Below are 230,686 nucleotides of genomic sequence, written 5' to 3' on the forward strand. Positions count from 1 at the left end.
GCGCGCGGCCGGACGGCGCGCGTCGAAGCCGCGCAGTTCGCGGGCCAGGATGCCGACGTGCTCGCACGCCTCGATGCCGATCGCGACGTGCTCGTGCGTATCCGCGTGCCGGGACACCGGTGCCCGGCCGTCGGCGAGCGCATCGCGCTGGCGGTGGACGGCGCGGTGATGGCGTACGCGCGCTGACCGACGCGACGCGCGTCCTCACGCGCTGCTACGCATCGGCGCAGCCTGCGCCGGACAGCGGCCGGAAGGTCCGGCCATCCGTCTCGACGGCCGCCCCCAGCAATCGCGCGAGCCCCTTCGCGCCTTCGCGCATCACGACGTCGTGATTCCAGCGGAACAGCGGGCGCGCGAGCGGCTCGAGCCAGTTCATCCAGCGCACCTGCGTGCGAATGTGCCAGTCGTAGCGCACGACGGTGTGCGCGCCGTCGCCGGCGAACGACCAACACCCGTCGCCTTCGATCGCGCCGCTTGCGCGGCCTTCGAGCGCATGCGGCCGCTCGACGCGCCGCACGCGCATGTCGAACGTCAGCCGGTACGGCAACGCGCCCTTCCACGTATACCGGTGCAGCGCCCCGACGCCGCGCGCGTCGCCATGCTCGATCTCGACGGTGCGCACGGCGCCCTTCCACCAGTCGGGCCAGCGGTCGACCTGGTAGATCGCGTCCCAGACCGCCGCGAGCGGCGCGTCCACGCGCCAAGTCGTCGAGAACCGGTATTCCGCCATGCAGCCTCCGGGCTGTCCGTCACGGACACGCGCCCACTCGTCGGTCAAGGTGCGAAGAAACGCTCGGGGAACGCGACGTCGATTTCGACGTCGTCGAGCGTCACGGTTTCGAGCGGCACGTCGTCGCCGTCGGCGAAGCTGACGACCTTCAGCGGAAAGCCGTCCCCGGCGTCCAGCCACAGCCGGTAGCGATGCACGCCGTCGACCGCGTGCGCGGGTGCGCCGGTGACCGACACGCGCAGCGCGGTCCGGCCGCCGACGGCCTCCTCGCCTTCGGTCACCGTCGCGCCGCCCTGCTGCAGCGCATGCACGTTGCGCAGCAGTTCGCCGACGTCCGACCGGTCGACCCGGTGGCCGCTGCGGTCGCGCACGAGCGGATTGGACGGCGACAGCGTCAGCGCGGGCGGCGCGTGCGCGCCGAACGGGCGCAGCCGCACCTTGCCGTCGCCGGGATCGTACGCGAGCACCGCGCCGCGATGCGGCGACACGAAATCCATCCGGACGAAGCCCGGTTTCAGGTAGGCGTAGCGGATTTCGGTGTGTTCGCCACCGCGCGCCGACGAGCGGATCGTCGCGCGATACGAGCGGACGTGGTCGAAATGCGCCTGGGCGACGGTCACAGGGTCGGCTGTCATGCTCGCTCCTATCAGGCTCGCGGCCAGCAACGCGGCGATCACGGCGCCGCCTCGACATCGAGCACGCCTTCCATTCCGCGCTCGCGATGGCTCCTGAAAAACAGCAGCCGATGCGTGCAATAGTAGGCGAACCGGCCCGGCTGCGCCGGCGTGAAGCGGAACGTCTTCGGCGTCGTGCCGAGCTCGGTGCGCACCGCCATGCCTGCTTGCGGCGGCGCAGCAATCTCGAAGCTGTGCGGCACGACGCCCGGCTCCGCCGACACGGTCAGCTCGACCGGCACGTGCGCGCGCACGATCACATGGTTCGGCCGGAAGAAATAGCTGCCGCCGACGATGGCGACCCGCTGCACGCCGTCGGCGTCGACCGGCACGCGCACGGGCGCGTCGCCGTCCGCCCGCGCGAGGGTCGCACCCGCGGCGAGCGCCGCCGCCACGAGCACCTTCGTCATCGTCGTCTTCATCGCCTGCTCCCTGCCGGTGGCACGCGTCAGCTCTTCCACGCGTCGGTCGGGCCGCCGAGCGCGCCGCACGCCTCGATCGCGAGCGCGCGCAGGCGCCGTTCGTCGCCGCGGCCGGACAACGCATAACCCATGCCGCGATCCGACCAGAAATACGTGTAGCGGCCGTCGGCCGACATCGACTGCGGCGCGAGATGCCGCGCATCGTAGGCGGTCACGTAAAGCGTCACGCGTGCGCCGTCCGCGCGCTGGTACATGAACTGCGCGGCCGGCCCGCCATCGCCGGGGAGCAACCGGCCGCCCAGCAGCACGTAGCCGTATTCGTCGAGCGACGGGGCGCGCACGGGCCGTCCGACGCGCGCCGACAACCACGCGGCGAGATGCGCGGGATCGCCCGCGCCGACCTCGACCGGATGGTCGCGATCGGCTGCGTACACGGCATACGCGACATCGGCGCGCGCGGCGAACGCCGGGTCGCGGCCGATTGCCAGCCAGCCCGCAGGCAGCGCAACGCCGATCAGCAGCCCGGCGGCCAGCCCCGCGAACGCATACGCGAAGGCACGACGGCGCGGCGCGCGACGCTGCACGAACAGCGCGGGGGCCGGGCCCGGCAGCGGGAACAGCGCCTTCAGCGCGTCGCGCTGCGCGCGGTAATGCGCGAATCGTTCGGCCTCCTCCGGATCGGACTGCAGGCGCTCGAGCATCTCGCGCCGCTCGCTCCCGGACAGCTCGCCGTCCAGCAACGCGGACAGCAGTTGCGCCGACGCGTCCTCGTCCCGCCCGTTCGAAGGCTTGTGCGGATCGTCCATCATGTTTTCCCGATCACCCGTAACGCGGCCGTGCCGTGCGCCGACGGCTCGTCCGACAGCAATGCGCGCATCTGTGCGCGCGCCCGCGCGAGCCGCGACATCACCGTGCCCACCGGTACGCCGAGTACCTGCGCGGCGTCGCGATAGCTCAATTCTTCAAGCGCGACCAGCAGCAGCACCTCGCGCTGCTCGACCGGCAACCGGTACAACGCGCGCTGCACGTCGCGCAGCACCAGCCCACCGATCTCGCCGGCCGGCGCGGCCATCGTCTGCCACGGCGCGTTCGCGTCGTCGACCGCGATCTCGCGCCGCGCGCGCAACTGGTCGATGAAACGGTGCCGCAACAGCGTCAGCAGCCACGCGCGCAGGTTGCCGCCGTCGCGCGGCGGCCGGTTCAGCGCACGCTCGAGCGTGTCCTGCACGAGATCGTCCGCCCACGCGCGGTCGCCCGTCAGCGCACGCGCATAGCGCGTGAGACGCGGCAGCCACACCAGCAGATCCGATTCGTAGCTCATCAGGAAGCCTTGCGCATCCGCATCGCCGCGCGGTCACGGGTGCGCGACGTGCCACATGCCGCCGATCCCGTCGCCGCCCGCGTCGCCCGCCTTGCGGTCCATCTTCCAGCGATACAGCGGGCGGCCGCGGTACGCCCATTGCTTCTTGCCATCGTCCCGCGCGACGAGACTCAGTGCGCCCGATGCCTTGTCGTACGCGTCCGCGATCGCGGGCGGCCAGTTGGCCGCACACGCGCTGTCGCACGCGCTCTTGCCGGGCGCATCGCGATCGAACACGTACAGCGTCATGTGTGCCTCGTCGACCAGTTTCCCGTCGCTCACCTGAGGCGGTTCCGCGGCCGCCGGCCGCACGATCGCCGCCGTCAGCGCGGCGGCAAAGAGCATCCGTTTCATTCCCGTTCTCCTTGGCAGGGCCTGGCGGCACGGCGCCGCCGGACGGGACGATCGGTTTCGTTGCGACCATTATCCCGCCGGCGGGCCGGGCCGGAACTCGGTAGGTAAACGGACGGCGGGAACCGGTTATTCCATGCCGCGTTGAAATAGTCGGCGGCGGTTGCTCATGCGACGCAAGACAGCGGGAAGCCCGAAAAGACAACGCGGCATGACATCGCTGTCATGCCGCGTTGCGCGAGCGCGGCGCACGGCGGCCATGCGGCGCCGCCGTGCGGATCCGGCCCTTACTTCGGCAGTGCGCCGGTCAGCGACTGGAGCAGCGACGTCACCGGCGCGAGCGGGTTGTTCGGCGCGCTATTGCCCGAATGCGGCGTCACCGACAGGCTCGGCGCGGAACCGAGCGCCGTACCCACCGACGTGCCGGCCGCATTGACGACCGTCGCCGTCGCGTTGGCGCCCGTCGTCAGCAGCGAGCCGACTGCACCCGCCGTGCCGCCGGCCGCGTTCGCGCCCGAGCCGAGCAGGCTGCCGCCCGCCGCTGCCGTCGAACCGGCCGCGCCCGACAGCGCACCGGCCGCCTGGCCGAGGGCTGCCGGGCCGTTCGCGAGTGCGCCCGTCGCCGAGCCGAGCGCACCGGTCAGTGCGCCGGCCGGGTTGCCGCCGCCCGTCAGGCCGTTCACGAGGTTCGTGATCGGGGCGATCGGGCTGCTGCCCGCCGCGCCCGACAACGCGCCGACGACCTGGTTCACGACGCCTTGCACCGGCGCCAGCGGGTTCGTGCCGCCGAGGTTGCCGAGCGTCCCGACGACCTGGTTGACGACACCCTGTACCGGCGCCAGCGGGTTCGTGCCGCCCAGCGCGCCGAGCGCACCCGCAACCGAGCCGACCGCGTTGCCGAGGGCGCCCGTGGCCGTCCCGACCGCGTTGCTCAACGTGCCGGCCGGATTGCTCCCGCCGAGCGTGCCGACGACCTGGTTGACGACACCTTGCACCGGCGCCAGCGGGTTCGCGCCGCCGAGGTTGCCGAGGGCGCCCGTGACCGAACCCAGTGCGCCGGTCAGCGCACCGGCCGGATTGCCACCCGGCAGCGCGTTCTGCAGGCCGTTGACGAGGTTCGTGATCGGCGCGATCGGGCTGCCGCCGCCCGCACCCGACAGCGTGCCGACGACCTGGTTCACGACGCCCTGCACCGGCGCCAGCGGATTCGCGCCGCCGAGCGCACCCGTCACGGCGTTCAGCGCGTTCGTCAGCTCGCCGGCCGGATTGCCGTTGCCGAGCGTGCCCGCGAGTTGCGTCACGACGCCTTGCACCGGTGCCAGCGGGCTCCCGGCGCCGCCGAGGTTGCCGAGCGAGCCCGTGATCGTGTTGACCGCGTTGCTCAGCGTGCCGGCCGGATTGCCGCCGCCAAGCGTACCCGTGACCTGGTTGACGATGTTCTGGATCGGGGTAATCGGATTCGTGCCGCCGCCGATGCCGCCCAGTGCGCCCGTGACCGTACCGAGGGCGCCGGTCAGCGCGCCAGCCGGGTTGCCGCCGCCGAGCGCGCCCGTCACCTGATTCACCGCACCTTGAACGGGCGCCAGCGGATTCGTGCCGCCGCCGATTCCGCCCAGTGCCCCAGTGACCGTACCGAGTGCGCCGGTCAAGGCACCTGCCGGGTTCCCGCTACCGAGTACGCCCGTGACACCGTTCACGACGCCTTGCACCGGCGCCAGCGGGTTCGAGCCGCTGCCGAGATTACCTAGCGCCCCCGTCACCGTGTTGACGACACCCGTGAGTGCGCCAGCCGGATCGCCGCCACCAATCGACCCCGTAAGCCCGTTCACCACACCCTGCACCGGCGCCAGCGGGTTCGAACCGCCGCCGACATTCCCCAATGCGCCCGTTACGGTGCCAACCGCATTGCTCAGCGTCCCCGTCGCCGTATTCAACGCACCGGTCAGCGCGCTTGCCGGGTTGCCGCCATTCAGCGCCCCGGTCACCTGGTTCAACACACCCTGGACCGGTGCGAGCGGCTGCACCGTGCCGCCGCCGAGTGCGCCCGTCACCGCCCCCACGGCTCCCGACAGCACTTGTCCCGGATCGCCGAGCGACGTCTGGATCGCGCCCGACCCGCCCGCGGTCACGGTGACCGAGCCCAGCGGCGACGTGCCCGTGGCGACCAGCCCGACCGACACGCTGTTCGTCGGCGGGTTGACGATCACTTGCGGGATCGGCAGCGAATCGAGGGCACCCGCCACTGCGGAACCCGAAGCCAGTACCCCGAACACCGTCGCGACCGACAGCGCCACACCCGTCAATTTAAGATTGTGTCCCATCGTTATTTTCCCTATCTCGGTTGGCACTACGTTGATAAAGCATGGGGACGGATTGCACGAAGCGTGCCAATTCAAAAAAAGGACGGATTCGTCAGCCTATTGACCGGCAATAACAATTTTTTAATCGATTTCAGACGAAATTCAGGGGTTGCCCAAGGATTGACGGGCATCAATCGTCTGATGAAAAAGGCGGACAGGGCGTGGATGTAACGTAACGTTTGCGAGCCCCGCAGTAACGTGTTCCGGTACATTCCACGCGGCGCCGGAACAGCCGGTCGCGATGGTGCCCGATACCGTCATGGACGGCTGCCCATTACGCATTTCACCGATATGAAAATGCATTGATAAATCGCTGATTTACTAATTTTTTGATTCGCGATTTTCTTTCTTGACGATTACGCAGATCATTTTCGATCACGCGGCTCTCGATTATCCGGACAGCAGAATGAAATACTGTGAATGCCCTCTCGCGATCGGCGCGCGTGACGCGACGCACGGCGGCGGCAGGCGCCGCTTCGCCGCGTAGCGTCGCCGGTCAACCGAAGCGCGCGGGCCGGTATGGACGGGGATCGATGTAGGTCGGCGCGCCGGTCATCATTTCGGCGAGCAGGCGCCCGGTCGCGGGGCCGAGCGTGAGCCCGTGGTGGCAATGACCGAACGCGAACCACAGATGGCGATGGCGCGGCGCGGGCCCGATCACCGGCCGCATGTCGGGCGTGCACGGCCGCATCCCGAGCCACGGCTCGGGATCGAGCCGCTCGCCGATGCCGAACGCGTCGCGCGCCAGCGGTTCGGCGCGCGCGAGCTGCACGCCGGTCGGCGGCGCACCGCGCAGCGCAATCTCGACGCCGGTCGTGAGCCGCAGACGGCCGCCCTCCATCGGCGCGACGACGAATCCTTCCTCGGTATCGCACACGGGCACGTTCAGCGGCGTGCGCGTCGGCCGGTAATGCATGTGATAGCCGCGCTTCGCGCGCAGCGGAATGCGGTAGCCGAGCGGCGCGAACACATGATCGGACCACGGTCCGAGCGCGACCACGGCCGAACGTGCCGAAATCGGCCCGTGTTCGGACCCGACCCGCCAGCCGCCGTCCACCTGCGCGAGCGTCCTCGCGTCGCCGAGCGCGAACGTGCCGCCGTCGCGCTCGAACAGCCGCGCGTAGGCCTTGGTCAGTCCGCCCGGGCTCGACACGGTCTTCGGGTCCTGCCAGTGGAAGGCGCCGCAGAATGCGTCGCCGATGCCGGGCTCGCGCTCGCGCAGCGCACGCGCGTCGAGCACGGCCATCCGCAGGCCGTGCGCGGCAGCCACGCGTTGCTGCGCGCGCGCTTCGGCATCGAACAGCGCGGGCGAGCGGAACGCCTCGATCCACCCGCCGTCGTGCACGAGCGGCTGGGCATCGGTACGCGCGAGCAGCGCGTCGTGCTCGACGACGCTCGCCGCGACGAGCGGCAGCAGGTCGCGTGCGGCGGCCGCGAGCCGCTGCGGCGACGATTCGCGCCAGAACCGCGCGAGCCAGCCCGCATAAGCGGGCAGCGCGCGGTAGTCCCAGTACAGATCGACCGAACGGTTGCGCGCGTAGCGCAGCAGCGTGCCGAGCCGGCGCGGAAACGCGTACGGCACGACCGACGAGCGTTCGATCAGCCCGGCATTGCCGTGGCTGGTTTCCTCGCCGGGCGCGCGCCGATCGACGAGCGCGACGCGCAGCCCGCGATCCTGCAGGTGCAGCGCCGACGACACGCCGACGATGCCGGCCCCCAGAACGATGACGTCGAAATCCATGGTTCCCCGTCCTGCGTCGAGATTCGATGCGCCTCGCGCCGGCACCGCGGCCGGCGCGCGGCGGCGCTTATTTCGCGATGATGTCGCGCTTGAAGTACTTCTGCGACAGCGCGCTCAGCGTACCGTCCTTCTTCAGCGCATCGAGCGCGCCGACGATCTTCGCCTGCAGCGCCTTGTCGCCCTTGCGCATCCCGAAGCCCGTGCCTTCGCCGAGCGTCGCCGGATCCTTCAGCGCGTCGCCGACGATCTGGTAGTCGCGGCCGGCCGGCTTGTCGAGGAACCCGTCCTGCGCGGTCTGCGCTTCCTGGACGGCCGCGTCGAGCCGCCCCGCGACGAGATCGGCGTAGATCTGGTCCTGATCCTGGTACGACACCACGGCCACGCCCGCATTGGCCCAGTGCGCCTTCAGGAAATCCTCCTGCGACGAACCCTGCAGCACGCCGACGTGCTTGCCGCGCAGGCTCGCGACGTCGGGCCGCAGCGGCGAGCCGCGCTTCGCGACCATCACGATCGGCACCACGTAGATCGGCGGCGTGAAATCGATGCTCTGCTTGCGCTTCGCGGTGATGTTCATCGCCGAATTGATCGCATCGAACTTGCGCGCCTGCAGCGCCGGGATCAGCCCGTCGAACGCGTTCTCGACCCACACGCATTTCACGTTCAGCTTCGCGCACACCGCGTTGCCGAGGTCGACGTCGAACCCCTGCAGCTGGCCGGCCGGCGTCTTGCTCTCGAACGGCGGATAGGCGGCTTCGATGCCGAAACGCAGCGTGGTCTGTTCCGCATGGGCCGTGACGGCCGCGCACGCGAGCGCCGCAGCGGCGCAAAGGGAAAGCTTCCAGTTCATGACGGTCCTTCTGTTCCGGATTGAGGCGAGGAAGATCGGTCGCACGACGCCGTCGGACAGGCGCCGGATCGGCATTCGATGCAGGCGGCCGCCGCAACACGACGTGCCGTGTCCCGCAGCCGAAATATAGACTCAAAGTCTACTATAGACTATAGGGGATACGATGATCGTGCGTCGTCGCGTGACCTCCCCGCATGTGCCTGCCACGACGAACACCGTTGATTTACCTATGTTTTCCCGGAAAACCACGGCGAAACACGGTCTCGAAAAGAAAAATTCTCCAGATCTTGTTTGTCTATATTAGACTTTTCGTCCATCACGAACACCGCCGGACACCGTCTTTCGAGACCGTCCTGTCCGGCCCCGACCGGAGATGTCCCCATGACGCAAACCGCCCCGACCCCGCCACTGACCGTCGACGAAGCCGCGGTGCGCGCGGCCCTGCCGTCGCTCGACGTGCTCGGCACGTTGCGCCGCATGTTCGCGTCGCTCGCCGCGGCGCGCGCGGTGCAGCCGCCGCAGACGCTCACGCTGTTTCCCGACCAGGCCGGCGACTTCATCACGTATCTCGGCGCGCTCGCCGATGCGCAGGTGTTCGGCGCGAAGTTGTCGCCGTACGTCGTGACGGGCGGCAAACCGATCGTCACGGCCTGGACCGCGCTGATGTCGATGCAGACCGGCCAGCCGCTGATGTGGTGCGACGCGGGGTTGCTGACGGTCGAACGCACGGCCGGCACGACGGCGCTGGCGGTCGACTGCCTCGCGACGCGCGACGCACGCCGTCTCGCGATCGTCGGCGCGGGCGCGGTCGGTCTCGCGCATCTGCGGCACACGGCGGCGCTGCGCGACTGGGAAGCGATTCGCGTGTACTCGCCGGCGCTGGCCGGCAACGCGGCGCTGCAGGCCACGCTCGCCGAACTCGACCCGCGCGCCCGTGCGGCGGCGAGCGTCGCAGCCTGCGTGCGCGACGCGGACGTGGTGATGCTGTGCACGTCGTCGGGCACGCCCGTGCTCGGCGACGGGATGCTCACGCGCCCGGCGCTCGTCACGTCGATCAGCACGAACGTCGCGCGCGCGCACGAAATCCCGCCCGCCTGGCTGCCCGACATGGACGTCTACTGCGACTACCGGCACACGACGCCCGCCAGCGCCGGCGAAATGCAGATCGCGACGGCCGATCACGGCTGGGATGCCGGGCGGATCGTCGGCGACCTGCCCGCGCTCGTCGCCGGCACCTGCGCGGCGCCGTCGCGCACGCGTCACGCGTTCTTCCGCTCGATCGGCCTCGGGCTCGAGGACATCGCGATCGCGCATGCGCTGTACACGCACCTGACGCACGCATGAGCGGCGCGCGCGCGCGGGGCCGATACAATGGCGCAACCGCCGCGGCGGCCGCGCGCGGGCGCACGGGCATGCCGGCCACCGGTATGCCCGTGCGCCGGCCCGATGCGCTGCCCGGCCCCCGCCCACCCGAGATGGCGACACCGATGCGCAAGAAGAAATCCCCCGTCAAAGACCTGCTGCTCACCCGCTATGCGCCGATCGCCGACGGTATCGCCGCGCTGTTCTTCCCGTACGCGGAAGTCGTGATCCACGACCTGCACGACCAGACCGTGCTGTATCTCGCGAACAACCTGTCCAAGCGCGAGGTCGGCGACGATTCCGCGCTCGAGGAAATCGATCATTCCGCGCGCGAACGCGTGATCGGCCCGTACGAGAAGCTGAACTGGGACGGCCGGCGGATGCGCTGCGTCAGCAACGTGCTGTTCGACGACGAAGGCCGCCCGGCCGGGATGATGTGCATCAACTTCAACATCGCGGTGTTCGACGAGGTGCGCGCGACGCTCGACCTGTTCATCAAGGGCGCGGGCGTCGTCGCTCAGCCCGACGAGCTGTTCCGCGACGACTGGCAGGAGCGCATCAACACGTTCCTGCACGGCTGGCTGCGCGAGCGGCAGGTCGGGCTGAACGGGCTCACGCGCGAGCACCGGCGCGAGCTCGTCGAGGCGCTGCACGCGGAAGGCGCGTTCCGCGGCAAGAGCGCGGCCAACTACGTCGCGAACGTCCTCGGGATGGGGCGCGCGACGGTCTACAAACACCTCAAGCACCTGAAGGAAACGCAGGGCGACGCGTAAGCGCCCTGCGGCGGGCGCACGACGGCCGCCTCGGTCATCGCTATCGGGATGCCGTTTCCCTGTCTATGCTTCGTGGTACGCCGGGCGCGCCCCCGCTCCACACGAAGCTTCGCGCGACCGGCGGTGTCGAAGCGCGAAATGATACAATCACGGTTACATTTCATTGCCGCCCGGAACCGCCCATGACGACTGCTCCCGCCCCGACTGCCCGCCCGACCCTGACTGTCGAAATCTGGTCCGACCTGATCTGCCCGTGGTGCTGGATCGGCAAGCGCCGCTTCGACGAGGCGCTCGCCGCGTTCGCGCACGCCGATCGCGTCGACGTCGTGCTGCGCGCGTACCGGCTGATGCCCGGCCAGCCGGTCGAGCCGGTCGAGGTCATGCTCGCGGGCAAATACCGGATGTCGCCCGCGCAGGTCGACCAGATGCTGCGCCAGGTGACCGATGCGGCCGCGAGCGTCGGACTGCGCTACGACCTGCCCGGCACGCTCGTCGGCGATACGCTCGACGGCCACCGGCTCGTGAAGCTCGCGGAAGCGACGGGCCGCGCGCACGCACTGACCGAACGGCTGTACCGCGCGTATTTCTGCGAACACGGCTCGCTGTTCGATCACGCGGCGCTGACCGAATTCGCGGTCGAGGCGGGGCTCGAACGCGCGGCCGTCGAAGCCGTGCTGCGCAGCGATGCGTACCGCGACGAAGTCGAAGCCGACATCGCGCGCGCCGCGCAGATCGGCGGGCGCGGCGTGCCGCTGTTCGTGTTCGGCGGCCGCTACGCGGTGTCGGGCGCGCAGCCGGCCGACGCCTTCGCGCAGGCGCTCGACCAGGCGTGGCGCGACGGCATCGTCGAACTCGACGGCGCCGGCGCGGCCGCCTGCGGCCCCGACGGCTGCGCACTGCCGGCGCGCGCGTAACGCGCGTCGATGCGTCCGGCCCGCCCGTCCGCGGATGCGTGCCACTACGCGACGCTCCTGCCACAAACCGGCAGGAAGCGCGCACCGATGACGTCTACAATGCATCCCTTCAAATAACTGTCAGAAGGCTGCGAGCCCATGACTCACGGGATCCACGGCGAGAAACGCTGGTACGCGCTGATCGTTCTCTGTCTCGGCGTGCTGATGATCGTGCTCGACAGCACGATCGTGAACGTTGCGCTGCCGTCGATCAGCACCGACCTCCATTTCACCGAAACGGCCCTCGTGTGGGTCGTCAACGCGTACCTGCTGACGTTCGGCGGCTGCCTGCTGCTCGGCGGCCGGCTCGGCGACCTGTACGGCCAGCGGCGCATGTTTCTCACGGGCCTCGTCGCGTTCACGCTCGCGTCGCTCGCATGCGGCCTCGCGCAATCGCAGACGATGCTGATCGCCGCGCGCGCGGTGCAGGGGCTCGGCGGCGCGGTGGTGTCGGCCGTCTCGCTGTCGCTGATCATGAATCTCTTCACCGAGCCCGGCGAGCGCGCACGCGCGATGGGCGTCTACGGCTTCGTCTGCGCGGGCGGCGGCAGCATCGGCGTGCTGCTCGGCGGGCTGCTGACGAGTTCGCTGTCGTGGCACTGGATCTTCCTCGTCAACCTGCCGATCGGCATCGCGGTTTATGCGATGAGCGCGGCGCTGCTGCCGCGCAGGCGTGCGCCGGCCGGCGCCGCGCGGCTCGACGTCGCGGGCGCGATCACCGTGACCGCTTCCCTGATGCTGGCCGTCTACGGGATCGTCGGCGGCAACGAGGCCGGCTGGCTGTCGACGCAGACCGTCGCGCTGATCGGCGCGGCCGCCATGCTGCTCGCGCTGTTCATCGCGATCGAGGCGCGCAGCGCGCATCCGCTGATGCCGCTCTCGCTGTTCGCCGCGCGCAACGTCGCGCTCGCGAACGTGATCGCCGTGCTATGGGCGGCCGCGATGTTCGCGTGGTTCTTCCTGTCGGCGCTGTACATGCAGCGCGTGCTGCAATACGGGCCGCTGCAGGTCGGGCTCGCGTTCCTGCCGGCGAACCTGATCATGGCCGCGTTCTCGCTCGGGCTGTCGGCGCGGATCGTGATGCGCTTCGGGATCCGTGGCCCGATCGCGGCCGGCCTGCTGATCGCGGCCTGCGGCCTCGCGCTGTTCTCGCGCGCGCCGGTCGACGGCGGCTTCGTGTTGCACGTGCTGCCCGGCATGACGCTGCTCGGCATCGGCGCGGGCGTCGCGTTCAACCCGATGCTGCTCGCCGCGATGAGCGACGTCGATCCGGCCGATTCGGGGCTGGCGTCGGGGATCGTCAATACCGCGTTCATGATGGGCGGCGCGCTCGGCCTCGCGGTGCTCGCGAGCCTCGCGGCCGCCCGCACCGATGTGCTCGCGGCCGCGCAGGCCGCGCCGCTCGCCGCGCTGAACGGCGGCTACCACGCGGCATTCGCATTCGGCGCGGTGTTCGCCGCCGTGGCCGCGCTGATCGGCTTCGCGCTGCGCATCCGGCGGCAGGAAGCCGTCGAAAGCACCGGCCCCGCGATGCACTGAGCGGCGGCCGCCGCCATCGAACCGGGGCGCGCACTGTCGCGCCCTTTTTTACGCATGCCGGGCGCGGCACGCGCCGGATTCGTCATGCGTTTGGCCCGATCGCACACGATCGGCCGCACCGCCCGTCCGAACGACCGCGCCCCCGCCGTCCGCCGTCCGCCGTCCGCCGTCCGCCGTCCGCCGTCCGCCGCCCGCCGCCCGCCGCCCGCCGTCCCGTCGCGCGGGCTTTCCCGGCCCATTTTTAACGCAGTCGTACGCTGACGCGCCACATTTGCGACAATGGCGGACTTTGATGCGCGCGCCGCAGCCACGCGCCGCCGCAGAACGCCGCATAACCGCCTGCTTCCGATGTCGCTTCCCCATATCGATCTGCTGTACTCCCTGTCCGGCCTGTTCGTCGGCATTCTCGTCGGCTTGACGGGCGTCGGCGGCGGTTCGTTGATGACGCCGATCCTCGTGCTGCTGTTCGGCGTGCACCCCGCGACGGCGGTCGGCACCGATCTGCTGTACGCGGCCGCGACCAAGGCCACCGGCACGCTCGTCCACGGCCTGAAAGGGTCGATCGACTGGCGCATCACCGGCCGGCTCGCGGTGGGCAGCGTGCCGGCCGCGGCCATCACGTTGTGGTGGCTGCATACGCACGGGATGAATGCGCCCGGCACCGCGCGGATGATCCAGCTCGTGCTCGGCATCGCGCTGCTGCTCACGTCGATCGCGCTGATCTTCCGGCCGCAACTCACCGCGTTCGCCGCGCGCAACCCGCTCGCGCCGAGCCCCGCGCGCACGCTGTGGTCGACCGTGCTGACGGGCGCCGTGCTCGGCGTGCTCGTGTCGATGACGTCGGTCGGCGCCGGCGCGATCGGCGTCACCGTGCTCCTGCTGCTGTATCCGCTGCTCGCGACGACCCGCATCGTCGGTTCCGACATCGCGCACGCGGTACCGCTCACGCTGGTCGCCGGCATGGGCCACTGGCTGCTCGGCTCGGTCGACTGGTCGATGCTGCTGTCGCTGCTGCTCGGCTCGCTGCCGGGCATCGTGATCGGCAGCCTGCTGTCGGCGCGCGCGCCCGAGCGGCTGCTGCGCAACCTGCTCGCCGCGACGCTCGTCGCGGTCGGCGTCAGGCTCGTGCTCGCGTAAGCGGTTCCGGCGTCGCCCTTCCCTCGCGGTTGCGCCTTTTCCCGGCGGGCGCCTCCGATACGCCGCCCATCCTCCGCGACCCAGGAAAAAACAGCCCGGCCGGCCTGCGCCGATCGGGCTGTCGTCCATCCGGGGCGGCGACGTGCCGCCCGCGCCGCTTACTGCCCCTGCTGCTGCAGTTTCTGCTGCTTGAGCTGCTGCGTGCGCGCCTGCAGTTTCAGCACGCGCTGCAGTGCGGTACGGTTCGCGAGGATGCCGTCGTAGAAGTTGGCGAGATCGCCCTTCAGCGCGGTCCGCGACGCGTCGTTCAGGTAGATCATGTGGCCCGACGGGTAGTTCTTGATCGTCAGGTTCTGCGCCTTGAGCGTCGGATCGAGCGGCATCTGCGCGAGCGTCAGCTCCGTCTGGTGGAACGGCGTGACGGCGTCGAAATAGCCGTTCGCCGACAGCACCTTCAGGTCCGGGTTTACGCTCATCGTCGACGCGAGGTCGCCGGCCGTGTACAGCGTATTGCCGCCGCCCTTGCTCGCGCCGGTCGGGTCGATGTGACTGAAATCCCAGTTGTTGAAGACCTGGTCGTTCAGGTCCACGAACGACGACGTCGACGTGTACTTGAGGTCGGTGTTGATGTAGCTGTTCCACAGCACCGTGTACGCGCCGCCGACGTTCGTAATCGACGGATCGTTGCTGCCCGAGTTCGGCAGGATGTACGGCGCGATGCCCTTGCCCGTGAAGTTCGCGCGGCCGTCGTACTGGCCGATCTGCGTGCCCGGCACGAGCGTCAGGAAGAACGTGTACGGCGGGTTGTCGTCCGACGACGGCACGTTGCCGAGCGCGGCCGGGTTGCCGAACGTCTGGATCAGCGACGTCGGATCCGTGCCGATGTACGCGCCCATCTGCTGCGCGGTCTGCAGGTTCAGGTTCAGCCGCACGTTGACGAAGCCGCCGTCCTGCGGGTTCGGCTTCTGCGCGAGCGGCGCGAGCGTGTTGTCCGCGTAGTTGCGGGCCTGGATCATGTACGCGTCGAGATCGGTCGGCGTCGGGTTGAGCGTCGTCTTCTTCCAGTAGAACGCATCGGCCGCGAGCGTCGGGAACGTGCCCGGCGCGGACAGCGCGTTCGCATAGTCGAGGATCGACGACTGCAGCGTGATCCCGTTCAGGTCGATGCCGTCCTCGTGCAGCACCCATGACACGACCGCGCTGCGCGCGGTGCCGTACGACTCGCCGTACAGGAACTTCGGCGAATTCCAGCGCGAGTACTTGGTCAGGTAGCGCTGGATGAAGCGGTCGATCGAGTGGGCGTCCTGGTCGGTGCCCCAGAAATCCTTGTTCTTCGCCGGGGCGATCGCCGTCGAATATCCGGTGCCGACCGGGTTGATGAACACAAGGTCGGTGCGGTCGAGCAGGCTGTCCGGGTTGTCGAGCAGCTTGTACGGCGCGGGCGGCGTGAAGTTCGGGAACGACGACTGCAGGCGCTTCGGCCCGTACGAGCCGAGCAGCAGGTAGACCGACGACGAGCCGGGGCCGCCGTTGTAGAAGAACGTGACCGGGCGCGGCTTCGACGGATCCGGGTTGTCCTGCGTGTACGCGACGTAGAACATCTTCGCGTTCGGCGCCGACGTGACCGGATCGATCGTCGTCAGGTGGCCCGTGGTGGCCGTGTACTTGATCGTCTTGCCGCCGATCGTGACCTGGCGGTGCACGACCGCCGCGCCTTCGGTCGAATCCGTGACCGCGTCGTTCGGCCCGGTGCCGTACACGTCGGTGTCGACGTACGGCTGGTCGGCCGCGGCGGCGGCCGTCGCATTGGTGTTGGCCTGCGTGCTGCCGCTGGACGTCGCGGCCGCCGCGGCGGCCGAAGCAGTCGGGCTCGGCCCGTCGTCGCCGCCGCACCCCGTGACGAGCAGCGCCGCGGCCGCTGCGGCGGCGAGCGGCACGCTCAAGGTCGTTCCGAATAGCGCGAAACCGTCTTTCAAGGACTTCCGTGTCGTCATTATTGCCTCTCGAACAGAACGATAAATACCGCCGGCCGCAAAGGATCATTTGCGCCGGCGCTCCGCACCGGGAATGCATTCGTTATGCGACGCACTCCGAGTTTTTTACCGGGTCGACGAATATCGACCGGCATGATTTACCCCACCCATTTTTTGCGACTGCACAATGGAAGCAATTCCATTGCAAACGACAATTCAATAATCCGCAGCAATTCGGATTCATTCCGCCAATCCGCATTTGCACAAAATCGACGGCAATAAGACACCCCGCAAAGCATGCCCGGCAAGGCACCTTCGCTTCAGATAGACGAACAAACCCCCTCGGCGAGATGCAGATTAATCGCCAAACGGCGACCAAGCGCAGCCCGAGCCGATTTAACAAAATCGAAAGGATCGATTAACTAAACGGAAAGGAATATTCTCGTATCTGGAATTTATTAAATTAAGTGAAAATACCGGCGCATAATAGGTTCCGGATTTTCCGCCGTAAAGTAACAATTTGTTACGGCGCTCGCCAATCCGATAAAAGGCTATACGGGACCGATTCCAGACGACGAAAAGAAAAAAGCCGGACGACTGTCCGGCCTGGCGGGGGCGGCGCGGCGGCGGCCGTCAGAGCGGCACGTCGATCGCGCCGGCGCCGGTCGTGATCGCGTTCGCGCCCGGCGCGGCCGAGATCGGCGGCAGGTTCGCGCTCGTCAGCGCCGGCGCGGCGCCCGGGCTGCCGCCGCGCGGCACCGTGCGGATCACCTGCGACGGCGGCAGCGGCGCGCCGTTCTTCAGGTGCTGCCACATCAGGTTCAGCGCCTGCAGGTTGTAGTAGTGGACCGGCACGAAGCGCGTGTCGAAGCCCGCAACCGGCAGGAACGCGTCGAAGTGCTGGCCGTTCGTCACCTCGTAGAACACGAGCTGGCCGCGCCCGGCTTCGCTGATGCCGTTCTGCGCGACGTATGCGCGCGACGCGTGGTTCACCGGCACGAGCGCGTCGCTGCGGCCCTGCACGATGATCGCCGGCTTGCCGTGCAGGTTCGCGTTCACGCGTACCGCATCGACGTTCGCGGGCATCCCGAGCATCCCGTTCGTCCACAGCTGGCGCAGGCACAGCGCGCCCGCGAAGCTCGCATCGGGCGTCGCGAGCCGGTGGTCGACACCCGCGCCGTTGTTGAACACGAGGTTGATGCCGGCCGTCGGCGGCACGCCGTTGCCGACGCCGAACACGGCCGGCATCGGCGAGGCAGCCGGCGCCGCGACCGCGCCCGTCGCCGGATCGGTCGTCGCGAAGCTGAAGTTGCACAGGTTGTCGGTGACGCGCGAGCGCGTGTACGCATTCGCGTAGGTGACCGCGATCGCCGGAATCGCCTGCGAATCCCACATCGGCGCCTGCAGCAGGTCGGAATCGGCCAGATAACCGGCCGCGTGGAGCTGCGCGAGCGCGTCGGCCGCCTGGCTCTGCGTGTCGGCCCCCGACACGAGCCCGGCCGCGGCGAGCGTCGCGCAGCGCTGGGTGCGGATCGACTGCGTGGTCGCGACCGGCAGCGCGCTCAGGTACGGCGCGCCGGCGAGCGACGCCGACGCGGCCGCGCACGGCTGCAGCAGGTTCGCGAGCGTCGCGTAGTCGGCCAGCGGCCGGCCGAACGACGGCACCGGCTGGCCGCCCGTGCGCACGACCGCATTCGGCGACATCCGCACGTTGATCTGAGGCTCGCCGACCACGACCGCGGTGATCCAGCCGCGGCTGTCCTGCTCGGCCGCCGCGAGCGACGCGCCGCCGCCGTTGCTGACCGACGCGGCGATCGTCGTGATGTCGCCCGCGCGATAGCGCACGCCGTGATGCGAACCGTCGATCAGCGGCCCGAACTGCTCGTTGAGCGCCCAATACGCGAACTCGACCGACTGCAGCGTCACGCGTCCCCAGTCCTGCTCGGGATTCTGCTGCGAATGCGCATGCTTGAACGCGTAGCGGTTCGGAAAGCGGTTGTTGAACGCGGCGAGATCGCCGCTCGTCACGTTCGCGGTGAACAGGCTCGCGGTGCCGGCCAGCACCGCGTTGGCGAGCGTGCCGTCGATCAGCGTGACGGTGTCGGTACCGAGCTCGTGCGCGCCGTTGCCGCCGCCCTTGTCGTTGTAGGCCACCGCGCAGCCGCGCTTGAGCGCCCACTCGCCGGCCGCGGAGATCGCGCCGTACACGCCGCGCGAGCCCGACGACGTCGCGGTGACGATACATGGCTGCGCGGGATTGAAGCGGGCGGGAACCTGCACGAGCAGCGTCACGTTCCTGGTGCCGCTGCCGTCGTCGGAGTACGCGAGGTATTCGGTGCCGGGGATCTTGCCTTCGCCGAGCGTGTCATTGCCGTCGAGATCGACGTTCGGCCCCCAGAAGCGGCCGTAACCGCCGTTCGCGCTCATGTCGACGAGCGCACGGTAGTTCGACCAGATCGCGAGGCGGCGCAACTCGGCGCTCGTCGGCCGCGCCGGATTCGCGAAGCCGGGCGCACTCGCCGCCGCCAGCCCCGTCTTGCCGAGGCCGGCCGTCAGCAGGTCGTCGCTCGCGCCGTCGTAGGCCGTCGTGCGCACGCTGCCGGACACGAAGCCGGGCAGCCGGTTGCGCTCGGCCGTATCGTCGCCGTTGCACGCACCGAGCATCGCGAGCGCTGCCAGCACCGCGCCCCACCCCATCCGCCTGCCCCACCCGAGTCTCGTCATCGCCGCCCCCTCGATTTCGTTATCGGTCCGCCGCCGCGTCGCGCGCGGCCCGCGGCCTCTGAAGCGCAAACGGGCCCCGGCATGCCGGGGCCCGCCTGGAAACGGGCGCGCGCGGCGCTCGCGCGCCGCCGCCCGGCATCACTGCTGCTGAACCGTCAGCTTGTTCGTGACCGACGTCACGCCCTTCACGTCCTTCGCCGCGGCTTCGGCCTTGTCGATCTGGTCCTGGGCCGGCATCGTGCCTTCCAGCGTGATCGCGCCGCCCTTCGAACGAACGACGAGGTTCGACACGTTCACGCCCTGTTCCTTCGAAATGGCCTTGCGCACCGCGTAGCCGAGCTTGCGGTTGGCCTTCTTCGCGGTTTTCGCGGCGGCCTTCGGCGCGCTGGTCGCGGCCGCCGGCGCTTCCGTTGCCGCTGCGTCGCTCGACTGCGCATACACGCTGCCCGACAGGCAGGCCGCCACGGCGGCAACGCCCAACGCTCTCAACACGATCGACTTCATGCTATCTCCTTATCACTCCGGAACGGCCGTGCACAGTACGGCCGGATACCCCCAAAAACAGCCGGCCCGCGCGCGAACGGGCGGGACAGCCGGTGTTTTCCACGGCGATACGAGAGAGGCGACACGGGCCGGCGGCCGGCGCACGCTGATAGCGGGCCGGCCGGGCCGGACAGCCGCCGGCCGGACGCGCCCGGTCTCATTGCGTGCCGGGTCGCGCGCGAATCGGGCGCGGCTGCGTCGCACAATGTAATCCAGCGCCCGCGGAAGCGCAAAGCTTTTGACGCGGGGCCGCCCGCCGCTGTCGCCGCCGCGCCGCGCCGGGCTGCCCGATTCGCGCACGCACGGTGAAACCGGGTACCATCGCCGCGAGCATCCGCATCGCCCGCGACAATCGCCCGACCGTCATCGATGCGTCACGCCAGCGTCATCCGCCGACCCCATGAAGCCTGCCCGCCCTCGTCCGCCTCGTCGCATCCTCGCCCGCTTCGTCGCGGTGTCGTGGCGCGACCTCGCGCTGTCGATCGGCCCGACCGTCCTGCTCGCGGCCGCGGCCGTCTGGCTCGCCGTCAGGCTGATCCAGCCGGCGCCGCCGTCCACGCTCGTGATCTCGTCCGGCCCGCCCGGCAGCACGTACTGGAACGCCGCGCAGAAGTACAAGACGATCCTCGCGAAGAACGGCGTCACGCTCGACGTCCAGTCGTCTGAAGGATCCGCGCAGAACCTCGCGCGGCTGTCCAACCCGAACGCGCCGGTCGACGTCGGTTTCGTGCAGAGCGGCATCGGCCCGAAGGAGCGCGACGAGCACCTCGTGTCGCTCGGCAGCATCGGTTACGTGCCGCTCGCGATCATGTACCGCGGCCCGGTGGTCGCGCGCCTGTCCGACTTCAAGGGCAAGCGGCTCGCGCTCGGCGCGGAAGGCAGCGGCGCGCGCGAGCTGAGCCTCGCGCTGCTGAAGATGAACGGCATCGTGCCGGGCGGCTCGACCGAGCTGCTGCCGACCGCCGGCGAGGACGCGGCAACCGCGCTGCTCGACGGCAAGATCGACGCGGCGTTCCTGTCCGGCGACTCGACGCAGATCCCGGTGATGGCGAAACTGTTCCGTGCGCCGGGCGTGCACGTGTACTCGTTCACGCAGGCCGAGGCGTACGCACGGCGCTTTCCTTACCTGACCGCGATCACGCTGCCGATGGGCGTCTACGATCTCGGCCGCAACCTGCCGCCGGCCGACATCCACACGGTTGCACCGACGATCGAACTCGTCGCGCGCGATTCGCTGCACCCCGCGCTGTCGGACCTGCTGATCGAGGCCGCGCGCGAGGTGCACGGCCACGCGACGATCCTGCAGCACGCGGGCGAGTTCCCGTCGTCCGTCACGCGCGGGTTCCCGCTGTCCGACGACGCCGCGCGCTACTACAAGTCGGGCAAGACCTTCCTGTACCGGCGGCTGCCGTTCTGGGTCGCGAGTCTGGTCGACCGGCTGCTGGTGGTGGTCGTGCCGCTGATCGTCGTCCTGATTCCCGGGCTGCGGCTCGTGCCGTCGCTGTATGGCTGGCGCGTGCGCTCGCGCATCTACCGCTGGTACGGCGCGCTGATCGCGCTCGAGCGCAGCGCGCTCGGCGAGCACACCGCCGAGGAACGCGTCCAGCTGCTCGACCAACTGGACGACATCGAGGAAGCCGTGAACCGGATGAAGATGCCGCTCGCGTACGCCGGGCAGTTCTACGTGCTGCGCGAGCACATCGGCTTCGTGCGCGAGCGGCTCACGTCGCACGACCCGGATACGCCGACGGCCCCGCCCGGCGCGGGCGGGCCGCCGCCGGCACGCGCCGAAGCCGCGCCGCCGCCGGCCGACGGCGCCCCCCGGGCGACTCCCGGTTCCGCGTGAGCGGACGATCCGCGATCATTGCTGCATGCGCGTGCCGCCGCGTAACATGGAGGCCGCCGCCAGGCGCCGCACGCCCCACCCTCTGGAGAACGACATGACAACCGGCCTCGATACCGCCCAACCTGCCTGGTTCTTCGACTTCGTGTCGCCGTTCTCGTATCTGCTGCTCGAGCAGCACGACAAATGGCCGGACGTGCCGTTCGAACCCGTCGCCGTCTCGCTGCTCGACCTGCAGCGCCACTGGGGGCAGCGCCCGAGCGCCGACGTGCCGGCCAAGCGCGTGTTCACGTACCGTCACGCGCTGTTTCGCGCGGAACAGCTCGGCATTCGCTTCAAGATGCCGCCCGCGCACCCGTTCGATTCCGACAAGCTGCTGCGCCTCGCGATCGCGCTGCGCGCCGACATCGCGACCGTGCTGGAAATGTTCCGCTTCATCTGGCGCGAGGGCAACGATCCGTCGACGCCGGAAGGCTTCGCGGCGCTGTGCGAGCGCGTCGGCGTCGGCCATGGCGATGCGCTGATCGAATTCGAGGAAACGAGCGCGCAACTGGCCCGCAACAACGCCGATGCGATCGCGCTCGGCGTGTTCGGCGTGCCGACGTTCTGGATGAACAAGCAGTTGTTCTGGGGCGAGGATGCGCTGCCGATGGTGCTGTACTGCGCACGCACGCCGAACTGGCTCGAATCGCGCGAGGTCAAGCGGATCAGTGCGCTGCCGAAGGGTCGCGCGTGATGGCCGGTATCACGCACGCCAACGCGCGGCTGCGGTAAGGTTACGCGTCACCCGAATCACCCCCATCCGATGGAAGACGACGACCGTACCGCCTCGCTCGATATCTGGCTCGTGCGCGTGTTGCGCACGCTGCTGCTCGAGCGCAGCGTCACGCAGGCCGCGCTGCGGCTGAACCAGACCCAGCCCGCGATCAGCACCGCGCTGCGCAAGCTGCGCGAGACGCTGAACGACCCGATCCTCGTGCGCGGCAAATCCGGCATGGTGCCGACCGAATACGGCGCATCGCTGCTCGAGGCCGCGTCGCGCGCGCTGCGCGAGGTCGACTTCATCGCGACGCCGCACGGCGACTTCGATCCGTCGTCCGCGCGGCGCACGTTCCGCGTCGCGGCGCCCGACTACCTGAACGATTTCTTCATGCCGACGCTGATCGAGCGCTTTCGCGACGCGGCGCCGCATGCGCATCTGGAAATCGACTCGCTGAATCCCGCGCTCGACCACGCGGGCGCGCTCGAATCGGGCGCGCTCGACCTCGTGATCGGCAACTGGCCGAAGCCCGACCCGCGGTTCGTGCGCCAGGATCTCTTCTCCGACACGATCGTGTGCCTGATGCGCGATACGCATCCGCTCGCGCACGTGCCGCTCACGCGCGAAGCGTATGCGTCGGCCGCGCACGTCGCGCCGACGCCGTACACCGGCGACAAGCGCAACGCGATCGAGATCGGCCTCGCTCGTGCGCGCCTCACGCGGCGCATCGTGACGACGCTGCCGTACTTCGGGATCGTGCCGCAGGTGCTGCTGCAGTCGGACCTGATCTTCACGACGACGCGCCGCTTCGCGACGCACTATGCGCAGTTGCTGCCGCTCGTCGTCGTCACGCCGCCCGTGCCGTTCCCGCGCATCAAGAGCTACCTGCTCACGCATCCGCAGCCCGACCGGCCGACCGACATCGCGTGGCTGGGCGCGTTGATGCAGAGCGTGTCCGACGAATTGACGGTCGCCCGCACGCGCAAGCGCTGATACGCGGCCGCTCAGGCCGTGCAGAAGGTTTCCTGCAGATGGGTCCAGCGCACGACGCCCGCCGCGTCGCGCTCGAACACGGCCGTCGCGCGGCGCGCAGGCAGCGCGCCCGCCGCCGCGTGCTGCGCTTCGAGATAGGTGATCACCGCATGCGATGCGTCGGCCGCGAGCACGCGGATCTCCGACAGCGTGATGCGCAGCCCCGGCTTCGCGCCGACGAGCTTCGCGAACAGCGCGCGCGTGCCGTCACGGTCGACCACGCGCCCATCGGTCAGGATCATCGTGAAGCCGGGGGAAAACGCGGCGAGCAGCGCGTCAAGCGCCGCGGGCGCGGTGTCGATGCCGGACAGCCAGCGCTCGATGGCGGCGACGCTCGCATCGAGCGCGTCGAGATAGATCGGGTGATCGGACATGGCATGTGCACGGTGACGGGATGCGCAGCCCGATGCCGCGCGTTGCCGTGCAGTGTATGCAAAAACGCGCGGCCCTGCGCCGGCCGCGCGGTGCTACCGCGAGCAGGACACCTCGTCGCATGCGCGGCCGGCCGCCAGCGCCTTCGCGTCGGCCACCGGCATGCCCGAGCGCGCCTGCAGCAGCTCCGCGCACACGGCCACCGCGATCGCGCCCGGCGCCTTGTCGACGATACCCGCGACGCCGATCGGGCACACCATCTCCACGAGCCGCGCCGGATCGACGCCGCGCGCGGCGAGCCGGCGCTCGAACTTCACGCGCTTGGTGCGCGAGCCGATCATCCCGAAGTACGCGTAGTCGCGCCGCCGCATGATCCGCGCGGCGAGCGAGAAGTCGAGCGCGTGGTTGTGCGTCATCACGAGGAAGTACGCGCCCGGCGGCGCCGCGTCGACGACGGCCTCCGGCGTGTCGGTCGGCTCCGGCTGCACGTTCGGCGGACATTCGTCCGGGAACAGCTCGTCGCGCGTGTCGACCCACTGCACGACGCACGGCAGCGCGCCGAGCAGCGTGACGAGCGCGTGACCGACGTGCCCGGCGCCGAACAGCACGATGTGCATCGGCGCCGGCGCGCCGCTCGCGCGGTTGCGCTGGCCGGTGCCCTGCGCGAACGCCGGGGCCGGCGCGGTGCGAAGCGAACGTGCGGGGCCGTTCATGTCAGCCTGCCTGCGTGGCGCGGGCCGCACGCACTGCCGTGATCGCGCGCAGGATCGACTCGCCGGTGGCCGGCGCGTCGAGCGGCGGGTTCACCTGGTAGTCGCCCACGGCCGCCACCGCGTCGCGCACCGCGAAGAACACCGAGAACGGCAGCAGCAGCGGCGGCTCGCCGACGGCCTTCGAACGGTGGATGCTGTCCTCGATGTTGCGGTTCCGGAACAGCCGCACGTTGAACTCGGGCGGCGTGTCGTTCACCGTCGGGATCTTGTACGTCGACGGCGCGTGCGTCATCAGCTTGCCGCCCTTGTTCCACCACAGCTCCTCGGTCGTGAGCCAGCCCATCCCCTGGATGAACGCGCCTTCGACCTGGCCGACGTCGAGCGCCGGGTTCAGCGACGCGCCCACGTCGTGCAGCGCGTCGACGCGCAGCGTGCGCATCTCGCCCGTCAGCGTGTCGATCACGACTTCCGACACGGCCGCGCCATACGAGTAGTAGTAGAACGGCCGGCCCTGCAGCTTCGACTGGTCCCAGTACAGCTTCGGCGTCGCGTAGAAGCCGTCGGACCACAGCTGCACGCGCGCGAGGTACGCCTTCGCGATCACTTCGCCGAACGGCACGTTGTGGCCGCCGACCGACACGACGTCGTTGCCGAACGTCACGTCGGCCGCCTCGACCTTGCCGTCGCCGAACTGCTTCGCCGCGAACACCGCGAGCCGCTCGCGCAGTTGGCGCGCCGCATCCTGCGCGGCCTTGCCGTTCAGGTCGGAGCCCGTCGACGCGGCCGTCGCGGACGTGTTCGCGACCTTGCTCGTGTCGGTCGCCGTCACGCGGATCCGGCCGAAACGGATGCCGAGCTCGTGAGCGACGACCTGCGCGACCTTCGTGTTGAGCCCCTGCCCCATCTCCGTGCCGCCGTGGTTCACGAGCACCGAGCCGTCGGTGTAGATGTGCACCAGCGCGCCGGCCTGGTTGAAGTGCGTGACGTTGAAGGCGATGCCGAACTTCACCGGCGTGATCGCGATGCCCTTCTTCAGCACCGCGTTGCGCGCGTTGAATTCGCGCACGCCCGCGCGCCGCGCGCGGTAGTCGCTCGTCGCCTCGAGTTCGCCGAGCAGTTCCTGCAGCACGTTGTCCTCGACCGTCTGCCCGTACGGCGTCACGTTGCGTTCGGTCTTGCCGTACAGGTTCGCGTAGCGCACGTCGAGCGGATCGCGGCCGAGCGAACGCGCGACGTCGTCGAGGATGTACTCGATCGCGAACGCGCCCTGCGGGCCGCCGAAGCCGCGGAACGCGGTGTTCGACTGCGTGTTGGTCCTGCCGCAGTAGCCGGCGATGGCGACGTCGCCGAGCCAGTACGCGTTGTCGAAGTGGCATACCGCGCGCGTCATCACCGGGCCCGACAGGTCGGCCGAGAAACCGCAGCGCGACGTCATGTCGAGCGCCACGCCGTCGATGCGGCCGTCGTCGTCGTAGCCGACGTCGAAGCGGTAATGGAAGTCGTGCCGCTTGCCGGTGATCATCATGTCGTCGTCGCGGTCCGGACGCAGCTTCACCGGGCACAGCAGCTTCCACGCGGCGAGCGCCGCGCAGCACGCGAACAGGCCCGACTGCGATTCCTTGCCGCCGAACCCGCCGCCCATCCGGCGGCATTCGACGAGCACGTTGTGCGACGCGACGCCGAGCACATGCGCGACGAGGTGCTGCATCTCGCTCGGGTGCTGCGTCGAGCAGTACACGTGCATCCCGTCGTCGTCCTTCGGCACCGCGTAGGCGATCTGGCCTTCGAGATAGAACTGCTCCTGGCCGCCGAGCAGCATCTCGCCCGACTCGCGGTGCGGCGCGACGGCGAGCCGCGCGGCCGCGTCGCCGCGCGCGAGCTTCAGCGGCGGGATCACGTAGGTTTCGGCCGCGCGCGCCTCCTGCGCGGTCAGGATCGCCGGCAGCTCCTCGTAGTCGACCTGCGCGCGGCGCGCGGCGAGCCGCGCGATTTCGTGCGACGTCGCGACGACGATGAACATCGGCTGGCCGACGAACTGCACGATGCCCTTCGCGAGCACCGGGTCGTCGTGGATGATCGGGCCGCAATCGTTGACGCCGGGAATATCGTCGGCCGTGAACACGGCGACCACGCCCGGCGTCGCGCGCACCGCGTCGAAGTTCATCGACACGATCCTCGCGTGCGGCTTCGCCGACAGGCCGAGCGCCGCGTGCAGCGTGCCCGCGACGACCGGAATGTCGTCGGTGTAGGTGGCGCGTCCGCTGACGTGCAGGTGCGCGGATTCGTGCGCGCGCGACACGTGGACCTGCGCGGCGTCGGCTTGCGGGTCGAGGGTGCTCAGGAACGGTTCTGCTTGCTGGTTCATTGTCGGGGTTCTCCGTCTTCAGACGCGCGCCGCGCCGGCGCCAGCTTCGGCGGCCACTTCACGCACATTCAGGGCTTGCGGCGGCAGCGGGTCGTGCGGGCGCGTCTCCAGCCAGAATCGGTACATCAGGTTCTTCGCGGTATCGAGGCGGTACGTGCTCGTCGCGCGCATGTCGGACAGCGGCTGGTAGTCGCGCTCGAGCGCCTGCATCGCGGCCTGCGCGGTGGCTTCGTGCCATTGCGCGCCGTCGAGCACGGCTTCGGTGTGGGTCGCCCGCTTCGGCGTCGCGGCCATCCCGCCGAACGCGATGCGCGGCTCGCGGATCGTGTCGCCGTCCGCGATGAACGCGAAGGCCGCGCACACGGCCGAGATGTCGGAGTCGAACCGCTTCGACAGCTTGTACGTGCGGAACTGCAGCTTCTCGCGGGCGCCGGTGCGGGTCGGCACCTTCAGGCCGACGACGAATTCGTGCGGCGCCATGTCCTTCTGCTGGTACCCCGTGTACAGCGCTTCGAGCGGCAGCTCGCGCACCGTGTCGCCGCCGCGCAGCACGACGCGCGCGCCGAGCGCGATCAGGCCCGGCATCGAATCGCCGATCGGCGAGCCGTTCGCGACGTTGCCGCCGATCGTGCCCGCGTTGCGGATCGGCAGCGACGCGAAGCGCTTCCACATCTCGGTCAGTTCCGGGTACGTGCCGGCCAGTGCCGCATAGGCCTTCTCGACCGTCACGCCCGCGCCGATCTCGATCCAGTCGCCGCGTTCGGCGAGGCGCTGCAACTCGGCGATCCGGCCGACGTAGATCAGGTCGTCGAGCCGGCGCATCTGCTTGGTGACCCACAGGCCGATGTCGGTACTGCCCGCGAGGATGCGCGCGTCGGGACGCTCGGCCTTCAACGCGGCCAGCGCGTCGAGCGTGCGCGGCGCCGCGAAGCGCGCGCCGTCGCTCGTCGTGTAGTCGAACGTGTCGTCGCGCTTGAGCGACGCGAGCGTGCGGGCCAACGCGGCCGTGTCGACCGGTGCCGACGGCGCCGGCGCATCGAACATCTGCACGGCCGCATCGACGATCGGGCGATAACCGGTGCAGCGGCACAGGTTGCCGGTCAGCGCATCGGCGATCTCGGTGCGCGTCGGCACGTCCTTCGCCTTCGTGCACGCGCCGGCACAGCCTTCGTGGCCATGCTTCTCGTACAGCGCCCACATTGACATCACGAAGCCGGGCGTGCAGAACCCGCATTGCGAACCGTGGCAGTCGACCATCGCCTGCTGCACCGGGTGCAGCGCACCGTCCGGCTGGCGCAGGTCCTCGACCGTGAGCAGCGCCTTGCCGTCGAGCGTCGGCAGGAACTGGATGCAGGCATTGACGGCCTTGAACTCGACCGCGCCGGCGTCGTTCAGTTCGCCGACGACGACCGTGCACGCGCCGCAGTCGCCTTCCGCGCAGCCTTCCTTGGTGCCGGTGCAATGCGCGTCCTCGCGCAGGTACTGCAGCACGGTGCGGGTGACGTCCGCGCCGCTGACTTCGCGGATCGCGTGACGATGGTAGAAGCGGATCGGCTCACTCATGTCTCGATGGTTCTTCAATTGGGGGGCAAGGCGGCCTGCGCGGAGCGCCCGACCGACGTTTTTCTGACAGTTTGCACGCTATCACCATCAAATTTCGCAACCCATAGCCCATCACGCATGGGGCCCATATAACTGCCGCGATATGAGCGCCGGGGCCGCCCGCGGCCCTTTCCGCACGGTACTCCGCGCCCGTGCCCGACGCGCCCGCAGCCATCCGCCATCGCCGAAAACAGGTCGCGATGAACTAAATGGTACCTGCGGGAAAACCGGTTCCATGGGAAAATCCCGATTCCCTTTTTCGCCGTCTTCCGTCTGCTTCGTTCATTCGTTCCGACCCCATGTCCTCCGATTCCGCCACACCGCCGCGCAGCGGGTTCGCGGTCACGCTGCAAATCGTGTCCGTCGTTTGCTTCACGTTCATCTGCTATCTGACCATCGGCCTGCCGCTCGCGGTGCTGCCGGGCTTCGTCCATGGCGACCTCGGCTTTTCCGCGATCGTCGCGGGCGGCGCGATCAGCGTCCAGTACTTCGCGACGCTCGCGTCGCGGCCGCTCGCCGGGCGCCTGGCCGATACGCTCGGCCCGAAGCAGACGGTGCTGCGCGGGCTGATCGGCTGCGGCGCGTCGGGCGTGCTGCTGCTCGTCGCGCTGCTGCTCGCGCGCTGGCCGGTCGCGAGCCTCGTGCTGCTGGTCGCGAGCCGGCTCGTGCTCGGCGTCGGCGAAAGCCTGTGCGGCACCGGCGCGATCCTGTGGGGCATCGGCCGCGTCGGCGTCGCGCACAACGCGAAGGTGATCTCGTGGAACGGCATCGCGACCTACGGCGCGCTCGCGCTCGGCGCGCCGGTCGGCGTCGCGATCGCGAATACGCTGAATCCGGCGCTGATCGGCGTGATCGTGATCGCGCTGGCCGCGAGCGGCTTCTACCTCGCGCGCCTGATCGCCCCGGTGCCGCTCGTGCACGGCGAGCGGATGTCGTATGCGAGCGTGTTCACGCGCGTGCTGCCGCACGGCCTCGGCCTGGCGCTCGGTTCGGCCGGCTTCGGCTCGATCGCGACCTTCGTCACGCTGTACTACGCGGCGCGCCACTGGCCGAACGCCGCGCTGTCGCTGACCGTGTTCGGCACGCTGTTCATCGGCGCGCGGCTGCTGTTCGCGAACACGATCAAGACCTACGGCGGCTTCCGCGTCGCGATCGTGTCGTTCGCCTTCGAATGTTCGGGCCTGCTGCTGCTGTGGCTCGCGCCGGTGCCGCACATCGCGCTCGTCGGCGCCGCGCTGACGGGTTTCGGCTTCGCGCTGATCTTCCCGGCGCTCGGCGTCGAGGCCGTCGCGCTCGTGCCGCCCGCGAGCCGCGGCGCGGCGCTGTCCGCGTATTCGGTGTTCCTCGACCTGTCGCTCGGCATCACGGGCCCGCTCGCGGGCTATGTCGCGGGCGCGTTCGGCTATCCGCAGGTGTTCCTGTTCGCGGCGGTGGCCGCCGCCGCGGGCGTCGCCCTGTCGATGATGCTGTACCAGCGGCAGGGGCGCGTGGCGGGCAGCGGCGCCGCGGCCTGACCATGTCGTGCGTCGGACGGCAGCCGGTCGCGCCCGTCGCGCCGCCGGCGCCTCACGAAAAACGCCTGCATCACGCAGGCGTTTTTTATTCGTCGGCGACCGCGACGCTCAGGCCGTCCGCAAGAACAGCCGGCGCGTCAGGTCGAACGCGACGAGATTGCCGGCCACCACGAGCAGCAGCCCGATCACCGCGAGCGGCGACCACTGGTACCCCTCGAACACCGTCGACACGGCCAGCGCGACGATCGGGAACAGCACCGTGCAGTACGCGGCGCGTTCCGGCCCGATCCGGCCGACGAGCGTCAGGTACGCGGTGAAACCGATCACCGAGCCCGGCACGGCGAGGTAGACGAGCGCCCCCAGATAGCGCGGGCTCGTATCGAGCGTGAACGGCATCCCGGCCGCCACGCTGCCGACGGTCAGGATCGCCGCGCCGATCAGCATCGCCCAGCCGTTGGTCACGAGCGGGTGCAGCCCCATCGACTGCATCCGGCTCGACAGCAGGTTGCCGATCGAGAAGCACATCGTGCCCGCGAACGCGATCGCGAGCCCCGTCCAGGTCGCATGATCGTCGAGATGGCCGGCCATCTGCTGCCAGAACAGGCACGCGATGCCGGTCAGCCCGAGCAACGCGCCGGCGATCGCCGACGGCCGCAGCGGGCGGCCCATGAACAGCCGGCCGTTGATCGAATTCAAGAGCGGCGCGGTCGAGAAGATCACCGCGACGAGGCCGCTCGGCACGACCTGCTCCGCATAGTAGAAGCACAGGAAGTTCACGCAGAACAGCGCGAAACCCTGCGCGACGAGGAAACGCCACGCGTCGCGCGGCGGGCGCACCGGCCGGCGCATCACGCGCAGCAGCGCGAACAGCACGACGGCCGCGAGCCAGAAGCGCCATGCGATCGACACGGGCGGCGGCACCGAGCCGAGCTGCCACTTGATCGCGATCCAGGTGGTGCCCCAGATCAGCACGGTGACGAAATAAAGCGACAGGTTCATGGCGGCAATCCGGAAAATCGGGTGAATCGGGATCCCGACTATGCCGCCGCGCGGGGTGGGACGATTGTCCGGAATTGCGGTCTTTTTCGGGACGCCGCACGCGCTGCCGCGCGCCCGCTTATACTCGGCCCATCATGAGCCTCTCCCTCTCCGCCCCACCCGTCGACCACGCCGCCGCCCTGGCCGGCGGCGATCTGCCGTTCGGCCTGCAGTCGGTCTGCCGCACCCTCGCCGAGGCGAACGCGACGCTCGAGCGCTTCGCGTGGCTCGGCGACCACCTCGCGATCGCCGAATGGACGCGGATCACCGACGAAAGCGAGACGGTCTACGAGCAGCCCGGCCACCACACGCTGTCGTGCTACCTCGACGGCGGCTACCGGACCGAGCGCCAGCGCGTGCCGCGCTACGGCGCGCCGAGCCTGCTGTGCGCGCTGCCGGGCGACCATGAATCGCGCTGGTGGGTGCGCGGCGAGATGCACTTCGTCCACCTGTATTTCCTGCCCGAGCACTTCACGCAGCGCGCGATCCGCGAACTCGACCGCGAGCCGCGCGAGCTGAAGCTCGCCGATCGCACCTATTTCGAGGATGCGCGCGTCGCCGCGCTGCTGCGCTCGCTCGCGCTCGACGGCTGGGACGACGCCGACGAGCGGCTGCGCGTGAACGAGACCGCGCACGAGGTGCTGAGCCTGCTGCTGCGCGGGCAGAGCACGACGCGCACCGACACGACGTTCCGCGGCGGGCTCGCGCCGGCCGTGCGCCGCCGCGTGCGCGACTACATCGACACGTATCTCACGCAACCGCTGACGCTCGGCGAACTGGCCGAGGTCGCCGCGCTGTCCGAATACCACTTCTCGCGGATGTTCCGGCTGTCGTTCGGCCGCGCGCCGCACGCGTGGGTGGCCGAGCAGCGCCTCGCACGGGCGCGCGAGCTGCTGCGCACGACGGCATTGCCGCTCGCGCAGGTCGCGGCCGACTGCGGCTACGCGAACGCCGGCCACTTCAGCCACCGCTTTCGCGACGCGCACGGCACGACGCCGAATACGTACCGGCGCGCGATGCAGGGCCGCTGAGCGCGGCCCGTTTTCACGCTTTCCCGCTTACGCGCCGCGCCGGGACAGTTCCTGCTCGAGCGCCGCCACACCGGCCGGCAGGTCGACCGGCACCTTCAGGTCGACCATCGTGCGGCCGAACGCATGCAGCGTGCGGAACAGGTTGTGTTCGCGGCACTGCTCGCCCATCTGCCCGATCCGTACGATCGGCAACCCGAACGAGCCCGAGATCTCGACCTGATACTGCTTCGAGATATGGCCGCAGACCATGCCGGGCGTCAGCCCTTCCGGCGTCTCGATCCCGACCACCGAATTGAGCCGGCAGTCCTTCGGCGCGTAGAGCCTGAGCCCCATCGACTCGACGCCCGCCTGCAGCGCGAGCGAGCAGCGCAGATGGCGCGCAAAGCGGCTTTCGAGCGTCTCCGCGCAGACGAGCCGCAGCGCCTCGTGCAGCGCCAGCACGCCGGACACGGGCGCCGTGTAGTGATAGCCGGCGTTGTGCCAGAAGTTCTCCGCGAGCGCCATGTCGAGGCACCAGTGCGCGTTCGGCTCGGGGCGATGCTTCATGCGCTCCCACGCGGCGTCGGAGAAGGCGATCAGCGACACGCCCGGGATCGACGACAGCCCCTTCTGGCCGCCTGTGATCACCGCGTCGATGCCCCACGCGTCCATCTCGAGCGGCATCGTCGACAACGTGCACACCGCGTCGACGACGACCAGCGCGCCGGCCGCCTTCGCGAGCGCCGCGATTTCGCGCAGGTCGCGGTTCCATACCGTGTTCGACGTCTCGCCCTGCACGATCGTGACGATCTCGGGCCGCTCGCGCGCGATCGCATCCGCGATCTCGTCGAGGCTCGCGACCGCACGGTCGGCCACCTCGAGCGTCGCGACGTCGGCGCCGACGCGCGTGGCCATCTCGGCCATCCGCGCGCTGAAGAAGCCGTTGCGGATCGACAGCACGCGCGTGCCGCGCCACGCGAGGTTCGAGATCGCCATCTCCATCGCCGCCGAACCGGGGCCCGCGACGCCGAGCACCCACTTCGTGCGGGTCTGGAACACGTAGCGCGCCATCTCCTTCACCTGCTCGATGATCTTCGCCATCGTCGCGCCGAGGTGGTTGATCACGATCGTGTTCGCCTTCGCGACGGCGGCCGGAATCGGAACCGGGCCGGCCCCCATCATCAGCAGCGGTTCTTCGGGCAGGATCGCGTCGAGCGGCACGACGACGGGACAGGGAATCGGCGAGTAATCGATGGACATGGCTGGCAAGAGGTGAGGAAAGGACATGCTCGGACGCTCGCCGCACGGCATGGCGAACTGATCGATCATTCCGCGTTCCGCGGCCTCGCGCAAGAGGCACGCGCGGCCGGACAGCGCGACGGTGGCCCGGTCGCCGGACCGGGCCAGCCGCCCGCGTGCGTGTCGCGCGATGGCCATCCCGATTGAAAAGGGATGGCGGGCCGGTCGTGAAACGGTTCCATTCGGCTTCCGCCTCGCGTGATTTTCTTCGCCAATAACGTCGCGATTCGCCGATACCGGTGCCATGCGACGACTTTCGCGTCAGTCGAAATAGACCGGCTGCCCGATAAAAACCGCCGCTCGGAATGCGGCATGCAATATCGCCCCCACCCGAAAAACATCCATTACCGCAGCATGTATTGGGGAACGACTCCGCAAATTAACGAAACCAGGCCACCTTATCACCCGACAAGCCATTGATTAACATAGATAATATTCGCCACCTTGGCGCATATTCCAATACCGCGTCAGTTTTGCGCGGTACGCAAATGCTGCATTGCAACGTTTAACCGTTACCCGTGATTTCGATTTTCCGCAACCCGCCCATTTTCTCAGGTTGACGAATATAGGTTCAGTATTGAACAATCGTCTGCGGAATCGAAAAAAACGATTTTTCGATACGAGGGAGAACTGGGGTCGTGCGATGGGCTTTCGAGGTCGCATGGCGAAAAATCACAACCATAATCAATCAACCGGGCCAGAAATACGCAAGCCATGAACCAGATTCAGACCATGCGTGTATTCGTCTGCGTCGCCGAGCAGCAAAGCTTCCGGCGCGCGGCGCACCATCTCGGCGTGTCCAATGCACTCGTCACGCGTTCGATCGCGATGCTCGAGGGCCACCTGAACACACGGCTGATCCACCGCACCACGCGCAACCTGTCGCTCACCGAGGCCGGCGTGCGCTACCTCGACGGCTGCCGCGCGCTGCTCGAGGAATTCGACCACCTCGAGTCGTCCGTCACGCATGCCGTGCGCGAGCCGGCCGGCACGCTGCGCGTCGTGGCATCGGGGCTGCTGTCGCCGCTGGCGCTGACGCCGCTCGTCAGCAGCTTCCGGCTCCGCTACCCCGAGCTGCGCGTACAGCTGACCGTCGCCGAGGGGCCGCTCGACGTGCTCGATTCGGGGTACGACGTCGGCATCGTCACGGGCAACCGGTTCGACGGCAATCCGTCGCTGATCGGCCATGCGCTCGCGCCGAACCCGTTCGTCGCATGCGCGGCGCCGGCCTATCTCGACCGGCGCGGCGAGCCGCGCGCGCCCGACGACCTGCCAGGCCACGACTGGGTCACGCTCGCGCCGCACCAGCATGCGCCATCGTGGCAACTGGTCGGCCACGACGGCGTCGCGCATTCGGTCACGGTGCGCCCGGCATGCACGGTCAACCAGCTCGCGCTGGTGCAGGCCGCCGCCGTGGCCGGCGCGGGCATCGCGGTGCTGCCCGAGCCGTGCGTCGCCGACGCGCTCAACAGCGGCACCCTCGTGCGCCTGCTGGCCGGCTACCGGATCGACGATCCCGACACGCAACTGTCGCTCGTCTACCCGAACCGCCAGTACGTGCCGGCCCGCACGCGCAGCTTCGTCGAGCACGCGCTCGACCACTTCAGCGCACCGACGCCCCGCGACCGGACGGACTACGGCTTCCTGCGGCCGCCGCGCGGGCCCGAGCGGCCCGACATCGTCACGGGGCTGCAGTAAACTGCGCGCGTCAGCCATCGGAGGTGCAGCGTGCGCGTGATCCTGTTCAGCAGCCGGCAGTACGACGACGATTCGTTTACCGCCGCCAACCGGCGGTTCGGCTATCGGCTGCATTTCCAGCCGTCGCACCTCGACGCGGAAACCGCGATCCTCGCGCACGGCTATGAAGTCGTGTGCCCGTTCGTCAACGACACCGTCGACGCGGCCGTGCTCGAACGGCTCGCCGACGGCGGCACGCGGCTGATCGCGCTGCGCTCGGCCGGTTTCAATCATGTCGACCTCGCGGCCGCCGCGCGGCTCGGCATCACGGTCGTGCGCGTGCCCGCGTATTCGCCGCATGCGGTTGCCGAGCACGCGGTCGCGCTGATCCTCGCGCTCAATCGCCGGCTGCCGCGCGCGGTCGCGCGCACCCGCGAGGGCGACTTCTCGCTGAACGGCCTGCTCGGCTTCGACCTGCACGGCAAGACCGTCGGCGTGATCGGCACCGGCATCATCGGCAGCGTGTTCGCGAAGATCATGATGGGCTTCGGAATGCACGTGCTCGCGCACTCCGTGCCGCCGTACAACGACGAGCTGATCGCGTTCGGCGCGCGCTACGTCGAGCTCGACGAGCTGCTGCGCCACGCCGATATCGTCAGCCTGCACTGCCCGCTGCTGCCGTCGACGCACCATCTGATCAACGGGCAGACGCTCGCGCGCATGAAGCACGGCGCGATGCTGATCAACACCGGCCGCGGCGGCCTCGTCGATGCACAGGCGCTCGTCGACGCGCTCAAGAGCGGCCAGCTCGGCCACCTCGGGCTCGACGTGTACGAAGAGGAAAGCGGGCTGTTCTTCGAGGATCACTCCGACCTGCCGCTGCAGGACGACGTGCTCGCGCGCCTGCTGACGTTCCCGAACGTGATCGTCACGTCGCACCAGGCGTTTTTCACGCGCGAGGCGCTGGCCGAGATCGCGCATACGACGCTGCTGAACATCGAGGCGTGGCACGCGGGCACGCCCGCGAACGTCGTGAGCGCGAATCGCTGACGCATCGCACGCATTCCCTCAACAATCCCGCCTTTTGTTTCGACTGACGTAACGCGGCACGTGCGCGGTCTGCTATCGTTGCGCCGACGTCCTTCCCTGCTCCTGCCGCTCATGCGTTTCGACGACTCCGACATCGCCGCGGTCTACCGCGCCATTTTCGAACGGCGCGACATGCGCCACTTCACGCCGGCGCCCGTCGATCCAGCCGTGCTCGCGCGCTTGCTGCGCGCGGCCCACCATGCGCCGAGCGTCGGCTTCATGCAGCCCTGGCGCTTCATCCGCATCACCGATCCCGCGCTGCGCACCGCGATCCACGCACTGGTCGAGGCCGAGCGGCGCGCGACCGCCGATGCGCTCGGCGAACGCCAGGACGCATTCATGCGGCTGAAGGTCGAGGGCGTGCGCGAATGCGGCGAGCTGCTGATCGTGGCGCTCGCCGACGGCCGCGAGCGCCACGTGTTCGGCCGCCGCACGCTGCCGGAGATGGATCTGGCATCCGCCGCATGCGCGATCCAGAACATGTGGCTCGCGGCACGCGCGGAAGGGCTCGGGATGGGCTGGGTATCGCTGTTCGACGTCGATGCGCTGCGCATGCTGCTGCGCATGCCCGACGGCGCGAAGCCGATCGCCGTGCTGTGCATCGGGCACGTCGACGCGTTCTACGCGAAACCGATGCTCGAACAGGAGCGCTGGGCCGCGCGGATGCCGATCGAGGCGTGCCTGTTCGAGAACGGCTGGGACGACCCGGCTGCCATCGACGGCGCCCGCGCAGCCTCGTCTCCCGTGAATGCGGAATCGGATGCCGACGTGACGAACACGTCCGATGCCCTCCCCGGCGGCGCGCCCGAACGCATCGCGTGACGGCGGCGCCTCGCAATTGCCTACGCTCTGGCCCCGATACGGCCCGACGCGGAAAATCGCCGCCCGATCCCACACTGTGAGCTTTCGGCATCGCGCCCCGTCGCACGCCGGCAACAACCATTTTGGCCCCGAGCGTAGGGGTTTTCACTGAAGTAGAATCGCGGCTGTCGACCGTCTTACCGTCCGCCCGTCCCGCGCATCCCGCGCCCGGCATGAGCGGCGGCTTTTCCCGAGCCTACCGCGATGCCCTTGCCTCTTTTCGCCCTTGCCGTCGCCGCCTTTGGAATCGGTACCACTGAATTCGTGATCATGGGGCTGCTGCCCAATGTCGCGCGCGATCTCGGTGTGTCGATTCCGGCCGCCGGGATGCTCGTGTCGGGCTACGCGCTCGGCGTGACGATCGGCGCGCCGATCCTCGCGGTCGTCACCGCGAAGATGCCGCGCAAGCGCGCGCTGATGGGCCTGATCGGGCTGTTCATCGCCGGCAACCTGTTCTGCGCGATCGCGCCGGGCTATGCGGTGCTGATGGCCGCGCGGGTCGTCACCGCGTTCTGCCACGGCGCGTTCTTCGGGATCGGCTCGGTCGTCGCGAGCAGCCTCGTCGCGCCGAACCGCCGCGCGCAGGCGATCGCGCTGATGTTCACCGGCCTCACGCTCGCGAACGTGCTCGGCGTGCCGCTCGGCACCGCGCTCGGCCAGGCATTCGGCTGGCGCGCGACGTTCTGGGCCGTCACCGGCATCGGCATCGTCGCGGCCGCCGCGCTCGCGGTGTGCCTGCCGAAGCACCTCGCGATGCCCGACACCAGCATCACGCGCGAATTCAGCGTGCTGAAGCACCCGCAGGTGCTGATGGTGCTCGGCATCAGCGTGCTCGCATCCGCGAGCCTGTTCAGCGTGTTCACGTACATCACGCCGATCCTCGAGGACGTGACGGGCTTCTCGCCGCATCAGGTCACCTACGTGCTGCTGCTGTTCGGTCTCGGCCTGACGGTCGGCGGCACGCTCGGCGGCAAGCTCGCCGACTGGCGCCGGATGCCGTCGCTGATCGCGACGCTCGCGCTGATCGGCATCGTCCTCGCGCTGTTCGCGGGCACGATGCACGTGCCGTTCGCCGCGCTCGCGACGATCTTCGTGTGGGGCATCCTCGCGTTCGCGATCGTGCCGCCGCTGCAGATCATGATCGTCGATCGCGCGAGCGACGCGCCGAATCTCGCGTCGACGTTGAACCAGGGGGCGTTCAACCTCGGCAACGCGACCGGCGCATGGCTCGGCGGGATGGCGATCGGCTCCGGCGTCTCGCTCGTGAACCTGCCGTGGGTCGGGGTCGCGATGGCCGTCGCGGCGCTCGCGCTCACGCTGTGGTCGGCATCGCTCGAACGCCGCCCCGTGGCGGTGCCGACCCACTACGTATAACGCAACCCTGCCGCAATCGTTGCGGACACAACCCCATTCGATCCTGATGGCCTTCATGGACCTTTCAAGGGCCGCGGTGTAGCATCCCGGCCGATGAAAGCCATTCTCAATCGCGATTTCCTCGCGCTGATCCTGAGCGTCGCGGTCGTCGGCCTCGGCACCGGCGCCACGCTGCCGCTCACCGCACTCGCACTGACCGAAGCCGGGCACGGCACCAACGTCGTCGGCATGCTGACGGCCGCGCAGGCGCTCGGCGGCCTCGCGATCGTCCCGTTCGTCACCGCGCTCGCGCGGCATATCGGCTCGCGGCGCGCGATCGTCGTGTCGGTCGTGCTGCTCGCGGCCGCCACCGCGCTGATGCAGTTCACGTCGAACCTGATCGTGTGGGGCGCGCTGCGCGTGCTGTGCGGCGCCGCGCTGATGCTGCTGTTCACGATCGGCGAAGCGTGGGTCAACCAGCTCGCCGACGATGCGACGCGGGGCCGCGTCGTCGCGATCTACGCCACCAATTTCACGCTGTTCCAGATGGCGGGCCCCGTGCTCGTGAGCCAGATCGCCGGCGCGACGCGCATCCGCTTCGCGCTGTGCGGCGCGCTGTTCCTGCTCGCGCTGCCCACGCTCGCGACGATCCGGCGCGCACCGCTCGCCGGCGACGACGCGCATCACGCAGCGCACGGCCGCTGGCTCGACGTGCTGCCGCGCATGCCCGCACTGATCATCGGCACCGGCTTCTTCGCGCTGTTCGACACGCTCGCGCTGTCGCTGCTGCCGCTCTATGCGATGGATCACGGCGTCGCGAGCGCGACCGCCGTGCTGCTCGCGTCGATCATGCTGTTCGGCGATACCGCGATGCAGTTCCCGATCGGCTGGCTCGCGGACAGGCTCGGCCGCGAACGCGTGCACCTCGGCGCCGGCTGGATCGTGCTGGCCGGCCTGCCGCTGCTGCCGTTCGTCATCGCGAATCCGTGGCTGTGCTGGCCGCTGCTGTTCGTGCTCGGCGCGGCGGCCGGCAGCATCTATACGCTGTCGCTCGTCGCGTGCGGCGAACGCTTCCGCGGCGCGGCGCTCGTCACCGCGAGCTCGCTCGTGTCGGCATCGTGGAGCGCCGCGAGCTTCGGTGGCCCGCTGGTGGCCGGCGCGCTGATGGAGCAACTGGGCAGCCATGCGCTGGTCGGCGTGCTGCTCGCCTGCGTCGCGGCGTTCGTCGCGGCCGCGCTGTGGGAACGCCGCGCCGCGTTGCAACGCGCGGTCTGATCCGTATCGACGAAACGACAACGGCCCGCACGATGCGGGCCGTTCGGTCTTGCCGTGCGATGCGTTACGCGTGGCGCGCCGGCAGGATCTTCCCGGCGCACGTGCCGAAGCCGACGCGATAACCGTCGCCCTGGCACCAGCCGGCGAGCGTGAGCTCGTCGCCGTCCTCGAGGTACGTCCGGCTGCCGCCGCCGTTCAGCGCGACCGGCTCCTTGCCGTTCCACGTCAGTTCGAGCAGACTGCCGAACGAATCCTTGGTCGGCCCGCTGATCGTGCCCGAGCCCATCAGGTCGCCCACGCGCGTGTTGCAGCCCGCGACCGTGTGATGCGCGAGCTGCTGCGCCATCGTCCAGTACATGTGCTTGAAGTTGGTGCGGCAGATCGACGTCGCGGCGGCCGCGCCTTCGGCACGCAGCGTCACTTCGAGCGCGATGTCGAACGCATGCCGGCCCGCGTGCCGCAGATACGCGAGCGGCTGCGGCGACTGTTCGGGCTGCGCGGTGCGGAACGGTTCGAGCGCGTCGAGCGTGACGATCCACGGCGAGATCGTCGTCGCGAACCCCTTCGAGTTGAACGGACCGAGCGGCACGTATTCCCACTGCTGGATGTCGCGCGCGCTCCAGTCGTTCAGCAGCACCATCCCGAAGATATGCGCTTCCGCATCCTCGCACGCGATCGGCTCGCCGAGCGCGTTGCCCTGGCCGACGATGAAGCCCGTCTCCAGCTCGATGTCGAGCTTGCGGCAGGCACCGAACACCGGGCGTTCCTGGTCGGGCAGCTTCAGTTGCCCGTTCGGCCGCCGCACCGGCGTGCCGCTCACGACCACCGACGACGCACGGCCGTTGTAGCCGATCGGCATCTCCGACCAGTTCGGCAGCAATGCATTCTTCGGATCGCGGAACATCGAGCCGACGTTGGTCGCATGCTCCTTCGACGAATAGAAATCGGTGTAGCCGGGAATCTCGACCGGCAGATGCAGCGTCGCGTCGCGCTGCGCGACGAGCACCTGCGCGCGCAGCGCCGCATCGTCTCGCAGCGTCGCGTTGTCGCGCGAGAACAGGCCCGACAGCTGCACGCGCACGCCGCGCCAGGCGTCGCGGCCGAGCGCGATGAACGCATTGAGCGTCGGCGCGGCGAACGCGTCGGCGCCGGCCGGCAGCGTCACGAGGCCCGCGCGCGCGAGCGCCGCGAGATCGACGATCTGGTCGCCGAGCGCCACGCCCGCGCGACGCGCCGGCTGCTGCGCATCGCTGAAGATCCCGAACGGCAGGTTCTGGATCGGGAAATCGCAGGCGGGATCGTTCGCGGTGTCGAGCCAGCTCTTGCGAGCCGGGTCGAGCGTCGCGCGCCAGTCTTGGGTGTCGCTCATCGTTGCTCCGGATTGAAGTGTTTCTTGATGCCTTGCCAGCATTCGAAGTAGTCGGCCTGCAGTTGCGCGGTGTCGAGCGCGTAACGCGTCGGCCGGATCAGCGTGCGGGTTTCGAACATGAACGCCATCGTCGCGTCGACCTTGTGCGGTTTCGTCGTGTCGCTCGCGGACGCCTTCTCGAACGTGTCCGCGTCGGGCCCGTGGCCCGACATGCAGTTGTGCAGGCTCGCGCCGCCCGGCACGAAGCCTTCGGCCTTCGCGTCGTACGCGCCGTGCACGAGTCCCATGAACTCGCTCGCGACGTTGCGGTGGAACCAGGGCGGGCGGAACGTATCCTCGGCCGCGAGCCAGCGCGGCGGGAAGATCACGAAGTCGATCGTGTCGACGCCCGGCGTGTCGCTTTGCGCCTGCAGCACGAGGAAGATCGACGGATCGGGATGGTCGAAGCTGATCGAGCCGATCGTGTTGAACAGGCGCAGATCGTACTTGTACGGCGCGTAGTTGCCGTGCCACGCGACGACGTCGAGCGGCGAATGGCCGATGTCCGCGCGCCACAGGCGGCCGTTCAGCTTCGCGATCAGTTCGAACGCCCCTTCGCGGTCTTCGTACGCGGCTTGCGGCGTCAGGAAGTCGCGCGGGTTCGCGAGCCCGTTCGAGCCGATCGGGCCGAGATCCGGCAGGCGCAGTTGCGCGCCGAAGTTCTCGCAGATATAGCCGCGCGCGTCGCCGTCCGGCAGCGCGACGGAAAAACGCACGCCGCGCGGGATCACCGCGATCTCGAACGGCTCGACGTCGACCCGGCCGAATTCGGTCGCGATATGCAGCCGCCCCTGCTGCGGCACGATCAGCAGCTCGCCGTCCGCGCTGTAGAAGAAGCGGTCCCGCATCGAGCGGTTCGCCGCGTACAGGTGGATCGCGCAACCGTTCATCGCGGCGGCCGAGCCGTTGCCGGCCATCGTCACGAGCCCGTCGACGAAATCGGTCGGCTCGACCGGCATCGGCAGCGGATCCCAGCGCAACTGGTTCGGCGGCGTCGGCGGCACGTCGGCCGAATCGCCGAATTCCGCCACGAGCCGCTGCGGGCCCGCGTACGGCTCGAACGGCCGGTGCACGGCCGCCGGGCGGATGCGGTACAGCCACGAACGGCGGTTGTGGCCGCGCGGCGCGGTAAACGCGGTGCCCGACAGTTGCTCCGCATACAGCCCGTACGGCGCGCGCTGCGGCGAGTTGCGGCCGTGCGGCAACGCGCCAGGCAGTGCCTCGGTGGCGAATTCGTTCCCGAAACCGCTCAGGTAGCCGGCGTTCGCCGGTTTCGACAGGTCAAGCGTCATCGTTTCCTTTCTCCCTCAATTCGTGGCGGCGGTCGGCGCCTGCACGCCGTTGCGCCGCGTTACGCCCGCGAGCCCGAGGACGAACAGCGCCGAGCACAGCACGGGCACCGCGGCCGCGTGGAACAGCGCGCCATTCGACCAGTTGAGCGCAATCAGTTGTCCGCCGACGAGCGGCCCGAGCACCGAGCCGATCCGGCCGATGCCGAGGCTCCAGCCGATGCCCGTCGAGCGCAGCGACGTCGGGTAATACTGGCCCGCGAGCGCGTTCACGGCCGGCTGCCCGCCGACCACGCAGAACCCGCCCGCGAACACGACGACCAGCAGCCATGGCAGCGCGTGCGCGACCGAGCCGATCAGCCCCACCGACACGGCCGCGCAGGCGAAGCACACGAACAGCACGCGCACGAAGCCGTGACGTTCGATGAACCAGCCGAGCGACAGCGTGCCGATCACGCCGCCTGTCTGCAGCACCGTGCCGACGATCACCGCGGTGCCCGGCGAATAACCGGCGTCGCGCATCACGGTCGGCAGCCAGTTCGACAGGAAATACAGATCGATCAGGTTCATGAAGCTGATCGCCCACAGCAGCAGCGTGACCGGCAGGCGGCCGTGGCTGAACAGTTCGGCGACCGGTGCGCCGCTCGCCGCGCGCTCGCGCACGATGAGCCGCGTGTTCGCGTCGATGCCGGCCTGCGGCGCGAATCGGGCGAGCCAGCCGCGCGCCTGCGCGACGCGCCCTTTCAGCACCAGGAACTGCAGCGACTCGGGCAGCCGCGCGAGCATCGCGATCGTCAGCACGAGCGGCACCGCGCCGCCGACGAAGAACACCGAACGCCAGCCGAACGCCGGAATCAGCGCGGCGCTGATGAAGCCGCCGAGCGCCGCACCGAGCGTGAAGCCGCACGACACGATCATCATCCGCTTCACGCGATGCGCGGCCGGGCTGAACTCGCCGACCAGCGCCATTGCGTTCGGCATGATGCAGCCGAGGCCGAGCCCGGTCACGAAGCGCAGCGCCATCAGCACCGGGATCGAACCCGCAAACGGCGTCGCGAGCATCGTCACCGCGAAGAACAGCGTCGAGCCGATCAGCACCGGGCGGCGCCCGATCCGGTCGGCCAGCACCGACAGCCCGAGCGCGCCGAGCAGCATCCCGAACAGGCTCGCGCTGAACACCGGGCCGAGCGCCTGCTTCGGCACGCCCCATTCGGCGATCACGCTCGGCGCCACGTAGCCCATCGCCTGCGCATCGAAACCGTCGATCACGAGGCACAGCCCGCACAACGCGAGCAGCATCCAGTGAAAGCCCGGGCGATGGGTCTCGTCGATCACGCGCTCGACTTCGAGCACGCGCGCGTCGGCCGGCGCCGCGCTCATTGCGCCACCTCGGCGGCCGGGTGCACGGGCGGCGTCACGCCTTGGCGCGCGAGCGCCATCGCTTCGCGCAGCACGTCGGCATCGCCGATCTGGTTCGCGAGCAGCAGGATCAGCTTTGCGTTGACGAGCTGGCTGTCGCTGTCGGACAGGTCGCGATGCATGTCGATCAGCGCTTCATAGAACGCGTCGGGGTCGGTCAGGCGCGGGCGGGTGTCGAGTGAAGGCATGACGGGTCTCCGGTGTCTTTATCGTATTCAGCGTGCGCAGGTCGCGCGCGCCAGCGCGTCGGCAATCGCCTGACGGTCGAGCGTGCGCGTGCGCGCGCAGACGTGCTGATCGGGACGCAGCAGGTAGAAGGTGCCCGGCTGCGCGTCGTAGCGTTGCGCGGCGAGCCCGTCGACGTCCTCCACGACGTCGACGCCGGCCGCCGGCCGCGCATGCCCGGCCGGCACGACGAGCACGGGCCGCACCGGCAGCGCGAGGCCGTCGACGGCCTTCGCGAGCGCGGGCGCATCACCCGGCAACCCGAACAGCACGCCGGTGAAGCCATCGCGCAGTCGCTGCAGCAGCCAGCCCGGCGCGCCCTGCACGCGCACCGGCGCATCGGCTGCCGCCGCGCCCGGCCGCATCGCGCACGCGAACGCGTCGCCGCCGCGATCGGGCGTATTCAGCGGGGAATCGGCGAGCACCGCCGGCACCGACAGGCGGCCGCTGTTCACGAGCTTGCGCGCGAACTCGCAGTCGCGCGCCAGCTTCAGCGTCGCGTCGCGGAACACGCGCGACACCGCGCTCTTCGGCGTGATGAAGTCGGTCGAACGCGTCGAGTTGCGGATGTTCTCGTCGGCCGCGAATTCGCGTTCGCTCGCATACGTATCGAGCAGGCTGTCGGCCGAGCGGCCGTCGAGCACGAGCTTCAGCTTCCACGCGAGGTTGTCCGCGTCCTGCACGCCGCTGTTCGCGCCGCGCGCGCCGAACGGCGACACGCCGTGCGCGGAATCGCCCGCGAACAGCACGCGCCCGTGGCGAAACGTGTCCATCCGCTGGCAGCGGAACGTATAGACGCTCACCCATTCGAGTTCGAACTCGGCATCCGGCCCGAGCAGCGCGCGCACGCGCGGGATCACCCGCTCCGGCTGCTTCTCGGCGACGGGGTCGGCGTCCCAGCCGAGCTGGAAGTCGATGCGCCACACGTTGTCCGGCTGGCGATGCAGCAGCACCGACTGGTTCGGGTGGAACGGCGGATCGAACCAGAACCAGCGCTCGGTCGGAAACTCCGCCTTCATCTTCACGTCGGCGATCAGGAAGCGGTCCTTGAACGTGCGGCCGCGGCTTTCGAGCCCCATCATCGTGCGCATCGGGCTGCGCGAGCCGTCGGCCGCGATCACGTACCGCGCGCGCAGCGTCGCGACGCCGTCCGGCGTCTCGATCGTCAGCACCGCGTGTTCGGCCGACTGCTCGATGCCCGTCACCTTGTGCTTCCAGCGGATGTCGATGTTCGGCAGCTCGAACGCGCGGTCGGCCAGATAGCCTTCGACGTAGTACTGCTGCAGGTTGATGAACGCGGGGCGCGCATGCCCTTCCTCGGGCAGCAGGTCGAACGCATACAGCTGCTCGTCCTGCAGGAACACCTTGCCGACGTGCCAGCTCACGCCCTTGTCGACGAAGCGCTCGCCGCAGCCGAGCCGGTCGAAGATCTCGAGCGTGCGCTTCGCGAAGCAGATCGCGCGCGAGCCGGTCGACAGCGTGTCGTCGTCGTCGAGCAGCACGACGGGCACGCCTTGCTGCGCGAGGTCGATCGCGGCCGCGAGGCCCACCGGGCCGGCGCCGACGACGATCACCGGATGGACGGCCGCGTCATGGGCGCGTGCGCGGTACTCGAACTTCAGCGTCTGGTAATCGATGCTCATGGTCGCCATCCGCTCGTCAACCCTGCCGTGCGCGCACCGGCGCGCCCGTCGTTCCTTTCGTCTCCTGCCGGCGTGCCCGCCCGCCTGTGCTGTCATCCGCCACGTCTCGCTCCTTGCTTCCTGTTGATTCGCGAACGGCGCCGTCCCGCGGCGCCCGCATGCCGCATTTCTTGATCGGCGACAAATTCTGAATTTACGAATAGTAAAACCAATTACGAATAGTGAAATCAACGTAAACCCTAGGCGCTGCCTCCGGGATGGGATAACCATATGAATGAAACGGCGAGCCGAGCGCGGCGCGCGCTGCTAATATCAAGAGACGAGGCGGCCCTTTCGGCCGCCATTTTTCCTTTTCACGCCGATGATTCCGCCCACCATCCCCGAGCTGGTCGCCCGTGCCGGGCAACTGCCGTATCTGCGGGAACACCTCGCACTGGCCGAAGGCGGCACCGCGTGCGCGAATCTGCCCGAGCGCACGCTCGCCAGCGCGTACGAACCGATCTACGACGTGACGATGCCCGGCGCGCCGCAATCGACGTCGTTCGCCGACGCGATCGAGCGCTACGGCGACGAACTCGGCTTCCAGGCGGTCACCGTCGTCACGGGGGCGGCGCACGATCCGGTCGACTCGGCCGTCGACGACCAGACGCTGGTCGCGATCGACCGCCTGTCGCGCGCGCTGCATGCAATCAACTTTTTCGGCGCGCAGCGCCACGGGCTGCTGTTCCTGCGCGTGCACGAACGGCTGCTGAAGAGCGTGAAGTACGACCACGGCAAGCACTTCTCGTCGGTGCTGCAGCGCTTCGGGCTGCCGCCGGAGCGGATCGTGATCGAGCTGCCGGCGGTCGCGGTCGCGCACAAGACCTTCCTCGGCTACCTGACGCGCAGCTACCAGCATCACGGCTTCAAGGTCGCGGACAAGCTGCCCGATCCGGGTCGTATCCTCGCGGTCGAATCGGACATGGCGCGGCCCGACTTCATCAAGATGGATGCGGGCATCGCGTTGCGCGACGGGATGGTCAAGGCGCTCGTCGCCTATGCGCAGCGCGTGCGGATTCCGCTGATCTTCGACGGCGTCGTCGACGAGACGCAGTGCGAGCTGCTGCGCCAGTACGACGTGCGGTTCATGCAGGGGCCGGTGTTCGCCAAGGTCGTGACGGCCTGATCGGCAGGCGGGGACCGCGCGTGCGGGCAGCGGCGCGCGGGATGCCGGGCCCGGATGTCGCGTGGCGCACGGGCCGGGGGAGAAACAGGCCGTCAGGCACGCGCCGTCGACTCGCGCCTGTCCGCCCGTGTCGACGGTTACCGCTCACGGCACGCCATCATCGTCGTACTTGGGCAACGCGTCGTCGATCTCGATGCCCGGGAAACGGTCCCGATACCAGACGTGCCAGGCCGGACGCAGCCGCGCCGGCTCGTCGAGCGTCGCGTAATTGATCTCGACCGTCTGCGGCGCCGCGGCGAGCCGGTATTCGAGTTGCGCGCCGCACCGGCCGCAGAAGCGTCGCTCGCCCCACGCGCTCGACGCGTAGACGGTCGGTTCGCCTTGCAGGTATTCGAACGCGCCGATCGGCACCGATGCCGATGCGACGACCGCCGCACCGGTCGTGCGCTGGCAGATCCGGCAATGGCAGAAACCGGCATCGGTCGGCACGTCGGCGATACGGTAGCGGATCGCCCCGCACGCGCATCCGCCTTCCATCGGTTCCGGGTCGGGCATCGCACACCTCGTCGTCGGGAAGCAGGCGAACGATGATGAGCGCGCTCCGGCCACAGTACAAGTGGCAGCGCCGTCGCCCGCCCTCACGCACGACGCGGAAGGTGCGCTTGCGGGGCGGCGGCGATCGCCGCGCGCCGCGTTGCTCAGGCCGTCGGCCCGAGCCGCTGCGCGAGCGCCTTCAGCTTCGGCCCGACCTGCGTGCGGAACACGTCCTCGCCCATCGACGACGCGGGGCCGCTGCAGCTCAGGATCAGCCAGCGCCCCTCGCGCGGCTCGCGAAACGGAACGGCCGCCGCGTTCACGTCCATGTGCCACGCGCGGAACGAATAACAGCACCCGCCCGCCGAGAACTCGGCCACCGCGTGCTGCGCGGCCGCGACGAGCGCATCGGCATCGGCCGCGCCGCCGGCCGCGCGGTGCAGTTCCGCGTACAGCGCGCGGCGCACGTCCTCCGGCTGCACGGCCAGGTACGCACGCCCCATCGAACTCGTCAGCATCGACAGCCGCGAACCGGGCGCAAGCCCGAGCGTCAGCGCCGTCTCGCTGCGGATCGTCTCCAGATAGATCATGTCGAGCCCGTCGCGGCAGCCGAGCGACACGGCCGCGCCGATCTCGCGCGCGAGCGCCTGCATGTGCGGGCGTGCGAGGTCGATCGTCCCCGAACCCGCCAGCAGCGCGTAGCCGAGCGACAGCACGCCGGCGTCGAGCGCATACTTTCCGAGCGTCTCGTCGTAGCGCAGGTAACCGAGCACGGTCAGCGTGTAGGCGAGCCGGTTCACGGTCGCTTTCGGCAATCCCGTGCGCTCCGCGAAGTCGCGGTTGCCGAGCATCGTCTCGCCGGGCCGGAATGCGCGCAGCAGGTCGAGCCCGCGTGCGAGCGCGACGACGAACTTGCGCTCGTCGATCGTGGTTTCGTCGATGGTTGAAAGTGTCATCTGGTGCTACACTGAGTTCGATTTGCAAAACATTGTTCCGCACAGCGGAACTACAGTCAAGCGAACTTTTGGCATGGGGCCCGGCTGGAAGACCGGACCAACAGGAGATGAAACGATGACCGCTGCAACTTTTCACTGGGACGATCCGCTGCTGCTCGACCAGCAGTTGACCGAAGAAGAGCGGATGATCCGCGACGCGGCGCAGGCGTACGCACAGGACAAGCTCGCGCCGCGCGTCACCGAAGCGTTCCGCCACGAGCGCACCGACGCCGCCATCTTCCGCGAGATGGGCGAAATCGGCCTGCTCGGCCCGACGATTCCCGAGGAATACGGCGGCCCCGGCCTCAATTACGTGAGCTACGGACTGATCGCGCGCGAAGTCGAGCGCGTCGATTCGGGCTACCGGTCGATGATGTCCGTGCAGTCGTCGCTCGTGATGGTGCCGATCCACGAATTCGGCTCCGACGCGCAGAAGCAGAAATACCTGCCGAAGCTCGCGACCGGCGAATGGATCGGCTGCTTCGGCCTGACCGAGCCGAACCACGGCTCCGATCCGGGTAGCATGGTCACCCGCGCGAAGAAGGTGCCCGGCGGCTACGCGCTGTCCGGCGCGAAGATGTGGATCACGAACTCGCCGATCGCGGACGTGTTCGTCGTGTGGGCCAAGCTCGAGGAGAACGGCAAGGACGCGATCCGCGGCTTCATCCTCGAGAAGGGCTGGAAGGGCCTGTCGGCGCCCGCGATCCACGGCAAGGTCGGGCTGCGCGCGTCGATCACGGGCGAGATCGTCCTCGACGAGGTGTTCGTGCCCGAGGAGAACCTGATGCCGAACGTGAGCGGCCTGCGCGGCCCGTTCACGTGCCTGAACTCGGCACGCTACGGGATCGCGTGGGGTGCGCTCGGCGCCGCCGAGTCCTGCTGGCACACCGCGCGCCAGTACGTGCTCGACCGCCAGCAGTTCGGCCGGCCGCTCGCCGCGAACCAGCTGATCCAGAAAAAGCTCGCCGACATGCAGACCGAAATCACGCTCGGCCTGCAAGGCGTGCTGCGCCTCGGCCGGATGAAGGACGAAGGCACGGCGGCCGTCGAGATCACGTCGATCATGAAGCGCAACTCGTGCGGCAAGGCGCTCGACATCGCCCGCCTCGCGCGCGACATGCTCGGCGGCAACGGCATCTCCGACGAATTCGGCGTCGCGCGCCACCTCGTGAACCTCGAAGTGGTCAACACGTACGAGGGCACGCACGACATCCACGCGCTGATCCTCGGCCGCGCGCAGACGGGCATCCAGGCATTCTTCTGATCATCCGGGCGTGACGCACGCGGCAGCGGTGCCGCGTGTGCGCTCCCCAAGCAAACGGCCCGCCCGGCATCACTGCCGGGCGGGCCGTCGTTCATCGGAACCGCGGTTGCGGGCCGCCGATGCTTACTTGTTCGGCTGCGGCGTCAGGCGCAGATACGGACGCACCGCGTTGAAGCCCTTCGGGAAACGCTTCTTCAGCTCTTCCGGATCCTGCAGCGACGGCACGATCACGACGTCGTCGCCGTCCTTCCAGTTACCGGGCGTCGCGACCTTGTAGTTGTCGGTCAGCTGCAGCGAGTCGATCACGCGCAGCACTTCGTCGAAGTTGCGCCCCGTGCTGGCCGGATAGGTGATCGTGAGCCGCACCTTCTTGTTCGGGTCGATCACGAACAGCGAGCGCACCGTCAGCGTTTCGTTCGCGTTCGGATGGATCATGTCGTACAGCTGCGACACCTTGCGGTCCGCGTCGGCGATGATCGGGAAGCCGACGACCGTCGACTGCGTTTCGTTGATGTCGTTGATCCAGCCCTTGTGCGATTCGACGCCGTCGACCGACAGCGCGATCACCTTCACGTTGCGTTTCTCGAATTCGCCCTTCAGCTTCGAGGTCAGCCCGAGTTCCGTCGTGCACACCGGCGTATAGTCGGCCGGATGGGAGAACAGGACGCCCCAGCTGTTGCCGAGCCAGTCGTGAAACTTGATGGTGCCCAGGCTCGATTCCTGCTCGAAATCCGGTGCGATGTCGCCAAGACGCAGACTCATGATGTTCCCTCCTCGAACGATGCTGGTTGAAACCACGCGCCTGACAGCGCGGGACAGTCCATCAGCTTACGGGAAGCAATGGGCCGTGCGAACGATTATTCCGTTTGATATACATACTTTTTTGTCATTTTTACCCGGTGTCGAGCGGGACAGTCGGCCGCGAGGGAAACTTTTCACCCCGTTTGCCGCTCTGTTCATGATTACAAGTCGTTTACCATGCAGTCTTGCACTGCCGCCGTGTGTCTTCCCGGCTCGCCAGCAGGCAGGGGTTTCGCTACGATGTGAACCTGCAGCATGACAGCATGAAGGGAGTTGCAATGTCGGAAATCAACAAGGAGAAACTGATGTCGGATATCAAAACCGTTCTCTCGGACGCCGAAGACCTGCTCAAGCAAGCGGCGAGCAGCACGGGCGACCGTGCGGCCGAGCTGCGCGAGAAGGCGATGTCGCGCCTGAAGCAGGCCAAGGAAAAGGCAGCCGACGTCCAGGTCGTGGTGGTCGAGAAAGGCAAGAAGGCCGCACGCGCCACCGACGATTACGTGCACGAGCACCCGTGGACGTCGATCGGCGTGGCCGCCGGCGTCGGCGTGCTGATCGGCCTGCTGATCAACCGCAAGTAACGGGCTCTGCGCCGTTTCGTCCCGCGGGCCGCGTCATGCGGCTCGCGGGCGTCGAAGCCAGCCTGCGGAATCCGCCGGCCGGTTTTGTTCTAGCTGCTCACTGCACGCGCACGCACCTCATCCATGACGACAGACACCACCTCGCAGCCGTCCGGCCAAGGACCGCTGCGCCGCCTCGTCGGCTCCGCGATCGGACTTCTGCAGACGCGCCTCGAACTGGTGGGCATCGAGCTTGCCGAGGAGAAGGAGCGCCTGATGGGCGTGCTGTTCCTCGGGCTCGCCGCGATGATGCTCGCGACGATGGCGCTCATCAGCCTGACCGTGCTGGTCGCGATCGCGTTCTGGGATACCTATCGCTGGCAAGCGCTCGCGGCGATCACCGCGCTGTATGCCGTTGGCGGCATCGCGTGCGCGCTGAAGGCACGCTCGGGCCTGCGCGATGCGCCGACCGTGTTCGAGGCGACGCTCGCCGAACTCGAGAAAGACCGCGAACTGTTCCGCGGCAAGCCGTGAGCGCCATCGCGCTCGCCCCATCCACCTACTTCGCCGACGCGCCATGAGCCAGAACGTCACGGGCAATTCACCCCGCTCCCATTCGTCGCGATCGAACTGGAGTGCGTCACAGCATCGCGCGCTCCGCAAGGAATTGCTGATCCTGCGATCCGACGTCGAGCGACTCGAACTCGCGGAAGCCGCCGGCGAGATGCGCCACGCCGTCACGCGCTTCAGTTGGCTCAAGGTGTTCATCCCCGGCCTTTCCACCAACAAGTTCAGTCAGTCCGCGAAGAACCTGAACGCGAGCCTCGGCAATCTCGTCAACCAGTATCCGATGCTGAGTTCGCTCGCGTCGCTCGTGCTGGCGAAGCCCGTTCGCTCGCTGCTGCGCGCGAGCGCGGGTCCCGCGCTGAAGTGGGGCACGCTCGGCTTCGCCGCATGGGAGGTCTACCGGATCTGGAAGCAGTCCCGCGACGAGCGCGGGCTCGACACGCACGACGACTGACCGCCGGCATCCCGCGCGCGCGGCCATGCGCCGTCGCGCGCCGTTCCTGCAGAGTCAACGCGCACCCCAGCACGCCGTGCCCGGTTCGTCCACGTCATCGCGCCGCGCATTGCCTTTCGTTCCGGCCGAATCCAGCGTGAAGGTACCGCAGGTATCGTCGTGCATCGGACCCGTGTCCAACGGGCTGGCCTCCAGTTCGTAGCTCACCGGCGAATCGTCGCCATCCGGCCGCCGCAGCGTCAAGCGATACACGGCTCGCCCGTCCGGCGGTGCCAACGCGAGCGCGTCCGGTAACGCCGAAGGCGGAGAACCCTGCAGCGTTTCGAGATACTGGGCCGCGCGGTACAGCGCGGCGACCGCCGACGCGCGATGAACGCGCGCGACATGCTCGCGATACGACGGGACGGCCCATCCCGCCAGCACCGCGACGATCGCGAGCACGATCATCAGCTCGACCAGCGTGAATCCCGTCGATCGGAAGACGATAGAGCGACCGTTCATTGCAGCACAGTCGCGACCCGACGCCAGCGCAGCGCGACGACACGCGCGTCGCGTATCGCGACCTGGTGCTGCAACCAGACCGCGCTCGATGGGTGCGCACCGATGCCGCGCGCGGTGACGAGATAAGCACGGCTACCGGGCGGCCCAGCTCCGCGCCATGCCTCGATCAAACACCGCGGCGGCCCTGCGGCCATCGGCCATCCAGCGAACGGCGTGAATGCTTCGGCGGACGCGAGCGGCGGCATGCGCCGCCAGCTGTCCGGCTCCACGTGCGATTCGCGCTCCCTCACATAGGGTGCCGAGCCACCGAGCAATCGCGCGGTGCACGCCGCCAGCGCGGCATCGGCTGCGTGGAATGCGATCAGCCGATCGGACAGCGATCGCGTACGGCGCGCTTCCGTCAGCGCGGCTTCGAACCACGTGCCTGTCAGCGCTGCAATGGCCGCACCGACCGCAATGACTGCCGGCAATGCGAGCCCTGCGTCGCGACGCCAGGACCGGTGTGCTGATCGGACGCGGATGCGCGGTAGCTCGTGCGCGTTCGCGGCCACGGCGCTGGTGCACGCAGCCTGTCCTCGTTCGTCGCCGCTTGCGGCGACACACCCATTCGCGTTGCCTGTTGCAACGCATCGCGCTATTGCCCGCGTGCATCGATCGGCTCCGCTCATCGCAACACCTCACGCGTGTGCGCTGCATCTGGCAACGCCGCGTCGAAGCCGAGCGCGACGTTCCGCAACGCGATGATGCGATCGAGCGTCAAACCTGCGCGGCCGTCCCGGGCAACGACAATACGACCGTTGCAGTCGACATGGCTGGCCGGCTCGCGCATCGGTTCGCCGCGTGCCCGCACGCAGACATGCACGGCTACGACATCGCGCCAGTCGTCGACACGCATCGCGTCTGCGTCGACAAACTGCGCGCCGCCGCGACGCAAATAGCGCACGCGCAATTGATCGATGCCCGACACGACGGGCTGCGGCGTCCCCGGACGGCCGCTACCTTCGCAATACAGCTCGGGCTCGCCCGTCGACGGACTGACATGCGCGTCGAAACGGTTCTCCACCTGCGGCCGTTCGCCGGGTGCGCCTACGCCCTGCCCGAGACAATCCGACACTTGGCCGCTCACCGTCGACCACGTCGACACCGCATCGCCGACATACCGGACCAGGAGGGCGTCCGATGCAGCGCGCGCGGACTCGCACTGCGCCAGTGCGCCCTCACCCCGCACACGCGCCATCGAACAGCCGAACACCGGCGGCAACGATGACGCACCATCCGTATCGAGCGGCCGGAACCCCGCCATCTGGATCTGCTGGCCTATCAACAACAGCGCGGTGCCTGCCGCATCGCGCATCCGAAATCCGTCTTCCGCACGCCGTTGCGCAATGCGCTGTGCATGATGGAGCGCGCCGGCCGCTGCCAGCACGAGGAAACCGACGGTCATCGCAATCAGCACCTCGAGCAAGGTGTGTGCGCGCATACGACGATCAGCGTGCATCGGCATCAGTCTCCCGAAATGGAATCCGGACGCACGAGGGCGGCTGCGCCGACGCGCCCGCGGCTTCGCAACGCGGCGACGCAGCCGTGTTGCCGCTGCGCCAGCCGACGACCGCGTAGCGGGCACCGCCCGGCCCGGCGTCGAGTGTCATCGTGCCGCCGGGCAACGACGCAGCCGCCAGCGCCGCAAGGCCGTCGTTTGCCCCTGCGCCTGCGTACGAGCGCTCGATACGCGCATCGGCCAGCCACAACGCACGCTCGCGCCAGATCGTCGCTCGCTGAGCGCGCGCCATCGCGAGCTGACTGCCTGCCACCGCCAGCATCACGGTCGCGAGCAGCGCGATGGCCAGCGTCGCCTCGATCAGCGACGTGCCGCGCATGGCGTTGCGCCGCGCGCTCATGCCGAGCCGCAGCGACCGGCGACGACCCGCGCCCGGCCGCCTGCCGCAATCCGTACACAACGCGATACGCGTGCGTCTTCCGCGTCGGACACGCCGCGCCGCAGTCGCAATTCGAAACGCCGGATTCCGCCGATGGCCTGACCGGCCGGCGGTGCGAAAGCCAGATCGTGCGCGGCGCCCGCGACGACCACTTCGGCATCGCGCGGGTAGCGTCGCAGCACGCGCGACTGCCCGTCGACCTGCCCGCTGACGATCCAGTCGCACGACCATTCGGCCGCGTCGCCCTGCTCACCGGCACGCAGGCAGGTGCCGTCGTTCCCGGCCCGGCACAGCGTGACACGCGTGCCAAGACGCGTCGCTTCGGTACGCGCAAACGACAGCGCGCCGAGCAGCGCACGCGAGCGTGCATCCACGCGCTCGCGCATGCGCCACTGGTCGAATGCAGGCGCCGCGTAGAGCGCGAGCCCGGCCGCCAGCGAGAGCGCGACCATCAGCTCGACGAGCGTGAACCCGCCCGCGAGTCGCGCCGAACTTTTAAAGGGATGAGCGCGCAGTTCCATCGCAATCGTCCTCCACCAGGATGAGACGACGACTGTAGCGACGCGTGCGGACGCGCGCCATTTGCCGAACGGCCGACTGGCGACAAACGATCGCGGCCGACACAATCGGCGCGAACTGGACCAACGGAGGAAACGATGAACGGACGCAGCGCGTCAGCGCTTACGCGGGGTCTTGGCGGGAGAGGCGCGACGGAACTCTTCGATCACGTCGGCAAATTCGGAAACGTCCTCGAAGCGGCGATACACCGATGCGAAGCGGACATAAGCGATCGTATCGAGGCCGCGCAGCTCGTTCATCACGAGTTCGCCGAGCTTCTCGCTACGCACTTCACGCTCGCCTGTCGCGAGCAGTTGATATTCGATACGAGCGACCGCCGCGTCGATCGCGTCGGCAGCAACCGGCCGCTTGCGCAGCGCGAGTTGCATGCTGGCGACGATCTTGCGACGGTCGAATTCGGTGCGACTGCCGTCCTTCTTCACGACGAACGGCAGCGACAGCTCGACCCGCTCGTACGTCGTGAAGCGCTTGTCGCAAGCCGAGCAGCGACGGCGCCGGCGAATCGCGGCGCCATCCTCGGACACGCGCGAGTCTACGACCTGCGTGTCGTCATGCCGGCAGAACGGGCAGCGCATCGTCGATCAGCGATAGACCGGGAAACGCTTGGTCAGCTCGGCGACCTGCGCACGCACGCGCTCGATCGTCGCCGCATCTTCCGGGTTCTCCAGCACGTCGGCGATCAGGTTGCCCACTTGCTCCGCTTCCGCCGGGCCGAAGCCACGCGTCGTCATCGCCGGCGAGCCCAGACGGATCCCGCTCGTCACGAACGGCTTTTCCGGGTCGTTCGGGATCGCATTCTTGTTCACCGTGATGTGTGCCGCGCCGAGTGCCGCTTCCGCTGCCTTGCCCGTGATGTTCTTCGCACGCAGGTCCACCAGCATCACGTGGCTTTCCGTCCGGCCCGACACGATCCGCAGCCCGCGCTTCACCAGCGTCTCGGCCAGCACGCGTGCGTTCTCGACCACCTTCTCCTGGTATGCCTTGAACTCCGGCGACAGCGCTTCCTTGAACGCCACCGCCTTCGCCGCGATCACGTGCATCAGCGGGCCGCCCTGGATGCCCGGGAAGATCGCCGAGTTGATCGGCTTCTCGTACTCGGCCTTCATCAGGATCACGCCGCCGCGCGGGCCGCGCAGGCTCTTGTGCGTCGTCGTCGTCACGAAATCCGCGTGCGGCACCGGGTTCGGGTACACGCCGGCCGCGATCAGGCCTGCGTAGTGCGCCATGTCGACCATCAGGTACGCGCCCACCGACTTCGCGATCTTCGCGAGGCGTTCGAAATCGATCTTCAGCGAGAATGCCGATGCGCCCGCGACGATCAGCTTCGGCTTGTGTTCCTGCGCGAGCTTCTCGGCCGCTTCGTAGTCGATGTCTTCGTTTTCGTTCAGGCCGTAGCTCACGACGTTGAACCACTTGCCCGACATGTTCACCGGCGAGCCGTGGGTCAGGTGACCACCGTGCGCGAGGCTCATGCCCATGATCGTGTCGCCCGGCTTGAGCATCGCGAAGAACACGCCCTGGTTCGCCTGCGAACCCGAGTTCGGCTGCACGTTCGCGGCTTCCGCGCCGAACAGCTGCTTCACGCGGTCGATCGCGAGCTGCTCGACGATGTCGACGTACTCGCAGCCGCCGTAGTAGCGCTTGCCCGGATAACCTTCCGCGTACTTGTTCGTGAGCTGCGAGCCTTGCGCGGCCATCACGGCCGGGCTCGTGTAGTTTTCCGACGCGATCAGCTCGATGTGATCTTCCTGGCGGCGGTTTTCCTGCTCGATCGCTGCAAAGACTTCGGGATCGACGTTCGCGATGGTGCTTTGGGCTCTGTCAAACATACGGTTTCCGTTAAGTGTGTACAGGTTGACCGGGGCGGCCTAGTACGGTGCGCTGCTGGCGGGACCAGCTCGACGTGGCGGAAGAATCCGTATGACGCGAGGCAGGACAGCCACCGGCGATGCACGCGACGGCGCACAACGGCTGCCCAGGCGAACGGCAAAAACGGCGCCCCGCGCTTCACGGTGGGATGCTCCACCTTGACCCCGAAAGGGTTCTATCGCCAGTCACGCAGGGGTGATGAGCGCATTAGTGTATTGGATGCGTCATGATTAGGCAACCGCACGGCAGTGGCCTCCAAACAATAAGGGCCAGACTCTACGCGCCCGTGCCGAAACACTTCGCCGTCTTGCCGCGGTGCGGCATTCTCAGTAGGCTTGCGGGATTCCACCCGCTATTCCGTTACCGACCAGGAGCAGCAATGATCGTGTTCGTCACAGGTGCGTCCGCCGGCTTCGGCGCCGCCATCTCCCGCGCCTTCGTCAAGGGCGGCCATCGCGTCGTCGCCACCGCGCGCCGCAAGGATCGCCTCGACGCGCTCGCGGCCGAACTCGGCGACGCGCTGCTGCCGTTCGAGCTTGACGTGCGCGACCGCGCGGCCGTCGAAGCCGTGCCGGCCGCCCTCCCCGCCGAATTCGCGGCGCTCGACGTGCTCGTCAACAACGCCGGCCTCGCGCTCGGCGTCGAGCCGGCCCAGAAGGCCAGCCTCGACGAGTGGCAGACCATGATCGACACGAACTGCTCGGGCCTCGTGACCGTCACGCACGCATTGCTGCCCGGCATGATCGCGCGCGGTCGTGGCCATATCTTCAATCTGGGCTCGGTGGCCGGCACCTATCCGTATCCCGGCGGGAACGTATACGGCGCAACCAAGGCTTTCGTCAGACAATTCAGTCTGAACCTGCGTACCGATCTGATCGGCACGCCGTTGCGCGTAACCGACATCGAGCCGGGCCTGTGCGGCGGCACGGAATTCTCGAACGTCCGCTTCCGCGGCGACGACGCAAAGGCGGCGAACGTCTACGAGAACGTCCAGCCGCTCATGGCCGAGGACATCGCCGATACGATCTACTGGATCGCCACGCGTCCCGCGCACGTCAACATCAATACGATCGAAATGATGCCGGTCGCGCAAGCTCCGGCGGGCCTCACGATCCATCGCGGCTGACACGTCGCCCGCGGCCGCAGGCCCGCCCGCGGCCGGCCCCGGTGTGCCACGACGCACTACATTCCGTTACGAAACGGTTACGAATCCGGCCTTTGCCTTCCGGTAGAATGCGCGCCATGACTCAGCCTACCCGCTCCCCGGAAGCGCCGTCCGGCTTCACCTGGCCGGTGCGCGTGTACTACGAGGATACCGATGCAGGCGGCATCGTCTTCTATGCCAACTACCTGAAGTTCTTCGAGCGCGCCCGCACCGAGTGGCTGCGCGCGTGCGGCATCGACCAGCGCCAGCTCGCCGACGATACTGGCGCGATCTTCATCGTCCGCAGCACGTCGCTCGACTACCGCGCGCCCGCGCGACTCGACGACACGCTGACGATCACGAGCCGGCCCGGACGCATCGGCCGCGCGTCGGTGGATTTCACGCAGGAAGCCTGGTGCGGCGACACGCTGCTCGTGGCCGGACACATTCGCCTCGGCTGCGTCGACCGCGACGGTATCCGGCCCGCGGCCATCCCGCCGGCTGTGCTCGACGCGCTGCAACGCGGGCCCGTCATCGACGCCGGGCACACTCCATTGTCAACGAAGCTCGCATGAGCGCCGTTTAGACAAAGCCTATGAACTTGCGGTTCTGATTCGATACTAAGCAAGGTTCGGCGTCAGGCATGGCCGGCGCGCCGCGCCGCACGCATACCGGGCGCCCCCGAAGGGCCGTTACTCAAACCTCTATGAACACTTCTCAAGACCTGTCGATCATTTCCCTCGTCCTCAATGCGAGCGTGCTCGCCCAGGCCGTGATGGGACTGCTGCTGTTGCTGTCGCTGATGTCGTGGACCTTCATCTTCCGCAAGTGGTTCGCGATCCGCCGCGCGCGCGCGCAGACCGAACGCTTCGAGAAGGATTTCTGGTCGGGCGGCGACCTGCAGGCGCTGTACCAGAGCGCGGCCAACAACCGCCACACGATCGGCGCGCTCGAGCGGATCTTCGAATCGGGGATGCGCGAATTCCTGAAGGCGAAGGAAAAGCGCATCAGCGATCCGGGCCTCGTGCTCGACGGTGCGCGCCGCGCGATGCGCGCGTCGTTCCAGCGTGAGATGGACGTGCTCGAAGCCAACCTCGCGTTCCTCGCGTCGGTCGGCTCGGTCAGCCCGTACATCGGCCTGTTCGGCACCGTCTGGGGGATCATGAACTCGTTCCGCGGCCTCGCGAACGTGCAGCAGGCGACCCTCGCGAACGTCGCACCGGGCATCGCCGAGGCACTCGTCGCCACCGCGATCGGCCTGTTCGCCGCGATTCCGGCGGTGGTCGCGTACAACCGCTACGCGCACGACATCGACCGCCTCGCGATCCGCTTCGAGACCTTCATCGAAGAGTTCTCGAACATCCTGCAGCGTCAGGCCCAGTAAGGAGCGCGCCATGGCAGGAAGTCCCATCCGATCCAGCATGCGCGGCGGCCGCTCGCGCCGTGCGATGGCCGACATCAACGTCGTGCCGTACATCGACGTGATGCTGGTGCTGCTCGTGATCTTCATGGTCACCGCACCGCTCGTCGCCCCGTCGATCATCAACCTGCCGACCGTCGGCAATGCCGCGCCGCAGGAGCAGACGCCGCCCGTCGTCGTCAACATCAAGGCCGACCGCACGATGAGCGTCAAGTACAAGGGCGACTCGGGCGCGACCCAGGAAGACACGATGACGAAGGCCGAGCTCGACAGCTTCATCTCGGCCCGGCAGGCCGATCACCCTGACCAGCCGGTCGTGATCGCGGCCGACAAGACCGTGCAGTACGATGCCGTCATGACCGTGATGTCGGATCTGAAGGCGCGCGGCGTCAAGCGCGTCGGTCTCCTCGTCAAATCGCAATGAACCGGCAGCAATCCACGCGCAGCGCCGCCTACCCGCCTCAGCCTCCCCGCGAGCGCGGCACCTGGCGCGCGTTCGCGCTCGCCGCGCTGATGCACGTGCTGCTCGCGCTGTTCCTCTATCACGGCGTGCAGTGGCAGAACAGCACGCCGGCCGGCGCCGAAGCCGAACTGTGGACCGAGGTGCCCGACGTGCCCGCGCCGCGGCCCGTCGTCACGCCCGCGCCGCCCGCGAAGGTCGCCCCCCCCGCTCCGCCGGTGCGCGACGAGCAGGCCGACATCGCGCTGCAACAGAAGAAACGTCAGCAGGAAGCGGCCGCGCGCGAAGCGCTGCTCGAGCAGCAGCGCCGCGCGCAGCAGTTGAAGCAACAGGAAGAGGAAGCGCGCCGCGCGCAACTCGCCGCGCAGCAGGCCGCCGCGCTCGCCGCGGAAAGGGCCGCCGAACGCGACAAGCAGAAGCAGGCGGCGAAACTGAAGCAACAGCAGCTCGCCGAGCAGCAAAAGCTCGAACAGCAGAAGCTCGAGCAGCAAAAACTGCAACAGCAGAAGCAGGCGCAGCTCGAAGCACAGCAGGCAGCGAAGGCCAAGGCGGACGCCGCCGCGAAAGCGAAGGCGGAAGCGCAGGCGAAGGCAAAGGCCGAAGCGGCTGCGCACGCGAAGGCCGACGCGGCCGCCAAGGCGAAGCTCGACCGGGAACGAAATGCGCGCCTCGCGCAGATGCAGGGCCTCGCGGGTGCCGGTGAAGGCGGCGGCCAGGGCCTCGCGAAAAGCGGCACCGGCACGGGTTCCGGCGGCAACGCCGCATCGCCCGGCTACGCCGACAAGGTGCGCCGCCGCGTGAAGCCGAACATCGTCTGGGGCGGCGAGCGCGCGGGGCTCACGACCATCGTCAAGATCCGCTGTACGCCCTCGGGCGACCTGCTGAGCGTGTCGGTCTCGCGATCGAGCGGCAATTCCGGGTGGGATCAGGCGGTCGTCAATGCGATCCAGGCGTCGGTTCCGTTACCGCCCGATACTGACGGTCATACCCCGTCGAGCATTACGATTACCTTCAAGGCGGCGGAGTGAGCGCAAATGCGCTTAAACTCCGTGCGTCGCTGCCGGACGGGAACGAATCGGGTATTTTTACTGTCTCTGCGGTTGCGCAGCGATCCAAGTCACATGGGAAGCAGAAGCATGAGTTTGATGACAAAGCTAGGTTTCAGGGCACTCGTGGCCTCGTGTCTGATTACGGCGGGCAGCGCCGCTAACGCCCAGGTCAACGTGCTGATCACCGGTGTCGGGTCGACCCAGTTCCCCATCGCCACCGCGAATTTCACGAACGAGGCGAGCCTGCCGCAACAGGTCACGTCGATCGTTCGTGCCGACCTCGCCCGCAGCGGCAAGTTCACCAACATCGACGCCGGCAGCACGCCCGTGCCCGAGACCGCGTCGGTCGATCTCGGCGCATGGAAGGCCAAGGGCGCGAACGCGTTCGTCGCCGGCAGCGTGAACCGCGACGCGAACGGCCAGTACAAGGTCAACTTCATCCTGTACGACACCGTGAAGCAGCAAAGCCTCGGCGGCCTGTCGCTGACGGCGACCGACACCACGCTGCGCACGGCCGGCCACAAGATCGCCGACTACATCTACCAGAAGCTGCTCGGCGTGCGCGGCGTATTCGCCACGCGCCTGTCGTACGTGATCAAGACCGGTAATCGCTACCAGTTGCAGATCTCCGATTCGGATGGCCAGAACGCGCGCATCGCGCTGTCGAGCACCGAGCCGATCATCTCGCCGGCGTGGTCGCCGAGCGGGACGAAGGTCGCGTACGTGTCGTTCGAGCGCAAGAAGCCGATCGTCTACATCCATGACCTGCCGACCGGCCGCCGCTACATGGTCTCCGACCAGAAGGGCAACAACAGTGCGCCGGCGTGGTCGCCGGACGGCAACACGCTCGCCGTCGCGCTGTCGCTGACGGGCAATACGCAAATCTACACGGTCAACGCGAATGGCGGCGGCCTGCGCCGTCTCACGCAGAGCAGCTCGATCGATACCGAGCCGTTCTACTCGCCGGACGGCCGCTGGATCTACTTCACGAGCGATCGCGGCGGCGCGCCGCAAATCTACCGGATGCCCGCACAGGGCGAAAGCGCCGGTGCCGCGCAGCGCGTGACCTTCACCGGCAGCTACAACACGAGTCCGCGGATCAGCCCGGACGGCAAGCTGCTCGCTTACATCTCCCGCACGGGCGGGGGCTTCAAGCTGTACGTTCAGGATCTGCAATCCGGCGCGGCGAACGCCATCACGAATACCAATCGCGACGAATCGCCGAGCTTCGCGGCAAACGGCCAGTACGTTCTGTACGCTACCCAGTCGGGTGGTCGCAATGTTCTGGCCGCAGTGCCTTCCGACGGCAGCGCGCCGCCGCAAATCCTGTCCGTCCAGGGCGGCTCCGTTCGCGAGCCGTCGTGGGGGCCCTTCATGCAATGACCACAAGGAGAGTAACCATGATGTCGAATAAAGCTCGTCTGGCCCTGGCCGTGATGATGATCAGCGCGCTCGCCGCATGTAAGTCGGGCGTGAAGCTCGACGACAAGGCGAACAACGCGGGTGCCGTCAGCACGCAACCGAGCGCCGACAACGTCGCGCAAGTGAACGTCGACCCGCTGAACGACCCGAACAGCCCGCTCGCGAAGCGCAGCATCTACTTCGACTTCGACAGCTATTCGGTGAAGGACGAGTACCAGCCGCTGCTGCAGCAGCACGCTCAGTACCTGAAGAGCCACCCGCAGCGTCACGTGCTGATCCAGGGCAACACCGACGAACGCGGCACGAGCGAGTACAACCTCGCGCTGGGCCAGAAGCGTGCGGAAGCCGTCCGCCGCGCGATGGCACTGCTCGGCGTGAACGACTCGCAAATGGAAGCCGTGAGCCTCGGCAAGGAAAAGCCGCAGGCAACGGGCCACGACGAAGCATCGTGGGCGCAGAACCGTCGCGCCGACCTCGTCTACCAACAGTAAGTAACGGAAGAATCGCCGTATGACGCACCGTGTAACCTGGCTGCGTGCAGCCGCAGCTCTCTGCGTCGCCGGCGCGGCGTGGTCGGCCGCGCCAGCGCACGCCGGCGTGTTCGACGACAACGAAGCGCGCCGTGCCGTGCTCGACCTGCGTAGCAAAACCGACAACCTGGCGAACCAGTTGTCGGCCGCCCAGCGTACGATCCTCGATCAATCCGGCCGTCTCGACCAGCTGAACCAGCAGGTCGCGACGCTGCGCGGCGAGAACGAGGATCTGACGAACCGGCTGACGACGCTCGAGCGGCAGCAGAAGGAGTACTACCAGGATCTCGACACGCGGCTCAAGAAGTTCGAGCCGCAGCAGGCGACGATCGATGGTGTCGAAGGCACCGTGCAGCCGGGTGAAACGGATGCGCTCAATGCGGCGCAACAGCAGTTCCGCAACGGCAACTTCAAGGCGGCCGCGGCTTCGTTCCGCGCGTTCATCGCGAAGTATCCGCAGAGCCCCTACCAGCCGACCGCGCAGTACTGGTACGGCAATGCGCAATACGCGCTGCGCGACTACCGCGGTTCGACCGCGACGTGGCAAGGGATCGTCAGCAAGTTCCCGCAGCACCCGCGCGCGGCCGATGCCCTCGTGGCGATCGGGACGAACCAGCTCGAACAAGGCCAGAAGGCGGCCGCGAAGAAGACGTTCGAGCAAGTCGTGTCGCAGTACGCCGGGTCGAACGCGGCGCAGACGGCGCAGGGCAAGCTCGAAACGATCAAATAATTATCGCGGCGGGTTGTTGACACCCCATCAATCCGCCGCTATAATCTTTTGCTCTTTGGGTCGCTTGCCAAGTTGTTAAAGCAACGAACCAACAGGTTTCAAGAACGTGGGGTGGTAACTCAGTTGGTTAGAGTATCTGACTTTTAATCAGAGAGTCGAGGGTTCGAGTCCCTCCCACCCTACCAACTATCTTTGATAGTGCATTCAAGCCTCCCGCGTGGAGGCTTTTTTGCGTCTGTCGCTCCTGTGCCGAATCCGACATTTCTGCTTACCTGCGCGGAGTGCGCGTTCGAGCCACGCGCGCCCCACTCAGGGGTTAGCTCCGCCGCCCGCCAGTTCATTTCAAGTCGGTGCTCGCATGCACGCGATTTTCGCTTGAAGACTGCCGTATCAAAGGCTATCGAGATCAGCAAGCCCGCGCTCGCCGCGCCAGCAAATTCCCTGAGGTAAAAAATCCAGCACCTAGTTACGCTCAACGGCGAATCAGCTGGCGAGCGACCTCTCGGGCCGCCAGATCCGATCGGCACTGACATATCCCGAACCACCTAACCCGCGTTGGCCAAACACGACCCCGAGCAGGTCGCCGATCATTCTCGATAGCAAGAGCGCGAGACGCCCTAAAACGCGTCTCGGCACTCAGATCCGGCACTCAAGGCCGTCGTCTATTCATGGGTCGATTGCCGCTCAAGGTCCGCCGTTCTACGTAACAGCGCCTCGATCTCGCTCCGTGACGCTTCGAATTGACTTCGCATCCTTGAAAGTTCGCTTTCAAGGATGCTGGCCCGCTGTTCAAACTCATCCACCAAGATCGACTGCTTCTTATTGGCGGCGTCGATCATTACGGCACGCGCCTCATCCATACCCAAATGCAACCGCGCAATCTGCTCTGCGTGGGCTTGCGAGCGCTCCAGTTGCTGACGAAGCAGCAGCTCAATCTCCTGACGCGCTTTATGCAACTGGTCCTGCGCATCCAGCAGACGCTTCTCCAGGGCACTCGTGCGCCTCACATGCTCTTCAATCAGCGGCGTGTACGTTTTCTCGGCGGCCTCGATCGAAGCAAGGCGCTCTCGATCGATTCTCGAATGTGCATGAGCAAGTTCCTCTGCGTACTTTCGCTCTCTTTCCGCCTGCTGCCGCAGCAATGCTTCGACCTCGCCGCGGATGCTCACCGTTACCTTCGCGCACTCTGCGTCCGATTTGATACGTTCGCGAGCCAACTCTTCCTTGAGTTCATTCAACTCCTGCGACTTCTCTGCAAATCCCTCTTTGGCTTTCGACCAGCCACCATTCGCCCCTGCCATCCAGATCCGTCCTGTCTCGTACCGGCCATGGGCAATGAAATGGGCATAGGGGGGCGTACCCGCCGCAAGAATGTCGGTGTTATTAAGCAAGTAAGCAATTGGATCAAAATCCTGCGGGATCAACGGATCATTTGCCAGATGCCAATCGATGTTCAACAAGGCACTCGCTACGTGCGAGGCGCCGGACTGCTGAGTCAGCGCAATTTTTTCCAACGCCCAGTTCAGCACCAGATCGCGCACGCGTGCCTCGTGGCCGACCATCTCGCCTTCTATACTCAGCGAGGTCTCAACGGCTAAGGCTTGGCGATCGGTCTTGTTACGCTCGCCGGAAAGCGAAACAACATCAGCGCCACCAAAGAAATGACTATTGACCCAGTCGATATCGGCCCTATACCGCTTCTCGAGCCCTCCCTCGACCTCGTCAGTCATCTCGACAGACTCTGATTTGGCAAACGGCTCCGCATAAATCATTCGATCCGAAACTTCCTCGGAGAACGAAGCACCAAACTCCCGATTAATTCTACGAAGAAGGCTACGCTCCACGCCAGTCAGGGATCGATTGACAATTCGATCCTGATTCTCAAGGGTAGAAACTCCAATCAGGTCAACAAAGGAATCAACCACCCGCTTTTTGATTGCCTCGTAGCTGACGACAGTTACTTCATCGCTGGATAACACTTCGGAGAGGGATCTGAGTGTGGATATATGCAACCATTCAGCCGTATCGACCCATACCTCGAAATCCTCACACAATCCGTGACGCTTGATGAGCTGATCATAGACTGACTTCATGAACGGGATCACGTTTCGCACGTAGAAAACCACACGCAGACGAATGCCCTCTCCTCGACAAACATCGGCTAACAAACGCCAATTTTCGGAAGAAAATTCACTGAACAATTCAGATGAACAAATCGCGTTTGAATACTCACCAAAATAAGACCTAATTACAGCAGCAATTATCGAAACATCATTTCTTTCATCGCAAATGGCCTCACGCAACATCTCACCATTTCCGCTCGAAATCTGATGTTCGAACGCCATCCCGGTTTTATTCAGATACCCTATGTCGCGCGCAGCGAGCTTTTCGGAGTTGAATTCAAGAAAACTCTGCAGCGCAGACGATCCTGTTTTAGGGCCACCCGCATGCAAGAACAATGTAGATTTCATGTTTTTATAACCGACTCAGATCGACTTGAGTTGCGCGAATTGCGACCCACTTCCCGCCGAAATAAAATATCCGTACATCAATGAAAATTTCTTCAATTTCATGCCTTTTATCAACCCACCTCCCCGGGTAAGCTGAGGCCGCCTCACTCGCGATGGTTTGCAACAACCAAATTCGAATTCTCAATGTAAATATTCGCGCACTGAAACCAACACGCTTGCTTACCGCAATCTTACTGCCTTTCCTTGCACTTCTCCACGAAATTCATCCATTCGGCAGGTCGAATATCCGCTGACGAAATTGGACGGGCAACAAGCCATCAAGGAAAAAGGGGCAAATGCACGCTTCACACTGAGGCAGCGACGGTTACGAAAAATCGGCCTATGTTCAAAGCAGAATCACTGGAACAGCCAACACGGGCAGTCCACAAGCTACTGCATGCGCCCGCGGTCATTGCGGACTCCAGTTCTATCACCGCAACCGGCACCTGTGCTGCCGGCGCTCCAGGCTCGCGCGCGATAGCAAGACTTGCTTCTTTCCGGTTCCGACAAGCAGTTCGCCTGCTGCGCGACGACAATCCATTCGGACGATCCAGCGCTTCGGTAACACAAAATGCCGCCCCCCCTGCTGCTCTATGGTCATCACGCATTGCTCCGCGTATCGATCTGCAAATGTCAATGATTGCTGCCGTCGCTTGTGCATGCGCCGCCGCTCGCATTAGGCCGGATGCGGACAGGCACGCCCCGCTACTCTCATCCCAGGCGTCAACGAAAGTAGCGCCGGCTTCAGTACCCGTCACTCGAAATCGACTCGCGCGCTTTTTTGAGTAGAAACGAGTTTGCCGAACAAAACGTCAGCGCTCACTCACGTCCCGCAGCCCACCCCATATCCCGTGCACAGATGCCCTCAGGCAGCAGCAGCCGCTGCGAGAGTTGCCGATGCACGATCGTGCAGGCAATGAAACTGCATCCGCGCGAACAGTGACGTTCGATATGAAAATGAATCGTACATGCGGGCCGAACAGGAACGTCTGCCACGAACGCTCGACGATCGTGCGCGCGTTGCAGCTCCGGCCTTCGCCAGCCGGCAACCTCGCGCGCTCGAAGATCGCGCGCACCCGCCCGGCAAGCGACACCAGCGTGACGAACGGCACGATCCACAATGCGATATACAGCAGCGGGCGTCCGGCGAACGCGAGCGCGCCGAACAGCAAGCCATCGCAGGCCAGCATCAACGCCACCTCTCACGCCGCATACGCGCGCGAATTTCCGGCCTTCGGCAACACATGCGCGAACTTGCTGCGCGCAAGCTTCACGACGCTCGTCACACAGCCGATCCCGCACGCAAAAGCGAGCAAGCGGCCGTTCTTCGCATCGTAGTTAGCGGTATTTGCGCCGATCTCGACGAAGTCGATCGGGCGGCCGGCCAGCGCGGTGATTTCGGCGCATGCATCCGCCGGCAAGCCGTGGTGCGTGATGACCCATTGCACCAGTGCCGCTGACGGCACGGTCTGTTGCAACAGCGCAGACACGAGGCGCTTCAGGCTGTCGACGGTCTGCGCCATGCCCGCGCCGCCACGCAGGCTGTTCGTCTCCAGCACGAGCGCGGTCTTCGCCGCCACGGAACGAGCGGCCGCGGTGCGGCTTCATTGAAGTTAGGCATCCGGAATATCTCCGCCGTCATGCGCAGCGGTATGGATGAACCGACAGTAAGGAGGCTTGTGGCACGCCGACGAAAGCGGGCCGCCGCGACCCTCGTCGCGAAGCGGGCGGCCCGATCAGGCGCCCGCCGTGCGCAGCATCACTCCTGGATCGACGGCGCGGACTCTGCGTCGGCAAAACGCGGCTTCGCGTTCTGCAGGTCGCGCGTGTTCTTTTGCACGGCCACCGAGCCGAACAGCGCGAGCACGAACGACATCGCGTAGAAACCCTTTTCGCTCAGTTGCAGCGTGGCATTGAACAGGCCGACGATCAGCAACGCGATCGACAGCAGCAGCGCGATCCAGCTGAGGCCGTAGTAGATGCCGGTGACGGGAATACCTTCCGCGCGGTCGCGCACGCTCTTCTGCAGCGAGATCGCCGCGTAAAGGCCGAATACCAGCACGGTGAAGTAGTAACCCTTCTCGTTGAGCTGCATGCCGGCGTTCCAGAGGCCGATCAGGAACGCCGCGAAGCCGGCGAGCAGCGCGGCCCACGATGCTGCCACGAACGCGAACGACGGCTGATGGATGGTGGTCTGGTTCATTGCTTTGCCCTCTCTCTCTTCTTGTTCGAAATCGTTTTCGTTGAACTGCGTTTTGCGCATGGTAGCAGCTTTGGTCCGCGAGACGACAGCCGCCGGTGCAGTCTTACATGCCGCGCTGCGCGCGGCGCCAGCGCCCGGGCGTCATGCCGAGCACCGCGCGAAACGCCTTGCCGAAGGCAGCCTCGGACTGGTAACCGACCGCCTGCCCGATCTCCGCCTGACCGCGCTGCGTGTCCTGCAGCAACGCGCATGCATGCATCATCCGGATCTGCGCGACGAACGCGCCGACACTCATCCCGGCTTTCTCGCGGAAATGCCGCGCATACGTCGCGCGCGACATGGCCGCCGCGTCGCCAAGCGACTCGACCGTCCACGGCTGCTCCGGCGCCCGCAGCACGGCCTGGACCGACGGGCCGAGCCGCGCGTCGGCCGCGAGCGCGAGCCAGCCGGACGGCACGCTCGCGCCGCGGCCATAGGCACGCAGCGCATACGCGAGCAGCGCCTGGCCGAGCGCGTTCACGATCGCGCCGGCGCCCGGCTGCACGTTCGACGCCTCGGTGCGCAGCACGCTCGTCAGCAGTTGGAGCGGCTCGAACCCCGAGGCCTCACGCAATCCGACGTGCAGCACCTGCGGCAACGCGCGCATCAGCAATTCGCCTGCACCACGCGCGTAGACGAACCGTCCGCACAGCAGGTCCACACTCGCGCTGTGCGGCGCGGCCGGATCGAGATTCGACTTGACCGGCAGCACCGCGCCGTCGCCGGCACCCGAATCGCGTAGCGGCACGACCGGCTGCGACCGGTCGCGCCCCGTGTCGAGCAAGTCGTGTGCGCCGCCGGCTGGCAACAGCAGGAAATCGCCTTCGGCGAGCTGCAGCATGCGCCCGTCGGCCGTGCGCAGCCGGCACGTGCCGGTCAGCACCAGATGGAACGCCGCCTCGCCGGGCGGCAGCGGGTCGTGCGGCATCGCGAATGGCCCGTCGAGCAGGCATCGCACGTCGAGCTCGACATGGCTGCGCCCCAGCGACAGCAGTTGACTCAAGGCATCCATGAGACGATTGCGCTAAAAATTGACACTCTAGCGTATCGAAACCCTCAGCGCGAACGATCAGAATAGGTCTGCATCGCCCGAGATCGCGGCGGCCGCCGCCCTCCTCACCTCTTCTCGAAAAGGACGCATCATGCTGAACTGGAACGAATACCGGAAGGAACTCTCGACGCGCATCGGCGACATCGCCAAGCTGTCGCCCGATACGCTGGCCGGGTACAAGGCGCTGTCCGGCGCAGGCGCCAAGACCGGCCATCTCGACGCGAAGACGCGCGAGCTGATCGCGCTCGCGGTGGCCGTCACGACGCGCTGCGACGGCTGTATTGCCGTTCACACCGCCGAGGCGACGAAGCACGGCGCAACCAAGGAGGAAGTGGCGGAAGCGCTCGGCGTCGCGATCGCACTGAATGCAGGCGCGGCGCTCGTCTATTCGGCGCGCGTGATGGACGCGCTCGGCGACTGACCGTCACCGCAGTGCCGTCGCGGGCCACCCTGCTGCGTGGCGCCCGGCCGTCCGGCCGGGTGGCCACGCACCTCGCGATGGTTGAAGATTGGCCGGCGTTCTCGCGCCGGCAGCCGCCGCTGCGCCGCGCGCAGGCGCGGGCATGCCGCGAAGTCGGCTACCATGCGCGAACGATCCATCGTAAAGGAGCATTCCATGTGCCGCTGGCTCGCCTATACGGGTAATCCGATCCATCTGGAAACCGTGCTGTTCCGCGCGAAGCATTCGCTGATCGACCAGAGCCTGCATTCGGAACTCGGCGCCACGACCACCAATGGCGACGGCTTCGGCATCGGCTGGTACGGGCGCCCCGACGAGCTCCCGTTCCGTTACCGGTCCGTCCATCCGGCATGGAACGACCGCAACCTGCGCGAAGCCGCGCGCGCGATCCGCTCGCGAATGTTCGTCGCACATATCCGCGCGGCGACCGACACGCCGGTACAGGAAACCAACTGCCACCCGTTCCGCCACGGCCGCTGGCTGTTCGCGCACAACGGGTTGATCCGCGACTTCCACAAGCTGCGCCGCGACCTGACGATGAAGGTCGATCCCGCGCTGTTCCCGACGCTCGAAGGCTCGACCGATTCGGAGCTGATGTTCCGCCTGGCGCTGACTTACGGCCTCGAACAGACGCCGCTGCCGGCACTCGAACGAATGGTCGGCGTGGTCGAGGAAACCGCCACGCGGCATCGCGTGGCCGATCCGCTCAACATGACGGTCTGCGCGACCGACGGCGACCGGATCATCGCGGTGCGCTATTCGAGCGAACGGCAATCGCGCTCGCTGTTCCACAGCACGTCGTTCAAGCACCTGCACGAACTGTATCCGCATAACCCGCGCATCGCCGAAGCCGGCGACGACGCGTTCATGGTCGTGTCGGAACCGCTCGTCGACCTGCGCGGTGCATGGGAGGAAGTGCCGGAGGGGATGGCGATTGTCGCGCATGGCGCGGATGTGCTGCAGCAGCCGTTCGCGCCGCGGCACAAGTAGCGGGCGGCGCCGTGCGCGCCGTCAGCCGCGGCGCGAGAACCGCATCCGGATCGAATCGAGCTCGGCCGGCAGCCGGCGCGAACGCTCGCGCCGCCGCGGCAGCGCGGCGAACCCCAGCCGCTCGTACAGCGCCCGGGCGCGCCCGTTGCGGGTCAGCACGTCGAGCACGACCTCGCGGCTGCCGTCGGCCGGCAACGCACCGGCGTCCAGCGCATCGCGGAACAACGCACTGAAGATACCCGTGCCGCGCTGCCGCTCGTCGGTCGCGCAATGCGCGACGAGGATCTGCGAACGCTTCGGCGCCGGGAGTTCCGTTTCGAGGATCAGCCCGCGCAGCAACTGGCCGATCGTGCGGCGCACGCCGAAGAAACGCGCGAGGGCCCACACGACATGCACGTCGTCGAACATCGTCCGATGCCCGTCGTGAATCGCCATTACCGCAAGCACGGAGCCGTCTTGCGCAACCGCGACGCGGTGCCGGCGCCACGAGAAGCGCCCGTGACGCGAGCGGAATGCCCGCTGCAGGAACGCGATGCAGCGCGCGTCGCTTTCGCCGAGAAAGAACCCGAATTCGGCCACGCCGGACGCGAACACGAGCGGCCCGCACGCCGCCGCATCATCCGCATCGGCCGCGCGAAACCGCACGGGCTCGCCGGCGCGCGGAACCGCCCGCGGGAACGCGGCGGCCTGCGTCATGCGCTCCGCCCCGCCAGCCGCGACAACACGCCCACCGTCCGGCTGATCTGCTCCGGTTCGTGCGTCGAGCAGATGAAGAAACGCAACCGCGCCGCCTTTTCCTCGACGGCCGGATAGAAGATCGGCTGCACGTTGATCCCTTCGTCGAACATCGCATTCGCCCATTGCGCGGCCTTCAGCGAACTCCCGGTAATCACCGGCACGACCGCATAACCCGCACTCGTGCCCGTATTCAGCCCGGCGGCGCGCGCCTCGGTCAGGAACTGCCGCCCGCGCGCCTGCAGTTGCGCGACGCGCGCCGGCTCCGCCTGCAGGCGTTCGAGCGCGGCCAGCGACGCTTCGGCGAGCGTCGGTGCGAGTCCGACGCTGTACAGAAAACCCGGCGCCAGATGACGCAGCATGTCGACGAGCGGCTGGCAGCCGGCGATGAAACCTCCGCAGCCGGCCAGCGTCTTGCTCATCGTGCCCATCCACATGTCGACCTGATCGGGGGCGACGCCGCAATGCTCGCGGATACCCTTGCCGGTCGCGCCAAGCACGCCGAGCGAGTGAGCCTCGTCGACCAGCAGGAACGCGCCGTGGCGCGTCTTCACGTCGACGAAGCGCTGCAGGTCGGGGAAATCGCCGTCCATGCTGTACAGCCCTTCGATCGCGATCAGAACGTGCCGATATTCGCGGCGCACGCGCGACAGCAGTTCGTCGAGCGCCTGCCAGTCGTTGTGCGGGAAGCTCAACCGCTTCGCGCCGCTCAGCTGCGCGCCCTGCACGATGCTGTTGTGCGCGAGCGCATCGTGGACGACCAGGTCGCCCGGGCCGAACAGCGCGCCGATCACGGTCACGTTGGTCGCGTGGCCACTCACGAACGCAACGCAGTCGTCGGTCTCGTAGAACGCGGCCAGCGCGCGTTCGAGGTCGCGCTGCACCGGGCGTTCGCCCGCGACCATGCGGCTTGCCGATGCCGACGTGCCGTAGCGGTCGATCGCGGCTTTCGCACGCGCGGACACGTCCGGGTCACCGGCCAGGCCGAGGTAATTGTAGTTCGCGAAGTTCAGGTATTCGCGGCCGCCGATCTGCGTCGTCGCACCGGCGACGCCGTCGTGCACGCGGAAAAACGGCGAGTCGACGCGCAGCTTCTCGCCCATCTCGCGCATGATCCGGACCTGCTGATACTGCGGCATCGATTCGAAGCGGCTGCGCGCCGACGCGGTCTGCGCAGCCGGCGTGCCGGGCACGCCGGGCGCCGCCGCGGCATCGGTCGCGCGTTCCAGTTGCCGTTTCAGGGCTTTCGCCGCCAGTTGCTGGCGAAGATGCTCTCCCAGTGCCATCGCTTCCTTCGCTTTATCTCGAAAAGACGCTATGTTACGCCGCGTATTTTGAAAAAGCGTGGTTTCAAGTCTCGGAAAAGTCGGCCCACTGCCACGCATCGGGCGTAGCGAGCAGCGCATCGACCAGCCGGAAGTTCATTTCGTGGCTCGGCCGCAGCGCGCTCACGCGCGCCAGCAGCGGCGCACCGGCCAGCGCGAGATCGCCGACCAGATCGAGCACGCGATGCCGGACGAACTCTTCCGGCAGCCGCATCCCGCCCAGCACGCGATTGCCGACGATGGACGCGGTACACGACGGCCGCGCGCCGCGCAGGATCGGCACGCCGCGCAGATACCCGGCGACGATCGCCGGCACGGCCCACTTCACGCGCCCGTACGAGCGCGACGGCGCGATTTCGGTCGCGAATGCGGCCGGCGTCAGCGCGCCGTCCCAGTGCATGTCGCCGAAGCCGCGCAGGTCGTTGCGTACGCTCAGTTCATAGCGCGACGCCGGCTCGATCCGCATTTCACGCCGCTGGCCGCCCTCGCCATCCGTGACGACGACGGGCCGCAGCACCCGGATGAAGCGTTTCGGCGCATCGAGCGCGACGCGGCCGCATGCGCGGATCGCATCGACCCACGGCGTTGCGCTGCCGTCGAGAATCGGCACCTCCTCCGCGTCGAGCTCGACGATCGCGTGATCGATTTCGCACGCGAGCAGCGACGCAAGCAGATGCTCGACGGTGCGCACGCCGACGCCGTCGGCATTGCGCAGCATCGTGCAGAGCGGCTGCGCGCGGCGCAGCGCGGGATCGACCGGCAGCGTCGCGAGTGTGCGCCCGTGCGCGACGCGGCGGAACGCAATGCCCGTCACGCCGTCTTCCGGGCGTCCGGGCAGGATCCGCACGCCCACCCGGCGCCCCGTGTGCAGCCCGTGCCCGTCGATCGTCAGCGGCTGTGCCAGCGTACCCTGGCGCGTCGCCCAGCCTGCCGGTGCGCTCATCGGACAACCTCCAGCGGCGGCGACGCATGACCGGCGACGGCCGCCGGCCCGGTGTCGAGCATCGCGCGCGCTTCGCCGTCGATCGCATGCTTCGCGGCAAGCGCCGCGACGGCCTCCTGCGCGGCATCGGTCGCGGAGCCTGCGTCGGCATCGGCCGACGCGCCGATCGAATCGACGATGCGCCCGGCCAGCGTCGTCACCGACGCGCCTTCGGCAATCGCCATCACTGACAGCTTGACCTCGAACGCTTCCTCGACCGCAAGGCCGAGCTCCATCCCCATCAGCGAATCCATGCCCATGTCGAGCACCGACTTGTCGAGCGCGATGCGGTCGGGCGTCATGTGCAGAATCCGCGCAATCTGCGCCTGCAGCGTCCGCGCCACCAGCGCGATCGCTTCGTCGCGCGGCAACGCGAGCACCTCTTCGCGCAGCTGCGTGCCGCCGTCGCGCGCATCGCCGCCGCTCGCGTGCGATTGCAGCAGCGCATACCGGCGCGCCTTCGCGGCCGGCATCCCGCGCGCCACCGCGTGCCAGTCGAGCCGGACCACGGCTTCGCCGGCCGCGCCTGCAACCAGCGTGCGCTCGAGCGCGACCATCGCCTCGTCGGACGTGATCGACGCACCGCCGATCCGCGACTGCAACGCTTCGCGCGTATCGGCGTGGCGCGCGAGGAAACCGACGTCCTCGAGCGGCCCCCAGGCCATGAACGTGCCCGGCAACCCTGCCGCGCGGCGATGTTCGACCAGCGCTTCCAGGAAGGTGTTGGCCGCGACGTAGTTCGATTGCCCCGGATTGCCGAGATAGGTCGTCGCCGACGAATAGACCACGAACAGGTCGAGCGGCAGCGCGCGCGTCGCGCGATGCAGGTTCCACGCGCCGGCCACCTTCGGTGCGAGCACCGCGGCCATGCGTGCATCGTCGAGATTGCGCACGAGACCATCGTCGATCGACATCGCGGAATGCAGCACGCCCTTCAGCGGCACGTCGCGCCGGACGATCGCGGCGATCATCGCGTCGACCGCCGCGGCATCGGTCACGTCGCACGACACGACATCGACGGTGACGCCCAGCGTGTCGCGCCAGCACGCGACCTCGTCGCGCGCCGCGGCGGCGAGTTCGCCGGAGCGGCTCGCCAGCGTGATCCGGCGCGCGCCGCGCTCGACCATCCAGCGCGCGCTCGCGAAGCCGAGCCCGCCCGTGCCGCCGACCACCAGGTACGCGCCCCGCGGATCGAGTGCGAGCGAGCCCGCGCCCGTCACACCGCGCGTCGGCGCCGGCGTGCCGGACGGATAGGTCACGAGCACCTTGCCGATCTGGCGCGCCTGCTGCATGTAGCGGAACGCATCCTCGGCCCGTTCGGCGGGGAACGCGCGATACGGCAGCGGATGCAGCACGCCTGCCGCGAACAGCGCCATCACTTCGCCGAACAGGCGTTCGGTCAGCTCCGGCAACGCGCCCATCAACTGGTCGGCATCGATGCCGAAATAGCTGATGTTGTTGCGGAACGGCCGCAGCCCGATATGGCTGTTTTCGTAGAAATCGCGCTTGCCGAGCTCGAGGAAACGACCGAACGGACGCAGCGTGTCGATGCTGCGCACCATCGCTTCGCCGGCCAGCGAGTTCAGCACGATGTCGATGCCCTGCCCGCCCGTCATCGCGCGGATCTCGTCCGCGAACGCGAGACTGCGCGAATCGAGCACGTGATCGGCGCCAAGCAGGCGCACGAATTCGCGCTTCTCGTCGCTGCCGGCCGTCGCGAACACTTCCGCGCCGAAGTGGCGCGCGAGCTGGATCGCGGCGATCCCGACACCGCCCGCGCCGCCGTGCACGAGCACGCGTTCGCCGCGGCGCAGCCGCGCGAGTTCGACGAGCGCGTAATACGCGGTGAAGAACGTGGTCGGCACGGTCGCCGCTTCCTCGAACGACAGGCGTTCGGGCTTCGGCGCGATCGCTTGCGTACGCGTCCTGACGCGCGTCGCGAACGATGCCGGCGCGAAGCCGAGCACCGCGTCGCCCGGCGCAAATGCCGTCACCGCGCGGCCGACCCGGACGACACGGCCGGACAGCTCCATGCCGATAGACGCGCCCGCGAAGCCGGTTTCGACCGCCTCATCGGACAGGAGCCCCATCGCATACATCACGTCGCGGAAATTCAGGCCGGTGGCGACCGGCTCGATTTCCACCTCGTCCTCGCCCAACGGGCTTTCGGGCAACGCAAACCATTCGAGATTGCGCAACGAGCCCGGCGCGTCGAACGCGAGCACCGACGCGCGCGCGATCGCGCCATCGCTGCGCGCCGCGGCCTGCACGGCCGTCAGCATGCGCGGCACCCGCCGCCCGTGTGCGCTCAGGACGACTTCTTCCTCGACCGCCGAGCCGGTCAGCTCGCGAATCAGCGCATCGGGAATCCCGTCCACCGCTTGATCGACGTCGATCAGGCGGCACGCGAGTTCGGGATGCTCGTTCGCGAGCACGCGACCGAGGCCCCACAGCGTCGCCTGCTCCGGGTGCGCATTCGCGGCCCCGGCAAACGGCGCGCCGCCGCGCGTGACGACGGTCAGCCGCGTGGCCGCGTTCGGCTGCGCGCCGAGCGCGCGCACGAGTGCCGCCAGCGCGATCGCGCCGTGACGCTGCGCGGCCATCAGGACGTCACCCGTCGCGGCCTCGGCGAGCGGCGTTTCCGGTGCGCAGAACACGACGTGCGCTGGCTGCCCGGCCGGCAACGACGCAATCGCATCGACCGCGTGCGTGAGGTCGACGATATCGGCCGGATAGCCCGCCTGCGCCAGCGCATCGGCCAGTTGCCCGCCGAAACCGCCGACCGCATCCGGCGCGTGCATCACGAGCCAGCGTTCGTTGCGTGCGAGCGCATCGAGATCGCTCGGGTCGCTGCCATGTTGGGCGGCCTTCGTGCTCGCGGGATTGCGCGCGACGACGAACGTCGGCGTGCCGTCCAGGTCGAGCGATTGCTCGACGTGCCGCACAACGTCGACGTAGCCTGCGCGCGCGAGCGCGGCCTCGAGATCGGCCGGCGCCAGCGGCACGGGCGTGCCGGCTTCCGTCGACGCCGCCTGCGCGGCGAACACGATGTCGGAGAAACGGCCGCGGCGCGACTCGGCCAGCAGCAGCAATCCACCGGGCGCCAGCCACGACCGCATCGCATGCAGCGCGTCGGCCACATCGTGACGGCCGCTCAGCGCGCGGTTCGCGACGATCAGGTCGTAAGGCCCAGTGTCGTCGGCCGACAGCGACAATCGCTCGCCCGACTGCAGCGCCACCGTGCGCACCGCCGCTTCCGCGTCCGTGTCGAACCCGGCCAGCTGGCCGGCCGTCGCGGCAATCGTGTGATCGCAGCGTGCGACCGCGAGATGCATGCCGAGCGTCTGCAGCACGTCGCCGTCCGTCGCACCGAGTTCGAGCACGCGCAGCCGGCGCGCCGGCTGCCATGCGTCAACCGCGTGCCCGACGCCGGCCGTCAGCAGCGCGTGCACGTGCTGCCAGGTCGGCGACGCGGCAAGGAGCTGCTCGACCAGGCTGTGGCCGGTCGGCGACAGCCAGCGTGCGCCATCCTTCGCGCCGCTCAGCACGTCGGCCAACGCCGCGCCGCAATGCGCAAGCAGCGTCAGCTCGGCCACGTGCGCCGGCGATTCGGCCAGCAGCCCGCGCCACAGCTCGTCGAGCGGCGGCAACGCCGCGCATGCCGCGTCGTCGCGTACGAGGTGCGCGCCGTCGCGATGGGCCAGGCCGTCCTCGACGAGCATGTCGGCAAGACGTGCCGCCAGCGCCGCACGCCCGGGCGCCGGCTGCCAGGTGTCGGCGAACGCGCCGAGCGCATCGAATGCGCGCAGCACGTAGAGGCTCGCGAGCACGTCGAGCAGCGGCAGGATTTCGGTCAGATGCCGCGTGCGGCGGCCGTCGTCCTCGGCCGTCTCGAGCCGGGCGACCGCCTGCGCAAGCAGCGCGTCGGGCGCCGGCAGACCGGCCGCATCGACATCGCCCGGCAGCGGCGCCTCTTCGAGGCGGTACACGAAGCGCGCAGGCAGGTTCTGCCGGCGGCCGACGAGGTCGACGCGCCGGAACCGGCAAGCGCCGAGCCGCGCGACGATCGCGCCTTGCGCGTCGAGGAATTCGAAATGCGCGACGACCGAATGCGGGCTGCGCCGGTCGATCCGCGCGAGCACGCGAGCGACCGTATCGCCGCGCAGATAGTCGACCCGGCCGATCTGCACCGGCACGTAAGCCGGATGCTCGCCATCGCGCGCGTGCGCGGCGAGCAGCGCGAACAGCGGATGAAACCCGCTGTCCATCAGCGCCGGATGCAGCAGATAGGCGGACAACGCCCGCGCATCGCCGCATGCGGCGGGTGCCGAGACGTCGGCCAGCGCCGCATCGTCGCCCGCGGCGACCCGCACGCTCCGGACCCAGCGGAACGCCGGCCCGTACGTGAGGCCGATCGCCGCGGTGTTCGCGTACAGCGTGTCGCCGTCGGCGGCCGGCAGCGCAAGCAGGCGCTCGAGCGTACCGGACGGGACGACCCGCGCGGCGCCGAGCGCGCAGCCGCTCTCCAGCATCCGCCCCGTCACGTTCAGCGTCCATGCGCCGTCCGACATCCGGTCGCGCGTCTCGATCGTGAAGGTCGCGGTGCGCGGCTCGATCACGAGCCGGAACAGCTTCGACTGCTGCGGCTGGAACACGACCGGCGTGCGGATCTCGACGTTTTCGAGTGCCGCATCCGGCGTATCGAAGAAGGTGCGCGCAGCGGCAAGCGCCATTTCGACGTAACCCGCGCCCGGGAACGCCACGCCGCCGTCGACGACGTGATCGGCCAGCATCGGCAGCTTCGCCGGATCAAGCTGGTTTTCCCAGCCGAACGCGTGTTCGTGCAGGCGATAGCCGAGCAACGGATGCTCGCGGCGGCGATTGACGAGGCCGTAGCCTTCGACGGTCGGCGTCAGCCAGAACCGGTCGCGCTGCCACGGATAGGACGGCAACGCCGCGCGCAACGTGCCCGGTGCAAAGCGATCCGGATCGACGCTCGCGCCGTGCGCGATCGCCGCAAGAACCGCCTGCCGCAGCGTTGCCGCGCTGCCGTGATCGCGCTTGAGCGTCGGCAGCACCGTGCCGGCCACGGCCGCTGCCGTGAACGCCTGCTTCACGTATGTGCGCAGGATCGAATGCGGCGACACTTCCACGAACAGCCGGACGCCCTGCTCGATCAGATACGCGACACCGTCACCGAAGCGCACGGGCTCGCGGATGTTGCGCCACCAGTAGCGCGCGTCGAGCTCGGTACCGGAGAACGCCCCGCCGGTCACGGTCGATACGAACGTACCGTTGCCCGGTTGCGGCCGCAGGCTGGCCAGTTCGGCCAGCACGATCGGCTCGATGCGATCCATGTGGCTGCTGTGGAACGCATAGTCGAGATCGAGCATCTGGAAGAACTTGCCGCTGCCGCGCAGCGCGGCCTCAAGTGCCTGCAGGCCCTGCAGTTCGCCCGCCAGCGTGACCGCATCGGGGCTGTTGATGCCGGCGATTTCGACGCGCCGCGCGAGCCCGTGACGCGCGATCAGTTCGCGTGCGGCCGCGTCGCCGATGCCGACCGCGGCCATCCGGCCGCTGCCGCGCGTCATCGCCTGCGCGCGGCTGCGGATCTTGATCACGCGCACCGCATCGGCGAGCGACAGCGCACCCGTCACCCACGCCGCGGCAATCTCGCCGACGCTATGGCCGATCGCCGCGTCGTAACGCATCCCGCGCGCATCGATCACGCGGATCATGCCGACCTGGATCGCGAACAGCAGCGGCTGCGCGTTCTCGGTCGCGGCGAGCCATTCGGCGCCCGCGCCGGCCAGCCATTCCGCGCCCGGGCCGCCGCGCATCACGTCGACGAGCGACGGGCTGCCGTCGGCGCACCACAGCGCGTCGACTTCGTCGAGCGCCGCGCGGAAGACGGCGTTTTCCGCGTAGAGTTCGTTGCCCATCCCGACCCACTGGCAACCGTTGCCCGAGAACACGAGCGCGGTGCGCGGCGTGTCCGCGGGCGCCTGACCGGTGACCACGCAGGCCGGCACGCCTTCCCGCGCCGGCTGAGCCAGTGCCGCCAGCGCCGCGCGGCCTTCGGCCACGTCGGCCGGCGCGACGATCGCGCGATGTTCGAGCCATTGGCGGCGGCGTGCGGCCGCGGCGGCAAGCGCCTGCCAGTCGCCGCCGTTGTCGAGCGTCGCCAGATAGCGGCCTGCGAGCGCGCCGAGCGCAGTTGCGCTGCGCGCGGTCAGCACGAGCGGAGACAGCGCATCGGCCGGTTCCGGTACTGCCGTCGACACGTCACGGGCAGCCGGCGCCTCGGTCAGCACGACGTGTGCGTTCGTGCCGCCGAAGCCGAACGAGTTGACGCCGACCGTCAGCGGCGCGTCGCCCGCGTCGAGCGGCATGTAGCGATCGACGACGCGCAGGCGCCCGCCGTCGAAATCGATGCTGGGATTGGGCGTGACGAAATGCAGCGAGCGCGGCACCGCGCGATGCTTCAGGCACAGCACGGCCTTCAGCAGGCCGGCCATGCCGGAGGCCGTTTCGAGGTGGCCGATGTTGGTCTTCACCGAACCGATGAGTAGCGGACGGTCCGCCGGGCGCTGGCCCGACACGACGTCGATCAGCGCACGCGCCTCGATCGGATCGCCGACCGCCGTGCCGGTGCCGTGCGCCTCGAGGTACGCGAGCGACTGCGGATCGATACCGGCGCGCGCGTACACGCTGCGCAGCAGCGACGCTTGCGCGGCCGCGCCGGGCACACTGATGCCGCCCGGCGAGTGGCCGACCGAGTTCACGCCGGAGCCGGCGATCACCGCGTGGATCGTGTCGCCGTCGGCGAGCGCGCGATCGAGCGGCTTGAGCAGCACGAATGCGCCGCCTTCGGAGCGCACGTAGCCGTCGCCGGTCGCATCGAATGCGCGGCAACGGCCGCGCGGCGACAGCATCGACGCCTTGGAGAAGCTGACGAAGCCGAACGGATGCAGCAGCAGGTTGACGCCGCCCGCGAGCGCCATCTCGGCTTCGCCGGACTGCAGCGCCTTGACGGCCTGGTGGAGCGCGACGAGCGACGACGAGCAGGCCGTGTCGACGGACATGCTCGGACCGCGCAGGTCGAACAGGTAGGACACGCGGTTCGACGCGATGCTCAGGGTGTTGCCGGTCGCCGAATACGGATCGATCACGTTCAGATCGTCCATGTTGCGGTTGCCGTAATCCATGCTGGCAGCGCCGACGAACACGCCGCAGTTGCTGCCGCGCATGTCGGCCGGGCGCACGCCCGCGTCCTCGAACGCTTCCCATGCGAGTTCGAGCAGCAGGCGTTGCTGCGGGTCCATCTGGGCCGCTTCGCGCGGGGAAATGCCGAAGAATGCGGCGTCGAAGCCGGCGACGTTGTCGAGCACGCCGGCCGCGAACGTGTAGCTCTTGCCCGGTTCGCGCTTGGACGGGTGCTGGTAGAAATCGGTGCCGAAGCGGTCGGCGGGGATTTCGGTCACTGCGTCGCGTTCGTCGCGCAGCAGTTGCCAGAAGTCGCCGAGATTGTTAGCGCTCCCGGGAAACCGACAAGCCACCCCAATTATTGCAATCTTACTGTTCATCTTTTATGTCGCTTTCTCGGATGCGTGCGGCTCTTCCACGCGATTTCCGTCATCTTGTACCACATGCAAAAGTACCGACCCGAGTTCTTCGGCAGCCAGGTCACGGCGTTCGGGAGTATCCGTGCCGTAGTTCCGCCATATGAAGTAGTCGCTGTTTTGCGGTGTAACGCCTAGTTTTTCGAATACATGAGGCAGCGCGGGAACGTGGTCGCCATAGAAACAAACGACTGTTTCACGATCGCTGGTACGCAAATGATCGAGCAAGCGCCCGATCATTGCGTCGGCATTTTCAATGTGCCGTAGATATGCGGTCAGGTCGCGCCAGGAGGCGTCTTCGCCAAGAGTATGCCTCGAAGACGATTCTCCGGGTAAAACCTGCTCCAGGTGCAGGGGGCCGTGGTTTTCCATTGTCATTGCGAAGATGAAGCGCGGTTTCTTGCGCTCGCCTTCCAGCAAAGCAATCACTGCGTCCAGCACGGCGGCGTCGGAGATATACGGGCCGGCACGCGGCGCGTCGGCAAAGTATTCGATATCGAGAAATGTGTCGAATCCCAACAACGGAAAGACACGATTGCGGCCAAAGAAATCGGCGTAGTACGGATGAAGCGCCAGCGTCTCGTAACCGCCGCGGCCGAACCAGCTTGCGATCGACGCGCCCGCGCGACGCACGAACGCATATGGATAAAAGCGCGCGTAACCGAGGCGCTCGAACGACAGGCCGGTCAGCATCGAGAATTCCGTGCGCATCGTGTTTGCGCCCCATGCCGGCACCGAAAGCTCGCCATAGCAGACCGCTTCGCGTTTCGCGCGATCGAAACGGGAAAGGACGGCAGGCGCAATCGCGGGTGAGATGCGTCGCACGTCAAAGAGCGATTCGCTCTGGATCACGATGACGTCGGGGCGCTGCACCGACGTACCCGAGACGAAGGGGCCCGCTTCGACCACGCGCCGGAAGGCTTCGAATGCCGCGGGACGCATGCCGTTCAGCAAGTATGCGATGAAGACTGCGAAAAAACCGTGACGGCGCTGATCTTCCTCGGCGTCGAGCGCCAATGGCAGATGAGCTGCAATGTATCGCGCCAGTAAGAATGTAAAAACTGCAACAGCCGCCAGCGCGAGCACCGGACTCGGCGTGACGGGCGCCTCGGCGAGATAGCCAGTGACGACGAGCACGATCCCCGCGCCGATCGCCACGACCTTGCCCGCGCTCAGGAACGGCAGATAGAGCCGCGGGTGCGAGAACAACTGACTGAACAGGCTGAGATCGGTAAAAACGAACGGTTCGCGCAGGGATTCATATTTGGCATTGCTCACAACCGCGACGAGCCCGACCAGCGCGACCGCGACGGATGCAGAAAAGATCGGGCGCGCGGTGGCTAGCAGCATCAGCGCCGCGAAGAACACAACAGAAACCACGTGCAACAGCAGCGCATCTGTGCGACGCCGCAACGACGCACGCGGAATTGCGATCAGGTCCGGCAGAAACGATATGCCTGCCGCAACGGCGAGCGCGAGCCAGATAGCGCCCGTCAATTTACGTCTTCCTTGCCGGGCAGATACGAAAGCTTGTCGAGAATTGCATCGGCCAGCGTGACGGGCAACACGGTCAGGATGCGCATGCCGAACGCAAGCAGGCCCGGGAATGCGATTTCCGCGCGCCCGGCATCGAGCTTTCTGCGGATATATGCCGCGGCCTGCCCGGCAGTCCACATGAACGGCTTGTCACCGGGGAAAACGTCGCTCATCGACGTCTTGACAAAACCGGGAAGAATGACCGAGACACCGATTCCGTCTCGCTTCAGCAGCGGACGAACAGAATCGGCATAGGCCTTGATCGCCGATTTGCTTGCGCAGTACGCGGGCGAAATCGCCATGCCGCGAAGCGCAGCCAGGGAACTGACCGCGGCGATGCGGCCGCGCTTGCGGGCACGCATGCGTTCGACAACCGGGAGGACCGTGTGCATCGCACCGTAGAAATTCGTATCGACGACGGTGGTGATACGGTCGAGGTCCTCCCAGTCAGATGCGGAGGACAGCGTGCTCGCGACGCCAGCATTGGCGATGAGCAGCTCGATCGGATACTGATCGTCGAAACGATGCAGCCACTCGCGAACCGGTTCGGCGTCCCGCACGTCGACGATACCGACAATCACTGTCGCGCCTCGCGCGCGGCAGGCCGCCGCGGTCGATTCGAGTTGCGCTTCGTTCCGTCCGATGATGCCGAGCACGGCGCCGGATTGCGCATACGCAAGCGCAAGCGCACGCCCGATGCCCGCGCTTGCTCCCGTGACTACGACGCTCCGGATCGGCGCCCTAGTCATCCGCACGCTCTAGCCGGGCGACCGCGCCCGCAATGGCCATTGCGATACCGGACCGGGTGTAGAAATCGCCGTTGATCTGCGTGTGATGCATCACATAGTCGAGGAACGCGTGATAAAGGTCCATATCAGGAGGCATCCCGCCAAGCCAAAAGTCATCGAGATCACCCTGCCAGGTCAGGCCGCTCAGATTGTAGATAGCCGATCCAAGCGCGACCAACGGCCGCTTGTGATGCAGCGCGGACAACCCGACCGTGCTATTGATGACCACGACCCCGCGTGCGCGTTCAAGCAATGTCGGAAGATGGCCGGCGTCGATGAAACGAATCCGATCTTCCATGCCTGCGGCACGCGCAATTTTAAGCGAAAAATTGCGATACTCGATCAGCCCTGTGTCCAGCGGGTGATTTTTGATGACCAGCAGCGCATCTCGCGGCGCATATCGCGCGAAGGATTCCAAAACATGGCTGATTGCCGCCCGAATTCCATCGAAAGAAGAATGCACGACGATTTGCGCATCCGAATTCAATTGAAGAGGAAACAGGTAGTAAGGCCGCACGCCGTCGAGCAATTCCCGCGTTACGCGCTCTGCTTCACGCCGATGCTTGCGCTGCAGAAGCATCCGGACAGCGAGCCCTGAATACTCGAGAAATCCATTTTTAGGCCGGTGACTGCGATACTTCGGAAAACGGGGCCAGCACATCGCGTTTGCAAAACGATACGCAATGTCGTGGAACGCGCGCTCGTACAGGTTATAGCCCGTGGCCTGCCACTGCTCGGCAGGCGGTGTCACGCTGCGTTGCTGCAGATACCAGGCGGGATCGCGCGGCAGCAACGAGCGCCCGTTGACACCGTGGCTCTCCAGCGTGATCCAGTGCGGCCGGACGTAACCTTCTTCGAATACGTGAACCCGCAGATCATGCTCAGCCGAGACCGCCAGCATCTCGCGATGTATGTCGCGGCAGTCGCCGAACATGACGACGTCGGTGATTCCTTCTCGCCTCACGACATCGTCGTACCACTGCGGCAAATTCCCAACCTCGCCGCTATAATTCAAAACAGCCCCTGTCCCACCATACAACAAATCGCCACCGCAAAAATTTACTCGATGGACGGCAAACCCCTTGTCCTGGAGGGCACGCGCGAGTTGATAGAAAAAAAGCGAGGCAGTGCCTTGCAGCACGAGAAACGAGCGCGGCATCTAAGTTATTGAATCGAGGATCGAAGAGACGCTAAGCACGAGCGCAATGATTTGGAAAGGCACATGTAATGCGCGCAATCCCCGTAATCTCTCGTGTCAGCCTCAATGGCTGAATGAGGCGGCGATGACCGCCGCAAGGTAGGGAGGATACCTCATTGCAATGCAAATGAGAAATATGCGTGATCGTCAAAAAAACGACATATACCCCTCTCCGAATCCGCTTTCGCACGAGCGTCGCATATTTGCGGGTGGACCGGCTCGACAGGAGGCCGGCATCCGCACCGATTGCTTCTCCATGCCGTCCGCCTCGTCGCCGGCCTGGGGCCCGGCGCGTCGCAGGGACGCCCCGCCTTCCGCATTCGGCACGCATCACCCCTGCATCCACTTGCGCAGTCGTCCCGTCAAGGTTCGCGATTTGCGCGGCATGCCGCCGGCCGGCGACTGCGTGACCATCTCGCCAAGATAGGAATTGGGTTTGGGTGTACCGTCGACGATGTTGACCAGATTGCGAAGCTGCAAACGGCCCAGGTATTCGTCGGAAAACGCGGGCGTATAGTAGACGCAATCATCGAAAAAATAGTGCGTCACTTGCGACCAGCGTGACATGGCGGGATCGATTTGCGGACTCCCGCCGTGCAGCAGATTGGCACACCAGATCAGCGCCTGCCCTTTACGCGCTTCGAATGTCTTGATGGTGGCGCCCTTTGCCGCCACCATGCAATCCCAGATTTCCTGATAGGGCAATTGCGCCGATTCGCCGGACACCCCAAACCCGCGCCGACCGGCCGTTGCATTGTCGATCATCGGCCAGTTGTGCGATCCGGGGACCAGTTGAAGCGGCCCTGACTCCGGCGAGATGTCTTCGAGAGCGACCCACACCCCGCACATGAAGCGCTGCGGGATCGACGAGAAATGCACCGCGTCGGTATGCAACGGTTGCTGCGTACCAACCCGGAAATTGAGCGTCTGGAATGGAAATGCGGCCCGACCATACAAGCGTTCGAGCAAATCCAGCATCTGACGATTGGTGGCAATCGCCTTGACGTCCGGGTCCTTTATCCACGCGTCCTGGATACGGCCAGCACCATGGACCACGCCATCGCTACTCAGTCCCGTTTCGACAAACTGCCCGGCCAGGCGCTCGCGAATACGCGTAATCCGCGCATCGAGTTCAGCATCGGGAAAATCGATCACCGCATAGCCGTTGCGATTCAACGCCCGCGCAATCTCGCGCTCGCCGGACGTCAACTCCGCCTGCTCAATCTCGGCGTCGAACAGTGGGGACTCGATCAACGGAATGCCCGGAAGCAGACGCTTTTTTACATCCATGAATACTCCTTTTGCGTTACCTTACCCTCTCCGGGATACACCAGGGGGATCACATAACAGCCAAAAATCCTATTCCTTCACGGAATCCCACCTGTATTCCGGAAGAATTTTAAAATAGCAAAAACAACTCATTTCGCTCGAGCTTGCCAGGGATTACATACCCTTGAAAAATCCGAAATAGCAAAATCCTCCCGATCAAGGGTCAAATTTTCATTGTAGTACGGATCATTAAATTGATCGGTTCGCCACCTGGAAAGCATGAAGCTCTTCTCCCCATTAAATCTGGCGCGCTTCTCGGGAGACATCTGATCATCGCCCCTGCTATAGGATTCATAGTGATACAAGACTGCGTAAGGGGTCCACAATATTCGATAGCCCGCTTCCAGCACACGAAGGCACAAATCGACATCGTTGAATGCCACCGGAAGATTTTCTTCGTCAAATCCACCAACAGCTTGAAACACTTCACGCCGCATGACCAGGCACGCTCCCGTGACTGCCGAGAAATTCTGCGTCAACATCGCACGCCCGGCATAGCCCGGGTGCGCCGCGGGATACAACTTGTGCGCATGGCCGGCGAAACCGCCAATCCCCATCACCACGCCCGCATGTTGGATGAATCCGTCCGCGTAGAGCAGCTTCGCCCCTACGGCACCGATCTCCGGGCGCCACGCGTGCGAAACCATCTCTTTCAACCAGTCCGGCTCGCTTGCTTCCACGTCGTCATTCAAAAAACACAGCACATCGCCTGATGCATGCTTGACAGCGAAGTTGTTTATTGAAGAGTAGTTGAAAGGGAAATCATACTTCAAAACCATCACACCGATTTTCGCCGACAGGGACTGCAAATAATCAACCGTCTCCCGGCTTTCGCTTTGATTATCGACCACGATGACCTCCAGGTTCTCATAGGAGGTTCCGTGAAACAGGCTATGGATGCATTTCTTCAATAACGGGCCGCCATCTCGAGTCGGTATGATGACGGTGACCCTTGGTGCGGGCGTGGGCACCGGATACTGCACCCGATAAGTTCCAGCTAGATGCCCGCAGGAAACGCTCACTCCGGGTTGATCCTTGAAGTAATCCGAAAGCGCCCTCTGCCCGGCCTGGCCAATGCCATTGTCCGGATCGCATCCGGGCCCATTCCCACGCCGGGAATGATAGAGCACGCGCGGGATATGACAAATCTGGGACGCCGTGCTCGCTTTCACGCAACGAAGTGCGAGATCGTAGTCCTGAGCGCCCTCGAATTCGACCCGAAACCCGCCTATCTCGCGCAAGACGGATGTTCTATACGCAGCCAGATGCGAAATCAGATCGCAGGAGAAAAACAGGTCAGGGTTCCAGGAACTCTTGAAACAGCCATCGCCTCGAATCCCGTTTCGATCGATTTCATCCTTGTCTGAATATATTACATTCAGTCCATCAATTTCATTGACCTTCAAGGCAACGAAATAAAGTGCGTGAAGCGAGAGAACATCATTTCGGCCGAGAATCGTGGCGAACTCCCCCGTCGCCATCTCGAGGGCACTATTTTCAGCGATTGATACGCATCCACCCATCTCCCGAGAAACAATCTTTACCCGATCATCTTTTCCAGAAACCGACTCCAAATACGAAACCACTTCCGGATCATTCACCTCGTCGGCAGCAATGCATAATTCCCAATTTTCATAGATCTGCCCGAAAACGGACTGCACGGCAGATTTCAAGTAATCGATCGATGCCTCACACGCCGGCATCAGAACCGAAATCAACGGCTTCTTGATGAAAGAATCGATGTGCTGCCTGATCTCTGAAATATCGGATTGACGCAAGGTATCAAATTTTCTTACATACGATTCGTAATCCATCGGAGCAGAATGGAATCGCAATTTTGCACAATCCGCGTATGCGCCCTCCAGATCCGTCAACAAACGAGTCCAAGTGAGATTGTATTTTCTTGCTTGATTGGTATTTTTGAATTTTATCAGATCACCGATTACCTGCCCGGCCATTCTGATAACCTTCTCTGCACGAGTTATTCGAGTGATTCGCAGAAACTCCAACCGGACGATACCTTCGCCACACATGGGCGACAGCCGCAAACGGCGCGCCCCGGGCGAGATTCTGACGACATGTTTGACAATTCCCAGCCGAGTCGCGGGAATGACAAAGGACTCTGCATCGGTAAAACCCAATCCGGTATCCACGTGGAGCCGGGCCACCAGATGCGCGCCCCGCCGGATCATCCTGGATTCGATATGCACCCAGCCCGTCGGGACGACATCGGCCCCGCTCTCCGGCGCCAGATCGAAGAGGGGATGCTCGCCTGTCGACATCCAGTCGGAAGACGTCGGCCCGGACAAAGCCAGATCCCGGACAGGATTGACCTTGAATCGAACGGTTCGACGCACAATCGACAGGAGAAAATCTTTCATATTGATCGAAAATGGAGAAGCTACCGGCGACAAATCGGTCCCGCCGCCCGAGATGTCGCGCGCGGCGCGCAAGCGGAGACAGCGTACATACAGTCTCGCGCCCCCGTCATGCACCGTCCGAGCGAGTACGGTGAAGCACATCAAGTCCGCACGGGGCAAGCCTTGACAAGACTACGGTCAAGGATCGGCACTCAATCTGCCGCTACCCCGGGCGTACGAAGCGCGAGACGCCGGAGCGATGCAACACGCGGCGGCCACGCCAACTGGCAATCGAATCGATCGAGCGAGAGATTCGGGCTATAAGCCGGATCGTTCGCGATCAGGTCATGCCAATGACGCCGCATGTAATCGATCTCCCGAGCGGCACGGGCCATCTTCTCGGCGGTATCGTCCTGCCCCCGCGTTGCGGATTCGTGGTGATACAGCACGGCGTGCGGTGTCCAGAGCACCGTATAGCCGGCTTGACGAACGCGCAGGCAAAAATCGACATCGTTGAATGCAACGGCGAGATCGACCTCGTTCAAGCCGCCCAGTTGCTGATACAACGACCGCCGAACGACAAGACATGCACCGGTGACCGCGGACAAGGACTGCGTCGTGACCGCACGTGCCTGATATCCCGGCTCGTCGCGTCCCAACCCGCGATGCAGGTGATCCGCGCAGCCGCTGAGCCCGACGATGACGCCCGCATGCTGAACGCTTCCGTTTGTATAGAGCAGCTTGACACCGACGACACCGACTTCCGGCCGTAACGCGTGCCCCATCACTTCATCGAGCCAGTCGCCATCGATGACTTCCACATCGTTATTGACGAGCGCGACGAACTCCCCGCTCGCCATTTCGACCGCACGATTGTTGAGGGCCGAATAATTGAACGGACGATCGTCCCGGAGGATGCGTACCCCGTGATCGACTGCAAGCCGCGCCATGTAGTCGAGGGTATCCGGGTCGTCCGATCCGTTATCGACAATGATGATTTCGAATGCTCGATAGTGCGTCTTGGTGATAATCGAATCGACGCAACGGCTAAGCAACGAAAACCCGTTGCGGGTAGGAATCACGAGCGTGACGAGCGGCGCCCGTTCGGGCACGGGGTACCGTACGTGATGGCCGTATGCCGTCGACGAAACAGTCGCTTGAATACCGGCCCGCGACAGGTGACGTACGACCGCAAGCCTGCGTGTATCGCGCGCGTCACGTCGGGCAACCGGGTCCTGAGTCGATCCGGGTTCGGCACGCTTGTGGTAAAGCACACGCGGAATGTGCAGGATCCGATCCTGAGTGGTATGCGGGAGACACCGCAGTGTCATGTCGTAACGCGACGCCACCCCGTGGCGATGATCCCGCCCGCCGGACAAAGTAAACACTTCGGTTCGGTAAACGCCAAGGCCGGAAAACAGATCAGACGAGAGCATCAGATCCTCGTCCCAGTCGCTCTTGAACCGTGGACTGTGCCGAACACCGTCGATGTCGATGCAGTCTTCGTCCGAATAGAGCAGATCGACATCGGGGCGCCGGTCGATCGCATCCGCCACGACGTAGAGACCATGTCGCGGCAGTACGTCATCCTGTCCGAAGAACACGACCCAGTTGCCACTTTCGGCAAGCGTGCGGTCAAGCGTCGAATGTACGTTTGCCAAGGCGTGATCCGGAATCACACGGATGCGCGCATCGTCACGAAGGTCCCGCGGGATCAAATCGGTACGGTCGGCGCCGGGGCGTCGATCGACGATCAGAAGTTGCCAATTCGGGTAGATCTGCGCTGCAACCGAACGGATCGCCGTTTCCCAGTGCGGCGACGGCACATCGGACACCTCCATGCCGATCGCGAACACCGGGCTGGTGGCGAAGCGATGGAGACTATCCTGCATGATCTTGTACGTGTCGAGGCTTGGCGTATCGAAATGTCGAATCCAGTCCGGGTACCCAACCAGCAGCTCCGATTCCTCGAACAGGCAACAGTAGTCGCGCCACGCTTGCGCCATGTCGCCGCGCCCGCGACGGCTGTCCGCAAGATCGTAGTCATCGCCGCACGGCTTGTATCTCGGATGCAGCGCTTCGAGCTTGGTCATGATGCGCGAATGCGCAAACCGCGACGTGACCCGGGCAAGGCGGAACGTCTCGATGCGATCGGCAGACGGATCGTCGAAATCAATCTCGATCTCGATCTTTCCCCGCGCCGGGAGATGCACAAGCCGCTTGCTCACTTGCCGTGAGCCGAGCGCCATTGCAAGCGTTTCAGCCGACGGCCCGCCGGGCAGCCTTACCCGCGCTCGCAGCTGCGCCGCATGACTGCTCGTGCGCAGCTCGATCATGTACCAACCCGGCAGCAACCGGACGTCGACCAGATACACTCGGGTTCCCGGCCGATCCTCCGACGCGTGCATTTCGGCACTGGTTGAATCGACCAGGAACGGCATCCCCCACGTCAGGCGCAGGGCATTGAAGTCAAACATGGGCTTGCGCAGGAGGCGGCTCAAAAGTATTCGGCATCCTCGAAAGCAGGCGCCGCTGCATCCGTTTCGGATAACAGCGCGTCGCCCGATACCTTCGGCTTGAACAGCTTCACACCCGGAGTGGTGGTCGCAATTGCGTTCACCGGCCCGTTCCTTCCTTCAGAATGCCCTGCAGGTAGCGGCCATAGCCGTTTTTGCTGAGGGGTTGCGCGAGACGCTCCAACTGCTCGTCGTCGATGTAGCCAAACCGATAGGCAATCTCTTCGACACACGCAATCTTCAGCCCCTGCCGGTGCTCCATCGTCGCGATGAACTGCGAGGCCTCGAGCATCGAATCGTGCGTACCGGTATCAAGCCACGCAAAACCGCGCCCCATCGTCTGCACGTTGAGCAAACCATCCTTCAAATACAGCGCGTTGAGATCCGTGATCTCCAGTTCTCCACGCAAGGACGGCTTCAGCGATTTCGCAAACTCCACCACCTGCTCATCGTAGAAATAGAGTCCGGTCACCGCATAATGCGACTTCGGCACTTCGGGCTTTTCCTCGATACTGATTGCCTTGCCCGCCGAATCAAACTCGACAACACCGTATCGCTCCGGATCCTGTACATGGTAGGCGAAGACCTGGGCGCCGACGCTCTTGCTGACCGCGCTCTTCAACAGTCCGCCGAGATCGTGCCCATAGAAGATATTGTCGCCCAGAATCAGCGCCGAAGGATCGCCATCGATGAAGGACTCGCCCAACAGGAACGCCTGTGCGAGCCCGTCCGGACTGGCCTGCACCTTGTATTGCAGACGGATCCCCCACTGCGATCCGTCACCCAGCAACTGCTCGAATCGCGGCGTGTCCTGGGGCGTCGAAATGATCAGGATATCCTGGATCCCCGCCAGCATCAGCGTGCTCAACGGGTAATAGATCATTGGTTTGTCGTAGATCGGCAGCAGTTGCTTGCTGACTGCCTGTGTCGCCGGATAAAGGCGGGTACCCGACCCTCCGGCAAGAATAATGCCTTTGCGCTTCATGCTCGTTCTTCTTCCGTTTCAGTCGTGCAGTTGCTCGAATACGTCACCGTGCCATGTGGCAATCGAGACGGGCCTCCATGGGTCGCTTTGCGGGATGCTGAAACTCATGTGCCGCAACCGCCGCGATATCGCAAGTGCACAACGCCAGACCGACGCTACGCACTTCCGCAAACGCCGCGATGCGCATACTCGCGCCCGTTCCTCCCCCCTAATGCCGCGACTTGTCAGGCGAGGCGACTATTGTGCGTAGTGGCGGTCGATCCACGTACGATACTGGCCACTCGTGACGTTTTGCACCCACTGCTGATTCGTCAGGTACCACTCGACCGTCTTCCGGATACCCGTGTCGAAGGTTTCGGCGGGCTTCCAGCCGAGCTCGCGCTCGAGCTTTCGGGCATCGATTGCGTAACGCCTGTCATGGCCCGGCCGGTCCTGGACAAAGCTGATCTGCTCCGCATACGACTCGCCGTCATCGCGCGGCTGCAGTTCGTCGAGGATCGCGCAGATCGTCCGCACCACTTCGATGTTCGGCTTCTCGTTCCAGCCGCCGACGTTGTAGGTCTCGCCGGGCACACCATTCGCCAGGACCGCGCGGATCGCCGAGCAGTGATCCTTGACGTAGAGCCAGTCGCGAATCTGCTGGCCATCGCCGTAGATCGGAAGCCGCTTGCCGGCCAGCGCATTCAGGATGATCAGCGGAATCAGCTTCTCGGGAAAATGATAGGGACCGTAGTTGTTCGAACAATTGGTGGTCACCACCGGCAACCCGTACGTATGGTGCCAGGCGCGTACCAGATGATCCGATGTGGCCTTGCTCGCCGAATACGGGCTGTTCGGCTCGTACGTGTTGGTTTCGGTGAATGGTGGATCATCCGCACCGAGCGTGCCGAATACTTCGTCGGTAGAGACATGCAGGAAGCGAAACGCCTGGCGTTCGTCTGCCGCGAGGTCGGACCAGTAGGCACGCACTGCTTCGAGCAGATTGAAGGTCCCGACAACGTTTGTCTGAATGAAATCTCCCGGGCCGTGAATCGACCGGTCGACATGCGACTCGGCAGCAAAATTGATCACCGCACGCGGCCGATGCTCGGCGAGCAACCTTGAAACAAGGTGACAATCACCGATATCACCCCGGGCGAAATGATGCCGCGCATCGCCTTCCAGCGATTTCAGGGTGTCCAGGTTCCCCGCATAAGTCAACTTGTCGAGATTGACGACGGGTTCATCCGAACCGGCAAGCCAATCGAGGACAAAGTTTCCGCCGATGAACCCTGCGCCCCCCGTGATAAGCAACATACTCGCTACCTTTACTCATTTCAGAAAATTGATGTCCCGTGCGTGATTGCGGGGCATTCGCCGACATCGGACCCTGCCTCCGCCGCAATCACGCACCATGCTCACTCGGCCACGATGCCTCTGCCGCAGTAGAAATCGTCGAGCGCGAGAGACGAGAAAATTCGCTTTTCGTTGCTGGACAATCTCGCAACGAACCGCGAAAACAGTTCCTCACAACGCGCCTTGCTGATTTGCAGCGACCCAGACATGTCGTCGCGGAAACGAACCGCTTCCTTGACGAAATCCATGGCCCCCTGCTGCAACTCGTGCCGGCATTTCCGCCCTTGATCGATGTAGTCACCCGATTCACGAAACTCGACGGAATCGGTAGAGGCGTAACGAATCACCTGCTCGTCATCTGCACTGAGCATCTTTTCCAGCAGGAAGCTGTTCAGGAACATGAGCGGCGCGGTAGGCGCACGTTCGACACCCTCCGCAAAGCATCCTGCCGCCCGAACGCCGGCACCGGCCTCCAGCGACTGTCCCTTGGTATCGGTCATCAGATACAGGCCGTGCACCTTCTGATCGAGCAGCTTGATCAAATGCCGCTGGATGGTCGCGCCATAACCGACATCGACCACGGCGCCCCGGCTATCGGTATAGAGCCCCTTGTCGCGCAGATAAGCCACCGCGTTCGCACGCTCCAGCCCGGCCTGCTTGAGGATATGCGGCGTGATGAAGTGCAGGAAGGGGCGAATATGATCAATATCGTGATCCATGATCGTCAGCGGCTCGTGCCGCGCCCATACCTTCGCCCGTTCGCATTCGGCCCATTGCCGATCGTCCAGTACGGTGCCGAACCGTTCGTCCAGGAACATCGCCATGGACGCGCCATAGAAGTTGTTGGCAGCCGCGATGTCGAAGATGTCCTCGACCGTGCGAATGCAGGGCACGGTGACAGCCCGGCGAGAGATCAGCAGATATTCGCTGCGAACCGCTTGCTCCAGGCCGCCCTGCCAGCAATCGAAGACCTCTTTAAGGAACTTGCCCTCGCGCGCCAGGAAATACAGACGATTGAGGTTGTTGTCCCGCACCTGGCCACGCAGCCATTCCGAAAACGCGACCACGATCGGACCGAGCAGGCTGTAGCCGATCGACCGTGCGCTCGAGCCGAACATGTCGTCGGCCGAGAAATCGGGATAACTGACAGGTCCGTAATTTTCCGACGCAAGCGTGCCGAACAGGAACTGATCGGCCGCCGGTGCCGTTTCCGCATCCGGGATCAGGTCGGTGAGTAGCGGCATCGCACGCATCATGTTGATCGGCTTGACGACGTGCGTTGCCCGGATGCCCATGTCCGCAGGGATCTGGAAATCCGATCGCTCGTTATCGCCGATCATCACCATCTGGTACGGCAAAATTTTCTCTTCTGCCAGAATATGCTCGTACAGCTTGCCGCTATCCTTGCGCACGCCGACTTCGGACGACAGATAAAGATGGTCCCAGCCGTCAACGCCGCAACGCCGCAGCATCTCTTCGATGACTGCCCGCGTCAGGAACATGTCGCTGGCCAAGATAACCTTCTTGCCCTTTTGAGCGGCGAATTTCAGGAGCGCCACCATTTCATGCCGCGGCCGGACCGACTTGATCTCGAGATCGATTTCCCGGTCAGGCGTCAGCGATTTCCGCTCCCCGCGGTCGTCGACAGCAAGGTGCCGGTAGATATCGTGGATGTCGACATCGCGTCCCTTGGCTTCCCGCGCCCGACCTTCGGCCTGCACGCGAAGCTCGCGGAAACCGGCGATCCCTTGCCGCGCATATTCGGCGTCCAGCAAACACTTGACGTAGTCGGCATCGAGAAATGGTCGGGTCAGCAGGGTGTCGAAAATGTCGAACGCAACGACCTTCACATCATCGCTTTCGATCATCGAGTGCAGATGCGCGAGCGGCCGGTCGATGTACTGATTGAGCCGCCAACGCGACCAGCTCGGCGTCCGCGTGTCACGAATGACACCGAGCTGGAAATTCCGGGACGTCGGAATAACACCCAGCATCCGTTCGATGCCGTGAGCCAGCGTTCCGTCGGTCTGCCCTTGTTCCGGCGGGAAATTGCTCCACTCCAGCCCCGCTTCCAGCAAAGGCCGCACGGCTTCCGTACACGCCCAGAACATCGATCCGGCCGGAAAATCGAAATACCCGTCTGGGAGCTTCTCCACTCCGAAACGCGGCGCCCACGCTCGCGCCACGCCCGAATTGGCCAACCAGGTATTGGCCATGTAGGGCAAGTTGTAGAAGCACTGCGGATAAATCATCCCGTAGCGACCGCTCTTGAGCGCGCGCAAGAACAGTGCGATTCTTTCCGGCTGCTCGAACAGCGAACCTAGCAGATACTCCCGCCAGCCGTCCGTCTTCCCGTTGTTGTACAACGACTTTTTCGTCTGGATGTGCGAAATGACGTCATATTTCGCCAGATCCTTGCCGAACTCGACAACGAACGGAGCGATGTCACGGCCGATATTGGGCACGACACGAACATCAACGCGGGCGGCATTCGGGATGGTCGCAAATACCTTCTCGACGGACTCGCGGGCCGCCTCGTTTGCCGTGGAAGCATAGAGATCGAACGAACACGGGATCCGGCTCAGGTACTGCGCGAACTCTCCGGCCAGATCCGCATAGTACATATGCGCGTGTACGGCCACGGACATGCCTTGAACCGCAGCCACGTCGATGCCGCCCGGGCCGACGAACTCCGCCGGCTGCGCGCGCACATGCCCGATATCCGGCCGATCCGAAAAATCGCCTTCATCGATTCTTTTCAGGAGATCTCTGGTTCCGGAATAATTTTCCGTGAAATAAGTAAAGTTGGCCGACGGCCGTCGGCCGATCCGGGCGCCTATCCACAAATAGTGATATGCCGGCTCGAGACCAATCCAGCCGACATCCGGATACTCCCGCAAATACCACTCGGCATCGAAATGCTTCCACCCGCGAATAGCGGCTACTTCTCTCTCATTGATAGTGTCGATCACAGTCGCACCCCTTTTTTAATAATGCGTCCCTCGTTGATGCCGTGATTGATGTAGTGCCGCAGAGGGTCTGCCCTGCCTTCCAGAACGTCGGGATAGGTAGCGACATAATCATCCGGATCGAACAAGCCTTGCTCTTTCAGCGAGACCTTCTGTCTCTTGTGGCTGAAATACGCCGGCAGCCAAGCGAGCGCTCGCGCCTTGCTGGAAGTCGAAAAACCTTTCGTCAACACCGAAATAACCCGGCATAACCATTCGATCTGCATCTTCAAGCCGGAAATTTGCTGATCGCGCTGTTGAATGTACTGATCGCGCTCCACAATGAGCCGCGTCAGCCCGCCGATCTCGCGAAAACGCTCGTGCAGGCGCTCTTCGCTTGTCGCCTTCTGCGCGGCAAGTTCCGCGAGCCGCGCTTCCAGAGCAAGCTGCATCTCCGTGGAGTCGGCGTGCTCCCTCGCGCGGTCCGACGTCATTGCCTGCAACTGCGTGCGCAATTCCGCGATATGGTGATCACGTTCGTGGATGTGTTGATCACGCTCCTGGATAAGCCGCGTCAGCCCGCCAATCTCACGGAATCTCTCCTGCAGGCGCTCGTCACTCGCTGCCTTTTGAACAGCAAGCTCCGCAAGCGCGGCCTCGAAAGCCCCCTGTCTCGCAGTCGCCTCTGCCCGCTCCGTCGCAAGCTCGGAAGTCAGCGCCTGCAGCTGCCCGCTCTGTTCGTCCAGATGCTCGTCATGCTCGCGAATCAGTTGTACCAATTCGCCGATCCGTTCCTGCAAGCGCACTTCGCTCGCCGTTTTCTGAGCGTCGAACTCGGCATGCTGGGCCTCCAAAGCACGCTGCAATACAGCAGAGCCGGCCTGCTCCTTCTCGAGTCTCTCCGTCAGCACCCGCAACTGATTGTCCTGATCCGCAAGATGCTGGTCGCGCGTCCGAACAAGCGTCGTCAATTCATCGATTCGCGTCTGCAAACCGGCTTCGCTCGATGCCTTCTCGGCCGCAAGTTCCGCCAACCGAGCCTCGAAAGAGCGCTGCGACGCCATGGCGTCGGCACGCTCCTTCTCAAGTTCCTCGGTCAGTGCCCGCAATTGACCGCCCTGCGTCTCGAGTTGCTGGTCGCGCTCCTGAAGAAACTGCGTCAGACCGCCAATCTGGATGTGCAAGTGCTTTTCGCTCGCCGCCTTCTGATCAGCCAGTTCCGCGAGACGCGCCTCGAAAGAGCGCTGGTGCGCGACAGCCCGCTCCGCGTCGTCACGTGCCTGACGCAGAAGACGCATGTCCTCTGTCGCTTCCATCGAATCGACAATCAGCGACGACCGCCAGTTGAGCGCATTGGTACAACGCACCTTGTTGTGGACGAAGTCCAGATTGAGCTCGGCATCGCACGGCCCGCGCCGGAACACGGCACAGAAATCGTTCCACGAATCAGCTTCCCGCTCTGCGACGAAGCTTTCCACGAGGGTCAACTCAAAGCCTTCGGTGCGCGCCAACTCTTCCAGTGCAAGCCCGGAATCCGGGTAGAAGCGCCAATAATCCTTCGGATAGCGGTGCACCGACCCATTGGAAGGCGCACTGACATAAACATGCCCACCCGGCTTCGCCTTCCGACACATCTCGATAAAGGTCCGCCAGAAGGCATTGTCATGTTCGAAGACCGATGACGCGATGACCAGATCAAAGTGATCGTCCGGTACGCCCCAATCGCTGATGCCGGTGATGACGACATCGACCCCGTCTCCCGCCACAAAATCCAGCCCGACATACTCGGCATTGCGCGGAGAATGATCTCGCAATGTGCCGTTGATGTTCTGCGCGCCGATCTCGAGTATCTTCGAAGGGATCGATGGCAAATAGGTATCCATGACCAGACCACCAATCTTATATGCAGTGTCATGCATACGCCGCTTCCTTATACATAGAGTTCACTCTCGCTTTATTTCAAAGCGACTCATAAAGTCGAATCGCGTCCTCAACGGTCTCGCAAGTCTTGAGCACGCCGTTTTCCAGAACCGCGGCATGAGTGCAGACATTGCGAATCAGATCCGTCTGGTGCGCAACGATGATCATGGCGCGATCACCCCGTTTTTCGAACAGCTCGACATTGCATTTCTGATGAAAACGGTGATCGCCGACCGACATGCCCTCGTCGATCAGGAAGCAATCGAATTCGATCGACATCGAAATGGCAAAAGCCAACCTCGAGGCCATCCCGGAAGAGTACGATTTGACCGGCTCGTCAAGATACGCACCGAGTTCGGCAAAATCCTCGACCAGATCAAGGGTCTTGCGATAATCGACGTCGTATATGCGGGCAATCAGCCGCACATTGTCCTTGCCGGTCAGGCTACCCTGGAACGTCCCGCCGAATGCCAGCGGCCACGATACCGACATCGTCTTGATGACCTCGCCGGAATGCGGTTTGTCCGACCCGCTGATAATGCGAATCAGAGTAGATTTTCCCGCTCCGTTGCGGCCGAGGATGCCCCACCGCTCGCCCGCCTGAACACGAAGGTTGACGCCTTTGAGCACTTCGCGATGCGATCGCCCGTGATGGATCGAATACCGTTTGGTGACATTACGCAGTTCAATCATGCCGGCCTCAACTCAGTTCAATTGCACGCGCCGGATGGCGATGTGCGCAATCGACAGAGCAAAGAGAGTAAAAAACAACAATACGGTTACCGTATAGCCAAGGTAGTACAGCGTAGGCATTCGGTCCCCGTAATATCCGTAATGGAAATACTCCACCGCGTCGACCAACGGAAAGTACGTCAGCAATTCCGCGAGCCGCGGCGGCAGGACGTATGTCGGAATGAAAACACCCGAAAAGGGGATCATCAGGTACAGGATGACGTGCGAGACGCGCTCCACCGCCTCGCTCAGCTCGGACAACGCCGCCATCGTCATGACGAAGTTGAACGAAAACCAGACGACCAAAAAATATCCGAGAATCATGCTGAGCGGATCAGCGGGAAGCTGGCAAATGCCGATCACCACCAATACCGTGTACAGCAGGAGAAACGAAGCGGTAGCGCCTGCAAATTCAAGAATGATGCGCGAGTACAGTATGTCGATCGGGCGGATCGGCTTGTGATGCAGCAACGAGCGATTATATTCGATGGCCTTGATTACCCGGCTGGCTGTATTTCGCCAGAACAGCAGGGTCGGATAGCTGACCGCCAAATATTCGGCAACCGAATACTTGGCCTTCGATTCCGTATGACTGAAAATAATCATCACACCGACAACAAACATCGCCGGCTCGGCCATCATCCACAATACGCCGAGCCCTTCGCGACCGAAACGCGTGATCATCTCGCGCATGACCAGCGCCCAGATCACGCGGATCTGAATGCGCGACTGCTCCCAAAATGTCGGCGGACGATAGTCAGCGGTCATAGTGTTCTTTCACTCCACCGATGACGATGGTCAACACGCCCCACAAGACAAGGCCAAGCAGGAAAGTGGCGAGAATGGCTCGCCCCCGGCGCGGGCTCATCGCATAGTCGGGCAGACTGGGTTCAGCAATACGCTCAAGGTAAAGCTGCTTGCGCTCGGCCTCGACGCGCGCCTGATCCAGCAAGGTGATGGCGCCTGCAAGGATTTTGTCGGCCACCTCCTTCTCCAGTGTCAGACGCTGGAATTCGGCGGCCTTGCTGGCCAGCGAAGCCCCTTGCGAACCCGCCACGCGCTGGCTCACCTGATCGATCGCCTGCTGCAGCAGCTTCGCGCGATCGCGCAGGGTCGGCAGTCCCGGATTGTTCGGCGACAATCGTTCCATTTGGGCAATCTGCACACGTGTGGCAATCAAATCGTCCTGAAGCTTTCCAACCTGCTGCAGCGGGATCGTGGACTGGCGCTCGGGGTCGATCACGCCCGCACTGTTCCGATAATGCGCCAATGCCAGCGTGGCGACCCGGTCACGTTCCTTTGCCACGTCAACATCGTGCTGGGCCGTATTGATCAAGTCTGCCCGGGCGCGCGTATTCATCTGATTGACGATCCGCTCACCCAGTTCCAGCAGGCGCTTGTTCATGCTCCATGCAAGATGGGGGTCGTATGCGTTGGTATTCAACGTCACGATCGAGGAATCGGTCTCGACCTTGGCATCGACGATATTCTTGCCGTAGTAAAGATAAAACTCTTCCAGGCTGCTGTTGAGCCCGAAGATAGAAAAACGATTAATAAAGTCAATCGATCCACTCTGAAACGCCGACTTGATGTGCTGCTCTTTATCCAGCACCATCATCGCATCACGAGAAAGAATGTATTTCTGAACCGTATAGGCATCGCCGTCTGATTGAGAAAATCCACCGACGCCTTTCAGCAATCCGCCTAACCCTGACGCACTGGACTGTTGCGGACTGCGAATCAGAAAACTGCTAACCGACGTATATTGATCGCTGGCAACAAGACCAAAATAAACAATCGAAGCAGCAGTAGGAATGACGACCGTTATCAAAAACAAACGGTTAATTCGCTTCAAAAATTTCATAATCACTTAAACGTCTGGACGCCAGACACGATCGGATAGGCTACGGAGAACACGAGGTTCAGCACTTTCTGCAGTTCTGCCACCGGCGCATTGGAGACGTAGAGAACGTCCCTGTTGTCCATCATGAAGCTCTGCGCCACGAAGAACGAATCCGGGTCTTTGAGGTTGATGTGATAGATGACCGGGACTTTGCCATTTGCCGTCGTTCGCACCGGCTGGTTGGGCCAATTGAGCGCCTGCTGATCCTCCAGCCGGAAGATGAACACGCCCTGCGCATCCGAACGCGAGTCTTGCAAGCCGCCTGCCCGCGCCAACGCCTGCGCCAGCGTGATGCCCTGCGCCTCGAAATTGATTTCCTCGTTCTTGCCGGTCGCACCGAACGCGGTGAAGCTGTAGGGCTGGAACAATGCCGTAACGACATCGCCCGCCCTGAGCGGGACATTCTGGCGCGGATCACGTATCACCGTCTCCAGGGGCTCGAGCGCAACCGTCTCGCCACGGGTCACCTGAATCATGATTTTGTTGATCGGCTGTTTAACGCCACCGGCCGCGGCAACCGCGTCGAGAACGCGCTCGCCGCGTGCACTCAACTGCATGCGCGTGCTGCTCGATACGTCGCCCACCACCGTGACGTACGACGTTTCGTTACGCGCCAATTGCACCAGCACCTGCGGGTCGTGCGCGATATTCTTGAGGCGCGCTGCTACAAGCGCCTGCAACTGACTCGGCGTACGGCCCGACGCCTTGACGGCACCGACGAACGGCACATGGATGTTGCCACTCCCGTCGATCACTTGCGTCGGCAGCTTGGTCAGCCGTGCGCCAGTCGGTAGACTGCTGGATGTCGGGGCGTCACTCGTGCCGCCGCCGAACAGCGTGGCAGGCGGCGCTTCCCAGATCGACACCTCCACCACGTCGCCCACGCCCAGCTGTTGCTGAAACGCCGAGTTATCGCCTAACGTTGCAGCGAAATCAGTGTTCTTGCGGCCGGCGTAGAGTTGCCGCGCAATCTGATCGGTCACATTGACGACCTGGATTCCTTGCGAACTGACCTGATTTGTGCCGCTACCACTAGCATTAATCTCGGAACGACTCGGCCCGGACGTGGGAATGGCCCCGCAAGCAGCCAGCCCAATGGCACCGCCGATGGCAGCAGCCAACCAAACACTGCGATTTAAACTCTGCATTTAACAATCCAGTCATTCAAAGGCCGCCGGATTTTACCGCACAATGTAAGATGTACCGGGGAATTCACCGGCGTGGAGCACCCGAATCGCCGACAGACACCCGTGGGGCTCCTTCGGTTTTTCGCCGCCCAGCGGCCCTGGCTTACAAGCAGCCAAATCCTTCGCCCGCCAAGGCGCGGGCCGATTTGGTGCAAACAGGCGCGGTCTCAAAAGTCCATTGCAGCCGCGCGCGACGGCGCGAGCGGATCGGTAAATCTGACATCAAGCTTCAATTGGGTTTGGCATGCTCGGCATTTGCACGGGTCAATAGACGCGTGCGCGATTTGTCCCGTCATCCGAGATGCCATAGAATTACCCGGCGGAATTGTTGCATGAGCCGTCAAGCTTCGGCAAACAGAAACATTTTTCATTTCCGCAAGCACAACCACATTGCACCCGCGTGACCAAAATACTTCTAGACGTCACTCGTCTTGCCACTCGCTTTTATGATGGCCTGATCCCCACCGGGGTAGACCGAGTCGGACTGGCCTACATCCGCCGGTATGGCGACCGCGCACGTGCAGTCCTGAGCGAACGTGGCTTTTCCACGGTTTTAACGGAAAAAGACTCGCAGAAGGCCTTCTCGCTGCTGCTGTCGTCGAGTCACGATCGATGGGCGCTGCGCAGAATTGTTGCTTCCGCGTTGCTGAACCAGCTTTATCCGCCACGATTCGATCGCGCAATTTTGTTGCATACCAGTCACAACGGGATGGAGTTCACCCGGTACTATCGGGCGATGGCGCAACGTAACGCGCGCTCGGTCTTCATGGTTCACGACCTCATTCCGTTGACGCACCCGGAGTACTGCCGCCCGGGTGTGGACGCGTCGCATCGCACCCGCATCCATACTGCGCTACGGCATGCGAGTGGCCTGATCAGCAATTCACAGGCGACTTACGACGAACTGGCGAACGAAGCGCGACAAGCGTCGCTGCCGCTTCCACCGGTCGTCGTCGCGCCGCTCGCCCCCGCGGTAGAGCCTCATCCGCCGAGCCCGCCGCCGATCGAGGCGCCTTATTTCGTGATGCTCAGCACGATCGAGCCGCGCAAGAACCACTGGTTCATCCTGCACGTATGGCGACGCCTGGTCGAGCAGATGGGCGACGCCGCCCCCAAGCTCGTCGTCATCGGCCGGCGCGGCTGGGAATGCGAGAACGTCGTCGACATGCTGGAGCGGTGCGCCACAATTCGCGGTGCGGTCATCGAGGAATCGGATTGCAGCGACGATCGGCTGCATGCGTGGTTGCAGCATGCGCGAGCGCTCGTGTTCCCGTCGTTCGCCGAAGGCTACGGCATGCCGCTCGTCGAGGCGTTGATGCTGGGCGTGCCGGTGCTCGCCAGCGACCTGCCGGTCTTTCACGAGATCGCATCGGACATTCCCGACTATCTCGACCCGCTCGACGGGCCGGGATGGCTCTCCCGGATTCGCGCGTACGCCCGGCCGGACAGCGCCGAGCGAGCGAACCAGATCGCGCGGCTCGAATGCTTTCGAGCGCCGACGTGGGCCGAGCACTTTGAACGAATCGACGGCTTTCTCGAGTCGCTCCGCTAAATGATTCCGGCACCGACCGAATCTCAGATGACGCCCGAAATCAAGCCACCCGCCGCAACCGACATTGTGCCCGGCAAGCGCAGAAGCAAGTGGCCAACCGTAAAGTCGCCGTTCGTGTGGATCGATTCGTGGCTCGGCATCACGCTTGCCCGCACGTCGGCATCGCTCGGACGTACCGTCTGCCCGGTCTGTCCCGGCCCCGTCTTCGTTCGACATGCGCCGCCTCTTTCCTGGTTCCGCATTCCGCCGGATCTGGTCGCGCGCGGCGGGCTTGTCGCCGCACTCGACCGCGTGCTCCTGGCTTCGCCCGTCGCCGACGCGAACGCACGATGTCGCGATCTGATCCACCGAGTCCTCGATAGCGATGCGTTGCACGTTCGGCACCGGGTGGCCGAATTGCCGGACGCATGGCACGCATCCGGTCGCGACAGGCGCATCGTGCTGATCGACGAACGAGAAACGTCGCATGCCGATATCTGCACACCGGCAGGGCACCGCCGCGGAAACTTTGCTGCGATGGCAGATGCAGCACGTATTGCGCACCCCGGCGCCGACGTGTGGATCCTTCGCTCCGCCGACGCAGGCGCCGGCGATTGGTTGTCGAACAAAACACAACTGCCCGGGAATACCGGAGTCCTCGACGCCGCACATTCGTTGAGGGACATCCTTCGACGGGTGGACGCCGTCTATGTCGTCGGCGCGTCCGAAGGGATGGCGGCGCTTCTGTCCAGCATCCCGGTCCATGTGTTCGGTACACCCTATTACGCCGGCTGGGGACTGACCCAGGATCGCACCACGATGGCGGAGCGGCGTGCGCGCCCGTCCGTGTTTGCGTTGTTCGATGCCGTGTTCCTGCAACTCGCGCATTACCTCGACCCGGCACGCGGCACCCGGGGCACGCTCGAAAACGCCCTCGACTGCATCGAGCTGCAGCATACCGTCGCCGCCCGCTACAGCGACCTCGGACGGGTTGCCGGCGTGCGCTTCCAGTGGTGGAAGCGGCCGTATGCGACGCCGTACCTGTCGGCAGGGGGCGGGACATTACGTTGGGTAGCGGATCCACGCGACACGCACAGCGACGAACATGCAGCGATATGGGGCGGACGTCCCGCCGAAGGCCTGCCGGACGGGGCAGCACACATCCGGATTGAAGACGGTTTCATCCATTCGACGGGACTCGGTTCCGACATGTCTCCGCCGTGCAGCCAGGTGATCGACCGCCGCGGCCTGTATTTCGACGCAAGTCGCCCGAGCGACCTGACCGTCATTCTCAACCAGGCGACGTTCAGCGAACCGGAATTGCGGCGCGCGGCAGCGCTACGGCAGGCGATCGTGCAGTTCGGGCTCACGAAATACAATCTCGGCCGCCAAGCGCCGACATGGCGCATTCCGCATGACAAGCGCATCGTCCTCGTCGCGGGCCAGGTTGCGGACGATGCGTCGATCCGGTTGGGAACGGGCACGATAGCCACGTCGGAAGCCTTGTTGCAGGAAGTGCGTGCTCGCCGACCTGACGCATTCGTCATTTACAAGCCGCATCCGGACGTGCTGTCCGGCAATCGCGCCGGGCTCGTCGACGCAGCGCACCTCGCAGACGTCGTCGATGCGCACGCTGATCTCATTTCGCTGATCGACGTGGCGGATGAACTGCATACGCTGTCCTCACTCGCCGGCTTCGACGCGTTGATGCGCGGGAAAGAAGTCCATACCTACGGCTTGCCCTTTTACGCAGGCTGGGGACTGACGCATGATGCGCTGGACCAGCCGTGGCGCGAACGCCGACTGTCGCTCGACATGCTGACAGCGGGCGTGTTGCTGCGTTACGCGATCTATTGGGACTGGCAGCGCTCGCTGTTCACGACGCCCGAGGCAATCGTCCGGCAACTCGCGCCGAATGCGGCTCGACCGCTCGAGAAAATACGTGGCAATCGCGCTCGCCCGCTCGTCAAGGCGATACGCTGGACGCGCAATGCGATACGTTATGCCGGTTGGCAAGGGCGGCAATATTTTCGCGATCGAACGATGCGTTGACGGCACTCGATACTCGGTCGCCGAATCATCAGGTACAACCTGTTCGAGCCATTTCAGACGCCTTTGGCACGAGGCCGACACCCACCACGGGCAGCACGCACACGCGTCCTGCCCGTCTTTCATTTCGTCAAGCAACGTAAGACAGGTTGCCCGCCGCTCCCCGCTCAGGTTATAAAAGCGCCACCCATTCCGGTGCATGCGCCGCCCTTTCTACCCTTGACTTCGGAGAACGCATGATCGATCTCGCCACCGCCCAGCAATTCCTGATGACCCGCGGCCTCGACTTCGGCCTCAACCTCCTCGCCGCGATCGTCCTGTGGTTCGTCGGCCGCTGGGCGATCCGCATCGGTACCCGCCTGCTCGGCAAGGTCGTGCGCCGCAGCGGCAAGGTCGACCCGACGCTCACCGACTACCTGACCTCCGTCGTCGGCGTGCTGCTGACGATCCTGCTGATCCTCGCGATCCTGCAGATCTTCGGCGTGCAGACCACCTCGTTCGCCGCGCTGCTCGCCGGCCTCGGCCTCGCGATCGGCACGGCCTGGGGCGGCCTGCTCGCGCATTTCGCCGCCGGCGTGTTCATGCAGGTGCTGCGTCCGTTCAAGATCGGCGACGTGATCAGCGCGGGCGGCGTCACGGGCACCGTGAAGGAACTCGGCCTGTTCGGCACGACGATCATCACGCCCGACAACATCGTCACGATCGTCGGCAACAACAAGATCTTCTCGGACAACATCGCGAACTACAGCGCAACGTCGCACCGCCGCGTCGACCTGACCGCGAAGATCGCGAACAGCGTCGACGCCGTCGACGCGATCAACCGCCTGAAATCGTCGATCCAGCAGATCCCGAACGTGCTGACCAACCCGGCGCCGGACGTCGGCGTGCTGCAGTTCACGCCGGAAGGCCCGTTGCTGTTCGTACGCCCGTCCACGGCACCCGAGCACTACTGGCAGGTGTACTGCGACACCAACCGCGTGATCCTCGAGACGTTCCGCGACGCGCAATACCCGACGCCCGAAACGCCGGTCGCGCATCGCAACGCGTAACGGCATCGGCGGACGAAAAAAGCGTGGCACTCGCCACGCTTTTTTATTGCGCCAAAGAGACGGCAAACGCGCGCTCAGCGCCCGCCCGTCTTCTGCGCATTGTCCGACTGCTTCCCGCGCACCAGCTTCCACACGGCGCCGAGCGCGACCGGCACGATCGCCGCGCCGATCCCGACCAGCACGATCACGTTCAGGTACTGGCGGATGAACGGGATGTTGCCGAAGAAATAACCGAGCAGCACGAGCAGCAGCACCCACACCAGCGCACCGATCACGTTGAAGAGCTGAAAGCGCGCGGCGCTCATCGACGACGCGCCCGCAACGAACGGCGCGAACGTGCGCACGACCGGGATGAAACGCGCGAGCACGATCGTCTTGCCGCCGTGCTTGTCGTAGAACGAGTGGGTCTTCTGCAGCGCGGCGCGGTCGAGGAAGCGTTCGAGCACCGGGATGTGCGTATTGAACACCTTCGGGCCGACCCAGCGGCCGATCAGGTAGTTTACGGTGTTGCCGGAAATCGCCGCGACGAGCAGCAGCACGATCAACAGGCCGACGTTCATTTCGCCCGTCGCCGCGAACGCACCGCCGATGAACAGCAGCGAATCGCCAGGCAGGAACGGGAACACGACGAGCCCCGTCTCGCAGAACACGATCAGGAACAGCACGAGATAGACCCACGCGCCGTACTGCCGGATGAAATCGCCGAGGAAAGCGTCGATATGCAGGACAAGATTGACGAAATGAAGCAGCGTATCCAAATGCGATTCCTCGAAGGCGAGAGGGCCGGAGCGGCCGGAAGAGACCAGACATGGCAGAGGCGCCCGCCAGCCAGGGCGGCGCGCGCAGTGGAGCCATGATACCGAAACTACCTTAAGGCTCCGTGAAAAAACGTAACGGATCGCCGCCCCGGCACGCGGGCGCAGCCTCGCTATAATTCGGCCATGTCCGATATCACCGAAACGGCCGCGGGCGCCGCGCCCGCCCCCGCTCCGCGCCCGCTGCGCGCGATCCAGCCCCTGCCCGACCAGCTGATCAGCCAGATCGCCGCCGGCGAGGTCGTCGAACGCCCGGCGTCGGTCGTCAAGGAGCTGCTCGAGAACGCGATGGACGCCGGCGCGACGTCGCTGCGCATCGTGCTGGAAGAAGGCGGCGTGAAGCGCATCTCGATCACCGACGACGGCTGCGGGATCCCGCCCGACGAGCTGGCGCTCGCGCTGATGCGCCACGCGACCAGCAAGATCCGCTCGCTCGAGGAGCTCGAAGCCGTCGCGACGCTGGGTTTTCGCGGCGAAGCGCTCGCGTCGATCGCATCGGTGGCCGAGATGTCGATCACGAGCCGGACGGCCGATGCCGCGCACGCGATGAAGATCGACGCGCAGACGGGCGTGCTGTCGCCCGCCGCCGGCTCGACCGGCACGACGATCGAGGTGCGCGAGCTGTACTTCAACACGCCGGCGCGGCGCAAGTTCCTCAAGAGCGAGCAGACCGAATTCGGCCACTGCCTGGAAATGATCCGCCGCGCGGCACTCGCGCGGCCGGACGTCGCGATCTCGGTGCTGCACAACGGCAAGGCCGTCGAGCACTGGAATGCGACCGAGCCCGCGCAGCGCGTCGCGAAGATCCTCGGCGACGGTTTCGCGACCGCGCACCTGCCGCTCGACGAGCAGGCGGGCCCGCTCGCCGTCTACGGTTGCGCCGGGCTGCCGACCGCCAGCCGCGGGCGCGCCGACCAGCAGTATTTCTTCGTCAACGGCCGCTTCGTGCGCGACAAGCTGCTGACGCATGCGGTGCGCGCGGCCTACGAGGACGTGCTGCACGGCGACCGCTACCCGTCGTACGTGCTGTTCCTCGACCTGCCGCCCGAAGCCGTCGACGTAAACGTGCATCCGTCGAAGATCGAGGTGCGCTTCCGCGATTCGCGCTCGATCCACCAGTACGTGTTCCATGCGGTCCAGCGGGCGCTCGCGCGCCATGCGGGCGCGTCGCCGGAAACCACGGCGGGCGGCCATGCCGCGCATCTCGAGCCCGCGCCGCGCGGGCCGTCGTCGTTCCTGGACACGCCGCTCGGGCAGAACCTGGGCCACGCGACGGGCGGCGGCGCCGGCAGCGGCGGCGGTGGCTTCTCGTCGCCGTCGTCCTCGTCGTCAGGCAACACCTGGATGCGCCAGGCGCGCATGACGCAGGGCACGCTGCCCGTCGCGCAGCCGCTGGCGCTCTACGACGCGCTGTTCGGCCGCAAGGACACCGGCGCCGGCACGCCGGACGGCACGACGACCCTCGCACGCGATTCGGCCGGCGCACCCGTCGCGCCCTTGCCCGGCTTCACCGCCTCGCCGATCGCCGCCACCCCGCACGACGAGCAGCCGCTCGGCTTCGCGCTCGGCCAGATCCACGGCATCTACGTGCTTGCGCAGAACGCGCACGGCCTCGTGATCGTCGACATGCACGCGGCGCACGAGCGGATCCTGTACGAACAGTTCAAGAACGCGCTCGCCGACCGCACGGTCGCCGTGCAGTCGCTGCTGCTGCCGATCTCGATGACGGCCACGCCGGTCGAGATCGGCACGGTCGAGGAAGAACGCGACACGCTCGAATCGCTCGGCTTCGATCTCGCGGTGCTGTCGCCGACGACGCTCGCGATCCGCGCGGTGCCGGCGCTGCTGAAGGACGCCGACCTGCAGTCGCTCGCCCGCGCGGTGCTCGCCGACCTGCACGCGTTCGGCGGCTCGCGCGTGCTCACCGAGCGGCAGCACGAGCTGCTCGGCACGCTCGCATGCCATCACGCGGTGCGCGCGAACCGGCGGCTGACGCTCGACGAGATGAACGCGCTGCTGCGCCAGATGGAGGCGACCGAGCGCGCGGACCAGTGCAATCACGGCCGGCCGACCTGGTATCAGCTCACGCTGAACGATCTCGACCGTCTCTTCATGCGCGGCCAATGAGCGCTACGCTGCACCCCGCTCCAACGACGATCGCCTGCCTGCTCGGCCCTACCGCCTCGGGCAAGACGGCCGCGGCGCTGGCGCTCGCCGCGCGTCGCCCGATCGAGATCGTCAGCGTCGATTCGGCGCTCGTCTACCGCGACATGGACATCGGCACCGCGAAACCGTCGCGCGAAGAACGCGCGAGCGTGCCGCACCACCTGATCGACATCATCGACCCGGCCGACGCGTATTCGGCCGCGGAATTCCGCGCGGACACGCTGCGCCTGATCGGCGAGATCGTCGCGCGCGGCCGCACGCCGCTGCTCGCGGGCGGCACGATGCTGTACTACAAGGCGCTGACGCAGGGGCTCAACGACCTGCCCGGCGCCGATCCGGACGTGCGCGCCCGGCTCGACGCCGACGCCGCGCGCGACGGCTGGCCCGCGCTGCATGCGCAGCTTGCGCAGGTCGATCCCGACACGGCCGCGCGGCTCGCGCCGAACGATTCGCAGCGGATCCAGCGTGCGCTCGAAATCTTCATGCTGAGCGGGCAGCCGATGTCGGTGCTGCTCGCCGCGCCGCGCCGCACGGACGATGCGGCGGCCGCGTACCGCTTCGTGCCGGTCGCGCTCGAACCGTCGGATCGCGCGGTGCTGCACGCACGGATCGCGCAGCGCTTCGACGCGATGCTCAAGGCGGGCTTCATCGACGAAGTCGAACGGTTGCGCCGCCGCGACGATCTCCATCCCGACCTGCCGTCGATGCGCTGCGTCGGCTACCGGCAGGCGTGGGAATTCCTCGACGGCGATACCGACTACCGGACGATGCGCGACAAGGGCATTTTCGCGACGCGCCAGCTCTGCAAGCGCCAGATCACGTGGCTGCGCGCGATGCCGGAGCGGATCGTCGTCGACTGCATCGCGCCGGATTCGACGGCCCGCGCGCTCGACGCGCTCGAACGCGTCCTCGACGGCGGCACGCCGGGGAGCTGAACGCGTCAGCCGTCCCGGCGCGCCGCGAGCCGCGCACGGGCGCCGTCGACGATCCACGCGATGCCGCGCTCGAACGCCTCGTCGCCGCTGCGTTCGCGCAGCGCGGCCCAGCCTTTCGCGAGCAGCGGATACTCGGCCGCATCCGGCAGCGGCGCCTCGGCGTCGCCGTCCGGTTGCGCCTGCTCCTCCAGCACCCATCCGACCACGAAGCGGCCCAGCGCATACATCACGTCGACCGCCTCCTCTGGCGCGAAACCCGCTTCGCCGAGCAGCGCGACCTTGCGTTCGATCGAGCTGAAATGCAGCGCCCGCGGCCGCGTCCCGGCATGCAGGCGCGCGCCGTCGCGATAGGCCAGCAGCGCGTGGCGAAAACTGCGCGCGTTGTCGAGAAGCCACGCATCCCACGCGTCGCCCGGCCGCGGCAGCGACGCGTCGTGGCGCTCGAGCATGATCGCCTCCGCCATCGCGTCGAGCAGTTCGGCCTTGTTCCTGAAATGCCAGTACAGTGTCGGCGACTGCACGCCAAGCCGCTCGGCGAGCCGCCGCGTCGACAGGCCATCGATCCCCACTTCGTCCAGCAAGTCGAGCGCCGCGCGCAATACCGTGTCGCGCGTCAGTCGCGCCCCTGTGTCCTTCATCTCTATCACCGATAGGGAAATCATGGAATAATCATCACTCTATCATCGATAGAGTGTCCCTCTTGAATCCATCCCTGATTGCCATCCTGGCCACGGTTTTGCTCGACGCGATCGGCGTCGGGATCGTGATGCCGATCCTGCCCGGGCTGCTGCGCGCGCTCGCCGGCGTGGGCGGCATCGATACCCATTACGGGATCCTGCTCGCGCTGTACGCGTTCGCGCAGTTCCTGTGCGCGCCGCTGCTCGGCGCGCTGAGCGACCGTTTCGGCCGCCGCCCGGTGCTGCTCGCGTCGCTCGCGGGTGCCGCGCTCGACTATCTGCTGATGGCGCTCGCGCCGACGCTCGCCTGGCTTTACGTCGGGCGGCTGATCGCGGGCATCACCGGCGCGAACGTCGCGGTCGCGACTGCATACGTCACCGACGTGACGGCCGAACCCGACCGCGCCCGGCGCTTCGGCCAGCTCGGCGCGATGATGGGCATCGGCTTCATCGCAGGCCCGTTGATCGGCGGGCTGCTCGGCGCGCTGCATCTGCGCGCGCCGTTCGTCGCGGCCGCGCTGCTCAATGCGCTCAACCTCGCGCTGGTCTGGCGCGCGCTGCCGGAATCGCGGCCGCGTTCGGCCCGCGAAGGCCAGGCGGCCGGCGCGCTCAACCCGTTCGCGAGCCTGCGCCGGCTGAGCGGCGCGCCCGCGCTTGCGCCGCTGGTCGGCATCTACGTGATCGTGGCGCTCGTGTCGCAAGCGCCCGCGACGTTGTGGATCCTGTACGGCCAGGAACATTTCGGCTGGTCGACGCCGGTCGCGGGGCTGTCGCTCGCCGGCTACGGCGCGTGCCACGCGCTTGCGCAGGCGTTCGCGATCGGGCCGCTGATCGCGCGGCTCGGCGAGCGCCGCGCGCTCGCACTGGGCCTCGCGGGCGACGCGCTCGGGCTCGTGGCGATTGCGTTCGCGACCGCCGCGTGGGTGCCGTTCGCGCTGCTGCCGCTGTTCGCGGCGGGCGGCATGACGCTGCCGGCGTTGCAGGCGATGCTCGCGCGGCAGGTCGACGATGCACGCCAGGGCGAACTGCAGGGTACGCTCGCGAGCGTGGCGAGCCTGATCGGCGTCGCGGGGCCGCTGGTCGTCACCGCGACCTATGCGGCGACGCGCGCAACGTGGCCGGGGCTGGTGTGGGCCGCCGCCGCGCTACTCTACCTGCTGGTGCCGCCCTTGCTGGCCGGCGCGCGTCCGGCGAACGCGCCGCGGCCGTCCGCTTGAGCGTCGGCGGCGCCGCCGCGCTCAACGCACGAGCGTCACGAGATTCGCGTCGCGCACGAGCTGCCAGCGGCCGTCGGTCTTGCGGAAGATCGTCAGCGTAGGGCCCGAGCGGCGAATCGTGTCGCCGCCCGGCGGCGTCGCGTCGATCTCGATGAAATTGCGCATGTACGCCCAGTCGCCGATCACGCGCAGTTCGTCGATCCGGTAACGGCCGTCGATCGTCGGCGCATGCTCGGCGCCCGCGTTCGCGTCGCGCGACGCAGCCGCGAACGCCGCCTTGTCGAACGGCGGCTTGCCGGCCACCATGAAGATCGCGTCGTCGGCGATCAGGTCGAGCACGGTGGCCAGATCGCCGCGCCGGCTCGACACGAACCAGTTTTCCACGAGCGCGCGGATCGCATGTTCGTCTTCGGTCATCGTCGTCCCTCCTTCATCGGCGCGCGTCCGCATGCCGCGCGGCGCCCGAAAAAAAACCGCCCGGATCGACTCCGGGCGGCTTTCCTTGCGGCATCTGCTGCTGGCGGCGCGTCAGACCACGACCGTCTGCGCCTCGCCTTCGCGGGTCGCACGCACGGTGCCGATCTTCCACACCTGTTCGCCGGCGGCGGTCAGGTCGGCGATCGCCGCGTCGGCATCGGCCGCCGAGACGATCACGGCCATGCCGATGCCGCAGTTGAACACGCGGTGCATTTCCGCATCGGCGACACCGCCGTGCTCCTGCAGCCACTTGAACAGCGGCGGCAGCGGCCAGGCGTTCTGGTCGAGCTCGGCGGTGAGGCCTTCGCGCAGCACGCGCGGGATGTTCTCGACGAGACCGCCGCCCGTGATGTGCGCCATGCCCTTCACCGGCAGCTTCTGCATCAGCGCGAGCAGCGGCTTCACGTAGATGCGCGTGGGGGCCATCAGCGCGTCGGCGAGCGAGCGGCCGTGGAAATCGGCCGACAGGTCGGGGTTCGCGCGCTCGATGATCTTGCGCACGAGCGAGAAACCGTTCGAGTGGATGCCGCTCGACGCGAGGCCCAGCACCACGTCGCCTTCGGCGATCGTGCTGCCGTCGATGATCTTGCTCTTCTCGACCGCGCCGACCGCGAAGCCGGCCAGGTCGTATTCGCCGTCCGGGTACATGCCCGGCATTTCGGCCGTTTCACCGCCGATCAGCGCGCAGCCCGACAGTTCGCAGCCCTGCGCGATGCCCTTGACGACCGTGGCGGCCGTGTCGACGTCGAGCTTGCCGCACGCGAAGTAGTCGAGGAAGAACAGCGGCTCGGCGCCCTGCACGAGGATGTCGTTCACGCTCATCGCGACCAGATCCTGGCCGACCGTGTCGTGTTTGTTCAGATGAAACGCCAGCTTGAGCTTGGTGCCCACGCCGTCGGTACCCGACACGAGCACGGGCTCCTGGTACTTCTTCGGCACTTCGAACAGCGCGCCGAACCCGCCGATGCCGCCGAGCACGCCGTCGCGCAGGGTTTTCTTCGCAAAAGGCTTGATCTTGTCGATGAGCGCGTCGCCTGCGTCGATGTCGACACCTGCGTCACGATAGGACAGACCCTGAGCGTCGGGAGCGGATTTCGGAGGATTCATGGGGGAATGCGAGAAGGTCGGTAAAATGCGATTTTACCCGAAGCCGGCCCGTTGGCCGGAATTCCCAGCACCGAATCGTCAGGGATTGCATCTTGGTCAACACGTCCCCGTTTTCATCGCCGAGCCGTCCGCGCCGAAACCCGCGCGGCGCCGTGCGTGCGGCCGCGCGTGAAGCCCACGGATCCGCAAGCCCCCGAGCGCGCCCGGCGTACGGCGCGCGTATTTTCAACCGACCTGCATTGTGACTGTTGTGTCCCGTCAACTGACGCTCGATCTCGGCACGCCGCCGCCCGCCACGTTCGACAACTTCATCATGAACGAGGAGAACGACGAGCTCATCTCGCGCCTGCAGAAGCTCGACCTCGCGCTCGCGGCGGGCCCCGTGCCGGACCGGTCGTTCTATATCTGGGGCGAGCCCGGCAGCGGCCGCACCCACCTGCTGCAGGCGCTCGTGAGCGACGCGTCGTACGGCTATGCGCGCTACCTGACGCCGCAGAGCCCGCTCGGCGCGTTCACGTTCGACCCGCGAATCGGCATCTACGCGATCGACGACTGCGACCGGATGAGCGACGCGCAGCAGGTCGCGCTGTTCAATCTGTTCAACGAAGTGCGCGCGCACCCGTCGAGCGCGTTCGTCGCGGCGGGCCCCGCGGCGCCGCTCGCGCTCGACGTGCGCGAGGATCTCCGCACGCGCCTCGGCTGGGGGCTCGTGTTCCACCTGTCGCCGCCGTCCGACGCCGGCAAGATCGCGGTGCTCAAGCTCGCCGCGAAAGAGCGCGGGATCGCGCTCACCGACGACATCGCCGCCTACCTGCTGACCCATTTCCGCCGCGACATGCCGAGCCTGATGGCACTGCTCGACGCGCTCGACCGCTTCTCGCTCGAGCAAAAACGCGCGGTCACGCTGCCGCTGCTGCGCCGGATGCTCGCGCGTCCCGGCGACGACATCACACCACCGGGCACGGGCCCGAACCGCTTCGAGTAAAATGCGCTTCCATGACTAATCTGGCACTCTTTGACCTCGATCACACGCTGATCCCCACCGATAGCGACCACGAATGGGGCCGCTTCATGGTGAAGCTCGGCATCGTCGACGCGGAAAGCTTCTCGCGGCAGAACGATCAGTTCTTCGCCGACTACAAGGCCGGCAAGCTCGACATCCACGCGTACCTCACGGCGATGCTCACGCCGCTCGCGAAGTATTCGCGCGCGCAGCTTGCGCAATGGCACGAGCAGTACATGCACGAGGTGATCCGGCCCGCGATGACGCCCGCCGCGCTCGAACTGGTGCGCAAGCACCTCGACGCGGGCGACCTGTGCTGCGTGGTGACCGCGACCAACGAGTTCATCACGCGCCCGATCGCGACCGCGTTCGGCGTCGATACGCTGATCGCGTGCGAGGTCGAGACGACCGACGGGCATCCCGACTCGCCTTACACGGGCCGGCCGACCGGCACGCCGAGCTACCGCGAAGGCAAGATCGTGCGGACCGAAGCATGGCTCGCATCGCTCGGCAAGCACTGGGACGACTTCGCGCACAGCTATTTCTACAGCGACTCGCACAACGACATCCCGCTGCTCGAGAAAGTCACCGACCCGATCGCGACCAACCCTGACGACACGCTGCGTGCGCATGCAAGCACCCGCGGCTGGCGTATCCTCGATCTTTTCTGAACGTCGTGATCAAAAAATTCATCCGCAAGCTGCTCGGTCAGGACGAAACCGGGCAAACGTCTCCCGCAGCGGCCCCGGCCGACGAAGCGGCCCCTGCTGCCCCGCGCGCGCCGAAGGGCGCCCGCGGCGCCGGCACGAAAAAGCCGCGCAGCAACCATGAGCCGACCGTCGTGCCGGCCAGCGTGCACGGCATCAATCCAGCGCTGATCTCGAGGAACGCCGTGCGCGTGACCGACACGCTGCAGCAGGCGGGCTTTCGTGCGTTCATCGTCGGCGGCGCGGTACGCGACCTGCTGCTCGGCATCGCGCCGAAGGACTTCGACGTCGCGACCGACGCGACGCCGACCGAAGTCCAGCGCCTGTTCCGCCGCGCGCGCCTGATCGGCCGCCGCTTCCAGATCGTCCACGTGCAGTTCGGCCAGGAACTGATCGAGGTGTCGACGTTCCGCGCGCTGGTCGACGCGCCGCCCGAGGCCGCCACCGCCGAGCCGCCGAAGCGCCTGAAGCGCGACGAACTCGATCGCCGCACGCATGCGGTCGACGCCAGCGGCCGCGTGCTGCGCGACAACGTGTGGGGCGAGCAGCACGAAGACGCCGCGCGCCGCGACTTCACGATCAACGCGATGTACTACGACCCGTCGACGCAGACGGTGCTCGACTACCACGACGGGATGGCCGACATGCGCGCCCGCCTGTTGCGGATGATCGGCGATCCGGCCACGCGCTTCCGCGAGGATCCGGTGCGGATGCTGCGCGTCGTGCGCTTCGCGGCGAAGCTCGGCTTCGAGATCGAGCCGCATACGCGCGAGCCGATCCACGCGCTCGCCGACCTGATCAACAACGTGCCGGCCGCGCGCCTGTTCGACGAGATGCTGAAGCTGCTGCTGTCGGGCCACGCGCTCGCGTGCCTGACGCGGCTGCGCAAGGAAGGCCTGCACCACGGGCTGCTGCCGCTCCTCGACGTCGTGCTCGAACAGCCGCAGGGCGAGAAATTCATCACGCTCGCGCTGAACAACACCGACGCCCGCGTGCGCGCCGGCAAGCCGGTGTCGCCGGGCTTCCTGTTCGCGACGCTGCTGTGGCACGACATGCGCCAGCGCTTCGAGCAATACACGGCCGACGGCGAAATTCCGGTGCCGGCGCTCCATCGCGCGATGGACGACGTGCTCGACATGCAGACCGAGAAACTGGCGATCCACAAGCGCTATTCGGCCGACATGCGCGAAATCTGGGGCCTGCAGCTGCGCCTCGAGAAGCGCTCGGGCCGCAGCGCGATGCGGCTGCTGGAACACCAAAGGTTTAGAGCGGGGTATGATTTCCTCCTGTTACGCTGCGAATCCGGCGAGCTCGATGCGGAAGTCGGACAGTGGTGGACGGATTTCATCGAAGGCGACGCGGCCGCTCGCGAGGCCTTGCTCACGCAGGGCGGCTCGAAGGAAAAATCGCCCCGCAAGCGGCGCCGCCGCGGCGGTGTGCGAAACCGCAAGCCGGGTGAAGGTGCGGCCGAGCAGGTGCCGGATACCTCGGGCGGGTCCGACGACTGACGCGCTCGCCGGCGAACGACGTAGGAAGTGATGCCATGACGGTTGCATATATCGGACTGGGGGCGAATCTCGGCGATGCGCGCCAGACCCTGAAGGACGCGGTGGTGTGCCTCGCGCAGCAGCGCACCATCTCGATCCTCGGCAAATCGAGCCTGTATCGCACGGCGCCCTTCGAAGCGGGCGGCGACGACTACTACAACTGCGTCGTCAAGCTCGATACGACGCTGTCGGCCCGCGAACTGCTCGCGCTTTGCCAGAAGATCGAACATCACTTCGGGCGCGAGCGCCCGTATCGCAACGCGCCGCGCACGCTCGACCTCGACATCCTGCTGTTCGGCGCCGATTCGATCGACGAACCCGACCTGATCGTCCCGCACCCGCGCCTCACCGACCGTGCGTTCGCGCTCGTGCCGCTCGTCGAGATCGAACCGGCGCTCGACATTCCCGCGCGCGGCCGTGCCGATGCCTTCCTCGCCGCCGTGGCAGACCAGCGCGTCGAGAAGGTGCAAACCTGCCAGTGCCCGATGCAGAAGGCGCTCGCTGCCGGCGAAGACGCCGACAAGACCCGCTGCCGATGAACTCCACTCCGCTGACCGTCACCGCACCCGACCTGCGCGCCCCGCACCGTTATCTCGTGATCGAAGGCCCGATCGGCGTCGGCAAGACGACGCTCGCGCGCCTGCTCGCCGAGCGCTGGTCGATGCAGACGCTGCTCGAACGCCCGCAGGACAACCCGTTTCTCGAACGTTTTTACCGCGACACCGCGCGCTACGCGCTGCCCGTGCAGCTGTCGTTCGCGCTGCAGCGCGCGCAGCAGGCGCGCGAGCTGATCGGCGCGCTCGACACGGGCCGCCCCGTCATCGCCGATTTCATGCCGCAGAAAAACGACATCTTCGCGCGGCTGAACCTGCCGGAAGACGAATGGCAGCTGTATCGTGCGGTCGCGACGCACGTCGACGTGCCGCAGGCGCCGTCGCCCGACCTCGTCGTCTATCTGCAGGCAAGCCCCGAAGTGCTGTTCTCGCGCATCCAGAAGCGCGGGCTGCCGATGGAGCTGCAGATCAGCGATGCGTACCTGCGCTCGCTCGTCGACGCGTACAACGAATTCTTCTACCACTACGACCGCACGCCGGTGCTGACGGTCGCCGCGGAACACCTGAACCCGCTGGATTCCCCCGAAGATCTCGCCCTGCTGATCGAGCGCATCGAGACGATGCGCGGCCGCAAGGAGTTCTTCGTCAAGGGCGAGACGACGCGCTGACGCGTCCCGCCTGTCGTTCCTCACTTATCGACCCGGATTTCCCATGACCTATCTCCAGGAATCGAGCCGGCCTGCCGTGACGGTGCCCAAGCTGCAGGCAATGCGCGACGCCGGCGAGAAGATCGCGATGCTCACCTGCTACGACGCGAGCTTTTCCGCGCTGCTCGATCGCGCCGGCACCGACGTGCTGCTGATCGGCGATTCGCTCGGCAACGTGCTGCAGGGCCATACGACCACGCTGCCCGTGTCGCTCGACGACATCGCGTACCACACGGCCTGCGTTGCTCGCGCGCAACCGCGCGCGCTCGTCGTCGCCGATCTGCCGTTCGGCACGTACGGCACGCCGGCCGAGGCGTTCGCGAACTCGGTCAAGCTGATGCGCGCCGGCGCGCAGATGGTCAAGCTCGAAGGCGGCGAATGGCTCGCCGATACGATCCGCTTCCTCGTCGAGCGCTCGGTGCCGGTGTGCGCGCACGTCGGCCTCACGCCGCAATCGGTGCATGCGTTCGGCGGCTTCAAGGTGCAGGGCAAGACCGAAGCCGGCGCCGCGCAACTGCTGCGCGATGCGCGCGCGGTCGAGGACGCGGGCGCGCAGCTCGTCGTGCTCGAAGCCGTGCCGACGCTCGTCGCGTCCGAAGTCACGCACATGCTGAAGATTCCGACGATCGGCATCGGCGCGGGCGTCGACTGCTCGGGGCAGGTGCTCGTGCTGCACGACATGCTCGGTGTATTCCCCGGCAAGCGGCCGCGTTTCGTGAAGGATTTCATGCAGGGCCAGCCGAGCATTCAGGCGGCTGTCGAAGCCTATGTGAGCGCGGTGAAGGATCGGTCGTTCCCCGGCCCCGAGCACTCGTTCTGACGCGTCATCGGCCGGATGTGAAAAAGCGCGGCGCCCTTTGCGGGGCGCCGCGCTTTTCGTTGGTGCGCTGAAAGTCCGGTGGCCGGCGCGAGCGCGAGGCCCGCTCCGTCACATCGTCACGTCAACACCGCGTCGAGCGCACCGCGCAATGCATTGGTCAGCAGCAACCCTTGTGCGCGCGCAAGATCGTCGCGGGTCACGACGCGCTCCACCGCGCCGAACGCCCGGTCGTCGAGCAGCACGCCGCGCATCACGCCCGGCAGCACGCCGCACGCCAGCGGCGGCGTCACCCACTGGCCGTCGAGCTTCACGAACAGGTTCGAGCGCCCGCCTTCCGTCACCTCGCCGCGTTCGTTGACGAACAGCATGTCGAAACCGCCGAGCGACTCGGCCGCCTGCCACGCGCGGTCGTATTCGGCACGGCGCGTGGTCTTGTGCAGCAGCAGCGCGTCGCTCGCGCGGGTCGGCGCGAAACCGTGCGCGGACGCCAGCAGTACGCCGACCGGCCCCGCCGGCAGCGGCTTCAGCGGCGCCGCGACGATCTCGATCGTGCCGTCCTTCGCCAGCGCGAGCTTCATCCGGTACGCGCCGTCGCCGTCGAGCGCCGCGCAGCGCGCGTCGATCTCGCGACGCAACGCGTCGGCGTCGAAGCGGAAGCCGAACGCATCCGCGCTGCGCTGCAGCCGCGCGAGGTGTCGATCGAGATGCCGGATGCCGTCCGCACGCGTGGCCGCGGTCGTTTCGAACAACTGGAAACCGGGATCGGCATCCGTCAGGAATCGCGCTTTCAATTCGCACTCCGCATATTCGTCAGCCGCGACGCTGTCGAGCACGATGCCCGCGCCGACCCCCATCGTGCCATGATGCCGCGTTGCCGCACCGGATGGGTCGACACCGGTCTCGGCTCCGTCGAGCGTCAGCGTCCGGATCGCGACCGACAGGCAGAAATCGCCGCAGCCGGCCGCGCGGTCACCCGGCGCGTCGAGCCAACCGATCGCGCCCGTATAAAGCCCGCGCGGCGTCGACTCGATCGCATCGATCAACTGCATCGTCTTGTACTTCGGCGCGCCCGTGATCGACCCGCACGGAAACAGCGCGCGCAGCATCTGCGCAAACGTCGTGCCGTCGCGCCAGCCGGCCTCGACCGTCGACGTCATCTGCCACACCGACGCATACGGTTCGACGGAGAACAGCGCCGGCACCTTGACGGTGCCGGTGCGCGCGATCCGCGACACATCGTTGCGCAGCAGGTCGACGATCATCACGTTTTCCGCACGGTTCTTCGGATCGCTCGCGAGGAACGCGGCGGCCGCCGCATCGTCGCGCGGATCGGCCGAACGCGGCGCGGTGCCCTTCATCGGCCGCGCGCGCAGCACGTCGCCGTGCTTCTCGACGAACAGCTCGGGCGAGCACGACACGACCCACGCGCCGCCGGGCAGCGCGATCAGCGCGCCGTACCGCACGGGCTGGCGCGCGCGCAGCCGGCGGTACAGTGCGAGCGGTGTGCCGAACACGTCGAAATCGAGCCGGTACGTGTAGTTGACCTGGTAGGAGTCGCCCGCGCGCAGCGCGTCGTGCACCGCGGCGATCGCTGCATCGAACGCGTCGCGCGACACGCTCTTCGCGACATGCGCAACGCCCGCGATCGACGGCGCGCCGCCGCCGTCCTGCCGCGCGAGCCATGCGTCGACCTCGTCGCGCGACAGGCGCTCGCAGCGCGCATACAGCAAAAAGCGCAGCGGGGCCTGGCCCGGCTGCGCCCGTTGCAGGTTGCGTCCGAATTCATAATCGCCGACGACGACCGCGTGCAGCCCGTCGCGCAGGTCCTGTGCGACCGCCGCATCGATGTCGTCGAGCCGCGCCGGATCCGTGCACACGCGTTCGCGCACGAATCCCGAATACAAACGACTCGACCGCGCGGACGCGGTCGAGTCGCAATCGTCCAAGAGCGCGAACGACGCGCTCTCGTTGCCTTCAGTCATGCCGTTACTCGAAGAAGCTCTTCACACGGTCGAACCAGCTCTTGCTCTGCGGGCTGTGACGCGCGCCGCCCTCGGCCAGCGACTTCTCGAACTGCTTGAGCAGATCGCGCTGGGTGTCGGTCAGCTTCACGGGCGTCTCGACCTGCACGTGCACGTACAGATCGCCCGCGATGCTCGAACGCAGCCCCTTGATGCCCTTGCCACGCAAGCGGAACGTCTTGCCCGACTGCGTGCCTTCCGGCACCGGGAACGACGCACGGCCGGCCAGCGTCGGCACCTCGATCTCGCCGCCGAGCGCGGCGGTCGTGAACGGGATTGGCATCTGGCAATGGAGATCGTCGCCGTCGCGCTCGAACACCGCATGCGGCTTGATGTGGATCTCGACGTACAGGTCGCCCGGCGGCCCGCCGTTGATGCCCGGCTCGCCGTTGCCGGCCGAGCGGATCCGCATCCCGTCGTCGATCCCGGCCGGGATCTTCACTTCGAGCGTCTTGGTTTCCTTCACCTTGCCCGACCCGTGGCAGTGCACGCACGGCTCGGGGATGTAGGTGCCCGTGCCATGGCACTTCGGGCAGGTCTGCTGGATGCTGAAGAAGCCCTGCGACATGCGCACCGTGCCCTGGCCATGACAGGTCGGGCAGGTTTCCGGCTTCGTGCCGGGCTTCGCGCCCGACCCGTGGCACACCTCGCACGACACCCAGCTCGGCACGCGGATCTGCGTGTCGTAGCCGTGCGCGGCCTGCTCGAGCGTGATTTCCATGCTGTAGCGCAGGTCGGCGCCGCGGTATACCTGCGGGCCGCCGCGGCCGCCGCGTGCGGCGCCGCCCGCGGCCTGACCGAAGATGTCGCCGAAGATGTCGCCGAATGCATCCGCGAAGCCGCCGAAGCCCTGTGCGCCCGCACCGCCCATGTTCGGATCGACGCCCGCGTGGCCGTACTGGTCGTACGCGGCCCGCTTCTGGCCATCCGACAGCATTTCATAGGCTTCCTTCACCTCCTTGAAATGCTCTTCCGCATCCTTGCTGTCCGGATTGCGGTCAGGGTGATACTTCATCGCAAGCTTGCGATATGCCTTCTTGATTTCGTCGTCGCTCGCATTCTTCGCGACGCCCAGAACCTCGTAGTAATCCCGTTTCGCCATATCGATTCACTGTGCCGCCACGCATCGCGCACACGGCGGCTCCTTTCGCCTGCAGTAAAGTCTCTCGACTCGTCTGGCGCTGCGCCGTCCGCGGACGGCTCGCGCAGCACCCGCCAAAAAACAAATGTGCCCGGAGGGCCGCGAGGCCCGCCAGGCGTGGAGTCGATCCGGCCATCCGGAAGGAAAGACAGACCGCTTTTCAGCCGCTGGTCAGTCGCGCCGCGCGCGGTTTCGCGCGCGGCGTGCGGTGCCATTGCAACCCGGCTTAGTCCTTCTTCACTTCCTTGAACTCGGCGTCGACGACATCGTCGGCGGCCTGCTGGGCGCCGCCCGCGTGGGCCGCGCCTTCCGCCGCACCGGCCGCGCCAGCCGCACCTGCCTGCTGGGCCTGCATGTCGGCGTACATCTTCTCGCCGAGCTTCTGCGACACCTTGCCGAGCTCCTCGACCTTCGCGTCGATCGCCGCCTTGTCGGCCGACGTGTCCTTCAGCACTTCCTCGAGGGACTTCAGCGACGCTTCGATCGCTTCCTTCTCGCCCGCGTCCAGCTTGTCGCCGTACTCGGTCAGCGCCTTCTTCGTGCTGTGGACCAGCGCGTCGCCCTGGTTGCGCGAATCAGCCAGCTCGCGCAGCTTGTGGTCTTCCGCCGCGTTCGCTTCCGCGTCCTTGATCATCTGGTCGATTTCGGCTTCGGACAGGCCCGAGTTCGCCTTGATCGTGATCTTGTTTTCCTTGCCGGTCGCCTTGTCCTTCGCGCCGACGTGCAGGATGCCGTTCGCGTCGATGTCGAAGGTCACTTCGATCTGCGGCACACCGCGCGGTGCGGGCGGAATGCCTTCGAGGTTGAACTCGCCGAGCAGCTTGTTGCCCGCTGCCATTTCGCGTTCGCCCTGGAACACCTTGATCGTCACGGCGCCCTGGTTGTCGTCGGCCGTCGAGTACACCTGTGCGTGCTTCGTCGGGATCGTCGTGTTCTTGCTGATCATCTTCGTCATCACGCCGCCGAGCGTCTCGATACCGAGCGACAGCGGGGTCACGTCGAGCAGCAGCACGTCCTTGCGGTCGCCCGACAGGACCTGGCCCTGGATCGCCGCGCCGACTGCGACGGCTTCGTCCGGGTTCACGTCACGGCGCGGATCCTTGCCGAAGAACTCCTTCACCTTCTCCATGACCTTCGGCATGCGCGTCTGGCCGCCGACCAGGATCACGTCGTCGATGTCCGACACCTTGACGCCTGCGTCCTTGATCGCGATGCGGCACGGTTCGATCGTGCGCTCGACGAGGTCTTCCACCAGCGCTTCCAGCTTCGCGCGGGTGATCTTCAGGTTCAAGTGCTTCGGGCCCGACGCGTCCGCCGTGATGTACGGCAGGTTGATTTCGGTCTGCTGGCTCGACGACAGCTCGATCTTCGCCTTTTCGGCGGCTTCCTTCAGGCGCTGCAGCGCGAGCACGTCCTTCGACAGGTCGACGCCCTGCTCCTTCTTGAACTCGCCGATGATGTAATCGATGATGCGCTGGTCGAAGTCTTCGCCGCCGAGGAACGTGTCGCCGTTGGTCGACAGCACTTCGAACTGCATTTCGCCGTCGACGTCCGCGATCTCGATGATCGACACGTCGAACGTGCCGCCGCCGAGGTCATACACGGCGATCTTGCGGTCGCCCTTCTCGGCCTTGTCGAGGCCGAACGCGAGCGCGGCCGCGGTCGGCTCGTTGATGATCCGCTTGACCTCGAGGCCCGCGATGCGGCCGGCGTCCTTGGTCGCCTGGCGCTGGCTGTCGTTGAAGTACGCCGGCACCGTGATCACGGCTTCCGTGACCGGTTCGCCGAGGTAGTCTTCGGCCGTCTTCTTCATCTTGCGCAGCACTTCCGCCGAAACCTGCGGCGGCGCGAGCTTTTCGCCGTGTGCTTCGACCCATGCATCGCCGTTGTCGGCCTTGATGATCGAGTACGGCATCAGGCCGATGTCCTTCTGGACTTCCTTCTCTTCGAAGCGGCGGCCGATCAGGCGCTTCACCGCGAACAGCGTGTTCTTCGGGTTGGTCACCGACTGACGCTTGGCCGGCGCGCCGACGAGGACTTCGTTGTCGTCCATGTACGCGATGATCGACGGCGTGGTGCGCGTGCCTTCCGAGTTCTCGATGACCTTGACCTGGTTGCCTTCCATGATGGCGACGCACGAGTTCGTGGTGCCGAGGTCAATACCGATGATCTTTCCCATTTTTCCTAATCTCCAGAAATGCCTGTTTGCTGCGCGAAAACCCGCGTTTTGGGGCGGTTTCGCGCGCCAGAATTCAACTCTGTTCCCGAAATGCGTCCGTCCGGTTCGTTTTCAAGACCCGACGAGCGATGCGGATATTAAATTTTTTCAATCGCCGCCGGTAGCCGGATCGTGCAGGCCATCGCCCGCCGCCGCGACCTTCGCGCGCGCCGCCGACACGGCCGCCTGGAACTGCGCGAGGCCATGCCAGCCCGTCGCGCGGCCCAGCCGCTTGCCGCGGTGGAAAAAGAACCACGTCGGCACGCCGTGCAGCCCGAAGCGGCGCCCCAGCTGATGGTGTTCGTACACGTTGCAATGGAACCACTTCAGATCCAGCGCGCGGATCGCGTCGGGCTGGGCGAGCATCGCCTTCTTCGCGATCTCGCAGTTGAAGCAGTCGACGCCCCAGAAGAACACCACCGCCAGCGCGTCGCCCGCGCCGTCGAGCGCCGCGTCGAACGAACCGGCGTCGAGCGCCTGCATGTCGAACGCGTCGAACGCGGCCGGATCGACGCCGGCGGGCACCATGGCGGCGGCCTTACTTCGGCTGGGCGACGGTGACGAGCGCCGGGCGCAGCACGCGGTCGGCGATCGTATAGCCCTTTTGCAGCACGGTGACGACGGTGTTCGGCTCCTGCTCGGCCGGCACCATCGAAATCGCCTGGTGCTGGTGCGGATCGAACTTCTCGCCGACCGGGTTGATGGCGACGACGCGGCCCTTCTCGAGCGCGCTCGTCAGCTGGCGCAGCGTCAGCTCGACGCCTTCCCGCACCTTCGCGATGTCGCCGGAGGTGTCGCTGACGGCCGCTTCCAGGCTGTCCAGCACGGGCAGCAGGTGTTCCGCGAAGCTCTCGATCGCGAACTTGTGCGCCTTCGACACGTCGTCCTGCGCGCGGCGGCGGACGTTCTCGGTCTCGGCCTTCGCCCGCAGGAAGCTTTCCTGCAGCTCGGCGACCTTGGCTTGAGCCTCCGCGAGCGCCGCGTCGGCGGCTTCGGCGGCGGGCGCGGCGCCTTGCGCCGCCTGCTTCTCGCTGCCGTTGTCTTCGGCCGATTGGGGTGCCGGGTTCTCTTGCGTGTTTTCCATGTCGCTGAAAGTCGATTAGAGGTTGAAGCCAAATCGGCAATCGCCGGATCGTATAGATCGTATAACCGGCGGTACCGCACATTGCTGGTGCAGATAAGGGCGGAAACTGCGATTTCAAGAGGGTTATTCGCCGGCATTCTCCAATGCCGCGAAACAACCGCGCGTTTCGCCGGTGCATGCGCCGCATAGTCCGCCAGATCGGGCGAAACGGCCTGTAACAACGCTTACCGGGCAAGGACTAGCTCCGCACAGGCCGGCTGCACTACACTCCACTCAAGCGTCGGAAAAGCGTGTTTACCCTAGCTGACCGACGCCTTACACCACCTGGCGCCGTTTTCACCCTTGTGTTCGAGGGGAGTACCGTGAAACTGACCTTTGCGATATCGGTGGTCGCGCTGGTACTCATTGCCGGCACCACCACCATCTGCCTGTCGGGAGCCGTCACCGACCGCACGACCGAATACGGCAGCGCGCGGGCGACCTTCGACCAGATGTTCAGCTCCCACCAGAAAATCTGTCGATGATGCGCCGGTCGCGCTTCGTCGGCCGGCCGTGCAGTTCGGCCGCCGGCTCGCGATACGTGCGGCGCCGCTCCAGTTCGGCGAGCCGCGCGGCCCGCCCCGCTTCCGTTTCCTGGTAAAGCGTCTGCGCGACGCTCGCCGGCCCGCGGACGTCGCACACGCCCAGCACGGCAATGTGCCAGACGATGCCGTCGATCGCAATCTCGACCTCGTCGCCGACCCGCACGTCCTTCGCCGGCTTGACCGCCGCGCCGCCGATCTTCACGTGCCCCTTGTCGACCGCATCGGTCGCAAGCGAGCGCGTCTTGAAGAAGCGGGCCGCCCATAGCCATTTGTCGATGCGCAGCTTCGCGCCCGGATCCGTGGAAATCCTGTAATTCATGTCGGCCTCCGCCGGGCCGCCCCAGGGAGGCTCGCCGCCCCGTCGGGCGGCGGCGAACCAGGCGGGCGTGAGAGTCGTTTCATCTCAGTTCACCGTCTCGGGCTGCGCGGCCTTGACCGGCCAGCCCTGCAGATTCTCGGCGACGATCTCGCCGAGCGCGCCGATCCACGCGTGCGCGCCGTTCAGGCACGGAATGCGGTGGAACGTCTTGCCGCCGCCGGCGAGGAACTCGTCGCGCACTTCCATGCCGATTTCCTCGATCGTCTCCAGGCAATCGGCCGTGAAACCGGGACAGAACACGTCGGCCCGCCGCACGCCGGCCTCGCCGAACTCGCGCAGCGTCGGCGCCGTGTACGGCTGCAGCCATTCGGCCTTGCCGAAGCGCGACTGGAACGTGACGCGGCACTCGGTCGTCGACAGCCCGAGCGCGGCCATCAGCAACGCGCCCGTCTGCTGGCACTGGTCGTGATACGGGTCGCCGAGGTCGAGCGTGCGCTTCGGCACGCCGTGGAAACTCAGCACGAGCTTGTCGCCGGCCGCGAAGTCGGGCCGGCCGTGCTGTGCCCAGTACTGGCGCACCTGCTCGGCCAGCGCGTGGATATAGGCCGGATGGTCGGCGTAGTGCCGCACCGTGCGGACTTCCGGCTGGTTGCGCATGCGCGCGAGCGCGTCGAAGGCGGCATCGAACGCGGTGGCCGTGGTCGACGCCGAATATTGCGGATACATCGGCATCAGCAGCACGCGCTCGACGCCCGCGCGCTTGAACTGCGCAAGCGCGTGCGAAATGTTCGGGCTGCCGTAGCGCATCGCGTAGTCGACCATCACGTGATAGCCGTTCGACGCGAGCAGGTGCCGCACGCTGTCGGTCTGGCGCTCCGAGTACACGCGCAGCGGCGAGCCTTCGGGCATCCAAACGGCCGCGTACTTCTTCGCGGAGGCGCGGCCGCGCAGCGGCAGGATCAGCGTGCGCAGCAGCACCTGCCAGACGGCCTGCGGAATCTCGACGACGCGCGGATCCGACAGGAATTCGGCCAGGTAGCGCCGCACGGCGCGCGGCGTGGGTGCGTCGGGCGTGCCGAGATTGATCAGCAGCACCCCGATGCGATGGGCAGCAGCGATGCTCGAAGGCGGCTCAAGATCGAAACGCATGGGCAAGAACGTGCTCGGGGCACGGGACCGGACGGCTCTCAATTATAGCGGGCCGCCCCTTGCCGTTCGGCCGACTGTCGGCGCGGGCGGCATGACGACATGATGACGGGGCGGGATCAGGTGCCGATTGCAGGCTATTGCTGGCTCAGCGTGAGCGACAGCAGGCGCGCGGTGATGTCGACGATCGGTATCACGCGGTTGTACGCCATCCGGGTCGGGCCGATCACGCCGAGCGTGCCGACGATCTTCCCGTTCACCTCGTAAGGCGCGGTGACGACGCTCATTTCCTCGATCGGCACGAGCGTCGATTCGCCGCCGATGAAGATCTGCACGCCCTGGGCGTGGCTCGACACGTCGAGCAGTTGCAGGAGGCCCGTCTTTTGGTCGAACACGTCGAACAGCTTGCGCAGCCGCGCCATGTCGGACGACAGATCCGCCACTTCGAGCAGGTTGCGCTCGCCGGAAATCAGCACGGTGTCCTCGGTGTCGGGCACCTCGGTACTGGCCGTCACGGCCGCGTGCATCAGCGTGGTCATGTCGCCGCGCAGCTGGTCGATCTCGTCGCGCAGGCGGCGGCGCACCTCGTCGAACGACAGGCCGGCGAAATGCGCGTTGATGTAGTTGGACGCCTCGGTCAGCTGCGACGGCGAATAGTCGCGCGGCGTCGCGAGCATGCGGTTCTGCACGTCGCCCTCGGGCGTGACGATGATCAGCAGGATGCGCTTGTCGGACAGGCGCATGAACTCGATCTGCTTGAACACGTGGCTGCGGCGCGGCGTCAGCACGACACCCGCGAACTGCGACAGGTTCGACAGCACGCTCGCGGCGGCGGCGACCACCCGCTGCTGCGGCTCGCCGGCCTGCAGCGTGTGCTGCACCTGCCGCGCGACGGCCTCGGCGTCGATCGGCGCCTCGACCGTCAGCATCGTGTCGACGAACAGCCGATAGCCGCGCGGCGTCGGCACGCGGCCGGCCGACGTGTGCGGGCTCGACACGAGGCCGAGCTCCTCCAGGTCGGACATCACGTTGCGGATCGTCGCCGGGCTCAGCTCGAGCCCGGAGTAACGGGACAACGTGCGCGATCCGACTGGCTGACCGTCGGCGATATACCGTTCGATCAGGGTTTTCAGGAGGGTTCGTGCGCGAGGATCTAGCATGGTGGAAAATTTTAGCGCAACCGCGCGACCGCGGCGAGTGGCGTCGGCCACCGTTGCGCGGGCCGGCCCGATCCGGCCCCGTCGGCGCACAGCCGGTTCTTTTCGTCAACGAGCTATGGTGTAATGCCGGCATGAAAACCGGTAATCAGTTCAATACTGTCGCGCTCGTCGGCCGGAGCAACACGCCCGGCATCGCCGAACCGCTCGCCACGCTGGCCGCCAGCATCGCGAAGCTCGGCTTCGAGGTCGTGTTCGAAGGTGACACCGCGCGCGAGATCGGCATCACCGGCTACCCGGCGCTCACCCCGGCCGAAATCGGGGCGCGTGCGGACGTGGCGGTCGTGCTCGGCGGCGACGGCACGATGCTCGGCATCGGCCGCCAGCTGGCGCCGTACCGGACACCGCTGATCGGGATCAACCACGGGCGGCTCGGCTTCATCACGGACATCGCGGCCGCCGACATGCACGCGCTCGTCCCGGTGCTGCTGTCCGGCAAGTTCGAGCGCGAGGAGCGCGCGCTGCTCGAGGCGCGGATCATGCGCGACGGCGAACCGATCTACCACGCGATCGCGTTCAACGACGTCGTCGTGAACCGCAGCGGCTTCTCCGGGATGGTCGAGCTGCGCGCGTCGGTCGACGGCCGATACATGTACAACCAGCGTTCCGACGGCCTGATCGTCGCGACGCCGACCGGCTCGACCGCCTACGCGCTGTCGTCGGCCGGCCCGATTCTGCATCCGCAGCTGGCCGGCGTCGTGCTCGTGCCGATCGCGCCGCACGCGCTGTCGAACCGGCCGATCGTGCTGCCCGACGACTCGAAAATCGCGATCCAGATCGTCGGCGGGCGCGACGTCAACGTGAACTTCGACATGCAGTCGTTCACGTCGCTCGAGCTGAACGACACGATCGAGGTGCGCCGCTCGAAGCACACGGTGCCGTTCCTGCACCCGATCGGCTACAGCTACTACGCGACGCTGCGCAAGAAGCTGCACTGGAACGAACACGCCTCGAACGAAGACGACAAGGCGTCCTGACGCCGCTCCGCCCGACACCATGCTCCGTCACCTCTCGATCCGCGACTTCGTCATCGTCGCCGCGCTCGATCTCGAATTCGACAGCGGCTTTTCCGTCTTTTCCGGCGAGACCGGCGCCGGGAAATCGATCCTGATCGACGCCCTTGCCCTCGCGCTCGGCGAACGCGCCGACGCGAGCGTCGTGCGCACCGGCTGCGGCCGCGCCGACATCACGGCCGAATTCACGCCGCACGACCGCGTCGCGCGCTGGCTCGACGAACACGCGTTCGACACCGAGGACACCGTGATGCTGCGCCGCGTGATCGACGCGAACGGCCGGTCGCGCGCGTTCATCAACGGCACCAGCGCGACGCTCGCGCAGCTGCGCGAACTCGGCGAAATGCTCGTCGACATCCACGGCCAGCATGCGCACCAGCTGCTGATGCGGCCCGACGCGCAGCGCGAGCTGTTCGACACGCACGCGGGGCTCGTCGCCGATGCGGCGAACGTCGCGCGCGCATGGCGCGTGTGGCGGGACGCGACACAGGCGATCGACGCCGCGAAGGCGCACGAGCGCGAACTGCAGCTCGAACGCGAAAAGCTCGCGTGGCAGCTCGCCGAACTCGACAAGCTCGCGCCGCAGCCCGGCGAGTGGGACGAAGTCAGCAACGAGCACAAGCGGCTGTCGCATTCGGCGAACCTGATCGAGGGTGTGCGCGGCGCGCTCAACGCGCTGTCCGAATCCGACGACGCGATGCTCGCGCAGCTCGGCGCGATTGTGTCGAAACTGCGCAGCCTGGCCGACTACGACACCGCGCTCGGCGACGCGCTCGCGTCGCTCGAACCGGCCGAGATCCAGCTGCAGGAAGCCGTCTATTCGCTGTCGCACTACGCGCAGCGCGTCGATCTCGATCCCGAGCGGCTCGCGCAGGTCGAGACGCGTCTCGATGCGCTGCACTCGACCGCCCGCAAGTTCCGGCTGCCGCCCGACACGCTGCACGAGGAACACGCGGCGCGCCGCGCGCAGCTCGCCGCGCTCGACGCGGCAGCCGATCTCGGCGCGCTCGAGGCCGCCCAGGCGAAGGCGCGCGAAGCCTATCTCGCCGACGCGCGGCACCTGTCCAAGGCGCGCGCGCAGGCCGCGAAGGCGCTCGGCACGGCCGTCACGGCCGGCATGCAGGAGTTGTCGATGGCGGGCGGCAGCTTCGAAGTCGCGCTCGTGCCGCTCGCCGACGGCGGCCCGCACGGGCTCGAACAGGTCGAATTCCGCGTCGCCGGGCACCCCGGCGTGCCGCTGCGGCCGCTCGCGAAGGTCGCGTCGGGCGGCGAGCTCGCGCGCATCAGCCTCGCGCTCGCGGTCATTGCCAGCGCGGCGAGCCCGACGCCGACGCTGATCTTCGACGAAGTCGACACGGGGATCGGCGGCGGCGTCGCCGAAGTGGTCGGCCGTCTGCTGCACCAGCTCGGGCGCGACCGCCAGGTGCTGTGCGTGACGCACCTGCCGCAGGTCGCCGCGCGCGGCGACCATCACTTCCAGGTCGCGAAGGGCGCCGACGATCGCGGCGGCACCGTGTCGACGGTCGTCGCGCTCGACCGCGCCAGCCGGATCGAGGAAGTCGCGCGGATGCTCGGCGGGCTCGAGATCACGGCCACGACGCGCAAGCACGCGAAGGAAATGCTGGCGGCCTGACACGGCCGTCGGCCTGCGCCGCTCCAGCCCGGCGCGCTCGCGATACGCGGCGGACGGTACGCGCGTCGAAACCGCGCCCGCCCTGCCTTCGTTCAAACGCCCGTTTCAACCGCACCGAACACGCGCACCCACAGCGCCGTCACGGCCGCCCGCTCGTCCGCCACCACGGCCGGATCGACGCGCGCCTTCTCCATCCCGTCGAGCCGCAGCTTGTGCTGCAGCTTCCGGTACTTGCGGTACGCGGCGCCGACGCGCTCGGCCTCGTCCTCGCCCATCAGCCCGAAGCGCGCGACCTCGCGCAGCAGCGCGATGTTGCCGGTATTGCGGATCAGCTCGGCGTCGCTCGACGCGTGCAGCAGCACCCAGTACTGGACGATGAACTCGATGTCGACCATCCCGCCGCGATCGTGCTTCAGGTCGAACAGCTCGGTCTGGTTCGGATGGCCGGCAAATACCTTCTCGCGCATGTCGACGATCTCCTTCGCGAGCACGCCGCCGTCGCGCGGCGTGGTCAGCACCTGCTGGCGGATCGCCTCGAAAGCCTCGCCGATCCGCGCATCGCCCGCGCTGTAGCGGGCACGCGTCAGCGCCTGGTGCTCCCACACCCATGCCGTGTTCGCGGCGTCGCCCTCGCGCAACTGGTAGCGGCGGAACGCATCGAGATCGGTGACGAGCAGCCCGGCCTCGCCGTTCGGCCGCAGGCGCAGGTCGATGTCGAACAGCGCGCCGGCACCGGTCGCGGTCGTGAGCCACGTGATCAGGCGCCGCGTGAAGGTCGTGTAGACGTCCGCCGAGCGCTCGTCGGGGTCGTCGTACAGGAAGATCAGGTCGAGGTCCGACGCGTAGCCGAGCTCCTTGCCGCCCAGCTTGCCGTACGCGATCACCGCGAATTTCGGCACGTCGCGATGGCGTTTCGCGAGCTGCGACCACACGACTTCGATCGTCACGTCGAGCACCGCGTCGGCCAGCTCGGACAGCCGGTCGCTCACATGCTCGACCGACAGTTGCCCGGCCAGGTCGATCAGCAGGATCCGGAACACCTCGGCGTGCTGCGCATGGCGCAGCAGGTCCATCTGCTGCTCGGGGCCGTCGGCCGCCGCGAGGCGCGCGCGCAGCGCGTCCTTGAACGCGGGCCAGTCGAACGGGCTCGCGATCACCTCGTCGTCGAGCAGTTCATCCAGCAATTGCGGGTGGCGGATCAGGTAGCCGCCGCCCCAGCGCGTCGCGCCGAGCACCGACAGCACGCGATCGAGCGCGGCCGGATATTCGGTCAGCAGCGCGAGATAAACGCCGCGCCGGCTGACCGTCTCGAGCAGGTCGAACAGGCGCACGATCGTGTCGTCGCGCCGCGCGGCATCGATCGTCGGCGCGGCGTCGAGCGCCCGCTGCGCGACGCGGTCGAAGCGCTGCCGGCTCTTTTCCGGCAGGCCCATGTAGCGCGTCGATTGCCAGATCGCACGCAGCCGCGCGAGCACGGCGGCCGGATCGGCGAAGCCGAGGCCGTCGAGGCGCGCGACCAGCGCGTCGTCCTCGCCGTCGTCGCCCAGCGCGCCGCTCCAGATCCATGCGGCGGCCGTGTCGTCACCCGCCGCGCAAGGGCCGCCGCCCTTCACCTTGTCCGCGAAGATCTGGTCGAACTGCGCCTCGACGAAGTTCCGGTGCTCGTCCAGCACCGTCATCAGCGCCGCGTAGTCGGCAAAGCCGAGCGAGGCGGCCAGCGCCGCGCGTTCGTCGGACTCGACCGGCATCGCATGCGTCTGCGCGTCGTTGCGGTACTGCAGCCGGTGCTCGAGCGTGCGCAGGAAATTGTAAGCATCGGTCAGGCGGGCGCGCACGTCCTCGCCGATCAGCCCGCGCGCCTGCGCATGACGCAGCACCGCGAGCGTCGGCCGCACGCGGAATTCCGCATCCTGGCCGCCGCGGATCAGCTGGAACACCTGCGCGCTGAACTCGATCTCGCGGATCCCGCCGCGCCCGAGCTTGACGTCGTCGGCCTTGTCGGGCCGCATCGACGCGCGGCGCGCGGCTTCCTGCCGGATCTGCTGGTGCAGCGAACGGATCGCACCGATCACGCCGAAATCCAGATAACGGCGGTACACGAACGGCTTGACGAGCGACTCGAGCTGCGCGGCGAGCCGCTGCGCCGCGTCGCTGGCGCCTTCCGACACGAGCCGCCCCTTGATCCATGCGTAGCGCTCCCACTCGCGCCCCTGCACGTAGAAATATTCCTCGAGCATCCCGAGGCTGCACACGAGCGGCCCCGAATCGCCGTTCGGGCGCAGCCGCATGTCGACGCGAAACACGTAGCCGTCGGCCGTGACCTCGGACAGCACGCCGATCAGGCGCCGGCCGAGCCGCGTGAAGTATTCCTGCGTGGACAGCGGCGAACGCGTGCCGCCCGTCGTCTCGCCGTCGTCCTCGTAGACGAAGATCAGGTCGATGTCCGACGACACGTTCAGCTCGCGGCCGCCCAGCTTGCCCATCCCGACCACGCCGAGCACGACGCGCTGGCCGTCGGCGCCGCGCGGCTCGCCGTACAGCACCTCGAGTTCGGCCGACAGCAGCGCGAGCGAGCGCTGCACGGCCACTTCGGCGAGATCGGTCATCGCGCCCGTCACCTCGGCGACGTCGGCCAGCCCGCGCAGGTCGCGCTCCGCGACCGCGCCGAACGCCTCGGCGCGCAGTTGCCGCAGCGCGCGCTTCAGTTGCTCCTCGGTCGGCGCGGCCGTGCCGGCCGGCGTCGCGAGCAATTCGGTGAGGCGTGCATCGAGTTGCACGCGGCCGAGCGGCGCGGCCGCCCACGCGGCAACCTGCTCGGCGAGCGCGGGCCGTGCGGCGGCCGCGCGGGCAAGGTAGCGGGAATAGGACGTGCTGATCAGGGCGGAAGCGTCGGTCATCGAGAAGCGGGCCTGGCGGAACGGCCGGCCGGCGCGGGCCGGCGTGTGCGCGCCCCGCTGCCGGCCGGCCTCGTGAACTCGGCGCGGCCTCGCGGGACGCTCGCGCGTCCGCCGCGGCACCGCGCGCCGGAAAGCCCGTGCCGCGCTGCCGCAACGGCCGCCGGCACGAACCCGTGTGATACATTTCAACGTCAGTCTGCAAAACTACCATATCGCCGCCCGTCCGCCGCATGTCCGACCGTCAGGAATCCGCCGTAGCTGCGCCCGAAGCGGGACCTCCGAAGCACGATCATCCGGTCCTGCGTCGCGTGTTCAGGGTGACGCTGGCAGTCGGGATCGGCACCTACTTCGTCGCGTCCGGCGCCTTCCTCGGGCTGCGCTACGTCCTGCTGCCCCGCATCGACGAATTCCGCCCGCGCATCGAGCGCGCGGTGTCCGACAAGCTCCACGCGCAGCTTTCGATCGGCAGGCTTTCCCCGAACTGGTCCGGCATGCAGCCGGGCGTCGAACTCACGAACCTGACGATCCGCGGCCGCGACGGCAAGGTCGCGCTGTCGGTGCCGCACGCGACGGCCGCGCTGTCGTGGATGTCGCTGCTGCGGCTGTCGCCCGCGCTGTCGAGCCTGATCGTCGACCAGCCCGACCTCGTCGTCGCGCGCGCGGCCGACGGTTCGCTGAGCGTCGCGGGCGTCGGCGTGGCAACCACCCACGGCGGCAGCGACACGTTCGGCACGTGGCTGCTGAAGCAGGAAGCGATCGTGCTGCGCGGCGGCACGCTGCGCTGGCGCGACGCCCAGCACGACGCGCCGGAGCTCGTGCTGTCCGGCATCCGGCTCGCGGTGCTCAACAGCGGCCGCGTGCACAAGGCCGCGCTGCAGGCGCCCGCGAACGGCACGCTGCTGCTCGGTCCGCTCGATTTCCGCGCGCGCTTCAGACACAAGCCGCTCGCGCCGATCGGCAAGCCGTCGAACTGGACCGGCGACGCGTACCTGTCGACGGGCCCCGTCGACCTGCAGACGCTGACGCGCTACCTCGACGTGCCGCTGACGATTCACGCGGGCCGGATCGACAATGCGATCTGGGCGACCTTCGGCGACGGCCACCTGCGCGCCGCGGGCGGCGACCTGCAGGGCGCCGACGTCGCGCTGCGGGTGCGCCCGACGCAGCCGCGGCTCGACGTGCCGACGGTCGGCTTCGGCTGGGACATGGTGCTCGACGCCGGTCACGACTACACGCTGCACCTGACGCGCTTCAACGCGGAGCTCGGCCAGCCGCCGCTGCCGGACGGCACGCCGCTCGCCCGTTCGCTCGCGCTGTCGACGCTGACGGCGCGCTACCGCGTGCCGACCGCGACGCAGGGCCAGTTGATCAGCGTCGTGGGCGACCGCGTCGATCTCGGCATCCTCAGCGAGTTCATCCGCGGGCTGCCGCTGCCGGCGCGCCTGCGCAACGAGCTGATCAAGATCGACCCGCGCGGGATGGTGTCGAACTATCACATCGAGGTCGAGCGCGCGAAACCCGCGCGGCCCGACCTCGCCGACGAAGAGCGGCGCATGGGCGCCGCGCCGATCGTCCGCTACCGCTTCCTCGGCGACCTGCAGGGCATCAGCTTCGCGGCCCAGGAGCCGCCGCCCGGACTCTCGCCGCGCGGCCACCCGCGCGCCGGCTGGCCGGGTATCGAGAACCTGTGGGGCCGCGTCGACGCGAACGAAACGGGCGGCAACGCGCATTTCGACACGGTCCAAGCGGCCGTCACCGTGCCCGGCGAATTCGACGAGCCGCGCCTGACGTTCGACCGGCTGCGCGGCAACGCAAAATGGACGATCACGCCCGCGCCCGGCGAGAAACACGCGCGCGTCGACGTATCGCTGCCCGACCTGCTCGTGTCGAACCCCGATGCCGAAATCGCGGTGTCGGGCTCGTACTCGAACCCCGGCCACGGCCGCGGCACGCTCGACCTGCGCGCCGATTTCGCGCGCGCGTCGGTGGCGCGCATTCCGCGCTACCTGCCGACCGGGATGTCCGAGCACCTGCGCGACTATCTCGGCCACGCGCTGCAGGACGGCAAGGTAACCAAGGGCGCGTCGATCGTCGCGCGCGGCCCGCTCGAGAAATTCCCGTTCGAGCACGAGCCGGACGCCGGCGTGTTCCATATCGTCGCGCCGTTCACCGGCGGGCGCTTCGAGCCGACGCCCTACCCGCCGCGCAAGCTCGCGAACGGCACGCCGAGCGTCTGGCCCGCGCTCGACGGAATCGACGGCGTGTTCGAGCTCAAGCAGAACAAGCTGCGCTTCGACATCGACCGCGCGCACTACAAGCGCGTCGCGCTGACGAAGGTCGCGGGCCGCATCGACGATCTCGGCAATCCGTCGCACTCGCCGCTGATCATCGACGGCCATGCGCAGGGCCCGCTCGCCGACCTGATCGATTACGCGGACAACAGCTCGCTCGGCACGATGAGCGGCCATATCGGCCAGCGGATCGACGCGCAGGGGCCGGCATCGCTCGGGCTCAAGATCACGATTCCGCAGCACGTCGCGCATCCGCATACGCATGTCGAAGGCGCGCTCGCATTCGGCGGCAACACGCTGTCGACCAGCGGCGTGCCGCCGCTGTCGGCGCTGCGCGGCAGCGTCCGCTTCACCGAGGCCGGCGCGTCGCTGCACGGCCTGTCGGGGCGGTTCCTCGGCGGCCCGGTGCGCGCGAACGGCAACTTCCGGTCGCACGGCCCGTACACGGTGGACGTCGACGGCCGCCTCGCGCTCGACGCCGCACGCGGCCTGAACCTGCACGGCGCGGCCGCCGCGCTGCTCGAGCACGTGGTCGGCGACGCGCCGTACAAGGTCGCCGTGCGCGGCGCGCCGGGCCGCCTGCCCGACATCCACGCGCAATCCGACCTGACCGGCGTGGCGCTGAATTTCCCCGCGCCGTTCGCGAAGCCGGCCGGCACGCCGATGCCGTTCAGCTTCACGCTGCAGCCGGCGCCGCAGGCGGACGGCAAACGCCTCGAACATGCCGACCTGACGCTCGGCCCGGTGTCCGCGACCTACCTGCTCGACGCGACGCGCGGCCAGCCGCTGCGCGCGGTGCGCGGCGCGATGGGCATCCACCGGATGCCCGACATGCCGCAGGACGGCGTGAGCGCGGCCGTCGACGTCGGCGAACTGGACGCCGACGCGTGGCTCGCGCTCGCCCACACGCTGCAGCCCGACGCGCCGCGCGCACCGGAGCCGCAGGGCGCGCCGCGCATCGATTTCGCGAGCTTCGCGCCGAAGCGCTTCGCGCTCCACTTCGGCACGCTGAAACTGCTCAAGCGCAACTGGGAAAACGTGATCGTCGGCGCGTCGCACGTCGACGATCTCTGGCAGGCGAACATCGCGTCGAACCAGGTATCGGGCTACCTGTCGTGGGCGCCGGGCGGCGGCCACAACGGCGCGGGCGTGCTGAATGCGCGCCTCGCGAAGCTCGTGGTGCCGCAGAGTTCGCAGCACGACCTCGTCGGCCGCGCGATGAACCTGCCGACGCCGACCGACCGCCCGATGCCGTCGATCGACCTGATCGTCGACCAGGTCGTCGCGCGCGACCACGACATCGGCCGTCTCGTCGTCAACGCGCGCAACATCGACGAAGACGGCACGCCCGTGTGGCAGCTCGACAAGCTGGAGCTGTCGAACCCGGCCGCGAAGCTCACGGCGACCGGCAACTGGCGCACGTCGCGCCGCGCGCTCGCCCGCGGCGCCGACGAAAGCGAAGCGCCGCGCCGCAGCGTGTTCGATTTCAAGCTCGCCATCGACGACGCCGGCGCGCTGCTCGATCGCGTCGGCCTGCCGCGCACGCTCGAGCGCGGCCACGGCACGGTGACGGGCAAGGTCGGCTGGCGCGGCGGTCCGACCGCGGTCGACTTCCCGACGTTCGGCGGCCAGGTCGCGCTCGATCTCGAACACGGCCAGATCCTGAAGGTCGATCCGGGCGCGGCCAAACTGCTCGGCGTGCTGAGCCTGCAGAGCCTCGCACGCTTCCTGACGCTGAACTTCCGCGACGTCATCGGCAAGGGCCTGCCGTTCGACAAGATCACCGGCACGAGCCGGATCTCGAACGGGATCGCGCGCACCGACGATTTCTCGATGATGACGGGCCCCGCCAACGTCACCGTACGCGGCGCCGTCGATCTCGGCACCGAGACGCAGGACCTCCATGCGCACGTCGCGCCGAAAATCAGCGCGGGTGCGGCCGCGATCGGGGCGGCCGTCATCAACCCGCTGCTCGGCGTCGGCGTGCTGGCCGCGAACTACGCGCTGTCGGAGACGCTGTCGCGCGCATTCGCGCTCGACTACGCGATCACCGGCTCGTGGGCGCACCCGCACATCGAGCGGGTGCGGGGCGATCAGGGTAAGATGAATCACGGTCCGGCCGATCCGGCGCATCCGGGTCAGTGAGCCGATGGCGCCGGGCCGCACCCCATTTATGACGCAACCGATCCCGCGATGACCGACCACACCCGTTCCGCCACACCCTTCCGGGTCGCCGCGCTGCAGATGGTGAGCACGCCGGACGTCACACGCAATCTCGCCGAAGCGGGCCGCCTGATCGCGGAAGCCGCCGGCGAAGGCGCGCAGCTCGTATTGCTGCCCGAATATTTCTGCTTCATGGGCCACCGCGACACCGACAAGCTCGCGCTCGCCGAACCGTACCGGGACGGCCCGATCCAGCGCTTCCTCGCGGACGCCGCGCGCCGCCACGGCATCTGGGTGATCGGCGGCACGCTGCCGCTGAAGGCGCCCGAGCCCGATCGCGTGCTGAACACGACGCTCGTGTTCGATCCGTCCGGCAGCGAAGCCGCGCGCTACGACAAGATCCACCTGTTCAACTTCGAGAAAGGCGACGAATCGTTCGACGAGGCCCGCACGATCCGCGCGGGCGACACGGTCGTCGCGTTCGACGCGCCGTTCGGGCGGGTCGGCCTGTCGGTCTGTTACGATCTTCGCTTTCCGGAGCTGTATCGCCGGATGGGCGACTGCGCGCTGATCGTCGTTCCGTCGGCGTTTACGTATACGACGGGCCGCGCGCACTGGGAAACGCTGCTGCGCGCGCGGGCCGTCGAGAACCAGTGCTACGTGCTCGCGGCCGCGCAGGGCGGCAAGCACGAGAACGGCCGGCGCACCTGGGGCCACAGCATGCTGATCGATCCGTGGGGCGAGATCGTCGCGGTCAGCGATGTCGGCGCCAGCGTCGTGCCCGGCACGATCGATCCGCAACGCATTGCCGAGGTGCGCCAGAGCCTGCCCGCATGGCGGCACCGCGTACTGACCTGAATCCGCCGCGCCGCTTGAAACGCCGCGCGGCCCACCCATCTGCCCAGCAGCACCCGACAACTTTTTGAGAACCCCCGATATCCGCATGAACATCATCGAACCCGGCATCCGCAACCTCGCGCTGGCGAAGGACATCCTGCTCACGCCGTACGGCCTCGACGAAAGCCTGCTCACGCGCACGATCGCCGACATCTTCACGCATCGCGTCGACTACGCGGACCTGTACTTCCAGGCGACCCGCAGCGAAGCGTGGAGCCTCGAGGAAGGCATCGTCAAATCGGGCAGCTTCAGCATCGACCAGGGCGTCGGCGTGCGCGCGGTCGCGGGCGACCGCACCGCGTTCGCGTACTCGGACGACCTGTCGCCGGAGGCGATCGCGCAAGCCGCTGCCGCCACCAAGGCGATCGCGGCAGCCGGCGGCGGCCGCCAGAAGATCAAGGCGGCCAGCTCGCTGAAGGGCATCTCGGGCCGCGACCTGTACCTGCCGTCCGATCCGCTCGCGTCGCTCGACGCGACGGCCAAGGTCAAGCTGCTCGAGCGCATCGAGCAGATGGCGCGCGGGCGCGACCCGCGCGTCACGCAGGTGATGGCCGGCCTCGCCGGCGAATACGACGTCGTGCTGGTCGCACGCAGCGACGGCGCGCTCGCCGCCGACATCCGCCCGCTCGTGCGCGTGTCGGTCACGGTGATCGCCGAGCAGAACGGCCGCCGCGAAATCGGCTCCGGCGGCGGCGGCGGCCGCTTCGACTACGGCTACTTCACCGACGAAGTCCTGTCGCGCTACGTCGACGACGCCGTGCATGCGGCGCTCGTCAACCTCGACGCGCGCCCCGCGCCGGCCGGCGCGATGACGGTCGTGCTCGGGCCGGGCTGGCCGGGCGTGCTGCTGCACGAAGCGATCGGCCACGGCCTCGAAGGCGACTTCAACCGCAAGGGCTCGTCCGCATTCGCCGGCCGGATCGGCGAGCAGGTCGCGGCCAAGGGCGTGACGGTGGTCGACGACGGCACGCTGCCGAACCGCCGCGGCTCGCTGAACATCGACGACGAAGGCAACCCGACGCAGTGCACGACGCTGATCGAGGACGGCATCCTGAAGGGCTACATCCAGGACACGCTGAACGCACGCCTGATGAAGATGCCGGTCACGGGCAACGCGCGGCGCGAATCGTACGCGGCGCTGCCGATGCCGCGCATGACGAACACGTACATGCTGAACGGCGACAAGGATCCGCAGGAAATCATCGCGTCGGTGAAGAACGGCCTGTACGCGGTGAACTTCGGCGGCGGCCAGGTCGACATCACGAACGGCAAGTTCGTGTTCTCGGCGTCCGAGGCGTACATGATCGAAAACGGCAAGATCACCTACCCGGTGAAGGGCGCGACGCTGATCGGCAGCGGCCCCGAATCGCTGAAGTACGTGAGCATGATCGGCAACGACATGTCGCTCGACACGGGCGTCGGCGTGTGCGGCAAGGAAGGCCAGAGCGTGCCGGTCGGCGTCGGCCAGCCGACCCTGCGGATCGACAAGATGACGGTCGGCGGTACGGCATAACCGCATCGCGGCGCAGACAATCCGCGCATTTCGGGTGAAACGCGCGGATTGTCCGCATTTTTGACCGCTGCCGGTTGCCAGCCGCCCGGCGACGCGGTATAAATTCCGAATCAACTTTTTTGACGAACCCCATTCCCGTCATGTCCGCCAAGTTTTACTTTTACTTTTTTTGGTATCTCAGACCGCTGGCGGATCGAGAGGGTTGATGGCGCGTAAAGCGCAACCGAAATTCCCGAAAAAACCGCCGGCGAACCCGGCGGTTTTTTTTCGCCCTTCGCCACCCGGTCGCCGCCGCAGCGGTCCCGCGGCCCCCGACCGAAATCACTGAATCGCTTGAATTGATGAATCCGCCGCACGCCCACTGATCGAACGGCGCCCGGAACCTAGGAGAAACAGCATGCCCCCGCACAATACCGACGACGTCCGCATTCGCGAACTCAAGGAACTGACGCCGCCCGCCCACCTGATCCGCGAATTCGCGTGCTCCGAAGCCGCGTCCGAGCTGATCTACAACTCGCGCCAGTCGATGCACCGCATCCTGCACGGGATGGACGACCGGCTGATCGTCGTCATCGGGCCGTGCTCGATCCATGACACGAAGGCGGCGATCGAATACGCGGGCCGGCTCGTGAAGGAGCGCGAGCGCTTCAAGGGCGAACTGGAAGTCGTGATGCGCGTGTACTTCGAGAAGCCGCGCACGACGGTCGGCTGGAAGGGGCTCATCAACGATCCGCACCTCGACAACAGCTTCAAGATCAACGAAGGGCTGCGCACCGCGCGCGAGCTGCTGCTGCAGATCAACGAGATGGGGCTGCCGGCCGCGACCGAATACCTCGACATGATCAGCCCGCAGTACATCGCCGACCTGATCTCGTGGGGCGCGATCGGCGCGCGCACGACCGAGTCGCAGGTGCACCGCGAGCTCGCGTCGGGGCTGTCGTGCCCGGTCGGCTTCAAGAACGGCACCGACGGCAACGTGAAGATCGCGGTCGACGCGATCAAGGCCGCGTCGCAACCGCACCATTTCCTGTCGGTAACGAAGGGCGGCCACTCGGCGATCGTGTCGACGGCCGGCAACGAGGACTGCCACGTGATCCTGCGCGGCGGCAAGACGCCGAACTACGACGCGGACAGCGTGAACGCCGCCTGCGCGGACATCGGCAAGGCCGGCCTCGCCGCACGCCTGATGATCGACGCGAGCCACGCGAACAGCTCGAAGAAGCACGAGAACCAGATCCCCGTCTGCGCGGACATCGGCCGCCAGATCGCGGCCGGCGACGCGCGCATCGTCGGGGTGATGATCGAGTCGCACCTCGTCGAGGGCCGGCAGGACCTGAAGGAAGGCTGCGCGCTGACCTACGGCCAGAGCATCACCGACGCGTGCATCGCGTGGGACGACAGCGTGAAGGTACTCGAAGGCCTCGCGGAATCGGTCAAGGCACGCCGCGTCGCGCGCGGCAGCGGCAACTGACGGACGCGAACCGGCTGGCCGTATGGCCCGCCCGGCGACGGCACTGCCGGATTGTCCGGACCATGCCGATGCGTTCGACCGCGTGACCGTCGCGCAAGCCCGAAGGCATGCGACCGGTCAGCGCCGATGCCGAAGTGTGGCGCGGTCACGCGACGCCGAAGCGCCACGCACGACGCCGTGCCCGCCCCCCAATCAAAGCCCGGCTCGCGCCGGGCTTTTTCATGAAGCGCAGGTCTCGCGCGCGGGCCTCACTCGAGCGCGCCCGACCCGAAGATCTCGGTATGGATGCGTTCCGGCGCGACGCCGAGCTCGATCAGCGCATCGCGTTGCGCCTTCATGAATGCGATCGGGCCGCAAACGTAGTAGTCGGCATCCGGCACCAGCGCGTATTGCTGCACGCGCTCCGGCGTCAAGCGCCCTTCGAGGTCGTGATCGACCCCGGCCCGGTCTTGCAGGCCAACCCGTTCGTACAGCACCGTGCGCTTGACGTTCGCGTGCGTGCGCACCGTCTCGTTCAGCCAGTCGCGGAACGCGTGCACCGCGCCCGAGCGGCACGCGTGGACGAACCGCACTTCACGCGGGCTGCGTTCCTCGACCAGCGTCGACGCCATCGACACCATCGGCGTCAGGCCGACGCCGCCGGAGATCAGCACGACCGGCGTCGCGACGCCGCGCTTCAGCGAAAATTCGCCCATCGGCGCGGTCACCTCGACGATCGCGCCCTCTTCCACGCCGTCGTGCATCAGCGTCGACACCTTGCCGGCCGGGATCGCTTCCGGCCGACCGGCCTCGCGCTTCACCGAAATACGCAGCCACTTGCCGTGCGGCGCGTCGGACAGGCTGTACTGGCGCGGCTGATCGGCACCGAGTTCGCCGACGAAACGCTTCACCGTGACGTACTGGCCCGGCTCGAAGGCCGGCGCCGCGCCGCCGTCGGCGGGCATCAGGTGGAACGACGTGATCTCGTCGCTCTCGCGCACCTTGCGCGCGACCTTGAACGGGCGGAAGCCGCTCCACGCGGCACCCGCATACAGATCGGCCTCGGCGCCGATCAGGATCCGCGCGAGCTGGCCGTACGCGACGCGCCACGCCTCGAGCGTATCGGCGTCGACCGCGTCGCCGAGTACCTCGACGATCGACGCGAGCAGGTTCTCGCCGACGATCGGGTAATGCTCGGGGCGGATGTTCAGGCTTGCGTGCTTGTGCGCGATGTGCGACACCGCGCCGCCCAGCGCACCGAGATTGTCGATGTTCGCGGCGTACGCATAAACGGCCTTCGCGAGCGTTTCCGGCTGGCTGCCGGTCTTCTGGTGCGTCTGGTTGAACAGGTTCTTCAGTTCCGGATGGCGCGCGAACATGCGCTGGTAGAAGTGCTTCGTGATCGTCGCGCCGTGAACGGCGAGGACAGGGGCAGTGGCCTTCACGCGAGCCATCTGGTCAGCGGTGATGTGGGTCATGTTCGTTCTCCGTTAAACATGCACACACAATACATCTTTAAAAATACACGCTCCCTCTGGCAAATTGTCGCAGTGCGCAACAACCCGACCGCGCGTCAGCGGACGCGCCCGCGCTCCCACAGCACGTCCGTGCCGCCGCCGGCGCGGTTCAGCACGCGCGCCAGCACGAACAGCAGGTCGGACAGCCGGTTCACGTAGCGCCGCGGCGCATCGTTGAGCGTGTCGTGGCGGCCGAGCGCGACGATCGAGCGCTCGGCACGGCGGCACACCGTCCGGCACACGTGCGCGAGCGACGCCGCGCGCGAACCGGCCGGCAGGATGAATTCCTTCAGCGGCGGCAACGTCGCGTTGTAGTCGGCGAGCCACTGGTCGAGGCGCGCGAGATGCGTGTCGTCGAGCACCGCGTGGCCGGGAATGCACAGCTCGCCGCCGAGATCGAACAGGTCGTGCTGGATCGTGACGAGCGCGGTGCGCACGTCGTCCGGCAGCGTCTCGGCGAGCAGCACGCCGAGGTTCGAATTCAGTTCGTCGACGTCGCCGATCGCCGCGATCCGCGCGTCGTCCTTGCCGATGCGCCGTCCGTCGCCGAGACCGGTGGTGCCGTCGTCGCCGGTGCGCGTGGCGATCTTGCTCAAGCGGTTGCCCATGCGAATGTCCTCTCGTGCGCGGCCGTGATGCGGCCCGGTTGGCTGGAACGCGATTATCGCAGCCCGCGGCGGCAGGCGCAGCGGGTGTTACGGCGTAGAATGGGCCGAAAGTTCGACAAGCCGTCAGGAGACGTTCGTGAATCACCCTGCCCCGCCGGCCGCCGCGCGCCGCCCGCTGCCCCCCGCCATGCTCGATGCGCTGCGCGCCGCCTTCGGCGAGCGCGTGTCAACCGCCGACGCGGTTCGCGCGCACCACGGCCGCGACGAATCGCCGTTCGATCCGCAACTGCCCGACGCCGTCGTGTTCGCGCACAGTCCCGACGACGTGCGCGAAGTCGTGTCGCTGTGCGCGCTGCACAGCGTGCCGCTGATCCCATACGGCGCCGGCTCGTCGCTCGAGGGCCACCTGCTCGCGGTGCGCGGCGGCGTGTCGCTCGACCTGTCGGAAATGAACCGCGTGCTGTCGATCAACGCCGAAGACCTGACCGTGACGGTCGAGCCGGGCATCACGCGCAAGGCGCTCAACGACGCGCTGCGCGACACCGGCCTGTTCTTCCCGATCGATCCGGGCGCCGACGCCAGCATCGGCGGAATGACCGCGACCCGCGCATCGGGCACCAACGCCGTACGCTACGGCACGATGCGCGAGAACGTGCTCGGCCTGACCGCGGTGCTCGCCGACGGCCGCGTGGTGAAAACCGGCTCGCGCGCGCGCAAGTCGTCGGCCGGCTACGACCTCACGCGCCTGTTCGTCGGCTCCGAAGGCACGCTCGGCGTGATCACCGAGATCACGCTGCGCCTGCACCCGCTGCCGGAAGCCGTGTCGGCCGCGATCTGCACGTTCCCGACGATGGGCGACGCGGTGCGCACCGTGATCGAGACGATCCAGATCGGCGTGCCGATCGCGCGCGTCGAATTCGTCGATGCGCTCGCCGTGCGCTCGATCAACCGCCATTCGAACCTGACGCTCACCGAAGCGCCGACGCTGTTCTTCGAATTCCACGGCACCGAGGCCGGCGTGAAGGAGCAGGCCGAACTCGTGCAGGCGCTCGCCGGCCAGAACCACGGCCAGGGCTTCGAATGGGCGACACGCCCCGAAGACCGCAGCCGGCTCTGGGCCGCGCGCCACAACGCGTACTTCGCGATGCTGCAGCTGAAGCCGGGCTGCCGCGCGGTGACGACCGACGTGTGCGTGCCGATCTCGCAGCTCGCCGCGTGTGTCGAGGAAACCGAAGTCGACCTGCGTGCGTCGTCGCTGCCCTGCCCGATCGTCGGCCACGTCGGCGACGGCAATTTCCACGTCGCGATCCTGATCGATCCCGACAAGCCCGAGGAGCTCGCCGAAGCCGAACACATCAACGACCGGATCGTCGAGCGCGCGCTGCGCCTCGGCGGCACCTGCACGGGCGAGCACGGCGTCGGGCTGCACAAGATGCGTTTCCTGCCGAAGGAGCACGGCGACAACGCGATCGACACGATGCGCGCGATCAAGCTCGCGCTCGACCCGCGCAACCTGATGAATCCGGGCAAGATTTTCACGTGCTGACACGGCGGCGCGACCGCGCGCCGCCCGCTGCAGGAGACCTCATGAACGCCCCCGTCGAACTGTCGAGCGCTGCCCGCGCGCAGCGCCAGCGCGAAGTCGTGCAGGCGCTGATGGCCGTGCTGCCGACGCACTGCCTGCTGTATCGCGACGAAGACACCGCACCGTACGAATGCGACGGCCTGTCCGCGTACCGCCGCCTGCCGCTCGCGGTCGCGCTGCCGGAAACGGAATCGCAGGTCCAGCGGATCGTGCAGATCTGCCGCCGCATGGAAGTGCCGATCGTGCCGCGCGGCGCCGGCACGAGCCTGTCGGGCGGCGCGCTGCCGATCGCGCTCGGCGTCGTGCTGTCGCTCGCGCGCTTCACGCGCATCGTCGAGGTCGATCCGTACGCACGCACGGCGACCGTGCAGCCCGGCGTGCGCAACCTCGCGATCTCGGAAGCCGCCGCGCCGTACGGCCTGTATTACGCACCCGACCCGTCGTCGCAGATCGCGTGCACGATCGGCGGCAACGTCGCGGAAAACTCGGGCGGCGTCCACTGCCTGAAATACGGGCTGACCGTGCACAACGTGATGCGCGTGCGCGCGGTGACGATCGACGGCGAAATCGTCGAATTCGGCTCGCTCGCGCTCGACATGCCGGGTCTCGACCTGCTCGCCGTGATGATCGGCAGCGAGGGGATGTTCGCGATCGTCACCGAGGTGACGGTGCGCCTGATTCCGAAACCGCAGACCGCGCAGCTCGTGATGGCGAGCTTCGACGACGTCGTCAAGGGCGGCGAGGCCGTCGCGGCGATCATCGCGTCGGGCATCATCCCGGCCGGGCTCGAGATGATGGACAAGCCGGCCACGCAGGCCGTCGAGGCGTTCACGCACGCGGGCTACGACCTCGACGCGAAGGCGATCCTGCTGTGCGAATCGGACGGCACGCCGGAGGAAGTCGCCGAGGAGATCGTGCGGATGACGGCCGTGCTGCGCGAACACGGCGCGACGCGCATCCAGGTGTCGCGCAACGAACAGGAGCGGCTGCGCTACTGGTCGGGCCGCAAGAATGCGTTTCCGGCCGCCGGCCGCATTTCCGCGGATTATTACTGCATGGACGGCACCGTGCCGCGCCGTGCGATCGGCCCGCTGCTCGCGCGCATCGAACAGCTCGAAACGCGCTACGGGCTGCGCTGCATCAACGTGTTCCATGCGGGCGACGGCAACATGCATCCGCTGATCCTGTACAACGCGAACGATCCGGACGAGCTGCACCGCGCCGAGCAGTTCGGCGCGGAAATCCTCGAATGCTGCGTGGAATTCGGCGGCAGCGTGACGGGCGAGCACGGCGTCGGCATCGAGAAGCTCAATTCGATGTGCGTGCAGTTCTCGCCGCAGGAGCGCGACGCGTTCTTCGCGGTCAAGCGCGCATTCGATCCGGCTGGCCTGCTGAACCCGGACAAGGGCATCCCGACCCGCGCGCGCTGCGCCGAGTACGGCCGCCAGCACGTGCGCGGCGGGCTGTTGCCGCACCCCGACCTGCCACGCTTCTGAGCGGCGCGCGCGGGTCGCGGCCCGTGCCCGCGGCCCGGCCGCGGCGGCCGGCCGTGCCCGCGCGGCCCGTTCGCGCGGCGACGCGGGCATGCGATCCGCGATACGGGGCTTAGGGATAGTCGCGATGTGGAATCGCGCCACCCCGGTACAATCGACCGAACAACAAGTCGAGGCAGCAACAGAACATGGAAGAGGACGACATCGTCGCCGAATGGGCCGAGCGTATCCGCGCGGCCAGTGCCGACGGCCGGCCGCTGCGGATTCGCGGCGGCGGCACCAAGGACTGGTACGGCCAGGCGCTCGAGGGCGAAATACTCGACACGCGCGCGTTTCAGGGCATCGTGTCGTACGACCCGGCAGAGCTCGTCGTCACGGTCCGCGCGGGCACGCCGCTCGCGCAGCTCGAAACCGTCCTCGCCGAGCGCGGCCAGATGCTGCCGTTCGAGCCGCCGCACTTCGGCCGCGCGGCCACCGTCGGCGGCTGCGTCGCGGCCGGCCTCGCGGGCCCGCGCCGCGCCACCTGCGGCGCACCGCGCGATTTCGTGCTCGGCGTCACGCTGATGAACGGCCGCGGCGAAATGCTGCGCTTCGGTGGCCAGGTGGTGAAGAACGTCGCCGGCTACGACGTGTCGCGCCTGATGGCCGGCGCCCTCGGCACGCTCGGGCTGATGCTCGACCTGTCGATCAAGGTGCTGCCGATGCCCGTCGCCGAGGTCACGCTGAAGTTCGAGATGACCGCGACCGACGCGGTGCGCAAGCTCAACGAATGGGGCGGCCACCCGCTGCCCGTCAGTGCGAGCGCCTGGCGCAACGGCACGCTGGTGCTGCGCCTGTCGGGCGCCGAGGCGGCCGTGAAATCGGCGAAGACGCTGCTCGGCGGCGAAGTCGTCGACGCGGTCGAAGCCGAGCGCTTCTGGGCCGGCCTGCGCGAGCATACCGACCCGTTCTTCAACGGCATCCCGCCGGGCTACGCGCTGTGGCGCCTCGCGTTGCCGTCGATCACCGAGCCGATGCACCTGCCCGGCACCCAGCTGATGGAATGGGGCGGCGCGCAGCGCTGGTGGATCACCGACGCCGACGCGCAGACCGTCCGCATGAGCGCGAAGCAGGCCGGCGGCCACGCGACGCTGTTCCGCGCCGGCGACGCGTACGACCGCAGCGCGGGGGTGTTCACGCCGCTTCCCGCTCCGATGATGAAAATCCACCGCGGGCTGAAGGCCGCCTTCGATCCCGCGCGCATCTTCAACCGCGGCCGGCTCTACCCCGACCTCTGAGGGCTCGATGCAAACGAACCTCGCCGATTTCATCCGCAACACGCCCGACGGCGACGAGGCCGACGCGATCCTGCGCAAGTGCGTGCACTGCGGGTTCTGCACCGCGACCTGCCCGACCTACCAGCTCCTCGGCGACGAACTCGACGGCCCGCGCGGGCGCATCTACCTGATCAAGCAGATGGTCGAAGGCGCGCCCGTCACGCGCAGCACGCAGCAGCACCTCGACCGCTGCCTCACGTGCCGCAGCTGCGAGACGACCTGCCCGTCCGGCGTCCAGTACGGCCGGCTCGTCGAGATTGGCCGCAAGCACGTCGAGGCGCAGGTGCAGCGCCCGGCGCAGCAGCGGCTCGTGCGCCGCATGCTCGCGAGCCTCGTGCCGAATGCCGCGCTGTTCTCGCCCGTGATGCGGCTCGGCCAGCATGTGCGGCCGCTGCTGCCGAAGCGGCTGCGCGACAAGGTGCCGCCGCGCACGCGGCTGCTCGAATGGCCGCACCGCACGCATCCGCGCAAGATGCTGATGCTCGGCGGCTGCGTGCAGCCGTCGATGCTGCCGAACATCAACATCGCGACCGCGCGCGTGCTCGATGCGCTCGGCATCGAGACGGTCGTCGCGCCCGACGCGGGCTGCTGCGGCGCGATCCGCCTGCACCTGAACTATCACGACGAAGCGCTCGACGACGCGCGCCGCAACATCGACGCATGGTGGCCGCACGTTGAACAGGGCGCCGAGGCGATCGTGATGAACGCCTCGGGCTGCGGCGCGACGGTGCTCGAATACGCGCACCTGCTGCGCGACGATCCGGCTTACGCGGAGAAGGCGCAGCGCATCGTGTCGCTGACGCGCGACATCTCCGACGTGCTGCTCGCATTCGAGGCCGAACTCGCGACGCTCGCGCGGCGCCGCGCGGTCCATACGGTCGCGTACCACCCGCCGTGCACGCTGCAGCACGGCCAGCAGTCGCGCGGCAAGGTCGAGCGGCTGCTCGAGACGCTCGGCATCGACGTGCGGCTACCGGCCGACAGTCATCTGTGCTGCGGCTCGGCCGGCACCTATTCGCTGACGCAGCCGTCGCTGTCGTACCGGTTGCGCAAGCAGAAGCTGCTGAAACTGCAGGCGCTCGAACCGCAGATGATCGTGTCCGGCAACATCGGCTGCATCGCGCACCTGCAGAGCGGCACGCAGATTCCGGTCACCCACTGGGTCCAGCTCGTCGAGCATTTGCTGTACGGCTGACGTGACGCGCCGCCGCGGCCGGCGTCCGCGCGCGGCGTCCGTATAATGAGCGGATCGATGCGCCGCGTGTCGCGGCGCATCGGCTTCATGCCCGCTTTCGTGCCTGCTTTCGCGCCCGTCATGTCCGATCTCGCCGCCCGTCTTGAATCCGTTCACCGCCGCATCGCCGACGCCGCCCGCGCGGCCGGCCGCGATCCCGCCACCATCTCGCTGCTCGCCGTGTCGAAGACGTTTCCCGCCGACGACGTGCGCGCCGCGCACGCGGCCGGACAACGTGCATTCGGCGAAAACTACGTGCAGGAATCGATCGACAAGATCGATGCGCTCGCCGACCTGCGCGCGTCGCTCGAATGGCATTTCATCGGGCCGCTGCAATCGAACAAGACGCGCCCCGTCGCCGAACGCTTCGACTGGGTCCATTCGGTCGACCGCCTGAAGATCGCGCAGCGCCTGTCGGAACAGCGCCCCGCGCACCTGCCGCCGCTCAACGTGTGCGTGCAGGTGAACATCAGCGGCGAGGCGTCGAAGAGCGGTGTCGCGCCGGCCGACGTGGCCGAGGTCGCGCGCGCGGTCGCCGCGCTGCCGTCGCTGCGGCTGCGCGGCCTGATGGCGATTCCCGAACCGGCCGGCGACACCGACGCGCAACGCGTGCCGCACCGCGCGCTGCGCGCGCTGTTCGACACGTTGCGCGCCGACGGCCTGCCGCTCGACACGCTGTCGATGGGCATGTCCGCCGACCTCGACGCGGCCGTGCTCGAAGGTGCGACGATCGTACGCGTCGGCACCGCGATCTTCGGCGCGCGCGATTATTCGCACTGAACGCCACGCCCTTTTCCGCCTTTCCGTTCACTCACTCGCTCATTCGGACATCATGAAAATCGCATTCATCGGCGGCGGCAACATGGCCGCGGCCCTGATCGGCGGCCTGATCAAGCGCGGCGTCGCCGCCGACGGCCTGTATGCCATCGACGTCAACGAGGACGTCCGCGCGCGCGCCGCGCAGCAATTCGGCATCCGCACCGGCGCGGCCGTCGACGCGACGCTCGCCGGCTACGACGCGATCGTGCTCGCGGTGAAGCCGCAGGTGCTGAAGGACGTCGCGCAGGCGCTCGCGCCGCACCTGACGTCGCAGCTCGTGATCAGCATCGCGGCCGGCATCCGCGGCACGGATCTCGCGCGCTGGCTCGGCGACTACCCGCGCGTCGTGCGCACGATGCCGAACACGCCCGCGCTGGTCGGCATGGGCGTGACGGGCCTCGCCGCGCTGCCCGCGGTCGACGCGGCGGGCCGCGAACTCGCGTCGAACGTGCTCGGCGCGGTCGGCGAGATCGTGTGGTTCGACGACGAGTCGCAACTCGATGCCGTCACGGCCATTTCGGGCAGCGGCCCCGCGTACGTGTTTTATTTCATCGAAGCGCTGCAGGAAGCCGCACGCCGCCTCGGCATGAACGACGAACAGGGCCGCGCGCTCGCGGTCGCGACGTTTACGGGCGCCGCGCAACTGGCCGCGCAATCGGGCGAGCCGGCAAGCGTGCTGCGCGAGCGCGTGACGTCGAAGGGCGGCACGACGGCCGCCGCGCTCGCGGCATTCGACGCGCAGGGCGTGAAGGAAGCGATCGTGCGCGGCGCGCTGGCGGCGGAAGCGCGTGCGAAGGAAATGGGCGACGAACTCGGCCGCGCGTAAGCGCGGGAGCGCTTGCCGGATTGCCGGCGCCCGATGTAAAAAAAGCGACCGTCAGGTCGCTTTTTCATTGGCGGCGCGCGGCTTCGTTCAGTTGCCGGCCAGCAGGTAATGCGCGGCGATGCCCGCGAACAGCACGCCGCCGAGCCAGTTGTTGTGCCGGAATGCCGCGAAGCACGGCATCCGTTCGCGATCCTTGATCAGCGTGTAGTGATACAGCGCGCAGCCGGCCGCGGCGGCCCAGCCGGCCCAGTACACGAGACCGAAGCCGAGCGTCACGCCGACCCACACGTAGATGCCGAGCGTCGCCGCGTAGCACGCCATCACGGCCGCGACGTCGAAGCGGCCGAACGTCAGCGCGGACGTGCGGATGCCGATCTTGATGTCGTCGTCGCGATCGACCATCGCGTACTCGGTGTCGTATGCGACCGACCAGAAGATGTTCGCGACCAGCATCACCCACGCGATCGCCGGCACCGTGTCCTGCACGGCCGCGAACGCCATCGGGATGCCGAAGCCGAACGCGATGCCGAGATACGCCTGCGGAATCGCGAAGAAACGCTTCATGAACGGATACGAGCCCGCGACGAACAGCGCGACGACGGACAGTTCCTTCGTCAGCGTATTGAGCGGCAGGATCAGCAGGAACGCGACGAACGACAGCCCGACCGCGATCGCGACGGCTTCCCACGCGTGGATCTTGCCCGACGTCAGCGGCCGGTCGGCCGTGCGCTTCACGTGACGGTCGAAATCGCGGTCGGCGTAGTCGTTCATCGCGCAGCCGGCCGAGCGCATCAGCAGCGTGCCGAGCACGAAGATCACGAGCAGCGGCCAGCGCGGATGGCCGTCCGACGCGATCCACAGCGCGTTGAGCGTCGGCCACAGCAGCAGCAGGCTGCCGATCGGCTTGTCCATCCGGACGAGCCGCAGATACAGCGGAAAACGGGCAAGCATGGCGAAGCACCGGGAAGATAACCCCGGCATTTTAGAGCCGAGCGGCGCTCCGCGTCATGTCGGGAGCGGCCCGCAGACGCCTACCGGCGGGCGCGCACACGCCGCCCAGGCCCGCTGCGCGCGGCTGTGCCGCATCGCGCGTCAATCAAGGGACAGAGTCGACCTCATCGCGGATCGGGCCGATCGGCGCCCCTGCACGGCCGCACCGCGCTTACGCGAGCAGCGACCGCAGCATCCATGCGGTCTTTTCATGCGTCTGCAGGCGCTGCGTCAGCAGGTCGGCGGTCGGCTCGTCGCTGGCCGCGTCGGCGATCGGGAAGATGTCGCGCGCGGTGCGCACGACCGCCTCGTGTCCTTCGACGAGCTGGCGGATCATCTCCTCGGCGGCCGGTACGCCCTTCGCTTCCGGCACCGACGACAGTTTCGCGAACTCGGCGAACGTGCCCGGCGCGACGACGCCGAGCGTGCGAATGCGCTCCGCGACGGAATCGACCGCGAGCCATAGCTCGTTGTACTGCTCCTCGAACATCAGGTGCAGCGTGTTGAACATCGGCCCGGTCACGTTCCAGTGGAAATTGTGGGTCTTGAGGTACAGCGAAAACGTATCGGCGAGCAGGCGCGACAGGCCGTCCGCGATCTTCTTGCGGTCCTTGTCGCTGATGCCGATGTTGATCGGCGTGGCGTTGCCTTTCCTGGCCATCTTCGGGACTCCTCGTTCGAAATGTTGAACCGGTGAAAATGCGTCGAGCAATCCGTATGCCGCGTCACACGGCATCCGTTCGCGACTCGCACGTCTGGCGTCGCGAAACCGTCGCTGCCGTCGCTGCCGTCAACCGCCGGCGACCGGCGCGAGCGCGTGCAGCGCCTGCGAGACCAGTTCCGCCGCCCCGCCGATGACGATCGCGAAGCCGACGACGTAGCGCGCCAGTTCGACCGGCGATCGCAGAACGGGCGACGCCGCCGCACGCATGTTGAGCATCATTTGCGTCATGGTCGTTACTCCCTTGACAAGACATCGTTCCGAGAAGAAACGGCCGGTCGTTCGACCGGCCGTTCCGCGTTACTGCATCACTGCGTTACTGCGTTACTGCGTCACTGCGTCACTGCATGACCGCATGAGCATGCGGCCGGTTTCATGCGAGGTCGAAGCGGTCGAGGGTCATCACCTTGTTCCAGGCGGCGACGAAATCGCGCGCGAACTTCTCCTTCGCATCCGCGCTGCCGTACACCTCGGCCAGCGCGCGCAACTGCGAGTGCGAGCCGAAGATCAGGTCGACGCGCGTGCCCGTCCACTTGACCGCGCCCGTCGCGCGGTCGCGCCCCTCGAACACGTCGTTCGCGGCCGACACCGGCTTCCACTCCGTGGCCATGTCGAGCAGGTTCACGAAGAAGTCGTTCGTCAGCGTTTCCGGACGATCGGTGAACACTCCGTGCTTCGAGTCGCCGGCGTTCGCGCCGAGCACGCGCAAGCCGCCGACGAGTACCGTCATCTCCGGCGCCGTCAACGTCAGCAGTTGCGCCTTGTCGACCAGCAGCGCCTCGGCCGGCGTCTTGTACGCGGCCTTCAGGTAGTTACGGAAGCCGTCGGCGAGCGGCTCGAGCACGGCCATCGCCTCGACGTCGGTCTCTTCCTGCGTCGCATCCGCGCGGCCCGGCGCGAACGGCACCGTCACCGCGATACCCGCGTTCTTCGCGGCCTGCTCGACGCCGGCCGCACCGGCCAGCACGATCAGGTCGGCGAGCGACACCTTCTTGCCGCCCGTCTGCGCATCATTGAACGCCTTCCGCACGCCTTCGAGCGTCTCCAGCACCTTCGCGAGCTGGGCCGGGCGGTTCACTTCCCAGTCCTTCTGCGGCGCGAGGCGGATGCGCGCACCGTTCGCGCCGCCGCGCTTGTCCGACCCGCGGAACGTCGCTGCCGACGCCCATGCCGTCGACACGAGCTGCGACACCGACAGGCCGGTCGCCAGCACCTTCGCCTTCAGCGCGGCGACGTCGGCGGCGTCGATCAGCGGGTGGTCGACTGCCGGGATCGGGTCCTGCCACAGCAGGTGTTCCGCCGGCACTTCCGGGCCGAGATAACGGGAGCGCGGGCCCATGTCGCGGTGCGTGAGCTTGAACCACGCACGCGCGAACGCATCGGCGAACTCGGCCGGGTTCTCGTAGAAACGGCGCGAGATCTTTTCGTAGGCCGGGTCGAAACGCAGCGACAGGTCGGTCGTCAGCATCGTCGGGCGATGCTTCTTCGACGCGTCGAACGCATCGGGAATCACTTCGCCGGCGTCCTTCGCGACCCACTGGTGCGCGCCGGCCGGGCTCTTCGTGAGCTCCCACTCGTAGCTGAACAGGTGCTTGAAGAAGTCGTTGCTCCACTTCGTCGGCGTCGAGGTCCACGTGACTTCGAGGCCGCTCGTGATCGCGTCCTTGCCCTTGCCCGTGCCGAACGTGCTCTTCCAGCCGAGACCCTGCTCCTCGAGGCCCGCGGCTTCCGGCTCGGGGCCGACGTTCGACGCCGGACCGGCGCCGTGCGTCTTGCCGAACGTGTGGCCGCCCGCGATCAGCGCGACCGTCTCTTCGTCGTTCATCGCCATCCGCGCGAACGTCTCGCGGATGTCGTGCGCGGCGGCGACCGGGTCGGGGTTGCCGTCCGGGCCTTCCGGGTTCACGTAGATGAGGCCCATCTGCACGGCGGCGAGCGGGCTTTCGAGCTCACGCTTGCCCGAGTAGCGGCTGTTCGGGCCGCCGCTCAGTTCCAGCCAGATCTTTTCCGAGCCCCAGTACACGTCGTCCGGTTCCCACGTGTCGACGCGGCCGCCGGCGTAACCGAACGTCTTGAAGCCCATCGATTCGAGCGCGACGTTGCCCGTCAGGATCAGCAGGTCGGCCCACGAGATGTTGCGGCCGTACTTCTGCTTGATCGGCCACAGCAGCCGGCGCGCCTTGTCGAGGCTCACGTTGTCCGGCCAGCTGTTGAGCGGCGCGAAGCGCTGCTGCCCGCCGCCCGCGCCGCCGCGGCCGTCGGCCGTGCGGTACGTGCCGGCGCTGTGCCATGCCATGCGCACGAACAGGCCGCCATAGTGGCCGAAGTCGGCCGGCCACCAGTCCTGCGACGTCGTCATCAGCGCGTGCAGGTCCTGCTTCACCGCCGCGAGATCCAGCTTCTTGAACGCCTCGGCGTAGTCGAAATCCTGGTCCATCGGATCGGACAGCGCCGAATGCCGGTGCAGGACATTCAGGTTCAGCTGATTCGGCCACCAGTCCTTGTTCGTCGTGCCGCTGCCTGCGGTGTGGTTGAACGGACACTTCGCTTCGTTCGACATGCTTTTTCTCCTTTACTTGCTCGTAGGCCCCCACGTGCCGGGCGCGGTTCGTGGAGCATTGCGGGGGATAAGAAACGGAACAGGCAGATCCTCCTGCCGTACTACGGGATGTCGTGCGCGGCCTTCGGCTCGCGTTCCCGCTGCAACGCGCCGCAGGCGGGGCGCTCGGGGAAGCCACTGCCGGCAGTCGTCGTGCCGGCGATGCGTGCGGTGGTCATGCTGTCGGGCATGCAATGCTCCCTCATGGCTTGATGGCGGGTGAATCGGGGGAACACCGGACCGGCGCGCGGCGGCACTCATCCGCCATACACGCGATCCGCCAGGTACGCGAACGCAATCGGACGCAGGCTGCGAACCGCGGCCCTGGCGCGATGTACGACCGTGTCGCGCGACGGGATGTTCCGCTGCGCGTGCTGCAATACCGACCGCATCATGACATCCTCCTTTGACGCTTGCATTCAACGTGCATGTCGCGCGTCGGCGACGACGCCGATCCATGTAGAGGATTCTATCTATATCTATTGGTTATTTGAATTTAATAAATTTCATCTATGCGATAGGGAAAAATAAACGGGGTCGCAAGACCCCGTTCATCATGCTGCCATACGCGCTCAGTTCATCGTGGCCGGCATGTCGAGCTTCGCGACGCCCGGCAGTTCGCACGCGGAAATCGCGTCGCTGATCGCGTCGATCGCGGGCATCCGCGTGAAGCTCTTGCGCCACACGAGCACCACGCGGCGGTCGGGCACCGGTTCGTTGAACGGCACGTACGACAGCAGCTCCGCATCGGGGCCGTTCGCGCGCGGGCCGACCTCGGCGACCGACATCCGCGGCAGCACGGTGATGCCGACACCGCTCGCGACCATATGGCGAATGGTTTCGAGCGACGAGCCCTCGAAGGTCTTCTGGATGCCGTCGGCCGTCTGCGAGAAGCGCATCAGCTCCGGGCACACGCCGAGCACGTGATCGCGGAAGCAATGGCCGTTGCCGAGCAGCAGCATGGTTTCCTGCTTCAGGTCCTCGGCATTGATTTCCTCGCGCTTCTCCCACGGATGGCCGGCCGGCAGCGCGACGACGAACGGTTCGTCGTACAGCGGACGCACCATCAGGCCGGTTTCCGGGAACGGCAGCGCCATGATCGCGGCGTCGATCTCGCCCTGCTTGAGCAGTTCGAGCAGCTTCAGCGTGTAGTTCTCCTGCAGCATCAGCGGCATCTGCGGAACACGCTGGATCATCTGCTTGACGAGCGTCGGCAGCAGGTACGGCCCGATCGTGTAGATCACGCCGAGGCGGAACGGGCCGACCAGCGGGTCCTTGCCCTGCTTCGCGATCTCCTTGATCGCGAAGGTCTGCTCGAGCACGCGCTGCGCCTGCGTGACGATCTGGTCACCGATCGGCGTCACGCTCACTTCGCTCGCGCCGCGCTCGAAAATCTGCACGTTGAGCTCGTCTTCGAGCTTCTTGATCGCCACCGACAGCGTCGGCTGGCTCACGAAGCAGGCCTCGGCCGCGCGGCCGAAATGCCGTTCGCGCGCGACCGCGACGATGTATTTCAATTCAGTCAGCGTCATTGTGGGTCAATCAGGTATATACAGGCGATAGGTTTAATTTATACACCCTCCGGCACCGGTTCGCCAAGTTTCTCGACATCCGATGCATCGATCGACGGCTTTCTGATCCGGCCCCGAGCTGCCGAATCAAGCCTTCAGGTACTGTTCCCGCGCACCGAGCCAACGGGCGAGATGCTGCGTGACGATGTCGGGGTACGCGGCAATCAGCCGCGTCGCGGCCTCGCGGGCCGGGTCGATCAGCCAGCCGTCGGTCTCGAGGTTGGCAAAGCGCAGCATCGCCGCGCCCGACTGGCGCGCCCCGAGGAATTCGCCGGGGCCGCGGATTTCGAGGTCGCGCCGCGCGATCTCGAAGCCGTCGGTCGTCTCGCGCATCGTCTTCAGCCGCTCGCGGCCGGTCAGCGACAGCGGCCCCGTGTACAGCAGCACGCACACCGACGCCGCGGTGCCGCGCCCGACGCGGCCGCGCAGCTGGTGCAGCTGCGCGAGGCCGAAACGCTCCGCGTGCTCGATCACCATCAGCGACGCGTTCGGCACGTCGACGCCGACCTCGATCACGGTCGTCGCGACGAGCAGCTGCACTTCGTTGCGCGTGAACGCCTCCATCACGGCGGCCTTGTCGGCCGGCGACAGCCGGCCGTGCACGAGCCCGACCTTCAGTTCGGGGAGCGCCGCCGCCAGCGTCTCGTAGGTTTCGACGGCCGTCTGCAGCTGCAGCGTCTCGCTTTCCTCGATCAGCGGGCACACCCAGTACACCTGGCGCCCGGTCAGCGCGGCCTCGCGCACGCGGGCGATCACCTCGTCGCGCCGCGCGTCGCCGACGAGGCGCGTCAGCACGGGCGTGCGGCCCGGCGGCAGCTCGTCGATCGTCGAGACCTCGAGATCCGCGTAGTACGTCATCGCGAGCGTGCGCGGGATCGGCGTGGCCGACATCATCAGCTGGTGCGGCTGGAAATCGCGCGCGCCGTTGGCCGCGTTCGCGGCCTTCGCGCGCAGTGCGAGACGCTGCTCGACGCCGAAGCGGTGCTGCTCGTCGACGATCACGAGGCCGAGCCGCGCGAATTCGACCGTGTCCTGGATGATCGCGTGCGTGCCGATCACGAGCTGCGCGGTGCCGAGCGCGGCCGCCTCGATCGCCGCGCGCTTCTCCTTCGCCTTCAGGCTGCCCGCGAGCCACGCGACCGACACGCCGAGCGGCTCGAGCCATGCGCGCAGCTTGCGCGCGTGCTGTTCCGCGAGGATTTCGGTGGGCGCCATCAGCGCGGCCTGGTAGCCGGCGTCGATCGCCTGCGTGGCGGCCAGCGCCGCGACGACCGTCTTGCCGCTGCCGACGTCGCCCTGCAGCAGGCGCTGCATCGGGTGCGCGAGCGTGAGGTCGTGCGCGATCTCGTCGACGACGCGCGCCTGCGCGCCCGTCAGCGTGAACGGCAGCGCCGCGTAGAGCCGCGTCGTCAGCGCATCGGCGTCGCTCGCGGTGCGGCGCGGCATCGCGGGCGCGGCACGCGTGCGGCGCTCCTCGTGCGCCCGCTTGAGCGACAGCTGCTGCGCGAGCAGCTCCTCGAACTTGATGCGCGTCCACGCCGGATGCGAGCCGTCCATCAACGCGGCTTCGTCGGAATCGACGCGCGGGTGGTGCAGGATGCGCACGGCCTGCTCGAGCGTCGGCACGTCGAGCGGCTTCAGGTAGTCGCGCTGGATCTCGGGCGGCAGCAGCTCGGGCAGCGGCGTGCGCTCGACCGCATTCTCGATCGCCTTGCGCAGGTAGGCCTGCGACATGCCGGCCGTGCTCGGGTAGACGGGCGTGAGCACCTGCGGCAGCGGCGCGTCCGCTTCGACGACGCGCACGGCCGGATGCACCATCTCCATCCCGAAGAAACCGCCGCGCACGTCGCCACGCACGCGCAGCCGCTGGCCGACGGCCATCTGCTTGACCTGCGACCCGTAGAAATTCAGGAAGCGCAGCACGAGCTGCTCGCCGTCGTCGTCCTGGATCTTCACGACGAGCTGGCGGCGCGGCCGATAGGCGACTTCGTTGTCGAACACGACGCCTTCGGTTTGCGCGATGCCGCCCGGCAGCAGTTCGCCGATCGGCGTGAGCGTGGTTTCGTCCTCGTAGCGCATCGGCAGATGCAGCACGAGATCGATCGAACGCGTGAGGCCGAGTTTCGCGAGCTTGTCGGCGGTTTTCACCGGTTTGTCGGCGGCAGGCTTCTTCTTGCGCTTCGTGCCCGATGCACCGGGCGCGTCGGCGTCGTCGCCGCCCGCGCCCGGTTCGACGTCGGGCGCGGCGGCAGCGGGCTGCGCGAGCCGGCCGTCGGCGCCGCGCTTCGGGCCGGCGCGGCGCGCGCCGGCGGCCGATGCGGGCGGCGCGGGCGTGGCGGCATCGTCCGCGTCGAACGGATCGGCGGAATCGGCAACGGCGGCGGCGGCGGCGGCGGCGGCGGCGGAACGGCGTGGTGACACAGGCATCGGATCGTCAGGGTGCTTCGCAAGGCAAGTACAATAGCGGCTTTCACGTCGTCCGAACGAACGACGCCGGCCAGGCCGCGCATCCCGCCATCATAGCGGCTCGCGCGCCCCATTTACGCGTTTCCGCCCTGCCGGCGACGCCCGCCGGCCGCTTCGAACCAGCCCGCATGTTCACGCTTTCCGATTTCGATTTCAATCTGCCGCCCGAGCTGATTGCCCAAACCGCGCTGCCCGATCGCACCGCGAGCCGCCTGCTCGAGGTCGACAATACCGCCGAGCCCGCGCGCCTCGTCGACCGCCGTTTCACCGAGCTGCCGTCGTGCATCGCGCCCGGCGACCTGCTCGTGTTCAACGATACCAAGGTGCTGAAGGCGCGTTTCTTCGGCCAGAAGGCCAGCGGCGGCAAGATCGAGGTGCTGATCGAGCGCTTGACGGGCACGCACACGGCGCTCGCGCAGATCCGCGCGAGCAAGTCGCCGGGCGCCGGCACGACGCTGCGTCTCGCCGACGCATTCGACGTGACGGTCGGCGAGCGCGTCGAGCCGTTCTTCACGCTGCACTTCCCCGCGCCGTGCCTCGACCTGATCGAGCAGTTCGGCCGCCTGCCGCTGCCGCCGTATATCGAGCACGACGCCGACGCGACCGACGAGACGCGCTACCAGACCGTCTATGCGAGCAACCCGGGCGCGGTCGCCGCGCCGACGGCCGGGCTGCATTTCGACCAGCCGCTGCTGGCGAAGCTCGACGCGATGGGCGTCGAGCGCGCGACGCTGACGCTGCACGTCGGCGCCGGCACGTTCCAGCCGGTGCGCGTCGAGAACATCGCCGAGCACAAGATGCACAGCGAGTGGTACGACCTGCCGCAGTCGCTCGTCGACAAGATCGCCGCGACCCTCGCACGCGGCGGCAACGTGATCGCGGTCGGCACGACGTCGATGCGCGCGCTCGAAGCCGCCGCGCGCGCGGCCGACGAAGCGGGCCGACCGCTCGCGGCGACGCAGGCCGAGACCGACATCTTCATCACGCCCGGCTACCGGTTCCGCGTGGTCGACCGGCTCGTCACGAATTTCCACCTGCCGAAATCGACGCTGCTGATGCTGGTGTCCGCGTTCGCGGGCGTCGAGACGATCCGCGCCGCGTACCGGCACGCGATCGAAGAACGCTACCGCTTCTTCAGCTACGGCGACGCGATGCTGCTGACGCGGCGCGACACGCCGGAGGCGCCGGGCGCGTAAGCGCGGCAGGTGCGATGACGCGCCGGCGCGCGACTGCGCAACGGCCGCTACGCTTCGCGCTGTCGCGCGCCGCGCCGGTGTCCCCGCGCTGTTGCCCCGTTTTCCTGCGGTACGCGCTACGATGGCGCGCACCCGCTTTTTCCCGCCGCCGGTTGCCCGGCGGCGTTTCCAACATGCGCCGGACTTGCGATCCGGAGTCAGCGCTTCAGCGCATACTCCGGTCCCATGCAACGCTTTTCCGGTGGCAAGGAGAATGACGCGATGACCGAAGGTTCATCCCACGATACGCACGCGCCCGTGCAGGACCGCCCGGCGAACGGGCTCGAATTCGAACTGCTGACGACCGACGGCCATGCGCGCCGCGGCCGTGTGAAGCTCAATCACGGCGTGGTCGAGACGCCGATCTTCATGCCGGTCGGCACCTACGGCACCGTGAAGGCGATCCAGCCGCGCGAACTGCACGAGATCAAGGCCCAGATCATCCTCGGCAACACGTTCCACCTGTGGCTGCGTCCGGGCCTCGACACGATCGACGCGCACGGCGGCCTGCACGGCTTCATGGGCTGGAGCAAGCCGATCCTGACCGACTCGGGCGGCTTCCAGGTGTTCTCGCTCGGCGACCTGCGCAAGATCACCGAGGACGGCGTCACGTTCGCGTCGCCGATCAACGGCGACAAGCTGTTCCTGTCGCCGGAAGTGTCGATGCAGATCCAGAAGGTGCTGAATTCCGACGTCGTGATGCAGTTCGACGAGTGCACGCCGTACGCGACCGACGGCGTACCGACGACGCACAAGGAAGCGGCCGACTCGATGCGCATGTCGCTGCGCTGGGCGAAGCGCTCGCTCGACGAATTCAACCGGCTCGGCAACCCGAACGCCCTCTTCGGGATCGTCCAGGGCGGGATGTTCGAGGACCTGCGCGACGAATCGCTCGCGGGCCTGGCGGAGCTCGGCTTCCACGGCCTCGCGATCGGCGGGCTGTCGGTCGGCGAGCCGAAGGAAGACATGATGCGCGTGCTGCGCCACGTCGGCCCGAAGCTGCCGGCCAACAAGCCGCACTACCTGATGGGCGTCGGCACGCCGGAGGATCTGGTGGAGGGCGTCGCGAACGGCGTCGACATGTTCGACTGCGTGATGCCGACCCGCAACGCGCGCAACGGCTGGCTGTTCACGCGCTTCGGCGACGTGAAGATCCGCAACGCGACGCACAAGAACTCGCTGAAGCCGCTCGACGCGAGCTGCACGTGCTACACGTGCCGGAACTTCTCGCGCGGCTACCTGCATCACCTGCACCGCGTCGGCGAAATCCTCGGCGCGCAGCTCAACACGATCCACAACCTGCACTATTACCTGCAGCTGATGAGCGAGATCCGCGAGGCGATCGAAACGCATACGTTCGACGCGTTCCGCCAGCGCTTCGCGGAGGACCGTGCCAGAGGGGTCGACTGACCGGCCGGCGGGCCGTACCGCGCCAGTCGCATAGGACGCGTACTAAATAACGCGTTTCGATGGCCCGTCGCGACCGCCAAATATTACAATTGCCTTTCCAAACAAGTCGCAACGGTATCGGTTCGCGCTTTAACAGCTTGATCCGAAAGCGCATTTGCCGATCCGTTTGCACATGGGGCCGGTGGTAGAATAACCGGCTTATTTTTCGATCTTCCCCTACGGAGAGACCAACGTGCCGTTCATTTCCAATGCCTTCGCGCAAGGCGCCGGTGGCGCCGAATCGAGCCTGATGAGCTTCCTGCCGCTCATCCTGATGTTCGCGGTGCTCTACTTCATCATGATCCGTCCGCAGATGAAGCGCCAGAAGGAACACCGCAACATGCTCGCGGCCATGGCGAAGGGCGACGAAGTCGTCACGAGCGGCGGCCTCGTCGGCAAGGTGACGAAGGTCACCGAAGGCTACATCGGCGTCGAAATCGCCGAAGGCACTGAAATCACCGTGCAGAAGGCTGCGGTCACGACCATTCTGCCGAAGGGCACGATCAAGTCGCTGTAAGCCCTTCACCGAGCGTCCGGCTCCCCGCGCCGTGCCCGCCTGAGAGAGCGGGCCGCCGCGGCGCCGGACGCGACGCTTTCACGCCAACCACCCGTTCGGCCCCCTCATGAATCGTTATCCACTCTGGAAATATGTCGTGATGGTCGTGGCGCTCGCCATCGGCCTTCTGTACACATTGCCCAACTTCTTCGGCGAAGCGCCGGCGGTGCAGGTGTCGAGCGGCAAGGCCACGGTCAAGCTCGACTCGACCACGCTGACCCAGGTCGAAGCGGCGCTCGCGTCCGCGCAGATCACGCCGGACGACGTCACCTTCGAGAACACGGCGACCAACGCGAACATCCGCGTGCGCCTGAAGGACACCGATACGCAGCTGCGCGTCAAGGACCTGCTGCAAAAGTCGCTGAACGCCGACCCGAACGATCCGCAGTACGTCGTCGCCCTGAACCTGCAGAGCGCGTCGCCGCGCTGGCTGACGGCCCTGCACGCGCTGCCGATGTATCTCGGCCTCGACCTGCGCGGCGGTGTCCACTTCCTGCTCCAGGTCGACATGACGGGCGCGCTCACGAAGAAGCTCGACTCCGACGCGTCCGACGCACGCTCGCTGCTGCGCGACAAGAACATCCGTGACGGCGGCGTGAGCCGCGTCGACCAGTCCGTGGTCGTCAACTTCAGCGATGCGCAGACGGCGGAAGACGCCCGCAAGGTGCTCGCCGCGTCGATCACCGAACTGCAATGGGCGACCCAGCCCGGCGGCGGCGGCACGCAAGTCGTCGGCACCTTCACGCCGGCCGTGCAGAAGGCCGTCGAGGACGCGGCACTCAAGCAGAACCTGACGACGCTCCACAACCGCGTGAACGAACTCGGCGTGTCCGAGCCGATCCTGCAGCAGCAAGGCAGCGACCGCATCGTCGTCGAACTGCCGGGCGTGCAGGACACCGCGAAGGCGAAGGACATCATCGGCCGCACCGCGACGCTCGAGGCACGCCTCGCCGACCCGATCAACACGCACCCGAACCCGAACGACCCCGTTCCGCCGGGCGAGGAGCTGTTCACGCAGGGCAACCAGGCGCCCGTGCTGCTGAAGAAGGACGTGATCTTCACCGGCGACCGCATCATCGATGCATCGGCCGGCTTCGACGAACACCAGCGTCCGTCGGTCAACATCCGCCTCGACTCGGCCGGCGGCCGCGCGGTGCGCACGGTGTCGCGCGACAACATCGGCAAGCCGATGGCGATGGTGCTGTTCGAGAAGGGCAAGGGCGAAGTGCTGACGGTCGCGACGATCCAGTCCGAGCTCGGCGACCGCTTCCAGATCACGGGCCAGCCGACGCCGCAGGCCGCGGCCGACCTCGCGCTGCTGCTGCGCGCCGGTTCGCTCGCCGCGCCGATGGACATCATCGAGGAACGCACGATCGGCCCGAGCCTCGGCGCGGACAACATCAAGATGGGCGTCCACTCGGTGATCTGGGGCTTCTGCGCGATCGCCGTGTTCATGATCGCTTACTACATGCTGTTCGGCGTGGTGTCGGTGATCGGCCTGTCGGTGAACCTGCTGCTGCTCGTCGCCGTGCTGTCGCTGATGCAGGCCACGCTGACGCTGCCCGGTATCGCGGCAATCGCGCTCGCGCTCGGCATGGCGATCGACTCGAACGTGCTGATCAACGAGCGCGTGCGTGAGGAACTGCGCGCCGGCCAGCCGCCGCAGCTCGCGATCCAGGCCGGTTACGCGCATGCCTGGGCGACGATTCTCGACTCGAACGTCACGACGCTGATCGCCGGTCTCGCGCTGCTCGCGTTCGGCTCGGGCCCGGTTCGCGCGTTCGCGATCGTGCACTGCCTCGGCATCCTGACGTCGATGTTCTCCGCGGTGTTCTTCTCGCGCGGGATCGTCAACCTCTGGTACGGCGGCCGCAAGAAGCTGAAGTCGCTCGCGATCGGCCAGGTGTGGAAGCCGGAAGGCGCCGCTGCCGCCGCATCGTTCACCGACGCGGACGAATCGACCGACACCGCGCGCGCCGCGAAGCTCGCCGCCCCGGCGAAGGGCAACGCGCCGCGCGCCGGCAAGCCGCAGCTGCGCAACCGCGCGCAGCAAGGCGTGTCGCCGAAGAAACCGGGCTCGACCCAATAAGGCCCCGGAGACGAGACCATGGAATTTTTCCGCATCCGTAAAGACATTCCGTTCATGCGGCACGCGCTGGTGTTCAACGTGATCTCGCTGGTCACGTTCCTCGCCGCCGTGTTCTTCCTGTTCCACCGCGGGCTGCACCTGTCCGTCGAATTCACCGGCGGTACGGTGATCGAGGTGCAGTACCAGCAGGCCGCGGAACTCGAACCCGTGCGCGCGACGCTCGGCAAGCTCGGTTATGCCGACGCGCAGGTGCAGAACTTCGGCACGTCGCGCAACGTGCTGATCCGCCTGCAGCTGAAGGAAGGCCTCACGTCCGCGCAGCAGAGCGACCAGGTGATGGGCGCGCTGAAGGCGCAGAACCCCGACGTCACGCTGCAACGCGTCGAGTTCGTCGGCCCGCAGGTCGGCCGGGAGCTCGCGACCGACGGCCTGCTCGCGCTCGCGTGCGTCGTGATCGGCATCGTGATCTACCTGTCGTTCCGCTTCGAATGGAAGTACGCAGTGGCCGGCATCATCGCCAACCTGCACGACGTCGTGATCATTCTCGGCTTCTTCGCCTACTTCCAGTGGGAGTTCTCGCTGGCGGTGCTCGCGGCGATCCTCGCGGTGCTCGGCTACTCGGTCAACGAGTCGGTCGTCATCTTCGACCGGATCCGCGAGACGTTCCGCCGCGAACGCAAGATGAACGTGCAGGAAGTGATCAACCACGCGATCACGACCACGATGTCGCGCACGATCATCACGCACACGTCGACGGAAATGATGGTGCTGTCGATGTTCTTCTTCGGCGGCCCGACGCTGCACTACTTCGCGCTCGCGCTGACGGTCGGCATCATGTTCGGCATCTACTCGTCGGTGTTCGTCGCGGGCTCGCTCGCGATGTGGCTCGGCATCAAGCGCGAGGACCTGATCAAGGAAAAGAAGACCGCGCACGATCCGGACGATCCGAACGCGGGCGCGCAGGTTTAAGCGCCGCGCCGTTTCGGCATCGCACCCAAGCCGGCCCATTCGGGCCGGTTTTTTTATGCGCGGGCCGCCGCGGTACACGGCGCGCGGGCGACACGAGCAGCGCCGTCGCGGGCGTCGGCTACAATCGTCACCACCCTGCCCCGCTTGCATGCCGGCCGCGCGCTGGCCGGGCAAGCACACTCGCCACCCGTCCCAACGTGCGGTCCCGATGATGCCTCCCATGCGTGCCGTTCGTCGCCTTGCCGCCTGCGCAGCCGTCGCGGTCGGGCTCCCGCATGCGCCGCTCGCCGTCGCGCAAGCGGCATCCGCGCCGCCCGCCGCGGCATCGGCCGCCACCCCGACGCCGTCGCCCTGCCCGCCCGACTGGGAACCGCAGCTCTGCGAACTGAAGGCGGCCGTCGAAGTACTGAAGAAGCAGCACCTGACCGATGTCGACATCGGCGCGCTGCTCGACGCCGCCACCCACGACGGGATCAAGACGCTGCCGTACGCGCGCTTCTTCAACGCGAAGGAGGAGCAGGAGCGGCGCGACGACGAGCAGCGCGCGCGCAACGGCACGCCGGGCATCGGCATCGTGTTCGAGACGCGGCCCGACGGGCTGCACATCATCGACGTGATTCCCGACGCACCGGCCGAGAAAGCCGGCGTGCGGCCGGACGACCTCGTCGTCGCGATGAACGACCGGAGCGTCGTCGGCATCGACAGCGGCGAACTCCTGAAACTCGCGAAGGGCGACGCGGGCGTGCCGCTGAAACTCACGGTGCAGCGCGGCCCGAAGCATGCGGTGCTGACCTTCGCGCCGGTGCGCGCGATCGTCAAGCCGCATCCGGCGATCGCCAAGCGGCTCGACGGCGACATCCTGTACACGCGGCTGTCGAGCTTTCCGGAGCCGGCGGTCGGCGATTACATCGACGCGGTGCAGGCCGCGCGGCGCACGGGCCCGCCGGTGACAGGCATGATCCTCGACCTGCGCATCAACGGCGGCGGCGCGCTCAACGCGGCGATCGGCATCACCGCGCTGTTCGCGGGACGCGACCGCACCGCGATGGTGACGGTCGAGCGTGGCGACACGCAGCGCCGCCGCTACACGACCAACTGGCCCGACTACGCGCTGCCCGTCATGCACGGGCAGGATCCGCTGGCACCGCTGCAGGCCGACGACTGGTGGCGCACCGTGCCGCTCGTCGTGCTCGTCGACGGACAGAGCGCGTCGGCCGCCGAGGCGACCGCGGCCGCGCTGAAGGATCTCGGCCGCGCGAAACTGCTCGGCATGCCGACCTACGGGAAGGGCCTCGCGCAGACGGGCGTCGACCTGATCGACGGCACGCGCCTGAATTTCACGTATGCGCGCAACCTGCGGCCGAACGGCTGCCCGATGGACGGCTACGGCGTCGTGCCGGACTGGCTCGTGCCGCCGCGCCGCGATTCGGACGTCGACGGCGTGCTGCTGTGGTACCGGGAAGCCGATCTCGCGCGCGCGCCGTATGCGGACCGGCTGGCGCCCGACCCGTTCGCGCAGGTGCGCAAGGCGCGGCAGGCGCTGCGCGAGCAGCGCGTGCGCGCGAAGGTCGATACGGCGAGGAGCACGGCGCTGCCGCAGCGCGCGTTCGGCACGGCCGGCGACTGGCAGCTTCGGCAGGCGCTCGCCGCGCTCGCGGGGCGCCCGGTGCGAACCGTCGACGCGCCCGCGCAACTGATGCCGGCGCAGCCGGTATGCGAGCGCGCCGACAACTGACGCGCCGCCCCGCTACCGGAAACCGAACCGTCGACGGAGCACGGCCAGCGCCGCGAGGCTCAGCACGGCCGCGAACATCAGGTAGAAACTGGGCGCGGTCTTCATCCCGGTCGCGCGGATCAGCCACGCGATGATGAACGGCCCGAAGCCGCCGAAGATCGTCACCGCGACGTTGTACGCGAGCGACATCCCGGTCGTGCGCGTCTGCACCGGAAACACCTCGGACAACAGGCCCGGCAGCGCCGCGAAGTAGCCCGTCATCAGGAACGCGAGCAGCACCTGCAGCGCGATCAGCGTGCCGAAGCCCGGATGCGCGACGAGGTACGCGAACGCCGGATAGATCAGCACGAGGATGCCGACGGCCGGCGCGATCATCACGCGCACGCGGCCGTATCGATCCGACCAGTGGCCGACGAGCGGCGCGAACGCCATCTGGATCACGCCGACGACGAGGATCGCCGCGAACGCGGCGGACGGCGCGAGGCCGAGCTGCTTCACGCCGTAGGTCGGCATGAACAGCACGAGATAGGTGGCGACGGTGCCGAGCACGACCACGCCCATCGCGGCAACCAGGCGCGCCTTGTGCGAGGCGAACGTGTCGCGCAGCGGGTTCGCGGTGCCTTCGGCCGCGAGGAATTCGGGCGTCTCGTCGACCTTCGTGCGGATGTAGTACGCGACGGGCCCGAGCAGCAGCCCGAAGAAGAACGGCACGCGCCAGCCCCACGACGCCATCTGCGCGACCGAGAGCTGCGCATTCAGCACGGTGCCGAAGCCGGCGGCGAGCAGCGTCGTGAGCCCCTGGCTCGCGACCTGCCAGCTCGCGAAGAAGCCACGCCGGCCCGGCACGTGTTCGGCGAGGAACGCGGTCGCGCTGCCGAACTCGCCGCCGGCCGAGAAGCCCTGCATCAACCGCGCGGCGACGAGGATCACCGGCGCGGCGACGCCGATCGTCTCGTAGGTCGGCAGCACCGCGATGATCAGCGTGCCGGCCATCATCAGCAGGATCGACAGCGTGAGCGCGGCCTTGCGGCCCGCGCGGTCGGCATACGCGCCGAGCACGATCGCGCCGAGCGGCCGCATGAAGAACGACACGCCGAACGTGCCGAGCGTGAGCAGCAGCGACACGGTGTCGTTGCCGGCCGGGAAGAACAGTTTCGCGATCGTCACCGCGAAGAAGCCGTAGACGACGAGATCGAACCACTCGAGCGCATTGCCGATCGACGCGGCGACCACCGCGCGCCATACGCGCGGCGACGAGGCAATGGAACGGGACGGCGTGACGGCATGCATCGGCGATCTCCTTGTCGTTGTACGTTCTGTTCGAGGCAGCCGCTGTCGCGCCGTCGGCCTGCCCGGCGCCGCACGCGGCGCTCGGGCGATTATAGGCGCGCAAAAAAAACCGCCGCGCCCCCGGTAACGGGAGCGCGGCGGTCGGGCCCGCGGCAGGCCGGCACGGCGGCCGGCCTCGCCGGAAGCCTTACTGCTGCTTGACCGCTTCGGCCGTGATCAGCAGCTTCGTCTTCATCTTGAAGCCGTACTGCTTGCCGTAGTCGAGGCCGAAGTCGTCGCGGCTGAATTCGCCGACCGCGTCGACGCCGCACACTTCACGCTTGAGCATCGGGTGCGGCATGCACTTGAACGAGTCGATCTTCAGCGTGAGCGGCTTCGTGACGCCGTGCAGCGTCAGGTTGCCGACCACCGACACCGGCTTGTCGCCGTCGAACTTGATCGTGCCCTTGTAGTTCGCCTGCGGGAACTTCGCCACGTCGAAGAATTCGGCCGTCTGCAGGTGCTCGTCGAGCTTCGCGCTGCCCGTGTGGATCGACGCGATGTCGGTCGTCACGTCGACCGTACCGGTCTTCGCCGCGCGGTCGAGCGTCACGGTGCCGCTCGACTTGTCGAACTTGCCGCGCCAGACCGACAGGCCGCCGAAGTGGTCGGCCTCGAAGCTCGGGTACGTGTGGCTCGGGTCGACCTGGTACGTCGCGCTTTCGGCGAAGGCCGAGAACGACAGGGACGCAGCCAGCGCGCCCGCGGCGATGATCAGATGCTTTTTCAAACTCATTCTCCTTGGAACGGCGCCGCGCCCTCGCGCGGCATTCGGGTGAAGCGACAGCCCGCCGCTTACTTAGTGGCGACGAGATGGAACTTGATCTGCACTTCGTCGGCGACGATCGACGTGTCCTTCCACTCGCCGGTGCCGACGTTGAAGGCCGAACGCTTGATCGGCAGCACGCCGTCGAACGTCTGCGTCGCGCCGCTTTGCGCGACCGTGACGGGCACCGTGACGGTCTCGGACTTGCCCTTGATCGTCAGCTTGCCGGTCACGTTGTACTTGTTGCCGCCCGCCGGCACGATCGCCGACGACACGAACGTCGCCTGCGGATACGCCTTCGCGTCGAACCAGTCCTTGCCGGCGACCTGGTCGTTGTACATCTTGTCGCCGAGGTCGAAGCTCGCGATGTCGATGGTCATTTGCGCGCTGCCCTGCGCGGCCTTCGCCGGATCGAACTTCACCTGCGCGGAAAACTTCTTGAACGCGCCTTCGGTGGGCACGTTCATCTGCTTCGACACGGCGGACACCTTGCTCTTCGCGAGATCGACATCGGCGTGCGCCGCGCCCGACGCGACAAGTGCCGCCGCGGCGAACGCGGTCAGCATGGAGCGGGAGAAAGACACTTTCATGGGATCCTTCATTTGGCAAAGGGAAGCATTCGCGACAGCAGGCCGTCGCGGTCCAACAACTGGTGCTTGAGCGCCGCGAGCACGTGCATCGCGACGAGTGCAAGCAGAATGTAATTCAAAGACACGTGCAGCGTCTTGAAGGTTTCCTTGAGCGCCGGATCGGGGTCGATCAGCCGCGGCAGCGGCACGATGCCGAGATATACGACCGGGATGTTCGATGCCGAGCTGTACAGGTAGCCCGTCACCGGGATCACGATCATCAGCGCGTAGAGCAGCATGTGCACGCCGTGCGACGCCGCGCGCTGCCACGCGGGCGTATCGCCGGGCAGCGACGGCGGCAGGTGGGTCGCCCGCCACAGCACGCGGATCACCGCCAGCGCGAACACCGTCACGCCGATCCACTTGTGCCACGAGAAGTACTTCAGCTTCGTCGGCGTGAAGCCGGGGATGTCGGTCATCACCCAGCCGAGCGCGAAGCCGCAGACGATCAGCAGCGCGATCAGCCAGTGCAGCGCGATTGCGGTCTGCGTGTAGCGCACCGGCCGGGCCGGCAGCGAATTCGATGCCATCTTGGAGTTCCTCAGTTCAGCGAACGGCCGCGCCGGCCAGGAGTCCGACGCTTGTCAAGGGCGCCATGCTACCGCAACCTTTTGACGCGCGCGGACTCTGAGGACAGGCGTGCCAGCCGGCTGACGGCTTCCCGCCATGTTACCGATCGGTCACGACGCGCACGATCCTTGACACACCGAAAAAGGCCTTTTGGTAAGATTGGCGCCGGTTCCGGCCCCGTCGACGCGTTCCCCCAGCCGTCGCACAACTGCCTTTTCCATGCAACGAAACGACCTGATTGCCTGTCACGAGTGCGACGCACTGTTGCACAAACCACGCCTGAGCGGCCGCGAAATCGCGCGCTGTCCGCGCTGCGACGCGCTGCTGTACCGCAACAGCGCCGCGCAGATCGAGCGGATCTGCGCGCTCGCGCTCGCCGCGCTGATCACGTTCACGATCGCGCAGGCGTTCCCGATCCTCGAAATGGACGTGAACGGCAACCGCGTGCAGACCACGCTGATCGGCGCGATCGATTCGCTGTGGCACCAGGACATGGCGATCGTCGGCGTGATGGTGTTCTGCTCGACCGTGCTGTTCCCGCTCGTCGAGATGGCCGCGCTGCTGTACCTGCTGCTGCCGATCCGCCGCGGCGTCGTGCCGCCTGGTTTCAACCTGGTCCTGCGCGCGATCGAGCTCGTGCGGCCGTGGGGCATGATCGAGGTGTTCATGCTCGGCATTCTGGTCACGATCGTGAAGATGGTGAGCCTCGCGCGCGTCGTGCCCGACGCCGCGCTGTTCGCGTTCGCCGCACTCACGCTGATGATCGCGGTCGTGCTGATGTTCGATCCGCGCACGCTGTGGGACATCGCCGACGACCTGCGCGCCGGGCGCTCGCCCGGGCAACCCGACTCGGCCGCCCCGCTGCCGGAAGCCGCCCGCCGATGACGACACCGACCGCCGCACGCGCAGGCTACGCGAGCTGCCACACGTGCGGGCTCGTACAGACGCTCGACCGGCCGCACGCGCACTGCGCGCGCTGCGGCACCGCACTGCACTTCCGTACCCCGAACAGCATCATGCGCACCTGGGCGCTGCTGCTCGCGGCCGCGATCCTCTACATTCCCGCGAACCTGCTGCCGATCATGCGCACCGCGTCGATCGTCGGCTCGCAGGAAGACACGATCATGAGCGGCGTCATCTATTTCTGGGTGTCGGGCGACTGGCCGCTCGCCGTCGTCGTGTTCGTCGCGAGCATCCTCGTGCCGATGCTCAAGCTCGGCGTGCTGCTGATCCTCGTGATCAGCGCGCAGCGCCGCACCGCGTGGCGGCCGCAGCAGCGCACGCGGCTGTTCCGGATCGTCGAGCGCATCGGCCGCTGGTCGATGCTCGACATCTTCGTCGTGACGCTGACCGTCGCGCTCGTCCATTTCCGTTCGCTCGCCGTCATCACGGCCGGCCCCGGCGCGCTCGCGTTCGGTTCCGTCGTGATCCTGACGATGCTCGCGTCGATGCAGTTCGATCCCCGCCTGATCTGGGATCCAGTCGAAAACTCAGGGAATCACCATGAATAGTCCACAAGGCCCGCAGCACGACGCGCCCCGGCCGCCCGATCCGACGATCTCGACGAAAAGCGGCTGGCTGCCGTCGCTCGTCTGGCTCGTGCCGCTGATCGCCGCGCTGATCGGCATCGGCCTCGTGATCAAGTCCGTGCGCGAGCGCGGCCCGGAAATCACGATCAGCTTCCACAGCGCCGAAGGGCTCGAGCCCGGCAAGACCCAGGTCAAGTACAAGGACGTCGAGATCGGCACGGTCAAGACGATCAAGCTGTCGAAGGACCTGTCGCGCGTGCTCGTCCAGGTGCAGCTGAAGAAGGAAGCCGAGGACTTCGCGGTCAAGGGCTCGCGCTTCTGGATCGTGCGGCCGCGCGTCGGCGCGACCGGCGTGTCGGGGCTCGGTACGCTGCTGTCCGGCGCGTACATCGGTGTCGACGCCGGCCACGGGCAGGATACGCTGACCGACTTCACGGGCCTCGAGACGCCGCCCGCCGTCACGGGCGACCAGAAAGGCACGCAGTACGTGCTGCGCGGCGATTCGCTCGGCTCGGTCGACATCGGCTCGCCGGTCTATTACCGCCGCGTGCAGGTCGGCCAGGTGGTCGGGTTCTCGCTCGACAAGGACGGCACGGGCGTCACGTTCAACGTGTTCGTCAATGCGCCGTACGACCAGTACGTCGGCGTCAACTCGCGCTGGTGGCAGGCGAGCGGCGTCGACCTGCGGCTCGATTCGAGCGGCCTGAAGCTGAACACGCAGTCGCTCGCGACGGTGATCCTCGGCGGCATCGCGTTCCAGACGCCGCCGAACCAGGGCAGCGGCGCGACGGCGCCGAACAACACGACGTTCCGCCTCGGCTCCGACGAAGGCGACGCGATGCGCGACCCGGACGGCCAGCCGCTGCAGGTCGTGATGAACTTCAACCAGTCGCTGCGCGGGCTCGCCGTCGGCGCGCCGGTCGACTTCCGCGGCATCGTGCTCGGCGAAGTGACGAACATCGGCATCGACTTCGATCCGAAGACGAAGAACTTCCTGATGCCGGTGACGATGAACGTGTATCCGGAACGTCTCGGCCGCCGCTTCCGCGAATCGATCGAGAGCAAGGGCGAACCGGCCCGTCGCGAGATCGTCGAGCGGCTCGTCCAGCACGGGCTGCGCGGCCAGTTGCGCACCGGCAACCTGCTGACGAGCCAGCTGTACGTCGCGCTCGACTTCTTCCCGAAGGCGCCGGTCGTGAAGATCGACACGGCACGCCAGCCGCTCGAGCTGCCGACCGTGCCGAATACGCTCGACGAACTGCAGCTGCAGGTCGCCGACATCGCGAAGAAGCTCGACAAGGTGCCGTTCGACCAGATCGGCGCGAACCTGAACAGCGCGCTGTCGAACGCCGACAAGCTGTTCAAGCAGCTCGACACGCAGGTCGCGCCGGAAGCGCGCGACACGCTGTCGGCCGCCAAGCAGACCTTCTCGACCGCCGAGGCGACGCTGCAGCAGGATTCGCCGCTGCAGTCCGACGTACGCGGCGCGCTGAAGGAACTCACGCGCACGCTGCAATCGCTGAACGCGCTCGCCGACTATCTCGAGCGTCACCCCGAATCGCTGCTCAAGGGCAAGCCAGGAGACAAGCAATGACGACACGCGTGAACGGTTTCGCGCGCAGCGCGGCGGCGGCCCTCGCCGCCCTCGCGCTCGCCGCGTGCAGCTCGCCGCCCGCCCGGTTCTACACGCTCAGCCCGGCCGACGCCGCGGCGCCGCTGCGCACCGCGCCGGCCAACCCGGCATTCCTGATCGAGGTGCCGTCCGTCGGCGTGCCCGAGCAGGTCGCGAAGAACCAGCTGGTCGTGCAGAAGAACGCCGCGCAGGTCGACGTGCTCGAGCAGGAGCGCTGGGCGTCGCCGCCCGCCGACGAGATCCGCCGCGCGCTGTCGGACGATCTCGCCGCGCAGCTCGGCACGATCGACGTCGCGAATTCCGCGACGCCGCCCGGTGTGCCCGTGTATCGCATCAGCGTGAACGTGCAGCGCTTCGAGTCGTGGCCGGGCAAGCGCGCGGCGGTCGACGCGGTGTGGAGCGTGCGCTCGCTCGCCACGCAGGCCGTGATGACGTGCCGCACGAGCGTCGCGGAACCGGTCGCCGACGGCTACGACGCGCTCGTCGCCGGCCACCGGCGCGCGCTCGACGTGATTGCGACGCAAGCCGCGGCCGGCGTACGCGCGATGGCCGCACGCCGCGGCACGGCGGCCACGCCGGCGCCTGCGTCCGGCAGCAAGACGGCCGCCGCGCCGGTCGTGCCGTGCCCGGCCAACCCGACCTCGGGCGGCGACGCCGGCGCGACGGGCAAGTCCGGCGCCTGAGCGGGCGCCGCGCAGGCGAGCGTTCGATGCGACGCTGGCCCGCGCGGCGCATCCGATAGCGATCGCCGCCCGTTACCGGCCGGCATCACGCCGCCGCGACCGGCCCCGCGCATCGCGCCGAACCGCGAGTTTGCATTGTTTGTCAAATCGGCCGGAACCGGCGCCAGCCAACGCGGTCGGCTTGCGTTTTCCGGCCCGATTGACGATCCTACGCACTTTCCGGCTCGCGCCGTTCGTCGGGCGCGCCAGCCAGCGGCGCCGGGCCGCGTTCGGCCCGACCGCCGTGCCTCCCGGCGCCCGCACGCGATCGGCGTGCAGCGCAGCGGGGCAGCCGCATCGCGGGTTGCCGCGCATCGTCCGGCCACCGCCCCGTCTCACCCGTTCTCCCCGGCGCCGTGCCGCTTCCCCGGCCGGCATCCCGAACCCGCCCGTCCAGGGCTTTCGCTATTCCGTTTATGTTTCGTTCCCTGACGACCCTGATCAAGAAGTGGCGCGCGTCGCGCAATGCCGGTCACCAGCTCGATGCGCTGCTCGCGCACGCCGACGCCGATGCATCGTATGCCGAGCGCAGCGAATGGCTGATCGAGCTCGCGCACTGGCTGCGCCGCAACGGCACGATGCAGGAGACCCCGGCCGAGCGCGACGCCGACACGCGCGCGTATCCGGCCCATGCGCGGCTGCGCTACCTGTTCCACGTGCTCGATCGCAACCCCGCCTGGAAAGCGCACGCCGCGCGCATCCTGCGCGGCATCCTGCGCGAATGCGACGGCATCTCGCTGCTGTGCGACGCCGGCATGCCCGTGCACTCGGGCTTCTTCGGCGCGCTGTTCGAGCGGATCGACTCGTCGCTGATCCCGCCCGCGCCGAACCGCCGCGAGCTGTCGGCGCTGTTCACGCTGATGTTCCCGGCACCGGAGGACGCGAAATGGATCGACGCGCTGCCCGACGACCTGCTCGCGCGCCTCGCCGAGCTGATCTCGTTCGACGTCACCGAGGAGGAACGCCACGAGCCCGGCTCGTTCTCGCGCGACCTGCTGGCCGCGCTGCATAACCTGACCTGCCAGATCAGCTCGACCGGCCTGTCGCAGACGGTGCGCAGCCGGCTGTCCGACGACGATGCGCGCAAGCCGCTCGAATCGCAGCCGTTCTACCGCCTCACGCGCGCGATGCTCGCGGTCGAGACCGCGCACGCGGCCGTCGAGGACGGCGGCGACCCGAGCAAGCTGCTGCACGAGGTGAACTACCTGCGCGTGCTGCTCGACGAATGCCGGATCGCCGTCGACGACGTGTTCTCGCACCTGTACCGCAACGGCGTGTCGGTCGACATCGTGTTCCAGGTCGAGCGGATGCGCATGCGCATCCTGCGCGCGGAGACGCTGCTGAACGCGTGGATGGCCCGCGACGACCTGCACGGAATGGCCCGCCTGACGGCCGAGCTGGTCGACGCGAACCAGAACAGCCAGAGCGTCACGCACCTCGTGCGCAGCAACTTCTCGCTGTTCGCGCGCAAGCTCGTCGAGACCAACGCGGACACGGGCGAGCACTACATCTCGCGCGGCCGCGCCGAATACCTGAAGATGCTGCGGATGGCCGCGGGCGGCGGCCTCGTCACCGTCGTGACCGTGTGCGTGAAGTTCGCGATCACGGGCGCGCACCTGCAGTCGATGCTCGAAGGGCTGCTCGCGGGCATCAACTACGCGGCCAGCTTCATGCTGATGCACTTCCTGCACTTCACGCTCGCGACCAAGCAGCCCGCGATGACCGCGCCAACGCTGGCGCGCGAACTCGACGACACCGGCCACGACGAAGGCGTGAAGGCGTTCGTGTCGTCGGTGATCGCACTGATCCGCACGCAGGCGGCCGCGATTTCCGGCAACGTGCTCGTCGTGCTGCCCGTCTGCCTGCTCGTGCAGCTGTTCGCGGGCAACGTGCTGCACACGAACGTGATCTCGCCGGAGAAGGCGCATGCGACGCTGCACTCGTTCTCGCTGCTCGGCCCGACGCCGTTCTACGCGGCGCTCACGGGCGTGCTGCTGTGGGCGTCGAGCCTGCTCGCGGGCTGGGCCGACAACTGGTTCGTGCTGCACCGCGTCGGCGACGCGCTCACCTACAACCGCCGGCTGCGCCTCACGCTCGGCGCGGCCGGTGCCGCGAAGCTCGCGCATTTCTGCCGGTCGAACGTCGCCGGCGTGGTCGCGAACGTCGGCCTCGGCCTGATGCTCGGCCTGATCCCGGCGATCGTCAGCGTGTTCATGTTCCCGTTCGAGGTGCGTCACGTGACGCTGTCGGCCGGCTCGATCGGGGTCGCGCTCGGCGTGCTGGGCAAGAGTGCGCTGAGCACGCCCGAACTGTGGTGGGCCGCCGCCGGCGTGCTCAGCATGGCGATCCTCAACGTGCTCGTGAGCTTCGCGCTCGCGTTCACGATGGCCGTGCGCTCGCGCAGCCTGCGCCCGACCAAGGTGCGCGCGCTCGTCGCCGCGATCGTCCGCACGGTGCTGTCGAATCCGCTCGCGCTGTTCTGGCCGGCCGGCGGCCAGGCCGCGCGCGCCGGCCACACGGGCTCGCACTGACCCACTGAACCCGCGGCGGGCGCGTCAGGCCGCGCCGCACCGGTCTCCCGGTGCGCGCCCGCGGCCGTCGCGCGGGCGGTGCGGCGCCGAAACGCCGGCCCCGGCCGCCCGCGCCGCGTACAATAGTGGACTTTTGCACGTCCTCACCGCCTTATGTCCTCGCCCACCCTGTTTGAATTCTTCGCCCCCTGCCCGCGCGGCCTCGAAGCGGCGCTTGCCGCCGAGCTGGCCGAAATCGCCGGCCGCCACCTGAACGGCGCGCCGTTCACCGCGGGCGCGCAGGTGCCGGGCGGCGTCCATTTCAGCGGCGGCTGGGCCGCCGGCATGGCCGCGAACCTCCATTCGCGGATCGCGAGCCGGATCCTGCTGAAGATCGCGCACCGCGCGTACCGCAACGAGCAGGACGTCTATGCGCTCGCGCTCGAGCAGCCGTGGGAGCGCTGGTTCGCCGCCACGCAGACGCTGCGCGTCGACATCACCGCGATCAAGTCGCCGCTGAAGAGCCTCGAGTTCGCGACGCTGCGCGTGAAGGACGCGATCTGCGACCGGATGCGCGACAAGACCGGCGCGCGCCCGAGCATCGACACCGGTGCGCCGGACGTGCGCGTGTTCGCGTTCCTGACGGCCAACGAATGCACGCTGTACCTCGACACGTCGGGCGAGCCGCTGTTCAAGCGCGGTTGGCGCCTCGACAAGGGCGCGGCACCGCTGCGCGAGAACCTCGCGGCCGGCATCCTGCGCCTGACGGGCTGGACGCCCGGCACCGCGCTGTACGACCCGATGTGCGGCAGCGGCACGTTCCTCGCGGAAGCCGCGCAGATCGCGCTCGGCGTCGCGCCCGGCGTCGAACGCCGGTTCGGCTTCGAAAAGCTCAAGCAGTACGACATCACCGCGTGGCAGGGCCTGAAGGTCCCGGCGCTGGACGCGAAGCGCGCGGCGCGCGGCAAGCGCAACGAAGCGCTCGGCGTGTACGGCAGCGACATCTCCGGCGACATGCTCGAGAAGGCGCGCGCGAACCTCGAGCGCGCGGGCGTGCCGTCGGTGTGGCTCAAGCAGGTCGACGCGCGCGGGATGACGCCGCCGTGCGACGCGCCGGGCATCATCCTCGCGAACCCGCCGTACGGCGAGCGGATCGAAGTGCGCGGCCGCAGCGCGCGCGGCGAGGTGCGCGAAACCGGCCGCAACCGCGGCAACGACGATGCGTTCCGACGCACGCACACCGACGCACCGGACAGCGAGTTCTTCAACGTGCTGGGCGATGCGCTGAAGCAGCGCTTCACGGGCTGGCAGGCGTTCCTGCTGACATCCGACCGTTCGCTGCCGGGCCAGCTGCGGCTGCGCGAATCGGCAAAGACCCCGCTGTTCAACGGCGCGCTCGAGTGCCGGCTGTTCCGCTTCGACCTGATCGCCGGCAGCGTGAAGGCGCGTCCGGCCGCGCCGGAAGGCGGCGACGCGTAATCCGCGTCCATCGGGGCCGCCCGTGCGGCCGCCGCGGCACCGACAAGCGCCGCCGTTACCGCACCCGCGGCAACGGCGGCGTTTCGTTTCAGTGCTTCGACTCCGACCCGCGCGCCATCCTGAATGGCAGTGCACGCCCGGTCTCGAGCAGCGTCTTCAGGCTCGACAGCACGACCGGCCAGCCGCCGCGAATCCCGCGATCCCTCTCCGAACCGGGCACGAGCCCGTCGTGCGTGACGATCCGCTTCACGACGCCGGCCTGCGGCTCGACGAGGTAGATCACGCGCGATTCTTCACCCTCCCCCCGACGGCGTGCGCCACGTGACGACCAGCCGGCGCGGCGGACCGTTCTCGATTACCTCGCCGACGATGTCGACCCGCGACGGATCGTCGTCGTCCTGACGTTCCCAGCGCGAGCCCGGCCGCCAACAAAACGAGGTCCATGCCGCTCCCGGGTCAATGGCGTCATTGCGCAACCCCATGGTTGCATGTCAAGGGTGACAACTCTACTGACAATACGGTGTCAGCAGCCCGCGCTCACACTTCAATCCCGGCGCAATGCAGGCTGGTTTCCACACCGAACCCGAATAACAACGCAACAAGGAGCTCGTCATGACGTCCGCAACGGCCACCGCCACCCTGGAACGCGCAATCGCGTGGTTCGACATCCCGTCCCTCGATTTCGAACGGGCGATCCGCTTTTACGAAACCGTGCTGCAAACCACGTTGCAGCGCGCGATCATCGGCGGCGTGCCGATGGCCACGTTCGATCACGAAGCGTCGAGCACCGGCGGCAGCATCGTGTTCGATCCGCAGCAGATCAAGCCGAGCGCGAACGGCGTGCTCGTCTACCTGAACGCCGGCGAATCGGTCGTCGCGGCGCTCGAACGCGCGAAGCGCGCGGGTGGCGTCGTGCAAGGCTCGGTCGTCGAGCTGCCGAACAACTACGGCTACGTCGGCTACCTGATCGACACCGAAGGCAACCGCGTCGGCCTGCACGCGCCGAAATGCCACTGAGCGCACCGGCCGGCGGCCCGGCGCGGCGCTATCATCGCGAAATCCCCGTAGCCAGAGGAATCGAGGTGCTGTCATGACCCGCCGTGCCGACCGCCTGTTCCAGATCGCCGAGCTGTTGCGCGGGCGTCGTCTCACGACCGCGCAACAGCTGGCCGACTGGCTGTCGGTGTCGCCGCGCACGGTCTATCGCGACGTGCGCGACCTGCAACTGTCGGGGGTGCCGATCGAAGGCGAGGCCGGCATCGGCTACCGGCTGAACCGCAACGCGAGCCTGCCGCCGCTCACGTTCACGGCCGAGGAGCTGGCGGCGCTCGCCACCGGCGCGCGGATGCTCGAAACCTGGGGCGGCGCGCGTTTCGCGAGCGGCGCGCGCTCGGCGCTCGCGAAGATCGCGTCGGCGATGCCGGCCGACAAGCGCACGGCGCTCGACCGCCTGCCGGTGTTCGCGCCGTCGTTCCACATCGACGAGACGTTCTGCGCCAAGGTCGACGCGATCCACCAGGCCATCGACACGCGCCACGTCGTCGGTTTCGACTATCGCGACCGGCTCGGCGCGCATTCGCAACGCCGCGTCTGGCCGCTCGGGCTCGTGTACTGGGGCGGGCGCTGGACGATCGGCGCGTGGTGCGAGCTGCGCGGCGATTTCCGCACCTTCGACATCGCGCGCATGGGCGACATCACCGTGCACGAGCAGTTTCCGGACATGGAAGGGCGGCGGATCGCCGACTACATGCGGATCGCGGAAGCGCCGATGCGCTGACGCGGCACGGCAGCGGGCGTCCACCGCGCAAGGGGCGCACGCCGCCGCCCGCGTTTCCCGGGGCGCCATCCGGCGCCCGGTCCGGCCTTCATTACTCGCCGATTAGCCGCCGAACACCACCGACCGCTTCGGCCGCTCGTCCACGTGCAGCGAAAACACGTCCGCCCGCGCGTAGTGGCCGACGACGTCGAAGTCGTAACGCGCCCGCACGAGTTCGTCGGTATCGATACGCGCGGTCACGAGCCCGGCCTCGCCGATCAGCGGCTCGGTCAGCAGGTCGCCGAGCGGCCCGACGATCACGCTGCCGCCGCGGATCAGCGGCCGCTCGGGATCCCAGCCCGGCACGTCGATACCGAGCGCGCGCGGCGACGGCTGCACCTGGCACGCGCTCACGACGAAGCAGCGCCCTTCGTGCGCGATGTGCCGCATCGAGTTCTGCCACAGATCGCGCTCGTCGACGGTCGGCGCACACCAGATCTGCACGCCTTTCGCGTACATCGCGCAGCGCAGCAGCGGCATGTGGTTCTCCCAGCAGATCGCCGCGCCCGCGCGGCCGGCTGCCGTCTCGACGACGGGCAGCGTCGAGCCGTCGCCCTGCCCCCAGATCAGCCGTTCGGTGCCGGTCGGCATCAACTTGCGGTGTTTCGCGACGAGCCCGTCGCGCGGATCGAAGAACAGCGCCGTGCAGTACAGCGTGCTGCCGCCGCGCTCGATCACGCCGACCACGAGGCTCGCACCCGTGCGCTGCGACAGCGCGGCCAGCTCGTCGGTTTCCGGACCCGGCACGTCGATCGCCTGCGCGGCGTAGCGCGCATACGCGTCGCGGCCCTCGGGCAGCCGATAGCCGAGGCGCGTGCCGAAGATCTCGCCTTTCGGATAACCGCCGAGCACGGCCTCGGGCAGCACGACGAGCGACGCGCCGCTGTCGCGGATCGCGGTTTCGTAGCCGAGGATCGTGTCGAGCGTGGCGCGCGTGCCGGCGGGCGATGCGCCGATCTGCAGCGCGGCGATGACTGACGTGGACATGAAGGCGTCTCCGGTGAATGAGGTGACGCCATCTTTATCGATATCATTTCATCGATCAAATCGATACAACGATAACTGACATGAATGCAGATGATATCGCCGGCCTCGACCTGAACCTGCTGAAGGTGTTCGAGGCGCTGTACGAGGAAGGCGGCGCGAGCCGTGCGGCGCTGCGGCTCGACCTCACGCAGTCGGCCGTCAGCGCGGCGCTTGCGCGGCTGCGCGTGATCTACGCCGATCCGCTGTTCGTGCGCACCGGCCGCGGGCTCGCGCCGACGCCGCGCGCGGACGAACTGAAGCCGATCCTGTCCGACGCGCTCGACCGCTGCCGCGAAAGCCTCGCGATCGCGGCCGACAGCGGCGACCGCGTCGGCCGCACGATCTCGGTCGGGCTGTCGGACGACTTCGAGATCGCGCTCGGCCGCGCGTTGATCGATGCGGTCGCGCGGGAAGCCGCGGGCATCCGGCTGATCTTCCGGCAGACCCACAGCGGCATCGCCGGCGACGCGCTGCTGCGGCACGGCGTCGATCTCGCGATCGCGTCGGGCGGGTTCTCGGCGAACGGGCTGAGCCGGCGTGCGGTCGCGACGGGCGGGTACGCCTGCCTGATCGATCCGGCCGCCCGCGCGCAGCCGCCGCGCGCGCTGACGCTCGCCGATTTCCTGCGGCGCGACCACCTGCTCGTGTCGTCGGGCGGCGTGATCGGGATCGTCGACGAGGCGCTGGCCGCGCTCGGCCACAAGCGGCGCGTCGCGGCGTCGACCACGCATTTCGCCGCGTTGCCGTACCTGCTCGCCGGCTCCGACGCGGTCGCGACGATTCCCGCGCACGCGGCGCGCGCGATCGCCCATTCCACGCCGCTGCGCGCGCTTGCCTGCCCGGTCGACCTGCCGCGCTATCCGGTCGAAATCGGCTGGCGCACGAGCACGCAGCGCGACCCGGCGATCGTGCGCGTCCGCGACACGATCGCCGCGTGCGTCACGCGCCTCGTCGCGCCGTGAATGCACGTGCGTCGGGATTGCCGGCCGCGCCGCCGGCGCGTGCCGCACACCACCCGCAACCGTGCTGGCGCCGCTTTCCACCCGGACGACGGCCGTGCCCGCACCTTCCGCACGATCGATCGCGCACGGCCGCGGCGCCCGCCGGCACCGCATCGCCCCTCGACGGCAAGACGCGCGGCTTACGGGGTCGGATTCGCCAGACCAGACGGCCGGCAGCGTTCGGGCGCAACCGGTAAAATGCCGATCCATGAAACCCGAAATCTGGACCCCGCATGTGACGGTCGCCGCGCTCGTCGAGCACGCCGGCCGCTTTCTCGTGATCGAGGAAGAAACCTCGACGGGCCTGCGCATCAACCAGCCGGCAGGCCATCTCGAGGCCGGCGAAACGCTGGCCGACGCCGTGATCCGCGAAACGCTCGAGGAAACCGCGCACCCGTTCACGCCCGACGCGCTCGTCGGCGTCTATCTCGCGCACTACGACCGCCCCGGCACCGCCGGCGCGACCTACCTGCGCTTCACGTTCTGCGGCACGGCCGGCGAACCGGTCGCGGGCCACGTGCTCGACGACGGCATCGTCCGCACGCTGTGGATGACGGCCGACGAACTGCGCGCGTGCAGCGAGCGTCATCGCTCGCCCGCCGTGATGCGCTGCGTCGACGACTATCTCGCCGGGCGGCGCATTCCGCTCGATTTCGTGCACACGCATTCGGTCGCGCCGCGCCCCGAAGCATTCGAACGTCAGGCGGTCAACAAATGAGCAAGCGCCGTGTAGTAGTGGGCATGTCGGGCGGCGTCGATTCGTCGGTGACCGCGTGGCTGTTGAAGGAACAGGGCTACGACGTGGTCGGCCTGTTCATGAAGAACTGGGAAGACGACGACGACGGCGAATACTGCTCGACGCGCCAGGACTGGATCGACGTCGTGTCGGTGGCCGACCTGATCGGCATCGACGTGGAGGCCGTCAACTTCGCCGCCGAATACAAGGACCGCGTGTTCGCCGAGTTCCTGCGCGAATACTCGGCCGGCCGCACGCCGAACCCCGACGTGCTGTGCAACGCCGAGATCAAGTTCAAGGCGTTCCTCGACCACGCGATGTCGCTCGACGCGGAAATGATCGCGACCGGCCACTATGCGCGCGTGCGCGAGCGCGACGGACGCTTCGAACTTCTGAAGGCCTTCGATCATACGAAGGACCAGTCGTACTTCCTGCACCGGCTGAACCAGGCGCAACTGTCGAAGACGATGTTCCCGCTCGGCGAGATCCCGAAGACGAAGGTGCGCGAGATCGCCGCGCAGATCGGGCTGCCGAACGCGAAGAAGAAGGATTCGACCGGCATCTGCTTCATCGGCGAACGGCCGTTCCGCGATTTCCTGAACCGCTACCTGCCGACGAAGCCCGGCCCGATGAAGACGCCCGACGGCAAGGTGGTCGGCGAGCACATCGGCCTCGCGTTCTACACGTTCGGCCAGCGCAAGGGCATCGGCCTGGGGGGCAGCAAGAGCGGCAGCGGCGAACCGTGGTTCGTCGCCGCGAAGGACATCGCGTCGAACACGCTGTACGTCGTGCAGGGCCACGATCATCCGTGGCTGCTGTCGCGCCAGCTCGTCGCCGGCAACGTGAGCTGGGTCGCCGGCGAGCCGCCGGCCGACGGCTTCGCGTGCGGCGCGAAAACGCGCTACCGGCAGGCCGACGCCGCCTGCGCGTTCGGCCCGGCCGCGCCCGGCCCGGCAGGCGAAGCGCGCTTCTCGCTCGCGTTCGACGACGCGCAGTGGGCCGTCACGCCCGGCCAGTCGGCCGTGCTGTACGACGGCGAGATCTGCCTCGGCGGCGGCATCATCGAGCTCGCGGCAACCGACGCGCCCGGTCGGGCCGCACCGGCGGAAGGCCACGCACCGGCGCTCGCCGACGCACGCTGACACGTATTCGGTTTAGACTTGCGGCACGCCGCGCCCGGCGGAACACGATTCCGCCGCGGCCGGCGCGCCGCCGCGCAGCGCACGCATGGCGGCATTTCAAGATTCTTATGGAGTCCCCATGCTTTCACGACGCTATCTGGCGATGTGGTGTGCCGTCCTGTTGCTCGTCGCGGCGGCCGCGCTCGCGTCGGCCCACGTGCTGTCCTGGTTGTGGATCATCATCCCCGTCGCCCTCGTCGCGCTCGGCCTGTACGACCTGAAGCAGGACCGTCACGCGATCCTGCGCAACTACCCGCTCTGGGGCCACTTCCGCTTCCTGTTCGAATTCATCCGACCTGAAATCCGCCAGTACTTCGTCGAGGACGACACCGACGAGAAACCGTTCTCGCGTGCGCAGCGCAGCCTCGTGTACCAGCGCGCGAAGAACGTCGCCGACAACCGCCCGTACGGCACCGAGCTGAACGTGAAGGCCGTCGCGCACGAATGGATCAGCCACTCGCTCGCGCCGACGAAACTGCCGAACCACGATTTCCGCATCCGCGTCGGCGCGAATCGCGCGCAACCGTACGACATTTCGATCTTCAACATCTCGGCGATGAGCTTCGGCTCGCTGTCCGCGAACGCGATCCGCTCGCTGAACCTCGGCGCGAAGAAAGGCGGGTTCGCGCACGATACCGGCGAAGGTTCGCTGTCCAAGTACCACCGCGAGAACGGCGGCGACATCATCTGGGAAATCGCGTCCGGCTATTTCGGCTGCCGCAACGAAGACGGCACGTTCAACCCCGACAAGTTCGCGAAGCAGGCCGCCGATCCGCAGGTCAAGATGATCGAGGTGAAGCTGTCGCAGGGCGCGAAGCCCGGCCACGGCGGCGTGCTGCCGGCCGCGAAGATCACGCCGGAAATCGCCGAGACGCGCGGCGTGCCGATGGGCAAGGACTGCATCTCGCCCGCGACGCACTCGGAGTTCTCCACGCCGCGCGGGCTGCTCGAATTCGTCGAACGGCTGCGCACGCTGTCGGGCGGCAAGCCGACCGGCTTCAAGCTGTGCATCGGCCATCCGTGGGAATTCTTCGGCATCGCGAAGGCGATGATCGAGACCGGCATCGTGCCCGACTTCATCGTCGTCGACGGCGCGGAAGGCGGCACCGGCGCGGCGCCGCTCGAATTCACCGACCACGTCGGCGTGCCGCTGCAGGAAGGGCTGCTGCTCGTGCACAACACGCTCGTCGGGATCGGCGTGCGCGACCGCGTGAAGATCGGCGCGAGCGGCAAGATCATCACCGCGTTCGACATCGCCCGCACGCTCGCGATCGGCGCGGACTGGGTGAACTCGGCGCGCGGCTTCATGTTCGCGGTCGGCTGTATCCAGGCGCAGCACTGCCACACCGACCGTTGCCCGACCGGCGTCGCGACGCAGGACCCGGTGCGCCAGCGCGCGCTCGTCGTGCCCGACAAGGCCGAGCGCGTGTACAACTTCCACCGCAATACGCTGCATGCGCTGCAGGAACTCGTGCAGGCGGCCGGCCTCGGCCATCCGTCCGAGCTGCGCGCGCATCACATCGTGCAGCGGGTCGCGCCGCACGAGGTGCGGCTGATGTCGCAGTTGCTGAAGTACCTGAAGCCCGGCGCGCTGCTCGACGGCCGGACCTGCGGCTTCACGCTGTACGACAAGTGGTGGCCGATCGCGCGCAGCGATTCGTTCACGCTCGGCGAGGCCGTGTACGCGTCGATCGAGTGACGCGCGCGGCCGCCCCGTTCCGCCGGCGGCCCCCGCGGCAAAAAGAAAAGCGCCCCGCGGGGCGCTTTTCTTTTGTCTGCCGAATGCGTGAATGCGTGGCCGGCCGCTCAGCTCTGCGGCAGCGTATCGGCGAACGATTGCCGCTGCTGCAGCTTCACGAAATGCTTGTCGAGGTTCGGGTGGCGATCGCGCCAGTTGAGCTCGGGCATCCGGAAATCGAGGTAGCCGAGCGCGCAGCCGAGTGCGATGTCGGCCAGCGTGTAATGATTGCCGACGCACCAGGTCTTGCCGCCGAGGCCCTGCGACATCGCGACGAGACCGTCGTCGATCTTGCGCTGCTGGCGGGCGATCCAGCTCGCGCTGCGCTGCGCCTCGTCGCGCATCGTGTGTTCGACGCGAATCGCGACCGCCGCGTCGAGCACGCCGTCGCCCAGCGCTTCCCAGCAGCGCACCTCGACGCGCTCGCGGCCCGACGGCGGAATCAGCTTGCCGACCGGCGACAGCGTGTCGACGTATTCGCAGATCACGCGGGAATCGAACACCGCGGCACCATCCTCCATCACGAGGCACGGCACCTTGCCGAGCGGGTTCGATGCATGAATATTCGTGTCCGGCGCCCACACGTTCTCGAGCTCCAGCTTGTAGTCGATCTTCTTTTCAGCGAGCACGATCCGCGCCTTGCGGACGTACGGGCTGCCGAGCGAACCGATTAATTTCATCATCTGCCTTTTTTGGGGAACCGCCGAGAGTATACGTTGTCGCCGATCATAACCGGCCGGCGCGGCCGGGTAGAAAATCGCCGGCCCGGCCTGTGGATGGTTTGCAACAACCGCCGCGCGGCCTTCCGGCGCGGCTTCGGGCGCCCCTCTCACGCACCGCGTCGCGCGGCGCTACAATCGCACGATGAATGCGCCCATCGATACCGCCATCGCCGTCGACGTCTACCGCCAGCGCCGTGAACGCGTGCTTGCCGCACTGCGTGCCGCGGGCGGCGGCGTCGCCATCGTTCCCACCGCGCCGGAACTGCTGCGCAACCGCGATACGGCCTACCCGTACCGGTTCGACAGCTACTTCCATTACCTGACGGGCTTCACCGAGCCGGATGCCGTGCTCGTGCTGAACGCGGCCGCGCCGCACGGCGCGCCGGAGTCGATCCTGTTCTGCCGCGGCAAGAACGTCGACCGCGAGATCTGGGAAGGCTTTCACTACGGCCCCGAGGCCGCGCGCGACGCGTTCGGCTTCGATGCGGCATTCGCGGTCGACGTGATCGACACCGAGATGCCGCGCCTGCTCGCCGACGCGGGCACCGTGCACTACCGGTTCGGCGCATCGGCCGACTTCGACCGCCAGCTCGCCGGCTGGATCGACGCGGTGCGCGCGCTGGCGCGCACGGGCGTCGCCGCGCCGGACGCGCTGCTCGACCTCACGCCGCTGCTCGACGACATGCGGCTCGTGAAGGACGAACACGAACTCGCGATCATGATGCGCGCCGCGCACATCTCCGCGCTCGCGCACCGCCGCGCGATGCAGGCGTGCCGGCCCGGCATCCGCGAATACGAACTCGAGGCCGAGCTGCTGTACCTGTTCCGCAAGCACGGCGCGCAGTCGCCCGCGTACGGCTCGATCGTCGCGGCCGGCGCGAACGCGTGCGTGCTGCACTACCCGGCCGGCAACGCGGCCGCGCGGGACGGCGACCTGATCCTGATCGACGCCGCGTGCGAACTCGACGGCTATGCGTCGGACATCACGCGCACGTTCCCGGCCAACGGGCGCTTCTCGCCCGCGCAGCGCACGCTGTACGACATCGTGCTCGCCGCGCAGCAGGCCGCGATCGATGCGACGCGCGCGGGCGTGCCGTTCGAGGCGCCGCACGATGCGGCCGTGCGCGTGCTCGCGCAGGGGTTGCTCGACACCGGCATCATCCCGAAGGCCCGCTTCTCGAGCGTCGACGACGTGATCGCCGAGCGCGCGTACGCGCGCTTCTACATGCACCGCACGGGCCACTGGCTCGGGATGGACGTGCACGACTGCGGCGACTACCGCGAGCGGCTCGCCGCGCGTGACGCCAACGGCGCGCTGCCGTGGCGCACGCTGAAGCCCGGCATGACGCTGACGGTCGAGCCCGGCCTGTACGTGCGCGCGGCCGACGACGTGCCGCCCGAGTACTGGAACATCGGCATCCGCATCGAGGACGACGCGATCGTGCGCGAGCACGGCTGCGAACTGATCACGCGCGGCGTGCCGGTCGACGCCGACGAGATCGAAGCGCTGATGCGCGCGGGCGCATGACCGGCCGCCGACCGATACCACCGTTTCACGAATCAAGATGACGACCGCTTCCCCCCCGGCCACGCCGGACTACGACCTCGCCATCGTCGGCGCGGGCCCCGTCGGGCTCGCGCTCGCCGGCTGGCTCGCGCGCCGCAGCGCGACGCAGCGCGCATCGATCGCGCTGATCGATGCGCGCGAACCGGCCGCGACCGCGAACGACCCGCGCGCGATCGCCGTGTCGCACGGCAGCCGCGTGCTGCTCGACACGCTCGCGTGGCCCGCCGATGCGACACCGATCGAACATATCCACGTGTCGCAGCGCGGCCATTTCGGCCGCACGCTGATCGACCGCGACGAACACGATGTCGCCGCGCTCGGCTATGTCGTGCGCTACGGCTCGATCGTGCAGGCGCTCGCCGGCGCCGTGCGCGGCACGCGGGTCGACTGGCTCACGTCGACCACCGCACGCGCGCCGCAACCGGACGCCGACGGCGTCACGCTGACGCTCGACGGCCCGCAGGGCGAGCGCACGCTGCGCGCGCGCATCGTGATCAATGCCGAAGGCGGGCTGTTCCACGAACAGCAGGCCGATACGGCCAAGCACCGCCGCGACTACGGACAGACGGCGCTCGTCGGCACGGTCACGGTATCGGCGCCGCGCCCGAACGTCGCGTGGGAACGCTTCACGCACGAAGGTCCGCTCGCGCTGCTGCCGCTCGGCGGCCCACGCCAGGCCGACTACTCGCTCGTCTGGTGCTGCACGCCCGACGAAGCGGCACGACGTGCCGCGCTGCCCGACGACGCGTTCCTGCGCGAGCTCGGCAGCGCGTTCGGCGAACGCATGGGCGACTTCGTCGCGATCGCCGGACGCGCGTCGTTCCCGCTCGGGCTGAACGCCGCGCAGACCCTGGTCAGCGGCCGCGTCGCGTTCGTCGGCAACGCCGCGCAAACCCTGCACCCCGTCGCGGGCCAGGGGCTCAACCTCGGGCTGCGCGATGCGCATACGCTCGTCGACGTGCTGTCCGCGCAAGGCTTCGAAGCAACCGCGCTCGCGGCCTTCAACGCGCGCCGCGCGCTCGACCGGCGCTTCACGATCGGCGCGACCGACACGCTGGCGCGGCTGTTTACGATCGATTCGGGCCCGCTTCCGCTGCTGCGCGGCGCGGCCCTCACCGCGCTCGAATTCGTGCCGCCGCTCAAGAAGGCGATCGCGCGCCAGATGATGTTCGGCCAGCGCAACTGACGCGCCCAGCACCGCGCGGTTGCGCGCGGCCACGCCAGGCAAACCGGGTCAAATCGGCGGGGCATGGGAATACGGTAAAATGCCCGTTTTCCGTCTTCCCTTCCCCTGCCCGCGCCAGTCGCGGGCGGTGCCATTGCGATGCCCGTTATCGGCCCTCACGTATTGCGTAACAACCTGTTCGTCGCCCCGATGGCCGGCGTGACGGATCGTCCGTTCCGCCAGCTGTGCAAGCGGCTGGGGGCCGGTTACGCCGTGTCCGAGATGGTCGCGTCCAACGCGCAGCTGTGGAAAAGCGCGAAGACGATGCGGCGCGCGAACCACGAGGGCGAGGTCGAACCGATCGCGGTGCAGATCGCCGGCGCCGATCCGGCGATGATGGCCGAGGCGGCCCGCTACAACGTCGACAACGGCGCGCAGATCATCGACATCAACATGGGCTGCCCGGCGAAAAAGGTCTGCAACGTCGCGGCCGGCTCCGCGCTGCTGCAGAACGAGCCGCTCGTGCAGCGGATCGTCGAGGCCGTCGTCGCGGCGGTCGGCAAGGGGCCCGATGCGGTGCCCGTCACGCTGAAGATCCGCACCGGCTGGGACCGCGAGCACAAGAACGCGATCACGGTCGCGCGCCTCGCCGAAGCGGCCGGCATCTCGATGCTCACCGTGCACGGCCGCACGCGCGCCGACCTGTACCGCGGCGACGCCGAATACGACACCATCGCGGCCGTGAAGGCGGCCGTTCGGATTCCGGTCGTTGCAAACGGCGACATCACGTCGCCCGCGAAGGCGAAGGCCGTGCTCGATGCAACGGGCGCCGACGCGCTGATGATCGGTCGTGCCGCGCAAGGCCGGCCGTGGCTGTTCCGCGAAATCGATCATTTCCTGCAAACCGGCGAGCTGCTGCCCCCGCCGCGGATCGACGAGATCCAGCACGTGATGAACGAACACCTGGAAGACCACTACGCTTTCTATGGTGAATTCACGGGCGTCCGTACTGCGCGCAAGCACATCGGCTGGTACACTCGCGGCCTTTCCGGCGCCAACGGGTTCCGGCACAGGATGAACACGCTCGATTCCACCCGCGAGCAGCTCGCCGCCGTCAATGCCTTCTTCGAGGCGCAAAAGGCGCTGTCGGACCACCTCGTCTACGTCGATGACGAAGAGGAAAACGGCCAGGGCGAGTCGGACGACCATAACCAGTTAGCAGCATGAGCAAGCACAACATCGAACAATGTGTCCGCGAGAGCCTGGACGTGTATTTCCGGGATCTAGACGGCTCCAATCCGCACGACGTCTATGAAATGGTGATGTCCTGCGTCGAAAAGCCGATGCTCGAGGTCGTGCTCGTACAGGCGGGCGGCAACCAGTCGCTCGCCGCGGAGTACCTCGGCATCAACCGCAACACGCTGCGCAAGAAGCTGCAGCAGCACGGCCTGCTGTAGCCGGCCGTCCCGTCCCCGTTTCCCTGGCTATTGGTGGTTCCATCATGATCAAGCAAGCGCTCATTTCCGTTTCCGACAAGACCGGCATCGTCGACTTCGCGAAGTCGCTGTCCGACCTCGGCGTCAAGCTGCTGTCGACGGGCGGTACCGCGAAACTCCTCGCCGACGCCGGCCTGCCCGTTACCGAAGTAGCCGACTACACGGGCTTCCCGGAAATGCTCGATGGGCGCGTGAAGACGCTTCACCCGAAGGTGCACGGCGGCATCCTCGCGCGCCGCGACCTGCCCGAGCACATGCAGGCGCTGGAGCAGCACGGCATCCCGACGATCGACCTGCTCGTCGTGAACCTGTACCCGTTCGTCGCGACGATCGCGAAGGACGACTGCACGCTCGCCGACGCGATCGAGAACATCGACATCGGCGGCCCGACGATGCTGCGCTCGGCCGCGAAGAACCACCGCGACGTGACGGTCGTCGTCGATCCGGCCGACTACGCGGTCGTGCTCGATGAAATGAAGGCGAACGGCAATACGGTCGGCTACCCGACCAACTTCCGCCTCGCGACGAAGGTGTTCGCGCACACCGCGCAATACGACGGCGCGATCACGAACTACCTGACGAGCCTGACCGACGAGCTGCAGCACGCGTCGCGCAGCACGTACCCGGCCACGCTGAACATGGCGTTCGACAAGGTGCAGGACCTGCGCTACGGCGAGAACCCGCACCAGAGCGCGGCGTTCTACCGCGACCTCGCGACGCCGGCCGGCGCACTGGCGAACTACCGCCAGCTGCAGGGCAAGGAACTGTCGTACAACAACATCGCGGATTCGGACGCGGCGTGGGAATGCGTGAAGACGTTCGACGCGCCGGCCTGCGTGATCATCAAGCATGCGAACCCGTGCGGCGTCGCGGTCGGCAACGACTCGGCCGACGCATACGCGAAGGCGTTCCAGACGGATCCGACTTCCGCATTCGGCGGCATCATCGCGTTCAACCGCGAAGTCGACGAAGCAGCCGCGCAGGCAGTCGCGAAGCAGTTCGTCGAAGTGCTGATCGCCCCGTCGTTCTCCGACGCCGCGAAGCAGGTGTTCGCCGCGAAGCAGAACGTGCGCCTGCTCGAGATCGCGCTCGGCGACGGCCATAACGCCTTCGACCTGAAGCGCGTGGGCGGCGGCCTGCTCGTGCAGTCGCTCGATTCGCGGAACGTGCAGCCGAGCGAGCTGCGCGTCGTCACGAAGCGCCAGCCGACCGCGAAGGAAATGGACGACCTGCTGTTCGCGTGGCGCGTCGCCAAGTACGTGAAGTCGAACGCGATCGTGTTCTGCGGCAACGGCATGACGCTCGGCGTCGGCGCCGGCCAGATGAGCCGCGTCGATTCGGCACGCATCGCAAGCATCAAGGCGCAGAACGCGGGCCTCACGCTGGCCGGCTCGGCGGTCGCGTCGGATGCGTTCTTCCCGTTCCGCGACGGCCTCGACGTCGTGGTGGCCGCAGGCGCGACCTGCGTGATCCAGCCGGGCGGCTCGATGCGCGACGACGAAGTGATCGCGGCGGCCGACGAGCACGGCATCGCGATGGTCCTGACGGGCGTGCGCCACTTCCGTCACTGATCGCATGCGGCCCGCGCGGGCCGAACACGAAAACCCGGCGGCGTCGCACCCGCCGGGTTTTTTATTGCGCGGCGCCTTCGCCCGCAACCGGGCGGCCGGCGCGTCGCACCATTCGTTGTAGTATCGCTGCATCAGGCAACTCTCCTCACTCATGCGAATTCTCGGCATCGACCCCGGCCTGCGCGTCACCGGCTTCGGCGTCATCGACGTCAGCGGCCACCGGCTCGCCTATGTCACGAGCGGCGTGATCCGCACGCCGACGGCCGACCTGGCCACCCGGCTCGGCACGATCTTCCAGGGCGTCTCGACGATCGTGCGCGAACATGCGCCCGACCAGGCCGCGATCGAAAAGGTGTTCGTCAACGTGAACCCGCAGTCGACGCTGCTGCTCGGCCAGGCGCGCGGCGCCGCGATCTGCGGCCTCGTCGCGGGCGGCCTGCCGGTCGCCGAATACACGGCGCTGCAGCTGAAGCAGGCGGTGGTCGGCTACGGCCGCGCGACCAAGACGCAGATGCAGGAGATGGTCACGCGCCTGCTCAATCTCTCCGGCCAGCCGGGCTCGGACGCGGCCGACGCGCTCGGCATGGCGATCTGCCATGCGCACAGCGGCAACACGCTCAGCACGCTTGGCGGCCTCGCGCCGGCGCTCGCACAGAAAGGGCTGCGCGTGCGGCGCGGGCGACTGGTCGGCTGACCCCGGCGCGCGCGGTCACCCGGCATGCCGGTTCGGTGCCGCGACCGTCCCGAGCGCGCACGGCGCACCCACGACACGTATCGCCTCGGCCTGACGGCCGGGCCCATCGGCATTGCGCCGCGCGTGCGCTACACTCGCGCTTTATTCCTCTCGTCCCGCCCTCCATGATCGGTCGCATCGCCGGCATCCTGCTCGAAAAGAACCCGCCTCATCTGCTCGTCGACTGCAACGGCGTCGGCTACGAAATCGACGTGCCGATGAGCACCTTCTACAACCTGCCGCAGACGGGCGAGCGCATCGTGCTGCTCACGCAGCAGATCGTCCGCGAGGACGCGCATCTGTTGTACGGCTTCCTGACGCCGCAGGAGCGCACGACCTTCCGCGAGCTGCTGAAGATCACCGGCATCGGCGCACGCATGGCGCTCGCCGTGCTGTCCGGCATGAGCGTGCAGGAGCTCGCGCAGGCCGTGACGATGCAGGACGCCGCGCGCCTCACCCGCCTGCCCGGCATCGGCAAGAAGACGGCCGAACGCCTGCTGCTCGAGCTGAAGGGCAAGCTCGGCGCCGACCTCGGTGCGCTTGCCGGCGCCGCGTCGCCGTCCGATCACGCGACCGACATCCTCAACGCGCTGCTCGCGCTCGGTTACTCCGAGAAGGAAGGCCTGGCCGCGATCAAGAACGTGCCGGCCGGCACCGGTGTGTCGGAAGGCATCAAGCTCGCGCTGAAGGCGCTGTCGAAGGCGTAACGCGCGGTCGATCCGGCCGTCGAAACCAGTGTCGCGCGGCGCCGCGCCGCGCGCCAGTCGGCCGTTCGGCCAGGTGGGCCGGACCGCGTCGCGCGGTACAATGGCCGCATGATCGAAACCGACAAACTCGCCACCGAGCAGCGGATCATCGCCGCCACGCCCGCCTCGTCGCACGAGGAGGTGTTCGAACGTGCGCTGCGGCCGCGCCAGCTCGACGACTACGTCGGCCAGGAAAAGGTGCGCGGCCAGCTCGAGATCTTCATCGAAGCCGCCAAGCGCCGCTCCGAGCCGCTCGACCACGTGCTGCTGTTCGGGCCGCCGGGCCTCGGCAAGACGACGCTCGCGCACATCATCGCGCGCGAAATGGGCGTGAACCTGCGCCAGACGTCCGGCCCCGTGCTCGAGCGCGCGGGCGATCTCGCCGCACTGCTGACCAACCTCGAAGCCAACGACGTGCTGTTCATCGACGAGATCCACCGGCTGTCGCCGGTCGTCGAGGAAATCCTGTATCCGGCGCTCGAGGATTACCAGATCGACATCATGATCGGCGAAGGCCCGGCCGCGCGCAGCGTGAAGCTCGACCTGCAGCCGTTCACGCTGGTCGGCGCGACCACCCGCGCGGGGATGCTGACCAACCCGCTGCGCGACCGTTTCGGGATCGTCGCCCGGCTCGAGTTCTACGATGCCGATCAACTGTCGCGCATCGTGCGGCGCTCGGCGTCGCTGCTGAATGCGCAGATCGATCCGAACGGCGCGCTGGAAATCGCGAAGCGCTCGCGCGGCACGCCGCGGATCGCGAACCGGCTGCTGCGCCGCGTGCGCGACTTCGCCGAAGTGAAGGCCGACGGCCAGATCACCGCGGCCGTGGCCGATGCCGCGCTCGCGATGCTCGACGTCGATCCGGTCGGCTTCGACCTGATGGACCGCAAGCTGCTCGAAGCGATCCTGTACAAGTTCGACGGCGGCCCGGTCGGCATCGACAACCTCGCGGCCGCGATCGGCGAGGAGCGCGACACGATCGAGGACGTGCTCGAACCGTACCTGATCCAGCAGGGCTTCCTGCAGCGCACGCCGCGCGGGCGCGTCGCCACGCTGCTCACCTATCGCCACTTCGGACTGTCGGTGCCCGACGCCCGCCGCCCCGAACGCGACGAGTGGGATACCCCCGACGGAAAGTAATCCGTCACCCGAGCCCCCCCGCCATGACGACGCCGCCCAGCCGCCACCCCGCCGCACCCGCACCGGGCCCGCGCTGGGCCGAGCCGATCCGCAGGCGGCTGGTGGCCGGCATCACGCACCTGACGGCGGGCGGCGGCGGGCCGTCGCTCGATCTCTCTTCGCCGCCCGGCGACCCGGGGCTGTTCGGCCCCGATGCCGTCTGCTGGCGCGTGCATGCGGATTTCACGTCGATGATGACGGGCGGCATCGCCGCGCTGCTGCTGCAGGCGCTCCATCCGCTCGCGCTCGCGGGCGTCTGGGATCACTCGTCGTTTCGCACCGACATCCTCGGCCGCTTGCGGCGCACCGCCACGTTCATCACGGGCACGACGTTCGGCAGCCGCGCCGACGCCCTCGCGCTGATCGAGCGCGTGAAATCGATCCACGCGCGCATCTCGGGCACCGCGCCCGACGGGCGGCCGTACCGCGCCGACGATCCGGCCTTGCTCGCCTGGGTACACGTCGCGGAAGTGTCGAGCTTCCTGGCCGCGCATCTGCGCTACGTGAATCCGTCGTTGTCGGGCGAGCTGCAGGACCGCTACTACGCCGAAACGGCGTTGGTCGCCGAACTGCTCGGCGCCCAATGGGTACCGCGTTCGCGCGCCGAGGTCGCTGCCTATCTCGCGCGCATGCAGCCGGAACTCGAGGCCGGGCCGCACACCTTCGACGTGATGGAGATCCTGCTGAATGCGCCGGTCGCGACGCCCGCGCTGCGACCGGCCGCGTCGCTGATGATGCATGCCGGAATCGACCTGTTGCCGCCGTGGGCGCAGCGCATGCTCGGCGTGTCGACGTTCGCGCCGCTGCGGCGCGCGGTAGTCCGGCCCGGCGTACGGGCCGTCGCCCCCGTGCTGCGCTGGGCGCTCGTCAACGGCGCGTCGAAACGCGCACGCCGTCGCGCGACCGCGCCCCCGCCCGACGGCACCCCGTCCGCCTGACGATCCGGCTCTTCCGATCATTTCAATTGGCTGTCAAATTCCCGTGACAAGCTGACGGGCTTGCACCCGCCCACGGTCGTACGCCCCGCCCGTCCCGCCTGCCCGTGATCCGCGCGAGGTCCCGTTCACCCAACCGATACCCGATGCCCGCGATGCTCCGCCTGCCGATCCGTTTCGCCCTCGCCGCCAGCCTGTCCGCCGTCTTCGCCCTCACCGCATGCGGAGGCGACGATATCGCCGCCGTGGCGCGTACCGATGCGCAAACGCCGTCCGGCGGCACCACGACCCCGCCGGCCACCGTCACGCCGCAACCGGGCAAGTGGAAAGCCGCGCGCGCGGGCGACCTGATCGACGTGACGCTCGGCGACCTCCATCCGACACAGGGTGCGATCGGCTACGACCAGATCTATTACAAGCTCGGCCGCTACGAGCTGCAGCCCGACAAGAAGTTCGACGACTTCTGCGCGGACGAAGGGCTCGGCGGTCTCGCATCGGGCGGCTACACGGCCAGGTCGTCGCTACGCGAACCGGCGAGCTATACATGCACGACGACCGACGCGAACGCCCGCGACCGCTCGGTGCTGAACCCCGTCGTGATCGGCCCGAACGGCGATGCGCTGTACCTGACCGACGGCCATCACGGCCTGTCGACCTACTACGAGACGCCCGACGGCGGCCCGGCGCTGCACGTGCACGTCGTCGTCAAGGACAACCTCGGCGACTACTCGGGCGACGCGTTCTGGCAGCAGATGCAAAGCCGCGGTTATCTGCGCCTGAAGAATGGCGAAGGCAAGGCGATCACGGCCGCGCAACTGCCGACCGGACTCGGCCTGTCGCTGGGGATGACGAACGATCGCTACCGGTCGCTCGTCTATTTCACGCGCGACATCGGCTACGGCAAGCCCGCGCAAGCGACCGACTACCTCGAGTTCTACTGGGCCGACTGGCTGCGCGCGCAGCCCGGCACGTTCGCGCTGGCGAGCTACGACCTCGCGCGCGGCGGCACGACCGATCCCGATCCGGCGAAGGCCGACACGGGCTACCTGAATGCGGTCTGGAATGCGTCGACGCGGATGGTCGCGGCAACGGACCCGGTGATCGACGGCAAGACGGGCGCCGATCTCGGGCGCGCCGATGCGATCAACGGCGGGAAGAAATACAGCAAGGGAGAGTTCGACAAGCTGCGCCAGCCGATCACGGCCGACAAGCCCGGCAAGATCGCGTACGCGCTCGACTACAAGACTCGCCACGCGTTGCCGCGGTAAGCGGCACGCGGCGACGAAAGCCCCGACCGGCAACGCCGCACGGGGCCCGTGGACTCAGCGCACCTTGCGGTACCCGTCGTCGTCGCTCGCCGCCTCCAGATGCGACACGTCGGCCCACTTCACGACCTGCGCGCGGCCATCCACGTAATCGACGACGTTGACGCTCGTATTGAGCAACTGGTAAGTGCGCGGCGCCGACAGCTCGATCGCGTTCGCGAAGCGGTACACGCAGTCGAGCACGCCGCCGTGCGCGACGCACGCGATCCGGCCGCCCGGATGCGCGGCGACGATCGGTTCGAGCGCATGCAGCACGCGGTGATAGAACGCGCGCTGCGACTCGCCGCCTTCCGGCGCGAAGCCCGGATCGCGCGTCTGCCAGGCCGCGTAAGCGTCCGGGAACAGCGCCTCGATCTCGGTGCTGTCGTGCCCCTGGAACGCGCCGTACGAGCGTTCGCGCAGCCCTTCGCGCAACTGCAGCGGCAGGCCGAGCGCATCGGCAAAGGGTTGCGCGGTCTGTTGCGCGCGCATCAGGTCGCTCGAATAGATCGCGTCGATCCGCGCGCCGTCGCGCGCCTCTTGTTCGAGCCGGGCCGCCAGCCGCTTCGCCTGTGCGAGGCCGGTGTCGGCCAGCGGGATGTCGATATGACCCTGGATGCGCTTGATGCGGTTCCAGGCCGTCTCGCCATGGCGGATGAAAAGAATCTGCGTGCTGGCCATCGCCGCGCGTCTCCGGGAAAGAATCAGGGCCGCACTTGCAGCCAGAACGTCACGGGGCCGTCGTTGACGAGCGACACCTGCATGTCGGCGCCGAACTCGCCCGTTTCGACGACCGGATGGCGCGCCCGCGCGGCCGCGACGAAATAGTCGAACAGCCGCGCGCCTTCGTCGGGCGGCGCGGCCGGCGTGAAGCTCGGACGCAGCCCGCTGTTGGTGTCGGCCGCCAGCGTGAACTGCGACACGAGCAGCAGCCCGCCCGCGCGGCCCGCGCCGTCGATATTCGACACCGGCAGGTTCATCTTGCCGGCTGCGTCGCTGAACACGCGGTAGCCGAGCATCTTCGCGAGCAACTTGTCGGCTGCCGCGTCGGTGTCGCCGCGTTCCGCGCAGACCAGCGCGAGCAGGCCCGCGCCGATCTCGCCGGTCGTCCGGTCGCCGACGCGGACGTCGGCGCGCTTCACGCGCTGGATCAGCGCGATCATGCGGTCAGCGTGACGCGCGCGAAGCGGCGCTTGCCGACCTGCACGACGAACTCGCCGGCTTCGACCTTCAGGCCCTTGTCCGACACCGTCGCGCCGTCGATCTTCACGCCGCCCTGCTCGATGTTGCGCAGCGCTTCGCTCGTCGACGGCACGAGGCCGGCCTGCTTCAGCAGCTGGCCGATCGCCAGCGGCGCGCCGGCGAGCGTGACCGCCGGAATGTCGTCCGGCACACCGCCCTTCGCGCGATGGTTGAAGTCCTCCAGCGCGCGCTCGGCATCGGACTGCGAGTGGAATCGCGCGACGATTTCCTGCGCGAGCAGCACCTTGAAGTCACGCGGGTTGCGGCCGCCTTCGGCCTCGCGCTTGAAGCCGGCGATCTCGTCGAGGCTGCGGAACGACAGCAGCTCGAAGTAACGCCACATCAGCGTGTCCGAGATGCTCATCAGCTTGCCGAACATGTCGGTCGGCTTCTCGCTGATGCCGACGTAGTTGCCCTTCGACTTCGACATCTTCTCGACGCCGTCGAGGCCCTCGAGCAGCGGCATCGTCAGGATGCACTGCTGTTCCTGGCCGTACTGCTTCTGCAGCTCGCGGCCGACCAGCAGGTTGAACTTCTGGTCGGTGCCGCCGAGCTCGAGGTCGGCGTTCAGCGCGACCGAGTCGTAGCCCTGCATCAGCGGGTACAGGAATTCGTGGATCGAGATCGGCACGCCGCCCTGGAAGCGCTTCGTGAAGTCTTCGCGCTCGAGAATCCGCGCGACCGTATAGCGCGACGCGAGCTTGATCATCCCGTCCGCGCCGAGCGGCATCGACCATTCGCTGTTGTAGCGGATTTCGGTCTTTTCACGATCGAGCACGAGGGCGGCCTGCTCGAAGTAGGTCTTCGCGTTCGATTCGATCTGCTCGCGCGTGAGCGGCGGGCGCGTCGCATTGCGGCCCGACGGATCGCCGATCAGCGACGTGAAATCGCCGATCAGGAAGATCACCGTGTGGCCGAGGTCCTGCAGCTGACGCATCTTGTTCAGCACGACCGTGTGGCCGATGTGGATGTCGGGCGCGGTCGGGTCGAGGCCGAGCTTGATGCGAAGCGGCGTGTTCGTGGCCGCGCTGCGCGCGAGCTTCTGCGCGAACTCTTCCTCGATCAGCAGTTCGTCGACGCCGCGCTTCGTGACGGCGAGCGCATGCCGGACTTCGTCGGTGATCGGGAAAACAGGCTTGGAACTGGGTTCGGTGCTCATCGGTGCCGGGAAGAATGTCGCAAAAACAGGGATTTTCCCATAACTTGCGCGCGCATCGCTTAACGGCGCGTCAGGTTGCGCGGATAATCGGGCGCAAGGCGCGCGGCACCGGCCCGCGCCGCACGATCCAGGAGAACCCAACGTGCCGCAACGACAGCCGCAAAATGCCCATCCGGCCGACGGCATCTACTTCGGGCTGATGTCGGGAACCAGCATGGACGGCGTCGACGGCGTCGCCGTGCGTTTCGAGGCCGGCCGCGCGCCGGTCGTGCTCGCGGAAGCGTTCGTCGGCTTCGCGCAATCGCTGCGCGACGCGTTATTCGCGCTGCAACAACCCGGCGACGACGAGATCGACCGCGAATCGCTCGCGGCGAACGCGCTCGTCACGCGCTATGCGGTGTGCTGCCACGAATTGCAGCGCACGGCCGGACTGTCGCGCGACGAGATCCGCGCGATCGGCGTGCACGGGCAAACGGTGCGTCATCGCCCCGAGCGCGGCTATACGCGGCAGCTCAACAACCCGGCGCTGCTCGCCGAACTGACCCAGGTCGACGTGATCGCCGATTTCCGCAGCCGCGACGTGGCCGCCGGCGGCCACGGCGCGCCGCTCGCGCCGGCCTTCCATGCCACGGTGTTCGGCGCGCCCGGCGAAACGCGCGTCGTCTGCAATCTCGGCGGGATCAGCAACATCACGATCCTGCCCGGTGACGGCGGCGACGTGCGCGGCTTCGACTGCGGCCCCGCGAACGCACTGATCGACGCATGGGCGACCCGCCATCTGGGCAAGCCGTACGACGACGGCGGCAAGTTCGCCGCGCGCGGCACCGTGCACGCGCCGCTGCTCGATGCACTGCTCGACGAACCGTATTTCGCCGCGCCGCCACCGAAAAGCACCGGCCGCGACCTGTTCAATCCCGCATGGCTCGACGCGAAGCTCACCGCGTTCGCCCAGGTCGCGCCGGAGGACGTGCAGGCGACGCTCACCGTGCTGACCGCGGTGTCGGTCGCACGCGAGGTGGCCAAACACGCGTCGGGCTGCAAGGCCGTCTTCGTCTGCGGCGGCGGCGCACGCAATCCGGTGTTGCTCGACGCGCTGCGGCACGCGCTGCGCGAGGCCGGCGTGCCGGCCACCGTCGATACGACGGCGGCGCTCGGCGTGCCGCCGCAGCAGGTCGAGGCGCTCGCGTTCGCGTGGCTTGCGTACCGCTTCACCGCGCGCCAGCCCGGCAATCTCGCGACGGTTACCGGCGCAGCCGGCAATCGCGTGCTCGGCGCGCTCTATCCGCGCTGACGCGAGACCTGCGGTGCGGCGGACGCAGCACGGCAGACGGGTATAAAAAACGGGGCATGATGCCCCGTTTTTCATGCCGGCGAACCGGCGCGGATCGGATGCGCGCTCAGACCGAGAACGACGAACCGCACCCGCAGGTGGTGGTCGCGTTCGGGTTCTTGATCACGAACTGGGCGCCGTTGAGATCGTCCTTGTAGTCGATCTCGGCGCCGACCAGATACTGGTAGCTCATCGAATCGATCAGGAGCTGGACGCCGTTCTTGTCCATCACGGTGTCGTCCTCGTTGACTTCCTCGTCGAACGTGAAGCCATACTGGAAGCCGGAGCAGCCGCCACCCTGCACGAACACGCGCAGCTTGAGGTCGGGGTTGCCCTCTTCGTCGATCAGTTGCTTGACCTTGTCGGCCGCCGCGTCGGTAAAGACAAACGGAAGCGGCATATCGGTCGTCGTTGCTGCGGATTCGGTAACAGCGTTCATTCGAACTCTCCAAAAAGCTTTAGCCGCTATTGTAGGGCCGATCAGAAGATCGTGCTGAAGTCCATGAAATCAATAGGTTCTTGTCGATTTCGTCAAACGTGCCCGCGCGGGCGGCCGCGGCGGCGGCCCGGGACAGGCAAAAAGCGGGCATAAAAAAACCGCCAGCGTGGAAGCTGGCGGTTTTTCCGGCGGACGCCACCCGAGGGGCGGCGAGGCCATGAAGCGGAATTAACGCTTCGAGAACTGCTTTGCGCGGCGTGCCTTGCGCAGACCGACCTTCTTACGCTCGACTTCACGCGCATCGCGCGTGACGAAGCCTGCGCTCGACAGCGACGGCTTCAGCGTCGCATCGTAGTCGATCAGTGCACGGGTGATGCCGTGGCGCACTGCGCCTGCCTGGCCCGTTTCACCGCCGCCGTTCACGTTCACCTTGATGTCGAACGTCTGGCCGTGGTTCGTGAGTTCCAGCGGTTGACGCACGATCATCAGCGACGTTTCGCGCGAGAAGTAGTCAGCGATGGGCTTGCCGTTGACGATGATGTCGCCCTTGCCAGCCTTGATGAAGACACGTGCGACTGCGCTCTTGCGGCGGCCCGTACCGTAGTTCCAGTTACCGATCATGTGGGTCCCCTTAGATCTCGAGCGCCTTCGGCTGTTGAGCCGAGTGCGGATGCGTCGCTTCTGCGTAGACCTTCAGCTTCTTGATCATCGCGTAGCCGAGCGGGCCCTTCGGCAGCATGCCCTTGACCGCCTTCTCGAGCGCGCGGCCCGGGAAGCGTTCTTGCATCTTGCCGAACGTCGTTTCATAGATACCGCCCGGGTAACCCGAGTGACGGTAGTACTTCTTGTCCAGCGTCTTGTTGCCCGTGACCTTCAACTTGCTCGCGTTGATGATGATGATGAAATCACCAGTGTCGACGTGCGGGGTGAACTCAGGCTTGTGCTTGCCGCGCAGACGGCGTGCCACTTCGCTGGCAACACGGCCGAGAACCTTATCCGTCGCGTCAATCACGTACCATTCGCGCGTCACCTCATGGGCTTTTGCGGAAAACGTCTTCATGATCGATCCAAAAAAAATGCTTTGCCCGATGTGTTCTTCCTGCTTGTCTGTGTGCGCTTCGAGGCGCGGTGCAGGCTCTCCCTGTTCTTTTTCCGTGGGCATGAAAGCGGAAAAGCCCTGAATTATAAAGGAAATACGGCGAAGCGGTCAAAGGGAATCCACGTCCCGTGTCCGCGGCGGCCGAAATGGGCCAAAATTCGGTCGTGCCCCAACCAGCCAGGCGAACCGAGCGTCTGGGGCGGCACCCGTCGACGCGCGGCACCTGACCTTGCCGCGCCCGACCGGCCGAACCCGGAAAACAACAAACAAGCATGATGAAACAAAGACTTACGCCCTTTCTCGCAGCCGCGCTGCTGGCCATCGCGGCGCCTGCCGTCGCCGCTCGCACCGGCTGCGAAGCCAAGCTCGACGCGCTCGATGCGCGCATCGCCGACGCCCGGAACGCTCATGCCGAGGATCGCGTCGCCCGCCTGCGCGCGGTGCGCGAACGCGTCCGCCACTTCTGCGCGCGCGGTCACGGCCATGCGTCAGCCGTCCATGCACCTGCGCCTGACACGCGCTCGCGCGGCGCGGCGCCCGACGCGGCATCGCCGCCTGCCGCACGGCAGCCCGCGTGACGCTGCCGGCGCGCGCAAGCCGCGCGCCGATGTTTGCACGGGACGAAAAAAAGCCCGAACGGATGGTTCGGGCTTAATCCACCTTAGGAGGAGGGTGGAGGAGACATTCGGAGGTTGCCGCAGCGCGACAACCAATGAGGCTCATTATACGAATGCGTCGCCGACTGAACAAGAAAATTTGCATGGCGAAATCCAAAACCATAATGCGGAATTCACGACGTGACGCTCGAAAACAATGATTTTCCCTTTTAAATCAATGGCATGATTCCGACGCCCGGGAACCGGGATCTCCGTCATCTAGAGCAAAACCCCTAAAAGAAGCAGGGAAATTGCCGTCGGACGCCCTGCCCGCACGGCGCCGGCACTGCACGTCGTGCAGCGCATCAGCCGACCGTTGCGCTGCGGGCTACAATGCCGGATCGAATCCGAATCAGGCAACGCTGGAGTGCAAGCATGGAATGCAAAGTAAGCTGGATGGGCCAGGACGGCATGGCGTTTTCCGCCGAGACCGGCAGCGGGCATCTCGTCGCGATGGACGGCGCGCCCGAGGGCGGCGGCCACAACCTCGCGCCGCGTCCGATGGAAATGGTGCTGCTCGGCACCGGTGGCTGCACGGCCTATGACGTCGTGCTGATCCTGAAGAAGAGCCGCCAGGAAGTCACCGGCTGCTCGGTCACGCTGAAGGCCGAGCGCGCGAGCGAAGACCCGAAGGTGTTCACGAAGGTGCACTTCCACTTCACCGTCACCGGCCGCAACCTGAACCCGGGCACGGTCGAGCGGGCGATCAACCTGTCGCACGACAAGTACTGCTCCGCGTCGATCATGATCGCGAAGACGGCCGAACTCACGCATTCGTTCGACATCGTCGCCGCCTGAACGCACCGCGCGCACGCATGAAAAAAGGGCCGGCGCTCCGCAAGGAGACGCCGGCCCTTTCGCATTCGAACGGCAAAGCAGGCCGATAAGCCGGATTCTGTGCACGCCGCGCGCCGAAGCGCGCCACGCGTGGCAGCCATTCCTCTAGGCGCGCCATTGCTGACGCGCTCAAGCTTCCTACCCGCAGGCGAGACGGGGGCCCCGTCCTGCATCCGAAGATGCACGCCTGCCTACTTGGAATTGCTCCGGGTGGAGGTTACCGTGCCGGCGGACGTCGCCGTCGCCGCGGTGCGCTCTTACCGCACCGTTTCACCCTTACCTGATCCCGGCTTGCGCCGGGCCATCGGCGGTTTGCTTTCTGTTGCCCTGTTCCGCGTGTCGCCACGGATGGCCGTTAGCCATCACCCTGCCCTGTGGAGTCCGGACTTTCCTCGCCCCCGCGCGCCCGAAGGCGGCGAGGCCGCGACTGCCTGGCCTGCTTTGCGACGCGCATTCTAGCACTGCGCGCCGCCACCGGCAGCACGCACGCGTCGGCCGCTGCGGAATACCGCCGGATCGCCATAAAACGCGGCATCGGCATTCGCGGCGCACCAGCCCGGTACACCGAGTACCGGCAGCGGCGCGAAATCGCGGCTCGTCAGCGCGCGCGTCGCGAGTTCGGCGGCCACCCGCGTGTCGACATGCGCGTTGCGCTGCGCGTCGGGCCATGAAAAATAGTCGGCGCTCACTTCGACGATCCACGTGTGCGCGGTGCAGGACTTGTAAGGCGTCACGAGCTGTTCGAGCAGCGCATGGCCGACGAGCCGCGCTTCGCAGCGCGTGCCCCACGCGTCGCGCGCGGCGACCAGCAGCCGCGGCCAGTCGAAGCCGCGCAGCGCAGCGGCGAGCGCGCGGTCGGCCGTGACGAACAGCGCGGCGTTCTCGTCGAACAGCGTGAGCGCGTCGCGCAGCGAACCGCGCACGGGCCCGACACCGCCCGCCGCGTCGATCGCGGCGGCCTGACGCGCGTTCAGCGCGGCCTTGGTGCGCGGATACGCGAACCAGACGAGTGCATTGAAGAAGTCGTGAAGATGGTGGCGAGTCGGCACCCCGCCGGTGTCGGCGACATGGGTTTCGTATGCGATGCCGGGCGGCAGCGCGGCCTGCGGCACGAACCGCAGCGGCCTGCCGCGACCGCTGACACGCGCGCCGTCGCGCAACGCGCCATTCAGCGCATCGAGCAGCGCGGCGTCACCCGCCAATACGGCCGCCTGGACGGCGCGGCCCGGCTCCGCATAGGGTCCAAGCCACGGCGCGGACCAGTCGATCCGCGCGAAATCCGCCGCCATGCGGCCGGCCGCATGGCCGGACCCGCGCGGCGGCGCAACGGTCACGCCAGTTTCCAGCCGATCGTCTCGCCGCCGCGCAACGGCACGACCGGCGTGTCGCCCGCGAAGATCTCGCGCGGCAGTTCCCACGCCTCGCGGCGCAGCGTGACCGTCTCGGCGCTGCGCGGCAGCCCGTAGAAATCGGCGCCGAAAAAGCTCGCGAACCCTTCCAGCTTGTCGAGCGCGCCGGCCGTGTCGAACGCTTCCGCGTACAGCTCGAGCGCGTGCAGCGCCGTGTAGCAGCCGGCGCAGCCGCACGCGGTTTCCTTCGCGTCGCGCGCATGCGGCGCGCTGTCGGTGCCCAGGAAGAAACGCGGGTTGCCCGACGTCGCGGCCTCGACCAGCGCCACGCGATGCGTTTCGCGCTTCAGCACGGGCAGGCAGTAGTAATGCGGGCGAATCCCGCCGACGAACAGCGCGTTGCGGTTGTACAGCAGGTGATGCGCGGTGATCGTCGCGCCGAGCAGGCCGGGCGCCGCGTCGGCGTCGCGCACGTAGTCGGCCGCGTCCTTCGTCGTGATGTGCTCGAACACGACCTTCAGGCCCGGGAAATCGCGGCGCAGCGGCGTCATCACGCGGTCGATGAACACCTTCTCGCGGTCGAACAGGTCGATCGACGCATCGGTCACCTCGCCGTGCACGAGCAGCGGCATGCCGGTTTCCTGCATCGCCTCGAGCGTCTTCGCGCATTTGGCGAGATCGGTGACGCCGTGGTCGGAATTCGTCGTCGCGCCGGCCGGGTACAGCTTCACGCCGTGCACGAAGCCGCTTTCGCGCGCGCGGCGGATCTCGTCGGGCGGCGTATTGTCGGTCAGGTACAGCGTCATCAGCGGTTCGAACGTCATCCCGGCGGGCAGCGCGGCGAGGATGCGCTCGCGATAGGCCTGCGCCTGCGCGGTGGTCGTCACCGGCGGTTTCAGGTTCGGCATGACGATCGCGCGGCCGAACTGGCGCGCGGTGTGCGGCAGCACGGCGGCCAGCATGTCGCCGTCTCGCAGGTGCAGGTGCCAGTCGTCGGGACGGGCGAGCGAGAGCGTCGCCGGGGAGGAAGCGTTCGAGGCAGTCATAGGAGGCGTCGTGAGGAACGTGCTTGCCGTTGGCGGGGCCGGAACACGCATGCGCGGGCCGACTGACGGCAAACCGCAACACGGGACCTTTGGCCAGCGGAATCCGCTTTTTACCGCTCAGGGCTCGGTGATATGCTTGAAGCCGCATTGTACCGGGGTTCGCCCGGTTCGTTACCCCCCGCTTCAGCCTGCCGCCCCAAGTAAAATGTGCCAACTCTTAGGAATGAACTGCGCCGCGCCGACGGACGTCACATTCTCCTTCACAGGTTTCGCGGCCCGGGGCGGGCTGACCGATCACCATGCCGACGGCTGGGGCATCGCGTTCTTCGAGGACAAGGCCTGCCGCCTGTTCATCGATCACCAGGCATCGGCCACGTCGCCGATCGCCGAAATGGTGAAGCGCTACCCGATCAAGTCCAAGAACACGATCGCGCACATCCGCAAGGCGACGCAGGGGCACATCCTGCTCGAGAACAGCCACCCGTTCATGCGCGAGCTGTGGGGCCGGCACTGGATCTTCGCGCATAACGGCGACCTGCAGGACTACGCGCCGAACATGGACGGCAGCGTCTACCACCCGGTCGGCACGACCGACAGCGAACAGGCGTTCTGCGTGCTGATGCAGGGGCTGCGCGAGGCCTTTCCCGGCGCGCAGCCGCCGCTGCCGGAGTTGTTCGAGCGCGTCGGCGAACTCACGCGCGGGATCACCGATCACGGCGTATTCAACTTCCTGATGTCGAACGGTCAGGCGCTCTTCGCGCACTGCTCGACGCGCCTGCACTATCTGGTGCGGCGCTGGCCGTTCTCGACCGCGCATCTCGTCGACGAGGACCTGTCGATCGACTTCGCGAAATACACGACGCCCGAAGATCGCGTCGCGGTGATCGCGACGCAGCCGCTCACCGACAACGAGGTCTGGACCGCGTTCGAGCCGGGCGAGCTGATCATGTTCCAGTGCGGCGACGTCGCCGCGCGGATGCAGATCCCGGTGCCCGAGCGTGTGCTCGAGAAACTGCGCAACCCGGCGCTCGACGCATCGGCGTCCGCGCCGCGCGAGGTCCGTGAGGCACTCGCCGCCGACGGCGACTCCGACGACGCAATCGATTTCTGAACCCGGTACGGCAAGCGCCGCAACCTGCGTCCTTTCCGCTCGAGCGAACCTCGCGTCGAGGCCGACGCATCCCTTACCGGTGAAAATCGGCGCGCCTCGGCCGATGCCGTTTCACTCAGGCCGCCATTCGGCGCAATGAATCGGCACCATGAGAAATTCGCTTGATTTTATTAATTTACAAGCGAAAATAAAAAACAACCAAATCAAGAAACGGCAAATTCTTCCCATTAAATATAATCTCGGGCGCGCATTCTAGCTTATCGGTTGCCATCAATCCGTGCGGTATCCCACCCACCCCACCGGCCATTCCTGATTTTCACCCCAGCCTCCGGGTCCATTGACCTGCATGGCTTTCGGTTCGATTAACCACACAAATCAAAAATACAACCCACTACGGTTGGCATCCCCACATTTCCCGATTTCTCGATAATCGACCGTGCTCCGAATCAGTAGACTCCGCCCATCGCTGGTGTAACGAAACACGATTGGCGCGATACGCAGCCACAGCCGCCGCACGCCCCTTTCGGATTATTTCTCCACCGCGGATTGCGAATTCGCCGAATTCCGGCGAATGCCATTTCAAAACAAGAAATAGGGGCTTGTCGTGAATCACTCATTTCGATCGATATGGAGCGAAACCACCGGCTGCTGGGTCGCGGTGGCGGAAACGGCACGGGCGCGCGGCAAGCGCTCGGGTAGCGCATCGGGCACGAACCGCCGCGCGGTAGCGCTCGGCGCATTGCTGGCCATGCTGTCGGCCGGCGGCGCGCATGCATCGACCTGCGGCAGCGGCGCGGCCGTCGCGAGCGGCGGCACCTGCGCGCTCGGCAGTTTCAGCCCGACCGTCAACGACAACCTGGCCGGTGCCACCACCGTGTCGGGCGGCGACACCGTCGGCGTGTCGGGCGCATGGACCGGCGCCGGCGGCGACCCGGGCTACACGCTCACGCCGATCGGCAGCACGACCATCGTGTCGGGCAACCCGAACCAGCCGCTGCTGTCGCTCGGCGGCAAGACGCACAGCGTGAGCACGCCCGACTCGATCACCGGCACCCGCACGTCGGTCGCGACCTACGACTCGTCCGCGTTTTCCGCGTCGACGGCCGGCGCGACCGAAGTGCCCGTCTACCACGACGTGAACGGCGATCAGTACGTGAACACGCGCATCGGCACCGTCGCCGCCAGCGGCGGATCGCTCAACGTGTCGATCGGCAATGCGGCGAACGCGCCCGACGCAGCCGGCAACGCGATCTCGATCGCCGCGAAGGGGACCGACCTTACCGTCGCGGACGGAACGGGCTCCACGACGAGCACCGTCACCTGGAACTCGCGCAACCAGATTCAGTTCACCACCGGCGACTATCTTGCGGACGGCGGTGCCGTCGGCAGCCGCCAGCTCGACGTGCCGGCCTACGCGGGCACCTTCACCGCGTTCGACGGCAGTACGTGGAAGGTCACCGACGCCGCATCGCTTGCCGCGTACAACGACTTTCTCGTGCGCTCGGTGCAAAGCGGCGCGCTCGGCTCGCAGGCCGCCTACGACAGCGCGTTCAGCCAGGCCGTGACGTTCTCGCAGCAAAGCTTCCAGTATCAGAACGCCGTGTCCGCAGGCGACAAGAACACGCTGCCGATCGATTTCCTGTCGGTCATGCACGGCACGGGCGCGAACGCGACGCTGCAGATCGGCAAGGACGGCCAGATCGACTTCCGCGGCACCAACACGATCGTCCCGAGCTCGGCCGTCCTCGCGGAAAACGGTGCGCACTTCATCAACGACGGGCGCCTGTCGGGCGACTTCACGCTGGTGCGCCTGCTGAGCGGTGCAAGCGGCGTCAACAACGGCACGATCTCGTCCGGCTACGCATCCGGCGACAACTTCGACACGAGCGGCAGCGCGCCGCCCGCCAACTTCGGCCTCAACGCTTACACGGAAGGCAACGGCGTGTACGCAAGCGGAACGGGCACCTCGTTCGTCAACAACGGCGTGATGAACGTCGGCGCGTGGACGCTCGACGGCAACCAGCCGAACCTGCAGAACTACGCGGTAGGTGTGACAGACGGCGCGACCGGGTCGAACGCCGGCACGATCAACGTCGGCGTCAACGCGACGACGCTCGACAGCCAGGTGATCGGCGGCCTCGTCGACGGCGGCAGCTTCACGAACCAGGCCGGCGGCACGATCTATCTCGGCCGCGCGGCCCAGTACGCACCCGGCGGCACGGCAAGCGACGTCGCGCTCGCCGCGCACGCATACGGCATCCTGCTCGGCGCATCGGGCACCGCGAGCAACCTCGGCACGATCGTGATCGGCTCGCAGACACAGAACGGCGCCGCGCTCGCGAGCATCGGCTCGACGTCCGGCACGTTGACCAACGCGGGCGCGATCGTCGTCAACGGCACGGCGCCCGGCACGCCGCTCGCCAACGTCGGCATGCTCGCGGCCGATACGGCCGCGACCGTGACCAACACCGGCACGATCACGCTGAATGGCGTGAACGGCATCGGCGTGATGGTGCTCGGCACCGGCACGCAAGCGACCGCCGCGACGTCGACCGGCACGATCGACGTGGCCGGCGGCCTCGATCCCGCGTCGGGCACGCGCAACTACGGCGTGTGGGCCGAAGGGCCGCTTGCGAAGGCCACGCTCGACGGCGCGCTCAACCTGACGGGCACCGGCGCGATCGGCGTGCACGCACGCTCGGGCGCGACGATCGACGTCGGCGCGAACGCGGTGCCGGCCTTCATGTCAGGCACGAACCAGATCGGCTTCTACGCATACGGCGCGGGCTCGAAGATCAACGTGGCCGCGCAGCACCTCAGCGTCGACACCGACGACTCGACGCTGTTCCGCGTCGCGGGCGGCGCGGCGTACACGGGCGCGTCGGCGGCCGGCACGCTGACGACCGACGTCAACGGCCAGCGTGCGCATGGCGTGCTCGCGACCGACGCCGGCACGACGCTGTCGACCGGCAACGCGACCTACAACGTCAACGGCGCGAACGGCATCGCGATCGCGGTCGAGGGCGGCGCGAACGGCACGATCGACGCCGGCGCGACGATCAACCTGAACGCGGCCGGCGCGATCGCGGGCGTCGTCGACGGGCAGGCGCACGACCTCGCCGGCGCAAACACCGGTGGCCTGGTCGCGACGACGCTGACCAACCATGCCGCCGTGACGTCGTCGACCGCCGGCGTGACGGGCTTCGTCGCGCAAAACCTCGGCACGTTCGATAACCGCAATACGGTGTTGCTGACCGGCGCCGACTCGACGGGCGTCGTCGTCGGCACGTTAGGCGCGGTAAACAACGCGTCGACGATCCGCGTGTCCGATGGCACCGGCGCGCTCGTGCAGGGGGCATCGGCGCTACTCGCCAACACCGGCTCGATCGAAGCCGACGACGGCATCGCGGGCGTGCGCCTGACGGGCGCCGGCACATGGGTCTCGATGTCGGGCGCCGGCACCGTGATCGCGAACGGCAGCGCCGACGGCGTGCTGATCGACCCGACCGTCACGCGCGGTGGTATCGTGGCCGGCGCGACCTCGATCGCAACGGGCGGATCGGGCAGCGGGATCCGCAACCTCGGCGCGAACACAACGATCTCACTGTCCGATATGCAGATCGCCACGACCGGCAACGGCGCCGACGGCGTCACGTCGACCGGCACGAGCGCGCTCATCGCGACCTATCCGACGACGGTCGTCCGCACCTCCGGTACCAATGCGCGCGGCGTCTACGTGTCGAGCGCCGATTCGGCGTTCTTGGCCGACGGCACGACCATCGCGACGACCGGCGCCGGTGCGCATGCGATCGTGATGGATGGTGCGGCAGCCACGCTGTCGGGTGTGACGCTCACCACGTCGGGTAGCGCTGCCGACGGCAGCGTCGCGCTGCACGGCGGGCGTATCACCGGTACGGATTCGTCGATCGACAGCGCGGCCGGCAACGGCGCAACCGCGGACAGCGGCGGCTTGCTCGAACTGCACGGCACGACGCTCAAGGGCGCGACGGCCGGCGTGCTGACGTCGGATATGCTCGCGAGCGGCGCGACGAGTTCGGTCCTGGTCCAGGGCGGTAGCGTGACGTCCGTCGCCGGGCCGGCCTTCGCCGCGCGCGGCGGCAAGGCCGACATCACGGTAAACGGCACGGTCGTGACGGCCGGCAACGGCACGCTGCTGAACCTTGCGAACGGCAGCAACGTGACGTTCAACGCATTGGGCGTGAACCTCGCGGGCGACATCGTCTCCGACGCATCGAGCACCGGCAACGTGTTCCTCGGGTACGGCACGACGCTGACCGGCAAGATCGATCCGGTCGCGCTGAGGGTCGACGGCTCGAGCACGTGGCGCATGACGGGCAGCTCGGTCCTGAGCAGCCTGAGCAACGCGGGCCTCGTCGCGTTCGCCGCCCCCGTCGGTTCGCCGACGCTCACGGGCAGCTACAAGACGCTGACGACCGGCAACTATGTCGGCCGCGGCGGCACGATCGCGCTCAACACGTATCTCGGCGCCGACGCGTCGCCGACCGACCGGCTGATCGTGAACGGCGGCGCCGCGAACGGCACGACCGGCCTGAAGATCGCCAATACGGCCGGCACCGGCGCGCAGACGACCGGCGACGGGATTCCGGTGGTCGTCACGGCCAACGGCGGCACGACCACCGCGTCGGCCTTCCATCTCGCCGGGCCCGTCCAGGCCGGCGCGTACGAATACCGGCTCTATCGCGGCGGTCAAAGCGACGCGAACGGCTGGTACCTTCGCTCGCAGCTCGACCAGACCGACCCCGGCGACCCGATCCACCCGTCCGGCGGCGGCGACGGCGGCAACAACGGGAACGGCAACGGCGGCACGCTCGCGTACCGCCCGGGCGTCGCCGGCTACGCGCTCACGCCGCTCTTGAACGCCGACTACGGCTTCTCCACGCTCGGCAAGCTGCACGAGCGCGTCGGCGACATCTACAACGTCGAGAAGCAGCAGCCGGGCAACCGCGACGGCGTATGGGGGCGCATCGGCGGCCAGAGCCTCGATGCGAACGCGGGCCGCTTCGCGGCCGACGAGCGCACGTTCTTCGCGCAGTTCGGCAAGGACTGGACGCTCGACCAGGCGCCGAACGGCGCGGGCAGCACGCATGCGGGCGTGACCGCCAGCATCGGCGTGTCGAACGCGAGTTTCAGCGACATGGCGCGCGCCGACGCGCAGGACCTGTCGACCTCGACGGGCTCGGTCGAGATGCACGCGCAGAGCGTCGGCGGCTACTGGACGCGCTATCTGCCGGACGGCACCTACTTCGACAGCGTCGGGCAGGTCACGCACTACGGCAACCGCTATCGCGACAGCTACGGCAACGAGGCGTCGCAGAACGGTTTCGGTATAGCGCTGTCGCAGGAAGTCGGCAAGCCGTTCGCGATCGGCGGCACGCCGATCGCGATCGAACCGCAGGCGCAGCTGATGTACCAGTACCTGAAGCTGAACGGGTTCAACGACAACGTGTCGGCCGTATCGGGCACGACGACGAACGCGCTGCGCGGCCGCGTCGGCGTGCGCATCTTCCGGCCGAACCTCCAGTCGGATGCGGGCGGCGGCGCCGCGACGCCGTACTTCACGGCCGACGTGCTGCACGACTTCCTGTCGCCGGGCCAGACCGTCGTCGGCGGCACGCCGTTCGCGACGCACCTCGGCCGCACCTGGTACGAGCTCGGGGTCGGCGTGAGCGCGAGCTTCGGCAAGTCGGGCGAGCTCTACGCGAACGCGAAAATCGCGCGCAACATCGGCGGCGATTACCGGCGCGGAATCGTCGGGCAGGTCGGCTACCGCTACAGCTGGTAACGCACGCGACCGGCGGCCGAAAAAAAACCGCCCGGCTCGATGCCGGGCGGTTTTCGCGTGGACGCGCGCGAAACGCGCGAACGCTCAGTGCAGGATCTTCGCGAGGAAGTCCTTCGCGCGTTCCGATTTCGGATTCGAGAAGAAATCGTCCTTGCGGTCGTCCTCGACGATCGCGCCCTTGTCCATGAAGATCACGCGATGCGCGACCTTCTTCGCGAAGCCCATCTCGTGCGTGACGACCATCATCGTCATCCCTTCCTGCGCGAGTTCGACCATCACGTCGAGCACTTCGTTGATCATCTCGGGATCGAGCGCGGACGTCGGTTCGTCGAACAGCATCGCGATCGGGTCCATCGACAGCGCGCGCGCGATCGCGACACGCTGCTGCTGGCCGCCCGACAGCTGCCCCGGGAACTTGTGCGCATGCGCCTTCAGGCCGACGCGCTCGAGCAGCTTCATGCCCTTCTCGGTCGCTTCGTCCTTGCCGCGGCCGAGCACCTTGACCTGCGCGAGCGTCAGGTTCTCGGTGATCGACAGATGCGGGAACAGCTCGAAATGCTGGAACACCATCCCGACCTTCGAGCGCAGCTTCGACAGGTTCGTCTTTTTGTCGCCGACCGACTGGCCGTTCACGAGGATCTCGCCCTGCTGAAACGGCTCGAGGCCGTTGACGGTCTTGATCAGCGTCGACTTGCCCGAGCCCGACGGGCCGCACACGACGACCACTTCGCCTTTCTTGACCTCGGTCGTGCAGTCGGTGAGGACCTGAAACTGGCCGTACCACTTCGAAACGTTCTTGATGGAAATCATCTTGTGACCTTTTTCTGGAGACCCTTGACGAGAGCAGACGCCAACGAGCAAATCACGAAATAACATGCGCCGGCGAACAGGACCATCTCGACGGTCGTGCCGTCGCGATCGCCGATGTTGGCCGCCGTGCGGAAGAAGTCCGCGAGACTGATCACGTACACGAGCGACGTATCCTGGAACAGGACGATCGCCTGCGTGAGCAGCAGCGGCACCATCGCGCGGAACGCCTGCGGCAGGATCACGAGGCGCATCGCCTGCGCGTAGTTCATGCCGAGCGCGAACGCGGCATTCACCTGCCCGCGCGGCACCGCCTGGATGCCGGCGCGGATGATCTCGGAATAATACGCGGCTTCGAACAGCGAGAACGCGACCATGGCCGACGCGAGGCGGATGTCGATCGTCGGCGACAGCCCGAGCACGCCCTGCAGCAGCTGCGGCACGATCAGGAAGAACCACAGCAGCACCATCACGAGCGGGATCGAGCGGAACACCGTCACGTAGCCCTGCGCGAACCACGCGAGCGGCTTGACGCCCGACAGCCGCATCAGCGCCAGCAGCGTGCCCCAGACGATCCCGACCACGATCGCGATCAGCGTGATCTGGAACGTGACGACGGCCCCCGTCCACAGCGTCGGCAGCGCGCCGGGAATACTACTCCAGTCGAACTGATGCATCACTTGCCTCCGATATAGCCGGGCAGCCGCGTGCGGCCTTCGATCCAGCGCATGAACGCCATCACGACGAGGTTGATGATCACGTACGCGAGCGTGACGGCGATGAACGACTCGTACGTCTGCGCGGTGTAGTCGACGAGCTGGCGCGCCTGCGCGGACAGGTCGAGCAGGCCGATCGTCGACGCGACGGCGGAGTTCTTGAAGATGTTCAGGAATTCCGACGTGAGCGGCGGCACGATGATCCGGTACGCAACGGGCAGCAGCACGTAGCGATACGTCTGCCATTGCGTGAAGCCCATCGCGAGACCGGCCGCGCGCTGGCCCTTCGGCAGCGCGTTGATCCCCGAGCGCACCTGTTCGCACACGCGCGCGCCGGTGAACAGGCCCAGACAGAAGATCGACGCGGTAAAGAACTGCGTGGTCGGCGGCAACTGCTTGATCCAGGTCCCGATCGACGCGGGCAGCAGCTCGGGTATCACGAGATACCAGACGAAGAACTGCACGATCAGCGGAATGTTCCGGAAGATCGACACGTACACGGTGCCGATCGCGGACAGCCATTTGTTCGGCGCGGTGCGCAGCACGCCGAACAGCGACCCGACGATCAGCGCGATGACCCAGGCGACGAGCGACACTTCGATCGTCACCCAGAAGCCGGACATCAGCCATCCGAAATAAGTCGTCGGCTCGCCGGTCGACACGGGGCTCAGGAAGATGCCCCAGTTCCAGTGGTAAGACATGGGCAAGACTCCAGCAAAAAGAGACGGAAGAAGCGTAGCCTCTTCCGTCTCATTAGCGTCATTTCTGCATCAACGGCCGTGCGGTCAGTCGAGTGCCTTGTCGTTCGGGTTCGCGTACAGCTTCTTCATCGAATCGGACAACGGGAAGTTCAGGTTCAGCCCCTTCGGCGGGATCGGATTCTCGAACCACTTCGCGTAGATCTTCGCGGCTTCGCCCGACTTCTCGACTTGCGAGATCGCGTCGTCGACGACCTTCTTGAAGTCGGCGTCGCCCTTGCGCATCATGCAGCCGTAGGCTTCTTCCGATTGCGGCGTGCCGACGATCACCCACTCGCCCGGCTGCTTCGCCTTCGCGCGCTCGCCCGCGAGCAACGCGTCATCCATCATGAACGCGACCGCGCGACCCGATTCCAGCGTGTTGAAGGAATCGCCATGATCCTTCGCGCTGATGATGTTCATGCCCAGCTGCTTGTCGTTGTTCATCTTGCGCAGCAGGCGCTCCGACGTCGTGCCGGCGGTCGTCACGACCGTCTTGCCCTTCAGGTCGGCGAAATCCTTGACGCCCGAATCCTTCTTCGTCATCAGGCGCGTGCCGATCACGAAGATCGTGTCGGAGAACGCAGCCTGCTGCTGGCGCTCGGTGTTGTTGGTCGTCGAGCCGCACTCGATGTCGACCGTGCCGTTCTGCACGAGCGGAATGCGGTTCTGCGACGTGACGGGGATGTTCTTCACCTGCAGGTTCGGCAGGTTCAGCTTCTTCTTCACCGCGTCCACGATCTTCATCTGGAATTCGCGCGAATAGCCGACCACCTGCTGGTTCTGGTCGTAATAGGAGAACGGAATCGACGATTCGCGGTGGCCCAGCGCGATCACGCCCGTGTCCTTGATCTTCTTCAGCGTGCCCGTCTCCTGAGCATGCGCGCCGCTTGCGAACGCGCAAAGCGCCGCGACCATCAGGACTGCCTTGTGGTATTTCATTTTGGTCATCTCCTTGGCTAAAACCCGCGCCAGTGTATCAAAGTAATATTTTTGAAAGTACTGGTTGTTTACCGCACTACGAATCGCCCTGCACGAAGCCTTCCTCCCGGCTCCTGGCGCCCGAATGCGCGCGCGGGCGATGCCGGATCCGGCATCGCCCGCGAGGGTTCATTTCCGCAATCGGGGGGATTGCGTCATGAATGGATCATAGTCAACGATCAGGGGTAGAGGCCACGCATTTCGCGCGCCATCAGGATGCGCTTGCACGCGACGATGAACGCCGCCGTACGCACCGTCACCTTGTGCTCTTCCGCGACCGCCCACACGCCGGCGAACGCTTCGCGCATCACGCGCTCGAGGCGGTGGTTGATCTCGTCTTCCGTCCAGAAGAAGCTCGAGAAATCCTGCACCCATTCGAAGTACGAGACGGTCACGCCACCGGCGTTCGCGATCACGTCGGGGATCACGAGCACGCCGTTCGCGCTCAGGATGTCGTCCGCCGCCGTCGTCGTCGGGCCGTTCGCGCCTTCGACGATGATCTTCGTGCGGATCTTCGCCGCGTTCTTCTCGGTGATCTGGTTTTCCAGCGCCGCCGGGATCAGGATGTCGGTCTCGACCGTCCAGAACTCGTCGTTCGGCATCGGCTCGGCGCCTTCGAAGCCCGCGACGCCGCCCGTGCGTGCGACGTGGTCGAGCAGCTTGTTCGAATCGAGGCCGGCCGGCTGGTAGATCGTGCCCGTGTGATCCTGCACCGCGATCACCTTCGAGCCGGCTTCCTGGAACAGCTTCGCCGCGATGCCGCCGACGTTGCCGAAGCCCTGCACCGCGATGCGCGCGCCTTCGATTTCCAGCCCTTTCTTCTTCGCCGCTTCCGAGCCGACGACGAACACGCCGCGGCCCGTCGCTTCCTTGCGACCGAGCGAACCGCCGAGCGCGATCGGCTTGCCGGTCACGACGCCGGTCGACGTCTGGCCCTGGTTCATCGAGTACGTGTCCATCATCCACGCCATCACCTGTTCGTTGGTGTTGACGTCCGGCGCCGGAATGTCGGTGTTCGGCCCGATGATGATGCCGATTTCGCTGGTGTAGCGGCGCGTCACGCGCTCGAGCTCACCCCGCGACAGCTTGCGCGGGTCCACGCGGATGCCGCCCTTCGCACCGCCGTACGGCACGTTCACGGCCGCGTTCTTCACCGACATCCATGCGGACAGCGCCATCACTTCCGACAGCGTCACGTCCTGGTGGTAGCGCACGCCGCCCTTGCCCGGGCCGCGCGACACGTTGTGCTGCACGCGATAGCCTTCGAAGTGCGCGACGGTGCCGTTATCGAGCTCGATGGGGCAATCGACGATCAGGATGCGCTTCGGACGCTTCAGCGTTTCGAGCCAGCGCGACAGCGAACCGAGGTACGGCGCGACGCGATCGACCTGCTGAAGGTAGTTGCCCCACGGGCCGAGATCGTCGGCGTGCAGGTAGGACGGGATGGACTGCTGTTGCGAAGACATGGAAGCTCCAACGTTCAACGGATTGCGCACATTGTCGAAAAACCCGTTTTTTTTATCCAATGCCGTTTGCTTATTCGATTATGCGTTTCTTGCATGATCGCGATTTTTCGCAAATCCGCGGTCGATTTGCGCAAGAACGCCCGCGATCGGCCGTGCATCGCGCCGGCGAAAAAATCGGCTGGCTTGCGCGCGGGCCGGCCGCCGGACAGCCACCCGACAGGCACCGCAAGGCCGCCGTCAGCCGGCCGCGACCGACCGGCGGCGGTCGATTAACCGCCGGCGGTTAATTCGGGGTGTCGCGCAGCTCGTCGCGCACGACCTCCCACAGCGCGCGCACGAGTTTCTGGCGCGGATCGTCGCCCTGCAGCGCGAGCTTGTCGCAGTACAGCCGGATCTCCATCGTCAGCGTGAACGGATGCGCGCCGCCGCGCGCCGACCGGTCGAGCCGGATCAGCCGGCCGCCCGCGACCGAATCCTCGACCGCGCTGTGCGGCAGGAACGCGACGCCGTGGCCCGCGAGCGCCATCGCCTTCAGCCCTTCGGCCATGTCGGTCTCGTAGACGCGGTCGAGGAACAGCCGGGTCGGCGCGTTCGCGATGATGACCTCGGTCATCCGGCCGAGATACGCGTTCGGCGTATACGACAGGTACGGCACGCGCGCGTCGGCCGCGCCCGGCAGCGTATGGCGCGGCCGGCCGGCGCGGCCGGGCGCCGAGAACGGGCTGATCGGCTCGCTGCCGAGGATCAGCATGTCGTAGCGCGCCGGGTCGAGCGCGACCGGATGGCTCGGGTGGTGGTAGCCCATCACGAGATCGCAGCCGCCCTCGACGAGCGACAGCACCGCGTCGTGCACGTTCAGCGCGCGCAGCCGCGTGTGGACCTGGCCCATCTTCGCCTCGATCCGCTGCAGCCAGCGCGGAAAATACGTAAGCGACAGCGTGTGCGGCACCGCGAACTCGATCGTCGGCACCGGCGCGCCGACGTGGCCGCGCAGCAGCGTGCGCGCCTCGTGCGCCTGCGACAGCATCGTCAGCGCCTGCTCGTAGAAGATCTGCCCGGCCTGCGTGAGCCGCGTCGGATAAACCGAACGATCGATCAGTTCGGTCGCGAGCCACGCCTCCAGCGCCTGGATCCGCCGCGAGAACGCCGGCTGCGACACGTGCCGCAGTTCGGCGGACCGGCTAAAGCTGCGCGTTTCCGCGAGCGAAACGAAGTCTTCGAGCCATTTCAGTTCCATGCAGGCGGGGCGCGGCGGGCGGCGGTCGGGAAGAAGCCTGCATTCTACCGGCGGGCAGCCCCGGTCGGCGGCGGCGGCGCGGACACGCGCAAGCGGCCCTTTCTGGCGCCGCCCCGCCGTCACGCGCCCGCCGTCCCGCACTGGTCGCCCGCACTGGTCGCCCGCACTGGTCGCCCGCACTGGTCGCCCGCACTGGTCGCCCGCGCCGGTGGCCCGCGCCGGCAGCGGCCGGACCGGTTCGGCCGGGATCGCCCCGCGCCAATGGTAAAATGCCGGATTCTCCTTCCCCCTCGCTCGACCCGGCCCCAAGGCCCGCCCGATCATGTCCGACACTCGTCCCGATACGCTTTTCGCCCTCACCGCGCTCTCGCCCATCGACGGCCGCTACGCCAGCAAGACCGAAGCGCTGCGCGACTGGCTCTCCGAAGCCGCCTTCATGCGCCACCGCGTCACCGTCGAGGTGCACTGGCTGATCGCGCTGTCGCGCGCCGGCTTCGCGGAAATCCCGCGCTTCTCCGATGCGTCCGAGCAGTTCCTGCTGCAGCTCGCCGAGCGCTTCACCGCGCACGACGCCGCCCGCATCAAGGAAATCGAGCGCGTGACGAACCATGACGTGAAGGCCGTCGAATACTGGCTGAAGGAATCGGTGAAGGGCCAGGCCGAACTCGAGCAGGCCAGCGAATTCATCCACTTCGCGTGCACGTCCGAGGACATCAACAACACGTCGCACGGCATGATGCTCGCCGGCGCGCGCGAACACGTGATCCTGCCGGCGCTGCGCACGGTCTACCAGCGCCTCGTCGCCCTCGCGCACGCGCACGCCGAGCAGCCGATGCTGTCGCGCACGCACGGCCAGCCGGCCAGCCCGACGACGCTCGGCAAGGAACTCGCGAACGTCGCCGCGCGTCTCGCCCGTGCGATCACCCGCATCGAGAAGGTCGAGATCCTCGGCAAGATGAACGGCGCGGTCGGCAACTTCAACGCGCACCTGTCCGCGTATCCGGCATTCGACTGGGAAGCGTTCTCGCGCGACGTGATCGAGAACCGCCTGAAGCTCACGTTCAACCCGTATACGATCCAGATCGAGCCGCACGACTACATGGCCGAGCTGTTCGACGCCGTCGCGCGCGCGAACACGATCCTGCTCGACCTCGACCGCGACGTGTGGGGCTACATCTCGGTCGGCTACTTCAAGCAGAAGACGAAGGCCGGCGAGATCGGCTCGTCGACGATGCCGCACAAGGTCAACCCGATCGACTTCGAGAACTCGGAAGGCAACCTCGGCCTCGCGAACGCGACGCTGCGCCACCTCGCCGACAAGCTGCCGGTGTCGCGCTGGCAGCGCGACCTGACCGACTCGACGGTGCTGCGCAACATGGGCGTCGCACTCGGCTACTCGCTGCTCGCGTACGACTCGCTAATCCGCGGCCTCGACAAGCTCGAGGTGAACCCGCAGCGCCTGAACGAAGATCTCGACAACTGCTGGGAAGTGCTGGCCGAGCCGGTGCAGACGGTAATGCGCCGCTACGGCATCGAGAACCCGTACGAGCAGCTGAAGGAACTGACGCGCGGCAAGGGCATCACGCGCGAGGCGCTGCAGGAATTCGTCGGCACGCTCGCGATCCCGCAGGACGCGAAGGATCTGCTGCTTGCGATGACGCCCGCGTCGTACATCGGCAAGGCCGTCGAACTCGCGAAGCGGATCGCATAAGCACCGCCGTCCCCGGACGAAAAAAAGCCCGATGCGAGCGATTCGCATCGGGCTTTTTCATTGACGGCGCGCGGCAGCCTGAACACCGGACCATCAGAACGAGATCATCCGCCCCGGGTTCAGCGCGCTCATCACGCTCATCGCGGCCTTCGCGGCGGGAATCGCGATCGGCGACAACTGCCGGCCGAGCGGAATCGCGCGGTGATCGATGCCCGTGAGCATCGAGAAATCGTCGTTGCGGCCGACGAAATCGTCGCAGATCGCCTTGCCGATCCGCACCGTCTGCGCGACGCCGTGGCCGCTCCAGCCCTGCACCATGTACATCGGCACGCGGGCGTCGGTCTTGCGGCTGTCGGTGGCGCCGTTCAGCGTGAAGTCGCTGACGCCGCTCCAGCAGTAGTCGAGCGCGATGCGGCCGTCGGTCTGCGGAAACACCGTGTTCAGCCGCGTCAGCAGATACGCGTTGACGTCGGGCTGCGCCCAGCAGGTGCCGGTGCCCTGCCCGCCGAACAGCAGGCGGTTGCCGCGCACCGGCCGGTAGTAGTCGATCTGGAACTGCGTGTCGTACACGGGCATGCCGGCCGGCATCAGCGTCGCGACATCGACGTCGAGCGGCGCCGTCACGCTCACGTAGGTAAAGAACGGCACCGTGGTTGCCGCGCCGTCGTCCAGCAGCCGGAACGTCGTGTTGTGCAGCGCGAGCACGACGCCCTTGCGCGCGGTGATCGTGCCGCCCGGCGTCGTCGCGACGACGCCCGCGGGCGTCTCGTCGAGTTCGAGCACCTCGGTCCCCTCGAACAGCGCGCCGCCGTTCAGCCGGAAGCCGTGCACGAGGCCGCGCACCAGCGCGAGCGGATGGATCTGGCCGCCGATCGCATCGATCGCCGCACCGTGATACAGCCCCGAGCGCACGTATTCGTCGTGCAGCTGATGGCGGCCGACGAGCGTCACGCCCGCGTCGCCGAGATGACGGCGCGCATCCGCGCCGTCGAGCAGCGCGCTCATGTGGCCCGGGTGAACGGCCGCCGTGATGTGGCCGCGCTTGCGGTCGAGGTCGAGCGCGTAGCGCGCGCCGATCGCATCGATCAGGTCCATCGACTCGGCCGACGCGAAGCGCCACAGCCGCTTCGCGTCGTCGTGCGACAGGTGGTCGATCATGTCGGCCGCCTCCCAGCGCGCGAGGCCGGGCGTCAGCTGGCCGCCGTTGCGGCCGGACGCGGCCGAACCGACGTGGTGCTTGTCGACGAGGATCGTGTCGACGCCCGCTTCCGCGAGATGCAGCGCGGCCGATGCGCCGAGCAGCCCCGCGCCGATCACGAGCACGTCGCACACCGCATCGTGCGCGAGCGGCGTGCCGTTCGCATGACGCGACAGCGACGCCTCATACCAGTTGGCCGGGCGCTCGCCGTCGTAGCGAGCCGGGTCGCACCAGTTCCAGTTGTCTTTTTCGATGTTCAGTTGCGTTTGCTCGAAACGCGATTCGCCCTGGATCAGGGGTCGTTGGTGGTTGGACGTCATGATTGCACTTGCATGGTCTTGGGCCGCCTGTCGAATAGCCTTCTGGCTTCGCGGGTGGGGCAGCCGGTTCCACATGGGTGTCAACGAGAAGAGGGGGCGCGATGGCCCGTGTTGACGGCGGGCACGCTCGTGCCGCCTGGATCCCGGACTGTGCGAAAGCACGTCTTGAAAGGTGCCGGGACACCCAATTTCTACACCGCAGAAATAATTCTACAGTGTAGAATAAGCTTTCGTCAAGTTTACGGCCGGTCCCGCACCGGCGTGCCCGCCCGCCTCGATGAAGGACAAACCCGCCCAAGGCCCGCGCGGCCTCGACAAGGACGCGATCGTCGCGGCCGCCCTCGCGCTGCTCGAAGACGTCGGAGAAGCCGCATTCAGCGTGCGCAAGCTCGCGCAGTCGGTCGGCTGCGACCCGATGAGCGTGCTGTATCACTTCAAGTCGAAGGAAGGCCTGAACCGCGCGATCGCGAACGCGCTGTCGCGCTCGCTCGTGCCGGTCGACCCGTCGCTGCCGTGGCGCGAGCGGCTGCGCGACCTCGCGCGCCAGTACCGCGCGCTCGCGCTGCGCTACCCTGCCGCGTTCGCGCTGCTGCAGCGGCACATGAGCACGGGGCCGGCCGACCTCGCACACATCGAGGCCGTGCATCGCGCGCTGACCGACGCCGGCATCCCGCGCGCGGCGCTGCCGGCGGTGTGTGTCGGCTGGTACGCGAGCGTGATCGGGCTCGCTGCCGCCGAAGCCGGCGGCCTCACGCGTGCGGCCAACGACGTCGAACTCGCGGAGATGAACGCGCTGTCCGACGCCGAGCATCCGCTCGTCAGGTCGGCCGCCCCGCTCTATGCGCAGCTGGACCCGGCCGTCGTGCACGACACGATGCTCGACGTGCTGCTCGACGGCATCGCGCGGCGCGCGCACGCGGCCTGACCGGCCGGCTTCGCGCCAACGCAAAAGGCGCCCCGAAGGGCGCCTTTTGCGTGACGATTGCCGAGAACCGCGCTCAATGCTGCTGCGCGGTACCGATCTTCAGCATGACCTGATCGACGATCCGTTCGGGCGTCAGCTCGATGCTGACCTCGATCGCTTCGTCCGGGCCCGGCTCCTCGAGCGTATCGAGCTGGCTCTTCAGCAGCGACGGATCGAAGAAATGGCCGGTGCGGCTCTTCAGGCGCTCCTGCAACACCTCGAACGACCCCTTCAGATACACGAACCGCACATCGGTGTCGGTGCCGCGCAGCACGTCGCGGTACGACCGCTTCAGCGACGAGCACGTGAACACGGCCGTTTCGCCGGCACGCTGCTTTTCCTCGATGGCCGCGCGGATCGTGCGCAGCCACGGCCAGCGGTCGTCGTCGGTCAGCGGAATGCCGTTGTGCATCTTTTCCTTGTTCGCCGCGCTGTGAAACGCGTCGCCATCGGTATAGCTGCACGACAGGCGTTCCGCCAGCATTTCGCCGATCAGCGACTTGCCTGCGCCCGATACGCCCATTGCGATCAGAATCATTGACTACCCCTTGTTACAAAACCATGCTCAGCAGCAGCGTGAAGCCCAGACCAAGCACTGAAATGATGGTTTCGAGCAACGACCAGGTCTTGAACGTCTGACCGACCGTCATCCCGAAGTATTCCTTGATCAGCCAGAAGCCGCCATCGTTCACGTGCGAGAAGATCAGCGAGCCCGAACCGGTGGCCAGCACCAGCAGCTCCGGGCTGACCGTCGTGCCGGCCGCCGCCGCGATCGGCGCGACGATGCCGCAGGCCGTCGTCATCGCGACCGTCGCCGAGCCGGTCGCGAGACGCATCAGCGCCGCGACGAACCAGCCGAGCAGCAGCGGCGACAGATGCGCGTGCTTCGCGGTCTCGACGATCTGCTGCGAGATCCCGCTGTCGCGCAGGACACCGCCGAAGCCGCCACCCGCGCCGACGATCAGCGTGATCCCGGCGATCGGCGCCAGACACTCGCTGCAGAACTTCTGGATCTGGTCGCGGTTGAAACCCTGCAGCTTGCCGAACGTGAAGAAGCTCACGAGCACGGCGATCAGCAGCGCGACGTCCGAGTTGCCGGCGAAGCGCAGCAGGTTGTTCGGCAGCGACTTCGGCGTGAACAGCAGGTCGGCCCAGCTGCCGACGAGCATCAGCACGACGGGCAGCAGGATCGTGAACAGCGTGATGCCGAAGCTCGGCAGTTCGCGCGTGCGGCCGTCCGTGCGCGAATCGACGAATTGCGACGCGAGCGGGTTGTTGTCCGGCAGCTTCACGAACTTCGAGATCGTCAGCGCGAACAGCGGGCCCGCGATGATCGCGGTCGGCACGCCGACGAGCAGGCCGAACGCGATCGTCTTGCCGATATCGGCGCCGTATTGCTGGACAGCCAGCAGCGCGGCCGGGTGCGGCGGGATCAGCCCGTGCACGACCGACAGGCCGGCCACCATCGGCAGGCCGACGACGAGCAGCGACTTGCCGGTGCGCTTCGCGACGTTGAACGCGATCGGGATCAGCAGCACGAAGCCGACTTCGAAGAACACCGGCAGGCCGACGATGATCGCGACGAACATCATCGCCCAGTGGATGTTCTTTTCACCGAACCAGTCGATCAGCGTGGTCGCGATCCGTTCGGCGCCGCCCGATTCGGCCATCATCTTGCCGAGCATCGTGCCGAGGCCGACGACGATCGCAATGTGACCGAGCGTGCCGCCGGTGCCCGTCTCGAACGACTTGACGATCTTGTCCATCGGCATGCCGACGACGAGACCAAGGCCGAGCGAAACGATGATCAGCACCAGGAACGGGTAGATCTTGTAGCGCGCGATCATCAGGATCAGCGCGGCAATCGCGATCAGCGTGAATACGAGCAGCATGCTGCCTTGGACAGCCCCCATGTGGCACTCCTCCTAGAATTGTTCGAACCGGGCGAGCTGTTGCGAGTATGCCCGGCTATGCAGGTCTCCGAAACACGGGGGGTACCCACCCCGTCAGGACGCTGAATTTTACTTATCTTTACGGCCTGCGGATAGAACCGGTTCCATCAGCAAAAACCCTCGGTAAAACAAGCACTAAGCGCTTGCTTCCGAGGGTTCTTTCTTCATTTCATACAAGCATTAGCGCGGCAGCTGGCTCGCGGCTTGCGCGAGGCGCGTGACTTCGGCCCAGTCCTGCGCGGCAAGCGCGGCCTTCGGCGTGAGCCACGAGCCGCCGACGCACACGACGTTCGGCAGTTTCAGGAAATTCGGCGCGGTGTCGACCGTGATGCCGCCGGTCGGGCAGAACTTCAGCGCCGGGAACGGGCCGTGGAACGCCTGCAGCATCGGCACGCCGCCTGCCTGCTGCGCGGGGAAGAACTTCACGATCTCGTAGCCGAATTCAAGCGCCTGGATGATGTCGCTCGGCGTCATCACGCCCGGCAGCAGCGGCAGGCCCGCGTCGAGCGACGCGAGGTGCAGGTCCTTCGTCAGGCCCGGCGACACGCCGAACTTCGCGCCGGCGCGCTTCGCCTGCGCGCAGTGCTCGGGTTTCGTGATCGTGCCGACGCCGACGACGATGTCGTCCGCGAGCTGGCTCGCGCGCTGGATCGCCTCCAGGCCGGCCGGCGTGCGCAGCGTGATCTCGAGTACCTTCACGCCGCCTGCGTGCAGCGCGCGCGACACGTGTTCGCCCTGCTCGACCGAGTCGAATGCGAGCACCGGAATGACCGGGCCCAGCTTCACGATTTCAGCAATCGTCTTCATTGAATTGGCTCCTTGAAATTCATGCGGCGACGTGGACGGCCGTTTCGCCGACCAGCGTCCCGAAAACCGATGCGCCCTGCTCGGCCGGCGCCGCGGCCGCGCGGAACACGCCGAACAGTTCACGCCCGAAGCCGACCTCGTTCTCGGCCTGGTGCAGCGGCTGCGCGACCGGGCGCGCATGCCACTCGGCGTCGTCGATCTCGATGTCGAGCACGCCGGCTTCCGCGTCGATCACCAGCGTATCGCCCGTCTTCACCTTGCCCAGCGGGCCGGCCAGCAGCGCTTCCGGCGACACGTGGATCACGGCCGGCACCTTGCCCGACGCGCCCGACATGCGGCCGTCGGTCACCAGCGCGACGTGGAAACCCTGATCCTGCAGCACGCCGAGCAGCGGCGTCAAACGGTGCAGCTCGGGCATCCCGTTCGCGCGCGCGCCCTGGAAGCGCACGACCGCGACGAAATCGCGCTTCAGCTCGCCGCGATCGAACGCTTCCTGCACGGCTTCCTGCGAATCGAACACGATCGCGGGCGCCGTCACCTTGCGGTGCTCGGGCGCGACCGCCGAAATCTTGATCACGCCGCGGCCGAGCCGGCCCTGCATCAGGCGCAGGCCGCCGTCCGGCTGGAACGGGTCGCGGATGCCGCGCAGCACCTTCGTGTCGTGGCTCTCGGCCGCGCCGTCGACCCACGTCAGCTTGCCGTCGATCAGCTTCGGCTCCTTCGTGTAGTGCGACAGTCCCTTGCCGGCGACCGTCGTCACGTCCTCGTGCAGCAGGCCGCCGTCGAGCAGGTTGCGCACCAGGAACGCGACGCCGCCCGCCGCGTGGAAGTGGTTCACGTCGGCCTTGCCGTTCGGGTAGATCTTCGCGAGCAGCGGCACGACGGCCGACAGTTCGTCGAAGTCGTTCCAGTCGATCAGGATGCCGGCCGCGCGCGCGATCGCGACGAGGTGCAGCGTGTGGTTGGTCGAGCCGCCCGTCGCGAGCAGCGCGACGATGCCGTTGACGATCGCCTTCTCGTCGATCACATGGCCGATCGGCGTGTAATGGCCGCGCTCGACGGTCAGGTCGAGCACGCGGCGCGCGGCCTCGGCCGTCAGCGCGGTGCGCAGCGGCGTGTGCGGATGAACGAAGGCCGAGCCCGGCAGGTGCAGGCCCATCAGCTCCATCAGCATCTGGTTGCTGTTCGCCGTGCCGTAGAACGTGCAGGTGCCGTGGCCGTGATACGCGGCCGATTCGGCTTCGAGCAGCGCGTCGCGGCCGACCTGGCCGGTCGCGAACTGCTGGCGGATCTTCGCCTTGTCGTCGTTCGACAGGCCGCTCGTCATCGGGCCGGCCGGCACGAAGATCGTCGGCAGGTGGCCGAACTGCAGCGCGCCGATCAGGAGGCCCGGCACGATCTTGTCGCAGATGCCCAGGCACAGCGCCGCGTCGAACATGTTGTGCGTGAGCGCGATCGCCGTGCCCATCGCGATCGCTTCGCGCGAGAACAGCGACAGCTCCATCCCCGGGTTGCCCTGCGTGACGCCGTCGCACATCGCCGGCACGCCGCCGGCGAACTGCGCGACCCCGCCGTTCTCGCGCGCGGCCGCCTTGATGATCTCGGGGAAATCCTTGTACGGCGCATGCGCGGACAGCATCTCGTTGTACGAGGACACGATGCCGATGTTCGGCTCGCGAATCGCCTTGATCGAGAACTTGTCGTTGCCTTCGAGGCCCGCGAAGCCGTGCGCGAGGTTCGCGCACGACAGCGCGCCGCGTGCCGGGAACTTGCCCTGCGCGCCGTCGATGCGCTGCAGATAGGCGGAACGGGTCGATTGGCTGCGGGCGATCACGCGTTCGGTGACCTTCGCCAGGGTGGGGTGCAGCGACGTCATGCTGGGCGCTCCTGTATGCCGGCCGACACCGGCGGTTGGAATCGTGGGGACGGTCGAGTGCGTCGACCGAACGAAGCCAGTCTAGTAGAAAAACTACAAGCACGCAATGCGGATCGACAGCCGCACAACCCTTATTCCCGCCACCAGCAAGGCTTAAACTAGTGAAAACCCTAATTTCACCTGCCATCACCTCATCAGAAGCACCACAATGACGCTAGTAATTTCATGTAGATTTTCTACAATTCGATTGCGATACACTCGCTCATCCGAACCCGATTTTCACGTACCGCCCCATGCTGCCTCGCATTGAAGCGATCCGCGCCGAGTTGCGCCCGTCCGAGCGCAAGCTCGCCGACTACATCCTCGCCGCGCCGCGCGAGGTGCTCGACCTCGCGATGACCGAGCTGTCGACGCGCGCGGGCGTCAGCCAGCCGACCATCGCCCGCTTCTGCCAGGCGCTCGGCTGCAGCGGCTTTCGCGAATTCAAGATCCGGCTCGCACAGAGCGTCGCGCCGGGCGTGTCGTCGGTCTACCGCGACGTCGAGCCCGACGAACCGGCGCCCGGCATCATCGGCAAGGTGTTCGACCGCACGATCGGCGCGCTGATCGAAGTACGCAACAGCCTGTCCGCCGGCAGCGTCGCCGAGGCGATCGCGCTGCTGTCGAACGCGTCGCGGATCGAGTTCTACGGCGCCGGCGGCTCGGGCATCGCCGCGCAGGACATCCAGCACAAGTTCTTCCGGCTCGGCGTGCCGAGCGTCGCGTACTCGGATCCGCACACGTTCTCGATGTCGTCCGCGCTGCTCGGGCCGCACGACGTCGTCGTCGCGATCTCGAACACCGGCCGCACGCGCGACATCGTCGACGCCGCGCGCTCCGCGCTCGCGTGCGGCGCGAAGGTCGTCGCGATCACGCAGAGCCATTCGCCGCTCGCGAAGCTCGCGACCGTGAGCCTCGCGTCGAACGTTGCCGAGGAAACGGACGTGTTCTCGCCGATGACGTCGCGGATGTCGCACCTCGCGATCGGCGACATCCTCGCGGTCGGCGTGGCGCTGTCGCGCGGCCCCGCGCTGATGGAACGGGTCGGCCGCGCGAAGGAAGC

General features: G+C 67.2%; 196 protein-coding genes, 1 tRNA gene, 1 other RNA gene, 1 pseudogene and 1 riboswitch (1 of these 200 cut by a window edge). Of the genes and pseudogenes, 93 read left to right on the top strand and 106 right to left on the bottom strand.

The genetic code is table 11. The features are described 5' to 3' along the window. On the top strand, positions 1-186 hold a 186-nt coding region (locus AC0KUR_RS17520), incomplete at its 5' end, for a TOBE domain-containing protein (RefSeq protein ID WP_473376226.1). Between the two features lie 28 nt (positions 187-214). Here the strand turns inward: AC0KUR_RS17520 and AC0KUR_RS17525 are convergent. The 9 genes from AC0KUR_RS17525 to AC0KUR_RS17565 form a co-directional block, all read right to left on the bottom strand. Beyond that, complete coding sequence (locus AC0KUR_RS17525; RefSeq protein WP_473376227.1) at positions 215-730, bottom strand: SRPBCC family protein; 516 nt, start codon at positions 728-730, stop codon at positions 215-217. A gap of 44 nt (positions 731-774) precedes the next feature. Further along, positions 775-1,407, bottom strand: a complete 633-nt coding sequence (locus AC0KUR_RS17530; RefSeq protein ID WP_034187254.1) for a LolA family protein — start codon at positions 1,405-1,407, stop codon at positions 775-777. Next, positions 1,404-1,826, bottom strand: a complete 423-nt coding sequence (locus AC0KUR_RS17535; protein WP_034187455.1) for a cupredoxin domain-containing protein — start codon at positions 1,824-1,826, stop codon at positions 1,404-1,406. The genes AC0KUR_RS17530 and AC0KUR_RS17535 overlap by 4 nt, the downstream gene beginning before the upstream one ends. 26 nt (positions 1,827-1,852) lie before the next feature. Continuing rightward, the gene (locus AC0KUR_RS17540; protein WP_473376228.1) at positions 1,853-2,635 is read right to left on the bottom strand and encodes an anti-sigma factor family protein; all 783 of its coding nucleotides are present in this window, start codon (positions 2,633-2,635) and stop codon (positions 1,853-1,855) included. After that, a complete protein-coding gene (locus AC0KUR_RS17545; RefSeq protein ID WP_473376229.1) occupies positions 2,632-3,147 on the bottom strand; it encodes a sigma-70 family RNA polymerase sigma factor in 516 nt (171 codons plus the stop codon). The genes AC0KUR_RS17540 and AC0KUR_RS17545 overlap by 4 nt, the downstream gene beginning before the upstream one ends. A 33-nt stretch (positions 3,148-3,180) precedes the next feature. Then, positions 3,181-3,540: a COG4315 family predicted lipoprotein gene (locus AC0KUR_RS17550; protein ID WP_034187251.1), complete on the bottom strand. Its 360-nt coding sequence runs from the start codon at positions 3,538-3,540 to the stop codon at positions 3,181-3,183. A gap of 284 nt (positions 3,541-3,824) precedes the next feature. Continuing rightward, positions 3,825-5,858 (bottom strand): beta strand repeat-containing protein, encoded by a 2,034-nt coding sequence (locus tag AC0KUR_RS17555; RefSeq protein ID WP_473376230.1) that lies wholly within the window; start codon positions 5,856-5,858, stop codon positions 3,825-3,827. Positions 5,859-6,393: 535 nt separating this feature from the next. Continuing rightward, on the bottom strand, positions 6,394-7,638 hold the full coding sequence (locus AC0KUR_RS17560; RefSeq protein ID WP_473376231.1) for an NAD(P)/FAD-dependent oxidoreductase: 1,245 nt from the start codon (positions 7,636-7,638) through the stop codon (positions 6,394-6,396). 67 nt (positions 7,639-7,705) lie between these two features. Continuing rightward, a complete protein-coding gene (locus AC0KUR_RS17565) occupies positions 7,706-8,485 on the bottom strand; it encodes an ABC transporter substrate-binding protein (RefSeq protein WP_034187454.1) in 780 nt (259 codons plus the stop codon). Between the two features lie 381 nt (positions 8,486-8,866). Here AC0KUR_RS17565 and AC0KUR_RS17570 point away from each other — a divergent pair, with 381 nt between their 5' ends. The 5 genes from AC0KUR_RS17570 (at position 8,867) to AC0KUR_RS17590 (ending at position 14,249) form a co-directional block, all read left to right on the top strand. After that, a complete protein-coding gene (locus AC0KUR_RS17570; RefSeq protein WP_473376232.1) occupies positions 8,867-9,829 on the top strand; it encodes an ornithine cyclodeaminase family protein in 963 nt (320 codons plus the stop codon). Continuing rightward, entirely contained in the window at positions 9,826-10,620 is a 795-nt protein-coding gene (locus AC0KUR_RS17575) for a helix-turn-helix transcriptional regulator (protein ID WP_034187247.1), read from the top strand. Before AC0KUR_RS17570 ends, AC0KUR_RS17575 begins: the two co-directional genes overlap by 4 nt. Positions 10,621-10,802: 182 nt before the next feature. Next, the gene (locus tag AC0KUR_RS17580) at positions 10,803-11,534 is read left to right on the top strand and encodes a DsbA family oxidoreductase (RefSeq protein ID WP_034187246.1); all 732 of its coding nucleotides are present in this window, start codon (positions 10,803-10,805) and stop codon (positions 11,532-11,534) included. 138 nt (positions 11,535-11,672) lie between these two features. Continuing rightward, positions 11,673-13,112 carry a DHA2 family efflux MFS transporter permease subunit gene (locus AC0KUR_RS17585; RefSeq protein WP_473376233.1) on the top strand — a complete coding sequence of 480 codons (1,440 nt, stop codon included), beginning with the start codon at positions 11,673-11,675 and terminating at the stop codon, positions 13,110-13,112. Between the two features lie 348 nt (positions 13,113-13,460). Further along, positions 13,461-14,249 carry a sulfite exporter TauE/SafE family protein gene (locus AC0KUR_RS17590; protein WP_034187453.1) on the top strand — a complete coding sequence of 263 codons (789 nt, stop codon included), beginning with the start codon at positions 13,461-13,463 and terminating at the stop codon, positions 14,247-14,249. Between the two features lie 158 nt (positions 14,250-14,407). Here AC0KUR_RS17590 and AC0KUR_RS17595 read toward each other — a convergent pair whose 3' ends face one another. The 3 genes from AC0KUR_RS17595 to AC0KUR_RS17605 form a co-directional block, all read right to left on the bottom strand. Further along, positions 14,408-16,243: a S10 family peptidase gene (locus AC0KUR_RS17595; RefSeq protein ID WP_473376234.1), complete on the bottom strand. Its 1,836-nt coding sequence runs from the start codon at positions 16,241-16,243 to the stop codon at positions 14,408-14,410. 612 nt (positions 16,244-16,855) lie between these two features. Continuing rightward, positions 16,856-18,946 (bottom strand): D-(-)-3-hydroxybutyrate oligomer hydrolase, encoded by a 2,091-nt coding sequence (locus AC0KUR_RS17600; RefSeq protein ID WP_473376235.1) that lies wholly within the window; start codon positions 18,944-18,946, stop codon positions 16,856-16,858. Between the two features lie 138 nt (positions 18,947-19,084). Then, positions 19,085-19,450, bottom strand: coding sequence for a BON domain-containing protein (locus AC0KUR_RS17605; protein ID WP_034187242.1), 366 nt, complete (start codon positions 19,448-19,450; stop codon positions 19,085-19,087). Positions 19,451-19,889: 439 nt separating this feature from the next. Between AC0KUR_RS17605 and AC0KUR_RS17610 the strand changes: the two genes are divergently transcribed. From AC0KUR_RS17610 to AC0KUR_RS17620, 3 genes are all read left to right on the top strand, one after another. Continuing rightward, positions 19,890-21,335, top strand: a complete 1,446-nt coding sequence (locus AC0KUR_RS17610; RefSeq protein WP_124607838.1) for a TAXI family TRAP transporter solute-binding subunit — start codon at positions 19,890-19,892, stop codon at positions 21,333-21,335. 94 nt (positions 21,336-21,429) lie between these two features. Next, positions 21,430-22,068 carry a DsbA family protein gene (locus tag AC0KUR_RS17615; RefSeq protein WP_034187240.1) on the top strand — a complete coding sequence of 213 codons (639 nt, stop codon included), beginning with the start codon at positions 21,430-21,432 and terminating at the stop codon, positions 22,066-22,068. Positions 22,069-22,137: 69 nt separating this feature from the next. Continuing rightward, entirely contained in the window at positions 22,138-23,085 is a 948-nt protein-coding gene (locus AC0KUR_RS17620) for a LysR family transcriptional regulator (RefSeq protein WP_034187239.1), read from the top strand. An 11-nt stretch (positions 23,086-23,096) separates the two neighbouring features. Here AC0KUR_RS17620 and AC0KUR_RS17625 read toward each other — a convergent pair whose 3' ends face one another. The 4 genes from AC0KUR_RS17625 to xdhA form a co-directional block, all read right to left on the bottom strand. Next, entirely contained in the window at positions 23,097-23,498 is a 402-nt protein-coding gene (locus AC0KUR_RS17625; protein WP_034187238.1) for a nuclear transport factor 2 family protein, read from the bottom strand. Between the two features lie 93 nt (positions 23,499-23,591). Next, positions 23,592-24,209, bottom strand: coding sequence for a xanthine dehydrogenase accessory protein XdhC (xdhC, locus tag AC0KUR_RS17630; RefSeq protein ID WP_034187237.1), 618 nt, complete (start codon positions 24,207-24,209; stop codon positions 23,592-23,594). Position 24,210: 1 nt separating this feature from the next. Then, complete coding sequence (gene xdhB, locus AC0KUR_RS17635) at positions 24,211-26,574, bottom strand: xanthine dehydrogenase molybdopterin binding subunit (protein ID WP_473376236.1); 2,364 nt, start codon at positions 26,572-26,574, stop codon at positions 24,211-24,213. Between the two features lie 18 nt (positions 26,575-26,592). Next, positions 26,593-28,137, bottom strand: coding sequence for a xanthine dehydrogenase small subunit (gene xdhA / locus AC0KUR_RS17640; RefSeq protein ID WP_059557274.1), 1,545 nt, complete (start codon positions 28,135-28,137; stop codon positions 26,593-26,595). 338 nt (positions 28,138-28,475) lie between these two features. On the opposite strand from xdhA, the gene AC0KUR_RS17645 reads away from it, so the two are divergent. After that, entirely contained in the window at positions 28,476-29,690 is a 1,215-nt protein-coding gene (locus AC0KUR_RS17645) for an MFS transporter (protein WP_034187234.1), read from the top strand. Between the two features lie 108 nt (positions 29,691-29,798). Here AC0KUR_RS17645 and AC0KUR_RS17650 read toward each other — a convergent pair whose 3' ends face one another. Next, positions 29,799-30,689: a DMT family transporter gene (locus tag AC0KUR_RS17650; RefSeq protein ID WP_034187233.1), complete on the bottom strand. Its 891-nt coding sequence runs from the start codon at positions 30,687-30,689 to the stop codon at positions 29,799-29,801. Between the two features lie 134 nt (positions 30,690-30,823). Between AC0KUR_RS17650 and AC0KUR_RS17655 the strand changes: the two genes are divergently transcribed. After that, the gene (locus AC0KUR_RS17655) at positions 30,824-31,759 is read left to right on the top strand and encodes an AraC family transcriptional regulator (RefSeq protein ID WP_034187232.1); all 936 of its coding nucleotides are present in this window, start codon (positions 30,824-30,826) and stop codon (positions 31,757-31,759) included. Between the two features lie 27 nt (positions 31,760-31,786). Here the strand turns inward: AC0KUR_RS17655 and AC0KUR_RS17660 are convergent, their stop codons facing one another. Continuing rightward, positions 31,787-32,998, bottom strand: coding sequence for a pyridoxal-phosphate-dependent aminotransferase family protein (locus AC0KUR_RS17660; protein WP_034187452.1), 1,212 nt, complete (start codon positions 32,996-32,998; stop codon positions 31,787-31,789). Positions 32,999-33,751: 753 nt separating this feature from the next. Between AC0KUR_RS17660 and AC0KUR_RS17665 the strand changes: the two genes are divergently transcribed. From AC0KUR_RS17665 to AC0KUR_RS17685, 5 genes are all read left to right on the top strand, one after another. Beyond that, a complete protein-coding gene (locus tag AC0KUR_RS17665) occupies positions 33,752-34,735 on the top strand; it encodes a LysR family transcriptional regulator (protein ID WP_034187231.1) in 984 nt (327 codons plus the stop codon). 30 nt (positions 34,736-34,765) lie between these two features. Beyond that, positions 34,766-35,764: a 2-hydroxyacid dehydrogenase gene (locus AC0KUR_RS17670; protein ID WP_473376237.1), complete on the top strand. Its 999-nt coding sequence runs from the start codon at positions 34,766-34,768 to the stop codon at positions 35,762-35,764. A 111-nt stretch (positions 35,765-35,875) separates the two neighbouring features. Then, on the top strand, positions 35,876-36,625 hold the full coding sequence (gene bluB / locus AC0KUR_RS17675; RefSeq protein WP_049031062.1) for a 5,6-dimethylbenzimidazole synthase: 750 nt from the start codon (positions 35,876-35,878) through the stop codon (positions 36,623-36,625). Positions 36,626-36,868: 243 nt separating this feature from the next. Continuing rightward, the gene (locus AC0KUR_RS17680; protein ID WP_059557280.1) at positions 36,869-38,038 is read left to right on the top strand and encodes an MFS transporter; all 1,170 of its coding nucleotides are present in this window, start codon (positions 36,869-36,871) and stop codon (positions 38,036-38,038) included. A 93-nt stretch (positions 38,039-38,131) separates the two neighbouring features. Beyond that, positions 38,132-39,292, top strand: coding sequence for an MFS transporter (locus tag AC0KUR_RS17685; protein WP_049033121.1), 1,161 nt, complete (start codon positions 38,132-38,134; stop codon positions 39,290-39,292). A 64-nt stretch (positions 39,293-39,356) separates the two neighbouring features. Here AC0KUR_RS17685 and fahA read toward each other — a convergent pair whose 3' ends face one another. From fahA to AC0KUR_RS17710, 5 genes are read right to left on the bottom strand one after another with little or no spacing between them, the layout of a single operon-like run. Further along, a complete protein-coding gene (gene fahA / locus AC0KUR_RS17690) occupies positions 39,357-40,661 on the bottom strand; it encodes a fumarylacetoacetase (RefSeq protein WP_473376238.1) in 1,305 nt (434 codons plus the stop codon). After that, positions 40,658-41,992: a homogentisate 1,2-dioxygenase gene (hmgA, locus tag AC0KUR_RS17695; RefSeq protein WP_059557283.1), complete on the bottom strand. Its 1,335-nt coding sequence runs from the start codon at positions 41,990-41,992 to the stop codon at positions 40,658-40,660. The genes fahA and hmgA overlap by 4 nt, the downstream gene beginning before the upstream one ends. A 15-nt stretch (positions 41,993-42,007) precedes the next feature. Further along, the gene (locus AC0KUR_RS17700; protein ID WP_124607844.1) at positions 42,008-43,369 is read right to left on the bottom strand and encodes an MFS transporter; all 1,362 of its coding nucleotides are present in this window, start codon (positions 43,367-43,369) and stop codon (positions 42,008-42,010) included. Further along, on the bottom strand, positions 43,366-43,596 hold the full coding sequence (locus AC0KUR_RS17705) for a DUF2783 domain-containing protein (RefSeq protein ID WP_034187223.1): 231 nt from the start codon (positions 43,594-43,596) through the stop codon (positions 43,366-43,368). The genes AC0KUR_RS17700 and AC0KUR_RS17705 overlap by 4 nt, the downstream gene beginning before the upstream one ends. 27 nt (positions 43,597-43,623) lie before the next feature. After that, on the bottom strand, positions 43,624-45,285 hold the full coding sequence (locus AC0KUR_RS17710) for an FAD-dependent oxidoreductase (RefSeq protein WP_059557287.1): 1,662 nt from the start codon (positions 45,283-45,285) through the stop codon (positions 43,624-43,626). 352 nt (positions 45,286-45,637) lie between these two features. On the opposite strand from AC0KUR_RS17710, the gene AC0KUR_RS17715 reads away from it, so the two are divergent. Further along, the gene (locus AC0KUR_RS17715; protein WP_034187221.1) at positions 45,638-46,441 is read left to right on the top strand and encodes an EAL domain-containing protein; all 804 of its coding nucleotides are present in this window, start codon (positions 45,638-45,640) and stop codon (positions 46,439-46,441) included. A gap of 144 nt (positions 46,442-46,585) precedes the next feature. On the opposite strand, the gene AC0KUR_RS17720 is transcribed toward AC0KUR_RS17715, so the two are convergent. Together AC0KUR_RS17720 and AC0KUR_RS17725 are read right to left on the bottom strand one after the other, a co-directional pair. Beyond that, the gene (locus tag AC0KUR_RS17720; protein WP_473376239.1) at positions 46,586-46,996 is read right to left on the bottom strand and encodes a GFA family protein; all 411 of its coding nucleotides are present in this window, start codon (positions 46,994-46,996) and stop codon (positions 46,586-46,588) included. A gap of 143 nt (positions 46,997-47,139) precedes the next feature. Next, positions 47,140-47,931 (bottom strand): IclR family transcriptional regulator, encoded by a 792-nt coding sequence (locus AC0KUR_RS17725; protein ID WP_034187219.1) that lies wholly within the window; start codon positions 47,929-47,931, stop codon positions 47,140-47,142. Between the two features lie 115 nt (positions 47,932-48,046). On the opposite strand from AC0KUR_RS17725, the gene AC0KUR_RS17730 reads away from it, so the two are divergent. Further along, positions 48,047-49,234, top strand: coding sequence for an acyl-CoA dehydrogenase (locus AC0KUR_RS17730; RefSeq protein WP_034187218.1), 1,188 nt, complete (start codon positions 48,047-48,049; stop codon positions 49,232-49,234). A 123-nt stretch (positions 49,235-49,357) separates the two neighbouring features. Here AC0KUR_RS17730 and AC0KUR_RS17735 read toward each other — a convergent pair whose 3' ends face one another. Further along, positions 49,358-49,996 carry a peroxiredoxin gene (locus AC0KUR_RS17735; protein ID WP_034187217.1) on the bottom strand — a complete coding sequence of 213 codons (639 nt, stop codon included), beginning with the start codon at positions 49,994-49,996 and terminating at the stop codon, positions 49,358-49,360. Positions 49,997-50,313: 317 nt separating this feature from the next. On the opposite strand from AC0KUR_RS17735, the gene AC0KUR_RS17740 reads away from it, so the two are divergent. The 3 genes from AC0KUR_RS17740 (at position 50,314) to AC0KUR_RS17750 (ending at position 51,616) form a co-directional block, all read left to right on the top strand. Next, complete coding sequence (locus tag AC0KUR_RS17740) at positions 50,314-50,616, top strand: ElaB/YgaM/YqjD family protein (RefSeq protein WP_006494044.1); 303 nt, start codon at positions 50,314-50,316, stop codon at positions 50,614-50,616. A gap of 123 nt (positions 50,617-50,739) precedes the next feature. Then, positions 50,740-51,129 carry a phage holin family protein gene (locus AC0KUR_RS17745; protein WP_034187216.1) on the top strand — a complete coding sequence of 130 codons (390 nt, stop codon included), beginning with the start codon at positions 50,740-50,742 and terminating at the stop codon, positions 51,127-51,129. A 43-nt stretch (positions 51,130-51,172) separates the two neighbouring features. Beyond that, positions 51,173-51,616 (top strand): DUF3318 domain-containing protein, encoded by a 444-nt coding sequence (locus AC0KUR_RS17750; protein WP_034187215.1) that lies wholly within the window; start codon positions 51,173-51,175, stop codon positions 51,614-51,616. A gap of 54 nt (positions 51,617-51,670) precedes the next feature. Here AC0KUR_RS17750 and AC0KUR_RS17755 read toward each other — a convergent pair whose 3' ends face one another. The 7 genes from AC0KUR_RS17755 to glyA all read right to left on the bottom strand — a co-directional run bounded on the left by AC0KUR_RS17755 (position 51,671) and on the right by glyA (position 56,462). Continuing rightward, complete coding sequence (locus AC0KUR_RS17755) at positions 51,671-52,117, bottom strand: type IV pilin protein (protein WP_059557293.1); 447 nt, start codon at positions 52,115-52,117, stop codon at positions 51,671-51,673. After that, on the bottom strand, positions 52,114-52,587 hold the full coding sequence (locus tag AC0KUR_RS17760) for a pilus assembly protein (RefSeq protein WP_233623308.1): 474 nt from the start codon (positions 52,585-52,587) through the stop codon (positions 52,114-52,116). The genes AC0KUR_RS17755 and AC0KUR_RS17760 overlap by 4 nt, the downstream gene beginning before the upstream one ends. Positions 52,588-52,781: 194 nt before the next feature. Beyond that, positions 52,782-53,621: a PilW family protein gene (locus tag AC0KUR_RS17765; protein ID WP_473376240.1), complete on the bottom strand. Its 840-nt coding sequence runs from the start codon at positions 53,619-53,621 to the stop codon at positions 52,782-52,784. Beyond that, a complete protein-coding gene (locus AC0KUR_RS17770) occupies positions 53,605-54,015 on the bottom strand; it encodes a type IV pilus modification PilV family protein (protein ID WP_034187213.1) in 411 nt (136 codons plus the stop codon). Before AC0KUR_RS17770 ends, AC0KUR_RS17765 begins: the two co-directional genes overlap by 17 nt. Then, positions 54,012-54,575: a GspH/FimT family pseudopilin gene (locus AC0KUR_RS17775; RefSeq protein WP_473376241.1), complete on the bottom strand. Its 564-nt coding sequence runs from the start codon at positions 54,573-54,575 to the stop codon at positions 54,012-54,014. Before AC0KUR_RS17775 ends, AC0KUR_RS17770 begins: the two co-directional genes overlap by 4 nt. 153 nt (positions 54,576-54,728) lie before the next feature. Continuing rightward, a complete protein-coding gene (gene nrdR / locus AC0KUR_RS17780; RefSeq protein ID WP_006476792.1) occupies positions 54,729-55,208 on the bottom strand; it encodes a transcriptional regulator NrdR in 480 nt (159 codons plus the stop codon). Between the two features lie 6 nt (positions 55,209-55,214). Next, on the bottom strand, positions 55,215-56,462 hold the full coding sequence (gene glyA, locus AC0KUR_RS17785; protein ID WP_034187211.1) for a serine hydroxymethyltransferase: 1,248 nt from the start codon (positions 56,460-56,462) through the stop codon (positions 55,215-55,217). A 137-nt stretch (positions 56,463-56,599) separates the two neighbouring features. Then, positions 56,600-56,701, bottom strand: a riboswitch (ZMP/ZTP riboswitch). Between the two features lie 180 nt (positions 56,702-56,881). Here glyA and AC0KUR_RS17790 point away from each other — a divergent pair. The 9 genes from AC0KUR_RS17790 (at position 56,882) to AC0KUR_RS17830 (ending at position 63,442) form a co-directional block, all read left to right on the top strand. Next, positions 56,882-57,628 (top strand): SDR family NAD(P)-dependent oxidoreductase, encoded by a 747-nt coding sequence (locus AC0KUR_RS17790; protein ID WP_473376242.1) that lies wholly within the window; start codon positions 56,882-56,884, stop codon positions 57,626-57,628. Positions 57,629-57,735: 107 nt separating this feature from the next. After that, positions 57,736-58,221, top strand: a complete 486-nt coding sequence (gene ybgC / locus AC0KUR_RS17795) for a tol-pal system-associated acyl-CoA thioesterase (RefSeq protein WP_034187209.1) — start codon at positions 57,736-57,738, stop codon at positions 58,219-58,221. Positions 58,222-58,352: 131 nt separating this feature from the next. Next, positions 58,353-59,030: a protein TolQ gene (tolQ, locus tag AC0KUR_RS17800; protein ID WP_021157170.1), complete on the top strand. Its 678-nt coding sequence runs from the start codon at positions 58,353-58,355 to the stop codon at positions 59,028-59,030. Positions 59,031-59,040: 10 nt separating this feature from the next. Further along, complete coding sequence (tolR, locus tag AC0KUR_RS17805) at positions 59,041-59,490, top strand: protein TolR (RefSeq protein WP_006484943.1); 450 nt, start codon at positions 59,041-59,043, stop codon at positions 59,488-59,490. Beyond that, positions 59,487-60,554, top strand: a complete 1,068-nt coding sequence (gene tolA / locus AC0KUR_RS17810; protein ID WP_059557295.1) for a cell envelope integrity protein TolA — start codon at positions 59,487-59,489, stop codon at positions 60,552-60,554. Before tolR ends, tolA begins: the two co-directional genes overlap by 4 nt. A gap of 108 nt (positions 60,555-60,662) precedes the next feature. Continuing rightward, positions 60,663-61,958, top strand: coding sequence for a Tol-Pal system beta propeller repeat protein TolB (gene tolB / locus AC0KUR_RS17815; RefSeq protein WP_034187207.1), 1,296 nt, complete (start codon positions 60,663-60,665; stop codon positions 61,956-61,958). Positions 61,959-61,975: 17 nt separating this feature from the next. After that, complete coding sequence (gene pal, locus AC0KUR_RS17820) at positions 61,976-62,488, top strand: peptidoglycan-associated lipoprotein Pal (RefSeq protein WP_011883386.1); 513 nt, start codon at positions 61,976-61,978, stop codon at positions 62,486-62,488. Between the two features lie 19 nt (positions 62,489-62,507). Beyond that, positions 62,508-63,257 carry a tol-pal system protein YbgF gene (gene ybgF / locus AC0KUR_RS17825; RefSeq protein WP_034187206.1) on the top strand — a complete coding sequence of 250 codons (750 nt, stop codon included), beginning with the start codon at positions 62,508-62,510 and terminating at the stop codon, positions 63,255-63,257. Between the two features lie 108 nt (positions 63,258-63,365). Then, positions 63,366-63,442: transfer RNA gene (locus tag AC0KUR_RS17830), tRNA-Lys, on the top strand. 477 nt (positions 63,443-63,919) lie between these two features. Here AC0KUR_RS17830 and AC0KUR_RS17835 read toward each other — a convergent pair. The 5 genes from AC0KUR_RS17835 to AC0KUR_RS17855 form a co-directional block, all read right to left on the bottom strand. Next, positions 63,920-65,728 (bottom strand): coiled-coil domain-containing protein, encoded by a 1,809-nt coding sequence (locus AC0KUR_RS17835; protein WP_226227324.1) that lies wholly within the window; start codon positions 65,726-65,728, stop codon positions 63,920-63,922. An 851-nt stretch (positions 65,729-66,579) separates the two neighbouring features. Then, the gene (locus AC0KUR_RS17840) at positions 66,580-66,966 is read right to left on the bottom strand and encodes a hypothetical protein (RefSeq protein WP_473376243.1); all 387 of its coding nucleotides are present in this window, start codon (positions 66,964-66,966) and stop codon (positions 66,580-66,582) included. 3 nt (positions 66,967-66,969) lie between these two features. Then, positions 66,970-67,347, bottom strand: a complete 378-nt coding sequence (locus AC0KUR_RS17845; protein WP_473376244.1) for a hypothetical protein — start codon at positions 67,345-67,347, stop codon at positions 66,970-66,972. A 179-nt stretch (positions 67,348-67,526) separates the two neighbouring features. Continuing rightward, a complete protein-coding gene (gene yiaA / locus AC0KUR_RS17850; RefSeq protein ID WP_034187204.1) occupies positions 67,527-67,970 on the bottom strand; it encodes an inner membrane protein YiaA in 444 nt (147 codons plus the stop codon). Positions 67,971-68,073: 103 nt separating this feature from the next. Next, positions 68,074-69,021 (bottom strand): cupin domain-containing protein, encoded by a 948-nt coding sequence (locus AC0KUR_RS17855; protein WP_034187203.1) that lies wholly within the window; start codon positions 69,019-69,021, stop codon positions 68,074-68,076. A 130-nt stretch (positions 69,022-69,151) separates the two neighbouring features. Between AC0KUR_RS17855 and AC0KUR_RS17860 the strand changes: the two genes are divergently transcribed. Continuing rightward, positions 69,152-69,481, top strand: coding sequence for a carboxymuconolactone decarboxylase family protein (locus AC0KUR_RS17860; protein WP_034187202.1), 330 nt, complete (start codon positions 69,152-69,154; stop codon positions 69,479-69,481). 195 nt (positions 69,482-69,676) lie between these two features. Then, complete coding sequence (locus tag AC0KUR_RS17865) at positions 69,677-70,510, top strand: class II glutamine amidotransferase (RefSeq protein ID WP_473376245.1); 834 nt, start codon at positions 69,677-69,679, stop codon at positions 70,508-70,510. Between the two features lie 21 nt (positions 70,511-70,531). On the opposite strand, the gene AC0KUR_RS17870 is transcribed toward AC0KUR_RS17865, so the two are convergent. From AC0KUR_RS17870 to AC0KUR_RS17960, 19 genes are all read right to left on the bottom strand, one after another. After that, a complete protein-coding gene (locus AC0KUR_RS17870) occupies positions 70,532-71,206 on the bottom strand; it encodes a GNAT family N-acetyltransferase (RefSeq protein ID WP_473376246.1) in 675 nt (224 codons plus the stop codon). Continuing rightward, positions 71,203-72,531, bottom strand: a complete 1,329-nt coding sequence (locus AC0KUR_RS17875) for an aminotransferase class I/II-fold pyridoxal phosphate-dependent enzyme (protein WP_059557302.1) — start codon at positions 72,529-72,531, stop codon at positions 71,203-71,205. The genes AC0KUR_RS17870 and AC0KUR_RS17875 overlap by 4 nt, the downstream gene beginning before the upstream one ends. A 64-nt stretch (positions 72,532-72,595) precedes the next feature. Next, a complete protein-coding gene (locus AC0KUR_RS17880; RefSeq protein WP_473376247.1) occupies positions 72,596-73,513 on the bottom strand; it encodes a UDP-3-O-acyl N-acetylglycosamine deacetylase in 918 nt (305 codons plus the stop codon). Continuing rightward, entirely contained in the window at positions 73,510-81,138 is a 7,629-nt protein-coding gene (locus AC0KUR_RS17885) for a type I polyketide synthase (protein WP_473376248.1), read from the bottom strand. The genes AC0KUR_RS17880 and AC0KUR_RS17885 overlap by 4 nt, the downstream gene beginning before the upstream one ends. Positions 81,139-81,141: 3 nt before the next feature. Continuing rightward, positions 81,142-82,671, bottom strand: a complete 1,530-nt coding sequence (locus AC0KUR_RS17890) for an LTA synthase family protein (RefSeq protein WP_034187196.1) — start codon at positions 82,669-82,671, stop codon at positions 81,142-81,144. Continuing rightward, positions 82,668-83,459 (bottom strand): SDR family NAD(P)-dependent oxidoreductase, encoded by a 792-nt coding sequence (locus AC0KUR_RS17895; protein ID WP_301740565.1) that lies wholly within the window; start codon positions 83,457-83,459, stop codon positions 82,668-82,670. Before AC0KUR_RS17895 ends, AC0KUR_RS17890 begins: the two co-directional genes overlap by 4 nt. Next, positions 83,452-84,657 carry a capsule biosynthesis protein gene (locus AC0KUR_RS17900; RefSeq protein ID WP_034187194.1) on the bottom strand — a complete coding sequence of 402 codons (1,206 nt, stop codon included), beginning with the start codon at positions 84,655-84,657 and terminating at the stop codon, positions 83,452-83,454. The genes AC0KUR_RS17895 and AC0KUR_RS17900 overlap by 8 nt, the downstream gene beginning before the upstream one ends. Positions 84,658-85,026: 369 nt before the next feature. Continuing rightward, the gene (locus tag AC0KUR_RS17905; protein ID WP_034187193.1) at positions 85,027-85,986 is read right to left on the bottom strand and encodes a phytanoyl-CoA dioxygenase family protein; all 960 of its coding nucleotides are present in this window, start codon (positions 85,984-85,986) and stop codon (positions 85,027-85,029) included. 128 nt (positions 85,987-86,114) lie between these two features. Continuing rightward, the gene (locus tag AC0KUR_RS17910) at positions 86,115-88,406 is read right to left on the bottom strand and encodes a glycosyltransferase family 2 protein (RefSeq protein WP_473376249.1); all 2,292 of its coding nucleotides are present in this window, start codon (positions 88,404-88,406) and stop codon (positions 86,115-86,117) included. Positions 88,407-88,597: 191 nt separating this feature from the next. Beyond that, entirely contained in the window at positions 88,598-90,886 is a 2,289-nt protein-coding gene (locus AC0KUR_RS17915; protein WP_059557308.1) for a glycosyltransferase family 2 protein, read from the bottom strand. Beyond that, positions 90,883-91,005, bottom strand: a complete 123-nt coding sequence (locus AC0KUR_RS17920; protein ID WP_257786211.1) for a hypothetical protein — start codon at positions 91,003-91,005, stop codon at positions 90,883-90,885. Before AC0KUR_RS17920 ends, AC0KUR_RS17915 begins: the two co-directional genes overlap by 4 nt. After that, a complete protein-coding gene (rfbA, locus tag AC0KUR_RS17925) occupies positions 91,002-91,886 on the bottom strand; it encodes a glucose-1-phosphate thymidylyltransferase RfbA (RefSeq protein WP_034187192.1) in 885 nt (294 codons plus the stop codon). The genes AC0KUR_RS17920 and rfbA overlap by 4 nt, the downstream gene beginning before the upstream one ends. 237 nt (positions 91,887-92,123) lie before the next feature. Beyond that, positions 92,124-93,182 carry a dTDP-glucose 4,6-dehydratase gene (rfbB, locus tag AC0KUR_RS17930; RefSeq protein ID WP_473376250.1) on the bottom strand — a complete coding sequence of 353 codons (1,059 nt, stop codon included), beginning with the start codon at positions 93,180-93,182 and terminating at the stop codon, positions 92,124-92,126. A gap of 101 nt (positions 93,183-93,283) precedes the next feature. Then, on the bottom strand, positions 93,284-96,193 hold the full coding sequence (locus AC0KUR_RS17935; protein ID WP_473376251.1) for a rhamnan synthesis F family protein: 2,910 nt from the start codon (positions 96,191-96,193) through the stop codon (positions 93,284-93,286). Further along, positions 96,190-98,052, bottom strand: coding sequence for a methyltransferase domain-containing protein (locus tag AC0KUR_RS17940; RefSeq protein ID WP_175027622.1), 1,863 nt, complete (start codon positions 98,050-98,052; stop codon positions 96,190-96,192). Before AC0KUR_RS17940 ends, AC0KUR_RS17935 begins: the two co-directional genes overlap by 4 nt. A 76-nt stretch (positions 98,053-98,128) precedes the next feature. Continuing rightward, entirely contained in the window at positions 98,129-98,782 is a 654-nt protein-coding gene (locus AC0KUR_RS17945) for an ABC transporter ATP-binding protein (protein WP_034187188.1), read from the bottom strand. A gap of 12 nt (positions 98,783-98,794) precedes the next feature. After that, positions 98,795-99,589 carry an ABC transporter permease gene (locus tag AC0KUR_RS17950; protein WP_034187187.1) on the bottom strand — a complete coding sequence of 265 codons (795 nt, stop codon included), beginning with the start codon at positions 99,587-99,589 and terminating at the stop codon, positions 98,795-98,797. Continuing rightward, the gene (locus tag AC0KUR_RS17955; RefSeq protein ID WP_034187186.1) at positions 99,579-100,685 is read right to left on the bottom strand and encodes a KpsE/RkpR family capsule polysaccharide export protein; all 1,107 of its coding nucleotides are present in this window, start codon (positions 100,683-100,685) and stop codon (positions 99,579-99,581) included. Before AC0KUR_RS17955 ends, AC0KUR_RS17950 begins: the two co-directional genes overlap by 11 nt. A gap of 2 nt (positions 100,686-100,687) precedes the next feature. Then, positions 100,688-101,872, bottom strand: coding sequence for a polysaccharide biosynthesis/export family protein (locus tag AC0KUR_RS17960; RefSeq protein ID WP_034187185.1), 1,185 nt, complete (start codon positions 101,870-101,872; stop codon positions 100,688-100,690). 439 nt (positions 101,873-102,311) lie between these two features. Here AC0KUR_RS17960 and AC0KUR_RS17965 point away from each other — a divergent pair, with 439 nt between their 5' ends. The 3 genes from AC0KUR_RS17965 (at position 102,312) to AC0KUR_RS17975 (ending at position 106,540) form a co-directional block, all read left to right on the top strand. Then, the gene (locus AC0KUR_RS17965; protein ID WP_049034365.1) at positions 102,312-103,463 is read left to right on the top strand and encodes a glycosyltransferase family 4 protein; all 1,152 of its coding nucleotides are present in this window, start codon (positions 102,312-102,314) and stop codon (positions 103,461-103,463) included. A 27-nt stretch (positions 103,464-103,490) separates the two neighbouring features. After that, positions 103,491-105,494 (top strand): capsular polysaccharide biosynthesis protein, encoded by a 2,004-nt coding sequence (locus tag AC0KUR_RS17970; protein ID WP_473376252.1) that lies wholly within the window; start codon positions 103,491-103,493, stop codon positions 105,492-105,494. 233 nt (positions 105,495-105,727) lie between these two features. Beyond that, the gene (locus tag AC0KUR_RS17975; RefSeq protein ID WP_034187183.1) at positions 105,728-106,540 is read left to right on the top strand and encodes a mechanosensitive ion channel family protein; all 813 of its coding nucleotides are present in this window, start codon (positions 105,728-105,730) and stop codon (positions 106,538-106,540) included. Between the two features lie 74 nt (positions 106,541-106,614). Here the strand turns inward: AC0KUR_RS17975 and AC0KUR_RS17980 are convergent, their stop codons facing one another. Beyond that, positions 106,615-107,298 (bottom strand): DedA family protein, encoded by a 684-nt coding sequence (locus AC0KUR_RS17980; protein WP_034187182.1) that lies wholly within the window; start codon positions 107,296-107,298, stop codon positions 106,615-106,617. Positions 107,299-107,481: 183 nt separating this feature from the next. Between AC0KUR_RS17980 and mutL the strand changes: the two genes are divergently transcribed. Next, the gene (mutL, locus tag AC0KUR_RS17985; protein WP_473376253.1) at positions 107,482-109,482 is read left to right on the top strand and encodes a DNA mismatch repair endonuclease MutL; all 2,001 of its coding nucleotides are present in this window, start codon (positions 107,482-107,484) and stop codon (positions 109,480-109,482) included. Continuing rightward, on the top strand, positions 109,479-110,456 hold the full coding sequence (gene miaA / locus AC0KUR_RS17990) for a tRNA (adenosine(37)-N6)-dimethylallyltransferase MiaA (protein ID WP_473376254.1): 978 nt from the start codon (positions 109,479-109,481) through the stop codon (positions 110,454-110,456). The genes mutL and miaA overlap by 4 nt, the downstream gene beginning before the upstream one ends. Positions 110,457-110,461: 5 nt before the next feature. Here the strand turns inward: miaA and tetR are convergent, their stop codons facing one another. Next, entirely contained in the window at positions 110,462-111,094 is a 633-nt protein-coding gene (tetR, locus tag AC0KUR_RS17995; RefSeq protein ID WP_473376255.1) for a tetracycline resistance transcriptional repressor TetR, read from the bottom strand. Between the two features lie 62 nt (positions 111,095-111,156). Here tetR and tet(64) point away from each other — a divergent pair, with 62 nt between their 5' ends. Continuing rightward, positions 111,157-112,350 (top strand): tetracycline efflux MFS transporter Tet(64), encoded by a 1,194-nt coding sequence (tet(64), locus tag AC0KUR_RS18000; protein WP_473376256.1) that lies wholly within the window; start codon positions 111,157-111,159, stop codon positions 112,348-112,350. A gap of 21 nt (positions 112,351-112,371) precedes the next feature. On the opposite strand, the gene AC0KUR_RS18005 is transcribed toward tet(64), so the two are convergent. Together AC0KUR_RS18005 and purM are read right to left on the bottom strand one after the other, a co-directional pair. Next, a complete protein-coding gene (locus AC0KUR_RS18005) occupies positions 112,372-112,767 on the bottom strand; it encodes a YybH family protein (protein ID WP_049028592.1) in 396 nt (131 codons plus the stop codon). A gap of 111 nt (positions 112,768-112,878) precedes the next feature. Then, positions 112,879-113,934, bottom strand: coding sequence for a phosphoribosylformylglycinamidine cyclo-ligase (gene purM / locus AC0KUR_RS18010; RefSeq protein WP_034187177.1), 1,056 nt, complete (start codon positions 113,932-113,934; stop codon positions 112,879-112,881). 250 nt (positions 113,935-114,184) lie between these two features. On the opposite strand from purM, the gene hda reads away from it, so the two are divergent. Genes hda through panB form a run of 6 tightly spaced genes read left to right on the top strand, consistent with a single transcriptional unit; the run spans position 114,185 to position 119,272 of the window. After that, positions 114,185-114,919 (top strand): DnaA regulatory inactivator Hda, encoded by a 735-nt coding sequence (hda, locus tag AC0KUR_RS18015; protein ID WP_034187176.1) that lies wholly within the window; start codon positions 114,185-114,187, stop codon positions 114,917-114,919. An 11-nt stretch (positions 114,920-114,930) separates the two neighbouring features. After that, positions 114,931-115,608 carry a histidinol-phosphatase gene (locus AC0KUR_RS18020; RefSeq protein ID WP_049028593.1) on the top strand — a complete coding sequence of 226 codons (678 nt, stop codon included), beginning with the start codon at positions 114,931-114,933 and terminating at the stop codon, positions 115,606-115,608. A gap of 5 nt (positions 115,609-115,613) precedes the next feature. Then, positions 115,614-117,152 (top strand): polynucleotide adenylyltransferase PcnB, encoded by a 1,539-nt coding sequence (pcnB, locus tag AC0KUR_RS18025; protein ID WP_069707102.1) that lies wholly within the window; start codon positions 115,614-115,616, stop codon positions 117,150-117,152. A gap of 35 nt (positions 117,153-117,187) precedes the next feature. Next, the gene (folK, locus tag AC0KUR_RS18030; RefSeq protein WP_034187173.1) at positions 117,188-117,730 is read left to right on the top strand and encodes a 2-amino-4-hydroxy-6-hydroxymethyldihydropteridine diphosphokinase; all 543 of its coding nucleotides are present in this window, start codon (positions 117,188-117,190) and stop codon (positions 117,728-117,730) included. Then, positions 117,727-118,413: a deoxynucleoside kinase gene (locus AC0KUR_RS18035; protein WP_034187172.1), complete on the top strand. Its 687-nt coding sequence runs from the start codon at positions 117,727-117,729 to the stop codon at positions 118,411-118,413. Before folK ends, AC0KUR_RS18035 begins: the two co-directional genes overlap by 4 nt. A gap of 43 nt (positions 118,414-118,456) precedes the next feature. Beyond that, positions 118,457-119,272, top strand: coding sequence for a 3-methyl-2-oxobutanoate hydroxymethyltransferase (gene panB, locus AC0KUR_RS18040; RefSeq protein WP_034187171.1), 816 nt, complete (start codon positions 118,457-118,459; stop codon positions 119,270-119,272). A gap of 116 nt (positions 119,273-119,388) precedes the next feature. Here panB and pabB read toward each other — a convergent pair whose 3' ends face one another. The 5 genes from pabB to grpE all read right to left on the bottom strand — a co-directional run bounded on the left by pabB (position 119,389) and on the right by grpE (position 125,736). After that, the gene (gene pabB / locus AC0KUR_RS18045; RefSeq protein WP_226227334.1) at positions 119,389-121,254 is read right to left on the bottom strand and encodes an aminodeoxychorismate synthase component I; all 1,866 of its coding nucleotides are present in this window, start codon (positions 121,252-121,254) and stop codon (positions 119,389-119,391) included. Positions 121,255-121,258: 4 nt separating this feature from the next. Continuing rightward, positions 121,259-122,395 carry a molecular chaperone DnaJ gene (gene dnaJ, locus AC0KUR_RS18050; RefSeq protein ID WP_034187169.1) on the bottom strand — a complete coding sequence of 379 codons (1,137 nt, stop codon included), beginning with the start codon at positions 122,393-122,395 and terminating at the stop codon, positions 121,259-121,261. Between the two features lie 265 nt (positions 122,396-122,660). Next, positions 122,661-124,613, bottom strand: a complete 1,953-nt coding sequence (gene dnaK, locus AC0KUR_RS18055; RefSeq protein ID WP_021162213.1) for a molecular chaperone DnaK — start codon at positions 124,611-124,613, stop codon at positions 122,661-122,663. Between the two features lie 147 nt (positions 124,614-124,760). Continuing rightward, the gene (locus AC0KUR_RS18060; RefSeq protein ID WP_473376257.1) at positions 124,761-125,180 is read right to left on the bottom strand and encodes a thioredoxin family protein; all 420 of its coding nucleotides are present in this window, start codon (positions 125,178-125,180) and stop codon (positions 124,761-124,763) included. Positions 125,181-125,190: 10 nt separating this feature from the next. Beyond that, positions 125,191-125,736: a nucleotide exchange factor GrpE gene (gene grpE / locus AC0KUR_RS18065; RefSeq protein WP_034187167.1), complete on the bottom strand. Its 546-nt coding sequence runs from the start codon at positions 125,734-125,736 to the stop codon at positions 125,191-125,193. A gap of 362 nt (positions 125,737-126,098) precedes the next feature. Here grpE and AC0KUR_RS18070 point away from each other — a divergent pair, with 362 nt between their 5' ends. Next, on the top strand, positions 126,099-126,260 hold the full coding sequence (locus AC0KUR_RS18070) for a hypothetical protein (protein WP_006476841.1): 162 nt from the start codon (positions 126,099-126,101) through the stop codon (positions 126,258-126,260). Here the strand turns inward: AC0KUR_RS18070 and AC0KUR_RS18075 are convergent. The 3 genes from AC0KUR_RS18075 to hrcA all read right to left on the bottom strand — a co-directional run bounded on the left by AC0KUR_RS18075 (position 126,232) and on the right by hrcA (position 128,945). Next, positions 126,232-126,639 carry an RNA-binding S4 domain-containing protein gene (locus AC0KUR_RS18075; protein ID WP_034187166.1) on the bottom strand — a complete coding sequence of 136 codons (408 nt, stop codon included), beginning with the start codon at positions 126,637-126,639 and terminating at the stop codon, positions 126,232-126,234. The genes AC0KUR_RS18070 and AC0KUR_RS18075 overlap by 29 nt on opposite strands. Positions 126,640-126,723: 84 nt before the next feature. After that, positions 126,724-127,788 carry a ferrochelatase gene (gene hemH / locus AC0KUR_RS18080; RefSeq protein ID WP_473376258.1) on the bottom strand — a complete coding sequence of 355 codons (1,065 nt, stop codon included), beginning with the start codon at positions 127,786-127,788 and terminating at the stop codon, positions 126,724-126,726. A 134-nt stretch (positions 127,789-127,922) separates the two neighbouring features. Next, positions 127,923-128,945, bottom strand: coding sequence for a heat-inducible transcriptional repressor HrcA (gene hrcA / locus AC0KUR_RS18085; protein ID WP_034187164.1), 1,023 nt, complete (start codon positions 128,943-128,945; stop codon positions 127,923-127,925). Between the two features lie 131 nt (positions 128,946-129,076). Between hrcA and AC0KUR_RS18090 the strand changes: the two genes are divergently transcribed. After that, entirely contained in the window at positions 129,077-129,979 is a 903-nt protein-coding gene (locus AC0KUR_RS18090) for an NAD kinase (protein ID WP_034187163.1), read from the top strand. A gap of 19 nt (positions 129,980-129,998) precedes the next feature. Continuing rightward, positions 129,999-131,648 (top strand): DNA repair protein RecN, encoded by a 1,650-nt coding sequence (gene recN, locus AC0KUR_RS18095; RefSeq protein ID WP_034187162.1) that lies wholly within the window; start codon positions 129,999-130,001, stop codon positions 131,646-131,648. Positions 131,649-131,740: 92 nt separating this feature from the next. On the opposite strand, the gene glnE is transcribed toward recN, so the two are convergent. After that, a complete protein-coding gene (glnE, locus tag AC0KUR_RS18100; protein WP_175027630.1) occupies positions 131,741-134,545 on the bottom strand; it encodes a bifunctional [glutamate--ammonia ligase]-adenylyl-L-tyrosine phosphorylase/[glutamate--ammonia-ligase] adenylyltransferase in 2,805 nt (934 codons plus the stop codon). Between the two features lie 230 nt (positions 134,546-134,775). Here glnE and AC0KUR_RS18105 point away from each other — a divergent pair, with 230 nt between their 5' ends. The 4 genes from AC0KUR_RS18105 to aroG all read left to right on the top strand — a co-directional run bounded on the left by AC0KUR_RS18105 (position 134,776) and on the right by aroG (position 142,880). Further along, positions 134,776-138,981 carry a YhdP family protein gene (locus AC0KUR_RS18105; protein ID WP_473376259.1) on the top strand — a complete coding sequence of 1,402 codons (4,206 nt, stop codon included), beginning with the start codon at positions 134,776-134,778 and terminating at the stop codon, positions 138,979-138,981. Positions 138,982-139,029: 48 nt separating this feature from the next. Next, positions 139,030-139,857, top strand: a complete 828-nt coding sequence (locus tag AC0KUR_RS18110) for a carbon-nitrogen hydrolase family protein (RefSeq protein ID WP_034187159.1) — start codon at positions 139,030-139,032, stop codon at positions 139,855-139,857. Between the two features lie 85 nt (positions 139,858-139,942). Next, positions 139,943-141,409, top strand: a complete 1,467-nt coding sequence (gene tldD / locus AC0KUR_RS18115) for a metalloprotease TldD (RefSeq protein WP_034187158.1) — start codon at positions 139,943-139,945, stop codon at positions 141,407-141,409. Positions 141,410-141,806: 397 nt separating this feature from the next. Further along, entirely contained in the window at positions 141,807-142,880 is a 1,074-nt protein-coding gene (aroG, locus tag AC0KUR_RS18120) for a 3-deoxy-7-phosphoheptulonate synthase AroG (RefSeq protein ID WP_034187157.1), read from the top strand. A 248-nt stretch (positions 142,881-143,128) separates the two neighbouring features. Here aroG and hmpA read toward each other — a convergent pair whose 3' ends face one another. Further along, positions 143,129-144,337 carry an NO-inducible flavohemoprotein gene (gene hmpA, locus AC0KUR_RS18125; RefSeq protein WP_473376260.1) on the bottom strand — a complete coding sequence of 403 codons (1,209 nt, stop codon included), beginning with the start codon at positions 144,335-144,337 and terminating at the stop codon, positions 143,129-143,131. Positions 144,338-144,432: 95 nt separating this feature from the next. After that, complete coding sequence (locus AC0KUR_RS18130) at positions 144,433-144,984, bottom strand: cob(I)yrinic acid a,c-diamide adenosyltransferase (protein WP_034187155.1); 552 nt, start codon at positions 144,982-144,984, stop codon at positions 144,433-144,435. A gap of 136 nt (positions 144,985-145,120) precedes the next feature. Here AC0KUR_RS18130 and AC0KUR_RS18135 point away from each other — a divergent pair, with 136 nt between their 5' ends. The 6 genes from AC0KUR_RS18135 (at position 145,121) to proC (ending at position 152,257) form a co-directional block, all read left to right on the top strand. Continuing rightward, positions 145,121-146,530 (top strand): FAD-binding oxidoreductase, encoded by a 1,410-nt coding sequence (locus tag AC0KUR_RS18135; protein ID WP_049035160.1) that lies wholly within the window; start codon positions 145,121-145,123, stop codon positions 146,528-146,530. Positions 146,531-146,571: 41 nt separating this feature from the next. Next, positions 146,572-148,065: an FAD-linked oxidase C-terminal domain-containing protein gene (locus AC0KUR_RS18140; protein WP_034187153.1), complete on the top strand. Its 1,494-nt coding sequence runs from the start codon at positions 146,572-146,574 to the stop codon at positions 148,063-148,065. A gap of 185 nt (positions 148,066-148,250) precedes the next feature. After that, positions 148,251-149,339 (top strand): glycolate oxidase subunit GlcE, encoded by a 1,089-nt coding sequence (glcE, locus tag AC0KUR_RS18145; RefSeq protein WP_034187152.1) that lies wholly within the window; start codon positions 148,251-148,253, stop codon positions 149,337-149,339. A gap of 7 nt (positions 149,340-149,346) precedes the next feature. Next, complete coding sequence (glcF, locus tag AC0KUR_RS18150; RefSeq protein ID WP_034187151.1) at positions 149,347-150,573, top strand: glycolate oxidase subunit GlcF; 1,227 nt, start codon at positions 149,347-149,349, stop codon at positions 150,571-150,573. A gap of 120 nt (positions 150,574-150,693) precedes the next feature. Then, a complete protein-coding gene (locus AC0KUR_RS18155; protein ID WP_034187443.1) occupies positions 150,694-151,392 on the top strand; it encodes a YggS family pyridoxal phosphate-dependent enzyme in 699 nt (232 codons plus the stop codon). Between the two features lie 52 nt (positions 151,393-151,444). Next, complete coding sequence (proC, locus tag AC0KUR_RS18160) at positions 151,445-152,257, top strand: pyrroline-5-carboxylate reductase (protein ID WP_034187150.1); 813 nt, start codon at positions 151,445-151,447, stop codon at positions 152,255-152,257. An 87-nt stretch (positions 152,258-152,344) separates the two neighbouring features. Here the strand turns inward: proC and ubiA are convergent, their stop codons facing one another. The 7 genes from ubiA to recG all read right to left on the bottom strand — a co-directional run bounded on the left by ubiA (position 152,345) and on the right by recG (position 160,565). After that, positions 152,345-153,208: a 4-hydroxybenzoate octaprenyltransferase gene (ubiA, locus tag AC0KUR_RS18165; RefSeq protein ID WP_034187149.1), complete on the bottom strand. Its 864-nt coding sequence runs from the start codon at positions 153,206-153,208 to the stop codon at positions 152,345-152,347. A 211-nt stretch (positions 153,209-153,419) separates the two neighbouring features. Further along, positions 153,420-153,908 carry a non-specific DNA-binding protein DpsA gene (dpsA, locus tag AC0KUR_RS18170; RefSeq protein WP_034187148.1) on the bottom strand — a complete coding sequence of 163 codons (489 nt, stop codon included), beginning with the start codon at positions 153,906-153,908 and terminating at the stop codon, positions 153,420-153,422. 129 nt (positions 153,909-154,037) lie between these two features. Then, positions 154,038-154,199 carry a hypothetical protein gene (locus AC0KUR_RS18175; protein WP_167361864.1) on the bottom strand — a complete coding sequence of 54 codons (162 nt, stop codon included), beginning with the start codon at positions 154,197-154,199 and terminating at the stop codon, positions 154,038-154,040. Between the two features lie 142 nt (positions 154,200-154,341). After that, on the bottom strand, positions 154,342-156,528 hold the full coding sequence (gene katG, locus AC0KUR_RS18180) for a catalase/peroxidase HPI (RefSeq protein WP_034187147.1): 2,187 nt from the start codon (positions 156,526-156,528) through the stop codon (positions 154,342-154,344). 101 nt (positions 156,529-156,629) lie between these two features. Continuing rightward, on the bottom strand, positions 156,630-156,758 hold the full coding sequence (locus AC0KUR_RS18185; protein ID WP_260435749.1) for a hypothetical protein: 129 nt from the start codon (positions 156,756-156,758) through the stop codon (positions 156,630-156,632). Positions 156,759-157,139: 381 nt separating this feature from the next. Next, positions 157,140-158,099 carry a hydrogen peroxide-inducible genes activator gene (locus AC0KUR_RS18190; protein WP_034187146.1) on the bottom strand — a complete coding sequence of 320 codons (960 nt, stop codon included), beginning with the start codon at positions 158,097-158,099 and terminating at the stop codon, positions 157,140-157,142. A 126-nt stretch (positions 158,100-158,225) separates the two neighbouring features. Further along, a complete protein-coding gene (recG, locus tag AC0KUR_RS18195; protein ID WP_473376261.1) occupies positions 158,226-160,565 on the bottom strand; it encodes an ATP-dependent DNA helicase RecG in 2,340 nt (779 codons plus the stop codon). 167 nt (positions 160,566-160,732) lie between these two features. Between recG and queA the strand changes: the two genes are divergently transcribed. The 6 genes from queA to AC0KUR_RS18225 all read left to right on the top strand — a co-directional run bounded on the left by queA (position 160,733) and on the right by AC0KUR_RS18225 (position 168,637). Beyond that, positions 160,733-161,800, top strand: coding sequence for a tRNA preQ1(34) S-adenosylmethionine ribosyltransferase-isomerase QueA (queA, locus tag AC0KUR_RS18200; RefSeq protein WP_473376262.1), 1,068 nt, complete (start codon positions 160,733-160,735; stop codon positions 161,798-161,800). A 261-nt stretch (positions 161,801-162,061) separates the two neighbouring features. Further along, positions 162,062-163,249: a tRNA guanosine(34) transglycosylase Tgt gene (tgt, locus tag AC0KUR_RS18205; protein WP_473376263.1), complete on the top strand. Its 1,188-nt coding sequence runs from the start codon at positions 162,062-162,064 to the stop codon at positions 163,247-163,249. 232 nt (positions 163,250-163,481) lie between these two features. After that, complete coding sequence (gene yajC, locus AC0KUR_RS18210; RefSeq protein ID WP_006476868.1) at positions 163,482-163,805, top strand: preprotein translocase subunit YajC; 324 nt, start codon at positions 163,482-163,484, stop codon at positions 163,803-163,805. A gap of 106 nt (positions 163,806-163,911) precedes the next feature. Further along, a complete protein-coding gene (gene secD, locus AC0KUR_RS18215; protein WP_049028476.1) occupies positions 163,912-165,933 on the top strand; it encodes a protein translocase subunit SecD in 2,022 nt (673 codons plus the stop codon). A gap of 18 nt (positions 165,934-165,951) precedes the next feature. Next, the gene (secF, locus tag AC0KUR_RS18220) at positions 165,952-166,902 is read left to right on the top strand and encodes a protein translocase subunit SecF (protein ID WP_034187142.1); all 951 of its coding nucleotides are present in this window, start codon (positions 165,952-165,954) and stop codon (positions 166,900-166,902) included. 220 nt (positions 166,903-167,122) lie between these two features. After that, positions 167,123-168,637 carry a S41 family peptidase gene (locus tag AC0KUR_RS18225; RefSeq protein ID WP_034187141.1) on the top strand — a complete coding sequence of 505 codons (1,515 nt, stop codon included), beginning with the start codon at positions 167,123-167,125 and terminating at the stop codon, positions 168,635-168,637. A 12-nt stretch (positions 168,638-168,649) separates the two neighbouring features. Here AC0KUR_RS18225 and AC0KUR_RS18230 read toward each other — a convergent pair whose 3' ends face one another. The 4 genes from AC0KUR_RS18230 to AC0KUR_RS18245 form a co-directional block, all read right to left on the bottom strand. After that, entirely contained in the window at positions 168,650-169,927 is a 1,278-nt protein-coding gene (locus AC0KUR_RS18230) for an MFS transporter (RefSeq protein ID WP_034187140.1), read from the bottom strand. Between the two features lie 187 nt (positions 169,928-170,114). Beyond that, positions 170,115-170,696, bottom strand: coding sequence for a YceI family protein (locus AC0KUR_RS18235; protein ID WP_473376264.1), 582 nt, complete (start codon positions 170,694-170,696; stop codon positions 170,115-170,117). Between the two features lie 65 nt (positions 170,697-170,761). Further along, entirely contained in the window at positions 170,762-171,322 is a 561-nt protein-coding gene (locus AC0KUR_RS18240) for a YceI family protein (protein ID WP_473376265.1), read from the bottom strand. Between the two features lie 8 nt (positions 171,323-171,330). Continuing rightward, complete coding sequence (locus AC0KUR_RS18245; protein ID WP_124607869.1) at positions 171,331-171,891, bottom strand: cytochrome b; 561 nt, start codon at positions 171,889-171,891, stop codon at positions 171,331-171,333. Positions 171,892-172,150: 259 nt separating this feature from the next. Between AC0KUR_RS18245 and AC0KUR_RS18250 the strand changes: the two genes are divergently transcribed. The 6 genes from AC0KUR_RS18250 (at position 172,151) to AC0KUR_RS18275 (ending at position 179,804) form a co-directional block, all read left to right on the top strand. Continuing rightward, positions 172,151-172,816, top strand: a complete 666-nt coding sequence (locus AC0KUR_RS18250) for a paraquat-inducible protein A (protein WP_034187138.1) — start codon at positions 172,151-172,153, stop codon at positions 172,814-172,816. After that, positions 172,813-173,442, top strand: coding sequence for a paraquat-inducible protein A (locus AC0KUR_RS18255; RefSeq protein WP_034187137.1), 630 nt, complete (start codon positions 172,813-172,815; stop codon positions 173,440-173,442). The genes AC0KUR_RS18250 and AC0KUR_RS18255 overlap by 4 nt, the downstream gene beginning before the upstream one ends. Beyond that, on the top strand, positions 173,435-175,054 hold the full coding sequence (locus AC0KUR_RS18260) for a PqiB family protein (RefSeq protein WP_034187136.1): 1,620 nt from the start codon (positions 173,435-173,437) through the stop codon (positions 175,052-175,054). The genes AC0KUR_RS18255 and AC0KUR_RS18260 overlap by 8 nt, the downstream gene beginning before the upstream one ends. Continuing rightward, positions 175,051-175,776, top strand: a complete 726-nt coding sequence (locus AC0KUR_RS18265) for a PqiC family protein (protein WP_034187135.1) — start codon at positions 175,051-175,053, stop codon at positions 175,774-175,776. The genes AC0KUR_RS18260 and AC0KUR_RS18265 overlap by 4 nt, the downstream gene beginning before the upstream one ends. 455 nt (positions 175,777-176,231) lie before the next feature. Then, entirely contained in the window at positions 176,232-178,346 is a 2,115-nt protein-coding gene (locus tag AC0KUR_RS18270; protein ID WP_034187134.1) for a site-specific recombinase, read from the top strand. A 153-nt stretch (positions 178,347-178,499) separates the two neighbouring features. Then, complete coding sequence (locus AC0KUR_RS18275; protein WP_034187133.1) at positions 178,500-179,804, top strand: THUMP domain-containing class I SAM-dependent RNA methyltransferase; 1,305 nt, start codon at positions 178,500-178,502, stop codon at positions 179,802-179,804. An 88-nt stretch (positions 179,805-179,892) separates the two neighbouring features. On the opposite strand, the pseudogene AC0KUR_RS18280 reads toward AC0KUR_RS18275, so the two are convergent. Next, positions 179,893-180,286 (bottom strand): annotated as a pseudogene (locus AC0KUR_RS18280) (SRPBCC domain-containing protein). A 130-nt stretch (positions 180,287-180,416) separates the two neighbouring features. On the opposite strand from AC0KUR_RS18280, the gene AC0KUR_RS18285 reads away from it, so the two are divergent. Both AC0KUR_RS18285 and AC0KUR_RS18290 read left to right on the top strand, forming a co-directional pair. Further along, entirely contained in the window at positions 180,417-180,821 is a 405-nt protein-coding gene (locus tag AC0KUR_RS18285) for a VOC family protein (RefSeq protein WP_034187132.1), read from the top strand. A 73-nt stretch (positions 180,822-180,894) separates the two neighbouring features. After that, entirely contained in the window at positions 180,895-181,581 is a 687-nt protein-coding gene (locus AC0KUR_RS18290) for a helix-turn-helix transcriptional regulator (protein WP_034187131.1), read from the top strand. Positions 181,582-181,683: 102 nt separating this feature from the next. Here the strand turns inward: AC0KUR_RS18290 and AC0KUR_RS18295 are convergent, their stop codons facing one another. Beyond that, positions 181,684-182,607: a carbon-nitrogen hydrolase family protein gene (locus AC0KUR_RS18295; protein WP_226251569.1), complete on the bottom strand. Its 924-nt coding sequence runs from the start codon at positions 182,605-182,607 to the stop codon at positions 181,684-181,686. 80 nt (positions 182,608-182,687) lie between these two features. Here AC0KUR_RS18295 and AC0KUR_RS18300 point away from each other — a divergent pair, with 80 nt between their 5' ends. The 4 genes from AC0KUR_RS18300 to AC0KUR_RS18315 all read left to right on the top strand — a co-directional run bounded on the left by AC0KUR_RS18300 (position 182,688) and on the right by AC0KUR_RS18315 (position 187,263). Next, positions 182,688-183,608 (top strand): LysR family transcriptional regulator, encoded by a 921-nt coding sequence (locus AC0KUR_RS18300; protein WP_034187129.1) that lies wholly within the window; start codon positions 182,688-182,690, stop codon positions 183,606-183,608. A gap of 247 nt (positions 183,609-183,855) precedes the next feature. Continuing rightward, positions 183,856-184,365 (top strand): NUDIX hydrolase, encoded by a 510-nt coding sequence (locus tag AC0KUR_RS18305; RefSeq protein WP_049030822.1) that lies wholly within the window; start codon positions 183,856-183,858, stop codon positions 184,363-184,365. Continuing rightward, complete coding sequence (gene mnmA / locus AC0KUR_RS18310; protein ID WP_473376266.1) at positions 184,362-185,525, top strand: tRNA 2-thiouridine(34) synthase MnmA; 1,164 nt, start codon at positions 184,362-184,364, stop codon at positions 185,523-185,525. The genes AC0KUR_RS18305 and mnmA overlap by 4 nt, the downstream gene beginning before the upstream one ends. Before the next feature lie 118 nt (positions 185,526-185,643). Beyond that, positions 185,644-187,263: an FMN-binding glutamate synthase family protein gene (locus AC0KUR_RS18315; protein WP_034187126.1), complete on the top strand. Its 1,620-nt coding sequence runs from the start codon at positions 185,644-185,646 to the stop codon at positions 187,261-187,263. Positions 187,264-187,370: 107 nt separating this feature from the next. Here the strand turns inward: AC0KUR_RS18315 and AC0KUR_RS18320 are convergent, their stop codons facing one another. Continuing rightward, positions 187,371-187,985 carry a glutathione S-transferase family protein gene (locus tag AC0KUR_RS18320; protein WP_034187125.1) on the bottom strand — a complete coding sequence of 205 codons (615 nt, stop codon included), beginning with the start codon at positions 187,983-187,985 and terminating at the stop codon, positions 187,371-187,373. 181 nt (positions 187,986-188,166) lie between these two features. On the opposite strand from AC0KUR_RS18320, the gene AC0KUR_RS18325 reads away from it, so the two are divergent. The 10 genes from AC0KUR_RS18325 to AC0KUR_RS18370 all read left to right on the top strand — a co-directional run bounded on the left by AC0KUR_RS18325 (position 188,167) and on the right by AC0KUR_RS18370 (position 198,684). Then, on the top strand, positions 188,167-189,552 hold the full coding sequence (locus tag AC0KUR_RS18325; RefSeq protein WP_473376267.1) for an aminopeptidase P N-terminal domain-containing protein: 1,386 nt from the start codon (positions 188,167-188,169) through the stop codon (positions 189,550-189,552). 37 nt (positions 189,553-189,589) lie between these two features. After that, a complete protein-coding gene (locus tag AC0KUR_RS18330; protein ID WP_473376268.1) occupies positions 189,590-190,777 on the top strand; it encodes a UbiH/UbiF/VisC/COQ6 family ubiquinone biosynthesis hydroxylase in 1,188 nt (395 codons plus the stop codon). A 138-nt stretch (positions 190,778-190,915) separates the two neighbouring features. Beyond that, positions 190,916-191,983: a tRNA dihydrouridine synthase DusB gene (dusB, locus tag AC0KUR_RS18335; protein ID WP_124669293.1), complete on the top strand. Its 1,068-nt coding sequence runs from the start codon at positions 190,916-190,918 to the stop codon at positions 191,981-191,983. After that, positions 191,980-192,213, top strand: coding sequence for a Fis family transcriptional regulator (locus AC0KUR_RS18340; RefSeq protein ID WP_006476892.1), 234 nt, complete (start codon positions 191,980-191,982; stop codon positions 192,211-192,213). The genes dusB and AC0KUR_RS18340 overlap by 4 nt, the downstream gene beginning before the upstream one ends. Before the next feature lie 44 nt (positions 192,214-192,257). Beyond that, positions 192,258-193,823 (top strand): bifunctional phosphoribosylaminoimidazolecarboxamide formyltransferase/IMP cyclohydrolase, encoded by a 1,566-nt coding sequence (gene purH, locus AC0KUR_RS18345; protein ID WP_034187122.1) that lies wholly within the window; start codon positions 192,258-192,260, stop codon positions 193,821-193,823. Between the two features lie 151 nt (positions 193,824-193,974). Further along, complete coding sequence (gene ruvC / locus AC0KUR_RS18350) at positions 193,975-194,517, top strand: crossover junction endodeoxyribonuclease RuvC (protein ID WP_059557348.1); 543 nt, start codon at positions 193,975-193,977, stop codon at positions 194,515-194,517. 164 nt (positions 194,518-194,681) lie between these two features. Beyond that, entirely contained in the window at positions 194,682-195,263 is a 582-nt protein-coding gene (gene ruvA / locus AC0KUR_RS18355) for a Holliday junction branch migration protein RuvA (protein WP_031402135.1), read from the top strand. A gap of 108 nt (positions 195,264-195,371) precedes the next feature. Beyond that, positions 195,372-196,442, top strand: coding sequence for a Holliday junction branch migration DNA helicase RuvB (gene ruvB, locus AC0KUR_RS18360; RefSeq protein ID WP_006483430.1), 1,071 nt, complete (start codon positions 195,372-195,374; stop codon positions 196,440-196,442). Positions 196,443-196,465: 23 nt separating this feature from the next. After that, positions 196,466-197,419, top strand: coding sequence for an oxygenase MpaB family protein (locus tag AC0KUR_RS18365; protein ID WP_473376269.1), 954 nt, complete (start codon positions 196,466-196,468; stop codon positions 197,417-197,419). 152 nt (positions 197,420-197,571) lie between these two features. Next, positions 197,572-198,684 carry a ParB/Srx family N-terminal domain-containing protein gene (locus AC0KUR_RS18370; RefSeq protein ID WP_473376295.1) on the top strand — a complete coding sequence of 371 codons (1,113 nt, stop codon included), beginning with the start codon at positions 197,572-197,574 and terminating at the stop codon, positions 198,682-198,684. 54 nt (positions 198,685-198,738) lie between these two features. Here AC0KUR_RS18370 and AC0KUR_RS18375 read toward each other — a convergent pair whose 3' ends face one another. The 3 genes from AC0KUR_RS18375 to tyrS are packed head-to-tail and all read right to left on the bottom strand — an operon-like array spanning position 198,739 to position 201,121. Then, the gene (locus AC0KUR_RS18375; protein ID WP_473376270.1) at positions 198,739-199,401 is read right to left on the bottom strand and encodes a histidine phosphatase family protein; all 663 of its coding nucleotides are present in this window, start codon (positions 199,399-199,401) and stop codon (positions 198,739-198,741) included. A gap of 23 nt (positions 199,402-199,424) precedes the next feature. Beyond that, positions 199,425-199,883 carry a D-aminoacyl-tRNA deacylase gene (dtd, locus tag AC0KUR_RS18380; protein WP_034182741.1) on the bottom strand — a complete coding sequence of 153 codons (459 nt, stop codon included), beginning with the start codon at positions 199,881-199,883 and terminating at the stop codon, positions 199,425-199,427. Beyond that, complete coding sequence (gene tyrS, locus AC0KUR_RS18385; RefSeq protein WP_034187119.1) at positions 199,880-201,121, bottom strand: tyrosine--tRNA ligase; 1,242 nt, start codon at positions 201,119-201,121, stop codon at positions 199,880-199,882. The genes dtd and tyrS overlap by 4 nt, the downstream gene beginning before the upstream one ends. Positions 201,122-201,263: 142 nt before the next feature. Between tyrS and AC0KUR_RS18390 the strand changes: the two genes are divergently transcribed. After that, positions 201,264-202,412, top strand: coding sequence for an anhydro-N-acetylmuramic acid kinase (locus AC0KUR_RS18390; RefSeq protein WP_175028622.1), 1,149 nt, complete (start codon positions 201,264-201,266; stop codon positions 202,410-202,412). Between the two features lie 106 nt (positions 202,413-202,518). Here the strand turns inward: AC0KUR_RS18390 and erpA are convergent, their stop codons facing one another. The 3 genes from erpA to rplM form a co-directional block, all read right to left on the bottom strand. Beyond that, entirely contained in the window at positions 202,519-202,890 is a 372-nt protein-coding gene (gene erpA / locus AC0KUR_RS18395) for an iron-sulfur cluster insertion protein ErpA (protein WP_034187117.1), read from the bottom strand. A 228-nt stretch (positions 202,891-203,118) separates the two neighbouring features. Further along, positions 203,119-203,511 (bottom strand): 30S ribosomal protein S9, encoded by a 393-nt coding sequence (rpsI, locus tag AC0KUR_RS18400; RefSeq protein WP_006476904.1) that lies wholly within the window; start codon positions 203,509-203,511, stop codon positions 203,119-203,121. Between the two features lie 10 nt (positions 203,512-203,521). Continuing rightward, on the bottom strand, positions 203,522-203,950 hold the full coding sequence (gene rplM, locus AC0KUR_RS18405) for a 50S ribosomal protein L13 (protein ID WP_009687896.1): 429 nt from the start codon (positions 203,948-203,950) through the stop codon (positions 203,522-203,524). Positions 203,951-204,261: 311 nt separating this feature from the next. Between rplM and AC0KUR_RS18410 the strand changes: the two genes are divergently transcribed. Beyond that, complete coding sequence (locus tag AC0KUR_RS18410; protein WP_069706505.1) at positions 204,262-204,567, top strand: DUF1090 family protein; 306 nt, start codon at positions 204,262-204,264, stop codon at positions 204,565-204,567. Positions 204,568-204,978: 411 nt separating this feature from the next. Next, positions 204,979-205,443 carry an OsmC family protein gene (locus tag AC0KUR_RS18415; RefSeq protein WP_175028623.1) on the top strand — a complete coding sequence of 155 codons (465 nt, stop codon included), beginning with the start codon at positions 204,979-204,981 and terminating at the stop codon, positions 205,441-205,443. A 70-nt stretch (positions 205,444-205,513) separates the two neighbouring features. Here the strand turns inward: AC0KUR_RS18415 and rnpB are convergent. The 3 genes from rnpB to pyrC all read right to left on the bottom strand — a co-directional run bounded on the left by rnpB (position 205,514) and on the right by pyrC (position 207,877). Continuing rightward, an RNA gene (gene rnpB, locus AC0KUR_RS18420) (RNase P RNA component class A) lies at positions 205,514-205,925 on the bottom strand. A gap of 12 nt (positions 205,926-205,937) precedes the next feature. Further along, entirely contained in the window at positions 205,938-206,816 is an 879-nt protein-coding gene (locus AC0KUR_RS18425; RefSeq protein ID WP_034187114.1) for a DUF3025 domain-containing protein, read from the bottom strand. Then, positions 206,813-207,877: a dihydroorotase gene (gene pyrC / locus AC0KUR_RS18430; RefSeq protein ID WP_011350953.1), complete on the bottom strand. Its 1,065-nt coding sequence runs from the start codon at positions 207,875-207,877 to the stop codon at positions 206,813-206,815. Before pyrC ends, AC0KUR_RS18425 begins: the two co-directional genes overlap by 4 nt. 205 nt (positions 207,878-208,082) lie before the next feature. Between pyrC and AC0KUR_RS18435 the strand changes: the two genes are divergently transcribed. After that, positions 208,083-208,988, top strand: a complete 906-nt coding sequence (locus tag AC0KUR_RS18435; protein ID WP_473376271.1) for a class II glutamine amidotransferase — start codon at positions 208,083-208,085, stop codon at positions 208,986-208,988. Between the two features lie 604 nt (positions 208,989-209,592). Continuing rightward, positions 209,593-214,812, top strand: a complete 5,220-nt coding sequence (locus AC0KUR_RS18440) for an autotransporter outer membrane beta-barrel domain-containing protein (RefSeq protein WP_473376272.1) — start codon at positions 209,593-209,595, stop codon at positions 214,810-214,812. Between the two features lie 84 nt (positions 214,813-214,896). Here the strand turns inward: AC0KUR_RS18440 and AC0KUR_RS18445 are convergent, their stop codons facing one another. The 6 genes from AC0KUR_RS18445 to AC0KUR_RS18470 all read right to left on the bottom strand — a co-directional run bounded on the left by AC0KUR_RS18445 (position 214,897) and on the right by AC0KUR_RS18470 (position 220,756). Next, positions 214,897-215,622 carry an amino acid ABC transporter ATP-binding protein gene (locus AC0KUR_RS18445; protein ID WP_069706501.1) on the bottom strand — a complete coding sequence of 242 codons (726 nt, stop codon included), beginning with the start codon at positions 215,620-215,622 and terminating at the stop codon, positions 214,897-214,899. Further along, positions 215,619-216,296, bottom strand: a complete 678-nt coding sequence (gene gltK, locus AC0KUR_RS18450; RefSeq protein WP_034186442.1) for a glutamate/aspartate ABC transporter permease GltK — start codon at positions 216,294-216,296, stop codon at positions 215,619-215,621. Before gltK ends, AC0KUR_RS18445 begins: the two co-directional genes overlap by 4 nt. Next, positions 216,296-217,036: an amino acid ABC transporter permease gene (locus tag AC0KUR_RS18455; protein WP_473376273.1), complete on the bottom strand. Its 741-nt coding sequence runs from the start codon at positions 217,034-217,036 to the stop codon at positions 216,296-216,298. Before AC0KUR_RS18455 ends, gltK begins: the two co-directional genes overlap by 1 nt. Before the next feature lie 84 nt (positions 217,037-217,120). Next, on the bottom strand, positions 217,121-218,014 hold the full coding sequence (locus AC0KUR_RS18460) for a glutamate/aspartate ABC transporter substrate-binding protein (RefSeq protein ID WP_034186451.1): 894 nt from the start codon (positions 218,012-218,014) through the stop codon (positions 217,121-217,123). A 218-nt stretch (positions 218,015-218,232) separates the two neighbouring features. Then, positions 218,233-219,519, bottom strand: coding sequence for a Glu/Leu/Phe/Val family dehydrogenase (locus AC0KUR_RS18465; protein ID WP_034186440.1), 1,287 nt, complete (start codon positions 219,517-219,519; stop codon positions 218,233-218,235). 283 nt (positions 219,520-219,802) lie between these two features. Then, on the bottom strand, positions 219,803-220,756 hold the full coding sequence (locus tag AC0KUR_RS18470; protein ID WP_034186438.1) for a LysR substrate-binding domain-containing protein: 954 nt from the start codon (positions 220,754-220,756) through the stop codon (positions 219,803-219,805). Positions 220,757-221,078: 322 nt separating this feature from the next. Between AC0KUR_RS18470 and purB the strand changes: the two genes are divergently transcribed. Further along, on the top strand, positions 221,079-222,467 hold the full coding sequence (gene purB / locus AC0KUR_RS18475) for an adenylosuccinate lyase (protein ID WP_034186437.1): 1,389 nt from the start codon (positions 221,079-221,081) through the stop codon (positions 222,465-222,467). A 93-nt stretch (positions 222,468-222,560) separates the two neighbouring features. Here purB and AC0KUR_RS18480 read toward each other — a convergent pair whose 3' ends face one another. Continuing rightward, complete coding sequence (locus AC0KUR_RS18480) at positions 222,561-223,985, bottom strand: NAD(P)/FAD-dependent oxidoreductase (protein WP_069706499.1); 1,425 nt, start codon at positions 223,983-223,985, stop codon at positions 222,561-222,563. 277 nt (positions 223,986-224,262) lie between these two features. Between AC0KUR_RS18480 and AC0KUR_RS18485 the strand changes: the two genes are divergently transcribed. Continuing rightward, positions 224,263-224,910 (top strand): TetR/AcrR family transcriptional regulator, encoded by a 648-nt coding sequence (locus AC0KUR_RS18485; protein WP_034186435.1) that lies wholly within the window; start codon positions 224,263-224,265, stop codon positions 224,908-224,910. A 73-nt stretch (positions 224,911-224,983) separates the two neighbouring features. Here AC0KUR_RS18485 and AC0KUR_RS18490 read toward each other — a convergent pair whose 3' ends face one another. The 4 genes from AC0KUR_RS18490 to edd form a co-directional block, all read right to left on the bottom strand. Continuing rightward, positions 224,984-225,487, bottom strand: a complete 504-nt coding sequence (locus AC0KUR_RS18490) for a gluconokinase (protein ID WP_034186434.1) — start codon at positions 225,485-225,487, stop codon at positions 224,984-224,986. A 13-nt stretch (positions 225,488-225,500) separates the two neighbouring features. Further along, a complete protein-coding gene (locus tag AC0KUR_RS18495; RefSeq protein ID WP_034186433.1) occupies positions 225,501-226,862 on the bottom strand; it encodes a GntP family permease in 1,362 nt (453 codons plus the stop codon). 219 nt (positions 226,863-227,081) lie between these two features. Then, on the bottom strand, positions 227,082-227,708 hold the full coding sequence (gene eda / locus AC0KUR_RS18500) for a bifunctional 4-hydroxy-2-oxoglutarate aldolase/2-dehydro-3-deoxy-phosphogluconate aldolase (protein WP_034186432.1): 627 nt from the start codon (positions 227,706-227,708) through the stop codon (positions 227,082-227,084). 19 nt (positions 227,709-227,727) lie between these two features. Then, complete coding sequence (gene edd / locus AC0KUR_RS18505) at positions 227,728-229,584, bottom strand: phosphogluconate dehydratase (RefSeq protein WP_473376274.1); 1,857 nt, start codon at positions 229,582-229,584, stop codon at positions 227,728-227,730. Between the two features lie 293 nt (positions 229,585-229,877). On the opposite strand from edd, the gene AC0KUR_RS18510 reads away from it, so the two are divergent. Then, on the top strand, positions 229,878-230,686 hold the 5' portion of the coding sequence (locus tag AC0KUR_RS18510; RefSeq protein ID WP_021158790.1) for a MurR/RpiR family transcriptional regulator. It continues 40 nt past the right edge of the window; 809 of the gene's 849 nt are visible here — the first part of the coding sequence; it begins with the start codon at positions 229,878-229,880; its stop codon lies off the right edge, out of view.

It is taken from the genome of Burkholderia sp. YHN3-13 (genome assembly GCF_055810675.1).

Bases quoted from the DNA above. Each gene is read 5' to 3' on its own strand.
- AC0KUR_RS17875 (WP_059557302.1), bottom strand. From the start codon at position 72,531: ATGGCACTGGGAGAGCATCTTCGCCAGCAACTGGCGGCGAAAGCCCTG.
- panB (WP_034187171.1), top strand. From the start codon at position 118,457: ATGACCTATCTCCAGGAATCGAGCCGGCCTGCCGTGACGGTGCCCAAG.
- AC0KUR_RS18375 (WP_473376270.1), bottom strand. From the start codon at position 199,401: ATGGCCAGCACGCAGATTCTTTTCATCCGCCATGGCGAGACGGCCTGG.
- AC0KUR_RS17525 (WP_473376227.1), bottom strand. From the start codon at position 730: ATGGCGGAATACCGGTTCTCGACGACTTGGCGCGTGGACGCGCCGCTC.
- AC0KUR_RS17740 (WP_006494044.1), top strand. From the start codon at position 50,314: ATGTCGGAAATCAACAAGGAGAAACTGATGTCGGATATCAAAACCGTT.
- AC0KUR_RS17910 (WP_473376249.1), bottom strand. From the start codon at position 88,406: ATGAAAGATTTTCTCCTGTCGATTGTGCGTCGAACCGTTCGATTCAAG.
- miaA (WP_473376254.1), top strand. From the start codon at position 109,479: ATGAGCGCTACGCTGCACCCCGCTCCAACGACGATCGCCTGCCTGCTC.
- dpsA (WP_034187148.1), bottom strand. From the start codon at position 153,908: ATGGCCAGGAAAGGCAACGCCACGCCGATCAACATCGGCATCAGCGAC.
- AC0KUR_RS17775 (WP_473376241.1), bottom strand. From the start codon at position 54,575: ATGGAACTGCGCGCTCATCCCTTTAAAAGTTCGGCGCGACTCGCGGGC.
- recG (WP_473376261.1), bottom strand. From the start codon at position 160,565: ATGCCTGTGTCACCACGCCGTTCCGCCGCCGCCGCCGCCGCCGCCGCC.
- AC0KUR_RS17870 (WP_473376246.1), bottom strand. From the start codon at position 71,206: ATGACGCAGGCCGCCGCGTTCCCGCGGGCGGTTCCGCGCGCCGGCGAG.
- AC0KUR_RS18250 (WP_034187138.1), top strand. From the start codon at position 172,151: ATGCAACGAAACGACCTGATTGCCTGTCACGAGTGCGACGCACTGTTG.
- AC0KUR_RS17745 (WP_034187216.1), top strand. From the start codon at position 50,740: ATGACGACAGACACCACCTCGCAGCCGTCCGGCCAAGGACCGCTGCGC.
- AC0KUR_RS18240 (WP_473376265.1), bottom strand. From the start codon at position 171,322: ATGAAAGTGTCTTTCTCCCGCTCCATGCTGACCGCGTTCGCCGCGGCG.
- tyrS (WP_034187119.1), bottom strand. From the start codon at position 201,121: ATGAGCACCGAACCCAGTTCCAAGCCTGTTTTCCCGATCACCGACGAA.
- AC0KUR_RS17580 (WP_034187246.1), top strand. From the start codon at position 10,803: ATGACGACTGCTCCCGCCCCGACTGCCCGCCCGACCCTGACTGTCGAA.
- folK (WP_034187173.1), top strand. From the start codon at position 117,188: ATGACGGTTGCATATATCGGACTGGGGGCGAATCTCGGCGATGCGCGC.
- hemH (WP_473376258.1), bottom strand. From the start codon at position 127,788: ATGCGTTTCGATCTTGAGCCGCCTTCGAGCATCGCTGCTGCCCATCGC.
- AC0KUR_RS18185 (WP_260435749.1), bottom strand. From the start codon at position 156,758: ATGCCCGACAGCATGACCACCGCACGCATCGCCGGCACGACGACTGCC.
- AC0KUR_RS18020 (WP_049028593.1), top strand. From the start codon at position 114,931: ATGACTAATCTGGCACTCTTTGACCTCGATCACACGCTGATCCCCACC.
- pabB (WP_226227334.1), bottom strand. From the start codon at position 121,254: ATGACTGAAGGCAACGAGAGCGCGTCGTTCGCGCTCTTGGACGATTGC.
- AC0KUR_RS17595 (WP_473376234.1), bottom strand. From the start codon at position 16,243: ATGACGACACGGAAGTCCTTGAAAGACGGTTTCGCGCTATTCGGAACG.
- AC0KUR_RS18005 (WP_049028592.1), bottom strand. From the start codon at position 112,767: ATGACCGAAGACGAACATGCGATCCGCGCGCTCGTGGAAAACTGGTTC.
- ubiA (WP_034187149.1), bottom strand. From the start codon at position 153,208: ATGCTTGCCCGTTTTCCGCTGTATCTGCGGCTCGTCCGGATGGACAAG.
- AC0KUR_RS17895 (WP_301740565.1), bottom strand. From the start codon at position 83,459: ATGACTAGGGCGCCGATCCGGAGCGTCGTAGTCACGGGAGCAAGCGCG.
- AC0KUR_RS18275 (WP_034187133.1), top strand. From the start codon at position 178,500: ATGTCCTCGCCCACCCTGTTTGAATTCTTCGCCCCCTGCCCGCGCGGC.
- AC0KUR_RS18255 (WP_034187137.1), top strand. From the start codon at position 172,813: ATGACGACACCGACCGCCGCACGCGCAGGCTACGCGAGCTGCCACACG.
- AC0KUR_RS17535 (WP_034187455.1), bottom strand. From the start codon at position 1,826: ATGAAGACGACGATGACGAAGGTGCTCGTGGCGGCGGCGCTCGCCGCG.
- AC0KUR_RS17835 (WP_226227324.1), bottom strand. From the start codon at position 65,728: ATGAAATCTACATTGTTCTTGCATGCGGGTGGCCCTAAAACAGGATCG.
- AC0KUR_RS17750 (WP_034187215.1), top strand. From the start codon at position 51,173: ATGAGCCAGAACGTCACGGGCAATTCACCCCGCTCCCATTCGTCGCGA.
- AC0KUR_RS18225 (WP_034187141.1), top strand. From the start codon at position 167,123: ATGCGTGCCGTTCGTCGCCTTGCCGCCTGCGCAGCCGTCGCGGTCGGG.
- AC0KUR_RS17960 (WP_034187185.1), bottom strand. From the start codon at position 101,872: ATGCAGAGTTTAAATCGCAGTGTTTGGTTGGCTGCTGCCATCGGCGGT.
- AC0KUR_RS18260 (WP_034187136.1), top strand. From the start codon at position 173,435: ATGAATAGTCCACAAGGCCCGCAGCACGACGCGCCCCGGCCGCCCGAT.
- AC0KUR_RS18435 (WP_473376271.1), top strand. From the start codon at position 208,083: ATGTGCCAACTCTTAGGAATGAACTGCGCCGCGCCGACGGACGTCACA.
- AC0KUR_RS17715 (WP_034187221.1), top strand. From the start codon at position 45,638: ATGATTCCGCCCACCATCCCCGAGCTGGTCGCCCGTGCCGGGCAACTG.
- tolB (WP_034187207.1), top strand. From the start codon at position 60,663: ATGAGTTTGATGACAAAGCTAGGTTTCAGGGCACTCGTGGCCTCGTGT.
- tolQ (WP_021157170.1), top strand. From the start codon at position 58,353: ATGAACACTTCTCAAGACCTGTCGATCATTTCCCTCGTCCTCAATGCG.
- recN (WP_034187162.1), top strand. From the start codon at position 129,999: ATGCTCCGTCACCTCTCGATCCGCGACTTCGTCATCGTCGCCGCGCTC.
- AC0KUR_RS17600 (WP_473376235.1), bottom strand. From the start codon at position 18,946: ATGACGAGACTCGGGTGGGGCAGGCGGATGGGGTGGGGCGCGGTGCTG.
- AC0KUR_RS17700 (WP_124607844.1), bottom strand. From the start codon at position 43,369: ATGAGCGCGGCGCCGGCCGACGCGCGCGTGCTCGAAGTCGAGCGCGTG.
- AC0KUR_RS17575 (WP_034187247.1), top strand. From the start codon at position 9,826: ATGAGCGGCGCGCGCGCGCGGGGCCGATACAATGGCGCAACCGCCGCG.
- AC0KUR_RS17705 (WP_034187223.1), bottom strand. From the start codon at position 43,596: ATGCCTTCACTCGACACCCGCCCGCGCCTGACCGACCCCGACGCGTTC.
- dtd (WP_034182741.1), bottom strand. From the start codon at position 199,883: ATGATCGCGCTGATCCAGCGCGTGAAGCGCGCCGACGTCCGCGTCGGC.
- secD (WP_049028476.1), top strand. From the start codon at position 163,912: ATGAATCGTTATCCACTCTGGAAATATGTCGTGATGGTCGTGGCGCTC.
- eda (WP_034186432.1), bottom strand. From the start codon at position 227,708: ATGAAGACGATTGCTGAAATCGTGAAGCTGGGCCCGGTCATTCCGGTG.
- pal (WP_011883386.1), top strand. From the start codon at position 61,976: ATGATGTCGAATAAAGCTCGTCTGGCCCTGGCCGTGATGATGATCAGC.
- AC0KUR_RS18465 (WP_034186440.1), bottom strand. From the start codon at position 219,519: ATGTCTTCGCAACAGCAGTCCATCCCGTCCTACCTGCACGCCGACGAT.
- AC0KUR_RS17855 (WP_034187203.1), bottom strand. From the start codon at position 69,021: ATGGATGCCTTGAGTCAACTGCTGTCGCTGGGGCGCAGCCATGTCGAG.
- ybgF (WP_034187206.1), top strand. From the start codon at position 62,508: ATGACGCACCGTGTAACCTGGCTGCGTGCAGCCGCAGCTCTCTGCGTC.
- AC0KUR_RS18290 (WP_034187131.1), top strand. From the start codon at position 180,895: ATGACCCGCCGTGCCGACCGCCTGTTCCAGATCGCCGAGCTGTTGCGC.
- AC0KUR_RS17765 (WP_473376240.1), bottom strand. From the start codon at position 53,621: ATGCCGATGCACGCTGATCGTCGTATGCGCGCACACACCTTGCTCGAG.
- edd (WP_473376274.1), bottom strand. From the start codon at position 229,584: ATGACGTCGCTGCACCCCACCCTGGCGAAGGTCACCGAACGCGTGATC.
- glcF (WP_034187151.1), top strand. From the start codon at position 149,347: ATGCAAACGAACCTCGCCGATTTCATCCGCAACACGCCCGACGGCGAC.
- AC0KUR_RS18470 (WP_034186438.1), bottom strand. From the start codon at position 220,756: ATGGAACTGAAATGGCTCGAAGACTTCGTTTCGCTCGCGGAAACGCGC.
- dusB (WP_124669293.1), top strand. From the start codon at position 190,916: ATGCCCGTTATCGGCCCTCACGTATTGCGTAACAACCTGTTCGTCGCC.
- AC0KUR_RS17650 (WP_034187233.1), bottom strand. From the start codon at position 30,689: ATGAACCTGTCGCTTTATTTCGTCACCGTGCTGATCTGGGGCACCACC.
- purB (WP_034186437.1), top strand. From the start codon at position 221,079: ATGTCCGACACTCGTCCCGATACGCTTTTCGCCCTCACCGCGCTCTCG.
- ybgC (WP_034187209.1), top strand. From the start codon at position 57,736: ATGCGCGCCATGACTCAGCCTACCCGCTCCCCGGAAGCGCCGTCCGGC.
- AC0KUR_RS17680 (WP_059557280.1), top strand. From the start codon at position 36,869: ATGCCCTTGCCTCTTTTCGCCCTTGCCGTCGCCGCCTTTGGAATCGGT.
- aroG (WP_034187157.1), top strand. From the start codon at position 141,807: ATGCCCCCGCACAATACCGACGACGTCCGCATTCGCGAACTCAAGGAA.
- glcE (WP_034187152.1), top strand. From the start codon at position 148,251: ATGGAAGAGGACGACATCGTCGCCGAATGGGCCGAGCGTATCCGCGCG.
- AC0KUR_RS17565 (WP_034187454.1), bottom strand. From the start codon at position 8,485: ATGAACTGGAAGCTTTCCCTTTGCGCCGCTGCGGCGCTCGCGTGCGCG.
- AC0KUR_RS18365 (WP_473376269.1), top strand. From the start codon at position 196,466: ATGACGACGCCGCCCAGCCGCCACCCCGCCGCACCCGCACCGGGCCCG.
- AC0KUR_RS18325 (WP_473376267.1), top strand. From the start codon at position 188,167: ATGAATGCGCCCATCGATACCGCCATCGCCGTCGACGTCTACCGCCAG.
- AC0KUR_RS18245 (WP_124607869.1), bottom strand. From the start codon at position 171,891: ATGGCATCGAATTCGCTGCCGGCCCGGCCGGTGCGCTACACGCAGACC.
- rplM (WP_009687896.1), bottom strand. From the start codon at position 203,950: ATGAAGACGTTTTCCGCAAAAGCCCATGAGGTGACGCGCGAATGGTAC.
- grpE (WP_034187167.1), bottom strand. From the start codon at position 125,736: ATGGAAAACACGCAAGAGAACCCGGCACCCCAATCGGCCGAAGACAAC.
- AC0KUR_RS18140 (WP_034187153.1), top strand. From the start codon at position 146,572: ATGAACGCCCCCGTCGAACTGTCGAGCGCTGCCCGCGCGCAGCGCCAG.
- AC0KUR_RS18295 (WP_226251569.1), bottom strand. From the start codon at position 182,607: ATGTCCACGTCAGTCATCGCCGCGCTGCAGATCGGCGCATCGCCCGCC.
- bluB (WP_049031062.1), top strand. From the start codon at position 35,876: ATGCGTTTCGACGACTCCGACATCGCCGCGGTCTACCGCGCCATTTTC.
- tetR (WP_473376255.1), bottom strand. From the start codon at position 111,094: ATGAAGGACACAGGGGCGCGACTGACGCGCGACACGGTATTGCGCGCG.
- rpsI (WP_006476904.1), bottom strand. From the start codon at position 203,511: ATGATCGGTAACTGGAACTACGGTACGGGCCGCCGCAAGAGCGCAGTC.
- AC0KUR_RS17865 (WP_473376245.1), top strand. From the start codon at position 69,677: ATGTGCCGCTGGCTCGCCTATACGGGTAATCCGATCCATCTGGAAACC.
- tolA (WP_059557295.1), top strand. From the start codon at position 59,487: ATGAACCGGCAGCAATCCACGCGCAGCGCCGCCTACCCGCCTCAGCCT.
- AC0KUR_RS17560 (WP_473376231.1), bottom strand. From the start codon at position 7,638: ATGGATTTCGACGTCATCGTTCTGGGGGCCGGCATCGTCGGCGTGTCG.
- AC0KUR_RS18455 (WP_473376273.1), bottom strand. From the start codon at position 217,036: ATGTCTTACCACTGGAACTGGGGCATCTTCCTGAGCCCCGTGTCGACC.
- dnaJ (WP_034187169.1), bottom strand. From the start codon at position 122,395: ATGGCGAAACGGGATTACTACGAGGTTCTGGGCGTCGCGAAGAATGCG.
- dnaK (WP_021162213.1), bottom strand. From the start codon at position 124,613: ATGGGAAAGATCATCGGTATTGACCTCGGCACCACGAACTCGTGCGTC.
- glyA (WP_034187211.1), bottom strand. From the start codon at position 56,462: ATGTTTGACAGAGCCCAAAGCACCATCGCGAACGTCGATCCCGAAGTC.
- AC0KUR_RS18490 (WP_034186434.1), bottom strand. From the start codon at position 225,487: ATGATTCTGATCGCAATGGGCGTATCGGGCGCAGGCAAGTCGCTGATC.
- ruvB (WP_006483430.1), top strand. From the start codon at position 195,372: ATGATCGAAACCGACAAACTCGCCACCGAGCAGCGGATCATCGCCGCC.
- ruvC (WP_059557348.1), top strand. From the start codon at position 193,975: ATGCGAATTCTCGGCATCGACCCCGGCCTGCGCGTCACCGGCTTCGGC.
- proC (WP_034187150.1), top strand. From the start codon at position 151,445: ATGAAAATCGCATTCATCGGCGGCGGCAACATGGCCGCGGCCCTGATC.
- AC0KUR_RS17550 (WP_034187251.1), bottom strand. From the start codon at position 3,540: ATGAAACGGATGCTCTTTGCCGCCGCGCTGACGGCGGCGATCGTGCGG.
- AC0KUR_RS18265 (WP_034187135.1), top strand. From the start codon at position 175,051: ATGACGACACGCGTGAACGGTTTCGCGCGCAGCGCGGCGGCGGCCCTC.
- fahA (WP_473376238.1), bottom strand. From the start codon at position 40,661: ATGAGCGACACCCAAGACTGGCGCGCGACGCTCGACCCGGCTCGCAAG.
- AC0KUR_RS17555 (WP_473376230.1), bottom strand. From the start codon at position 5,858: ATGGGACACAATCTTAAATTGACGGGTGTGGCGCTGTCGGTCGCGACG.
- AC0KUR_RS17975 (WP_034187183.1), top strand. From the start codon at position 105,728: ATGATCGATCTCGCCACCGCCCAGCAATTCCTGATGACCCGCGGCCTC.
- AC0KUR_RS18105 (WP_473376259.1), top strand. From the start codon at position 134,776: ATGTCCGACCGTCAGGAATCCGCCGTAGCTGCGCCCGAAGCGGGACCT.
- AC0KUR_RS17620 (WP_034187239.1), top strand. From the start codon at position 22,138: ATGGAAGACGACGACCGTACCGCCTCGCTCGATATCTGGCTCGTGCGC.
- AC0KUR_RS17655 (WP_034187232.1), top strand. From the start codon at position 30,824: ATGAGCCTCTCCCTCTCCGCCCCACCCGTCGACCACGCCGCCGCCCTG.
- gltK (WP_034186442.1), bottom strand. From the start codon at position 216,296: ATGCATCAGTTCGACTGGAGTAGTATTCCCGGCGCGCTGCCGACGCTG.
- AC0KUR_RS17940 (WP_175027622.1), bottom strand. From the start codon at position 98,052: ATGGATACCTATTTGCCATCGATCCCTTCGAAGATACTCGAGATCGGC.
- AC0KUR_RS17615 (WP_034187240.1), top strand. From the start codon at position 21,430: ATGACAACCGGCCTCGATACCGCCCAACCTGCCTGGTTCTTCGACTTC.
- mnmA (WP_473376266.1), top strand. From the start codon at position 184,362: ATGAGCAAGCGCCGTGTAGTAGTGGGCATGTCGGGCGGCGTCGATTCG.
- AC0KUR_RS18305 (WP_049030822.1), top strand. From the start codon at position 183,856: ATGAAACCCGAAATCTGGACCCCGCATGTGACGGTCGCCGCGCTCGTC.
- yiaA (WP_034187204.1), bottom strand. From the start codon at position 67,970: ATGAACCAGACCACCATCCATCAGCCGTCGTTCGCGTTCGTGGCAGCA.
- AC0KUR_RS17770 (WP_034187213.1), bottom strand. From the start codon at position 54,015: ATGAGCGCGCGGCGCAACGCCATGCGCGGCACGTCGCTGATCGAGGCG.
- AC0KUR_RS18155 (WP_034187443.1), top strand. From the start codon at position 150,694: ATGTCCGATCTCGCCGCCCGTCTTGAATCCGTTCACCGCCGCATCGCC.
- AC0KUR_RS18460 (WP_034186451.1), bottom strand. From the start codon at position 218,014: ATGAAATACCACAAGGCAGTCCTGATGGTCGCGGCGCTTTGCGCGTTC.
- AC0KUR_RS17645 (WP_034187234.1), top strand. From the start codon at position 28,476: ATGTCCTCCGATTCCGCCACACCGCCGCGCAGCGGGTTCGCGGTCACG.
- secF (WP_034187142.1), top strand. From the start codon at position 165,952: ATGGAATTTTTCCGCATCCGTAAAGACATTCCGTTCATGCGGCACGCG.
- AC0KUR_RS18285 (WP_034187132.1), top strand. From the start codon at position 180,417: ATGACGTCCGCAACGGCCACCGCCACCCTGGAACGCGCAATCGCGTGG.
- AC0KUR_RS17755 (WP_059557293.1), bottom strand. From the start codon at position 52,117: ATGAACGGTCGCTCTATCGTCTTCCGATCGACGGGATTCACGCTGGTC.
- AC0KUR_RS18090 (WP_034187163.1), top strand. From the start codon at position 129,077: ATGAAAACCGGTAATCAGTTCAATACTGTCGCGCTCGTCGGCCGGAGC.
- AC0KUR_RS18415 (WP_175028623.1), top strand. From the start codon at position 204,979: ATGCCGGATCGAATCCGAATCAGGCAACGCTGGAGTGCAAGCATGGAA.
- AC0KUR_RS18340 (WP_006476892.1), top strand. From the start codon at position 191,980: ATGAGCAAGCACAACATCGAACAATGTGTCCGCGAGAGCCTGGACGTG.
- AC0KUR_RS17955 (WP_034187186.1), bottom strand. From the start codon at position 100,685: ATGAAATTTTTGAAGCGAATTAACCGTTTGTTTTTGATAACGGTCGTC.
- AC0KUR_RS18410 (WP_069706505.1), top strand. From the start codon at position 204,262: ATGATGAAACAAAGACTTACGCCCTTTCTCGCAGCCGCGCTGCTGGCC.
- AC0KUR_RS18445 (WP_069706501.1), bottom strand. From the start codon at position 215,622: ATGATTTCCATCAAGAACGTTTCGAAGTGGTACGGCCAGTTTCAGGTC.
- AC0KUR_RS17625 (WP_034187238.1), bottom strand. From the start codon at position 23,498: ATGTCCGATCACCCGATCTATCTCGACGCGCTCGATGCGAGCGTCGCC.
- AC0KUR_RS17590 (WP_034187453.1), top strand. From the start codon at position 13,461: ATGTCGCTTCCCCATATCGATCTGCTGTACTCCCTGTCCGGCCTGTTC.
- queA (WP_473376262.1), top strand. From the start codon at position 160,733: ATGTTCACGCTTTCCGATTTCGATTTCAATCTGCCGCCCGAGCTGATT.
- tolR (WP_006484943.1), top strand. From the start codon at position 59,041: ATGGCAGGAAGTCCCATCCGATCCAGCATGCGCGGCGGCCGCTCGCGC.
- AC0KUR_RS17900 (WP_034187194.1), bottom strand. From the start codon at position 84,657: ATGCCGCGCTCGTTTCTCGTGCTGCAAGGCACTGCCTCGCTTTTTTTC.
- purH (WP_034187122.1), top strand. From the start codon at position 192,258: ATGATCAAGCAAGCGCTCATTTCCGTTTCCGACAAGACCGGCATCGTC.
- AC0KUR_RS17605 (WP_034187242.1), bottom strand. From the start codon at position 19,450: ATGAAGTCGATCGTGTTGAGAGCGTTGGGCGTTGCCGCCGTGGCGGCC.
- AC0KUR_RS17585 (WP_473376233.1), top strand. From the start codon at position 11,673: ATGACTCACGGGATCCACGGCGAGAAACGCTGGTACGCGCTGATCGTT.
- AC0KUR_RS17710 (WP_059557287.1), bottom strand. From the start codon at position 45,285: ATGGCGACCATGAGCATCGATTACCAGACGCTGAAGTTCGAGTACCGC.
- pyrC (WP_011350953.1), bottom strand. From the start codon at position 207,877: ATGACTGCCTCGAACGCTTCCTCCCCGGCGACGCTCTCGCTCGCCCGT.
- AC0KUR_RS18175 (WP_167361864.1), bottom strand. From the start codon at position 154,199: ATGACGCAAATGATGCTCAACATGCGTGCGGCGGCGTCGCCCGTTCTG.
- rfbA (WP_034187192.1), bottom strand. From the start codon at position 91,886: ATGAAGCGCAAAGGCATTATTCTTGCCGGAGGGTCGGGTACCCGCCTT.
- tgt (WP_473376263.1), top strand. From the start codon at position 162,062: ATGACCGAAGGTTCATCCCACGATACGCACGCGCCCGTGCAGGACCGC.
- AC0KUR_RS17790 (WP_473376242.1), top strand. From the start codon at position 56,882: ATGATCGTGTTCGTCACAGGTGCGTCCGCCGGCTTCGGCGCCGCCATC.
- AC0KUR_RS18190 (WP_034187146.1), bottom strand. From the start codon at position 158,099: ATGACGCTGACTGAATTGAAATACATCGTCGCGGTCGCGCGCGAACGG.
- AC0KUR_RS17610 (WP_124607838.1), top strand. From the start codon at position 19,890: ATGAAGCCTGCCCGCCCTCGTCCGCCTCGTCGCATCCTCGCCCGCTTC.
- AC0KUR_RS18300 (WP_034187129.1), top strand. From the start codon at position 182,688: ATGAATGCAGATGATATCGCCGGCCTCGACCTGAACCTGCTGAAGGTG.
- nrdR (WP_006476792.1), bottom strand. From the start codon at position 55,208: ATGCGCTGCCCGTTCTGCCGGCATGACGACACGCAGGTCGTAGACTCG.
- AC0KUR_RS17945 (WP_034187188.1), bottom strand. From the start codon at position 98,782: ATGATTGAACTGCGTAATGTCACCAAACGGTATTCGATCCATCACGGG.
- hmgA (WP_059557283.1), bottom strand. From the start codon at position 41,992: ATGACGCTTGACCTGTCGAAACCGGCGAACGCCGGCTACCTGAGCGGT.
- AC0KUR_RS17685 (WP_049033121.1), top strand. From the start codon at position 38,132: ATGAAAGCCATTCTCAATCGCGATTTCCTCGCGCTGATCCTGAGCGTC.
- AC0KUR_RS18035 (WP_034187172.1), top strand. From the start codon at position 117,727: ATGAACTCCACTCCGCTGACCGTCACCGCACCCGACCTGCGCGCCCCG.
- AC0KUR_RS18495 (WP_034186433.1), bottom strand. From the start codon at position 226,862: ATGGGGGCTGTCCAAGGCAGCATGCTGCTCGTATTCACGCTGATCGCG.
- mutL (WP_473376253.1), top strand. From the start codon at position 107,482: ATGTCCGATATCACCGAAACGGCCGCGGGCGCCGCGCCCGCCCCCGCT.
- AC0KUR_RS17545 (WP_473376229.1), bottom strand. From the start codon at position 3,147: ATGAGCTACGAATCGGATCTGCTGGTGTGGCTGCCGCGTCTCACGCGC.
- purM (WP_034187177.1), bottom strand. From the start codon at position 113,934: ATGAATCCTCCGAAATCCGCTCCCGACGCTCAGGGTCTGTCCTATCGT.
- xdhB (WP_473376236.1), bottom strand. From the start codon at position 26,574: ATGAACCAGCAAGCAGAACCGTTCCTGAGCACCCTCGACCCGCAAGCC.
- AC0KUR_RS17905 (WP_034187193.1), bottom strand. From the start codon at position 85,986: ATGGATGTAAAAAAGCGTCTGCTTCCGGGCATTCCGTTGATCGAGTCC.
- AC0KUR_RS17570 (WP_473376232.1), top strand. From the start codon at position 8,867: ATGACGCAAACCGCCCCGACCCCGCCACTGACCGTCGACGAAGCCGCG.
- AC0KUR_RS18060 (WP_473376257.1), bottom strand. From the start codon at position 125,180: ATGGTGCCCGCCGGCGTCGATCCGGCCGCGTTCGACGCGTTCGACATG.
- katG (WP_034187147.1), bottom strand. From the start codon at position 156,528: ATGTCGAACGAAGCGAAGTGTCCGTTCAACCACACCGCAGGCAGCGGC.
- AC0KUR_RS17880 (WP_473376247.1), bottom strand. From the start codon at position 73,513: ATGAGCGCACCGGCAGGCTGGGCGACGCGCCAGGGTACGCTGGCACAG.
- glnE (WP_175027630.1), bottom strand. From the start codon at position 134,545: ATGACCGACGCTTCCGCCCTGATCAGCACGTCCTATTCCCGCTACCTT.
- AC0KUR_RS17885 (WP_473376248.1), bottom strand. From the start codon at position 81,138: ATGAACAGTAAGATTGCAATAATTGGGGTGGCTTGTCGGTTTCCCGGG.
- hmpA (WP_473376260.1), bottom strand. From the start codon at position 144,337: ATGACCCACATCACCGCTGACCAGATGGCTCGCGTGAAGGCCACTGCC.
- AC0KUR_RS17970 (WP_473376252.1), top strand. From the start codon at position 103,491: ATGACGCCCGAAATCAAGCCACCCGCCGCAACCGACATTGTGCCCGGC.
- AC0KUR_RS18110 (WP_034187159.1), top strand. From the start codon at position 139,030: ATGACCGACCACACCCGTTCCGCCACACCCTTCCGGGTCGCCGCGCTG.
- ruvA (WP_031402135.1), top strand. From the start codon at position 194,682: ATGATCGGTCGCATCGCCGGCATCCTGCTCGAAAAGAACCCGCCTCAT.
- tldD (WP_034187158.1), top strand. From the start codon at position 139,943: ATGAACATCATCGAACCCGGCATCCGCAACCTCGCGCTGGCGAAGGAC.
- AC0KUR_RS17950 (WP_034187187.1), bottom strand. From the start codon at position 99,589: ATGACCGCTGACTATCGTCCGCCGACATTTTGGGAGCAGTCGCGCATT.
- AC0KUR_RS18485 (WP_034186435.1), top strand. From the start codon at position 224,263: ATGAAGGACAAACCCGCCCAAGGCCCGCGCGGCCTCGACAAGGACGCG.
- rfbB (WP_473376250.1), bottom strand. From the start codon at position 93,182: ATGTTGCTTATCACGGGGGGCGCAGGGTTCATCGGCGGAAACTTTGTC.
- AC0KUR_RS18270 (WP_034187134.1), top strand. From the start codon at position 176,232: ATGTTTCGTTCCCTGACGACCCTGATCAAGAAGTGGCGCGCGTCGCGC.
- hrcA (WP_034187164.1), bottom strand. From the start codon at position 128,945: ATGCTAGATCCTCGCGCACGAACCCTCCTGAAAACCCTGATCGAACGG.
- xdhA (WP_059557274.1), bottom strand. From the start codon at position 28,137: ATGAGTGAGCCGATCCGCTTCTACCATCGTCACGCGATCCGCGAAGTC.
- erpA (WP_034187117.1), bottom strand. From the start codon at position 202,890: ATGAACGCTGTTACCGAATCCGCAGCAACGACGACCGATATGCCGCTT.
- AC0KUR_RS17665 (WP_034187231.1), top strand. From the start codon at position 33,752: ATGAACCAGATTCAGACCATGCGTGTATTCGTCTGCGTCGCCGAGCAG.
- xdhC (WP_034187237.1), bottom strand. From the start codon at position 24,209: ATGAACGGCCCCGCACGTTCGCTTCGCACCGCGCCGGCCCCGGCGTTC.
- AC0KUR_RS17660 (WP_034187452.1), bottom strand. From the start codon at position 32,998: ATGTCCATCGATTACTCGCCGATTCCCTGTCCCGTCGTCGTGCCGCTC.
- AC0KUR_RS18370 (WP_473376295.1), top strand. From the start codon at position 197,572: ATGCTCCGCCTGCCGATCCGTTTCGCCCTCGCCGCCAGCCTGTCCGCC.
- AC0KUR_RS17540 (WP_473376228.1), bottom strand. From the start codon at position 2,635: ATGATGGACGATCCGCACAAGCCTTCGAACGGGCGGGACGAGGACGCG.
- AC0KUR_RS18330 (WP_473376268.1), top strand. From the start codon at position 189,590: ATGACGACCGCTTCCCCCCCGGCCACGCCGGACTACGACCTCGCCATC.
- AC0KUR_RS18075 (WP_034187166.1), bottom strand. From the start codon at position 126,639: ATGAATTACAGGATTTCCACGGATCCGGGCGCGAAGCTGCGCATCGAC.
- AC0KUR_RS17860 (WP_034187202.1), top strand. From the start codon at position 69,152: ATGCTGAACTGGAACGAATACCGGAAGGAACTCTCGACGCGCATCGGC.
- AC0KUR_RS17735 (WP_034187217.1), bottom strand. From the start codon at position 49,996: ATGAGTCTGCGTCTTGGCGACATCGCACCGGATTTCGAGCAGGAATCG.
- AC0KUR_RS18480 (WP_069706499.1), bottom strand. From the start codon at position 223,985: ATGACGTCCAACCACCAACGACCCCTGATCCAGGGCGAATCGCGTTTC.
- AC0KUR_RS17725 (WP_034187219.1), bottom strand. From the start codon at position 47,931: ATGACACTTTCAACCATCGACGAAACCACGATCGACGAGCGCAAGTTC.
- AC0KUR_RS18320 (WP_034187125.1), bottom strand. From the start codon at position 187,985: ATGATGAAATTAATCGGTTCGCTCGGCAGCCCGTACGTCCGCAAGGCG.
- AC0KUR_RS18315 (WP_034187126.1), top strand. From the start codon at position 185,644: ATGCTTTCACGACGCTATCTGGCGATGTGGTGTGCCGTCCTGTTGCTC.
- AC0KUR_RS18130 (WP_034187155.1), bottom strand. From the start codon at position 144,984: ATGGGCAACCGCTTGAGCAAGATCGCCACGCGCACCGGCGACGACGGC.
- AC0KUR_RS17730 (WP_034187218.1), top strand. From the start codon at position 48,047: ATGACCGCTGCAACTTTTCACTGGGACGATCCGCTGCTGCTCGACCAG.
- AC0KUR_RS18230 (WP_034187140.1), bottom strand. From the start codon at position 169,927: ATGCATGCCGTCACGCCGTCCCGTTCCATTGCCTCGTCGCCGCGCGTA.
- AC0KUR_RS17720 (WP_473376239.1), bottom strand. From the start codon at position 46,996: ATGCCCGACCCGGAACCGATGGAAGGCGGATGCGCGTGCGGGGCGATC.